Genomic DNA, 230686 nt, shown 5'->3' with positions numbered 1-230686 from the left:
ATTAAGCGGTTGGTGATGCGGATAAACGGTCAGTGCTTCACACATACAAACAACGCATTGCCGGACATGCCGTCCCAGGCCACCAGTTTGTCGTAATCGTGTTGCAGGATCTGCACGTCGAAATAAGGCGCCAATAGTTGTTGTAATTGCGCAAAAGTGACCGCCACCATCGGATGGGCGTCTTGCCAGATTTCGGTTTGGTCGTTTTCTGTCTTTTCGATGCGAAGGCGCAGCTGTTGTTGCTCACCGTGGCCGGGGTAAAACCAGCCGGACGTGAATACAAACCGGCTGGTGGCTTGTTGTGTCTGATGCGACACGACGGAAGCATTGTCGATTTGGCTTTTATCCACCGCATTAAAACAAAACACGCCGCCGGCATTTAATGCCTGATGCGCCTGACGGATACAGGCAGTGAGGCCGGCAATGGTCTGACTATAATGCAGCGAGTATAAAAAGCAGGTGATCAAATCCACCGGTTGGCTCACGCTGAATTCACACATATTCTGGCAGGAAAAATCAGCTTCAGGGCAACGTTGCTGCGCCAGTTCCAGCATCGGCTGATTGAGGTCGAGGCCTGCGCTTTGATAACCTAAATCCAGTAAAAACCGGATATGCGGGCCAGTACCACAGGCTAGATCGAGGTGCCGTTTGCCACCATTGCCAAAAAACTGATCGATACGGTGCACAGTGTCACTCTGCGCCTGATAATTGATGTCCGCGCACATCAAATCATAATAACCGGACAAATCAGTGTAGAGGGCAGTGGCAGTCATAACAGGTCCGGTTTGCGCTGGAAAAACGGCGCGCAAGATAGCATAAATTAACGCCTGCGGCGACCTGTCGCATCAGCTGGTGCGGTGGCCGGTTTTGCGGCAAAACTGGTGGTCGCGGTTGTCATCATCATTGGCCACAACAATGTGAGGAGTCTCCTGTGAGGATCAAACTAATACTAACGCAGTTGCTGCTATGGGGTTTGGCCGTTGGTGCGGCTGTGCTGACCGGTGCGCCGGATTTTTATGCACTGCTGTTGTTGCCGGTGATTGGTGTTATCGCCATGGCCGCTCTGTGGCGTGCCACTGCGCCCAAAGCGGACTGCTGTAATTCGTAACCGCAGCTGCGGATTCCATAAATGTAAGCGCTTTACAATAGCGCGGCAGGCGGGTCACTATCTGGCAAACCGACAAATAAGGAACGTCAGATGAAATTGAAGCTTCGCCTCAGTGGTTTGCTGTTTGCAACCAGCCTTGTCTCGGCCTTTGTGGCATTGCCGCTGGCTGCAACACCTGCGCTATCTTTGCTGGATCCGACCTTGAGTCAGTGGGAAACCTACCTTAGTTACCGCCATCAGGAGCAATACAATGGCAGTCAACCGACTGATGCGGCCGGTAAACCGCTGGCACCGTTTGGACTGTTTCCAGGATTGGATCCGCATGGCGTGTTCACGTTGCAGCAACAGGGCGGAGAAACGGTGTTGCGCGTCAGCGGTGAGATCTATGGCGCTTTGACCAGCAAACAGAGCTTTCGTAATTATCATCTGACGTTGCAATACCGCTTCGGCGAGAAAAAATGGCCACCACGGCTGCAGAAACTCAAAGATAGCGGCATTTTGTATCACGCCAACGGGCCCCACGGGCAAGAGTACTTCCGCTCCTGGATGTTGTCGCAGGAATTTCAAATCATGCAGGGCCATACCGGCGATTATTGGCAGCAAGCCAATTCGGCAATTGATATCCGCGCCTTCCAGCCTGAGGGCGACATGAACGCGGTGGCAGATACCACTCAGCCGTTTTTGGCCGCAGGCCGTGCCAGCGGCGGGCCGGGTTTTGTCATGCGGCAACTGAATGCGGAGAAACCTGATAATCAATGGAACACAGTGGAACTGATTTGTTTTGAAGGCCAGAGCCTGCATATCGTTAACGGTCAGGTGGTGATGGTGCTGAAAAACTCCCGCTATCAGCAGGATGGCCGTGACATGCCGATGTGGCAAGGTAAAATTCAGCTGCAAAGTGAAGCGGCCGAGGTGTTCTACAAAAATATCCGGCTGCAGGTACTCGACCAGCTGCCGGCGCAATACGCTGGTTATTTCTGAGCCGCAGTCATGCTTCTTTAGCAGCCAGATCTCAGACCAGATAAAGGTTGCACAATCCGGCTGGCACGCTGAGTATAACCCTCAGTGTTGCTGAGCCGGAGTTTCCTATGTCGTCATCTGCAATTGCGCTAATCACCGGTGCCAGCCGGGGCATCGGTGCTGCCACGGCACGGCTGTTCGCGCAGCAGGGTTATGCGCTGGGGCTGAATTATCTGAAGGACCATGTCGCCGCACAGGCGCTTGCCACTGAGCTTCGCGCCGTTGGCTGCCAGTGTATCCTGTTACAAGCCGATATTGGCGACGAAGCGCAAGTACTGGCGATGTTTCAGCGGCTGGATGCTGAACTCGGGCCTTTGTCAGTGTTGGTTAATAACGCGGGTATTTTACAACCACAAAGCTCTATCAGCGGGATCAGCGCAGCCCGCTTTGCCGCGATTTTACAAACCAATGTGATCGGTACTTTTTTATGTTGCCAGCAGGCGGTGCAACGGATGCGCACCGATTTGGGTGGGCAGGGCGGTTCGATAGTCAATGTCTCTTCGGCGGCGGCCAAAAGTGGTTCACCGCATGAATATATTGATTATGCCGCCTCCAAAGGCGCCGTTGACACCCTGACCCGTGGCCTTGCGCTCGAAGTGGCGGCGCAGGGGATCCGCGTCAATGCAGTCCGGCCTGGTTTTATCTATACCGATATGCACGCCGCTGGCGGCGAACCCGGCCGGGTCGACCGGCTGAAAAGCCGCATTCCACTGGGCCGTGGTGGCGAAGCTCTGGAGGTCGCAGAGGCGATTGCCTGGCTGGCATCAGGCGCCGCCAGTTATACCACCGGCAGTTTTATTGATGTCTGTGGTGGGGTTTAATGTGCAGACCATATTGAGGAGTGACAACATGCAACAACGATGGATACTTTTGCTGGTTGGTTTAGCGCTGCTGGTGCCGGCCCAGGCGATTGAACAAACTAAGGCGGTAAAAGTCAGCACAGTGCTGAAAACCCAAACCAGCTGGGACGGGCAGCCGCTGCAATATCCGGCGGGGGACGCCGAAGTGACCGGTATGTTGATTGAGATCGCACCAGGCGGAGAAACCGGCTGGCATCTGCATCCGGTGCCTTCATTTGGTATGGTGCTGGAAGGTGAGCTGGAAGTGTCCCTCAAAGACGGCCGGAAAAAACGCATGAAAACCGGCGATGCGTTGGCCGAGGTGGTCAACACGGCACACAATGGCCGCAATGTCGGTTCAGTGCCGTTGAAGCTGGTGGTGTTTTACGCCGGCAGCAAAGGCCAGCCGTTGTCGCAGAAAATACCGACAGAGATTGCGGCCGCAGCAAAGCCCTGAGCTAAAAACCACATTCAGTCTGACTGCATGGCGGCGCTTGCCCGATAAGCGCCCGGCGCCATGCCGGTGACACGGACAAACTCTTTGTGGAAATTCGATTTGGTGGCAAAGCCGGCCTGATACATCACCTCTGTGACCGCGAGGGGCGGGTTCTGCAGCAACAACTGTTTGGCCTTGCTGATGCGTTTATCGTTTAACAACACGGAAAAACTGGCGCCGTAACATTGGTTGACTGCCTGCGACAATTGCCGCGCCGGCACCTGCAGTTTGCGTGCGGCCTGCGCCAGCGTGATACCGAATTCAAGCTGATAGAGCTGTTGTTGCTCCAGCAGCTCTAGCCAGCGCTGATACACCACCTGCAATTTTTCATCAGCGGCCGCACTTCCGTCTGGAAGTGGTATCTGGGCTTCGTCAGCAAGTGGTGTCTGAGCATCGACAGGAAGTGGTGCCAGGGCATCGACAGGAAGGGGCTCGCTCAGGCTTGGCGTCTCTTGACGTTGCATCTGCGGTTTTTGCTGACTGCGTTGATACAGCCATTCCAGCAACGGGCTGCGCTGCAGCGCGAACAATAATGTCAGCAGATGCAACAGCAGAAACAGCGCTGCTGCCGGCAGCAACAGGCCTGAAGTGGGCACAGTGCCGCCTTGTTGCAGCTCAAGATATAGCATGGCTTCGACCAGCAGGTTAGTGCCAAGCAAAGTGCCCTGTAGCTGCAAATAGCGCCGCGCGACTGGCGCTGCGTCACCGAGCGAAGCCAGTCGCGCCGGATCCCGTGAGACTGTCACCAGCACCGCCAACAAATAACCGGCATAACTCAACAGTAAAAACAGGTCGAGATAATCCAGCAATATAGAGCCGCTGAGCAGCAGATAAAACGTCAACACGGCCGGGATTAAATGCCAAAGATCGCGCTGATGCAGCCTGGCGTCGGGCCGCTGTAACACTTGAAAAAAACACCAGAATAACGGTGCCAGCAACATGGCACCGACCGGCCGCAATATCGTTTGCGCGGGGAATAATTGCATGTGCTGCAGGGACAGCACCAACAACAGGCTTTGGCTGCCATACAATAAATAAGTGGCGCCGGTTAAGCGCAGCGGCCAGGGGCGGCCTTGCGGACTGAGCAGGAAATGCAGCCCAAGCAGCAGACACAACAACGCGATAGCGCTGTGTAGCATGATTAATTCATTCATCAGAAAACCATCGGCAACATCGAACCCGCAAAAACCAGTGTCAGGCCCACAAACCTGTGGCACCTGCGCTCGAACCGCAGTGTAACGTGCAAAAGCACCCGACAACAGGCGAATTTGACGTCCTCAAACGTGTTTCAGGACGCCCCAAAGACGGCAACCCCTTAGTCTGACGGCAGTTAATTAAATGAGGATTTCACATGGACAACACAATACAACACTGTCGCAGCTGGCTGCTGGCCATACCGGTACTGTTGCTGAGCTGGCTGGTCGCGCCAGTGGTTGCTGCCACCAACCCGGCCGCCAAAACCGCACAGACTCAGCTGCTATTTGGCGGTGCGCGTTCCACGCAATGTGTAAAGGCAGCGCCGATGCGCCAGCAAGGTTATGTCCGGATCGGCGGTATTGAACAATGGATCAGCCTCAACAGCACTGACTGCACATTACCGGTGATCCTGTTTTTACATGGTGGGCCAGCGAATCCGATCAGTCCTTTTGCCGATGCGATATACGCCGGCTGGGAACAGCAATTTACCTTGGTGCAATGGGACCAGCGTGCCAGCGGCAAAACCTGGTTGCGTAATCAACCTGCAGCCGGGGAACGGCTGACACTGGCACAAATGACACAGGATGGCCTGGCGCTGGTGCAGTATCTGCAACAAATCCTCGGCAACCGACCGCTCATTCTAATGGGCAGCTCCTGGGGATCAGCTCTGGGTATTAAAATGGTGCAACAACAACCTGAGTGGTTCGCCGCCTATGTTGGCAGCTCCCAGCTGGTCAGCGGTCCGCAAAACAGCCTGGCGAGTTATCAGACGGTGCTGAAATTAGCAACCAAAGCGCAGGATCAGGTCGCATTGGCGCAGCTTAGCAAACTGGGGCCACCACCATATGCCAAGCCAAATGGTATTCTGCGTCGCCTCAGCCGCCAGTATGAAGCAAAAATGGCCACGCCGGCGCCGGCTCACTGGTGGCAAAGTGCGGCCGAATTTGCGCTGGAGCAACATGCACCAGCTTATGAAGCGGCGGAAGATTATTCATTTTTACAGTTTATGGGTTTTGACCCTGAAACCAGCAACACCACTGGCGGTATGTACCATGATATCGAGTTACAACGGGATGCCACAGTGCTGAAACTACCGGTGTATTTTATTCAGGGCGAGGCCGACCTGGTGACAGTACCGGCAGTCACTGCTGCTTATGTCGATGCCATCAAGGCGCCACAAAAGGAACTGATCATGGTTGCCAAAGCCGGGCACGCTCCGAACGCTGCCAGCATTGCCGCCGAGTGGCAGCTGCTGCAGCGCATTCGTGCGCAGCTTGCCGCTCAATAGACCCGATGAACGCGGGTTGCCGGCTTAGCCCGGCAACTTATAGGCAGCGAAATCCGGCCGGCGTAGCCGCGGTGCTGCGGTGTAACAGCCCAGCACCAGCACACAAAGGCCAGCGCTGATCGCGAACAGGGCCGGTCCACCGAGGACATCAATAATCAGGCCACCGAGCAGCGGCGACAAGCTGTAGCCAATGGCATACAGGCTGGCAGCCCCAAAATAGCTGCCGCGCAGCGCCGGGTGCGCCAGCTGGTCCAGATGCACATTCATATTGGCAAACAACACTGCCTCACCGATGCTGAGGACGGCCATCGCTCCCAACCAGCCCCAGAACCAGTCAACCGGATTGAGCGCAAACCAAATCTGCGACAGACCCAGTAGCACCACGCCAAGGTGAATGCGTTTGATCACAGGCCAATGGCCAAGCAAACGCAGCAGCGGGAACTGGCATGTAACAATAATCAGCGAATTGACCATCACCAGACTGGAGATCAGCGTTACCAAATCCGGAAAATCCGCCCGCGTCAGGTATTGGATCAGGCTCGAATCGGCATGGGCGTAGATAAAGTTAATCAGAATATTGGCAAGGATGATCACGGCAAACAGCTGGTCTTGCCGCAGCAATTGCAGGATTGCGGCGAAATTCAGCGTGTGCGATGGCCGCGTTTGTGCCGCGCTGCTGGCCAGTTTACCGGGCCGGTACAACCACAACAGCCCCAATCCCAAAGCGCCATAAGACGCTGCCGTGATAAAAAAGCTATGCGGATTGCCGCTGAGGCCCGCCCATAAGCCTAATACCGGGCCACAAGCCGCGCCGGCATTGACCATAAAATACAGGCCCTGTAACGCCAGCTCACGGTCCTTGCTGTCGGGCAATAAATCGCCGAGCCAGGCTTTGCTCGGCGCATCCCATAAAGCGCGCGGCAAGGTGGCAAGGAAAATACAGCACAGCATCAGCGGCAAAGTGTCGGCCAGTGCCAGCGCAGAAAATGCCAGCACGCCGGTGACGGCACCGGCCAGCATCAGCGGTTTGCGGCCAAAACGGTCGGATAAATGGCCGGCATAAAAGCCGGCGACGACGGCGGTCAATGCAGCGGTGGTCAGCCAGAAACCGGTTTCGGTCGCGCTCAGCTCATAACGCTGATACAAAATCACCGCCAGAAAAGGCCAGACCATAAAATAGCTGCCACGGACAAAAAAATTGCCCCACAACATTAACCAAACCGGCGCCGGCAGCTGTTTTACCCGCTGCCACGACAACACTTGCGCTGACATTTTGCCTCCTGCATATTGAAGAGCATCAGCATGCCGAAAAAGCGCCCGCGAGGCCAGCAGGGAAACTTCTGTTTACAGAAAAGCAGTGTTTCCAGACATGACTGGTCTGAAGCGCGGTGACGATAGCAGGAGATAACATGTATCAGGGCAGTTGTTTGTGCGGCAAAGTGGTGTATCAGCTGCATGGCGAGCCGCGGCGCGTCTCGCACTGTCATTGCCGGATGTGTCAGAAACAGCATGGTGCTGCTTTTGCCACTTACCTGAGCCTGCCGGCGGCGGAATTGCACTACACGCAGGGCGCTGATGCCGTCAGGCGCTATCAGTCTTCGGCCTCAGTGACACGTGGTTTCTGCGGGTATTGTGGCTCGACACTGGAATGGCACGACAGCACAGACCCTGATGGTTATGTGGCGCTAACCGTAGCAACACTGGACAGCCCGTTTGAAATCACGGATATCCCGCACATCTGTACTGAAAGCCGCAGCAGTTGGTGTCCTTGCTGATAGTTGCCGGCCAGACTTTGTGGTATTGATGATATGTTGTGGAAATAAGCTTAATCAAATTCAGGGAAGTCCCATTGCCATATCAAATTCGTGTCGCTGACGCTTCGGACCATCAAGCCATCAGCGCTTTGTTATTACCGCTGGTTGAAAAATTTATCGCGCCGGACTGCTCGGCTGAAGGAACTGCTTTATTGCTGGGGTCGATGCAACCGCAGGCGATCCTCGGTTATCTGCACGGCGATTACCGGTATTGGCTGGCCGAAGATGCCGAAGGCCTGGCCGGTGTCATTGCTATCAAAGGCCGTAATCATCTTTACCATTTGTTTGTCGCTGAGCGGGCGCAAGGGCAAGGACTGGCACGGCAACTCTGGTTATATGCGCTGGCGCAATGCGCAGAAGGTGATGCGCCGGATGAATTTACTGTCAACGCGTCGTTATATGCCCAATCCATGTATCAACATTTGGGTTTTGTTGCCGAACAAGGCCCACGTGAACGGATGGGGATCACGGATGTACCGATGCGGCTGATATTACGGGCGCGTTATCAAGGGGACGCCCAGCCCTGACGATTTTCACCGCTGGTCCCGCCAGGGTTGTCACTGAGAGAACTGCAGACCACACTATTGATCCTGTTGCAAAAAAAGGAGACAGCGCGATGACAGCAATCGCAAAGTGGTTTTATCCGGTGGTAGTACTGGCGTTATTGTGGAATTTGATGGGGCTGTTTGTGTTCTGGACTGATGTGACCATGACACCGGAACAGATCGCTGCGATGCCGGCGGCCATGCAGGAGGTTTATCACAGCCGGCCGTTGTGGTCGGTTCTGGCCACTGCGACAGCTGTGATTGGCGGCACACTCGGCACTATATTGTTGTTATTGCGCCTGCCGTTGGCAACGCCGCTGCTGGTGGTGTCATTGCTTGGGGTGGTGCTGCAGGATCTCAGTTTTGCACTCCAACCGGCTGCCCGCGCTTTGGTTGACCAGACGGTGATCATTCTGCAAGGTTCAGTATTATTGATTGCACTTGGCTTGTGTTACCTGGCACGCCTCGCCGGACAACGGGGCTGGTTGAAAACCGGCTGATCTGCCAGCAGGCTGCGGCCGGGTGGGCGGACACAGATCGTTGATTTTGTTATGCTCCGGTTTTTGCTGCAACCGGAGCCTTTATGCAGTCTGTCATCGATTTTATCCTTGAGCTCGATAAGCTCAAAACCGTTACCCGCAAAACCAAAACCCTGCATAGCGATCGCTATGAAAATTCAGCCGAGCACAGCTGGCAAATCGCATTGTTGGCCTGGTCTTTAGCGCCTTATGCGCCAGCAGAAACCAATATCCACCAGGTGATCAAATTGCTGTTAGTGCATGACATCGGTGAAATCGATACCGGCGATACCATTGTTTATGCCAATGCCGACTGGTCGGCATTAAAAGCGGAAGAACTGACCGCAGTGCAGCGGATCTTTGGCCTGTTACCGGCCGGCCAGGCGGCAGAACTGTTGGCGTTATGGCAGGAGTTTGAAACTGGCGCGACTATCGAAGCGCAATTTGCCCATGCTTGTGACAGGGCTATGCCAGTGCTGTTGAATCTGGCTAATAATGGCCAGAGCTGGCGCGAAAACGGCATCAGCTATGCACGGGTGATCGCCCGCATCGAAGCGCCGATCAGCCAGGGCTGCCCGGCATTGTGGCACTATCTCAGTGGCAAACTGGCACAAGCCGAACAGGCCGGTTGGTTTGGTGGTTAACCGACAGTTGCGTGTTGCCGGTGAACATCCTAAGCTGGACAGATAAATAATAAAATTTCCGGAGACTAATCATGGGTATAGCTTTTGATATGGTCATGCTCGCTGTGATGGCAGTATCGGCTTTTCTGATCGGCGGCATCTGGTATTCAAAGTTACTGTTTGGTCCGCGCTGGTGTACTTATGCCGGCATCGACATGGAGAAACCGCAGGGCCATCCGGCGCGGGTTTTCGGGGTCAGTCTGTTATTTTCTTTCCTGGCGGCCAGCGGTTTTGTTTTTCTGTTTGGCCAGCCTGAATCTCTGCACTTGTCGCTGCATAACGGCCTGATGGTGGGGTTCTTTTTTGTGTTGTCGAGTTTTGGCATTAATTATCAGTTTGCCAACAGGCCCTGGCCTATGTTGTTGATTGATGGCGGTTACCATTTACTGCAGTTTGCCGCTTATGGTCTGATTGTGGGGCTCTGGCCGCGCTGATTGTGTTTATTCAGAAGGATCTGTAATGAAATATCGTATTGAACAAAAAATTCTCAGCCTCACCGACAGCTTTGATATTGATGATGAGGATGGCAGGCTCGCCTACACCGTCAAAGGCAAATTCTTCAGTATTTCCAGCAGCCAGACCATGTATGACCTGGCTGAACGTGAAGTACTGAAAATCAAACGTAAATATCTGACTATCCTGCCGGCCTGCCGTCTCGTTGCTCCTTCGGGTGATGAATGGCTGGTACGCAAGAAATTCTGGCCATTCTGGCGCGCGGCGTTTTCGGTGCAAACACCACAAGGCAGGTTAGAGGTTGATGGTAATCTGTGGCAACGCGAGTACCGCATCACGCAAGGCGAGCAATTACTGGCGCGGGTGTCCAAGGCCTGGTTTAGCTGGTCCGACAGTTATGGCGTAGAGATCTACCGACCCGACGCCGCCATCCAGCTGTTGGGCACCGTCATTGTGATTGACCGGATCCAGCATGCGGGCACTAATTCGGTCCTTAGCGACGACTAAATCCGGATTTCACCAAACTGGCTGCTGCGGTGTTTCATCGCAGCAGATCTGTAGTTAGTCGCAGCAAAAACCGAATAAAGCAGCTTCGCCTGATATAACCTTACAACAATAAAACTGGACTGCCCCACGTGATGCGATGGCAGGCAAATTGTTTTGAGGACAGCATGTACCACATTCGTCTGGACGATTTACAAGGCCCGGAAATCGCCGCCTTACTGACCGCGCATCTGGCTGATATGCAAGCCACTTCACCACCGGAAAGTGTCCATGCCCTGGATTTGACCGCATTGCGCCAACCCGATATTCGCTTCTGGACGTTGTGGCATCAGCCCGAAACGACGCAGCCTGCAACGCTTGCTGGTTGTATCGCATTGAAACAGCTGAGTGCCTGCTATGGCGAAAAACACGGTGAAATCAAATCCACCCGGGTGGCCGATGCGTTTCGTGGCCACGGCTGCGCCCGAATATTACTGAGCCATCTGCTTGCTGCCGCACAGCAAAGTGGCTTGCAGCGGGTGAGTCTGGAGACCGGCTCTATGGCGTTTTTTCAGCCAGCGCGCACCTTGTACCAGCGGTTCGGTTTTACCGAATGTGCGCCATTTGCCGATTATGCTGAAGATCCCAACAGTGTGTTTATGACGCTGGAGCTGCCTGCGCTCTGAAAGCCTTGTTTACAAAATTAGTTTCGACGCTGTGACTGAATCAGCGTAATTTAACATTCGGCGCGCAGGCACCAACGCTGCAGCCATAAAGCTAGAACGACAACCGGGTACTCCGGACAACTACAGAGGAACACTCCAGTGCGACATACTCTTTTAGCGCTTTCTATCGCCGCAGTGCTGACCGGCTGCAACCCGGCTCCGGACACTAAAGACAGTACACCAACCGCACCGGTACAGACCGAAGCGGCAAAGCCAGCTGAAACAGCGGCGGTGCAACAATCCGAATCTGAACGAATTAACCAATGGTTTGAACAAAAATACGAAGAACAATTGCAGATGAGCCCGCTGCAGATGACATTCCAGGGCCGTAAAGACAAAAACGATCAGATTGACGATGTGACCGAAGCCGGCGAAGACAAAATGTTGGCCTGGTATGCCGGCACCGTGGAAGAACTGAAAGCGAACTTCGATTACAACAAGCTCGATACTGAAGCGAAAACTTCATACGATTTATGGATTTATCAATACGAAGAAGTCCGCGATGCGGCGCCGTACCGCGTCAATCAATATGTATTTAACCAGATGCAAGGCATCCATGCATTATTGCCACAAGTGATGATCAACTTCCATAAAGTGGAAGAAGTCAAAGACATGGAAGCTTATATCACCCGGATTGGCGGCATTGCCAAAGCCATCGCTGAGTTGCAGCAACGGGCGAAAAAATATGCCGATGCGGGCGTACGGCCACCGCGTTTTGCTTATGAAGGCGTGATTGAACAGGTCAATAATCTGGTCACCGGTGCGCCATTTACCGAATCAGATAAAGAATCACCGTTGTGGAGTGACGCCAAAGGCAAAATTGAAGCGCTGAAAAAAGCCGACAAGCTCGATGACGCCACTGCACAAAAGCTGACCGACGATGCGAAAAACGCCCTGACCAGCCAATTCCTGCCGGCGTATCAGAATCTGGCGACTTTCCTGACCAGCGAACTGGAAAAAACAGTCGTCAATCCGACCGGTGTATCGACCCAGCCAAATGGCGTTGCCTATTACAATCTGCGGCTGAAACAGTCGACCACCACAGATTTAACCGCTGACCAAATCCACCAGATTGGCCTGGACGAAGTAGCACGCCTGACCAAAGAGATGAATACCATCAAAGATCAGGTCGGTTTTAAAGGCTCTTTGCAGGATTTCTTTAAATTTATCAAAACCGACAAGCAGTTCTTTTATGAAGACACTGATGAAGGTCGTCAGGCTTATTTAAAAGATTCGGAAGCCTTTATCCGCGAAATTGAAGCTAAATTGCCGCAGTACTTCGGAATCCTGCCAAAAGCGCCTTTGATCATCAAACGGGTAGAGCCGTTCCGTGAACAACCAGGCGCGGCGCAGCATTATTTCCCAGGCACTGCCGATGGCAAACGGCCGGGCATTTATTACGCGCATTTGTCTGACATGAAAGCGATGCCAAAAAATGAAATGGAAGCTATTGCGTACCATGAAGGCAGCCCAGGCCACCATATGCAAATCTCGATTGCACAGGAATTGACTGGCGTGCCGAAATTCCGCACTCAGGCTGGTTTCACTGCGTATCAGGAAGGCTGGGCGCTTTATACCGAAACTCTGGCGAAAGAAATGGGCCAGTATAAGAACCCGTACAACGATTTTGGCCGTCTGATCACGGAGATGTGGCGTGCGGTACGTTTGGTTGTCGATACCGGCATGCACGCCAAAGGCTGGACTGAGCAGCAGGCAGTGGAATACTTCCTGGCGAACTCACCGGTGGCCGAAGGTGCGGTGAAATCTGAAGTGCGCCGTTATCTGGTATGGCCGGGTCAGGCGACGTCTTACAAAATCGGCATGCTGAAAATTCTCGAACTGCGCGCCAAAGCCAAAGCTGACTTAGGCGATAAGTTCGACATCCGTGGTTTCCATGACACAGTGCTTGGCGGCGGCGCGCTGCCACTGAAAGTGCTGGAACAACGGGTGCAGAACTGGGTTGACAGCGTCAAAGCCAAAGGCTGAGCCGGCGACATCAGGTTGAACCGCCGGCAGCAACAACAGGATGTTTTGCGGTCGGCTACGTGACTAGCAAGCTGAATAACGCGATATCCAGAGGGCCATCCTAAGTGGCCCTTTGTTATTTATGGCACTGGCCGCTTTATATATCTGGCTGTCTGGCCAATGTTGAATGCGTAATGCCGTTACTGAGAGGTCTGTTTTTTTGCACTAAAGCGCTGGATTGGGTGGGCAACTCTTCAAAATGTACGTTATAAAAAAATTTATTTTAATAACTTAGCGAAATAAGTTTGACAGGATCGCCAAACGCTATACAATGGCCTTGCTTTGTTAGTCTGTTCAATATTTATGCACCACAACGAATGTTACTGTTGTTTTAGTACCTCCTGTATCCATAAGTTTAAACATCTCTTTCAGCACCATCGCCTGACACCAGGCACACTAAATTTAATTAATACAGGTAATTACCATGTCTAATACAACTACCGGCACCGTAAAATGGTTCAACGAAACTAAAGGTTTTGGCTTCATCGAACAGGCTTCAGGTCCAGACGTTTTCGCTCACTTCAGCGAAATCGCCAGCACGGGTTTCAAAACTCTGCAAGAAGGCCAACGTGTACAGTTCACTGTGACACAAGGTCAAAAAGGCCCACAAGCTGAGAAAATCGTTGTTCTGTAATTTGAAATTACAGTGACCGGAGCCAACAGAGCGAATCTGCGGATCCGGTAACAACCGAAAAAAAGGCAACTGCACCGCAGCTGCCTTTTTTTATGCTTTGTGTTTTGTACAAACCTAAACCATGGCAGCTGCAGTTTTCACCTCTGTTTTCCCCGCGCTTTCGCCGCCACAATCAAGAACAACACCATCAGCCCATTGCGTCTGAATCAGCGCAGGCGCTATGGTATATCCGGTATGTAGTGCGTCAGGAGTTACAGTGGATTTAGTCTATGGGTTTTTGCTGGGCTGTGTTTTGTTGGCGGCGGGCACTGTTTATTGGTACTGGCTGAGCCGGCTCTTACCGGCGCGGCATTGTTATCCGCTGGCTTTGTCGGTACCACTACATCAGTTGTGTACGTTGTTACTGGTATTTGGTCTTGGTGTGACGCCGGAGCAGGGCTGGTTTAGTTTTAGTTTGTTTTGTGTGCTGTGTGCCGTGATCCTGGGTATGTTGCTGTTGCCATTGATGATATTTGTCCGTTACGTCGGTCGTTGTCGCCCGCTGCAGGATAAGATCTAGCTTTGGCTTTAACCATTTAACCGCGAAAAAACGCAGCTGGACCTGCTTTGCCATAATTCGCTTGTCACACCGGTCTTGCTCTTTTAGTGTTGATTTTATCAACTCAGGGAGTGTCATCGTGTTTTCAGCTAAATCTCGTTCGTCCGGTTTTTTCAAGGCTGCAGGTCTGAGCGTCGCAGCCGGTGTTTGTGGCAGTTTTAACCTGTTGGCAGCAACAGCGGTACCAACAGAGGCCGCGCCACTGGTACAGCCATCTTATTTTGAATCCGAAGATATTTTTGGTCTGGAATGGGCCAGTGATCCGCAGTTATCGCCGGATGGCCGTACTATTGTTTATGTGCGCAACAGCAATGACATTATGACAGACCGCGCCCGCACTTCGTTGTGGCAAATTGACGTGGCAAGCGGGCAGCATACGCCGCTGTATGCTGACAAATTTAATTACAGTCAGCCACGTTGGGCGCCGGATGGTAGCCGGCTGGCGTTTATTTCCGATCAAAGCGGCAAAGCGCAAATTCACCTGCATTGGCTCAAATCAGGCCAGAACACCCAGTTAAGCCGGTTAGATAAGAGTCCTTCCAACCTGACCTGGTCACCGGATGGCAAACAACTGGCCTTTACGATGAATCTGCCGGCCACACCGTCTAAGCTGACGACGTTGGTCAAAATGCCGAAAAAGCCCAAAGATGCTAACTGGTCAGATCCGGTGATTGTGATTGACCGGGCGCAGTATCAGGCTGACGGTCAGGGTTTCCTGAAATCAGAATACCGGCAACTGTTTTTACTCAGTAGCGACGGTGGCACCGCGCGCCAGCTGACCAGCGGCGATCGCAGTTATGGTGATGATCTGACCTTCAGTCCGGATGGAACCGCACTGGTGTTTTCCGCCAATCTGGCCACCGACTGGGAATATCAGCCGCGCGACAGCGATTTGTACCAACTTGATCTGCAAACCGGCGGTCTGAAACAGCTGACCTCAGTACCAGGGCAGGAAACCAGTCCGGTATTTTCACCGGACGGCAAAAAGCTGGCTTATCTGTGGGGCAGTAATGCCAAACTGCCGTTCGCTAACGGTAAACTGAAAGTGCTGGACGTCGCGTCCGGCAAAAGTCGCGACATTGGTGCGGCACTGGATTTAGATCTGACTGCGCCGGACTGGTGGAGCACTGACGAGCTGACGGTGCAATATGATGAAAAAGGCCTGCGCAAAGTAGCGCTGCTGGATTTAGGTGGTGAGCTTAACGTCCTGACTGATCAGCTGTCTGGTACCGGCTTACCACAGCCGTATTTAAGTGGTGAGTATCAGCAAAGTGCCGAAAAGCTGGTGTTTACCAAAGGGGACGCGTCGCGTCCGGCCGATGTTGCGTTGTGGCAGGACGGCAAAGTGCGCCAGCTGACTCAGCTCAATGAAGATCTGCTGGGACATAAAAAACTCGGTCAGGTGCATGAAATCAATTACAAATCATCCTTTGATGGCGAGCCGATGCAGGGCTGGTATATCACTCCACCGGATTTCGACCCGAAGAAAAAATACCCGATGATGCTGGAGATCCATGGCGGCCCGCATCTGGCCTATGGTCCGCATTTTAGTGCTGAGATGCAGCGTTTTGCCCGCGAAGGTTATGTGGTGTTTTACGATAATCACCGCGGCAGTACTGGTTATGGCGAACGTTTTGCATTGTTATTGCACAACAAATACAGCTCGCCGGAAGATTATGCCGACCATGATTCCGGCGTGAATGCGATGATTGCCAAAGGTTTTGTTGATGCCGACAACGTCTATATCGCCGGCGGTTCCGCCGGTGGCATCGCCACCGCCTATGCCATTGGTCTGACCGACCGCTATCGTGCGGCGGCGGTGATCAAACCTATTATTAACTGGGTCAGTAAAGTGCTGACCGGGGATAGTTATTTGTATCAGACCTATCATCAGTTCCCAGGCGTGCCATGGGACAATCTGCAACACTACTGGCAGCGGTCACCGATTGCCAATGCCGGTAAAATCAAAACTCCGACGCTGATTATGACCGGCGAAGCGGATCGTCGTACGCCGATCAGTGAGTCAGAACAATTGTATCAGGCGCTGAAACTGCAACATGTGCCAACAGCGCTGGTGCGGGTGCCGGGTGCGCCACATGGTATCGCTGGCCGCCCGAGCCGGATGATCGCCAAAATTGAACATACGCTGGCCTGGTTTGAGTTGCATAAAAAGCAATAAGGCCGAACGGCGGTTTGAACCCAACAGAAAGGCGCTTTGGCGCCTTTCTGCTTTGTGGCAAAAAATTGCGCCAGCTCATGGCTTTAGCGCAAGAATAGTGCTGAAATCAACCTAGAACACTTTGAACCACTGCAGGTTTTGATGCAAACCGAACTGATCTTGTTACAGAACTTCGCCTATGCGCTGGCGATTGGTGCATTGGTCGGCATTGAGCGGGAAAAACATAAAGTCAGTAACCTGAGCAGTTTTGGCGGCGTGCGGACTTTTATGTTATTGGCGCTGCTTGGCGCTGTCGGCGCCTGGCTCGGTTTGCAACTGCAGCAACCCTGGCCTGAGCTGGCAGTGCTCGCGGTGGTCTCCTTGCTGGTACTGGCAGCCTATAACCGCAAGCAACGGGAAGAGCCGCAAGCGCCGGGTCTGACCACCGAACTCAGCGCGATGCTGGTGTTTCTGCTCGGTGGCGCCGTGATGCACGGCCATGCCGGGATCGCCGTCGCGCTGGCGATTATCACCTCGGCCATCCTGGCTTTTAAACAACCTCTGCACGGCCTGGTCGATAAAATCGGCAATGACGATTTGTACGCCGGGCTGAAGCTGCTGATCGCGACTTTTATCGTGTTACCGTTGCTCCCCGATCATGCCCTCGATCCCTGGCAGGCGTTTAATCCTTATAAGATTTGGCTACTGGTTATCTTAATCTCGTTGTTGTCGCTGATCGGCTATATTGCCACCCGGTTATTAGGTCCGGCGCGGGGCACTGCGGTGGCCGGACTGGCCGGCGGTCTGGTGTCGTCGACGGCGGTTAGTCTGAGCTTTGCCAGACTCAGCAAACAACCGCAGGACGGTGACAATCAGGACGATGCGCTGGCGTGCGGTATCTTACTTGCCTGGTCCGTGATGTCATTGCGCGTGCTCCTGATGGTTGGAATCGTTTATCTGCCGCTGTTATCCCCGTTATGGCCTTCGGTTAGCGCGATGGCGCTGGTGACGTTAACGCTGGCCGCCTACTTTTATCGCCGTGCGCCTCAGCTGCAGGCGAATTCTGCAACCAGTGTCAGTAACCCTTTTAGTTTGTGGGCCGCCAGTCAGTTTGCTCTGATGTTTGCCGCGGTGTTGCTGGTCGTGAAACTGACCGAACACTATGCGCCGGCGGAAGGCTTATATCTGGTCGCCGCTATCGCCGGGACGACCGATGTGGATGCGATCACGTTATCGATGGCGCAATATGCCCAGCAGGCAGGCCGGGAACAACTGGCTGCAACGGCGTTGGTGATAGCAGTACTCAGCAATACGCTGGTGAAAACCGTATTAGTTTGTACTCTCGGCAGCACCGGCTTGCGCCAGCGGCTGCTAAGTGCCTGTGGGTTGGTTGTGCTGACTGCCGCTCTGCTGCTGGCAGCGCTTTAAGCTCTGTGATTTGCTATGATGCGCGCCGCTGAAAAAAGGAGTCATCATGTCCAGAGCAGCCCGGCCTTCCGAAATTACCTTACCACCCATCAATCAGGGCTGGGACAACCTGTTTCAATTCGTCTGTAGCCAATTTCCGCGTATCGCACCGGAGATCTGGGCGGCACGTTTTTGCGATGGCAAAATGCATTGGCACAGTGGTGAGCAGGTCACGATGGAGACGCCATTTCTGCCGAGCCGGCGCTTATGCTACTACCGTGAAGTGACGGCCGAACCTGTTGTCGCGGCTGCACATCAGATCCTGTATCAGGATGAACATATCCTGCTGGCTTGTAAGCCACATGGCTTGCCAGTGATACCTGGCGGAGAGTTTGTTAATGAATGTCTGCTGGAACGGCTGCGCCGCGATACCGGTCTGGACGACATTGCCCCGGTACACCGTTTAGATCGGGACACGGCAGGACTGGTGTTGTTTTCGCTGGATCCACAAAGCCGGCCGGCGTATTACCAGTTGTTTGCCAGCGGGCAAATCACAAAGAGTTACCAAGCCGTGGCGCAGTTGCCAGACAGTCTGCGTGATACTGTGTTGCCACAGCAATTTGAATTGCATAACCGTATCGAAAAAAGTCAGCCACGTTTTCTGATGCACATTATTCCCGGTGAACCGAATGCGCATTCGACGCTGCAACTGCTTGACCGTCGCGAGCAACTTGGGTTATTTCAGCTGACTCCGCATACCGGAAAAACGCACCAGTTGCGTCTGCATATGCAGGCCATTGGTTGTCCAATTTTATTTGACCCTTATTATCCGCAGTTACTGAGCAAAACGGTTGTACTGGCCGGCCCTCTGCAGCTGCTGGCGCAGCAGTTGCAGTTTATTGATCCGGTCTCTGGTCTGCCGCATGTGTTTTGTTCGCCCAGGCAGTTGAGTACCTGGCAACGAACTGCCGGTTAACAGGCTACATCTCGCGGCGCATTAGAACCAACGCCGGCAAGCGGCGGCGGCATCCTGTGGTGGATGCCGCTATTACACGCTTCGTATCAGAAAAAAACTCAATATTTATCCATTATTTAACAAAATTTACCTCTAAGAAGGCTTTACCGCAGTCTTGTAACTGCTTACATTGATTCAGTAATAGCTGATATTGGTGATTAATGATTTCTGCAATGCAATTTTCCGCTGGTTCGGCCTTGTTGGCGATCCTGCTGTTGTGGTCCGGTTGGGCACCCTTTGATCGGACGACCTGGCTGTTGGAAATTTTCCCGGTGTTGCTGGTGTGGCCGTTGCTGTGGCGCAGCCGGCAGTCTTATCCGCTGACCCCTTTGTTGTATAGCCTGATCCTGTGGCATGCCGCTGTATTAATCCTCGGCGGTGCTTACACTTATGCCCGGGTGCCGCTTGGCTTCTGGCTAATGGACTGGTTTGCGCTGGACCGTAACCCATACGACAAAATTGGCCATTTGATGCAAGGTTTTGTACCGGTTCTTGCCGCCCGGGAGATCCTGCTGCGTGGCTGTTATGTACAAGGCAAAAAGATGTTGCAGTTTTTGTTGCTCTGTATCGTGCTGGCGATCAGTGCCGGTTATGAACTCATTGAATGGGCCGCTGCAGTGATGTTAGGGCAGGGCGCCGATGAATTTCTTGGCACCCAGGGTTATGCCTGGGATACGCAAGCTGATATGGCCTTTGCATTACTCGGCGCAGTGCTGGCGTTGTTACTGCTCAGTCGCTGGCATGATCGGCAGCTTGCATCGTGTCATGTTTAGAGATATGTTAAAACAATGTTTTATTGAAGTTACTTCGCGAATGGGAGCCCGGATGCACTGCTGCTGGACACTGCTGACATTGTTGCTACTGAGCAGCTTGCCGCTGCAGGCTGAAAGCCTGGCGCCAATTGTCGAATTTCTGCCGGAGTGCAAGCAAGAAGAGGTGATCCCGCTGAAGACGACCTTACGGGTTCGCAACAGCAATCTGCTGCGGTTTTCGCAGTTACGCGATGTGCCTGAAGTCGCCCGTTATTTACAACAAATCCGTGAGAATGCCAGCGCGCGCCGTTTTGATGCCGTGTTATTACAACAGCTGAAACAGTCGGAATTTAAAGCGCCGGGCAGCAATTCTGAAGTGCACGTGCAGCTGGAGATGTTTCGCTTCTGTGATGGCAATGATGCGTTATCAGATACCAGCTCTGAAACTGGTGGGATCCGGCAGAATATGGGCACGCTGGAAATAAAAACGTCCGTCAATACTGTCGTAGCGTTTGCTCGCGCGGAGTCGGAATACAAAGTCGTCGTACCGCCCCATATGCATGTGTCCCTGACTGAAGGCGCGATGGGAGTAAAACCGAAAATGACGGCCGGACAAGTGCAGGCATTGTGGGGCACTCCTTCCGCCGATTTGATGTTGCAGGATGGTTCCAGGTTGCTTGGTTATGGCCGCCGGCTCTGGGTATTATTGGATCCACTGGTCAAAGTTGTGTTTACCGACAGCGAAATCCTCAGCGGCGTCGGCCGGAATTTACTGGAATTTCATCCGGAGTTTGACGAGAAACTCTGGTTGATTGATGGCAAAGTACCTTATAAACAAGATATGGTCCGGGCAGGTTTGCAGCTCGGTTCCTGGCAAAAAAAATCCGCGTTATTATGGCGGCGTCAGCTCGGGACCCAGCAGCTGAGTGTGAAGTTTGAACAGTTTAATCCTGAATCTGTTGATAAAAATACCGCACTGCTGACTGGTTTCCGCCTGAGTGCCCAGCCCGACCCGGTAGTGAAAAGCCCGTTACAACAAGCGGTGCTGACTGATGTGCTGACATTTGTTGAATCGGTGAATGTCCGTAATCTTCGTCAGCAACCGCTGGCCAGCCAACTGCTACCGAATTTACGCGTGCATCAGTTGGCGCAGCGCCGCAATCTAATCTGGTGGATGCCGACCACACAACTGCATGTGTTAATCAATAAAGACAACATCAGCCGGCTCAAAGTGACAACGCCGATTGTACGCAATCCGCGAGAACCCGACCAAATTCCGCAACTGTTAAAAGCGCTGCAAATTCCGGTCAGCAAAGCCGGACTCCGGCTGGCATTTCCGGACATGCAGGATTATGGTGACCGCTTTCAATTGTATCGCGACGATTTTGATATTGTCATTGAGTTTGCCTCTGACGAGGAGCAGGCACCGATCGAATTGCTGGAGATTATTTATCATTATGCGCACTGAACGGTCGGGCGTTGCAGTGCGCTGATGCAGCGGGCATACTGGCAGTTCTTCTGATTGCTGGTCTTTTCACAAGGTTTTTCTGTTGTCCTGGTTGTTGCCACGTCCTGATCGTCGTTCTGTCTGGTTGTTACTGGGCTTAAGCCTGTTGTGTTCTGTGCTGGAACTGGCACTTCTGCAGCATAAATATCAGCTATTCAGTGGCGGGGGCTTTTTACAGCCCCATAGCTTTACGCTGACTTCAGAACGTGTGCTTTATGTCTTTGCCGGCTGGCTGGCCGATCTCACTGCGTTAACCTGTGCATTTATGCTGTACAACCTGCTGTGCCGGTTTCAGACCAGCAGCCGCAGTCATTTGTGGTTCGCGCTGTTTGTGCTGCTCAGTTACAGCAGTTACAGCTGGGTCGGTACTGAGTTATATCAGTATTTTGGTGACAACCTGGACTGGCAGGTGTTGGCAAATCTTGGCGGTGGCAGTGTGCTTGCTGCGATCAGCATGGTGCTGACAGAGCTGAGCCAACATCTGTTACCGGTGATTTTTGCTCTGCTGCTGGGCATCGCTTTGTTGTATTGCATACACCTGGCATTTCGCCGCTACAGAACACCGGTTAGTGATGCAAAGCAATGGTGGGGTTATACCGCATTGTTGCTGTTGCTGCTGTTTCCGTTACAGCTGCAATGGGTGGCGACCGCACAGCCTTATCGTTTTGGTCTGGAAAAGAAGTTATCGCAGCAGGTGCTGGCACAGTTGCTGAACCGGCTGACCGATGTGGATTTTGATGGTTATGGTGCTCTTGGTAGCAAAGCCGATCCCCATCCGTTAAATGCCGGCCTGTATCCGGGCGCGATGGATGTGCCGGGCAATGGCATTGATGAAGACGGTATTGGCGGTGATCTGCCGTTGCCGCCGGCCCACTCAGCTGACGCATTGATGCAATTGCCGCTGCGGGCCGGCCAACATATTTTTTTAGTGGTGCTGGAGAGTGTGCGGGCCGATGCGTTGTTTGCGAATGTGGATGGGCAGGCGGTGATGCCACACCTGGCAGCGTTGGCGAGACAAGGCAGTTACAGTGAGCATGCCTACAGCCATACCGGCTTTACCACCAGTTCGCTCAAAGCGTTGTTTAACCGCAGCCTCAGTTATCATCCGCCACAACAGAATTTATTAGACGCGCTGCAGGCGCGCGGATATCAGATCAATGTGTTGTCGGCGCAGGCGGAACGCTTTGGCGACGTGCTGACCAGCGCGCGGTTAAAACGCAAAGGTCAGTATTATTTTGATGCTGATTCGGCGCTGTCAGACCGGCTGGACCCGTCATTGAATGCCGGTGCACTGCGTCTGAGTGAACAACGCTTATTGCGCCAGCTGCAGCAGCGGTTTGCTGAGGTCAACTGGCAACAGCCACAGTTTTTTTATCTGAATGTGCAGGCTGCGCATTATCCGTATCATCATCAGGAAATGTTACCGCTACTGACCAAGCGGGCGATCAATCGCCAACAAATGCAACCGGCAAATAAGGCGCTGTTGCAACTGAGTTATTACAACTCCGTGGCCAATGCGGACTGGTTGATTGGGCAGCTGCAGCAGTTGATGCAACAGCAGGGGATTGCCGGACAGAGCACGCAGTTTTATACCTCGGACCATGGCGAGTCCTTGTTCGACGACGGTTTTCTCGGGCACGGCCATCAGCTGAATGATACCCAAACCCGCGTGGTGCTGGTCAGCAATCGCCAGGTCAGTTATCCGAAGGTACTGGGTCATGCCGATCTGGCGCCACTCATCCTGGCTACGGCGCAAGACGTAACGCCACCAGCGACCGAGGACGCGGTATTGCAGGTGGTCGGGCTGGTGCGTTCGCCGCAACAAATCGCCAGAGTGGATGCCGATGGGCGGATGCTGTATGACTTTCGTCAGCAACATTTCCGTCGCAATGATCAAGCGCCATGGCAGGATTTTGATCAGCTATCTGCCGCAGATCAGCAGCGCGCCCAACAGCTGATTAACCAGTGGGGCTGGTTGCGTTATCAACAGTCTGAGCTGTATCAGCAACAAAGTGCCAGACCCTGACGCGGTGTACGTGCCAGAGGATCAGCGATTGAGCGGCGCGAAATTGGCTTCTGCCTGCGCCATGCGGATCTGCAACCGGCCGATTTCCTGATTGTAGCCTTCCATCTGATAGCGCAGCCGGTCGGCCTGATTTAACAGCGCCGCCCGGGCCGAAGCGTTTTGTTCGACGGCGATGCGCTGATTTATCGCATAAATATCTTCCCGCAGCGTCAGATTGCGGTTTTGCAGATCATTGATGGCCATGGCGATATCGTCGACCACTTTTTTCGCTTTATACCAGCGTTGCCCTTGCTGAAAACCACTGCGAAATGCCGGTTCCATCGGCCCGGTACAAGCGGTGTTGTAATCCTTGCCGGCACGCCCCCAGGCTTCGCCATGCGGAAAATCGCAGAAAAAAACCAAGCCCTGGCTATGGCCCTGCTGATAGGTTTTAAAATCTGGGGTGACGCCATGCTTGGCGCAGTCTTTTTGATATTCACGGAATTTACTGCTGAGCTCACCGGCTTTGCCATCGTTGACGCCAAGACTATACCAGTCGCCCAACAAACATTCGTTTTTGCTGATACTGGCACAGGCCAGCAGCTGACTGGTCAGCATGATGAGAATAATTTGACGTAACATATTGATCCTTATATGCCAGCACTGGCGAGAGAACGATGCCGGTCCCGCCGCATGCTAACGAGGGTGTCCGGCTTTGTAAAGGGTCAGCACAGACGTACCACCAGAGCGAGTCGCTTGCCGGCTGTCAATGGCCTCCACTATAGTAACTGAGGATGGTGAACCGGAGTTTTTGATGCGATTTTTATGTGCCCTGATCCTGCTGTGCAGTCCATTGCTCGCCGCCGCACCAGTCCAGACGCTCCGCATCCTCGGACTGCAATCCAATGCAGAAGCCAGCGTGGTGTATTACCGCGAATTATTGCAGCTGGTGCTCGACCGCACTGCCGCCGAATATGGCGCAGCAAGGCTGGAGCTGGTGCCACCGCCGCCGCTGGGTGATTACCGTTACTTGCTGATGAAACAGGATTTTATTGATGTACATCACTTCGGTACATCACCGGAGTTAGAGCGTGACCTGTTACCGGTACGTGTGCCTTTGCTTGGCGGGGGCCTTGGCTGGCGGGGATTTGTGATCCGTAAAGTAGACCGGCTGGCGTTTGCGCAAATCAGCGAGTTTACCGAGTTGAAGCGGCTGACGGCTTGTCAGGGTGAATTATGGCCTGACACGGACATCATGCGGGCCGCAGGTCTGCAGGTGATCACCGCGGAGCGGCATGATCAGATGCTGGAAATGCTGCGCCGCGAGCGTTGTGACTATTTCCCGCGCAGCATTTTTGAAGGCCCGGTCGAGCAAAAAGCCTTTCAGTTGCAATACCCGGATCTGGAATTCAGCAGCAGCGTGTTATTGCATTACCCTTTTGCCATGTACTTTTTTGTCAAAAAGGATAATTACACGCTGGCCAGCCGACTGGAAAAGGGTCTGGAACAATTGGCGCAAAGCGGTGAGTTATTGCGTTTTTTACAGCAGCATCAAATTGCCCGCCAGGTGTTTCCGCTTAGTCGTTTCGCCCAGTCGTTAGTGTTTCATTTGGACAATCCATTATTGCCGGCCAACACGCCGCTGCAACAGACCGCTTATTGGTTTAGCATGCCGGCGGTGCAGCGGGAGATCACCGTAGCGCCGCCGCGCTGAACCTGACGCCTTCTGATATACTGCGCGGCTTTAAGCGATTGCTGAGCGCGCAGAGCTGCTGTTCAGCCGCGGTCAATTTGCAGGATAATACCGATGACCCAAGCCGATACTTCTTTTGAGCTGTCTGAATTCATTCAGCAGTTTTCTGCAGCATTTGCACAAAACCAGCTGCTGCGTCTGGTGTTATCCCGTTATGAAGGGCCACAGGCGGAGCTGGAACGGCTGCAGATCCGGCCGATTTTATTAAAAACCGGCACCCAGCTCAGTGTGTTGTTTGAAAACAAAACTTTTGACCAGACGAAAAACCTGTCGCTGCAAGCGTTGCAACCGTTGCTGCGCGAATGGCTCGGCCCCCAATTTAAAGCGGCATTGCTGGAATGTAACGGCTTTGAGATCCAGCTGACGATGTCGAAAAAAGGCAAAGTGCTGCTGAATAAACGCAAAACGAATCTGCAGCAAGAGCTGCAACCACAGCAGCACAACCGCGAAAAACAACGTTGGATTGACCCGCAGGCGCCATTTTTACGCGAACTGGGTATCAATGGCAGTGATGGCCAAATCGCGCCGACCATGCAAAAAAAATGGAAGCAGATCAATAAGTTTATCGAGATTTTTGCCAGAGCGCTGAAAGAGAGTGGTCTGGTACAGCGGCCGGAACTGCAGGTAGCTGATTTTGGGTCTGGCAAAGCATATCTGACGTTTGCCATCGCACATTATCTGCAGCAGACTGGCATAAAGGGCGCTGTGATTGGTGTCGAATTACGCCAGAGTCTGGTGGATTTATGTAACACCACGGCGGCGCGGCTAAACCAAAGCGGCATCCGCTTTGAGCAGGGCGATGTGCAGCATTATCAAAGTACCGGCCTCGATGTAATGATTGCGCTGCATGCCTGTGATACGGCTACCGACCATGCTATCCATATGGGGATCCGCGCCGGCGCCGCGGTGATCATGTGTTCACCCTGTTGCCATAAGCAAGTCCGGCCGCAGATGCATAGTCCGGCCGTGTTATCACCGTTGTTGCAACATGGCATCCACCTCGGCCAGGAAGCGGAAATGCTGACAGACGGCATCCGGGCGCTGCTGCTGGAAGCGCATGGTTACGATACCCAGGTGTTTGAATTTATTGCGCTGGAACACACCAGCAAAAACAAAATGATCCTGGCGATTAAGCGCCAGACGCCACTGTCAGCGGCCAGCCAACAGGCGGTGTTGGCGCAGGTCAGCGCACTGAAGCAGTTTTATGGCGTCAGCGAGCATTGTCTGGAAAGTCTGTTAGGCGACCAGCTAAATCGTTGATTACAGCCAGGTTTGGCATAGATAGGGAAATAATATTGATGAGCGACTTGTTTACGCTGGATTTTAAAGTGCGGGATTATGAGTGTGATATGCAGGGCATCGTCAACAATGCCGTCTATTTTCACTATCTGGAGCACGCCCGTCACGAGTATTTGTTATCACGGGGTGTTGATTTTGCCGCCCTGGCCCGGGAAAAAATTAACCTGGTGGTGATCCGCTCTGAGATGGATTACAAAGCATCGCTGCAAAGCGGCGATCGTTTTATCGTCACAGTCGAATATCAGCCGGTGTCTAAAGTACGCTTTGGTTTTCGCCAGCAAGTGTTGCGCAGTAGTGACGGTAAACTAATGCTGGACGCATTAATCACCGGCACCGCGCTGAATGCCCGCGGGCGGCCTTTTGTACCGGACTTTATCAGCCAATGGGCTGCGGTCGCTGATTAGGTAGGTCCGTTGATGACGATATTCAGATTGCTCATATGGTTGTTGTTGGTAGGCGCCGTGTTGCCGGCCCGTGCTGAATCAGTGCGCATCTGCGTGCAGAATATCGATTATTACCCGCATTATGATTTCAGTGATCTGCCAGGTCGTGGTTATGCTGCTGATTTGTTTGCTCTTTTTACGGCTAAAACCGGAGTGAAAATCATCTTGTTGTCACTGCCGGTCAAGCGGTTACAGGATAATCCGGATTGCCAGTTGGTGTATCCGGACAATCCACAGTGGCACAGTGCCAAAGGTGAGCCGCAACCGCTGTATTTTAGTCAGTCATTCACCGGTATTATTGGCTCTACGGTGGTTCGGCGCGGGGAAGGGGACACAGAGTTATCTGCTATCCGGTCTATTGCTATTCCGCGCGGGTTTACCCCGGACCACCTGCTGGCCGTGCAGCAAAACTATAGCTTTAATCTGGTTGAAGTCAGCGATGCAACTGCAGCCTTACAAATGCTGTTGAAAAAACGCGTGGATGCGGCCGATGTCGAATGGCATGTCGCCAGGCATTTGCTCAACAAGCTTGGACAGCCTGATGCTGTGGAGATTGGCCGATGGCTGCCACTCGCCAGTGTCGGATTTCATTTATCCAGCCGCGATCATGGCGACCTGTTGCGACGCTTTGATCTGTTTCTCCTGCAATACCAAAGTGAAATAGCTCTGCTGAAAACCCGTTATCAACTGCAGACAGTCGAGCAGCTCAAAATCAACATTGCTGAACCGTCAGCTCCAGCTCATTAAAGTCAGAGATCAACAAAGTGGTCCGGGCTGTGGCCAAAGCCATGATTCAATGCAGTCAATTTTAAAAAGTTCAAATTTTTATCTGATTATTTTACGAACAGGCTTGACTGTTTTTTTTAGATGATCTAAAACGATTAAGTTGAAAGTATTTGACGCATACGCTGCAAAATTACTGAAGCATAAAAACAACATCCAGTGACGCTGAGTATGTTGTTTTTTTGCCGAAGCAACTTAAACGATTAAGGTTGGCTAAACATGATGCTGATGGCAAGGTGCGGTCAACAAAGTCAGCAGCATCGGCGGCGGTGCAAAACTGTTCAGGCCCTGGCCGCGTAGGCAGTGATAGATCTAAGTAAACACAACACACTTATAAGCAACACAAATCGACAAGGGATAACCAAATGAGAACACAACTATTTAAACCCGCGTTACTGTCACTCGCAGTCTCGTCCGCCATCTGGTCGGTGTCTGCAACCGCGGCAGAGCAACAAGCTGCCGCCACTCAGGCGAAATCTGGTGAAGAAGTCGAAGTGATCGCAGTGCGCGGTATTCGCGGCTCGTTGATCCGTTCTCAGGCGGAAAAAATGGATAACTCATCCATTGTCGAAGCCATCTCAGCAGAAGACATTGGTAAGTTACCGGATTCATCGATTGCGGAATCTTTATCGCGGTTGCCAGGCCTGGCCGGTGAGCGTGTTGGCGGCCGCACCTCCGGCATCTCGGTGCGCGGCTTTAAAGAAGATTTCACCGGTACCTCGTTAAACGGCCGTGAACTAATCGGGATCGGCGACAACCGCGGTGTTGAATACGATCTGTACCCGTCAGAAATCATGACCGGCGCCACGATTTACAAAACCACAGATGCGACACTGATGGTGCAGGGCATTGGTGGTACCGTCGATTTACGCACAGTGCGTCCACTGCAGGCGAAAGAAACGCTGACCGTGAACGGTAACTACGAATCGAATAGCCGTGATTCTGACAACCCGGAATTTGATAACAAAGGCAAACGTTACGCGCTGTCTTTTGTCGAGAAATTTGCCGATGACACCTTAGGTCTTGCTGTGGCACTGGCATCGACGGAATCACCAAACAACCAGCGTAAATACGGTGTCTGGGGCTACAGCGCTAATGCGGCTGGTCAGGTATTGCCAACAGGTCTGGACATCGCGTCAATCAGCACCAAGCTCGAGCGCGATACTATTTCGACCGTGCTGCAGTATCAGCCAAACGAGAAACTGAACATTGTGTTTGACGTGCTGGATATCGATTATTCCGACTCGGGTGTACTGCGCGGTTTTATTGAACCGTTTTCATCGGCCAACGTGACGGGCAGCGGTACAAGTACCAAAGGGACGCAAGTGGGCGCCAATCCGGTACTGCGCACCGACCCGCTGAAAAAAGACGGTGATTTGCAGACTTTTGGTCTGAACGTCGAATATCAGCTGAATGATGACTGGCAAGTTGAATTAGACCTGGCTAGCAGCGAATCCAGCAAACGCGATTTACGCGGTGAGTCTTATGCCGGTTTAGCCCGCTCCGGCGCTCTGAACTCGTCGCAGTTAGGTTCACGTGAATTCACTATGAGCCCGGACGGTGTGTTCTTCACCAAACTGACTGGCCTTGGCGCTTTCTCTGATGCCAAAGCATTGCAACTGACCGGTCCACAGGTGTGGGGCGGTGGTATGGCGAATATTGCCAGCCAGTTTGCCACCAACGTGAAACAAGCAAACGGCGACCCGTACAGCTACTTCAACGCACAGGATGGCTTCCTGAACTACGCCGATTTCAGTGAAGAACTGAAAACCTACCGCTTAGAAGGTGTGGGTAACATCGAACTCAGTATCTTTAACAAACTGACGGTTGGCGTGAATTATTCTGATCGTTTCAAAGACAAAGATAACAAAGGTTTCTTCGCGACGGCGACATCATATCCGTTCTCCACTGCTATTCCAGCCAAGTACTTATACAACGGTCTGGCGGATTTAAGCTGGGCGGGTCTGGGCCAGGTCGTTGCCTATGATGGTTTCGCGCCATACAACGACGGCACCTATAAACTGAATGACGCAGGCTTGTTAGAGCCGGATCGTCTGGGTGATTCTTACGAAGTGAATGAAGAAGTCACGACCCTTTACTTCAAGTCGGATTTTGAAACGCAGTTTGCTGGCCTGCCGGTAACCGGTAATGTCGGTATGCAGTACGTCAAAACGGATCAGTCTTCCAGCGGTTTCATTGGAGTAGTGGGTGCCAATTTTGCAGTCTGTGATGACAACAGCGACAAACAAGTCGATGCAGACTGTATCACCGAACAGGGCGACAGCTACAGCCACGTGCTGCCAAGCCTGAACTTGAGTATGGAAGTGTCGGACAATAACTTCGTCCGTTTTGCCGCCAACAAAACCATCAGCCGTGCCCGTATCGACCAGATGAAAGCATCCGGTTTTGTTAAGTTCGACCAGAACATCGACCTGATTGCTATTCCAAACAGCACTGCTGCAGTGGAAACCTACGGTTCGCCATGGTCAAAATTTGCCGGTAACCCGCTGTTAAAACCACTGGAAGCCAACAATTTCGACCTGGCATTTGAAAGCTACTTTGAGGAAGAAGGTTACCTGTCTGTCACAGCCTTCTACAAAGACTTAGTGAACTGGACCCGTGACGGCAACAAACTGCTGAACTTCACCAATGATGAAACCAACAGTGGCGCCAACTATTTTATCCCTGGCTTCCATGACCGCATCATTGACCAGGCCGGTAACTATGGCCCGGCAGACATCTTCTACGCTGCCGGCGCGAAAGTCACACCGCCGAATTATGGTTATTTCTCTTACTTTGAAGATGGTCTGACCGGCCGTGTGCATGGTGTCGAAGTGACCGCCAACGTGCCATTCAGCAAGTTCTCGGACCTGCTGGAAGGTTTTGGTGTGGCCACGTCAGGCACGTTAATTGACGCGAAACTGAATGACGGCAGCCGGATCCCTGGCCAGTCTGACAAAATGTTCTCGTTAACGGCGTACTACGAGAAAAATGGCTTCGAAGTGCGGGTAGCCGGGACTGACCGTTCTGACTTCCTGACCTACGAGCGCGGTGGTTCGAACAAAATTTCTACTGCGAGCCGTAATGGCGTGACGCTGGTGGATGCGCAAATCAGTTACGACTTCTCTGAAAGCAATTTCACCTCGCTGCACGGTCTGCGCGTTTCACTGCAGGGCACCAACCTGACTGATGTCGACGAAGAAACGGTCAACGATGACGGCATTGTCACCACCCGTCGCCAGTTTGGTCCAACCTACATGTTGAACGTGAACTACGCGTTTTATTGATAAGCGACCCGGTAGAGGCACAGGTCAGGCGATGCCCTTCGTGAACTGACTTGTGTAGCAGGCCTCAATAAGTTATTGGTATTGAGGCCTTTTTTTAATGTATTGGTCTAGGCTTTACTTTAGATGGCAGAGTCCAGACCCATATATTATTTTGCAACGGAGTTGTTATGCATCAAACACCTGCAACCGGTTCAGCCGGCAAACCAATCCGTAAAGTGGTGATTGCCGGTGGCGGTACGGCTGGCTGGATGACAGCGGCACTGCTGAAAAAAGTGCTGGCGGACAGCGTCGAGATTGAATTGGTTGAATCAGAAGAAATCGGCATTGTCGGCGTTGGCGAAGCAACTATTCCGCCTATCCAGATTTTTAACCAGTACCTTGGCCTTGATGAAAAAGCCTTTTTACGTGACACCCACGCCACGATGAAACTGGCGATTAAATTTGAAAACTGGCGCAAGCCGGGCGAGAGCTATTACCACACGTTCGGCGCACCTGGCGCCAGCCTGGGTTTTTGTAATTTCCAGCATTATTGGCTGCGAGCCCGCGCAGCCGGTTTGCCCCAATCCTTGTGGGACTACGATTTAAACTATCTGAGCTGCGAAGCCGGCAAATTTAATATCATCAAAACACCGAATCCGGTGTACGAAATGCCTTATGCCTATCACTTTGATTCAGCGTTGTACGGTCAGTTTCTGCGAAAAATGGCAGAAAGTGCTGGCGTTAAACGCACCGAAGGCATGATTGAAGCGGTGCAGCAACATGGTATCTCCGGTGATATCGAAGCACTGCAACTGAAAGATGGGCGCAAAATCCACGGCGATTTGTTTGTTGATTGCACCGGCCTGCGTGGGTTGTTAATTCGCCAGACGCTCGGTGTGCAATATGAATCCTGGGCCAAATATCTGCCGGCCAACAGCGCTTTAGCGGTGCCCAGTGAGCGTTTTGACAAGACCTTGCCTTACACCCGCAGCATTGCGCATAAAGCCGGCTGGCAATGGCGCATTCCGCTGACCCATCGTAACGGCAATGGCATTGTTTATAGCTCCGCCTATTTAAGCGATGACGAAGCTTACAGTACGTTAATGGGCAACCTCGACAGCAAAGCACTGGCCGAGCCGCGCAAAATTTCGTTTGAAACCGGCCGGACCAGCAACCAATGGGCGAAAAATGTCGTCGCCATTGGCCTGTCCAGTGGCTTCCTCGAACCGTTGGAATCGACCAGTATTCACTTGATCCAGTCTGGTATTGTGCGGCTGTTAAAAGTGTTCCCGAATCAGGGCATCAGCGATGCGGTGGTTGACTACTACAACGCCGATTCCAAACAGGAATTTGAAACCATCCGTGATTTTATCATCCTGCATTACCATGCCAATGAACGTGATGATTCCGGGTTCTGGCGCGATATGCGCAATATGGCGGTGCCAGCGCGGCTGCAGGAAAAAATGGCGCTGTTTCGCGAGTCGGCGCAGGTGTTTAATGATCACAACGATATTTTCCGCGACGCCAGCTGGATCCAGGTCATGTTGGGGCAGGGCATTATGCCACGCGATTATCACCCGGCGGCCAAAGTACCGACTACCAGCGAACTGATGGCCACGCTTGGTAAAGTGCAGGAAGCCAAGCAGCAACCACTGACACAGATGCTGTCGCACGATGAATTTCTCGCCCGCTACAGCGGAGTCTGAGCCATGAGTGGCAACCTGCCTCCGTTTCATTTTGCCATCGTTGGTGGTGGTACCGCCGGCTGGATGGCGGCGTTGCTGTTTGCGCACAAATGGTTAAAGCCCGCGGCTGAACAGACAAGACCGGTGCAAATCACGCTGATTGAAGCCCCCGACATTGGCATTATTGGGGTTGGTGAAGGTTCGACGCCATCGCTGAAACGTTTTTTTCAGCAGCTTGGCATTGCCGACAGCGAATGGATGCCGGCCTGTCAGGCAACTTACAAAACCAATATTCGTTTTGTGAACTGGAGCCCGGCCGCTGCTGCGATGGGGCTCGGGTCCGACTACAGCCATCCGTTTATTTCTCAGCCGGATCTGCACAGCGAAACGGCGTTTTACAGCAATTGTTTTAAGCGCCGGCTAGGGCTTGCAGTGGAAACTTCACCGGAGAAATTCTTGCTCAATGGCTATTTGGCCGCGCAGCAGCTGGCACCGCTGACGCCGGCGAATTTCCCGTTTCGCATCGAATATGGTTTTCACTTTGACTCGGGATTATTGGGCCAGTTTTTAAAACAAAAGGCCTTAGCGATGGGCGTGCAGTATCAGGCGCTGACTGTGACAGCAGTCAATCAATTGCCGGATGGCCACATTGCCAGTCTGACCGGCGAGATTGCAGACGGCGACAGTAAAGTTGTCCAGACGCTGGACGCCGATTTTTTTATCGATTGCACCGGTTTTCGCGCCAACTTATTGCAGCAGACGCTGCAGGTGCCTTTTGAGTCTTTTGCCAGCAATCTGTTTAACGATGCGGCTGTGGTGCTGCCAACAGAAGCTTTTGCGATTCCACCGGTGGAAACCAAGGCCACAGCGCTGTCTAACGGCTGGGCCTGGCAAATACCGCTGCGCCATCGCAGCGGCAATGGTTATGTCTACAGCTCGGCTTTTATCTCCAAAGACGCCGCCGAGCTGGAATTACGTCAGCATTTGGGTTTGCTCGATAGTGAGGTGAATGCGCGCCATCTGCAGATGAAAGTCGGGCAGGTGACGCGCAGCTGGGAGAAAAACTGTCTGGCGCTTGGTTTGTCGCAAGGCTTTATCGAACCGCTTGAAGCCACAGCGCTGCATCTGGTGCAAAGTTCGATTGAGCAGTTTATCGATAGCTTTGCTGATTTTTCTACTGAAGGACAAGCCGAATTCAACCGCCAGGTGCATCAGCGCTTTGAGGCGGTGCGCGACTATATCGTCGCGCATTACAAACTCAGCAGCCGCAGCGACAGCCATTACTGGCGCGCCAATAGCAGCAATATGCAGTTATCGGAATCACTGCGGCAAATTTTGGATGTGTGGTTTCGTCAGGGCGATTTGGCGCAGGAGCTATCCCGCCAAGAGCAGGGCCGTCAGCAATCGGGCAGCCACTTTGGCGCCACGTCCTGGCACTGTCTGTTAGCCGGTTACGGCATCTTCCCGCCGCTGCGACAACCACAACCGGCAAACGTTAGTGATGCTTTTACTGAGCTGGAGCTGGCAGCCTTTTTCAACGGCTGCAGCCTGAATTTTCAGCCGCAGCATCTGTTGTGGACCCGTTAAAACCGTTTGGAGTGCGATATGGCTTTTTATCAAGCAAAGGGATGTGGCTGGTGGCTCAAGCAGGCCGTGGCGCTGCTGAGTCTACTGCTAAGTCTGTTGCCGGTGCAGGCCGAAGAGCAACTGGTGCAGCCACATCGCTGGCAGTTGCTGTCACCGGATAAACAAATAGCGCTGGAGTTAGTGCTGTCTCAAGATGCTCTGACCTATCAGATTAGTTACCGCGGCAAAGCAGTATTGAAGCCATCCGTGCTGGGCCTTGCTTTTAAAGGTCAACCGCTGCTAAAAACCGGCTTGCTGGCCAACAAAGTCAGCACGCGCAGTCATGATGCACAGTGGCAACCGGTCTGGGGCCAGCGTGCGCAGATCCGTGACCACTATAACGAAATCACGCTCACCTTGCGTGAAAGCGCAGCACCGGGTCGGCAATTCACGCTGGTATTTCGCAGTTTTGATGATGGCGTGGCGTTTCGGTATCAGGTGCCGGCACAAGCGGCGCTGGCCGGTGAGCTGGTGATCAGCGACGAGCTGACCGAATTTGCTTTTGCCCGCAACTTCTCTGCCTGGTGGGTGGAAGCCTACCGCAACTTGAGTTTTGAATACCAGTATATGAATTCGGCGCTGTCGAGCGTGTCGGTGGCGCACACGCCGTTGACGCTGACTGATGAGGGCATTGCGGTGGCCGTGCATGAAGCCGCGCTGGTCGATTACAGCTCGATGACGCTGCGCAATATCACCGACAACCATATCACTCTCAAAGCCGACCTGATGCCCTGGGGCGGCGCGAATGCCGGCGCCAATACCGGCACAGACAGTTTTGCCGCGGTGGACCGGGTTTATACTAAAGCACCATTTCAAAGCCCGTGGCGCACTATCCAAATCGCGCCGACCGAAGCGGCCTTGTTAAATTCCAGCCTGATCTTAAACCTGAACGAGCCGATGGCTGCCGGTACTGACACCAGTTACATCAAACCCGGCAAATACATGGGGATTTGGTGGGAGATGCACATCGGCGAAAAAGACTGGTCACCGGGTCCGAAGCAAGGCGCGACCACAGCGCGGGCTATGCAATATATTGATTTTGCCAGCAAACACGACATTGATGCTTTGTTAATTGAGGGCTGGAATCAGGGCTGGGAAGGGCAATGGTGGCAGCGGCCGCCAACGTTCAGCTTCACTGCGCCGGTCAAAGGTTTTGATATCGACAAAGTCGCCGCTTATGCCAAAGCCAAAGGTGTGGAATTGATTGGTCATCATGAAACGGCGGCCGGCATCAGTTATTACGAGCAGCAAATGGCTGATGCGTTTAAGTATTACCAGCGTCTTAGTGTGCATAGCGTCAAGATGGGGTATGTCGGCAAACGGCTGGATGGGCGCGAATGGCATGACGGCCAGTTCATGGTGCGGCACTTTAAAAAAGTGGTCGATACTGCAGCGGCGCATCAGGTGATGGTCAATGCGCATGAAACGGTCAAAGACACCGGCTTAAGCCGGACTTACCCAAATCTGATGACACGGGAGTCGGTGCGCGGCATGGAGTACAACGGCGGCAGTCCGGATAGCGGCAATTTGCCCAATCATACCGTGATCATTCCTTTTACCCGCGGTTTGTCGGGGCCCATTGATTTTACGCCCGGTATTTTTAACTTCAATTACCAGAAGCACAGGCCGAATAACCGGGTGCCCAGCACTCTGGCCAATCAGCTGGCGCTGTATGTCACGCTGTATAGCCCGCTGCAAATGGTGGCGGATTTACCGGAAAATTATGCCCCTGGCGGCAAGCTGCATCCGGCCTTTGCCTTTATCGATGCGGTGCCGACTGACTGGCGGCAAAGCATGGCGCTCGACGGAAAAATCGGTCAATACCTGGTGATGGCGCGGCAGGACAAACATTCTGAACGCTGGTTTGTCGGCGCCACCAGCAACGAACAGGCGCGCACGCTGCAACTGCCACTGCAGTTTCTGGACAAAAATCGCAGTTACGATTTGGTGATCTATCAGGACGCTGCAGATGCTCATTGGCAAACCAACCCGATGGCGTATCAGATTCAGCGCCGGCAAGTCAGCAGCAAAGATGTGCTGACACTGCAGCTGGCGTCGGGTGGCGGTGCTGCGCTGGAACTGATCCCGCGCTAAAGTGCGATCAGCACTCAGTGATTGAGTTATTGCCGGCAGCACTTTAGGATCAGGTTTTTTCGCGTACAGGATGTTGTGTTGGCTATTTTTGCGAAGTTCACGTCAGCGCTCAGTAAATGGTACACGCAACAGCTGGAACCTTTATGGTTCCGGCGGCGTCGGCCAAAACGCTTGCAAAGTTTTAGTCCGGCGCTAGAGCTGCCTCTGTTGCCGGTGGCACAGTTACAACTGCAAGGCAGTCAGGGCGGTGAATCGCCGTTAATCCGGCGTTATCAGCGTTATTATCAGCAGTTTTTGCATGCCGGGCGGCCGCAGCACGGCGGCATCGCGATGTTGCTGCCACTGCATCAATATTCAGACGCGGCAGCGTTCAACCGGCAATTAAAGAAAAACGCCGGTAATTTCTGGCGGGAAGCGGACAAAGCGCACCGCGCTGGCCTTATCGCACAGCCATTTATGAGCGCCAATTATACCCCTGATTTGCTTGAGATCCGCCGTTCACGCAAGATCAGGGCTTTTGGCCCGGTGCTGGATGCATTTACTTTGCAGCTTGCTGATCTCGGTGGGGCGCCGGCCGATCTGCAACCCCTGCAACTGCCGGTTCAGGCCGAACATTGGGATCTGTATGTCGGTGTGTTCAGGCCGCTGGCCGGATATCAGCAAGGTGCCGTGACCACGGATCAGCAGTTGCTGGCTTATGCCCGGCTGCACCGGATTGGCAACATGCTGCGTTACGCTGAACTGATGGGGCATGCACAGTATCAGCGGCACGGCGTGATGAGTTTGTTGCATCAGCAGGTGGTCGAACTGTTGCTGACACGCCAAACGCCCTGGTTGCAAGGTATTGAATATTTGAGTTATGGCGCTTTGGAGCAAGGCAGCGACGGCCTGATATTCTGGAAACGCAAAGCGCAATTCTTACCGCACTTGCTGGCCCCGGATGAATAAAGTCAGCTCATTGTAATAGTACGTTGCTCGCGGCTGCTTTGTAATGCCAACTCGATCAGTTCCAGCCCTAAAATTGCCTCGGCCAGTGGTACCGGTGCCGGGGCTTTGTCGCGCAAAAAAAGCGCCAGTTGCTGATAAAAATCAGCGTAGTCGCTGGCTGGAAACGAGATGGTCTCAGGTCCGGTTGCACGCCAGATCTCACCGAAACGGCCATCAGTACGCTGCTGCCAGGCAGCGGAGGTAAAAACCGCGGTAGGAGTAGCAGGGTTTTGCAGCAGCGCGTCGCGCAGGATTTGCTCCTGCGGGTCCAGCCGGTAACTGATAAAACTACCACCATTGCCGTGTAGTTCAAACCGTGGCGCCGGATGGGCGCAATAAGGCGATGAACTTAACAGCACCTGCCGTGCCGGTGTGGCTGGACTGGTAATGCCAGTCGCTGTTTCTGCCGTGACTGCCGGCTTCGGTGCATAATCGAGCCGCAGCTGAAATGCGTCGATAGCGCCCGTCGCACTGTCGTGAGTACGCAGGCATTGGCAACTGGCCGTGATGGCATCAGGTTTACCAAACAGCGCAATGGTCTGATCCAATAAATGTGGTGCTAAGTCATACAAAACGCCGTTACCGGGTTCCGCCGATTCTTTCCAGCGGGCTTGTACTGTGGGCCTGAAACGGTCGAATCTGGAATACATCAGCTGCACAGTGCCAAGATTTTCAGACCGCACCAGCTGTTGCAGCGCTATAAAATCATCATCAAAACGCCGGTTATGAAACACGGCAAGCTTGCGCTGCAGCTGCTCCGCCAATACTTGCAGCTCTATAGCTTCTGCAGCCGTCACCGCCAATGGCTTTTCCACCAATACATCTTTACCGGAAAGCAGCGCTGTTTTGGCCAGGCTGAAGTGCGCGCGGTTTGGCGCCGTGATCACAATCAGGCTGGCGTCGCTGTGTTGGAGCAGGCTGTCGGCATCCGGGAAAATCCGCACGTCAGGCCAGCACTGTGCCGCGTCCGACTGTGAGGTGCTGATGCCAGTCAACTCAAATTGTGCAGAGCTGGCGATAAAAGGCAGGTGGAACACCCGGGCCGACAGGCCAAATCCAATCACAGCAGTTTTTATCATCAGGCGCTCCGGCAGCAGTGTGGCAATTGATAACGATCATACCGGTCCTCCGCGGGTTTGTCCCTTGTTTCACGCCTTGAAACAACAGCGCCGGCTTGTTGGCGCCGGCGCTTTTGGTTGTAGTACGTCATGCATCGTTAGCTGATCAGCCACAGCACCTGATAGGCCGTCAGCGGCACAGCACCTGATTTCACTGTTGCGCCGGTTAGCTTATCAGTAAATGTCAGGCCATTTTCGCCGTGCCAGTATTGCGGATGTTCGCTGAAATTAGCGACAACGCGCAGCCGTTGGCCGTGTTGTTCCCGCTCAAAACTAAACAGATGTGGATTGTCGCTGGTTAAGATCCGGGTGGTGCCGTCGCCGAGGACCGGCAAAGAGGCACGGGTTTTCACCAAATGCTGCAATTGCTGGTAAATGCGGCCAGACAAAGTTTCCGGCTGAGCTGCTTCAGCCAGCTGTGCTGCTGTGACCGCAACGCGGTTGACCCAGCGGCTGTCGTCCTTTTTCGCCGGATCATTCACATAGCTGTAGTCATTACGCAGGCCCAGTTCATCGCCCATATACAGCAGCGGCAAACCGCCGATACTGAGGATGATGCTGTTCAGCAGGTAAATGCGCGCCAACGCATGCTGCAGATGTTGCTGATTTTGTTCAGCTTCGGCTTTGTCGACGCCGGCTAAGGACGCCAGCATGCCAGCCACGCGGCAGTCGCCGGTCAGCGGATTTTGCTGAAACGGCACCCCGCTGGCAAAACTGCCGGGGAACTGGCCGGAATAAAAATGATTGAGGAACTGGCGGTGGTGATCCGGATTCATCCCCAGCTGCCAGGCGATATTGTCGTCAAAGGTCCAGCCAATGTCGTCGTGGCAGCGGATGTAATTGACCCAGCTGCAATGCGGATCTATGGCAAAACGCCGTTGCAGGGATTCGGTCAAAAGCCGGGTCTTGCGCGTTGCTAAGGAATTCCACAGCAGCGCCATCAGCAGCGGGTTATAGGACAGCTGGCATTCGTTGGGCGCAATGTATTTCACCACTTCGTCCGGATGGACTATGGCTTCGGATTTAAACTGCAACGCTGGCGCTGCGATCCGCGCCACCGCATTAAATGCTTTGATCAATAAATGCGCTTTGGGCAGGTTTTCGCAGCCGGTGCCGGCTTCTTTCCAGACAAAGGCCAGCGCATCGAGGCGTAAAACTGCTGCGCCTTGGTTGGCGAGAAACAACATCTCTTCGGCCATCGCGCTGAACACCGCCGGATTGGCGTAATTCAGGTCCCATTGGAAGCTGTTAAAAGTGGTCCAGACCCAAAGGCCCGAGGCTTTATCCTGGGTAAAACAACCACGACGGATCTCCGGGAAAATTTCGCGCAGCGTCGGCGCGTAGCGGTCACGCTCGGCTTCGGTCAGGAAAAAATAATAGTCGCGATAAGCCGGGTCGCCGGCTTTGGCTTTTTCCGCCCAGCGGTGTTCATCGGAGGTGTGGTTAAAAACAAAATCCAGTACAGGCCGGATGCCCTGCTGATGCAATTCCTGCATCAGACTGGATAACTGCGCCATAGTGCCAAGGGTTGGCATGGTGCTGCGGTAGTCCGACACGGCATAACCGCCGTCACTGTTTGGCTCTGGTGCTTTAAACAGCGGCATCAGGTGCAGATAATTGATACCGGTTTGTTTTAAATAAGGAATACGCTGTTTTAAGCCGTCGAAATCGCCGGCAAATAAATCAACGTAACAGGCAGAACCCAGCGCCTGGTTACTTTTGTGCCAGTGTTGCGGCGCGGCGTCTTCGGCCTGCAGATATTCCGGCCGCTGCGCCGCGCTTTTTGCCAGCAGTTTCAGCAGCTGCTCCAGCTGATAATAACAGTCAAACAAATCGCCATAGAGTTGCAGATAGAGCCCCAGCAGTTCTGGCAGCACTTGCGCCAAACGCGGTTGTAAAGCCGGCCAGCTGGATTTGGCGGCGGTTTTTAAGCTGGCGCTGTGGCGTTTGAGCAGGATCTCCGCTTCACGCTGCAGCAATGCCGGCTCAGCCAGCAACTGGGCAATAGTGTTTGGCATATCGTCTGGTCCGTTTCTTGCCTTGTCGGCACGCTTTCTATTTATTGTGTGGCGATCGCACTGTGTCAGGCACAGCGAATCGTTATCGTTTAGTTTTACATCAGTTTATAACTGGCGTACAGCATAATCTTAATCGATTTAGAAAAAAGTGCAAGGGCCAGTCAGACCGAATGTAAAACGTGGATTTCTGCGTATTTATTGCTATTGGATCACACAGTGGTAAACAGGCAGGCAGCGGGGGAGCCGCGTATCAACAGCCAGGGCAACAGAGCGGGTAAGTCTGATACCCGCCCGAGGGTCGCTGCTTATATCGGAGGGTTGAGATGTTTGGCCGGCCCAGGGCGGCGGATGACAAACCCAATACTGGTTTTGACGTCTTCGCCGCTGCAACGGGTGTTTTCCCGCATCTTTGTTTCAAAACAATTGGTGGCCGGTAATGTTGCTGTCGACATGCAGTATTCAAAACGGGTACTGGTTTTAACTGGTGCAGTTAACAGGCCGGCTGGCAGCTGCTGCCAGTCCCAGCGTTTGACCTGTGACAGCGCTTCTTTACCAAAGTATCTGCTGGTCGCTGTGACCAGGCGCAAATCTTTGATTTGATAATCCGGCGTAATGACATATTCAACTGTGGCACAGCCGCTGTTATTGCCCGCCTTGGCATCTTCAATAGGATACTTCGGCTCGGTCCGTTGCATCGCCTGCCATTTGGGTTGCAACAACACAGCTTCAGTCAGTGGCAAGTTGGCATAGGGACTGACTTTGGCTGGTTTGCCGGTACTGGTGCAGCCAGCCACGAGCAGCATAAAAATACTGAAACTGGTCAAACGATTAAATGTGCGCATTTGAAACATCCTGATGTTACGGAACCTTTTTGCGAATACGATAGCCGACGGATGTCTGCACGTCGGTGCCTGTGCATTCGGTGTTTTGTTGCATCAGGGCCCGGTTACATTCATCGTCAGGACCCACTTTGCTGGATACACAATATTCAAAGCGGGTGCTGGTTTTCAGCGGCGTATGCAAGAGGCCGGCGGGTAACTCCTGCCAGCGCCAGCGTTTTACCTGCGTCAACGATTCTTTGGCAAAATGCTTACTGGTGGCGCTGACCACACGCAGATCTTTGATTTGATAATCCGGTGTGATGACGTACTCGACCGTGGCACAGCCATTGCGGCCTTTTATTGCTTCTTCGATTGGGTACCTGGGCTCAAAGCGTTTTAATAGCTGCCACTGGGGTTTTAACAATTCTGCGTCGGTTACCGGCAGTGCTGCGTACAGGCTGGTGTTAGTTGCAGCGGCCTCAGTCGCAACCGGAGCTGAGGTCGTGCTGCTGCAGGCACCAAGTCCGGCTAAACATAAAACGACGGAAGTTCTGAGAAAGAGTCGCATGCTAAACAGTCCTTGTTATTGAAACATCTGGGTGTCGAGGTTATCGTAGACGATTGAAAAAAAGCAAGTTTGTTTCGGGGAGGGTTACAGAATTTTGTCAGCAGAACGATATCGGCCCGACCTGCAGGGAAGAAAAAATGAGCCTGTCTGTTCATATCAATTTTAATGGCCAATGCCAGCAGGCGTTTGAGTCTATGCGGCCGTGTGATTGGACGAAATCGGCAGCAAGCCAGCCCGGTCCGGGTTGGTCAGTTTGGGCTAACTGCTGCTGATGTTGGCAGGAGTTCCGACTTGCGCTCTATAGTGAAGCGATACGATATTACAACTGAGGCGTGGCCCTATGCTGCTTGTTTCATCGCAATCCCTCACTGTGCTGCAACTGGCTGCGCGGGTGTTACTTGGTACGCTGCTGGTTTTGTTATTGCCCCTGCTGGCGATGCTGTGGAGCAGCGAAGTGCGGTGGGGACCTGCTGATTTTGTCGCAGCGGGCTTGTTGTTGTTTATGACCATCTTTGGCGCACAGTTAGGCTGGCGCTATCTGCCTGCCGGACGCTGGCGGCTTTTGGCGGTGGTGTTCCTGATAACGTCAGCCTTCATGTTATGGGTTGAGCTGGCGGTTGGGATTTTCTGGTAATTAAGTGTTTTCCCGCCCGTTGGCGTTAAAGAGATCTGTGGTCTTGATACAATTTTTCCAGTTGCTGTCGAAATCTATCCACCAAAGCCGACCATGGCAGCGGACCTGCTTGCTGGTCTGTAGAAAACCGATATTGTTTACCATGGAGCGATGATGAAAATTTCAATTGAAACAACAGTAAAAGCCTCGCTGGAACAGGTTTGGCAGTGTTTTGTCACGCCGGCGCATATCACTGGCTGGAACTTCGCGATTACAGAATGGTGTTGCCCCAAAGCCGAACTGGATTTGGTCGAAGGGGGCACCTTCAATTACCGGATGGAAGCAAAAGATGGGTCTTTCGGTTTTGATTTTGCTGGAAATTTTATTGCGATCACGCCGCATCAGTTGATTCGTTATCAGCTGGGGGACGCGCGTCTGGTGGACGTTCGGTTTAGCGAGAGCCCGCAAGGCATCAGAGTACAACAAACCTTTGAGGCGGAAGATGAACATTCCGCCGAGCAGCAACGGCAGGGCTGGCTCGGCATTTTGCAGAATTTTAAGGCCTATGTTGAAAGTAAAAATGCAGCGTCATAACACAACGCTGCACTTGAACCATGACTAAATAAGCCGCGACCGGCTGGGGTTAAACCGCAAACGCACTGGTATAAACAGCCGTTCAGCCTTTCAGTACCTGCGACAGCGCCTGATAACCCTGCCGGATAGTCGTGATCCGGTTGTTGGAGTTGTCGTGTTCGATGAACTGGTGGCGGATGCCGGCTTGCCCGGCCTTAGCGAAAATAGCTTTAAAATCAATAGTGCCTGTGCCGACGTCGACCATAGCGCCGTCTTTCGCCATATCTTTGACGTGCACCAGTGGGAAGCGCCCCGGATTGGCTGCGAATAATGTCAGCGGGTCCACACCGGCTTTGACGGCCCAGAACAGGTCCAGCTCCATCTTGACTAATTCTTTGTCGGTTTCGCTCAGTAACACGTCGTATGGCAGACCACCTTTAACCGGCGTCAGCTCAAAATCATGGTTGTGATAAGCCAGCTGCAGGCCAGCGTCTTTGATTGGTTTGGCAAAGCCGTTCAGTTCGACCGCCAGCTTTTTATAGTTGTCGACTGAATCGCCGCGCTGCTCTTCGGATATCCAGGGCAGCACAATATATTGATGGCCAATCACTTTGGCATCTTTGATCACTTGTGGCAGGGCACTTCTGAGTACGTCCAGCGGTACATGCACCGATGGCGCAGAGAGACCGTTGGCATCAAGCAGTTTGCGGATATCCTCGGCGCTGTGGCCAAAATAGCCGGCGAATTCGACATCGCCATAACCGACGCCTGCGACTAACTTCAGTGTGTCGGCGACACTTTTCTCCATCATGTCACGCAAGGTATAGAGCTGCAGACCGGTTTTTTTCACAGCGCTGCTGCTTTGGCTCTCAGCGAGCGCCTGCAAAGGGTTGCCGAGCAGAGTCAAAGCGGCGATGCCGGCGCAGCTTTGCTGCAGAAACTGACGGCGGCCTGGTGATAGCAAATTTGGGGTCGTGATCATGATGAAGCTCCCTGTTGTTGTCTTGGTTCAGATAGCGGATTTACTATCTGCGCTAGCAATCTTTTACTGGTCTTTTACTGGCCTGGGGCCGGTCCGGTACTGGCTCTGACCACCAGATCAAAAGGCAAAATCACTTTCGGCGCTTTACTGAGCCGGCCTTCCAGCACATCTATCAGCAATCGCACCGCTGTGCGGCCGAATTCTTCGGCAGGTTGGGCTATCGTGGTCAGTGGCGGATCGGTAAAAGCGGCAAATGAAATATCGTCAAAGCCGGCCACGGAAATATCAGCCGGCACGCGCAAACCCTGTTGTTTAATGCGCTGAATGGCACCAATCGCCATCTCGTCATTTTCACAGAAAATAGCCGTCGGCGGATTCGGCAGGGCCAGTAAATCACCGGCGGCCTGAAAGCCGGATTGCAGCGAGAAATTGCCTGGTGACAGTAATTCTTCCGCAAAAGGCACGCCAGCGGCCTGCAGTGCGTCGCGATAACCAGCGACCCGGTCGCGGGTCAGCGGGCTGCGCGCCGGGCCTTTAATCATCGCAATGCGCCGGTGTCCCAGCGCCAATAAATGTTCGGTCATCGCACTGGCTGCCGCGCGGTTATCCAGCACGACAGTAGGGCAAGGTGCTTTGTCGAGCACTTCACAGGCATTGACCATTGGCAATAAGGCTGGCGCTTCGTCATTGGGTTCTGCCGGCTCTGCGGCGCTAAAAGGATTGTGCGCACGCAGCTGAATGAGGCCATCCGCCTGCGAGGTCTGCACCATCTTGGCGTAGGCCGCTTCCATTTCGTCATCACCGAGCGTGTTGCCAAGCAGCAGCGCATACTGGTTTTCGTGCGCGGCTTCCTGCATGCCGCTGATGACGCGGGCGAAAAACACGTTGGCGACGGTCGGCACCAGCACCACTAAATTGTGGGTTTTGCCGGAGCGAAACCGTACCGCCATTAAATTGGGTTTGTAGCCAGCAGCTTTGACAGCGGCCAGCACTTTGTTACGGGTTTTCAGCGACACCAAATCGGGTTGCTGCAAAGTCCGGGAGACTGTTGCCACGGACACTTCGGCCAAACGGGCCACTTCGCGGATATTGGACATAAGCGTTCTTTTTGTTGGATCCAAACCGGCATTCTACTCAGTTCCGTGACTGATGATGCAATAGCTTTAAATGTAACCGGTATCATTTATAAGGGATATTCGCCGCGCTGTGAAGGGGTTTTGTGGCTTTTCTGAGCAATAAATTAGTGCAAATGCTCGTTTTTGGTGCGGTGCATATTTTGGTTTTGCGCAAAAATGACGCAAATATTTTGCTTTTGGCCGGATTTTAGGTTGACGCGGCAAAATGTAATCCGTTACATTTTTTAAATCAGGCATGGCTGAAGTTGCTGCAACAGCATGCCCCCGGTTTTTCCACACAGCTTTTGGCAGGGATACACAGATGAGTCAGCCGATCCGACCCCGTTCGCAGAAAATTCGTTTAGGCATGCTCGGTGGGGGCGAAGGTGCTTTTATCGGCGCCGTGCATCGTCACGCCGCGGCGCTTGATGGGCAGACCGAGTTGGTTTGCGGTGCCTTTAGCCGCGACGCCGGCAATAACCAGCGCACCGGCGCGGCGCTTGATCTCGCGCCACAGCGTGTATACGACAGTTGGCAGCAGATGTTAGACGCAGAAGCGGCCTTGCCGGAACATGAGCGGATGCAGCTGCTGGTCATTGTCACGCCCAATCAACTGCATGTACCGGTCAGCCGCGCTGCGATTGCGGCCGGCTTTCATGTGTTTTGTGAAAAACCAGCCGGTGTCACGCTTGCTGAAACAGAATTGCTGGCGGCTGAGCTGGCACAAAGCGACCGCTTATATGGTCTGGCGCATACGTATCTGGGTTATCCGATGGTATGGCAGGCCAAACAGCTGGTGGCGGATGGTGTGCTTGGCACTTTACGCAAAATCTATGTCGAATACCCACAAGGCTGGCTGACTGACAACTTAGAAGCCAGCGCGCAGAAACAAGCGAGCTGGCGCACCGATCCGGCGCAGGCCGGCAATAGCGGCTGCATGGCGGATATCGGCACGCATGCGTTTGGCCTCGCCGAATTTATCAGCGGTCAGCGCATCAATCAGCTTTGTGCTGAACTGGCCAGTCATGTGCCGGGCCGCCGGCTCGACGATGACGGTGCGGCGTTATTTAAAACCAGCGGCGGCGCCAGTGGCGTGCTCATCGCCAGTCAAATCTGTGCCGGTGAAGAAAACGCGCTGAAAATTCGCCTCTATGGCGACAAAGGCGGGCTGGAGTGGCAGCAGATGGAGCCAAACAGCATCATAGTGCGGCCACATGGCGCACCATTTTATCTGTTGCGTGCTGGTGCCGGTCAGGCTGGCCTTGGCGCAGAAGCACTGAAACGTTGCCGCTTACCGGCCGGGCATCCGGAAGGATATTTAGAAGCGATGGCGAATCTGTACCGTGATTTCGCCAACGCGATCCGCGCCGGTGAGCGCGGCACGCCAGGTGGCGTGCCAGGCATCAGCGCCGGCTTACGCGGGATGGCTTTTATCGACACAGTCAGTACCACCAGTGCAGAAAAATGGCAGACCGTGCCGGATGTCGGCTAGAGCAACGCGATATCGGGCCTGATCTGGTCTAAACAATTTATACGAGCCATTTTTGCGAGGACACACAATGCAGAGTATTCAGGGCCCGGCGATTTTTCTGGCGCAGTTTATGGGCGACAGTGCGCCATTTAACAATCTCATCACGATGGCGAAATGGGCAGCGGACTTAGGCTACAAAGGCATTCAGGTGCCGACCAACGACCCGGCGCTGTTTGATTTGGAAAAAGCGGCAGCAAGTCAGGCCTATTGCGATGACATCAAAGCGCAATGTGCCGCCGTTGGCATCAGCATCACCGAGTTATCGACACACCTGCAGGGCCAGTTAGTTGCCGTGCATCCGGCTTACGACGAACTGTTTGATAACTTTGCGCCGGCACATTTACGTGGCAAGCCAAAAGAACGGACTGAGTGGGCGATTGCACAGCTGAAGCTGGCAGCGAAAGCCAGTCAGAATCTCGGCCTCAAAGCGCATGCGACCTTCTCCGGCGCTTTGTTGTGGCATCTGGTTTATCCGTGGCCGCAAAGACCGGCGGGTCTGGTTGAGCAGGGTTTTGCTGAACTGGCCGCGCGCTGGTTACCGATTCTGGATGCCTTTGATGCGGCCGGTGTCGATGTTTGTTATGAAATTCATCCTGGTGAAGATTTGCATGATGGCGCCAGTTTTGAGCGTTTTTTAACAGCCACCAACAATCATCCGCGCGCCAATATCCTGTTTGATCCCAGCCATTTTGTGTTGCAGCAACTGGATTATCTGGCCTTTATTGACCGCTACCATGACCGCATCAAAATGTTCCATGTCAAAGACGCTGAATTCCGGCCGGACGGTCGCGCCGGCGTCTATGGCGGTTATCAGGACTGGGTGGACAGACCCGGACGGTTTCGTTCATTAGGCGATGGCCAGGTCGATTTCAAAAGCATTTTCAGTAAGTTAACTCAGTATGGTTATCAGGGCTGGGCGGTACTGGAATGGGAGTGTTGTTTAAAAGATTCGGCACAAGGCGCGCAAGAAGGCGCACCTTTTATTGCCGCGCATCTGATTCACCGCGCCACCCGCGCCTTTGATGATTTCGCCGGGGGCAGTTCGGATACCGCGCGCAACCGGCGCATTCTTGGTTTGGAATAGCAGGCGGCAGTCACAATTTTTTCGAGTCTGACCACAGGAACCGGTGTAGCGCGATGACCGGTTTCGTTAATACCTAAAGCGCAACAGACAATACAACAACAAAAATCGAGGGGATGACGATGAGTACAATAAAAATACGCCTCAGTACCATGATGTTTCTGCAGTTTTTTATCTGGGGCGGCTGGTTTGTCACCCTGGGCACCTTTTTAAGCCAGAACCTGGGCGCCGACGGCCCGCAAACCGGTATGGCATTTTCCACCCAAAGCTGGGGCGCTATTATTGCGCCGTTTTTTATCGGTTTAATCGCCGACCGCTTTTTTAATGCCGAACGCATATTGGCGGTGCTGCACCTGATTGGCGCGGTGCTGATGTATCTGATGGCGCAGGCTACTGATTTCGCCGCGTTTTATCCGCTGGTGCTCGGTTATATGCTGGCTTACATGCCCACTTTAGCGCTGGTCAACTCGGTGTCTTTTGGTCAGATGCAACAGCCGGAACGTGAGTTTGGTCAAATTCGCGTCTGGGGCACTATCGGTTGGATAGCAGCAGGCCTTGTCATCAGTTATCTGTTTGGCTGGGATGCCGCTGAGGCGATTGCGGCCGGTGCTTTGCAAAACACTTTCCTGATGTGTGCGGCCGCATCTTTAGCGCTTGGTTTGTATAGCTTTACGTTACCGGCGACACCGCCTGCTGCACGGGGTACCGACGTCAAGCTGGGTGAGCTGATTGGCCTGGATGCGCTGAAACTATTAAAAGATCGCAATTTCGCGCTGTTTTTTGTTTCATCAATTCTGATTTGTATCCCGCTGGCATTTTATTACCAAAATGCCAACCCGTTCCTGACTGCCGTTGGTGTAGAAAATGCCACCGGCAAAATGACGTTGGGTCAGGTGTCTGAAGTCGCTTTTATGCTGGCGCTGCCGCTGTTTTTAAATCGTTTTGGTATCCGCTGGACGCTGATTTTAGGCATGGCGGCCTGGGTGCTGCGTTATGTGCTGTTTGCGTATGGCGATGCTGGTAGTGGTATGGCCTTGTTACTGGTTGGCATTGCGCTGCACGGTATTTGTTATGACTTCTTTTTTGTCTCCGGTCAGATTTACACCAACAGCAAAGCCGGTCCGGCTTACAAGAGCGCAGCACAGGGGCTTATTACGCTCGCGACTTACGGTATCGGCATGCTGATTGGCTTTAGTGTGGCAGGGCAAGTAACACAGGCCTACACCACAGCTTCGGGTGCCGACTGGACGCACATCTGGTTATTCCCGGCTGGTTTTGCTGCGGTGGTGCTGGTGCTGTTTGCGCTGATTTTCAAAAACGAGACCTTAGCTGCAGCTCAGGATGGCCGTCATGACTAAAACCACGGAGTCCACAGGCGTTTCCCGTCGCAGCATGCTGAAACAACTGGCGGCGGGCGGTGTGGCACTTGGCGTCGCCGGGCCGTCATTATTACTGAGCGGCTGTGCTGCAACTGCAGCGCAATCAACACAGGCAGCGGCCAGCGCAGATGACGTAGATGACGAAAAGCCGGCACTAAAAGGCCGGGTCCATCATTCGGTCGCCAGCTGGACTTATGCCCATCTGTCGATTGAGGAGCTGTGTCAGCTGGTTAAATCCTTAGGTTTTAGTGCGATTGATTTGGTCGGGCCAAAAGACTGGCCGACGTTAAAAAAATACGGCATCGACTGCTCGATGTGTAACGGCGCTGAGATCAATCTGGTCGATGGCTGGTGCAATCCGCAGTTTCACCCGGAGCTTATCAAGCGCTATCGCGCCCATATCGATTTGGTCGCCGACGCCGGTTATACCAATCTGATTTGTTTCTCCGGCAATGCCAGAGGCATGGACCGGGAAACGGCGCTGAATCACGCTGTCGTGGGTTTATCACAAATTCTGCCGCAGGCAGAAGCCCGTGGCGTGGTGCTGCAGATGGAGCTGTTTAACAGCAAAGTTGACCATCCGGATTATCTGGCGGATAGCTCAGGTTTTGGCATTGAGCTGTGTAAGCGACTGAAATCGAATCACTTTAAGCTGCTGTATGACATCTACCATATGCAAATTATGGAAGGGGACATCATTCGCACTATCCAGGATAACCATCAATATTTTGGCCATTACCACACTGCCGGGGTGCCGGGACGGCATGAAATTGATGAGACGCAGGAGTTGTATTACCCGGCGATCGCCAAGGCGATAGTCGCGACCGGCTTTAAAGGGTATCTGGCGCAGGAATTTATTCCAACGCCAGCGACACCAGAGGGCAAAGTGCAATCACTGGCGGACGCTATCCGCATTTGTGATGTTTGAACCGGGGTGAGCCAACTTTAAGCGCTGAGACTCAGTACAAAAAGAGTACGCAAAAAGAGCGCGCCAACAGCAATAACAGATAACAAAATCACAGGTAGCAAGAGATGACAACTGCGCAAAATCATTACGACGCCATCGTCGTTGGCTCCGGCATTAGTGGTGGCTGGGCTGCCAAAGAGCTGACCGAAAAAGGCTTAAAAGTGTTGCTGCTCGAACGCGGCCGTAACATTGAACATATCAAAGACTACACCAACGCGATGAAAGAGGCGTGGGATTACCCGCACCGCGACAGGCCCACCGAGCAAATGAAACAGGACTATCCGGTACTCAAACGCGATTATCCGCTGAATGAAAGTACCTTCGGCATGTGGGCCAATGAAAAAGACTCGCCATATACCGAGAAAAAACGTTTTGACTGGTATCGCGGTTATCACATGGGCGGCCGCTCGCTGTTGTGGGGCCGGCAAAGCTACCGGTTAAACGAAGCGGATTTTGAAGCCAACTTAAAAGAAGGCGTGGCGGTCGACTGGCCAATTCGTTATGCCGACTTAGCGCCCTGGTACGATTATGTCGAGCGTTTCGCCGGTATCTCCGGCAACCGCGATGGTCTGGACGTGTTGCCGGACGGGCAATATCTACCAGCGTTTGAGCTCAATATCGTCGAAAAAGACGTGGCCGCGCGGATCAAAAAAGCCTTTGGTGGCAGCCGTCACCTGATTTGTGGCCGCACCGCCAATATTACCCAGCCAAAGCCGGAGCAAAACCGCGTCAATTGCCAATACCGAGCTAAATGCTGGTTGGGTTGTCCATTTGGTGCTTATTTCAGCACGCAGTCGTCGACGCTGCCGGTCGCGATGAAAACCGGCAATTTGACCGTACGGCCGTTTTCGATTGTAACGCAGGTGCTGTACGACAAAGACAAAAAACGCGCGCGTGGCGTGGAAGTGCTCGACAGTGAAACCAATCAAACCGTTGAATTTACCAGCAAAATCATATTCTTAAATGCGTCGTCTTTTAACTCCACCTGGATTTTGATGAATTCAGCTACGGATGTGTGGGCAGGCGGTTTGGGCTCCAGCAGCAATGCACTCGGCCGCAATGTGATGGACCACCACTTAGGCGTTGGCGCTTACGGCGAAGTCGAAGGCTATCTCGACAAATACCATTTTGGCCGCCGGCCGACCGGTTTTTACGTGCCGCGGTTTCGCAACTGGGGCGGTGACAAACGCGATTATCTGCGTGGTTTTGGTTACCAGGGTTCGGCCAGTCGGGAAAACTGGCGGCGTGACGTCGCAGAGCTTGGTATTGGCATCGACTTAAAAGCGGTGTTAACCGAACCCGGGCATTGGGGCATTGGCATGGGCGGTTTTGGCGAAATGCTGCCGCACCATGACAACCGGATTTACCTGGATCCGAAAGTTAAAGATAAGTGGGGCTTGCCAGTGCTGGCGATGGATGTCGAGATGAAAGACAACGAACTGCGCATGCGAAAAGACATGATGCAGGATGCGGTCGAGTTCTTTGAGGCCGCCGGTGTAAAAAACGTGCAGGGCTATAACGGCGATTATGCGCCCGGTATGGGCATTCACGAAATGGGCACAGCCCGGATGGGGCGAGATCCGAAAACGTCGGTATTAAATGCCAATAATCAGGTGTGGGATGCACCGAACGTGTTCGTCACCGATGGCGCTTGTATGACGTCGGCGTCTTGTGTCAATCCGTCGCTGACCTATATGGCACTGACCGCGCGCGCCGCCAATTTCGCGGTCGAAGCACTGAAAAAAGGGGAGCTCTGAGATGGAAAGACGTGACCTGTTAAAAATGATCGCGGCCGCCACTGGTCTGGCTTTTGTTGGCGGAGAAGCCTGGGCCGCTGGCCCGGTTGCAAAAACTGCGGCAGCGGCAAAACCTTTATTTGGCGCCGGCGACATTATGCTGTTGGATGAAATTGCCGAAACCATTTTGCCACGCACCAACACGCCCGGCGCGAAAGATGCCGGTTGTGGTGCCCAGATGGCGGTGATGGTGCAGGACTGTTATGACGCGAAGCAACAGGCGCTGTTTGTCGCAGGCCTCGCTGCATTGCAGGCAACTTGTAAACAACAATATCAGCGTGATTTTTTGCAGCTAACCGCGGCTGAACGCACGGCGTTACTGACACAGCTTGATAAAGACGCCAGCGCCCGTAATGCCGCAATCGCCAGCAATGACAGCACCAATGTGTCGAATCGCAAAGGCGATGCCTCACTGGAGCCGCATTATTTTACGCTGCTGAAACAGCTAAGTATTTTTGTATTTTTTACCTCCAAAGTGGGCGCCACTGAAGTGCTGCGTTATGTCGCGGTACCAGGACGTTATGACGGGGCTATGCCGTATAAAAAAGGCGATAAAGCCTGGGCGACCTGATGGCAGGCCTTGGTTTTTATAGCCTGGGTTTTTAGGCAACAGAAGGCGCTGTTTTTTCACAGCGCCCCCAACCACTTTGTGAGAGTTTTTTTATGCAGCAATTATCAGTTTTATTTAGCGCCGCGCTGGTTTTTAGTGTTGTGGCGCCAGCCTCGCAGGCAGCGACTGACACTTTCCCAACTACCGCCGAGCTTGCCAAAATGACAGACGCCGAGCGCCATGCGCAGGCCGCCCGGACTGAAGTCTGGACACCGGTACCAAAGGTGGTCAGCTTCGGTCAAAACAACCTGCCGTCGGATGCCATACCGTTGCTCGGTAAAGATTTATCGGCCTGGCGCTCTGTCAAAGATGGTGGCGCGGCGCTCTGGCAACTGAAAGATGGTGTGATGACCGTACAGCCGGGCAGTGGTGATATCCGCACTGTAGAGAATTTCTGTGATATCCAGCTGCATCTGGAATGGCAATCACCGCCGGCAGATCCGGCGAAAACAGGTCAGATGCGCAATAACAGCGGGATTTTCTTGCAGGATAAATATGAAGTGCAGATCCTGGATTCATACCAGAACAGTACTTATCCAAATGGTCAGGCTGGTGCTGTCTACAAGCAGACTATTCCGCTGGTCAACGCAACAAAACCGACCGGGCAGTGGCAGGTCTACGACATCATCTATAAAGCGCCACGTTTTGATGGCAATAAACGGCTGAGTCCGGGTTATGTCACAGTGCTGCATAATGGGGTGTTATTGCAAAACCATACTGAAATTGCCGGCACCACTGAATGGATCGGCCCGCCGCAGCAACCTGCGCATGGCTGTGCCCCGCTGAAACTGCAGGACCATGGCGATAAAGTCAGTTTCCGCAATATCTGGGTACGCAAGCTGTGATCCATTAAGCGTTGAGCCAGCCGAGCGGGGGCCTGTTGCGCCCCCGTTTTTATTGGACTGTTTATTGAGCCCTCTATTGAACCCTTTATTGAGCCAAGGCCGCCGGATCCATCCAGAATACTTCCCAGATATGACCATCTAAATCCAGCATGCTGCGGCTAAACATAAAACCGTGATCTTGTGGTGGATTTACATCGACTTTGCCGCCCTGTGCGCCCGCGGTGGCAACAAATTGATTGACCGCGTCAATGCTGTCGGCATTCAGCGCCAGCATCACTTCGCTGCTGCTCTGTGCGGGGATCGGCCTGGTTGTGAAGGTCTGCCATTTAGCGTGAGTCAATAACATCACAAAGATACTGTCGCTCCACACCATGCAGGCCGCAGTAGCATCACTGAACTGCATATTCTGATTAAACCCAAGCGCTTGGTAAAAGCTGATGCTGGCGGTTAAATCCAGCACTGGTAAATTGATAAAAATCATCCGCGACATAAAACACTCCTGTTTGTGATTGCCCGTCAATAAAATTCAAATTCGCTGCACAGCGCTTATCAACAGCTTGTGCCAACAGTAGTCGATGAGCAGCGCTGATTTTCGACAAGCCGATGTTTAATATTGCAGATGTTTAATAAATAGTGCGATGTACTTAAAACCAGTCCGGTGATAAAAACGGGATTAATGCCAAAATCAAGGCCTGCTGATACACGCTGCTGCGACTGAGTTTATGCTGGGTCAGCAGGCCAATCGCGCCGCCGGCCTGTTTGATATTTTGCGTACCGAACAGGTCATCCATCACATCACCGAGCTCGTCACCTTGCTCCAGTCGTTGCACGGCAACGGCCGGCAATTGCAGCGACGCGGAGCGGGCGCGGCCGTCGCGTTTGCCATCAGTGATGCGCATCCAGGCGAACGTCATGCCATCGTCTAATCCAGCTTCAATGGCCACATAGAAATCCGCTGGCTGCAGTTGCAGTTGCAGTTGCAGCTGTAAATTATGCAGGCGGTTGTCGGCGCCGAGCAGGGTTTCGGCGGAGCTCATTGGCTGTGCGGCGACTCCCGATTCGGTTTTATAGCCGCCGACGTGGCACTGCACGTCTGGAAATGCCAAAGCAAAGGCCTCGCGGACGGCGTTGATTTTGGCGGGATTGGTCGATGCAACTGCGATCTGCCATGACATACTGAGGTTCCTTCACACAAAAAACCAGAGTATACCGGCCAGTCATTGGGCTTGCATCTGTCCAGATATGGTTGGTCGGATTTCTGTTTCAGGCTACTTTGTGTTTACATAGATTTTACCCTGAACCCGCCACTTGCCGGAGCATGCTGATGGAAACTCAATACCCGCTGACCGATTTTGTTGAATATAGTCCTGCTGAGCTGCAACAACGCGCGGCCGATCATCTGGCGCTGATGCAGCGTCGCCATACTATCCGCAATTTTTCTGACAAACCGGTGCCACGGCAGGTGATTGAACAGCTGATCCAGGTGGCGGCCGGCGCGCCGAGTGGCGCCAATCATCAGCCCTGGCATTTTGTCGCGATCAGCGATCCGGCGGTAAAACAACAAATTCGCCATGAAGCAGAGTTACAGGAAGCCGGTTTTTACAATGGCCGCGCCGGCGATGAATGGCTCAATGCATTAAAACCACTTGGCACTGACGCGCATAAGCCGTACCTTGAAACAGCGCCGTGGCTCATTGTGATTTTTTCGCAAAAACGCGGTGGCATCGACAATAACGACAGCGACACCAATTACTATGTCCATGAATCTGTGGGCATCGCCACCGGCTTTTTGATCCAGGCGGCGCATCAGGTTGGTTTAGTGTCGTTAACGCATACACCAAAACCAATGAGTTTTTTAAGCAAAATCTGTGGCCGCGACAACGATAACGACCGGCCATATATGTTGCTGGTATTGGGATATCCGGCAGCAGACGCCACGGTACCGGCGCACGCGTTAAAGAAAAAGCCGTTTGACCAAATCTGTACTGTGGTTGAATAAAGTCGCGGTCAGCCACACCAGCCATAACTTAACCGCCAAAAAAGCCGCCTGCGGCAGGAGAACATGATGCGCACTGATGGACTAAACCGACTGGATCAGCACTTATGGTTATTATTGCGGCTGACGCTGGCTGGATTGTTGGCCGCGCATGGCTGGGCCAGGTTGCTCGGTGGCGGCGTGGTGCCTTTTGGTGAATGGTTGCAAACGCAGGGCCTGCCGGCCGGGTTTTATCTGGCCGCCGCAGTCACTGCTTATGAGATTATTGCCACGGTACTGTATGCGTTGGGGAAATGGGTTTGGCCTTTAACCCTTGGTTTTGTTGGCATCTACAGTACTGGTCTGTTAATGGTGCATGCGCCATTTGGCTGGTTTGTCGTTGGTGCCGGCCGCAACGGTATGGAATACAGCGTGCTATTGATTGTGACTTTGTGTTGTGTCGGTTATCGGGCATATGTTGCCGGCAAACAACGTGACGGCCAGTTCTAATGGTTGTTGCTGCGGGCCAGCGAAACACTGATCAGCAGCGTCAGTACTAAAAAGCCGCTGGACACCCACAAACAGGCGGGGAGTCCGGCAGCCTGATAGACAGCACCGGACAACAGCGTGCCAACTAAGCGGCCCATCGCGTTGGCCATATAATAAAATCCTACATCCAAAGACACACCATCCCGGCCTGCCAGCCGCACAATCAGGTAACTGTGCAGTGCTGAATTAACCGCAAACACCGCGCCAAACAACATCAGCCCGCCAATCAATATCCATAGCGGCTCGCTGCTGTAAACCATGCCAATACTGATGAATAACGGGATGCCGCATAAGATGGCCGCCCAGCGTACTGCGGCGTTGATGCTTGCGGACTGATCCTGCGGATCTGCAGTTGCGCGGCCTGTCAGCGCTGGTGCCAGCGCTTGCACCATGCCGTAGCCAATCACCCAAAAGGCCAGAAAGCTGCCAATCGCCGTTTGCGACCAGCCAGCAGTCGTTGCCAGATACAACGGCAGCGCAATGACAAACCAGACATCGCGGGCGCCGAATAAAAACAGTCGTGCCGCCGCGAGCTTATTTATCGCCTGGCTTTTGGAAAATATTTCTTTGAATTTGGGTTTGAATTTACTTTTGCCTAAATCGCGTTGCAGCAAAAACAAGCTCAGGCCCCAGATCAACGCCAGCGCCGCCGCCATCGCTGCAATCGCACCCTGAAACCCAAACAGGGTTAACAACAGGCCACCGAGGAAAAAACCAACGCCTTTGAGCGCATTTTTTGAGCCGGTCAACAATGCAACCCATCGATATAACGCACCTTGCGCATCCTCTGGCAGCAGAAGTTTCAGCGAACTTTTGGCGCTCATTTTATTCAGATCTTTGGCGATACCAGACAATGCCTGCGCCGCCATCACCCAAATAACGGTCAGCAGCGGTGCCGGCACCAGCAACATCAAAAGCGCCACGACCTGCAACAATAACCCGATATTCATCGTTTTATTGAGGCCAACACGCGCACCCAACCAGCCGCCGACCAGATTGGTGATAACACCAAACAACTCGTAAAACAGAAACAACGAAGCGATGGCCAGTGGTGTAAACCCAAGCTGATAAAAATGCAGCACAATCAACATGCGCAGTGCACCGTCAGTCAGCGTAAAAGCCCAATAATTGGCGGTGACCACGCCGTATTGACGTAGTGCCGCGTTTGCGGTTGTGCTGGTTGGGGTTGTCAAAGGCATGTCTTTCCGTTTAAGCCTGACCGACCAGCCTGGCCAGTTCAACGGTGCGGTTGGCATAACCCCATTCATTGTCGTACCAGGCATAAATCTTCAGCTGAGTGCCGTTGACGACCATCGTCGACAGCGCATCAATAATGCAGGAGCGTGGGTCAGTTTTATAATCGACCGACACCAGCGGCCGCTCCTCGTAACCCAAAATGCCTTGCAGTTCGCCTTCGGCCGCGGCTTTGAGCAGACCATTCACTTCTTCAGCACTGGTGGCACGTTCCAATTCAAAGACACAATCGGTGAGGGATGCATTAGCCAGTGGCACCCGCACGGCGTGGCCATTCAGCCGGCCTTTCAGTTCCGGAAAGATCTCAGTAATCGCGGTGGCAGAGCCGGTAGTGGTTGGGATCAGGCTGCTGCCACAGGCGCGGGCGCGGCGTAAGTCTTTGTGTGGCGTGTCCAGAATTGACTGGGTATTGGTTAAATCATGGATAGTCGTGATAGAACCATGTTTGATGCCTAAGTGCTGGTGGATCACTTTGACCACAGGCGCCAGACAGTTGGTGGTGCAACTGGCCGCAGTGACGATGCGGTGGACGGCCGGGTCAAACAGCTGATGATTGACGCCCATGACTACATTCAGCACGCCGGATTCTTTCACTGGCGCACTGACCACCACGCGCTTGACGCCCTGGTCCAGATAAGCCTGCAGCAACGCCGTGGTTTTCATCTTGCCGGAGGCTTCAATCACCAGATCACATCCGGACCAGTCGGTGTCGGCGATGGATTTATTGGCGCTGACCTGAATGGTTTTGCCATTGATCCGGATGCTTTCACCTTCGGCGCTGGCTAAATGGGACCAACGACCATGCACCGAGTCAAAATTCAGCAAATGGGCGAAAGTGGCGGCGTCGGCCGCCGGATCGTTGATCTGCACAAATTCCAGTTCCGGCCAGTCAAATGCGGCCCGCAGCGCCAGCCGGCCGATCCGGCCGAAGCCGTTAATTCCTACTTTAATTGTCATCGTTGTTGCTCCAGAAACAGCCTCAGAGTGCGTTGAAATAAGCCAGATGTGGTGCCAGCGTTAATGCATAGGGCCGCAGCGCCTGCACCCGTTGTTTGGCTTCGATTTTATCCAGCCCGAGTTCTAACAGAATTTGTGCAGCCATCAGACCGGTGCGGCCCGAGCCGCCTTTACAATGGATGGCAACTTTTTCGCCCTGACGCAATAACTCGTGCACAAAGGCGCTGGCCTGTTGCCAGCCTTGTGTAAAAGCCAGTCCCGGCGCCTGATCGTCTTCAATCGGGCAATGAAACCAGGCGAGGTCCAAAGCGCGGCATTGCGCCGGCAAGTCGGCAACCTGCAGCTGCTGCAGCTCGTGGTCCGGTGTCAGTGTTATCACCGCTTTGGCACCGGCGGCTTTGAGCTCAGCCAGTGCCATCGCCAGTGCGACGCCTTTGGTGCCGGGGCAGGGGGTAAACAGCAAGGCTGCGGTCGCGCTGGTGCCGGGATTAATCAGCAGTTCGTCAAAAGGGTGGTGCATGATAATTCTCCTGCAGGGGGGGCGGGGTTAAAGCGCCAGATTCAGGTACAGCAGCTGCTGACGCGTTCTGGCCGGTCGCCCATGGCATTTAAGTTACCAAGCAGCGGTTGTAGTAAAACCTGATGCCCAGCACGGGTCTGTTCGATGGCTGTCAGTGCCCAGCCTGGCAACGCCGGATTGAGCCGGTAAAACACCCACTGGCCCTGACGGCGGTCCAGTAACAGTTGTGATTTTCGTAACATCGCCAGATGGCGGGAGATTTTCGGCTGCGATAGATTTAACGCAGTGGTCAGTTCGCAAACGCAAAGTTCGCCTTCTTGGGCAATCAGCAGAATCGTATGCAGGCGGGTTTCGTCAGCAAGTAATTTAAAAAATTCAACAGGTTGCATAGATAGCCTCAGCAACTGATCCGCAAACAGTTTATATCTGGATATTCATATATGTGTTTTATCATATGTTTTACCGGCGATATGTCAATACTTTCATAAATCGCTGGCGCTATCTGTGCGACAGCGCAAAAAAAAAACCGGCTTACGCCGGCTTTCTGTTTCAAGGACCCAGACTGAATTATTCAGCCAGACCGACGTAGACGTGTTGCACGTCATCGTCATCTTCAATCGCTTCAAGGAAGTGTTCGACTTCAGCCAAGGCTTCCGCCGACAGTGTCGCCATGCTAACCGGGTTATTCGGTTTATAAATCAGTTTGGCGGCAGAGACAGTAAACCCAAATTCTGGCAGCGCTTTGGCAACTAAATCCAGATCAGTTGGCTCGGTGTAAAACACTGCATCGCCTTCTTCACCGGCCTCAAAATCTTGGGCACCGGCTTCAATCGCGGCCATTTCGATATCGGCGTCTGCATTGGCAGGAGAAGCGTCAATCTGACCTAAGCGTTTGAAATCCCAGGATACTGAGCCAGAAGAGCCTAACTGACCTTTGCGGAATAACACACGGATACTTTGTGCTGAGCGGTTTTTGTTGTCAGTCAGACATTCGACAATCACCGGCACCTGATGCGGTGCGAAACCTTCATAGACGATATGTTCGTAGTTCACCGGGCCGTCGAGCAAACCGGCGCCTTTTTTGATGGCACGTTCCAGTGTTTCTTTTGGCATCGATGCTTTGCGTGAGGCTTCAATCGCCATGCGCAGTTTGGAATTCATTGCCGGATCAGCGCCGTTGCGCGCTGCAACCATGACTTCTTTTGCCAGTTTGGTAAAAAGTTTGCCTTTTGCCGCGGAGGCATCAGCTTTGTGTTTGGATTTCCATTGCGCGCCCATGGCTGCTCTCTCACTTATTTTAACTTCGGAAAAAACCGCCGTAGTCTAGCCAATCCAACAGTCTGAGGCAACATCGCTGACCAGCTGTGGTAGACTGCAGCAGTCATTTTCTGGAGTACTCATAATGAAACGGCTGTCGTTATTTGCATTGATATTGGTGTTGTCAGGGGGCTTGTTGTTACAGCCTGGGTATGTAGTCGCCGAAGAACCGGTTGCGGCCGCGGTGGCAGCGACCACTGATGTCGAAGCGACAATGAAAAAAATTGGTTTTAATTTTAAGCAGGCGATGCAGGCAACGGAAGTCTCGGTGATGCAGGAAAAAGTACTGGCGATGAGCGAATTGGTTGCGTCAGTGCAGGCTTACCAGTTTACTCCTGAGAAGCAGGCGGTCTTTCAGCAGGGGCTCGACAAAGTGGCCGCACAGCTGACGCTGGTGCAGAGCGCGTTAGCCAAACAAGATCTGGCAACGGCCAAACAACTGCTGGGTGAAGTCGATAGTCTGAAAAAGCAGTATCACAAAGAAAGATCCCCGTCGTTCTGGCAGTTAATTTTTGGTGGTTAATCTTCAGCAATGCTGAATTAGACATAAAAATATTTTCATACATTTCAATAAATTAATTTAATTCAGCTATAAAAGCAGCAACCTTAATTTGCCTTAAGGTTGCTTTAAGTTTCCCCCGCCAGAATCAGCAACATCAGAGAAAACCTGTGGAGAGGTTGAAATGACTGCTGCTGTAACTCTATCCCCGGTTGAATACCTGCCGCCACTGGCTTACAAAGATTGCCAGTCTGGCGTTGCGACTGACCCACAATCTGCACAACTGCAGTGGTGTGACCGCAATCACACCGATCGCCACAGTCTGGAACAATTTATCGCCGGTGGCTTTGCTGCCGCTTATGACGCTCATATCAGTCAATTTATGCCGCATTTACTGGCCGTCACGCTGCATGGTCAGTGGCAGGCGGTGCTGGGTATTCGCAGCGGTCTGGCGCCACGCCTGTTTGTGGAACAGTATCTCGATGCGGATATCTGTACTGTGCTGGCCGGCGCCGGCATTCAGACCCAGCGTGCACAGGTTGCCGAGATTGGCAATCTGTACGCCAGCGGCCGTCAGCAAACCTTATTACTGTTTATCGCAATGGCAGTCGCACTGTATCAACAGGGGTACCGTCATCTGGTGTGCTGCGCCACACCAACGGTGATGTCGATGTTAAGTCGTCATGGCCTGCTGTTAAATGTGTTGGCGGAAGGTGACCCAAGCCGGTTAGGCGATGCCGCGGCCGATTGGGGCAGTTATTACCAGCGTCATCCGCAGGTTTGCCAGCTGGATTTAACTGCAGCTTATCAACTGATTATGGCTAAGCCGCAGTTACAGCAAATGCTGAGTGGTTTTCTGCCACTGCTGCAAAGCGCAGGCGCCAGCCTGTCTGAACAAGCCGGTCATTAGGAGCAGTATGATGAAGTTGAATATTCCTGCCGGCGCCCGCCTCACTGATTTAGTCAGTGGGCAATCCCTGGATCAAACCGCCATCGCCAGTGCAGTGCTGGAGTGGCAGCAATTGTTGCAGGACCTGTCGGCCCGGCGTTTAGTGTTGTGGGCTGATACCAGTCTGGACTGGGTGTTGTTAGATATCGCCTGTCTGCACAGTCAACAGTTATTCGTGCCAATGCCGCTGTTTGCCAGCCAGGGCCAGTTGGCTCACGTGTTAGCCAGTGTCGGCCCGGAATTTTTATTTAGTGACCGCGAATTGCCAACTGAAACTACACGCCAGCTTGGCCTGACTTTACGCGGTCGTTGCCGGAGCTTTTATCTGTACCAGACGTCGGCTGAGCTACAGCAAAAAGCCTTACCGGTGCCGGCTGGCACGCAAAAAATCACTTTTACTTCTGGTTCAACCGGTCAGCCCAAAGGCGTTTGTCTGTCGGCGCAAACTCAACTGACGACCGCGCAAAGCCTGGTTGAACGGATTGCGCCCAAGCTGCAAAACGTGACCCGGCCCCGGCATTTATGTCTGCTGCCGCTGTCGCTGCTGCTGGAAAATATCGCCGGCGTTTATGCGCCGTTATTAGCCGGTGGTGAAGTGCTGCTGATGCCAGATGCCGGCCGTGGTTTTGCCGGCAGTAGTCTGGCCAATCCGCAACAATTACTGGGCCTGATTAGTCAGACCCAACCCCATAGCCTGCTCTTAGTGCCGGAATTGCTGCAACTGCTGGTACAGGCGGCGTTAAAAGGCTGGCCAGTGCCTGCCAGCCTGCAGTTTATCGCGGTCGGTGGCGCCAAAGTGGCGGTCGATACCTTACGCCAGGCTGCAGCGCTGAAACTGCCAGTGTTTCAGGGTTATGGTTTAAGTGAATGTGGCTCGGTCGTCGCACTTTGCGGTGTCGACGCTGCGCACGCCAGCGATGCAGCATTACAAAGTGCCGGCAAACCACTGGCACATCTGGAAGTGCGCATTGAGCAAGGTGAAATTCAGGTCAAAACGCCATTTCTTGGTTACATGGGACAAAGCGAGGCGCAAGCCGACGCATGGGTCGCCACCGGCGATTTAGGCCAATGGAGTGCGGACGGTGATTTACAAATCCTGGGCCGGCGTAACAACTTATTGATTTCAAGCTTTGGCCGCAATATTTCGCCGGAATGGGTCGAAAGTGAACTGACCAAAACCGGTTTGATCCAGCAGGCTGTGCTGTGTGGCGATGCGAAACCTTATTGTGTTGCACTGCTGTATGCCGCGCCAACGGTCAGCGACCAGCAGCTGGCGGATTATCTCGACTGGCTGAATCAACAGCTGCCGGATTATGCCCGCGTCGCACGTTTTCACCGGCTGAACACGCCGTTGTCACAAGCGGAAGGCACCTTAACAACCAATGGCCGGCCACGCCGGGCCAGCATTATGCAGACCTATCAACAACAGATCGCCGCGTTATATCCGGCGGACTGAACTACTGAGCCTGATTTTTCGCGGACGACCGCTGTTTCCGGAGTGACTTATGAGCTTTTACCAGACTTTATTGCAAGCAACTGAACAAGACCGTTTATACCTGTTGGGCGCACCTATTATTGCCCGTTGCTTCCATGGCGATATCAGCCGCGATGACTATGTCGCTTTCCTGACGCAGGCCTATCACCATGTTAAACACACAGTGCCATTGCTGATGAGCGTTGGTGCCTTGTTACCGGAATCAAAAGAATGGCTGCGTGAAGCCGTGGCGGAATATATCGAAGAGGAACTGGGGCACCAGGAATGGATCCTGAACGACATCAAGCGCAGTGGCTATGACAAAGAAGTGGCGCGACACAGCACGCCGTCTTTTGCCACTGAAATGATGGTGTCTTACGCCTATGACATGGTGCGCCGTATTAACCCGGTTGGTTTTTTTGGCATGGTGCTGGTGCTGGAAGGCACGTCCACCGCTCTGGCGGAAAACGCCGCTGAAACCATCGCGACCAAACTGCAGTTGCCAAAGTCAGCGTTCAGCTACCTGACATCACACGGTGCGCTGGATCAGGACCACATCAAATTCTATGAAAACCTGATGAATAAAATCGACGACCCGGCTGACCAAGCGCTGATTGTGCACGCAGCCAAACGTTTTTACCGCTTATATGGCGATATTTTCCGTACCCTGACGCCGGAGCATGGCATCACCAAGCTGGCTGCCACAGCAGATGCCGCGGCAGAGGAGGCGGTCTGATGGAACTTCGTGGCAAAACGGTATTACTGACCGGTGCCAGCGGTGGTATTGGTCAGGCGATCGCGCTGCAGCTGGCAGCTGCCGGCGCCCGTCTGGTGCTGGTCGCGCGCAACGCAGCGCGTTTAGCCACGTTACAGGCTGAGCTTATCGCCAAACATCCGGCCGATCACCAGATCTTTAGTGCGGATTTAACCAAGGAACAGGAACGGCAGGATTTACTGGCGTTTGTGCGGGGTCTGCAAGGCATTGATCTGCTGATTAACAACGCTGGCATCAGCCAGTTTGGTCTGGTGGCGCAGCAGGATTATGCCACGCAGCTCAGCACCAATCTGCTGATGCCAATGTTACTGACGCAAACTTTATTACCCGAATTGCAGCGCAAAGCGGCGGCGATGATTGTCAACGTCGGTTCCGCATTTGGCAGTATCGGTTATCCCGGTTTTACTGGCTATAGCGCCAGTAAATTTGGCCTGCGCGGTTTTACCGAAGCGCTGAAACGTGAGCTGTCGGACAGTGCGGTGCAAGTGCTGTATTTCGCGCCACGTGCCACAGATACCGCCATTAACAGTGATGCGGTGGTCGCGATGAATCGTGAACTGGGTAATCAGAGTGATAGCCCGGCTTTAGTTGCCGCGGCTTTGGTACAACAAATTCAACAGGATCAGGCGCGGCGTTTTATTGGCTGGCCGGAGCAATTATTCGTGCGGGTCAATGCAGTCCTGCCCGGTATCGTCGACAAAGCACTGGCCGCCAAGCTGGCCGTGATCCGTCGTTACGCACAACTTTCCCAACCTTAAGGCTTATCACCATGAAAGTATCCATCAAACACTTATTCGCTGCTGTGACCTTATTGGCCAGTTCTACCGTGCTGGCTGATGTGTTGGCCGACATTAAACCACTGCAGGACCGCTGGGCCGAAGTGAACTACGCATTGCCGGAAGATGACCGCGAAAAAGCTTTTGCCGAACTGCTGGCGAGTGCCGACAAAGTGGTTGGCAGCAATCCGGATAAAGCTGAAGCGCTGATTTGGCGCGGCATTATTAAATCAAGTTATGCCAATGCCAAAGGTGGTTTAGGTGCGTTGTCGGTGGCTGAAGGCTCCAAAGCCGATTTAGAACAAGCGCTGCAACTGGACCCAACCGCTTTGCAAGGTTCAGCCTACACCAGCCTTGGTGTGTTGTATTCGAAAGTACCGGGCTGGCCAATCGGTTTTGGCGACAACAAAAAAGCCAAAGAATTGCTGTTAAAAGCGCTGGAACAAAACCCACAAGGGATTGATCCAAATTACTTTTACGCTGATTATTTAGCAGGAAAACGCGACTGGGCGCAGGCTTTGCGTTATCTTGAAATTGCCAAAGCGGCACAGCCGCGTCCGGGGCGTGAAAGTGCCGATGCCGGCCGCCAGCAGGAAATCGCGGCATTACTGGCCAAAGTGCAGAAAAAACTGAAAAAATAATTGTCAGTCAGATATACCCCGAATCTTCAAGGATGACGGGTATAAATACGGAGAACGGATGCGGGTATTATTAGTTGAAGATGATCAGGCGCTGGCGCAAGGGGTGCAGTTAGCGCTGAGCGATCAGGGCTTTGCCGTCAATCACGTCAATACCGGTGCTGCGGCATTGTCCAGTATCCGCAGCGGCGATTGTGACGCTGTAGTGCTGGATTTAGGCCTGCCGGATATGGATGGGCTCGATGTGTTAAAGCAAACCCGCCACAAATTCCCGCGCTTGCCGGTGTTGGTATTGACCGCGCGTGACGGCGTCGATGATCGCATTCGAGGCTTAGATTTAGGCGCCGATGATTATCTGGTTAAACCCTTTGCATTAACAGAATTGTTTGCCCGGCTGCGCGTCATTGAACGCCGGCTTGGCACTGCGACCAGTCACTTAATTACCGTTGGCCCTGTGGTGCTCGACAGCAGCGCCCATCAGGTGCAGGTCGATGGTGAAGCTTTAACACTGTCGCGACGTGAATATGTGTTGCTGAAGTTGCTGCTCGAATCGGCCGGCCGCATCAAAACCCGCGAACAAATTGAAGCCAGCCTGTATGCCTGGGGTGAAGAAGTCGCCAGTAATGCGCTTGAAGTGCATATCTCGAACCTACGCAAAAAACTGCCCAAAGACTTTATCAAAACCGTGCGTGGCGTTGGTTACAGCGTGAGTGCGGCATGACTTCAATCCGGCGTTATTTGGTGACTTTGTTAATCGCCTTGCTGACGCTGACCAGTTTTTTAGCGGCGCTGCAAAGTTATCGCCAAAGCAGCGCCCAGGCGCAACGCCTGTTTGATGAAGATCTCAAAGCGTTGGCGGCCAGTGTGCTGGCGCCATATCAACATACCAACTCACAGACCGCGGCCAATATGGCCGAAGCCAATGCCATCCAGTTATGGCAGGGCGACCGTCTGCTTTACCACAGCGCTCAGACGCCAGACACTTTAATAAGTCCACAGGATGGCTATAGCGAGCAGAATTTTGCCGGTAAACGCTGGCAGACGTTTCGCCAGACGGTGGAAGATTTGACGGTGATTGTCGCGCAGCCGTTACAGGATCGGCTGGCATTATCGGACCAGGTGGTGTTGGCGTCGATTTACCCGGTGGTACTGAGTCTGCCGCTGCAGGCGCTACTGATTTGGCTGTTGGTCGGGCGGGGCTTAAGGCCGCTGCTGGAGCTGGCGCGCCAGCTGACACACAAAAAAGCCGACGATTTATCACCGTTAAAACTGGAGCAAACCCCGCAGGAACTGGACCAGATGCTGTCGAGCACCAATCAATTGCTGGCGCGACTGGATGACGCCTTTGCCCGCGAAAAACGTTTTGCTGCCGATGTGGCGCATGAACTCAGAACGCCGCTGGCCGTATTACAGGTGAACCTGCACAATGCGCAGCAGCGCTGGCGTGAGGCCGGTCTGGCCGATCCGGACCAGATCATGCAGGCACTGCAAGATGGCGTCAGCCGGATGAGTGCACTGATTGAACAAATCATGTTATTAAACCGTACTAATCCGGCGCATTTCTCGGCCAAACTGCAGAAATTGGATTTAGCAGTGTTATGCCGCGATGTGGTCGCTGAGTTATATCCGCAAATTGAACGGCGCCAGCAGCAAATCGCACTGGAAGGTGATGAGCAGGTGCTGCTGGATGGAGACGCCTTTGCGCTGAAATTGTTAGTGGTGAATCTGGTCGGCAACGCCAGCAAATACACGCCGGAGCATGGCCAAATCCAGCTGACGCTGCAGCAAAATGCCGACCAGGCCCGCTTGCTGGTGGAGGATTCGGGCCCAGGGATCGCGCCGGAGGAATATGCACGGGTGTTTGAACGTTTTTATCGGGTCGGTGGGGACCGGCATCAGTCTGGACAACCCGGCAGTGGGCTGGGTCTTGCGATAGTGCAGGATATCGCGCTGTTGCATCAGGGCCGCCTGGCGCTTGGCCGTTCAGCGCTGGGTGGATTAGCAGTGACATTGGAGTTGCCATTGTGCCATCAAAGCCATTGATCAATCAGATGAGACCAACACCGGTTCACCAGCGCCTGACGCTGTGGCTGCGTTTGAGTTTGTTGCTGAGCGGATTCTGGTCAGTCTGGCTGGGCGCTGCCGAAATTCCGGTATTTCGCCTGACGCTGAAAGATCATTTATTCAGCCCCAGTACTTTGCAGGTGCCAGCCGGACAAAAAGTAAAAATCATTATTCACAATCAGGACCCAAACCCGGAAGAGTTTGAAAGCTTTTCGATGAACCGGGAAAAAGTGATTCTGGGTGGCAGTTCCGGCGTCGTGTTTGTCGGCCCGCTGCAACCCGGCACTTATCCGTTTAGCGGCGAATATAACCCCGACAGTGCCAAAGGCCAACTGATAGCGCTGCCAAAAGAGCAATGGCAGGCCCTGCAAGCCGGAGGCGATGATGCTGATTAATACCGTGGTCTTGCTGCTGCGGGAATTATTGCCGGTGGTGCTGTTATTAAGCTTGTTACTGGCGGCAAACCCGTCAGCGATGCGCGCCATTCTGTTACGGGTGCTGATGTTAGGCGCACCGCTACTGCTGCTGCAAAGCAGCCAATACAGCCTTCTGGCCGAACTGTGGGACGGACAGGGCCTCGAATTCTGGTATGCCTGTTGTTATGGCCTCTGTGCGTTGTTGATTGCCGCGTTGTTACTGCAAAAAAACCAGCATGTCTGGCTGGCTGCGACGGCGGTGGTGGCGTTGTTACTGGTCAACGGCAGTAACCTGGTGTTGTATTTATTTTTGTACCCACGCCAGCTGGACGACAGCCAAAGCCTGTGGCTTGGGGCTGCACTCGGCAGTGGCATCAGTCTGAGTATTGCCGTGCTGATTTATCATCTGGTGCTGGAATTACAGCTGTACTGGCGACAGGTGGCGGCAGTATTGCTGTGTTTTAGTGCTGCGCGGCAAGTCAGTGCGGCGGTGTTTATTCTGCATCAGATGGATTTGCTGGGGGGCGCAGCACCGATGCTGAGAGCGCACCTGTGGATCGATGAGAGTTCTGAATTGGGTTATTTTTTGAATGCACTGATCGGCTATAAATCCAGTCCGAGTCAGGGCCAGTTGCTGGCGTGGAGCCTGACGCTGATTTTGTTGCTGGTATTACGCCGGCGGGAGCTGAGGTCATGAGCAGAACATCATGGTTAACATCGCTGGGTTGCGGCTTGCTGTTGACTGGCTTTTCCGGCATAGCGCTGGCTGATGGCCGTGTCGTCGATAAGGTCTATCACCCTTATGTGCAGCCGTATGAGCAGGAATTTGAATATCGGTATGTCTATCAGAAGCAGAACGCGCACCAAAACGATAACGACATGGCGCAAAAGCTGGGTTATGGCCGGGCCATCGCCGACCGGGTGGCGCTGGAACTATACGTGATGGCAGAGCGGCGCACGCCACAGGATTATCAGATCACTGGTTACGAGCTGGAACTGCGCTGGATGTTAACCGAGCAAGGTCAATACAGTGCCGACTGGGGCATGTTGTTTGAGCTGGAACGCGAGAATCATTTAGGCAATTACGAATTTACCAGCGGCCTGCTGATGGAAAAAGAATTCGGCCCAACCAGCCTGACGTTAAATGCGCTTGCCGTTTATGAATGGGGCAATACGGTAGAGAATGAACTGGAAGGCGAATTCCGGCTGCAATACCGTTATCGCTATTTGCCGCAGCTGCAACCGGCGTTTGAATTTTATGCTGGCGAGAATTACAAAGGCGCAGGTCCGAGTCTGATGGGCGTACAAAAGTTTGAGCAAATGAAAATGCTGAAATGGGAGCTGGCCGTGATCTTTGCTATTGATGCATCGACGGTCAATAACACACTGCGGTTTGCGCTGGAATATGAGTTCTGATTGGCGTTGCTTGAGGGGGCTGGTCGGCAGAGCAAAGGCTTGCTGTGACCAGTAAATTTGTGTAAGTTTTGTGACGCTTACTGTTTGCCGCTTTCTTAAGGTTGATTTAAGAAAGCTCCGGCACACTACCCGATGTATAAAAATAACAAGTTGCAGGGTTTAGATGTCACAGCAATCTTTTCTGGGCCGCCTCAGCGGTCCTTATCTGGTATTCACTCATTTTATTGTTCTGGCACTGGCTGGCTTAACGTTGAGCCGGCTGGCCTTGATGTTATGGCAATGGGAGCGGGTGCAGGCTGCAGGCAATCCGCTGTGGATGTTAGTGCAGGGCGTACGCGCGGATTTGATTCTGCTTGGCCTGTTATTGGTGATCCCGCTGCTGCTGGCTCCTGTGCTGGCGGTCTCGCGCTGGAAAATACTGTGGCGCCGCTTTAGTTATATCTGGTGCCTGATTGCACTGACCTTATTGATTTTTATCGAATTATCGACGCCTTCATTCCTGCTGCAATATGACGTCCGGCCGAATCGTTTATATATCGAATACCTGAAGTATCCGAAGGAAGTATTTAGCACTTTATGGCATGGCTTTCGCGTGCCGCTGATTTTGGGCACTGCATTCACCGGTCTGTTGGTGTTTTTAGCGATGCGGCGTTTACGTGCGGTGTCAGCGCGACAAGGCTGCACCTCGAATCAAAAACTGTGGCTGAGCTGGCCGTTGGTGGTGATGCTGGTGTTTATCTGCATCCGCTCGACCACACAACACCGACCCGCCAATCCGGCGTTGTTTGCTATCACGCCGGATGCGATGGTCAATTCGTTGATCATCAGCTCGGGTTATTCGGTGTTGTATGCGATTTACAGCCTGCGCCATGAAGCACGCTCCACTGAGATGTACGGCAAGCTGGATGAAGCGACTATGTTAAAACAAGCGCTGGACTGGCCCTGGTTAAAACACTATCAGTTCAATAACCCGGCGCAGCCGACCTGGCATCAACAGCAGGCAACTGTCCAACGCGACAAGCCACTGAATCTGGTCATTGTGCTGCAGGAAAGTATGGGCGCGACTTTTGTGAAGTCGCTTGGCGGTGTGCCAGTGACACCTGAGCTTGAACGACTGAAGCAACAAGGCCTGTGGTTTGAACAGTTGTATGCCACCGGTACCCGCTCAGTGCGCGGTATTGAAGCGGTGGTGGCAGGCTTTGCACCTACGCCGGCACAAAGCACAGTGAAGCTTTCCAATAGCCAGCAAAATTTCACCACGCTGGCGTCAGTGTTAAAAGCGGCTGGTTTTCATACCCAGTTTATTTACGGCGGGGAAGCGCATTTTGACAATATGCGCAGCTATTTTACCGGCAACGGTTTTAGTCAAATCGTCGATATCAATCAGATTAAACAGCCCAAGTTTGTCGCCAGTTGGGGTGCCAGTGACGAGGATTTGTTTGATAAAGCCGATGCAGAGCTGACCCGCCTGCAGCAACAGCGCCAGCAAAGTGGCCAGCCATTTTTCAGTCTGGTGTTCACGTCCAGCAACCACGAACCTTTTGAATTTCCCGATGGCCGTATCGACCTGCACGAACAGCCGAAAAATACTGTCAATAACGCGGTGAAATATGCCGACTGGGCGATGGGACAGTTCTTTAAAAAAGCGCGGCAAAGCAGTTATTGGCAGGACACATTGTTTTTAGTCGTCGCCGATCATGATAACCGCGTCTATGGCTCGAATCTGATCCCGGTAGAGAAATTCCGCATTCCTGGCCTCATTTTAGGTGCCGACACCAAGGCCGGTAGTATTGATACACTGACCAGTCAGATTGACCTGGCGCCGACTTTGATATCGATGCTGGGTGTCAGCAGCTGTCATTCGATGATTGGCCGTGATCTGACCCTCGACAGCACATCACCGGGGCGGGCCCTGATCCAGTTTGACCAGTATTTTGCACTAAAGCAGCCGGAAGGCCTGACCATCTTAAAACCGGATGGCACTGTGGTGCGCGGTACTTATGATGAAGCAAAAAAAGCACTGCATTTGAGTGATTTACCGGCTAGCCGCCAACAATATGAACAAGCGTTGGCGCAAGTCCAGTTGCCGTCTTATCTGTATCGCGAAGGCAAATATAAGAGTGAACATCGCTGTGACACGCCGGTGGTCGCACCTTAACGTGATTCTACAGGCAAAGGCTTGTGTCATGGCACTGATCAGTTTTAGCGTCAGTGTCGTAACGAGTTGTGGATCACACATCCCGAATCAACCAGCACAGGAACCTTTGCCAATGACTATCTCTGTTCGTTTATTCCCTGCTTTTGCGCTGCTTGGCAGCGCTTTGTTTGTCAGTTCTGTTTGGGCCGCCGATGCGCCAAAAGTCAGTAGCCAACAACTGGCGCCACAGCTTTATCTGGTCAAAGGCAGTGGTGGTAATATCGCTGCGCTCCTTGGCAAAGATGGCGCTTTAGTCATTGATGCGCAGTTTGCTGCAACAGCGCCGCTGGTCAAATCCGAGCTGGACCGGCTGCAAAGCGGCATCAGCGTCAACACGCTGGTCAACACCCATTTCCATAAAGACCATACCGACGGCAATGCTGCTTTGGCTGGCGGTGCCCGCATTATTGCGCACCAGGCCGTGCTGACCCGATTGCAAAGTGATGCCAAGTTTAACCAAGCTGGTTTACCAACCGAGACTTTCAGCGGCGAAAAAACACTGAATCTGAATGGTCAGCAGGTGCTGCTCAGGACTATGCCGGTCAGCCATACCGATGGTGACTTAGTGGTGTGGTTTCAAGCACAGAATGTGCTGCACATGGGCGATTTGTTTTTCGCCGATCGTTTCCCGTTTATTGACCTCAGCAGCGGTGGCTCGGTTGCTGGTTACATTGCCAATACGAAGACCATCCTCAGTCAGGTCAACGACACCACCAAAATTATTCCGGGCCATGGCGATCTGATGGATAAAGCCGGTTTACAGCGCTTTCTGGCGATGATGGAGCAGACTTTAGTTGAAGTGCAGGCGATGAAAGCGCAGGGTTTAAGCGCAGATCAGGCGGTGGCGAAAGGCTTGTCTGCCCAGTGGAAAAAATGGAGCTGGAATTGACAGGGCCTTGGGGAGGGCGTGTAGGCACATGGGCGATTTGTTTTTTGCTGATCGTTTCCCGTTTATCGACCTCAATAGTGGTGGCTCCGTCGCAGGCTACATCGCCAACACCAAGACCATCCTCAGTCAGGTCAACGACACCACCAAAATTATTCCGGGCCATGGCGATCTGATGGATAAAGCCGGTTTACAGCGCTTTCTGGCGATGATGGAGCAGACTTTAGTTGAAGTGCAGGCGATGAAAGCGCAGGGTTTAAGCGCAGATCAGGCGGTGGCGAAAGGCTTGTCTGCCCAGTGGAAAAAATGGAGCTGGAATTTTATCACTGAAGAGAAGTGGATCCAGACTTTGTATCAGGCCTGATTTCGCATGAAAGCGCCATCTGTCCAGTAGTAGGGTAGATGGCATTATCAGCTGATGGTATCGTCTTAAATGATTGCTTTGTTAGAGTCGCCGGCGCCATTCATCAGCGATTTATTAAATCATGGTGTGTATTCGTAAAAAATATACCAGCCGTCACTCAACGCAATGGTGTAATAAATTGGCTTGAATTCTTCTATCATTTTTTCGACGTCGATATCTTTATGGTATGGGCTTATTCTTTTAGGATTAAATACATATCCAATCATCTGACCGCTGCCTGTCATGAGAGTGTCCCATACACTCATAGATATGCGACAAGGCTCGCCAGATATTATGATGTCTCGCAAAAATTCACCATTGATAGTGTTTTTTAATTCATTGTCCAGTTCAGGATAAGCTTTTAGCTCTTCTTCAGTTGTTCTCCCTTCGCTGTCATGGAAAAAACGGTGAAAAACAATTTTATGTTTTTGTTGAGCAAGGCATGTCGTTTTTGACAAGTTTAAGAAGGTGTCTTTGTTTTCAGTAAAGTATGTGGCCAGTTCTTCGTTGGTTGGTTTTTCGTTGTATGCAATGATTGCAAAAAGCGAAAGAATTAGAACTAAAAAATAGTATTTTTTTTGCATCAAAAAGTCCGTTTTTGTACAGGCTCGTCATCCGAGTCATTTGGGCGGCGTTTGTTTTATCTTTTATTATCAACCAGTAATATCACGTGCGGTGTTAAAAACTGCCTGAAATTGATGCTGAAGTCAACAATGACGGAATGATACATAGTCAGCCTTGGGGAGGGCGTGTAGGCACATGGGCGATTTGTTTTTTGCTGATCGTTTCCCGTTTATCGACCTCAATAGTGGTGGCTCCGTCGCAGGCTACATCGCCAACACCAAGACCATCCTCAGTCAGGTCAACGACACCACCAAAATTATTCCGGGCCATGGCGATCTGATGGATAAAGCCGGTTTACAGCGCTTTCTGGCGATGATGGAGCAGACTTTAGTTGAAGTGCAGGCGATGAAAACGCAGGGTTTAAGCGCAGATCAGGCGGTGGCGAAAGGCTTGTCTGCCCAGTGGAAAAAATGGAGCTGGAATTTTATCACTGAAGAGAAGTGGATCCGGACTTTGTATCAGGCCTGATGCTGCATTGAATAGCCGGCCTGACCGTGATGTCCGCAGGTCGGTTATTTTAAGTAAACAAATTGTGATTAATGGTTGCGTCTTTGTATTTGTTTAGCTAGTGTGAATATTGCCATGCAAATATACAAGGACTGCCGCCAATGAAACTTCGTACTTCTGCCACTGTTATTGCCGCTCTGCTGTTAAATCCATTAACGACACCTGTTGTTGCAGCCTCCACAGTGCAGGCGCAAGCTGCACCATCCCAGGCTCAGCAATCCGGCCCAAATCAGACATTACCCGCCAGTTTTTTTGGCGGCGTAGAGCAAGGCAAAAAAATCGACTACAAAGTACTGGACTTGGTGCTTCGCACTTCAGTGCTCAGCGAAGGCATTCCGCAGCGCAGCACAGTATTGGAACGTGAGCAGCGTTACGACATTTATCGCAGCTATCCGGTAGGTGATCATTTTACTGCACTGTCGGCCAATCGTTTTCATTTTGAAGAGTATCAAAATAATCCGGAAATGCGCGATGTCGTGACGCAGCTGCGCCAACAGTTGTCGGCAGTACCGGACCAGACTCCGCTCAATCAGCTGAGCAAAAACGAACAACTGGCTTATTGGCTGAATCTCTACAACGTCACCGTGCTGGATGAAGTGATCAAAGTATATCCACGCAAAGATCTAGCAACGTTTTTACTAGGCACATCAGAACAACCTGGCTTGCTGAGTCAGAAGATCCTGACCGTCGCCGGTGTCCGGTTAAGTCTGGATGATATTCAGTTCGCTATTCTGCCGAAACAATTTCCACAGCAACCGGAAGTGATTTATGGCCTGTATCAGGGCATTATCGGTAGTCCGAATCTCCCGGCTATCGCCTATACCGGTAGCAATGTGCAACAGCAATTGGTGAAAAATGCCGCTGAGTTTATTAACTCTAACCGCGGTACTTTGCCAAAAGGCACATTAGGCTTCCGCGTATCCAGCTTTTACCAACGCAGCGCGGCTTATTTCCCAGACTTTCAGGCCGACCTGCGTAAACACTTAGCCACCTATCTGCGTCTTGATGAGCAACCTTATCTGCAGGGCAGTAAAACCATCCTGACCAATTTGTCGAATTATGCCGTCACCGATGTGTACGGCACTTTACCCAACACCAAGGGCCATAAAACAGCCGTTCAAGTGGCGGCATTACCGTTAGGGCCGGTGGTCGCCCGTAAACTGACTGCTGAACAGCGGGAACGATATCATTTACTGAAACAACGCGGTCAGACCATGCAAGCCAGCCAACCATCGACCGCAACACCGGAAAAACAACCGGCAGCGGCGATTTAACGTCATCTTCGGCAAAACAAAAAAGCCCGCAGTGCGGGCTTTTTGCTTTGCGGGAGTATCGGGACTACATCAGTTGTGGCGGTGTTTTAATGCCACGGGCATTGCGTTTACCGGCCAGTTCCAGTTCTGCCAGATGGAACAGATTGGTGAACACCAGTGGCGGCGCCGGATAGCCGAATTGTTCGATAAATGCGATGCGGGCTTGCTCCAGCAGCTGGTTACACAGCTGGTCGTAGGCTGAATAACCGTCGTAGCTGTACGGTTCCTGTAAAGCCGCCATCCCATGTTGTTGCTGCATCCGGATAAACCAGTTCAGTAAAAACTCGTATTCTTTGACGTCGAGAATTTCGCGGCAATCCAATCCCATCAGTGTGCTCCGGCCAGAGTTGATAGCCTTTAACAATCACGCCGTTATAGTGCGGCGTGGGCCTTGTGGATCAACCGACTGCGGCTGAAAACCAGCGCGGATGATTGGTCCGGTCAGTGCCTGGCGCACAATCCCGGGCTTAAGTGCCACAAAACGTCTGGTAGTTGCAAAAACTGGCTGGCGGCAATTCAGCCCAATGCAGCTCATCGTCAAACGGGGTTTGGCTGGCGTTTACAAATGCCCGTGCCGGTCCGAGATCACCATTGAGTGCACTGTCGATGATTTGTTCAATGCGGAAGTTACGCGGAATAAAAGCCGGATTGGCCTGTAGCAGCTGTTGGCTCAGCGCTACCGGGTCCAGAGCCGCTGCAGTCAGCCGTTGTAGCCAACGCTGTTGCCAGGCATTAAAAGCGGCAGGTTCAGCAAATAGCTGGCCGGCCAGAGCGCCCGGAATGGCGGCAGGGCGCGACAGCTCACGGAAAAATAACGTGAAATCAATTTGTTGCTGCGAAAGTAACGTCAACAGATCATCAATCAGCGGCAGATCAGGCTCAAGCGGCGACGGTAAGCCTAGCTTCGCGGCAAACCGCTTTAGTCGTGCGGCCTGATACAGTGCCGGGAAGTCGTTGAGCACGGTCATCGCCGCGGCGATGGCTTGTTGCTCGTCTTCGTGCAGCAATACCAATAATGATTCGGCAAGCCGCGCTAAATTCCACTGAGCGATCGGCGGCTGATTGCGATAGGCGTATCGACCCTGGCTATCAATCGAGCTGAAACAAGCGCTGGGGTCAAATGCATCGATAAAGGCACAAGGGCCATAGTCGATGGTTTCGCCGCTGACGGTCATATTGTCGGTATTCATCACGCCATGGACAAAACCAAGGCTCATCCAGTGCGCAATCAGGTCGGCCTGTGCCGTAGCGACTGCGCGCAACAGTGCCAGATAAGGCTGTGCATCATCGCGTATTTCAGCGTAATGCCGGGTGATGACATAATCGGCCAGCGCTTTGACATCCGCACTGCTGCCGTGCATCGACGCATACTGAAAAGTCCCGATGCGGATATGCGACGCCGCGACCCGGGTCAGCACTGCACCGGGTACCCGTGTATCGCGGTAGATGGTTTCGCCAGTGGTAACCGCAGCGAGCGCGCGGCTGGTGCGCACGCCAACGGCGGCCATCCATTCGCTGATCAGATATTCCCGCAGCACAGGGCCAAGCGCGGCACGGCCATCACCACGGCGCGAAAACGGCGTCGGACCCGCGCCTTTTAACTGCACGTCAAAGCGCTTGCCGCTGAGGCTCAGCACTTCAGTCAATAATAAAGCCCGGCCATCGCCCAGGCGGGGCGCCAAAGAACCAAACTGATGGCCGGTATAGGCTAATGCCGTCGGTTGCATCCAGGGCGCCAGCTGGTTGCCGCAAAAATACTGCAGGCCCAGTGGTGTTTGCCTGGCGCCTTCTGGCCACTGCAACTCTGCCGCTAAGGCAGCGTTAAACAGCAGCCAGTCTGGCGCTGCCACAGGCGTGGGTGCCACTGTCTGATAAAACAGCGGGCCCAGCGTGCGGTAAGTCAGTTCAGCGGTGAAAGGCATCAGTGGTGGTGATGATCGCAGTCGTCATCACATTCATGGTCGTGATCGTCAGCGAATTCGTCGTCGCCGTCCTGATGTTGCATCACGCCCCAACCGTCGTTATGGCCACTGAATTTTTTGGCAAATTTATCCAGTTCGGCTTCTTTGGCGGTGATCACCGCATGGTCTGGTTGCATGTTCAGCGACACAATCAGCTCCCACTGATCCAGGTCATTTAAATTCAGTTCGACTTCACCGGGTTGCTCCAGTTTGCTCATCGCTTCCAGCGCCTTTTCGGCTTTGTCGCGATTGGGAAATACCAGGTAAAAATCCAGATCCAGCGGTTTGGTTAAATCCATGCCGGAATCGTGCATGGCTTGCAGCATATCGCCGTTGCCGTCGTCAGGAAATTGGCTCATATCAGCTCCGAATTAAAAGAGGGAAGTAAATTGCGGATAGTGTAACATTTTTTTCTGCTGTACAGGCGTTTCAACCGGGCGCTTTGCTGGCCGCCAGCGCCGTTTGTTCCGGCCCCAGTTGCCGGACAAAAGCTTGCAGTTGTGGGTAAAACTGCAAAAACAGCTGGTCTAATTTGCGGTAATGGAAGCGAATTTCGTCAATGCTGCCGGAAAACTGGTTGGCAAAACGGATGCGGCTGGCAATACGGTCCAGCGCCAGACCGATGTCTTCGATACTGCGATAACTGGCAAACCAGTCGTGTTGCACAATGGACGTCACGGTGGCAGCCATTGCTGGTGGCATTTTGGCGCGTTGTTGCCATAAGTCCTGATAAATCTGCTGGCACAACGGTGAATAGGCCCGTTGTTCAAAACGCTGCCAATGCCGTAATAAAAAATGGTCAAACAGCACATCGACCATCACTGGCGCAAAGCGGCGCCGCTGTGCACTGAATAAGGCTTTGGCCGCGCGCACCTCGCTGGCAGCATCGGTAAAGCGGTCGATGGCGCGATGGCGCAGCAGGCCGGCATGGACGACCGGCGGCAGGGCGCTGACATCAACGCCATGACAAAAATCACCCAGCAGGTTACCAAAACGCGCTTCGGCGTTGTCTTCGGCCAGTACCAGATGGGCGAGGAAATTCAAGGCACGGGCCTGGGTTGGGGATTGGGTAGCGCCGGAACCCGCTGCTGATGCAACAACGATTGCACCAGACCAGCCAGCAAAATCATCGCCACGCCACCCAGTTGCAGCGGGCTCAGTGTTTCGCCAAACAGCCACCAGCCGGCCAGAATAACCGCAACGGGTTCGATATAAGCCAGCGTGCCAAACACCCGCGTTGGTAAATGCTCAAGCGCGACAATCGCCAGATAAATCGCCAGAAAGCCGGGGAAAAAGCCGGCTAAAAATACCCACAGCAGCGTGTCTGCGCCAGGGATTGGGGCTGCACTCAGAAACGGCAATACACATAAAGCGCCGATGATCAGCTGATAAAACGCCCGTTGTAGCGGTGATTCTGATTTACCGCTGTGCCGGTTCGCTAACAAAAATCCTGTATAGGTGACCAGTGACAGCATGCCATAGACAAAACCCGGCCACTGCGCTTCGGTCAGCACCAGGTCGAGTTTAAATTGCTGCAGCATGGCAAAGCCTAAAAACGACAAGGCGATCAACAGCCCTGAAGCCAAATCCAGTTTTTCATCGAACAGGAAATGCGCGGCAATGGCGGCGAGTGCCGGCGCCAGATAAACCAGCATAATGGCGTTAGCAAGGCTGATAAAACTAATGGCCTTGAGAAAACACATCATAAAGCTGGCCAGCAACACGCCATTGAGCACAATGCGCCGGTCCGGCTTTTGCTTCAGTTCGGCCTGTTTACCCAGTAGCAGGACCAGCGTAAACAAGCAGATGGCGCCAACAAACAAGCGATAAAAAGTCAGTTCAGCCGGTGCTAAGCCGGACAGGCGGGCAATGACGCCGCTGCTGGCCATCGACACGGCGGAGATTAAAGCAAGGATCAGATACAGGTTCACAACAACTCCAAAGGAACATTCAAAGCCCGGTCGCTGCGTACCAGGCTTTTTGTAGCGGCAGGCTGAGTGTTACTCGGCCATCGGCTGGATCAGCGCTTTGTGGATCACCGCCTGATTCAGCGGGCCGGTACGACCGCCTTTGCCGCCGGTATATAAATTAAAATGCTGCAGATAGCTCATGTTAAAACCATCTGAAATGGTGAGCTGGCAAACCTCGCCGGCTTTGACATGAAAATCAGCCCGGCTCGACCAGCCGGCTTCCAGGGCGGTCGCCAGATGCGGCATCACCAGCGTGGCCTGCTGTTTGCCAGACTGCGGACAGTCTGCACTGAGGCGTTTGACCACCGCAGTGATGCCGGTATTGATCGGGCCGTTGTCGATGAAGTACTGCAGACGCAGGGCATGCCTACCGGCGTGGCTGGCGGTGAAATTAAGTTGAAGTTGTTGCTCTGGCGCCCCCCAGTTTTTAAACACCGGATGCTGCAGATAGTCGCTGATGTCGTGATCTGCGCTGGTCAGCCCCTGACCCGCCACCAGTTCGACACTGGCTCCAGGTGTACACAAGGTGCGGCTCGGTTGCGAGCTTAAGCCGGTGTCTTTGTAGTGTTGCGTCAGTGCATAACACTGGCTGTATTCGGCTTTGGCTTTGCTGTCAGTCCAGTCTTGCTGACGGGGTTTGAGTTTTACCGGCACGCCATTTTTATACAGGCTGAAACGGGTGTCAGTTTCACCGGCGGCATCAAACTGCAGCGTCGGAATACCCTTGTCACTGAGGCTTAAGCTCAGCAGCGGCTCTTTCGGGGCCAGCAGTTTGCGTTTTTCGCTGCTGCTGATGCTGCCAAGCGGGCCACTGTTATTGGCGGTACGCAGCTCAGTCAGGCGGGACACCGGCGCATCCATCGCCTGCAGTTTCAGCACCAGCTCGTTGCGCTGCTGACTGAAATCATCAAGGTTGATACTGAATTGCTGGTTGCCGGTCAGCACTTGCGGCTGACCGTTCAGGCTGATTTGCGCCAGCCGGTACACCTGGCCACGGCGAGCCTGCGCTGGTAACTCGAGCTGTAAATCCAGTGTGGTGCCGGCCAGGTTCAGGTTTTGCAGGTGAAGACTGTTGCCAAGATCCAGTTCACGCGCCAGATCCGCCGGAATATACGGATTGATCGTCAGCGTGCCGGCACTAAGCTGCGCGCCAAACAGCTGACCGATCACCAAATCACCATAAGCCGCGACGGACCAGAGCTGGCGTTCAGAATTAATCACCGGACCGGATAAAGCACCATCTTCGACATGGGCTTTTTGACTGAGCCATTCCAGATTTTCCATATTCGACTGATTGAGCACGGCGCCCTGATACAACGACACGGCGATTTTGTGGAACAGTTCAGCCTGATTTTGCTGCCGTGCCGCGCGCAGTTGATAAGCGCTGACAAAAGGCCAGATCGCGCGGTTATGATAAATCGGCACGTCCGGCAGCGCCGGGAAAATCACCGGCGGACCGGCCTGCGTCAACGGGTAATTCTGCAAAATCTGCTCGGCTTGCAGCGGTGAGGCCACGCCATGGCTGATGGCCAGCGACAGACCCAGTAAATCGTATTGTTCCACCGGCATTGGGTTATGTGCGGCACCGATATAGCGGGCGTACAGGCCACGCTCTGGCAGCCAGAACCAGCTGTTGATCGCTTGTTTCAGCGCTTGTGCCATTTGTGCCAGCTCGTTTGCGCGCGCGGGTTCCAGCGTTTTGGCGGCCTCTGCGGCGCGGCTTAACGCGACATAATGCAGCACGTTGGTGGAGAGCGAAAATGACTCTGCGAGGAATAAGGTATCTTTGGCGGTCCAGCTTGGATAGCTCTGCTCGCGCCAGTCAAGGAAAGACGTTTCACCGCGGTATAAACCCAAACGGGCATCAAAAATATAAGCCCGGTCCTGCACAATAGTATTACGGGCAATGGCGTACCAACGCTGTTGCCAGGCGTCTGCGGCGGCCTGATTCGATGCGCCTGTGGGGTCTTGTGCCGTCAGGCCACTGGCAGCCAGCACCCAGACCACGCGGTCAGAACTGACCGGCCAGCTGCCACCGGAGCCTGTGTCCTGCAGCGCGACTTCCGTGTTGTCGACGCCGCGGGCAATCAGTTCAGGCCGCACCTGCGAGGTTTTAAACAACAAGGAAGTTTGTGCGCGTACCGGGTCCAGCGCCCCGAGGCCTAAATCCAAGGCATAGGATAAATCACGGGTCCAGACATAATGCCATTTGGCGCCGGTTTCAAAGCAAGGACAAGGCAGCGCCTGTTGGTCATTAAAGCCCCAGTCGGTGATTTCGCTGACACTGTTCTGCTGGCGTTCCTGCTGGCTTAACGCAAACGCGGCATCGAACAATGGGTTTTTACTCAGTAGCAGCGCGTCGCCTGCTGTCGGGCTGATGGTTTTTTCGGTAGGCGCTGTTGCCGGGCCGGCTTTGAGCACGAACTGGCGGCTGTTGACGCTGCCGTCCTCATTTTTTTGCGTCAGGGCTTCGACACTGACACTGCCAAATTTACTCTGTAGCTGGCGGCTTTGCAGTTCACCAGCCAGACGGGGCGCTGCGGGCTGTGCGCCAGTGGCTTCGGTCTGTGGTTCGATCGCAGGCTGAGCTGTCGCAGGCTGCGCCATGACCTGCTGCGCTTGCGTCAGTGCAGAGTAGAAAAATATTGGAGAAAGCAATAAAGACGCCGGCAGCACAGCGCCGGCACTGAAACGACACAGGCCACGGGTAACAGAATTCAGCAACATGGAGAAACCCAATAAAAACCAACAAGAAGATGCTTGAGTGTACTCAAAGGGGACGGCTTAGGGTACACCCTGCACAAGCTTTTTGCAGAGTTAACAGCTTAACGGTGTTGGAACTTTATGTTGTTTATGCGGCACGCGGGTTTTAAGTCCGGTCAGTGAGCGCTGCAGGCGACAACCATTGCCCTGATAACACCTGTTCGCGCTCGGTTTCGGTCAGAATGCCGCGTAAACGGGTGCGCCGGCGATGTTTGCAGGCCTGTGGTTCCGGACTTAACAGCGCCGCCCGGAATAACTGCGGCTGTTCAATCATCGCAAAAGCGCAGCTCCAGAATAAATAAGCGCTGTGGCGTAATAAACCTTGTTGCTGCTCTTGTTCAAGCTGTGCCACGACCGGCGGCAGCAGCGCCGGATTGGCGAGGATTTTATCCACCATGGCACTGTGCAGTTGCAAAATGGTGGCGTCGACGTTTTTTTCCTGCCGGCCTTTTGGGCTGTCATAGCGGGATTGTCGTTGTGCGCTGCTATTGTTGTCACGCAACGCACCGCTGCGGCGTTTTTGCAGGAACTGGTCAAAACGTTGGTATTTGTCTGCTTCTGTCATGGTTGGTCAGGATGATTGCTGTTGATTGATTCACTCAGATTCTACCCTGAACACGCGCCGGCGGATCAGTGGAAATCCCGGCTTGGGCTCTGAAACACCGGTAATAGCGGGTCCAGGCTTTCTATTCTGCCAACGACCAGATGGCTGACCAGGCCTTCGCGTTGCAGCACGCCATGCACCAACCAGAGCCGGCTGCTGATAAAGGTTTGCTGCTGTGCCTGTGCCGTCGCCTGCCAGACAATCAGGTTAATTTGACCGGTCTCATCTTCCAGCGTGACAAAAGTGACGCCACCGGCGGTACCTGGGCTTTGCCGCACTGTGACCAGGCCAATCACCCGCAGCACCTGACCAGAGCGGCAGGTGGCTAAATCACAGGCGCGTTGCAGCGACTGTTTCACCAGTGTCGGATGCTGGCGTAACAACGCCACCGGATGCTGCGTCAGGCTCAGCCCCAGACTCTGATAATCCTCGCCGAGTTGCTGCCAGGCGTCCGGTGTCGGCAACGGACAACCCGGAGCCTCTGGTTCGGTGTGCAAATCCAGTCCCAGCTGCTGTAACAATAAAGGCTCAGTGCTTGGCGGCTGTTGTGCTGGCTGGCGTACTGGCTGGCGAAACAGCGGCAGTTCATCCAGCCGGTCCAGCAACTGCCAGCGGCTGGCAAAACGATGGCCAGACAGCGCCTGCAGCGCATCACTGCTGGCCAGTGCGGCCAACTGGTCTTGTCTTAAGCCGCTTTGTTTCAGGCTGCTCAGGCTATGAAAACCTTCGGCGGGGCGCTGCTGTAATACCGGCAGTAATAAATCCTGTTGCAGTCCTTTGACCTGACGCAACCCCAGTCGCAGCGCCGGGCCTGTTGGGCTCTGCTCTATCTTGTGATCCCAGTCAGAATGCTGAATACAGACCGGCAATACCTGCAAGCCATGGCGTTTGCCATCCTGTACCAGCTGCGACGCGGAATAAAACCCCATCGGCAGGCTGTTGAGTAAAGCGGTCAGAAATTCGAGTGGGTAATAACATTTCAGCCAGGCCGAGGCATAAGCCAACAAGGCAAAACTGGCGGAGTGCGATTCGGGAAAGCCATATTCACCAAAACCACAGATCTGCGCAAAGATCTGTTTGGCGTAAGTTTCGGCGTAACCGCGTTGCTGCATACCGTTAATCAGCTTGGCTTCAAACTGCAGCAGTTCGCCGTTTTTTTTCCAGCTGGCCATGGCCCGGCGCAGCTGATCGGCTTCGCCGCCGGAAAAACCGGCCGCGACCATCGCGAGTTTAATCACTTGTTCCTGAAAAATTGGCACGCCCATAGTCCGGCTTAACACTGCCTCAACTGCAGGCGACGGATAACTGACGGGTTCCAGACCATCGCGGCGGCGCAAAAACGGGTGCACCATATCGCCCTGAATCGGGCCGGGCCGGACTATGGCGATTTCAATGACCAGATCATAAAAGCAAGCTGGCTTTAGCCGCGGCAACATACTCATCTGGGCGCGCGATTCAATCTGAAACACGCCGACAGTGTCGGCCTGTTGGATTTGCTGGTATACGGCAGGGTCATCACCGGTCTGACTGATCTCCGCCAGCGTCAGCGGCACTTCCCGCTGCTGATTGATCATCGCTAAGGCTTTACGTAGCGCCGACAACATGCCGAGCGCCAGAATGTCGACTTTCATCAGGCCCAGTGTTTCTAAGTCATCTTTGTCCCATTGGATCACGGTGCGATCGGCCATGCTGGCGTTTTCCACCGGCACCATTTCATGCAGCGGGCCGGCGGAAATGACAAAACCACCGACATGCTGGGATAAATGCCTGGGTTTGCCGCGGATTTGCTCCACCAGACTGATCAGCTGCTGCGCCGGCAGGCTGTGGATATCCAGACCATGTTGTGCCAGTTGTTGCCACCAGCTGAGGTCAGGATGGCGCCGGTTCAGTTGTTTCAGCCAGTATTCGAGCTGGGTGATGGCAAACCCCAGTGCTTTACCGACGTCACGGACGGCGCTGCGCAGCCGGTAACAAATCACCGTGGCCGTCAAAGCAGCACGTTGCCGGCCGTATTTCTGATAGATGTACTGGATCACTTCTTCACGGCGTTCATGCTCAAAATCGACGTCAATGTCCGGCGGTTCATCCCGCTCGCGGGAAATAAAACGCTCAAACAGTACCGAAATTTTCCGCGGATCAACGGCGGTGATTTGCAGGCAATAGCAAACGACTGAATTGGCTGCCGAGCCGCGGCCCTGATACAAAATTTGCTGTTCGCGGGCAAAGCGGGCGATATCGGCGATGGTCAGAAAATAATAGGGATAATCGAGCTCGGCGATCAGCTGCAGCTCGTATTCTATTTGTGCGGCGATCGCCGCAGGCACGCTGTCGCCAAAACGTACAGCGCTGCCTTCCGCCACCAGCTGACGCAGATATTGCATCGCCGTCTGACCGGGCGGCACCAGCTCGGCCGGATATTCATAGCGCAGGCTATCGAGATTAAACTGGCACAGTGCAGCGACCCGACAGCTTTGCGCCAGCAAATCCGCATGGAACAAATGTGTCAACTTGCTGATGGGTCTTAAGCAGCGCTCCCGGTTGGCGGACAAATCGAGGCCGACGTCAGTGACGGGAAGCCCCAGCCGGATCGCAGTCATCACATCGAGCAGTGGTTGCTGCGCGGCTTCATGCATCAGCACCGCACCGACGGCACAGGCCGGTAGCTCAAACTGGTGGCTCAGCTGCTGGCAATGTTGCTGATAGTCATAATCGCACGCATCCAGCACACGCTGCTGGGCCAGATATAAGCGGGAGCCAAACTGACGCTTCAGCCATGCGCCCCAATGTAGGTCGCTGGCGGGGATGGCACTGGGCAGCCACAGCACCAGGCAGTCCCGGCAGCTTTTTAAATCCCATTCTTCCAGCTGATATTGGCCTTTGACGGCACGCCGTCTGCTGTTGCTGATGATGCGGCACAGCTCGGCGTAAGCTTTCCGGTCCGGACACAGCAACAGCAGACGCAGATCTGCGCCGTAGCGAAAATACGATCCGACAATCAACCGGATCTTGAGTTGCTGTTGTTTGATTTGGCGATGCGCCCGTACCACGCCGGCGACGGAACATTCATCGGTCAGTGCCAGCGCCTGATAGCCCAGATTGTCGGCGGTACAAACCAGTTGCTCCGGGCTGGCGGCGGCGCTCAGAAAGGAAAAATGGCTCTGACAAAACAGTTCGGCATAGTCCATCAGGCAAACACGCCATGCACAAACCACTGCTGTTGTTCTGTGCGGTAAATCCACAACCAGCGGCCGTCGGCACTTTGCGCGGTCAGATAATCACGGGCTTCTGACGGTCCCTGCCACCATTGGCTCTGGATCCGCTCCAGACCTGGCTGCAATTGTACTTGCTGCTGCAGCGGCTGTGGTTGCGCAAGCAAAAACGCCGGCCGGTGTGGAGGCGGCAGACCGGTCACAGTGCCGGTCGTGGAGGGATCTGTACCGACTTTATATGTCGCCGGTGTTTGCGCGACAGTTTGCGCCGTAGTTTGCGCTAGCGCTGGCTGTTGCCTTGCCTGCGGCGTCACGCCTGCGGGGGCAGCGCTTTGCAGCGGGATGCTCACTCCGGCCATCTCCGGCAGATAAGCGGCGACCTGCGCTGGCCGGCAGACCTGGGCGCTGCCGAGTTTGGCTTGCAGCAAGCCAACTAGTTGCAGCGGCGTATATTGGCCACGCCGGCCGGCATACAGGTCGTCGCTGTCGGTATCGCGGCCACAGTATTGGCTGGCACAAAGTGCCAGGGCCAATACCGGTGCGGGCAGTCGCAAGGCTTCAAGTTTCAGCTGCCACAAGTTCAGCCAGCGGCAGGCCAATGCTTCGGCCTGCGGCGACTGCAGTTTCAGCGTCAGGGGCGGTTGATCCCGCAGCGTCAGTTCCAGCTGCAGCTGATAACAGAGCTGATCACGGCGCTGCAAATAATGCTGCAGTTGCAGCAACAAATGCTGCAACGGTTTGTGCAGCTGGGGATATTGCTCCAGCTGATATAGCAGTTCGAGGCGGGCGCTGAACTGCTCCGGTGGCTGATAATATTGTAATAATGGCGGCAGTTTGCCCTGCAGTCGTTGCAGATAGAGGTATAAGTCGGCACCAAAGCGCCGGCTCAGCTCGTTTGCCGGCAGCAGCAACAACTGGCCAAGCTGATTGATACCGAGACGCTCCAGCTGCTGAATGGTCGCCGGCGTCACATGCAGAAACGACACCGGGCAGCCGCTTAGCTGTAGTTGTTGCTGCGCCTGCGTCAAGGCCGTTTGCCCGGGCTGACTCAGGCATAACAGGCGCGCGGCTTCCGCGCTCAGGGCGACACCGTATTGATACTGCAACGGCCGTTGTTGCAGCTGTTGGAGCAGCTGTTGTAAAAATGCCGGCAGGCCGCCATACAGCTGCAGCATCGGGTCGAGCCGTAACCACAGCGCGTTCGGTGGCGCCTCTGCAATATCGGCGCACAGCTGATAACAATCCAGTGCCAGCATGTCCAGCAGCTGTTGCTCCAGTGCCGGTTGCCACGGCATGACCTGTAACGTAGCGCACATGGCACAGGCTTGTGCCAGCGTCTGACCTGGCTTGATACCAAGCGACCGCGCCGGCGCATTGGCCTGATGTACACGCAGATCCTGCGGGTGCAATAACACCGCTGGGTCCGGCGTTGCCGTTGGCTCTGGGCTGATAGCATCGCTATAAAGGTCCAGTTGCAACTGTGGGAACAGCAGATATAACCATAATGTTTGCATCAGAGTCCTCCGTTGTTCAGTTGCGCTGTGGCAGACCACTTCGGTTGCTGCATCAGGTCCGTGCAGCTTCAGGCCATGACGCTTCTGCACTTCAGATCGCAACAGCGGCGCTGTCATGCACCGGGCTTGGCCCATACTGTACCGGTCGCTGGACGTGCTGCTGCACCAGTCGGGGCCAGCGCCCGGAGAAATTGACCAGTTGCCGGGCACCTGGCCAGCCGCCGCGACGTTTTAATACCCGCACTTCAATGCCCAGGGCGGCGGGGCTCAGCGCCAGACTAAGGCCTACCGGTAAACTGAGCTGTGCCTGACCGGCGGGACGGATCAAGAATAATTCGGCCTGGCCTTCTGCGGCAGCCAGTTGCAGGCGTTTCAGCCGGGCGATATTCAGCGTGTGCTGCCACAACAAGACGGTGCTGCAACAGCCACTTTTCAGACATTGTTCGGCCGCCCATAACGCATCACGATCCTGCGCCCGCACGTCCAGCAATTGCCATAACGGCAGGCCCTGACTGCTCAGGAAAGGCGCATGCAGCTGAGCCGGTGTGTTGATATACACCTGTAACTTGCCAAGGCTGGCCTGCTGTTGCAGATAAGGTAATAACAGCCGGAATTCACCAATGCCAAAAGCCGTGCGCAGCTCAATCACCTGCTGCGTGGGCCAGCCACCGCCGAGTAACAGATCCAGCTCGGCAAAACCAGTCGGAGCCAAAGCTTGTTGCGGGGAAGGGGCATCATTCAGGCACCAGATGTGACCCTGTTGTTTCAGATCGGACAGTTGCATATCAATACCAATATACTGTTTATATATACAGTATATGTGTTCTGTTTTTTGCCGCAAGAGGGCGGCGGAAAAAAGCTGGCGGGTCTTATGGGCTGGAAAATAGCTGTTGCTCTGTAACCAGACCTGTCCCATTTCTGCTACCACTGGCAGAAAATCTGATGAAAATGAAGCAGATAAGTATTCGGTACGGGGTGAAGCCAGCAGTGTTTGTTACAGTCTTCAGCCTGCCATTCACAACTAATTTCGCCTGATATGCGACTCTGTAGATGATGTTGCAAACAGGAGAGCCATCATGCGTATTTTCACCTTTATCGTTTGTTGTATCGTCAGTAGTGCAGGCGTTGCCGCCGAACCGTTGTATGTAGCGGCAGACCCATCAATGGAAACAGCATTATGTATCAGCGCCGCGACGTCAGACCGGCTGGATTTTAAGCAGGACCTGCAACACAACCGCATTCGTCCGGCGGTTGCCGCGAATAAACTGCTGTGTAATGACCTGCCGGTCGCCAGTTTTGCTTTTCAGGCCGGCAATACCGCGGTGTACCAGCATCTGAAAAAATATGTCAAAGGTCATGTGGATATTCAGGATATCGCTGCAGTGCCTGGGCAGAGTACTGTGGTGGTGCGTGGGCGCTGACACTTGCCGGCGGTAGAAAAAAGGCCCGCTGCGATTGCGGGCCTTTTGCTGACAGGTGTTTCAGGCTCAGGGTAAATCAAACAACAAGGCAAATACCGGTTGTGCACCGCTGACCAACTGCCAGTCAGTCAGATCGGCGATTTTCACGCCATCGCCATCCTGCAGCGTGATCTCAGTGTCTGCACTTTGCAGGCTGAGTGGCCCGGAAACCAGATGCACATAGAGTTTACGGCCGGCAGCCGCCTGATACTGCAATTGACTCTGGGCATCCAGTCTGAGCTGATACAGCTTCGCATCCTGTTTTAAATGCAGACTGCCGGCTTCGCCGGTTTTTGACGCCACCAGCGTCAGGCCCGGCGTTTGGGCAAACGGCTTTTGCTGATAACCTGGTTCACCGCCGACGCTGTCCGGTTCAATCCAGATCTGCAGGAAATGCAGGTTTTTGTCCGGATTGGCGTTAAATTCACTGTGCATAATGCCACGGCCTGCGCTCATCAGCTGAAACTCACCGGCCGGCAGTTCTGCCACTTCACCGGTTGAATCGCGGTGGGCGATCACGCCATCCAATACCAGGCTGATAATTTCCATATCGCGATGGCCATGGGTATCAAAACCGGCACCGGGGGCAACCTGATCGTCGTTAATGACGCGTAAGGCAGAGAAGCCCATTTGCGCTGGATCGTAATAGCGGCCAAAGGAAAAACTGTGGCGGCTTTGTAACCAGCCGAAATTCGCACTGCCGCGTTGGCCGGATTTTCTTAATTCGATCATGAGGTGACTCCTGAATAGCTGTTTAACGGGAAGTACGGCAACCCGGGGGTTGCCGTCGTATGAGTGGCCGGGTTACGCCAGTTTTTTCGCCAGCCAGTTATCGATGGCAAAGCGACCAGCGCCGCTGAAGGTCAATGCCACGCTGATGGCGAGCAGTGACAGGGCAAATTCATAACCGTTGTTGCTCATAAACAGGCCGTTGGCAAAGTGCACGCTGAAAATCGCAACCAGCATCGTGATGGCCAGGACAAAGGCTGCCGGGCGGGTCAGCAGACCCAGGATTAACGCCAGGCCACCAAAGAACTCAGCACCACCGGCCATTAATGTCAGTGGAATGCCCGGGGTCAGACCGATGCTTTCCATCCAGCCAGCTGTGCCCTGCAGACCATAACCGCCAAACCAGCCAAACAGTTTTTGTGCACCATGTGCAGCGAAAATGATGCCGGCTGGGACCCGCAGCGCCAGGCTGGCGATGCTGTTGCCTGAATCTTGTGTGTTTTGTACGAAAGTTTTGATTAAATTTTTCATTTGTATTGCTCCAATATGTTGTTGAGGTTCTGCTGCATTCGCCGTTACTACCTGCGTTATTGCCTGCGTTCTGCTGCGTTGAGATAAATGTAACCGGCTTGCGTTCCTGAAAAAAGCGGAATAAATTGACACTCATGTTCAAAATATTTGAATGAACGGAGTTCAGCAAATGGCGCTACAGCCAGTGTTAACCCTTGAAGCGCTCAGAGCGCTGGATGCTATTGATCGTAAAGGAAGTTTTGCCGCTGCAGCTGAATCGCTGTACAAGGTGCCTTCGGCGCTGAGTTACACCATAGCCCGGCTGGAAAGCGACCTTGGCGTGCAATTATTTGACCGGAGCCGGCAAAAAGCCCAGCTGACACAAGCGGGGATGCTGTTATTACAGCAAGGCCGTCATTTATTGCTGGCCAGCCGGCAATTAGAAGAAGCGGTGCGGCAGCTCGATACCGGTTGGGAGCGTCAGCTGGTCATTGCGGTGGATTCAGTGGTGCCGTTGCAGCCGTTGTTCAGTCTGATTGACCAGTTCCATCAGCTCGGCCGACTGACGCAAATCATGCTGACCGAGCAAGTGATGGCTGGCGGCTGGGAAGCTTTACAAAGTGGCCGGGCCGATTTAGCCGTTGGTTTATCCGGTGAAGGCGTCTCTGGTCAGTTCCAGCTGCAGCCGATGGCGCAGATGGATTTTGTCTTTGCCGTCGCGCCGCATCATGAATTGGCGCAGCTGAACCGGGTGGTGACGCAACAGGATCTACAGCAACAAACCGCGATAGTCGTCAGTGATTCTGCACTGGATTTACCGGCGCGCGATTCCGGTTTATACGACAGCCGCCGCCGGGTGCTCGTCAGCAGCATGCAGGCCAAAATTGCCGCGCAGCAGGCCGGGCTAGGTGTCGGCTTCCTGCCCAAACATCTGATTAGCCAGGCGATCCAGGCGGGATCGCTGATTGTTAAAGCCTGCGAGGTGCCGCGCGCCGGAACCATGATGTATCTGGGCTGGCGCCGCCAGGCGCAACCGGGCCAGGCGCTGTTGTGGTTCACTCAGCAATTGAGCCAATATGACTGGGCTGCCGTATTCCAGAGCGACCTGACTACAGAGGATAATATTGATGCAATTGGGTGAACATCAGGGCGTGATCTTTGATTTAGACGGCACGCTGGTCGATTCAAAGCTTGATTTTAGTCTGTTATGTCAACAGCTTGGCTGGCCGGCCGGCACGCCTATTCTGGAACATCTGGCGACCATTACCGTCCGCAGTGAATATCAGCGCGCCGTGACCATCATTGAACAATTTGAACTGGCAGGGGCACAGTCCGCAGACTGGATGCCCGGTGCAGCCGAGTTGCTGGCGCTGCTGCAACAGCAGCAAATCCCAACAGCGATCCTGACCCGCAATATGCGCAGTGCTACCCAGCATTGCCTGCAACGGCTTGGCATTGCCGTTGATCTGGTGCTGACGCGCGAAGATGCGCCGGCCAAGCCGGACCCCACCGGTTTATTGATCATCGCCAGCCATTGGCAAAAAGCGCCGGCAGACTTGTTGTTTATTGGTGATTTTCATTTTGATCTGACTACAGCACGCGCGGCGGGTATGCCGAGTTGTTTATATCTGAACCCGGACAATGGTCATTATCGTGATCAGGCCGATTTTGTGCTGCAACATTTTGCCGAACTGGCGCAGCGTTATCAGCAAAAATTGGTACCGATTACATCCGGTTAGATAACTATTTTCATTTAAGTTACATATTCTTGGTGAAACATGGCAATAACCGCAGAACATCAGTCAGATCAAAGACATTTGTGTGATAGATTGCTAGACTCAGTGCAGTTCCAGTAGTCATTTCTACCCGGCATCGATGAATTTTGTGCCGAATCAAGGGGGTGGCGTGTCAGTTGCGAAAATAAGTCCGTCTCAGGTCAAAATTGGTTATTTCATTCAGTTACCGGTGAACTGGATGAAGCACCCTTTTCTGACCAATAAATTCAAAGTAGAAAATCACGAACAGATTGCCATTATCCAGACTCTGGATTTAACGTTTGTTTATTTCTTTCCAGATAAAAGCAGTGTGGAAATTCACGAAGATGCCGCACCGGCAGCAGAGTTGGCGCAGCATGCCTGTGAATTGCGTTATCAGCTGGAGCGGGAAAAAAACGAGCGGATCGAGCAGGCGAAAGAACAGCGCCGGCAGTTGCAGCGCACCGAAAAGGCGTTTGAGAAGTCGATGGTGCAGGTGCGCAATGTGATGTCAAAAATCGGCAGCCGGCCCTTGCAGGCGGTGGAAGAAGCCACCAGTCTGGTCCATCAGATCGCCGATACCATTATCAACGCTGATTCATTAGTGTTGCATTTGATTTCGCAAGCCAGCAAAGAACAGGAAAGCATTTATTTTCACGTACTGAACGTTTCCGTGTTGTCGATGATGCTGGCAAAAAATTTAGGCATGAATGCAGACCAGGTCAAACTGACCGGCCTCGGCGCGTTATTCCACGACATTGGTAAACTGAAGATCCCAACGCAAATTCTGCGTAAAACCGAACCTTTAACCGCGCCGGAAGCGAACTTGCTGAAAATGCATACCCGCTATGGTATCGAGTTGCTGAAACTGACCGAATCCTTTCCAAAAACGGCCTGGCCTGTGGTGGAGCAACATCACGAATATCTGGACGGCAGCGGTTACCCACTGGGGCTCAAAGATAACGAAATCGATGCGATGGCCAAAGTGGTGGCCGTGGTCAACGAGTTTGATAATCTTTGTCATCCGGTTGACGTGACCAAAGCGCGCTCACCGCATCATGCGATGTCCTATTTGTTTAAAACGATGAAAGGCAAGCTGGGCGCCAATGAAATGGGCCAGTTGATTAAAATGATGGGCGTGTATCCACCCGGCACTATAGTGCAGCTCAGTGATGACAGAGTGGGGCTGGTGATGTCGGTCAACAGCGACCAGTTGCTGTATCCGAATGTGCTGGTGTACGACTCGCAAATCCCGCGACTGGAAGCGCCGGTGATTACGCTGCAGGAAGGTAAACTCAGTATCAGCAAAGTATTAAAGCCTTCGGCGTTGCCGCAGGCTGTGTATGAATATCTGAATCCGCGGGCACAAGTCAGTTATTTTATTCAGGGCAACGAACGTAAATAACCTTTGGTCCAAACGGCACAGTTGCCACGCTTCTGCATTCAACATGATACCAACCAGGCCTGAATCTTCTGCGGCGTAGCTCCCGGGCGGTTCGGGCGGCGGAGTCCGTCGATGCTGCAATCCAATCTGTTGTTAATTCTGGCCGCTGCCATCTGGGGCTTTGGTTTTGTTGCGCAGCGCCTTGGCCTCGAGAATTTAGGCCCTTTTGGTTTTAACGGGGTGCGCTTTCTGATTGGTGCGCTGAGTTTATTGCCACTATTGCTGTGGCAAAAACGCCACGACAATTTGCAGGGCGCGGATATCAAAACCATCTGCCGGGCCGGATTGCCGGTTGGGCTGCTGTTATTTATTGGCGCCAGTCTGCAACAGGCTGCACTGCAATTTACCACTGCGGCGAAGACGGGTTTTATCACTGGCTTATATCTGGTGTTGGTGCCTTTACTCGGCTTATGGCTGAAACATAAAACCAGTGCCAATACCTGGGTGGGTTGTCTGATTGCGTTATCTGGTTTGTATTTTTTGTCGGTAACCAGTGATTTTGTGGTGAATCCGGGTGACTTGCTGCTGTTCGTCGGCGCTTTTTTCTGGGCCGCGCATTTGTTGGCGATTGACCATGTCGCCGGCAAAATGACGCCAGTGTTGCTGGCGATGTTGCAGTTTATGGTCTGCGGTATTTTAAGCCTGCTACTGGGGTTTTGGCTCGAGCCTATCAGTCTGGGCGCTATTGTTGCTAGTGCCGTGCCTTTGTTATACGCCGGCGTCATTGCAACCGGAGTGGCTTATACGCTGCAAATTATCGCACAGCGCCAGGCGCATCCGGCCCATGCCGCCATTATTCTGAGTCTGGAAACCGTGTTTGCCGCTATCGGCGGGGTTTGGTTATTGGGTGAAACCCTGACATCCCGTGCTTTGCTCGGTTGTGCGCTGATGTTAACCGGCATGTTACTGTCCCAATTACCGCTGCGCTGGTTAGTGCGCGCCTGGCGTCTCCCCGCAAAAAATGACTGAGTTCAGAACTGCAGGTTAAATAACAACTCAGCCAAATCCGGTTGCCAATGGTATTGCGCCGGCACTTTGACACCGCGCAGCAACACGCCTTCAGCTCGTAACAACGCGCTTTGTTCCGCCGCTTCGGCACTGCCGGGCGCAAACGCCAGACTCAGGTTGCTGCGCACCACCCGATACCAGGGCAGTGGCGATGGGCTATAACCCAGTGCTTTGCCTACCAGACGGGCGCGGCCGGGCAGGCCGGCTAAATCAGCGATTTGGCCATAACTGGCCACCTTTCCGGCAGGGATTTGTTGCACTGTTTGCCAGATCCGGCTGTAATGTGGATTCATCTGCACCTGATACCAGTAAAGTTTTCGGAGTCTTTATGCCTGCAGCCACTATTCCTGTCAAATTGCTTGAAAAGCCGGAACCGCCCGGCAGCAACGAATGTTGTGGCAGCGGCAGCTGTTGTCCTTGTGTCTGGGATTATTATCGTGAGCAACTGGCGTTGTGGCAGCAACAGCAAAAAGACCTGGCTGAATCAAAAACAGTAACAGAATAAGCCACTTTACTTGCTCAAACCGGGTTTCCTGCTTAGTGTTCATCAAGTGCCGGCTGGTTGCCGGTCTTGAGGATGTTGTCGCATGGCTGTCGCTGAAATCGGATCTTTGCAAAGCAGTATATTGTTCAGCGTGCTGGTGCTGTTTATTGCGACGACCGCCTATCTGCTGTTTATCCGTTCGCTGCCTGGCCAGCCGAATGCGTATCAACGCCGTGCTCTCCAGCTGTTCAGCTGGTTTTTCCTGACTGAGTTTCTGGCGTATCTGGTGTATTGCCTGCGTTTTATCGACCTGCATTTATTCTCTGTTGTTTGCAATAACATGTTGTATTTATGCGGGGTTTATCTGTTTTATTGCGGCGTACGACTGCGCTATCAACTCGAAATAAGCTCGCGGCTTCTCGGCTGGATCGCGGTCCATGTGCTGGGGTTAGCTGCGGCGCTGTTCTGGTTTACAGCGGTGCATAACGACATTTTTATTCGTTTGCCGCTGGCATTGGGTTCCTTCTGTATTCCGGTATTGATTACGTTTTCACTGATCCGGCAGCAACAAAGACCTGGGAATCTCGGCGACCGCGTTTTATTGCTGTGCACAGTGGTCGCTTTGTTGTTGCTCCCGCTGCTGTATCCGATCTTCGGTTATTTACTCAGACCAGACCAACAAGGTCAGCTGATGGTGATGACCCTGGTCACGCTGACGCTGGAAACCTTGTGTATTGGCGGGTTAGCAATTTCTTATATCTATGATTTGATTGATAAACTTCGCAGTGATGCCAATACCGACAAACTGACCCAAAGCAGCAATAGGCGTTACTTTTTTAAAGTAGCGCCGCAATTTCAACAACGGGTGGCTGCAGGCGAGAATATCAGTCTGGTGCTGCTGGATATCGACCATTTTAAACAACTGAATGACAGTTATGGCCATCAGGCCGGCGATGCGGTATTGCGTCATTTTGCCGCTTTGTTACGCCAATTGCTGACTAAAACGGACCTGATTGTGCGTTATGGTGGCGAAGAGTTTTTACTGGTGTTGCCGGGTTATACACCGGCGCAGACACTGCCGCTGCTCCAGCAGTTTCAGGCGCTGTTACGCCAGTCGCCGCTGCACTATGAGGGCGAAGATCTGGCCGTACGCGCAAGTTATGGCGTGGCGGCATTACATGCCGGTCAGGACATTGATCATTGTGTACACCGGGCTGATTTAGCTTTATATCAGGCCAAAGCGAATGGCCGCGACATGGTCGTTTTAGACAGTCCGGGCGCCACTTCCTAAATCATTTCAGCATGGTATAGTACAGCGCATGCCGCATCCGGCGGTACATAATGATAACAATCAATTCCGGGATCCCTATGACCTCAACACATGACGTGCTGGCTGGCCAAAAACAATGGCTGGGCCATCCGGTCGGACTCTTTGTCTGTTTTTTTACCGAAATGTGGGAACGCTTTGCCTTTTATGGCTTAAAAGCGCTGCTGTTTCTCTACCTGACACAACATCATTTATTCAACGATAAAAATGGTTATCTGCTGCTGGGCACTTATGCCGGCCTTGCCTATGCGCTGCCGGTGGTGGGTGGCTTGCTGGCGGACAAATATCTCGGCATGCGTAAGGCGGTCACTTTTGGCGGCACGCTGATGGCCGTTGGCATGTTAGGCATGGCGTACAAAGGCACGCAGGCCAGCGCTGAAAGTGGCGCTGATTTATTTGCGCTGCAGGTGATGTACGCATCGCTGGCGTTGGTTGCTGTTGGGGTTGGTTTCCTCAAACCGAATATCTCGACGATCGTCGGCCGGCTGTATATCGACAGCGACCCGCGCCGCGATTCGGCCTTTACGCTGTTTTATATGGGCATCAACTTAGGCGCAATTTTCTCCAGTTTGTTTGTTGGCTGGATTGGTATTGCCTATGGCTGGGAATACGGTTTTGGCTCGGCCGGTATCGGTTTATTACTCGGTTTAGTGGTGTTTTTAAAAGGCACTAAGCATTTCCATGGCCAGGCAGAGCCAGCGAACCCGGCACTGCTGACGGAAAAAGTAGGCGGTATTCGCCGCGAAACGCTGATTTATCTGCTGGCTTTAGTCGGTGTGGCTGCGGTGCAGCAAATTCTGCAGACCAGCATCGACTTTGGCGCTTTAGGTGCCATGCTGGGCATGGCGCCCGGCGCTGAAATCACCGCAACTGAAGTGGTTGCGGTGGCATTGACACTGGTGCTGATGGTCTGGTGGTTTAAGTTTATTTTTATCCAGTGTAACGCGCTGGAGCGCGCCAATATGATCATGCTGATGGTGTTAACCGCCATTTCTGCAGTGTTCTGGGGCCTGTATGAGCAGACTTACGGCAGCTGGCTGGCGTATTCAGATCGCGTGATGGAAAGCCCGACTTTTGATTTGGGGCTGTTCAGCTTCGCCTTTAATTCATCACAACTGACCTTTGTCGCGTCCTTTTTTATTGTGCTGCTGGCGTTTCCATTCGCCTGGTTATGGCCATGGCTGGATCGCAAAGGCTGGAATCCGTCTGCGCCCAACAAATTTGGTATCGCCTTGTTATGTGCCGGATTAGCGCATTTTATTTTGCAATATGCCGCATTGAACCCATTAGATACCGGGCTTGCCGGTTTCTGGTGGTTTATTCTGGCTTACTTCGTGCTGGTGATCGGTGAAATGGCGTTATCGCCGATTGGCCTGTCAGCTGTGACGGCTTTATCCGTGGCGCGGGTGGTCAGTCTGATGATGGGCGTCTGGTTCCTCGCTTCTGCTTTTGGTGAAATGATTGCCGGCCGTTTTGGCGCCTTAGCATCGATGCCGGCAGGCACTGCGGTGCCGGATGCACTGAATATCTACGCTGGCGTGTTTGCCACTTTAGGCTGGGTTGGGCTGGGCTCTGCAGTGCTGATGTTTTTATTGTCGCCAGTGCTGACCGGATTAATTCGCCGCGCTCAGCAAACGCAGAGCTAACCGATGCAGCAGCTGGTGATTTGGCAGGAAAAAGCCGTACAGCGGTTGTCGGGTGGGCGCAGCCGATGTGCGCATATCTGGCAGCAGCTGGATCTGGCACAACGCTGTTATCTGATATCGACGCTGCTGGTGCTTGGCTGGATGCTGAGCTTGGGCACCCAGCCTTGGCTGCTGGGTTTGCTGGGTGTCAGTTTGTTCGGTGCCGTGATCAGTGATATCTGGCAGGGATTTGTACGCATTTGGCACAGCCTGCCGGGTAAAGCTTTTATTCTGGTCTGTTATGCCGTGCTGGCTAATTTTTGTTTTGCGCTGGCGGATAGTTCTGTGAATAACCTGATCGGGGTGCGACCGGAAGTGGTGCCATTTAGTGTCAACCTGACCTTGATGCTGCTGGCGCCATTTTGGTGTTTCATCCTCGCCTTCGCTTTGCTGACGGTGTATCTGTTACTTCACACGCTGAAGTTTTGTTTATTGCTTCTTCTCAGGCCGCTTGGGGTGCGCAGTTATCACCTGCAAAATGGTTCTTATCCAAAGTTGTCGCTTGCAATCCGTGTGGCATTTTTGCCGGTGGTGTTTATGTATCTGACTGCTGCTATGACTGGCTATCTGACCGGCGATACAGCTGCTTTGGCCATGTTTCAGGCGGAAGATTCGACTGTTGAGGCCAGAACATCTGCAGGGCACAAAAAATCAGATATGGACATTGATCTGTTTAAAACTGGGCCGGAGCCTGCTGATCTCAGCGGGATTAATCCGCAAGTTGGTTGGATCAACCGTACTGTTGCAAGATTTTTATATTCAGTCGAAAGTCTGAACAAATCGCAGTGCCTGATGCAAGGGGCCGAGCATCTGGTACATCTGAATGATTATGAAGTACTCGTCATCACACCGGATGCTAAACAGCCCTATGGTTACCGTTATCAGGTGCGGGCTTGTGGCTCGCCGTCGTTGCCGACATTCAGTCAGAAGCCGGACATTAATCCCGTGCTGCCTACAGCTCAATAGCCATCAGCCAGGCGCCTAGACCCTGAAACAGGAAAAGTCCAGAAAAAACCGGTGAAAATCCGGTTTTTTGTTATTTCAATCAGTGCTTTGACAGCGGGCAATCGCCTTCCTATACCTTTGTTTTATACAGGACAGGGAGGCAGAGAATTGACGCTCAAATTTAATCTGGCATGGAGCTGTTTGTGCTGTACCTGCGCCACCTGCGCGGCTGACTTTAGTCAGGAATTCAGTGTGATCACGGATAATTCCTGGTTATCCGGTTATCAGGACCAACAATCACAAGCTTCCCGGGCACTCTTCAGCTGGGACTGGCAACTGGAAGCCGGACCACAGTGGTTGGTTGCCGGCAATCTGAAAGCATTTCGTGGCCGCAATGGCGAATTGCTGACTGGTAATGTGCAGGGTATCTCTAATATTGATGCCGAACATTTCAGCAAAATCTACGAACTGTATCTGCAATATAAATTTGATGACGAAACCCGACTGAAATGCGGACAAGTAGATGCCAATCTGGAATTTGCCTTTGTGCCTGCGGCCGGCGGTTTTATCTCACCGCCGCTTGGCATTACACCGACGGCAATCGCCTTGCCAACTTATTACGACCCGGCCGCATCCTGCAGTGTATTTTATGAACCTGAACACGGCTTGCAATGGATGGCAGGTTTGTTTGCCGGGCAAGACCATACCAATTTTTCTTCCCAGTTTATGGTGGCAGAAGGTCGTTATGTGACGGCGCAAAGCCGTACTTCTTATGGCTACTGGCACCACCATGGCGACTGGACCACATTAAACGAACAGCAGTTACGGGCTATTTCTGGCTGGTATCTGAATCATCAGCAACAGGTCAGTGCTGAGCTCACGCTGTTTGCGGTTTGGTCCGGCCTCAATGACGATGTGGATATTTTGCATCAGCACCGCATGCTGGGTTTAGTCTGGGAATTGCCTTTGGCGGGCCACCAACTCGGCCTGATGCACAGTACAGTGACAGCACAAGATCGGCAATCTGAACAGATGATCGAAGGATACTGGCAGTGGAGCCTGACACCACAGCTACAGCTGCAGCCCGTGCTGCAATGGATACATCATATTGACCCGGCACTTGACCATAGTCTGGTTGCGACGCTGCGGCTGATGGCACAATTCTGAGGGAGATAAGCATGACGTTGCGGGAAAAAGCGAATTGGGGGCTGTGGCTGATTTTTGCCCTATTTGTCGCGGTTGCCGGTGTCGGCTGGTGGGGCAATCAGCAGCAAGGATTAGTGCTAACACGCACAGTTCAGCAGGCGTGGCCAGCGATGGAACAGTCAGGTAAAGCAGTCGGTCTGGTGGACAAACAGCTCTTTGCGATGGAACAGCTGTTACAGGGGCTGCCGGTTGACTTAGCCACGCTGAATCAACGCGAAAAAGAATTAACCGGGGCGATTGCTGCGTTGACGGCTAACCCTCTGCCAGAGCGCGGCCAGTTAACCACCCTGCAGACGGCATTAGCGCAATTTGTGCAGGCCCAACAGCAACTCAGTCAGCAATATGCCAGCTATCAACAGCAGTCCGCTGGCTTGGATAAGACCGTGGCACAAATTGTGGAGATTGGTGAAATTGTCGAGGAAGTCGGCGATAGCCAGGTCGAAACGTTGATTTCATCGCCGCGTCAGCCTATCAGCTGGGAAGGCGGTCTGCAGCGGAAATGGGACGCCGCTGATGGTGGCATGGAAGCGAATATCGGTTTTTTCCGCCAATTGTATTTTCTCGAGCAAATTAAACGCCAGGGGCCAAAAACTGAACTGGTGAAAGAGCTGAACGACTCCATTGCTTTCCAGCAAGACGCCGTCGATGGTCTGGTGGCCACTGGTTTATTTGCCGTTCCAGGGCCAAAACATTTTGGCGACGCAACCTTAGGCGACACCTATCTGCAATTATTTGAACAACACAAACAGCAAATCAAACTGACGCTGGACGCCTTAGTGAAAATGCAGAAACAGCAGGCGGAGTACCGGCAACAGAGCAGTGCTTTGGTCGGCGCTTTGCAAGTTATGCAGCAATCGCTGGATGTTAGTACGTCAAAGATGGTGGAACAAGGCCCGGAAACTGCAGCCAATGTTGCCAGGCTGCTGATCGCAACCGGCGGCGTTACATTGATTTTACTCATATTGATCGGTACTTATGTGCGCAAAGGCATGTTGACGCAGCTGCATCAGGTGGCAAAAAATCTGCATGACGTCGCCAGCGGTGATGGCGACCTGACCCGGCGGCTTGAAGTGAAAAGTGATGATGAACTTGGAAGGATCGCGCAGAACTTTAATCTGTTCGCCGGCAAAATCCAGCAAATTGTGCAGGATATTCACCAGAGTGCGCAGGTGTTGATTGACACCAGTGCCCAGAGCCAACAACTGTCACAACATCTGAAACAGGAAGCTGAAGATACTGAGCATCATAGCGCGGGCCTTGCCAGTGCGATGCAGCAACTTGACCATTCGGCACAGGATATCGCTAACAGCTGTGGCATCGTGGTGAAACAGACGGAACAAACTTCCAGTGCCGTTTTACAGGGCAATGCCGCCATCCATGGCACTATCAACCAGATGCAGCAGATGAGCGATACTGTGCATCAGTCGGCCAATGCGCTGCAGCAACTGACCGCCAAAGCCGAAAAAATTGACCAGATTGTCGGCGTGATCCGCGGCATTGCTGAGCAAACCAATTTGCTGGCGCTGAATGCCGCGATTGAAGCAGCGCGTGCCGGGGAACAGGGCCGTGGTTTTGCTGTGGTCGCCGAAGAAGTGCGGAATCTGGCGCAGCGGGCTGAGTCATCCTCGCGTGAAATTTCGGCGGTGATTGCGGAGATCCAGCAGGAAACCCGCTTGTCGCATCAGCAAATGCAACAATCTGTGGTGCTGGCCGACCAGAGTATGCAGGCCTGCGAGGAATCGGGCACTGCATTGGCTTCGGTGCAGGATCAGATTAAATCTGTCGTTGAACAGATTAACCGGATGTTTAATGCCACCACAGAGCAGGCGCAAACCCTGAGCCAGATGCTCGGCCAAATCCGCGAAGTGGCGGCACTGGCGTCCAATTCCAGCCATGAGGCAGGCAGCGCATTATTGCTGATCGATGGGATGCAAGGCCGGGCGCAGGATTTGAACCGGCTGGTGGCGCAGTTCCGCTTCTGAGCGGAGGGTCCAGCAGATTGCGCGGCAGAACGCTTTTGCTGGTCGGTTCAGCGCGCCAGCCTGAGTCGCTGCTTGCAGGGCAGAGGACAGAGTTATAGGCTAGAGGTTTTTCCAGTCACGGATATTTCTGATGTATAAGTACGCTCTGTTCCCGGCGGCACTGCTTTGCAGTGTCGCTGCTGTTGCTGACGAAGGGCAATGGCAACCATATCAACTGCCGCAATTACAACAACAACTCAGTGCCCGCGGTATCTCAGTGCCAGCCGCCGATTTAGCCGATTTAAGCAAATATCCGATGAATGCGATTGTCAGCCTCGGCTATTGTTCTGCGTCTTTTGTCTCGCCGCAAGGCTTGGTCGTGACCAACCACCATTGTGCTTATGGTGCTATCCAACAGAACTCCACCGCGGAAAACAACCTGATTGCCAATGGCTTTCTGGCGAAAACGCAGACTGAAGAGTTACCGGCCGGGCCGTCTGAACGGTTGTATGTCACCGAGCTGGTCGAAGACGTGACGGCGAAAGTCAGCGGGGCTTTGCCGGCTAAACTGACCGATCTGGCCCGCTTTGAAGCGATTGAGAATAACCGCAAGCAATTGATCCAGGCCTGTGAAAGCGATGCCAACTATCGCTGTAACGTGGTCAGTTTTCATCATGGCCTGCAATTTTTCCTGATTAAACAGCTGATGATCCAGGACGTGCGTCTGGTTTACGCACCGTCTGAATCGGTCGGTAACTTTGGTGGCGATATCGACAACTACGAATATCCACGTCATACCGGCGATTATTCGTTTTTGCGTGGTTATGTTGGTAAAGATGGCAAACCTGCACCATTTTCTAAAGACAATGTGCCCTATCAGCCAAAATTTCACCTAAAAATCAACGCCAATGGGGTGAAAGCCGGCGATGGCATTTTACTGGCAGGTTATCCGGGCCAGACCAGTCGTTACCGTCTGGCCGAAGAGATTGCCTTTGCCCGCGATTGGCAGTACCCGGCGAGTGTGACCACCTTCTCGCAGATGATCCAGACCATTGATGAGTTCGGAGCCAAAGATCCGGCGCTACAGGTGCGGTATGCCTCAGTGGTCAAAGGCTACAACAACCGGATGAAAAAAATGCAGGGCCTGCTCGATGGCTTTAAAGTCACCGATATTCACGCCATTAAACAGCAGCAGCAGCAGGAACTGGCCGCCTGGATCGCGGCGGATAGCAGCCGTAAAGTGCATCAGAAAGCGCTGGCAGCATTAAAAGAAGTGGTCAGTGCTGAGCAGCAATATCAGCAGCAAACCTGGTATTTTGACAATGCCAAACGCAGTGATTTACTCAAAGCGGCCCAGGATCTGTACCGGTTAGCGCAAGAGCGGCAAAAACCGGATGCCGAGCGTGAGCTGGGTTATCAGCAACGCGACCTGAAAATGTGGCAGGGCCGGTTAAAACGTTTGGACACCAGCTTTGCGCCGACTGTCGATTTGGCGTTATGGAGCCAGCAACTGGCAGTGTATCTGCAGCAAAAACCAGATCTTCGGATCAAAGCGCTGGACGATGCACTGGGTCTGGTACCAGGAATGACTGCAGCGCAAATCAGCGCCACACTGCAACCCTGGTATAACAGCACCACGCTGGGCTCCAGTGACGGCCGGCTGGCCTGGCTTGATAAAACGCCGGCTGAGTTTGCCGCAAGTAAGGACCCCTTTATCAAAGCCGCAGTGGCAGTCTATCAGCAGCAAATTGCGCTGGAGCAGCAACAAAAAGCCATTCAGGGCGCGTTACTGAATACCCGTCCGGCATATATGCAGGCAGTCATTGCCTTTAACCAGAGTAAAGGTAAACCAGTATATCCGGATGCGAACAGTACACTGCGCATCACTTACGGTCATGTTGACGGATATCCGGCAGCAGATGGCGTCTATAAAACGCCATTTACTTCAGTGCGTGGCATGATTGCCAAACAACAACCAACCGGAGTGTTCCAACTGCCGGCGAAGCTGGTGCAGGCTTATCAGGCCAAACAATATGACGGTTATTTTTATGCGGACTTAGGTGCAACCCCGGCGTTGCCGTTTAACTCAGTGCCGCTGAACTTCCTGTCGAGCGCTGATACTACTGGCGGCAATTCAGGGTCAGCTGTGATGAATGGCAAAGGTGAATTGATCGGACTGAATTTTGATTCGACCTACGAATCTATCAGCAAAGACTGGTACTTTAATCCGGCAATCACCCGGGCTATCCATGTCGATATCCGCTTTGTACTGTGGATGATGCAATATGTCGATGGCGCGCAAAATCTGCTGGATGAAATGACGATTGTACGTAACTGATATTGTCGATACGCGATAGCAATAAGACGGGCAGCATCACAGCTGCCCGTCATCTTCAATCAGAAAATACTGAATAGCGCCGGATTAAGCAGACTCAGTATGGACATGCCTTCTAAGAAAGCAAAACTACTGGCGTCATGTAAATCGTCTTTGCTGAGTCCCAGCACTTCCATAATTTGTTTATCGACCAAATCATGCAGCTGAAACACATCGGCATTGGCTTCACTCAATGCCAGACAGCTGGCCAGATGCAAAATCAGACTGACTTTGTTCGCTGCGGAGTATTCCGGCTGATTCAGTTGTTTTAGCGGTTGAATGATCCGTTCCGGTAACTGCCAGTGTTTCAGCAGTTCAACGGTACAGTCAGCATAGCTGAAGCCTAATAATGCCTGCTGCTTCATCCAGGGCTTGACGCCTTTTTTGTACTGACCACAGATTTGCGCAACCTCCGGTTTTACCTGCACGACGACCAGCTCGCCAAGATTATGTAACAGGCCAGACAAGTAAATAGGTTCGTCTTTGCGCACGCCCAAATGGAACGCCAGATGTTTGGCAATTAATGCTGTATTAATGCTGTGCTCCCAGAACTTATCCAGTGCAATCACATCAGGCTTTAAGGTCGCAAAGGCTTCGGCGGCGCCACTGGCTACGACCAGGTTATACACCTGCGTTTCACCGAGCACCTGCACCGCTTTTTGTACCGACTCAACCTGTTTCGGGAAATTGTACAGGGCGCTGTTGGCCAGTCGCAGTAACTTGGAAGATAACACCGGATCGTACGACACTAACTCGGCAATTTCATCGATATCGCTGATTTCGTCATCGATGATTTCTTTAATTTTCAGACAGGTGTCAGGCAATGCAAAGATGTCACCAACCTGAAGAGCACATTCGGCAGCGTTCAAGTTCCACTCCGTTTTTTTATTAACAATGACCATTGTCTAGTGTTGCCTTCTGGCGCTGATTTACAAGGGGCGACAGCGTATTTCGCGGATTTTTTTTCGCCGGCCGTCACGGCAACACAGTCCGTGTCCTTGCCAATGCCGTTGTCATCAGATTGCCACACCATTTTCACACCACTGTCATTCCATATCGCTAACGTCTTGTTTTTTTAAGTCTCTGGAGTGAAAACATGAAGGCGTTAAAAGTTTCTGTGGCGGCGTTGCTGGTATCGGTGGCGCTGAGCGGCTGTGATCTGGACGGTAAAAATGGTGTGGATGGGGCCACTGGTGCTGCTGGCCAGACCGGCGCGACAGGCCCGTCAGGTGCGAATGGCAGTAACGGTCAGAATGCACCGGTCGGCATGCAATTGCTGCCTGTCGCCCGTTATGTCACCGGCAGTTATGGTGCCGGCGCTGCGGAAATTACCGCCTTTCATGCACCTTCCAAGCGGATATTTGTCGTAAATGGTGCCGCCAACCGCATTGAAGTGCTGGATGGTACCAATATAAAAAGCCAGGCGTTGTCAGACCCACTGACCGCCAGCAATCTGACCAGTCAGCCACTAACCTTGCCAGCGACCGCCACTGTGCGGAACAGTGCCGATCAGGATGAAACGGTGACGCTGGGTTTTGCCAATTCCATCAGTATTCAGGGCCAGTTGCTCGCCGTGGCAGTCGAAAATAAAAACCGCACTGAAGCCGGTGTTGCGCTTATTTATGACCTGAGCCAGGGTGCTCCGCTGTTAAAACAGGCGATCCGGGTTGGCGCCCAGCCGGACATGCTGACGTTCAGCAGCGATGGTAAATGGTTATTGGTGGCCAATGAAGGCGAACCGGCTGCTGACTACAGCGCAGATCCGGAAGGTTCTGTGTCGCTGATCAGTCTGACTAACGCCGTCGCTGCAACCCAGGCAAAAACGGTCAGCTTCAGTGCATTGAATGGCGACAAAGCCAGTCTGGCGGCAAAAGGCGTGAAATTTGCCGGCCCGGCCAGCACGACCGTAGCGCAGGATCTGGAACCCGAGTATATCGCTTTTAGCCCGGACCTGAAAAAAGCCTGGGTAGTGTTACAGGAAAACAACGCCGTAGCGGTGATTGACCTGGCGACTGCCAAGCTGGATAAAGTTCTGCCACTGGGCTTTAAAGACCATAGCCTGGCGAAAAACAGCCTCGACGTCAGCAACAAAGATGGCGTGAATATGCAGACTGTACCTGGCTTGTTTGGCATGTATCAGCCAGATACCTTACAAAGCTACGGCTGGCAGGGTGGTGCTTTTTACGTCAGCGCTAACGAAGGCGATGCACGCGACTGGGCTGGTTTTTCTGAGCAAAAACGGGTATCAGCCATCAAACGTTCTGCCGCGCTGAGTGCACGCCAGCCATACAATGCCGATGTATTAGGCCGGCTGAACGTGACTACTGCACTTGGACTGAACGCCAATGGTGAATATGACGCTTTGTATGCCTATGGCGCCCGTTCTTTTAGTATCTGGGATCAAAATGGCCAGCAGGTATTCGATAGTGGCAACGACTTAGAACGCATTGCTGCTGGTGTGCATGGCGATAAATTTAACTCGAACCACCTGACCGTCGAAGGCGACAACCGTTCTGACGACAAAGGGCCTGAACCAGAAGCATTGGCGCTTGGTCAGATCAATGGCCGGACTTATGCGTTTGTCGGTACTGAACGGATGAGCGGAATTTATGTTTATGACATTTCGAATCCGTATGCGCCGCAGTTTGTTGACTACAGCTATAACCGTGATTTGAATGCGGTCTACAACATCAATGACGACAAAGTCCCGGCGGTGCTGACCGGCAATGTGACGCAGGCCGGTGACCTGGGTCCTGAATCCCTGGTTTTTGTACCGGCAGCGAACAGCCCGACGGGTAAACCGTTATTGCTGATGGCTAACGAAGTCAGTGGCACTTTAACAGTGTTTGAACTGACCCCGAAAGTCTGAACTTGATCTGTGTTTGAATTCAGGCCGGCATTGCCGGCCTGAATTGTTTTCAGCGACCTGTGACTTCCGTAAATGATAATTTTGTGTAAACTGTTGTTTTTCTGGCATTCTTTTTTGCTTTTTAAGCAGTTCGGCTATACTCGGCTGTATTGCCTTTCGTTAGCAGACTCAACCTGAACTGCCGATCCGTTCAGCACAGAAGGACATTGTGAAAAGGTTATTTCTGGTTTTTTGCATGTTGTTGTGTCTGCCTGGGGTGTCTGCCGACCCGCCGGCGCCGCAAGTTCAGGTCATCGCCCATCCTTCAGTGCAGGTGGACGCATTATCTCAGGCGCAATTGCGCAGTATCTATCTGATGCGTCAGGTCGTCTGGCCTGATGGTGTCGCCATGTATTCACTTTAGCGCCGCGTTCTGCGGCGAATCTGCAATTCTGCCGTGACCAGCTCCAGTTGTTTCCTTATCAACTGGAACGGGTCTGGCAAAAACTGACGTATTCCGGGACAGGAACTCCCCCAACCGAATTACAGGATCAACAGGCCATGTTGCAGGCGATAGCAGCGACGCCGGGCGCCATAGGTTATATCGGGAAACAGGATGAAACTCAGGGTGTTAAAGTCATTCCAATTAAGCCTTAGCAGCGGCCTGCTGGCACTGTGTGGCGTTTTTTCTGTATCTGCTGCGGACAGCTGGCACTGGCATGGTTTTGTCTCGCAGGGGCTGATGCAGGCCGAGCAAAGCAACTTCGTTAATGACGATGGCGACATCAGCACTGACTTGACCGAATTGGGCCTGAACGGCAGTTACAAACTCAGTCCGGACTGGCGTGTGTCTGGTCAGGTGATGTACCTCGATGGCGGCAATCGCTATGCCACCGGCTGGCGCATTGATTACCTGTTTCTGAACTGGACCGCAGTGAATAGCCTCGACTGGCAGCTGAATCTGTATGTCGGTCGGTTTAAAAACATGCATTGGCTATATTCCAGCACCCGCGACGTGGCGCTGACCCGGCCGATGATTGTGTTACCGCAATCGGTCTATTTTGATGCATTTCGCGATATCGCGGTTGGCTCGGATGGCCTGGCGCTGCAATCGACCAACAGCACCGCGCTCGGCGAGCTGGAATTTATCTGGAGTTATGGCGCGACCCCGATTAACCGCGAGATCAGTCAGCGTGTGATCGCCACGCAAATTCAGGGCGACACCAGGCAGAAATTCGTCCATCAGGCCACAGTATTTTTCCGTCCGTCCGATAGTCAGATGCAATGGGGGATTTCGTTGCTGGATTCGGATTTCAGCTATCGCCGGGCGCCGGTGGATATGTTTTTTGACGGTGATTTTACCGTGCAAAGGGTGATGGCGAATTGGCGTTATAGTGCTGAATTGTGGGAATTGTCCAGTGAGTTAGTACAAGAGCGGGTGCACGCCAGAGGCTTCTATCTGCCAGTGTTTGAGCGCAATCAGTTTGCCCAGGGCGCATTTTTACTTGGTAGCTACAACTGGTCAGACAGTACCCGGCTATATGCCAGTTACGACTGGTATACCGCGAATAAAGATGATCGCGGCGGCGCTTTGCTGCCACTGCAATCAGGTGGTCTTATTCCGCGTTATTTCGGGTATCAGCGCGACTGGGGATTAGGCGTGACACAGGATCTGGCCAAACAGTTACGGCTGAAACTGGAGTATCACTGGATCACGGGTACCGGACGGCTTGGACCTAATGTGGTGCCAGCTATTGAGATTAACCGCAGCCGGCACCACGATATGTGGGCGGTCCAACTGATGTATTGGTTCTGATCCTATGCGGCCATTTTTAAGTTTACCGTGGAAAATTCTCGCGCTGACGTTAAGTGCCTTGTTGTTGATGACCGTGGTACTGACCAGTTTTGCCATTGTGAAAATGGAACAGGATTTTCGGCTGCAACAGCAAAAACAACTGCAGTTGCGTCAGCAGCAGTTTGAACATTTGAATATGCTGCTGGAAAACCAGCTACGCAGCTGGCTGGAGTCCTTCACCGATATGGCAAATATCCGGGAGCAGGATGATTTTACCGAATTTGCCAAAGCCCTGTCCCGGCACTACGACACTATTGCGCTGCATCTGAATGTGGAGCATCAGTGGCTGTTCGATAAAGACGGTGTGCTGTTATATGCCTCCACACCCGAAGTCCCGGGCCGGGTGCGTCAGGCGGTTCAGCAGGTGCTGATGGAGCTACAGCCATTTAGTGAGATCGTCTGCGCCGAACACTGTTCGAAGTTGGTTCTGGTACCGGTGCAGAACCAACGCGGTGATGTTGCTGTTGCGGCGTTGTCGACTACTTTGCTCGATGTGTTGGCATCTCTGAAGCAGGGCGTAGGCTCAGAAGTGGCCATAGTGCGGATTGAAGGGGACCTGGAACGGCCTGCTCGTGAACTGCAGTTATTGAGCTTATCCAACGCCAGCCGGATGGCGTCGGTGTTTTCTGCATTACCGGCCGAGGCGACAGTACAACAGGCAATTGAAAAGGGGTTGCCGGTACTTATCGGCGCTGAGCATTATCTGATTAGTTTTCTGCCGTTAGTCGGTAACGGGCAGGGCTATTATCTGGCGTTGGTGGATGACACCAATAAATTTGCCCGGACCAAGGCGGAATATCAATATCAGATGGTGATTTTCGCTGGCGCCTGTTTCGCCTTTCTGGCCGTGCTGATTTATTTCAGCACACAGCGCCTGAGTCTGCGTCTGTTGAAAATGGCGCAACATTTGCCTCTGCTGGCGCAGCGTCAGTTCCGCGAATTCCGCGAACGCGGCCACAATACACCGCTGTTGTTTCAGGACGAATTGGATGTGCTGGATACCGCGGCCAATCAGCTCAGTTTGGAACTGGAGCAGTTACATCAGCAAATTGAACAAAACACCCGTGAGCTGGAAAATATTGCGATGTATGACCTGCTGACCGGGTTGCCAAATCGCAATATGTTATTGTTTCAGCTGAAAAAATATCTGGCAGCACTGGAGCGCCATCCGGGCCGCATCGCAGTGTTGTTCCTTGATTTGGATAATTTTAAGCTGGTCAATGATACGCAGGGCCATGCGGCCGGCGATCTGTTATTAGTGGAAGCGGCAAGCAGACTGCGTGCTTGTATCCGGCCCTCTGATTTGGCATCGCGCTTTGGCGGCGATGAATTTGTGCTGGTGCTGACCGATGTCAGTTCAGATCAGCATCCGGCCGAAGTGGCCAACCGTATTCTGCAGGCGTTTGAACAGCCGGTGGAGCTCAATGGTCAGCTATTTTATGTGTCCGGCAGTATTGGCATCGCAATGTCATCGGACCCGCAGTCCATTCCTGATGATCTGATTCGGCAGGCGGATATCGCCATGTACAACGCCAAAGAACAGGGCGGTGCGGCATTTACCGGTTACGACCAACAGATGTATCAGCGCCTGTCCAGTCGCATTCAGCTGGAAAGTGACATTAAAGAAGCGATCCGCCTGCAGCAGTTCTATCTGGTACTGCAGCCGCAAATCGAGTTGTCGACCGGTCGGTTAGTCGGCTTTGAAGCCTTATTACGCTGGTTACATCCGCAACGTGGCATTGTGACGCCGGATGAATTTATCGGCGTACTGGAAAACTCTCCACAAATGGTAGAACTCGGTTATTGGGTGTTCCGCCGCAGTTTTGAACTGGTGCTGCAGTTGATCAATCAGGGTTATCGCCATATCCGTATTTCGATAAACTTATCCGCCGGTCAATTTCTTGATCCGCTGTTGCCACAGGTGCTGCAGGGTCTATTAAATGAATTTGGTTTAGCAGCGAATCATTTTGAGCTGGAGCTGACGGAACGCACCCTGGTCAAAAACATCGATACCACTTTACAGATGATGCGCCAGTTAAAAGGCATGGGCTTTTGTTTTGCCATCGATGACTTTGGCACCGGTTATTCCAGCTTGAGTTATTTAAAACAAATGCCGGTCGACATTATCAAAATTGATAAGTCCTTTGTATTTGGCATGCTGGAAAACGATGCCGACTATCAAATTATCGTCTCCACTATTGCGATGGTGCAGAAACTGGAATTGACGGTGGTGGCCGAAGGCGTGGAAAACCGCGCCCAGCTGCAACTGCTGAAAAAGCATAAATGTGATATCGGGCAGGGCTATTATTTTGCCCGGCCGCTGAATGATGAACAGCTGCAGCAATTCCTGACTGAACAGGTGCCGGATGGCTTTTTGCGGCTGGCTTAATTGCGTGGTGACAGGCCCGGCGGCTTAGCGCAGCGGGCTGTGGATTAATGGACGTCCGGGGCTGGTCTGCATCTGGTCATAACTTTCGACCCGATTACGGCCATTGTATTTGGCCAGATAAAGCGCCTGATCGGCATGGCGCATCAGCTCGCTGGGCTGATAACCACTGATCTGGCTGTACGACACGCCAAAGCTGGCTGTCAGCTTCAGACCGGGCTGAATATGACTGCAATCGAGCTGTTCGATCGCATCGCGGCAGATCTCAGCCAGCATTAACACTTTGTCTGGTTGGCAATCCGGCAACACAATGGCAAATTCTTCACCGCCGATCCGGCCAAAAATATCGCCGCTGCGAATAAAGTGGTTACAAATCTGGACAGTGGCCTGCAGCGCTTTGTCGCCAATATCATGACCATGGTTGTCATTAATCAGCTTGAAAAAATCGAGGTCAAATACAATGACTCCCAACGATTTCTGCAGTTGTTTGCAGCGTTTGACCTGCTTTTGCAGCTGCAAATCAAAAAAGTGCCGGTTGCTGATGCCGGTCAGTCCGTCGTTTTCGGCGGCAAGTTTGTAATAACGATGGCGCCGTACCAACCGGTAGGTGACATAGACCAGTATCAGACTGGCGAGGCTCAGCAGACCAATATACAAACTGTCGCGTTGTGCCTGCTGGTTTTTCAGCTGATTTTCCAGCTCTACCACGCGAAATTCTTCTTTAATCAGCTGTAACTGCTGATTTTTTTTCAACAATTCACCTTTGGCCAGCTGGTAGGCCAGCAGCTGCGCAGAGCGGTCGTCCCGCATGGCGCGTTCGGCCTCTGAAAATTGTTTAGCAGCCTGATAGGCGTGTCGGAAATCGCCAAGCTGTGCAGTCAGTTCGGCTTTTAGTTGCAGTCCAGCCACCAAGGGAGTGCTGTAAGGCAGGTTTTTTGCCGCCTGTTCCAGCTCTTTGATCAGTTGCAACGCCACTTCAGCCTCACCGAGTTCGGCCTGTGCTTGCGCCATCAGCTGGTACAGACCGATTAATAACCGGTTGTAACCGGTCGCTTCGGCATCAGCCCGTTGTTGCTGTAAGCTTTTTAATGCTTGCTCCGGCTGCTGTTGTTTTAAGTAAAACCAGCCACGTTGCAGCGTGATCATATGCATGACCATTTTCTCGCCAGCTTGCCGGCAGAGTTCGGCTGCATTTTCTATCGTCGCGAGATCAACAGGACTGTGTAAAGCGACTTTATTCTGTAAATTGACCTGTCCGGCAATGCAAAGATCGCGTTGACTCATGACAGATGTATCCATGAGTGCAATGAACTCAATACTTTCCTGATATAAACCAGATTCTGAATAAATGGCTGCACCACTGAGCAAGCCCTGATTGCGCCATTTCATGTCATCAACATCTGCCGATAATAAAATGGCCTGACTCAGATTAGAAAATGCTTCGACAAACTGGCGTCTGACAATTTGCACGTTGGCCAGCGTATAAGCTGCTCTGAATCGTAACAATGGTGCATGCTTGGGTAACAGCAGGTCTTTTAACAGGATTTCTGCTTCCTGATGCTGACCGGAATAGGCCAGTTGGTAAGCAGTCAGAAAGTCGAGATAACTGCGCTGGCCGGGCGACATCTCGCCTTTAGCCAGCGTCAGTTGACTCAGTAAAGTTGAAAATTGCTGTGGTGATGAACTGCGTTGTTCGTCGGCTTCACTTAACATCAGATCAATGCGGCCAGACGGGCTGTCAGCCTGAGCAAATGCCAGCCCTGAATCCAACAGGAGGAACAGGTAAGTCAGCCGTAGCAGGATCTTCAACACAAATGCAGACCTTTAATGCCGACGGATTTTTGCATCGTCTTCCGGCTCATCTTCATCGTCCGGCTGATCTGGTGAATCAGGCGCCACGATGACAAAACAGCCCCGGCCCGGAGCGCCAGCTAACTGGACAAGGCCAGAGAGGTCGGCGTTTTTGATGGTTTCGGTTAAAGCTGCCGGTAACTGATGGGCATCGGCCAAACGGTCAATATTGTTATCGCGTTCAGCTTGCGGCGCGGTACTGACCGCAAGTTGCGTTAACATTTGGACTAACTCTGACATAGCATCTTCCTTTTTTGACAAAATGAACACAGAGATAAACCACTCATCGCTTGGAGTGGGGACCGGCCGTTGAAAACATCCTTGCCGGCCCTTCAGTAAAACAGGTTATGCCGATACTGAAAAGGTTTATTGCTCAAATAACGACGGAATTTTGGTCTCGGTTGTCACGCAGTTCAGCATACTTGCTCTGCGATATAAAGCTATGTTAATCATCAGGTTTTAAATGCTTCAGGCTGGATGGCATATGACACAGGGCAGGATTGTGATTGTCGGGACCGGTATCATGCTGGGCGCTCATCTGACGCCAGTGGCAAAAAGCCATATACAGGCGGCGGATGTGGTATTTGCAGCGGTTACTGATGGCATCAGTGAGCAGTGGCTGCAGACATTGAATGCTGATGTGCGCAGTTTTGCGCCTTTATACGCTCTGGGGAAATCCCGGCATGAAACGTATCAGCAAATGATCGATTTGATGATGACCGAGGTGCGGGCCGGCAAGTTTGTCGTTGGCGCTTTTTATGGTCATCCCGGCGTTTTTGCCTTTGCGCCGCATAAAGTCATCGAACTGGCGCGGCTGGAAGGCTATGAAGCGCAGATGCTGGCGGGTATCAGCGCGGCGGATTGCCTGCATGCAGATTTGGGCATAGATCCGGGCCGGGTCGGTTGTCAGTACTATGAGGCCAGCCAGTTTATGTTCTATCAGCGGCTGATTGATCCCAGTGCTTATTTAGTGCTGTGGCAAATCTCGCTGGCTGGCGATCGCTCTATTGCCCGTTTTGACACTGGTGCGGATGAATTACAGTTGCTGGTGGAGTTGCTCGCCGCTGATTATCCGGCCGATCATCAGGTGGTGATTTACGAAGCGGCCAGTATGCCATTTGAAACCCCCAGAATGGATTGGCTGGCACTGGCGGAATTGCCCAAAGCACGGCTGACACTGAAATCTACCTTAGTGTTGCCACCGGCCAGGGCGTTGCAAAAAAATGTGCAATTGCTGGCACGGCTTAAAGCCTTGCAGGACAGCTGATGCTGCGGCCGGAGCATTTTGCGTTCCAAACCGTTCTTTGCACGGTGCGACCACTGTCCGACGCAGATTTGCCCGGCCTTACCGGACTCTACACGGATCCACGTACCCAGCAGTTTGTCGGCCAGCTGTTAACTGAAGCTACCGCCATCAGCAGATTGCAGGCTTGCCTGCGGTCAAATCAGCGGTTACCGCTGCAGCAAGTCTATCTGACGGTGGAAAATCAACGACAACAACTGGCGGGAATGGCAGCAGGTTTTGCGATACAGCCCGACAGCTCATGGCTGGAACTGGGCATCATGTTATTGCCGGGTCTGCAGGCGCCAGGCCTTGCCAAAGCGGCGTATGCCGGCTTGATCCGACAGGCTCTGGGCCTCGGTTTTGTGCAGGTGCAGGCCAGTATGCAACCACAAAATCTGGCCGCTTTACGGCTGGTCCGCCAATGCGGCATGCAGCTTCTGACTGCAGGGCCTGCTGAAGTGCGTTATCAGATCTGTCGTGCTGAAAGTTAACGGGACAGCGGCTGACACATTGGGCTGGTTTTCACCACATAAGGCCGCAAAATCGGTGCCATGCCCTTCAGTACCTGCAGCGGCAGGGCTGAGGTAAAGCTGAAATCGTCAGCACCTTTACCGGGGACAAACGCAGTCAGCGTGCCGAAATAACTGTCACCGAGGTAAAACACAAAAGTCGCCGTGCGGCTGGTCGCCGTCGACGCCACTGTTTTGCCGCGGATCACTTGCGTTGCAACGCGGTTGTCGCCGGTGCCGGTTTTGCCGCCGACCTGGAACAGCGAGCCATCAGCTTTAACAAAACTGCCGTTTAACCGTCGGGCTGTGCCTTCAGCGACCACCTGACCCAGCGCTTTTTTCAGTGCCCGCGCCACTTCCGGACGCATCACCCGTTCGCCGGCGCTGGCATTAAAACCAAGCTGCACTTCATAAGGCGTATGGGCAGCAAAATGCAGACTGTCGATCCGGATGGTCGGCAAGCGTATTCCATCGTTCTGAATTATCCCCATCAGTTCTGCCAGTGCGGCCGGGCGGTCACCGGAACTGCCAAGTGCCGTGCCCAGACTTGGCACCAGGTGATCAAACGGATATCCAAGTTTGGCCCAGCGCTGATGGATGTCGGTAAAGGCTTCCACTTCCAACATGATACGGATCCGCGCATCACGCGCTTTGCGGTTTGGCGTTTTGAACAACCAACGATAAACCTGTTGGCGTTGCTCGGCACTGGCCTCGATCACTTCTTTCATTGTGGCTTGCGGATGGGTGTTCAGATAATTCAGTACCCACAGTTCCAGCGGGTGCGCGCCGGCGATATAACCCTGATCCGGCAGACTGAATTTACCTGGGCCATATTGGGCATACATGTCCTGCAGCTTTTTATTGGTCAGCGTGGCTGCATCGGGCAATTTAGTGCGTAAAAATGCGGCAAAGTCGGTAAAACTGGCATCCGGCAGTAAATACCGATGCACCGCAGCGAGGCGATCCGGCGTTTGTTTCAGACCATCAAAAAAGGTTTCCAGCCGTTGTTCCATCGGTTTTTGCTGGTACTTGCGGAAGAAACGGCGTAAGAACTCGCTGCCTTCTTTGTCGACGAACTTCCGCAGATATTCTTCCCGTTTCGGGTCGTTGTCGGCGCGCAATAACAATGACGTACTGCCTTGTGTCTGATAACTGCTGGCATAACTGACGATGTCACGTAATAACCGCACAAAAGGCAGGTTATGCGATTGCTGCAGCGACTGGCGGATCGTCGGCACTTTGCCATCTTCGTCTTTATTGAAGTTGTTAAACACCTGCAGACCACCGCCGGTAAAGAAGCGTTCCGCTGGTGACGCTGAATAAGTGCGCTCCAGCGACGCTTCTAACATGGCAGGCAAACTGCGATCGACAGTAGTTGCCATGTAATTAGCAGCCCAGCGTGTAATATGGTCGTTCGGTGCAATGTCCATCGTCAGCAGGCTGTCCGGCAACTCATCAACAAACGCCTGATGCAGCTCGGCGATAATTTCCAGATAGCTGGACAACACCCGCAATTTGGCGGTGGAGCCAAGCTCCAGTTTACTGTGTTCGTTTAAATCAAACGGTTGATCGGTACTGTCAGTCTGTACCCGGACCCGGTTAGCGTCTGCAGTCTTTTCAAACAGGGTAAAGCTGTACAGCACATCAGCGGTGCGCGTTGGCGCCAGCAAGCGTTCGCCAATCAGACCGTGTTGCGCCGCAGTATTTGGATTGGCCAGACTCTTCAGGTAAGCACTGACTTTTTGCTGTACATCACCATGCAATGTGCTGTGGGCGTTTAAATCGAGCCGGTCTAAATCGTACATAGACTGATTTAGCAGGTTGCCCAGCCGCAGTCTGGCTGCATTAATACCTTTGCGACTGTCGGCTTCGTCTTTGGCTTTATTCGGTTGCAGCCGGACAAACGTCAGGCGCTCATTTAACGCTTTGTCGCGTAAACCAGCATCGATGATGCCGGCGCGTGCCAGCAAGCGAATATGGCTGTCGGTCAGCTCTTCCAAATCGGCATGGCCCTGCAACAGATAATAAGAGGGCCGGCGCTGTGCGATCATCAGTGACAGCATCTGGCGGAAATAGCGTGCCCGTTCCGCGGCGCTGTCTGCTTGTTCGGGCTGGCTCAGCAACAGGTTAGCGCGTTCAAAGTCGGTGCCAAACCAGGCATACAACGCATCACCAACACCATGCACTTCACCATGACCAGGTGCGGATGACAGCGGCACAGTGTTGAGGTAATCCTGCACAATGCGCGTGCGGACGGCCTGGGTATTCGGACCATGCTGATAGGCGCGGATAGTGCCGGAAATAATCTGAATGGCTTTGTCTTCGAAGTTTTGCGTCAGCCCCATCGGCGAGTGGCGGAATTTTTCGATCTGAGTGGCGAGCGTAGAGCCACCGGCCGACTGTCCGCCAATCGCCAGAACTTTCCCGACCTGACTGACGGCGGCCATGACAAAACGCGGCCAGTCCATCACCGGGTTGGCGTGCGGCGGAATAGTCAGCAGATTGCGGTTTTCAATAAACAACAGGCTATGCGCGACCAACAATGGGATTTGTTGCGGCTGGCGATAAACCCGCTGCGGGTAGTTAAAATCGAAGATGGTCTCGTTGCGGCAATCTGCCAGAAACAAACCGCTTTGGACTTTCTCCCGATACGGCGGGAAAAAGCCCTGGGCCGCGAAACTTTGCATCGCCGGGGAAAATTCAGCCTGGGCCCTTACCACAAAACCGCGCTCGGTCAGGCGGGGCAACAGCGTCGGTAATTTGGTGTAACCGTGGCGCTCATCAAACGGGCCGGCCGTTGGGTATATAACCTGCGTGGTCGGGCCGCTTTGCAGCTGCCAGGTCAGTGTTTTGGCGTATTCGCTGATCGGTTTGGCGCTATACCAGGCCGTACGCATCTCAAAAGCGGCCAACACGGCAAGGGCAGCCAGTAATAAGAGTAACAGCACCGGAATTAACGAGCGGCGTTGTATCGTCACTTCTGGTTCGGCAGTTGACACTCCAGCTGGTTGTTCCCGGTAATTATCAAACTGAATGTTTTCTAAAGGAAGTTGCGGTGACAACGGCTGGATCCATGTGCTGAACTGAAAAAACAGCCGCAGATTTTAGCCTGAAGCGCGTTTGATTGCAGCTTATATTTAACCTTTCCTCAGCGGCTCTGTTCCGGCGGATATGGCGGCAGGTTGTCGCCAAACCAGAATTGCAGATTTTGCCGTAACGCCTTGTCTTGCCTGATGTTGTCGATAATAGCGTTGACCCGCAGCACCGCGAGCTGCCCCCAGTTACTGTCAGGGCAGCTGACGGCGCCGGCCAGCCAGTCTTCGAAACCGGCGATGGGCAGGAACACCAACGGCTGGGCGGAGTGGCGGTCGTAGTATTGCAGGCTGCTGATGTAATCAATTGTCGCATCAAGCTGATGCTGGCTGAGCATTTGTAAATGCAGCATGGTGGCATCTTTCCCGGTATCGAGACTGATGTGGTAAGGGCTGTGGATCCGGTGTTCATCCAGCAAAGGTTGCAATTTGCCATAACGGCGCTGCGACGGAAAACCAAACCGCAATTCACTGGCCAGTAATTTCTGCAGATTAACCGGTACGCCAAATCGTTGACGAATCGTTTCGGCCAGATCTGGCCGGGTAATGATGCCATGCGGCCGGTAATAATGGGTTGGCTTGCTGAACAAACGGCCTTTGGGATCCTGTGGTGCAGGCACATATAAGGCACAGGGGTAACACAGATGTTCTTTGGCATCCATGCGCTGACGAATGCGGGATTGCGGTTCGATCAGTGTCTGGTGCCGGACATCGGGCAGGTAGACCTGTAAACGCTGGACCAAAACATCACAAAAACCCTGGCCCTGGTCTGGTCCTTCCAGAATATGAAATGGTGCTTCCGGATTAGTCCCCCACAGCATACGGAACTGGCGGGCACTGCTTTGCTGGATCAGCAGCAATTGCTGTTCTGGCTGTAATGCCGGCAATTGGGGGGCGCTTTGTTGTGCTGCTGGTTGCGGCGCAGTGACTGGGCCGGCAGCACTCAGCCGATACAAATTCAGCCCGAACAGCACCAGTGTCACCACAATTAATGAGAATAGAATTTTCATAAAGCAGGCAGGCTAAGCAGGCGTTTTCTAAGCCTAGCATAGTGGCTGCATAATCAGCCACTTGCCATTTTTTTGAGCTTAGTGATGGTGGTGACCACCAACGCCATGCGCATGTCCGTGTGCGACTTCTTCGGCGGAAGCGGCGCGGACCGAGACCACTTTTAATTCAAACGTCAGTGTTTTGCCGGCCAGTGGATGATTCACATCGACTTCCGCTTTAAACATGCCCATTTTCACAATCTTGACCTGACGCGGGCCATGTTCGGTTTCGATGACGGCGGTCATGCCTGGCGCCCATTTTTTTGCGCCTTTTAAATGTTTGACCTGGACACTCTGAATGGCATTTTCGTCACGCTCGCCGTAGGCATCTTTTGGTGCGACGACCAGCGTTAACTCGTCGCCGGCGGCTTTGCCGGCCAGAGCCTGTTCAATCGCGGGCAGCATATTCTGATGGCCGTGCAGATATAACATTGGTTCGCCATTGGCGGAGTCTTCAATCAGATCCTGCGCCTCTGACACACGGTAATGCAATTGGACAACACTGTCCTGAGTAATGATCATGGTTAATTTCCTGCTTGTCTGTTTCGCGAATGAAAGGCGGCGATTATACCAAGTTCGCCGCCCGGCGAAACCCGCTTAATGATCACAGTCATGATGATGGGCGTGGCCGTGGCGCCGTTTATGGCGTTTCGGTTTGTGCCAGTGCCGTTGTTCCTGATATTCCCGCACTTCGACAAATCGCACGGACTGGTGACAGGCACCATAATGATGGCAGTAGCGGCCCCAATCGCGCTGATGCGCATAAGGCGCTTCAATCACTACTATGCGGTCATAACGTGGATACGGATCTGCGACCCGTACATGACCATGCACGCCTGGCAGCACCTGGCCATACAAATTAACTTCAACATTTGCGGCTTGGGCAGGAGTCATCAGGCTTATCGCACTGAACAGGCCTGCCAGCATACCCATAAATTTGCACATAACGCCTCCAAAGTGACATCAGCAGTTGCTGATATAGCCACTATGGCGGGTTCATCTGAATTGATTCTGAATAGCCGGGCACCGGCTCGCGGTCAGTATTTCAAATGTTGGGCAGCTCTGGCCGGCAGTTCAGCTTGCTGCAGCGGCCAGCTTTGTGGGTCGAGCTGAAAAAATTGCTGCATCAGCTGATACAGCCTGGGCTGGCATGCGGCCAGATAGGCCGGCATTTCAAAAAATAATTCGCTGAGTACGGCAAAAAACTCGGCCGGATTGGTGGCGGCATAAGGGTCAATCCACGGCGCGATACCTTGCTGCAGATCCTGTTGCAAGCGGTTAAAAGCTGCTTGCATTTGTATGCTCCAGTCTTGCTGCAGCTGGGCTGTTGGCAGCGGCGGGAAGCCGTTGACACTGCCGGTTTGCTGATCTAGCTGATGGGCAAATTCATGCACCACCAGATTGCGGCCATCATCAGCAACAGCTGCGCCCGCCAGCGTATGGCGCCAGGACAAAATCACCTGGCCCTGTTGCCAGGATTCGCCTTCGCGCCACTGCATGTTGTTATGCACCACGCCAGCGACATCGGGTCTATCTTGCTTTACCGCAAATGCATCCGGGTAGACCAGTACCTGACGCAGCCCCGGATAATCATTGACCGGCAGTTTTAACGTCAGCAAACTCGCTTGTGCCGCAATCATTACCCGCATCGGATCGGTCACGGTCAGACCATCGCAACCAACAAATTCCACTTCGGCGATAAAACGCTGAATTTGCCGGCGCAGCTCCTGCTGTAAATCGGCTGGCAAAGCCCGGTACAACGGCCAGCGCTGTTGCAACAATTTACGCCATGCCCGCGGGAAAGGGCGCTGGCGTAAGAGCTGACGCCTGTGTTTACGTCGCCACGCCGGATACAAGATCGCTGCGATCGCCAGTATCGTGATCAGCAGCAGTGAAAGTGACTGACTGTTGTTTTGTAAAAATTCCGCTAGCATAGGGGTTTAGCAGTTCCTGGTTGTTTTCCTACAGATGGGCGTGCCGCCTGACTATTTCAAGTTCAGCGGTGATAAACCTGTCAGACAGCGCAGTTTTTTTGGAGTATTTTTTATGCATCTTTTTGAGTTAAATCAGCAGCTTTCCGTTGCACAAAGCCTGCTGGCACAATTGCGTGATCCGGATATCCAGCAAGATCGCTGGCGTTTTCGCCATAACCTGCAACGCCTTGGCATGTTGTTGGCGTATGAGTTGTCAAAAACGCTGCAATATCAAGGCTTTCCGCTGCATACGTCGCTTGGAGTGGCCAAAGCCGCCGATCTGGACCAGCAACCTTTATTAATCTGTGTGATGCGCGCCGGTCTGCCATTTTATCAGGGCTTTTCTGATATTTTTGATCAGGCCGACAGCGGTTTTATCGGTGCCTACCGTCAGGCTGAACAGGCCGGTATGGATCAGGATATTTTCCTTGGTTATAGCGCCAATCCGGCAATTGATGGCCGGGATTTAGTGTTGATTGACCCGATGCTGGCGACCGGTTCATCGCTGCTGAAAGTCTGGCGTTTGCTGCAACAAAGCGGCACACCACGCAGCCTGCATATCGCCGCTGCCATCGCGGCACCGGAAGGACTGGCATTGCTGCAACGTGAACTGGACAGCAATGCCCATTTCTGGATTGGCGCAGTTGATGAGCGCCTGAACGAGCAGGCCTACATAGTGCCGGGGCTGGGTGATGCCGGCGACTTATGTTTTGGTAACAAAGGCTGAATTTGCTTATTGCTTCATCATCAGCTCAGCCAGAACTGCTGAGCTGATGATGGCGGTGTAGCCGGTACAGTAAAAAACTGACACCAAGCACCACCAGCGGCAGGCTCAGGCTGCGGCAACTTTCCAGCGGCAACGCCGGCCACCAAAAATGCAGTGACTCCAGCGTTTTATCGACCAGCGCTATCGCGTAATAGCTGATTGCCACCACCGACACCCGTTCAACGGCGCGTTGCAGACTGAGCTGTAGCCTGACTCTTTTCTCCATCGACGCCAGCAGATCAGTATTTTGCCGCTCCAGTTGCAGATTGATCCGGGTGCGCAGCAGCTCAGTGGAACGCCCCAGGCGGTTGGACAAACTGCGTTGCCGGCTTTGCACCGATTGCGCTGTGCGAAAGGCCGGTGTCAGCCGTCGCTCGGAAAAATCCTGCAACGTCATCATGCCGTCAACTTGTTGTTCCCTGAGCGCTTTTAACCGGTCCAGCGTCAGCTGATAATAGGCCGCACTGGCGTCGAGCCGGGCACTGTTATTGGCGATCAGATGCTCAGTATGTGCCGATAACTGACTGATCTCGCGCAGCAATTGTTCGTCCGAGCCTTGCTGTTGTTCAATGCGCTGGGTGATATCCGACAGCTGTTGTTCCAGTAAATGCAGCTGACTCAGCGTCTGGCGGCTGATTGGCCAGCCGAGCAGGCTCAGTTTACGATAATTGCCAAGGTCAAATAATTGCTGCACCAGCCGCGCCAGTGCTGATGGCGACAGGCCGTGATCGAGCAGTAACATGCGACCGGCGCCTTCCGGATGTTTGCGAAAATCAGTCCAGACCCGTGCTTTGCCATCGGCCAGCAGGCTCGACATACAATGTTCGGCAGCGAACAAGTTACTTGCCGTCTGTTGCTCTGCGCCGGTCAGAATTTGCAACTGCACCACGCGAAATAACTGACCTGGCAGCGGATTAAACCAGTCCAGGCTTGGCAGGAAACTAAGCGGATCTTCAAAACCGCTGGATTGACCCGGTTTAATAAAACTGTAAGTAGAGAATTCGGAATGCCGTTCCCAGCGCAGCATCACGTTGCCTAAATCCAGATTTAAATCGACATCGCCGTCCAGCAGTGCCACACCATATTGATGGGCTAGCTGTTGCAGGTGTTGGAATTCATGGCTGCGTGAAGCCGGCGACAGGGTCAGCATCCAGTGGCAGATGCGGCAGGGCGCCTGTAGCGCCGGGAAAAAGCGTTGTTGTAATTCTTTTTCCAGTAAATCGCGTTGCGGATGATTTTTCAGGTCCAGCATAAGTCCTCCTCAGCGGATGCATCAGTCTGACCTGCTTCTGTGTCAGCCTGACGACACCCTGTACTGCAGCAAGGGGCGTTCCAGAAAGATAGTTTTTTATCGTATTGATTTTTAACATTAAAGATTTGCCTGCTTGAATGAGCATCCGCTGCCGGTACCAGTCTGGTGCAGCAACAGCCAAAAAAGGTGCAGGAGGCAAAAGCGTCATGTTAGAGTAAAAACTTCGGTTTTTAGCTGCAGTGTGGTGTGCATGGTTCCGGTAGAAGTGATCCTGATTTTGTTAAGCCCGGTGTTTTTCCTGTTTATCGGCTATGAGTGGTATCACAGTGCCCGCCGCAAGCTGGCGATTTATCAGTGGCGCGATTCACTGGCGAATATGGTCCTGGCCGCGATGCATCAGGCTGGTGATGCGCTGTCCTTATTGCTGCTGTTACCACTGTTTTATTGGTTACATCAATTTGCCTGGTTGGATTTGCCATTTACGGCTTTGAATTTATTGCTGTTATTTGTGCTGCAGGATTTTCTGTATTATTGGTTTCACCGCGCCTCACACCGGGTACGCTGGCTCTGGGCGTCGCATGTGGCGCATCACAGCTCGCGGCTGATGAATTTCAGCACGGCGTTTCGTCAAAGTCTGACCTATCCGTTATCCGGGATGTGGCTATTCTGGCTGCCATTGGTGTTGCTGGGGTTTGATCCAAAACTGGTGCTGGCGGTGGTTGCGATTAATCTGGGTTTTCAGTTTTTTGTACACACGCGCTGGGGCAAGCATTGGGGCTGGCTTGGTTATGTGCTGAACACGCCAGCCTGGCACCGCGTTCATCATGCCTGCAACGACGAGTATATCGACAAGAATTTCGCCGGCGTGCTGGTGATTTGGGATCGTTTGTTTGGCAGCTTCGAGCCGGAACACGCCGCGATCCCTTGTCGTTTTGGTATCACCGAAGATTTTGAATCCGTTAACCCACTGACGATCACTTTCCACGAATGGCGGCGTATGCTGAGCGCTGCCCGCGATGCCAAAGGCGTGCGCGCTAAAATTCAGGTGTTGTTTGGGCCACCACGGCCAGACCCGCAACAGGAGTCTTTATCTTGATCAATCTGAGCCTGATGGGCTTGTTTATTCCGACTTTTTTATTTGTCTCCATCACGCCGGGCCTGTGTATGACACTGGCACTAACGGTCGGCATCAGCCAGGGCGTGCGCCGGGCCTTATGGATGATGGTCGGAGAACTGCTTGGCGTCGCACTGGTGGCCATGGCGGCAGTGCTTGGCGTCTCGGCGTTGTTGCTGGGCATGCCGGGCTTATTGACCGCATTTAAATGGCTGGGCGGTGCTTACCTCGGCTATCTGGCGCTGCAGATGTGGCAAAGCAAAGGCAAACTGGCGATCCCGGAGCCTGGGCAGGCGCAGCAAAGTTCACGCCGTGAATTGTTTATGCAGGGTTTTATTACCGCAGTGTCCAACCCCAAAGGCTGGGCTTTTCATATGGCGCTGTTGCCGCCATTTATCGACGCCAGTCTGCCGTTCTGGCCGCAACTGACTGTCCTGCTGGCGATTATCCTGCTATTGGAGTTTGCCTCATTGTTGTTATATGCCAGCGGTGGTAAAGCGCTGCGGGTGCTGTTTATGCAAGAAGGCAACGCCCGGCTGATGAATCGTATCGCCGCGGCGCTGATGTTTGGCGTCGGTGTCTGGCTGGTGTTGTCTTAATGTGCGCTGCGGTGCTTGTGTAGACAACAAGCCCTAGTCAAACCGCCAGATCAGACTCAGCTGACTCTGATAAAAATTGCGTTGTAACGGCCAATTATCCCACTGACCACGTGAAGCCTGATGACTGTTCAGCCGGCTGAATTCGCCGAGTACAGTCCACTGTGCCGACAAAGGATATTGCAATGCAACAGTCCAGTTGTGGCCACGGCCGCTATTGTCATCACCCAGGGTCTGGTCGCGATCCCATTGTTGCCAGTGGTCGTAGCGCAGACTGGCCTGCCACAGATCCTGTTGATAATTCAACAAGACAAAAGCAGCGCGATAATCCACCAGCACAGTGTCATAGCCCATTTCGGTATGGCCATCGAGCCATTGGCTGACCAAGCGCCATCTTTCACTCAGTTGTTGTTGCACGGCCAGCTGATTAAAGCGGTTCAGCCAGGCATATTGTCCTTTGACAAATACGGTAGGGTCGGCCTGATTATCATAATGGTAGAGCCTGATTTCCGTATCCTGCTGATACAGATAATGCAGACCGCCATACCAGCCGGTGTGGCCATCGAGTTCCTCAAACGGCTCGACCCAATCGGGCTGAAGTTCCAGTGGAAATCGCCGCAAGCTCGGGTAGTGGGCAAAATCAATCCGGCCACCGATGCGGGTTTGCAGGTTATGCACGGCAAATCCACGCCAGGAAATCAAGGTGCCGAGCGGGTCGTTATCACGAAACGCACCAAGCACCCCTTGCCAGCTGTGGTTGGAGGCAAAACTGCGGCCCGGCCGGCTCAGGCTCAGCTCCAGTGTTTTAGCGCGCAGTTCTTCAGCGTACCAGCTGTTGATTGCCGAAAACGTGCTGGTATAAGGCGAGCTCCAGACGATGTCGGTATTTTCCAGCGACAATGCCGGGTAAAACCAACCGGCGCGGGCTTTCAGCCGGTAGCCGTAAATGGGCAATGGCTGATACTGCAGCCAGGCTTCGGTGATGCCACTGGCTCCGTCCAAGGCTGATTGCTGACTCAGATGCAGCCGGGCGGAAAACGCGCTGTCGCTGTTGATCTGGAGTGCCGCGAGGATTGGTCCTGTGGTCAGCCGGTCATCACTGCTAGCTAATTGCCCGGTACCATGTTGCCACCACGGGCCCAGATTGTTGTTTTGTTCGCTGTGTTGTACCCAGCCAAACTCTGCTTTGGCCTGCAGTTCCAGCCAGGGGGTTAATTCCGCCGTATGGCCGTGATCAACCAGCAGCAATGACGAAGTGATCAGACAAAGCTGTGGAAAGGCGCGATACATCAATCTGCTCATGCTGAGCTCCGGGTAGACATCAAATAATTGGAAACTATAACCTTTGTTGCAGGTATACCGGTAAAAAGCCGGAAAAATTTCCGCACTCGGATAGATTTCAGACTGTTATACTGCCGGCTGAACCAGCTGGTCATCGCTTGCGTACCAGCACCCTGTTGGCGTCTACCCGGAGCGACCAGATGACCTTTCTGAACAAATTGTTGTGTGGTGCCTGTCTGCTGCAGGCAGCCGTGACTGTGGCAGATCCGCTGCAAATCCGCATCACTGATCAGCAGGGTGTGCCACTGGAAGACGCGGTGGCTGAGCTGCAATTACCCAATCCGCCAATACTAAAAACACCGGCTGAACTGGCACAAAAAGATCTGACCTTTGTGCCTTTTGTCTCGGCAGTGCAAAAAGGTACCGCCGTTGAGTTTCCAAATCAGGACAAAACCCGTCACCATGTTTATTCATTTTCACCGGCGAAAGTATTTGAACTGAAGCTATACGCCGGCAAGCCGGAAGCACCGGTTTTGTTTGATAAATCAGGTATTATCGCCATTGGCTGTAATATTCATGATTACATGCAGGCCTATGTCTATGTTGGCGACAGCCCTTATCTGGCGGTCAGCCGGGCTGATGGTTCTGCGCAGTTTGCTGATGTCCCCGCAGGCACCTATCAGCTCAAAGTCTGGCATCCGTGGCAGGACAGTGACGTTGCGCTGCAAGCACTGACATTGCCGGCCACTGGCGCTGTTGAGATTAAACTGCCGGTGACCCGGCAACAAAAACCGCAAAAACCGAAAAAAGGTTTTGGCAATTCATACAACTGAGTGTCACTCGGAAATTTAAGGAATCGATATGGCGACCGTAACGTTAAAAGGAAATCCATTTCAGACAGTTGGTAATCTGCCGGCAGTGGGCAGCCAGGCAGCTGATTTTGTGCTGACAGGTGCAGGTCTGGCCGACGTGTCTCTGGCCGATTTTGCCGGCAGCCGTCTGGTACTGAACATTTTCCCAAGTGTTGATACGCCCACTTGTGCCACTTCAGTGCGCAAATTTAACCAGGCGCTGAGCAGCCTGCAAAACACTAAAGTGTTATGTATCTCTGCTGATCTGCCGTTTGCTCAGGCGCGTTTTTGTGGTGCCGAAGGGCTGGAAGCGGTACAAAACGGTTCAAGTTTCCGGAGCAGCTTCGGTCAGGACTATGGCGTGACATTTGCCGATGGTCCACTGCGTGGCCTGTTATCTCGTGCCGTCGTAGTGATCGACACCGACGGCAAAGTACTGCATACCGAGCAAGTGGCAGAAACGGCAGATGAACCTTCTTATGAAGCTGCGCTGGCTGTGCTGGCCTGATTTCAATGGATTTCAGCAAAAGCAGCCTTCGGGCTGCTTTTTTTATGGCCGAACAGTCCGGCTCAGTCTGCATGCCGGCTGTCGCATCGCAGGACTATTGTGTGATGATTTTCCGCTTAAAACTTACATGTGTACTCTGAAATTAATGTTTATTGAAAATTAAATTCAGTTTTTATTTTTTAAATGCAGTATAAAAACAATGAGTTAAAATCTTAACTGGTTTTACCACTAGTGTTTTTTGCTATTTAAGAGTACAAATGTGCGCTGAAATTAATTGATTCAGTGATTTTTTATGTCTGCTGTTTACCGTCGCATCCACACAGAACTGTGTCAGATGTTATTTCGCCAATCCAGTTTTACCGGCGCCGCCGAACCGCTGATCCAGTGGCTGTTGCCTTGGTTCAATGCCGGGTTTTATGCGGCCAGAGTGCTGCAAATCAAACCTCAGGCCGGTTGTCTGCGGCTAAAGCTGAAAGTGAGTAGATTATTTCCATTATTTACGCCTGGGCAGCACCTGCAATTGCGGGTAAATATCAGCGGCGTACCGACGGAACGGACCTTCAGTATTTGTAGCAGCGTGCAACAATTGCATGACCAGCGTGAAATTGAGCTGGCGGTGAAAATTCAGCCGCAGGGCCGTTTTACCGGCGCGCTGAGTGGCGAATTAACGCCTGGAAACTATGTCCATCTGGGAGCCCCTACTGGCGATTTTGCTTTTTCTCAGGACAGCGCAGCTTGCCTGATCGCAGCCGGCAGTGGTGTCACGCCATTCTTTTCGATGCTGACTTCACTGAGCCGTCTCACGGTACCAGTGCTGTTTGTGTACAGCTATCGCGGTACTGAGCAATTACTGTTTGCTGAACACTGGGCAGCATTGCAGGCAAAGTTTCCATTGTTGCAGTTAGTCCTGTGGGATTCTGCGGTGAGGGGACGGCTGACACCAGAACGCTTATTTGCAGAGCTACAGCCAGAGCTCCACGGTAATTTTCTGTTATGTGGTCCGACCGAGTTTACGCAGGATCTTCGGGCCGCATGTTTGGCGCGAGGTGTCAGTCCAACCCAAGTTATTGCAGAGAGTTTTGGTTTGATCCAGCGCAATGCAGCAACCAGTCAGCCGGTGCGATTAGTGCTGGGTCGGCAACAACATGATTTGGTTGGGCAAGGCTCTATCTTACAGCGGGCGGAACAAAGCGGTCTGGTGTTGCGCTATGGCTGCCGGCGTGGTGTCTGTATGCAGTGCCTGTGTGACAAAAGCAGCGGCGTGGTGCGCAATCTGCTGACCGGTGAGTTATCGGATGCCGGTGCAGGCCGCATTCAACTGTGTATCAGTGAGGCGGTCAGTCCGGTGGAATTAAGTAGCGAAGGGTTAATAGTCTGATGAATCATTCACAAAATCCGCAGCCGGATGCGCTGCAACTCGAATCATTGGCATCGGAGCTTGACCAGTTGTTGCGCCAGGAAAAAAGCCGCCTGGGACACGCCGACGCCCGATATTTGCAGCAACTGATGTTCTGGCAACGCTGTGCGGCGCTGTGTGGCCGGTTGGGGATGCTGCTGTGCTGGTTCAGCTGGTGGTGGTTAGTGCCTTGCGTGCTGTTACTGGCGCTGGCAAAAATACTCGACAATATGGAAATCGGCCATAACGTATTACACGGGCAATATGATTTTCTGCGACATCCGCGGCTAAATTCTCAACAGTATGAATGGGATATTGCCTGTGATGCCAAATCTTGGCAACGCACACACAACTTTGAACATCATACTTATACCAACATTATCGGTCTGGACCGGGACTTTGGTTATGGTCTGCTGCGACTCTCGGCCGATCTGCGCTGGCGCTTACAAAACAGCTGGCAGTTCCTGACGTATCTGGTGTTAAGTACGTTTTTTCAGTGGGGGATCGCTTATCACGAACTGGCCGCACAACGGGTATTTTTCGGTCGGAAAAAAGCGGATCGTCACAGTCAGGTATCTGATCAACAACTAAAATCGGCTTTTTTCACGAAAGCTCGCCGGCAGTTGCTGAAAGATTATCTGATTTATCCGTTGCTGTGCTGGCCGGTGGCGTTGCCGGTACTGCTTGGCAATTTGGCCGCCAATTTGTTGCGGAACTGGTGGACTGCCACGGTGATTTTTTGTGGTCATTTCACCGGGCAAACGCAAGTGTTTCAACCGGCAGATTGCATTGATGAAAGTCGCGGGCACTGGTACTACCGGCAAATTCTCGGCTCGTCCAATTTTACCGGACCGCGCTGGCTGCATATTTTGACCGGCCACCTCAGTTGTCAGATTGAGCATCACCTGTTCCCCGATCTGCCGGCCTGGCGTTATCCGGCCTTGAGTCACGCAGTACAGGCTATTGCACAGCGACACGGCATCCCATACAACAGTGGCAGTTTTGGCCGGCAATATCTGAGTGTACTGCAGCGGATTTTGCGTTATTCCCGCCCTTAATGACTTGACCTGTCTGGCAGAAATGTTCAGGCTGATATTTTGTTCTGACAGACAGGTTTAAATATGACAGCAACTATTAGTGCCCTGAAACAATTGGCTTATGTAGTCTCTGATGTGCCACGGGCTGTGGTCTTTTTTCAGCAATTGGGCCTGCCGCTGTTGTTTCAGCCTGCTGCGCAGCTGGCATTTATGGCGCTTGGACCTGTGCGGTTAATGCTGACGCAACCTCAAGGGGCTGGTCTGGTTGGGCAAAACTCAGTGCTGTATTTGCAGTGTCAGCAGATTGAAGTCGAATATCAGCGCTTACTGGCAGCGGACATTGTCGGTGAAAAGGCGCCGCATTGTGTGGCTCAGATGGGGGATCATGATTTGTGGTTGGCCTTTTTCCGCGATCCTGATGGCAATTTGCTGGCATTGCTGGAAGAAAAGCTGACGAAAATCTGATATTTTCTGGCAAAAATGTCAACTGGTTGCTATTCGCGCGCAAGTCTGGGTACACTCGGTTTGAGAATAACAAAAATATTATAAATCTGAGGCTTAGCTTGAAAAATCTATACTCGGGGTTCCTGCTGGGATTACTGCTGATTAGCTCTAGTCTGTTTTACGGACTGGCCCTGACTAATTCCGATAAAAAATTTCAGCAACAGGCGTCTGTACTGGACGGTACCTGGCGCTTGGTATCTGTACGTCAGTTTGATGCAGCCGGAAAACCACTGCCAGTGTCTGCATCGGCGCAGGCATTGCAATCATTGAAAATTGTGGCAAACCGTCATTTCAGTCGTATTACGACGGCGGACGATGGCAAAGTTATCAGTGCCACCGCCGGCCTGATTGAACTCAGTACTGATTTGTACCGCGAATACACCGGATTTAAACCGGATACCCGCAGCAGTCTGGCTTATCAGTGGCAACTGGAAGAGGGTCTGCTGACACAACGCCGGACCGATAAAGATCAAGTGATTGAAGAGGTCTGGCAACTGGTTGACTGAACATCAGTCCACAGTTGTTTTTAGCACCAGGCCAGCTATTTCCCGAGGTTTTTCCGTGACTTCGTAAATATTTATCTACAGCTTCGGCAGATCAGATGCAAGGTGACGGAAATGCACTAAGCTTGCTCAGAACGAGTCAAATCGACGGGGCAAGTTATGAAATCTTCAGGTTTTGTGTGCTTTATATCCGTGCTTTTCGTCCTTGCAGCATGCGGCCCTCAGGCGCCAATGTCTGCCCAGTCAGAATCCAAACCAGCCAGCAGTTCCACACCAGAAGTCAAAACACCCGCAGCAGTTGCTGCAGCCAATACCGCCGCTCCTGAGGCGGCGCAGTGCCAGTTGAAGCTTGGCTTTGAGGCATGGGAACCTTACCAATACACGGCACTGGATAATAAACCATCTGGTCTTGATATTGAGTTAGTGGAAGCGATAGCGCAGCAAATGGGCTGCAAAATCAACGCACAACAAGGCAGCTGGACTGAATTAATCAGTGCGCTGAAAGCTGGAACTGTCGACTTGTTGCTTGGCGCATCTATCACGCCAGCCCGGCAGGAATATGCGCATTTTTCCGACCCATACCGGCAGGAACAATTTGTGTTGTTTGTCCGTTCTGCGGACGTTGCAGGTTATCCACAAAACTCGTTGGCAGAATTTATTGGTGCCGGTAAAAAAGTGGGCATTATCAGTGAATACTACTACGGCGCTGAGTTTGCGGATTTATACAATCAGGCGGCCTTGAAACAACAGTTTATTGAAGCATCATTGGGTGAACTGAATCTGGCCCGGCTGTTGGATGAGGATATCGATGGCATGCTGGAAGACAGTTTTGTCGGCCATGCGATGCTCAGACGCAAAGGCCTCGACAAACAAATTGGCGCTCATTCTATTTCAATGGGCAATACCGATGTGTTTGTGATGTTCAGCAAAGCCACGGTAAAAGCCGAACAGGTCAGTGCATTTAATCAGGCGTTAGCCGCGATAAAAGCCGATGGCCGCTACAACAGTATCATTCAGCGTTATGTGCATTAAAGACGACTTGTCGCCTGTTGCAGGATTTCACTGGTAAAACTTGTTTTCAGATAAAACCCGCGTGGCAGAGCCTGGACTGGCTCGCCGCCGGGCCCAATTGCCTGAGTCAGTGCTTTGCTGTTGGCACCCTTCGGCCGTAACTGCAGAACCTTACCGTGCGCACCGCGGATTTGGTTAAGGCCACCCAGCGCCAGTAAATCCATCAATTCTTCCCAATCCTGCTGCAGCAACAGTTGTTGCTGTGCGTCGGGTTGCCATAAAAACGCCCGGCCAATCATCCGTTCACCTAATGGAATATCCCGGGCGGCCAGTACAGGGACCCACAGCACATGTTGCAGTTTTCGGCAGACCCAGGAATCCTGCCAGCGCTGCAAAGTTGCGCCTGTCATCGGCGCTACACAGACATAGGTGCTTTCCAGCGGTTTGCCATTGCGGTCGACCGGCAAAGTCTTCAGTTCAACCGCTAAATGCGGGAAGTCGGGTTCGGCCCTGGAACCGGCACTGGCACCCAGGGCAAGTTCCATTAGTTGGCCAACTGTCCCTTTGTCACGACGCAGATCGGCAGGCAAAATTTGCCGCAATTCGTCGGCCAGTTCATTCAGGGTCAGACCCGCCAGCGTATGAGCGCGGTGCAATAATTCAGCAGTGGAAGCAGGGGGAGAAGGGCGCATATCAAAATCCGTGTATCACTCTGAACACACTAACATTTTCATGCGGATCTTTCTGGCGAATTTATCAGCAATCCAACTTATGCACAGAGTAGTGCGACTTCTAATGTAAAAAAAAGCGACCTAAATGCATGAAAAGTAATGTATTTTAATATCGTAAATCTCTGGTTTTATCGTGGCGTGATGAGTTATTCAGGGATAAGAACATGGATATACACAGTTATATGCACAGTCTCTGTGTAAAAGTGCACAGAGGCATACTGTATAAATGCCAAGTTGTGGATAACTCGAGTCGCGACAGACTGAAATTCAGTTTGCTGTCCCTGTCACTTTGTGAAAGAATCAGGGTAACGCTGTTGTAAACAAGCCAGAGGTTTGTGTGATCGATGCCGAAGGCTTTCGGGCCAACGTCGGTATAGTGATTTGTAATCACCAGGGACAGGTGTTTTGGGCTCGCAGATACGGACAGCATTCATGGCAGTACCCGCAAGGTGGCATTGATGACGGCGAAACGCCAGAACAAGCGATGTATCGGGAACTCCATGAAGAAGTTGGATTAACCGCGGCAGATGTAGAAATAGTGGCAACCACCAAACATTGGTTGCGCTATAAACTGCCGAAGCGTTTGATCCGACGGGATTCAAACCCGGTGTGTATCGGGCAAAAACAAAAATGGTTTTTGCTGCGGTTAACCTGCCGGGATGAAGATGTCAATCTGTTGAAAACCACGCATCCTGAATTCGATGACTGGCGTTGGGTCAGTTATTGGTACCCGGTGCGGCAAGTTGTGGCTTTTAAACGGGAAGTTTACCGGAAAGTCATGAAAGAGTTTGCCCCAATCGCTTTACCTTTTGTTCGACGGGAAGTTAAAAAGAAATAAACAAATGCCAGCCTGTGGCTGGCATTTGTTGTTATGTGAGGTCAGACATGCTCAGCCAGTTGCGACGCATCGTGCAGGACGTAGCTCAGGAGCCTTCGCTGGACAGCGCTTTGGCCGGTTTGGTCCGCAACGTGAAACACGCGCTGCGCACCGAATGCTGCTCGGTTTACCTCGCTGATTACGAACAACAACATTTTATGCTGATGGCTACTGACGGACTGAATCCGGATGCGATCGGCAAAGTCTCCATCGGTTTTTCTGAAGGTCTGATCGGCTGGGTTGGCCAGCGCGAAGAGCCGATTAATCTGGCGCAGGCCCATCTGCATCCACGCTTTAAAGTTACTCCCGAAGTTTCTGAAGACTGTTTCTCCGCTTTTTTAGGTTGCCCGATTATCCATCACCGCAAAGTTCTGGGTGTACTGACCATACAGCAATCCGATTCGCGCATTTTTAATGAAGATGAAGAGTCGTTCCTCGTGACATTGGGAGTGCAGCTGGCGTCTGTGCTGGTTAACGCGGAAATGCGCAAAGTGTCGGCCGGCACCTCATCGTCGCAGCAAAACAGTCAGATGCAAGGCTTGATCGGTGCGCCGGGTATTGCGATTGGTGAAGGTTATATTCTGCAACCAGCCAGTGATTTTGATGCGATTTCGCTGAAACACAGTGACGATCCGGAAAAAGAACTAAACCGGTTTTACCGGGCGGTCAAAGTCACCAAAGCCGAGTTTAATCGCCTTGCCGAGCGGATGAGCGGGCATTTACCTGCCGATGCGCTGGCTATTTTTGATGTCTACCATCAGTTGCTGGACGCTGCCAGTCTTGGCAATGAAATAGAAGCACAAATCAAACTCGGCTGGTGTGCCAAGAGTGCGCTGAAGCTGGTCGTCGAGCGCTTTGCCCGCCAGTTTGATGATATGGACGACCCTTATCTGCGTGAACGTGGTACTGATATTCGTGATTTGGGACAGCGGGTGTTGAACCACTTGCTGGAAACTGAACAACGTCAGCACCGTCTGCCAGCGCAAGTCGTGCTGGTCGCCGAAAATGTCACAGCGTCGATGCTGGCTGAAATTCCGCGGGCACAACTGGTCGCGATCGTGTCATTAAAAGGCTCGGTGAACTCTCACGCTGCGATTATGGCGCGCGCGTTGGGTATTCCTGCCGTGATGGGCGTTGACGAGTTGCCTTTAATGCAATGGCAAGGTCAGCGCCTGATTGTCGATGGTTATCAGGGCCACATTCTGGTGTCACCGGCTGACGCGATTTGTCAGGAATATCGTCAGCTGATTACCAAAGATGCAGAGCTGAGCGCCCGCTATCAGTCAGAATTACATCTGCCGGCGCAAAGCAGTTGTGGTCAGAATTTCAGTCTGATGGTGAATTCGGGCCTTGCGATTGAAATTGAAACGACGCAGTCGGAATTCACCAACGGCGTCGGTCTGTATCGGACTGAATTTCCTTTTATTATGCGTAGTCGTTTCCCGACCGAGCTGGAACAGGTTGAGCTTTATCGCAAAGTGTTTCAGGGCTACCCGGGTAAATCCGTAGTGATGCGGACCTTGGACGTCGGTGGGGACAAACCGTTGCCGTATTTTCCAATCTCAGAGGAAAATCCGTTTTTAGGCTGGCGCGGGATCAGGCTGACACTCGATCATCCGGAAATTTTCCTGGTGCAAATCCGCGCCATGCTCAAAGCAAACATCGGTTACAACAGTCTGCATATTTTATTGCCGATGATTTCTGATCTGGCTGAAGTAGACGAATCGTTGCGGTTGATCCGGCAGGCCTGGTTTGAGGTCGACGACGAGTTTAATGGTGAGAATATCGTCGCTAAACCGAAAGTCGGTGTGATGATTGAAGTGCCGTCCATCATGTTTCAGCTGCCTGAACTGGCACGAAAAGTCGATTTTTGTTCGGTCGGTACCAACGATTTAACCCAGTACCTGCTGGCGGTTGATCGAAATAATCCGCGCGTCGGTAATTTATACGATGCGATGCATCCAGCGGTATTACGGGCACTGAATCAGTTAGGCCAACAAGCACATGGTTTGCAGTTTCCGATCAGTATCTGTGGCGAGCTTGGCGGTGAGCCGCTGGGCGTGTTGACGCTGGCAGCGATGGGCTTTAACAGTTTTAGTATGAACCACAGCAATCTGGCGAAAATCAAATGGTTATTGCGCCGGATTGATTTAGCCGAACTGCGGTTGTTGTTGCCGGACGTGCTGGCCTGCCAGTCGCCAAAACAGGTCAGAGTGCTGGTACAACGTTTTCTTGATCAGAAACAGCTGTTGAATCAGTTACGCGCCTGATCGGCTGCAATGCTAGATCCGGCACAAAGCCCTTGGCTTTCGCGCCGGTTCTCGTATCATGTGGCCTTTATTTTTTTATCTGCTGACGAGTTGTCCAATGTCGCCATCTTATCTGGTATTCCCACAAATTGACCCGGTGATTTTCAGCCTGGGTCCGCTCAGTATCCGTTGGTACGGGCTGATGTATCTGATTGCTTTTGTTATGGCCAATTATCTGGCCAACCGTGCTGCCGATAAGCCGAACTCAGGCTGGACGCGGGATCAGGTCAGCGATCTGATGTTTTATGGCTTCCTCGGCGTCGTGCTGGGTGGCCGCGTCGGTTACGTGCTGTTTTACAATTTCGGCGAGTTTCTGGCAGACCCCCTGTATCTGTTCCGCACCTGGGAAGGCGGCATGTCGTTTCACGGCGGTGTGCTGGGCGTGCTGACCGCGATGTGGCTGCTAAGCCGGAAATTCAACAAAAGTTATCTGCAACTTGGTGATTTTGTTGTCGTGTTGCTGCCACTGGGTCTTGGCGCCGGTCGGATTGGTAACTTTATTAATGGTGAATTGTGGGGCCGCACTGCAGAGGTGCCCTGGGCTATGTTATTTCCGGGCGCGGGCCCTTTACCGCGTCACCCGAGTCAGCTGTATGAGTTCTTCTTTGAAGGCATAGTGCTGTTTTTATTGTTGGTATGGTACAAAAAACGCAATCCGCCGGCTGGCAATGTCGGTGGTCTGTTCCTGTTGGGTTATGGCACCTTCCGTTTTGGCATTGAGTTTTTCCGCGAGCCGGATGCGCATCTTGGTATCCTCAGCCTTGGCATGTCGATGGGGCAGTGGCTCTGTATGCCGATGATCCTCAGTGGTATTGCCTTGATTGTCTGGGGTTATCGCCGCGAAGGGAGCAAAGCATGAAACAGTACCTGGATTTGATGCGCCATGTGCTGGAGCAGGGGCACCGGAAAACAGACCGTACCGGTACCGGCACTATTAGTGTGTTTGGTTATCAGATGCGCTTTAATCTGGCCGAAGGTTTCCCATTGGTCACGACCAAAAAGTGCCATCTGAAATCGATAATTCATGAGCTGCTGTGGTTTTTGCAGGGCGATACCAATATCGGTTATCTGAAAGCCAACGGCGTGTCGATTTGGGATGGCTGGGCCACTGACGAAGGTGAACTCGGCCCGGTCTATGGTGCGCAGTGGCGCAGCTGGCAAGGTGCCGATGGCCAGGTGATCGACCAGATCAGTCAACTGATTACTGATATCAAACGCACCCCGGATTCGCGCCGGCTGATCGTCAGCGCCTGGAATCCGGCGCTGTTACCGGATACGCAGTTCTCACCGCGCGAAAACGCAGCGCAGGGCAAACAGGCGCTGCCACCTTGCCATACGTTGTTCCAGTTTTATGTCAATGACGGCAAATTGTCTTGTCAGCTGTATCAGCGCAGCGCAGATATTTTCCTCGGCGTGCCATTTAACATCGCCAGCTACGCCTTGCTGACTTTGATGGTGGCTCAGGTCTGTGACCTGACCCCCGGTGATTTTATCCATACCTTTGGTGATGCGCATCTGTATCTGAATCACCTAGAACAGGTCGAAACGCAACTGAGCCGGACGCCATATCCATTGCCCCAGATGAAGCTGAATCCGGCAGTGAAAGACATTTTTGCCTTTTCCTTTGCCGATTTTGAACTGCAAGACTATCAGGCTCATCCGCATATCAAAGCGCCAGTGGCGATCTAGCGCAGTTAAAGCCTTAGTGCGGTAGTTCATTGTTTTCCAGCAGAGCCGGTGTTAAACCGGCTTTTTTACAGCAAAAAACGGCTCTGAACGGCTGAATATCCGCACGATGGTTTTATTTCATTATTTTTAGCCAGTGCTTTAAACCATTGGCAACAGCCTTGCGACTACACTGACAACAACAACTTAAGATGGAAATTGCATCCCGATGCAGCAACAGGTGGAAACCTGGGTTAATCAGGCAAAAAAAGGTGATCAACAAGCTTTTTATCAGTTGTATCATCAATTTAAAGGAAGGGTTTATGCAATCTGCCTGCGCTTGCTGGCCGATCGCGGCCAAGCCGAAGATGCCACTCAGGAAGCATTCGTGCGGGCCTGGCAGCAACTCCCGGGATTTCGCGGCGACAGCAGCTTTTCGACCTGGTTACACAGTATCAGTAGTCGCACCGCTGTCGATTTATGGCGAAAAAACAAAGTTATGCGATTAGTTGTTGATGAGGAACCGGAAGAGCAGGGTTATCTCGATGTGCCGGAAATGCCGCAGTTAGAGCAGGCAATTTTGCGGCTACCGGCTCAGGCCCGCGCCGTTTTTGTGTTATTCGCGCTGGAAGGTTATCAGCACAATGAAATTGCTGAAATGCTCGGCATCGCCGAAGGCAGCAGTAAAGCCCAATATCACCGGGCAAGACAGTTATTACGGAGTTGGTTAGATGAAAACTGAGCAGCAGTTAGATGCACTGATTTCACAGTTAGCGCCAGAGCTGGAACCGTCACGCGATTTATGGCCAGAACTGTCACAGCGACTGGCGCCGCGCCGTCAACCGGTTTACCGCAATTGGCTGGGGGTTGCCGCAGCGGCAGTGCTGACACTGTGGTTTTGGCCACAGCAACCGGTAACCGAACCGAAGTTGAGCTTCGAAAACGTTGAAACAACCGATGACAGCGGGTTGCTACTGGCGGTCAGCCAGCAGCTACAACAGCAACTGAACGCTGAACAAACCCGTCAGCTGAAAGGGTTACAACAAGTACCGGAAGGTTTTTCTGACTGGTCAAGGCAACTGTTAATCTGGGACAAGGCCCAGGGGCAGATTGAGCTGGCATTACAGTTCCAGCCGGATGACCAGAAATTAATTCAACAATTACAAAGACTTCAACAACAACAACTTAACTACATTGCCAAACTGGTAAAAACCAGCGAACTGACTTAGGAGTAAGACCATGGATCTATCAATGAAACAACAATTGAAACTGACAGTGCTGGCGCTGGCCTTATTACAGGCACCTGCCTGGGCTGCCGGCGAGGCGATCGACCAAAGCCGCAACGTCAGTGCCACTGAGAAAATTGAAATTGAAAATATGCGCGGTGAAGTGCGGATCATCGCCGTCAAAGGCAACAAATTCAGCGTCAAAGGTACACTGGACGAAAAAGCTGAAGGCTATGAGCTGACCTCAGAGAAAGGCGTCACCCGTTTTCAGGTCAAGATGCCACGCACTATGTATAGCGGCTGGAATTCGGAGAAACAGGAAGGTTCAGATTTGACGATTGAAGTGCCGGTTGGCAGTGAGCTGAAATTCAGCGGCGTCAATGCCAATGTCAGCGCCGTTGGTGTAGAGGGCGGCGCCAGGCTGACCACAGTCAACGGGTCGGTCAGTGGCGAGAAACTCAAAGGCGATATCGTGCTGGAAACCGTCAATGGTCAAATCAATAGTGTCGACAATGCCGGTCGGTTACATCTGACCACTGTCAACGGTGAAATCAACGATAAAGGCTCGAGCGGATCGCTGGAAGTAGAGTCTGTTAATGGTGAGATCTCTGCGCAAAGCAGCGCCCGTGAAGTTGAACTGGAAGTCGTGAACGGCGAAGGCAAGCTGGACCTGAACGGTACTGAGCGGCTGGAATTCAGTAGCGTCAATGGCGAGATCCGTGCGGTACTGAAAAACAGTAAGCAACCGAAAGTATCTGCCAGCAGCGTCAGCGGTGCCAGCCGCCTGACCCTGGATGCTGACGTCAGTGCGCGGTTTGACCTGGAAGCCAGTGCCGGCGGCGATATTGACAATGGCCTGACTGCCGACAAACCAACCCGCGCCAAATATGGCCCACGCCGTCATCTGGAGTTCAGTACCGGCAGCGGCGAAGGTAATATTGAGATCTCAACGGTGTCCGGTGAAATTGAACTGAAGAAAAACTAAACCGACTTCGTTCAGCCCGCATTGTTGCTGCAGGCGTGTCGTTAAGCAAGACCCACCACAGGTGGGTCTTTTACTTTGTGTTTCTTTAATAGCGATAGTTCAGCTGCATGCCCAATAACCAGGCTTCATTATTAAAATGCGCATTCAGACCTGATTTATACAACGCGACTTCCTGCACATTGTATTCGCGTTCCCGTATATTCAATGCGTCCATCCACATCCAACCGGCGGCCAAATCTAACGTCCAGTGGGCTGATAACTGCTGGTTCATACCGATGGTCCACCAGATGCGATCAGTGGTCGGCACCCGTGCCGTGCGATGTGATTGTTCGATCGGATTTTCGTCAAACGCCAGCCCGGTTTTCAGTGTGCGATCGCTTTGGATTTGCCAACTCAGGCCCACCGCGGCTGAAACACTGTCACGCCAGTGTTCCGGAATATAGCCAATATAACCGGCTTGATTCAGGTTCTGTGGTTGTTGGGTGGACAATGAAATGGACGGGGCAGTATCACGGCTGATGATGTCAATCGAGCGGAAATCACTCCACAGCGTCCAGCTCAGACTGGCTTGCCACGACCATTCGGGACTGAGCTGCTGATCAAGACTCAGTGCCAGGCTGGCAGGTGTGGTCAAAGCCAGTTCACTCGCTTCGGTTGCCAACGGATTGATGGCGAGTTTTCCGGTTTGTTTGCTGATGGCAGGTAATGTCGGGCCTACCACGATAAAATTACTATTACCGGCAACTTGCGCGCCTGTAACGGGCGTGTTGCTGATCACAGAATCGCCTTGCAGATTAAAACGGATAGCACTGTGATATGCCAGCGCGACGCGAAGGTCAGGGTTTAACTCACCATGCAGGCCCAAGCTGTAACCGAGCGCCAAATCATCCCCAGTTACCGAGTAATGGCTCTGACAAACCATTGGATTGTAAACGTCGGCTTTGTACAGTTGATTGATACCTGCGCCCAGATCACATAAACCATTATGATCTTTAAATTTCGACAAAGTGCCTTCCGCCTGATTCAGGCTGAGGCCCAGGCCCACAGACCATCGTTCGGTCAGTTTGTAACCGGCTACTGCAGATAATGCCAGCACTTCTATTGCAGTTTCATCGGCGAAATATCGACCGGCCCAATCGTCCTGATAATCGGCCGACAAGCCAAATGGTACATAAAAACCGGCGCCAAGCGATAACCGGTCGTCCACCGGCGTGCTGTAAAACACAAAAGGCACCAATTCATTCAAACTATTCTGACCATTGGCACGACCAACTACTGCAGAGCCAGCAGCACTTTGTGCACTGACCTGATTGTATTTGGTTTCGGCATGGATCAAATCTATTCCACCAGCCCATTGCGCCGCTGATAATTCTGTAATAGCAGCCGGGTTAGAATAGACCAATGTGGCATCGGTGATTTGCGCGCCCCGGCCGGCATACGCATTGCCCATGGCACTGACGGACTGCTCAAAAAGTTTATAGCCTTCGGCCTGGATAAGCTGACTGTAACAAACTGCGGAGATCAAAACGGCAAGACTGGATTTTTTCATCAGGACATCAAACTCTGTGAATGGAAAAGATTTCTGGACGGACCAGTTGTAAAGGCGCCGCAGTATAAGGCGATTCACCGGCGTGGCATAGCGGAACGTATCGCAGAAAAGTGTGATTAGTCGCAAGCGGCATTTGAGCTAAACGACTAATAAGTAGCGGAATTTACTATCGTGTCGAAACATTTTGTTGCAACTGTACCAGTTGAATGCTGTATATCTTAATGATTTTAAAGCATAAAATTCATGATATCGGACATGGCACGACAGCTGCAAACTGCCAGCATCACAGTTTAAAAATTTGACCACCAGGCAAGGAACTCAACATGAACAATATCTCTCAACTTTCCAAAGCAATGTCGCTGGTATTATTGACCTCGACGTTGCTGCTCAGCGGCTGCGAATCTGCCAACAGCAGTCCGGATACCGAGAAAAAGGACATCGTGGTCAGTATCCCGGTGGAAGCGGCCAAAGTCAGCCGTGGTGAAATCAGCAGCACCTACCGCACAACCTCTACCTTAGAAGCCAAAGCCGATGCTGAAGTGAACAGTAAAGCCACGGGCATTGTGCAAACCCTGTTGGTGGAAGAGGGGGATCATGTACAGGCCGGTCAGGTGCTGGCGACTTTAGATACCGAACGTCAGCAACTGGCGCTGGCAAAAGGCAAAGCGGACTTAGGTCAGCTGAAAAGTGAATTAGAACGTGTAGAGAAAATGCACCAGCGCAAACTGGTCAGCACCGATGTCTATGACAAATTGAAATGGCAGGTTGAATCGCTCGATGCTTCAGTGCGGATGCAGGAACTGGCGCTGCGTGATACCAAAATCATCGCGCCAATTAGCGGTGTGATTGCCCGTCGGTACGCCAAAGTTGGTCAGCTGATTACAGAGTTTTCATCCAAAGCCCTGTTCCATGTAGTGTCACAGCAATATCTTGAAGCAGTGATTAATCTGCCTGAACATCAGTTGACCCGTGCCAAAGTTGGCCAGACCGCATATCTGAACTTCGCCGGCCTGCCGCAGTTACAGGCAAAGATTATCCGCATCTCCCCAGTTGTTGATGCAACCACTGGTACTGCCCGGGTCACCATCGGTGTGCAAAACGATGACTTAAGCCTCAAAGCCGGTATGTTTGCCCAAATTGAACTGCAATACGACACGAAAGCTGCCGCTTTATTAGTGCCAAAACGGGCGGTGCTGGCGATGGATAACAGTAGTTCAGTGTTTGTGGTCAAAGATGGCAAAGTGCTGCGTAAAGCCGTAAAAACCGGTTACGAAAACGATGCCATGATTGAAATTACCGACGGTATCACCGAAGGTGAAGAAGTAGTGACGGCAGGTCAGGCTAGCCTGAAAGATGCCAGCAACGTCACTGTGATCGCCAGCAACAGCTGATTCAGACCACACGGGAAGCGGCTCCGCTTCCCGTCCTTCCAATAAAAAAATACAACAGGAATGTGCTTATGAAACTGGTCAATGTCGCGGTGGCCCGTCCGGTCACGATTTGGATGTTTACCCTGGGGATCATGTTGTTTGGTCTGGTGGCGATGTCGCGTTTAGCGGTCAATCTGCTGCCGGATTTGTCTTATCCAACTTTAACAATCCGCACCGAATACGCTGGTGCGGCACCGGCGGAAGTCGAGCAGCTGGTCAGTAAACCAATTGAAGAAACCGTTGGTATTGTCAAAGGCATCCGCAAAGTCGAATCGGTATCCCGTGCCGGCCGCTCCGACGTTATTATGGAATTCGACTGGGGTACCGACATGGACCTGGCTGGTCTGGAAGTGCGGGAAAAACTCGATGTTTTGTTGTTACCGCTGGATATCAAAAAACCACTGCTGCTGCGCTTTAATCCAAATCTGGATCCGATTTTACGCTTAGCACTGACCCGTACCGACGCGCCGGACGGGCTGTCAAGCGCACAGCAAGTAGCCCTTCGCACCTTTGCGGAAGAAGATTTACGCCGTCGTCTGGAATCGCTGACTGGTGTTGCGGCAGTGCGGCCGGATGGTGGCCTGACCCAGGAAATTCAGGTACTGATCGACAATGAAAAGCTGGCGCAGCTGAAACTGGATATTAAAACCGTCAATGCCCGCCTGACAGAGCAGAACATTAACCAGTCTGGCGGCCGACTCGAAACTGCGGCACATGATTATCTGGTCAGAACCATTAACCAATTCGCCACGCTGGATGAAATGCGCAACCTGTATATCGCCACTGTTAATGGCAGCCATGTCCGTTTGTCGGACATCGCTGAAGTTCGCGATGCCTTTGTTGACCGCAACAGTATTACCTATGTGAACGGCAAAGAAGCGATTGAAATTGCCATTTATAAAGAAGGTGATGCCAACACAGTACAAGTGGCGAAAACATTGTTGGGGCGGCTGGACGACCTGAAGAAGAATTTACCGACTGGCTACGAACTGACGCTGGTGTATGACCAGTCGACTTTTATCAGTGATGCGATTAACGAAGTGAAAACCTCGGCCTGGCAAGGTGGTTTACTGGCGATGCTGGTGATCTATCTGTTCCTTCGCAATGTCTGGACCACACTGGTCATTTCTATTTCAATTCCGTTGTCGGTGATTGCCACTTTTAATCTGATGCACAGTCAGGGTATTAGTCTGAACATCATGAGCCTGGGCGGTATTGCGCTGGCAATTGGTATGCTGGTGGATAATGCCATTGTGGTGTTGGAAAACATCTCCCGTTATCGTGAACAGGGTATGGCGCCATTGGAAGCTGCGAAAAAAGGTGCCAGCGAAGTGTCAATGGCGATCACCGCCTCGACATTAACGACTGTCGCAGTGTTTTTTCCGCTGGTATTTGTCGAAGGGGTGGCTGGCCAACTGTTTAAAGATCAGGCGTTGACCGTCACTTATGCCTTGCTGGCTTCGTTATTGGTGGCACTGACGCTGATCCCGGCGATGGCCGCTCGTGAACGGGTTGGCGCGGCTGAATCGGCAGCAGCTGCTACCGAGGAGAAGCCAGCCACAGTGAAAAACTGGAAATACCGGCTGGCGTTGCCACTGCGGTTAATTGGTCGCTTGCTGACTGCAGTGATCTCAGGTTTTATCACGCTATGGACCCTGATTTGGCGTTTGTTGTGTAAGGTTTGCAGTTTAGTATTCGGCCCGTTAGTGAATGGCGTGCAGCATTTTATTGTATTACTGGAACGGGGTTACCGCCGGGTATTGTCTGCCTTGTTACAGGCGCGCGCCATGACCATGACTGTAACTCTGGCTGTCACTCTGGCTTGTTATGCCTTAGTCCCACGGCTTGGCTTTGACGTGATCCCGACCATGAGTCAGGGCGAGTTCTATGTCGAGCTGCACTTGCCGGTAGGTACGGCGATTGAGCATACCGACAAAGCACTGAAACAGCTGTCAGCGGCAGCCGCGAAAGAACCGCAAGTTGAGCGTACTTATGCCCAGGCCGGTACCGGTCAGCAAATGACGGTTGACCCAAGTATCGGCGGCAGTCATTGGGGCCGGTTAAACATTGTTTTAAAAACCGGATCTACCGCGGCAGACGAACAACGTGTGATGCAGGCAATGCGGGATACGGTGGCCGCTATGCCGGAAGTGACAGCAAAAATTGATACACCGGAATTGTTCAGCTTCTCGACGCCACTGGAAATTGAGCTGGCGGGTCACGATCTTGGCAGTTTAAAAACAGCGTCAGAGCAAATTGCGCGGGCGCTGGAAGCGCAAGATCGTTTTACTGATATCAAATCCAGCTTGCGGGCCGGTCAGCCGGAGATCACTTTGCATTTTGATCATGCACGCTTGTCGCAACTTGGTATGACAGCTTCTGACGTAGCAAAACGAGTCGCGAATTACGTCGGTGGTGAGGTTGCCGGTCAATTCAGTATCCAGGATCGCAAAGTCGATATCCGGGTGCGCCTCGCCGAGCAATACCGTAATTCTGAACAGGAACTGGCACAGATCATTATCAATCCGGGTAGCGCATCACCATTACCACTGTCGGCAGTCGCGAATATCAGCCGTGAAATAGGTCCGAGCGAAATCACCCGCATTGGTCAACAACGGGTTGCCGTGATCAGTGCCAATCTCGCTTATGGTGACCTTGAGCAGGCAACGCAAAGCGCCCGTCAGGTCTTAAACAGCCAGCAGTGGCCCTATGGCGTGACAGCGACGCTGGTCGGCCAGAGTGAAGAAATGGAACGCTCGTACAATTCACTGATGGTGGCTTTAGCGCTGGCCGTATTCCTGGTGTATCTGGTGATGGCGTCCCAGTTTGAAAACCTGTTACAGCCGATGCTGATCCTGTTCACCGTGCCTTTGGCTGGTGCTGGCGCTGTGCTTGGCTTATGGCTGACAGATACCCGCATCTCGGTGATAGTCTTTATCGGTTTCATTATGCTGGCTGGTATCGTGGTAAATAACGCCATCGTGTTAATTGACCGCATCAACCAGTTACGTACTGAGGGCTGGGCATTAGCGGACGCAATTATTGAATCCGGTGGCACCCGTTTACGTCCGGTGTTGATGACGACACTAACCACTGTACTGGGATTATTGCCAATGGTGTTTGGCGGCGAAGGTGCTGAATTACGCGCGCCAATGGCGATCACCGTAATTTTTGGTTTGTCTCTGTCAACGCTGCTGACGTTGTTTTTTATCCCGGTGATTTATCACCTGACCGCCCGTAAAACGGTCTGAGGAGTAACCCGTCATGGAACATAAACCATTAGCGCTCACCCGGTTCGCGTTAAACCGCCCGGTTACCCTGTGTATGATGTTTTTATCATTTCTGGTGTTTGGTTTACTGGCCAGCCGGATGTTGCCGCTGGAGAATTTTCCAGGCATTGATATCCCGGAAATTTATATCAATGTGCCTTATCCGAATGCGACGCCGGCAGAGATAGAGCGCCTGATCACCAGACCAGTGGAAGAAGCGTTGTCGACCGTGACCGGCATCAAAAAAATGCGCTCGTTCTCGAAAGAAGACTCTGCAGAAATTGGTCTTGAATTCAATTGGGAAGAGAACATCAATACCAAGAGTATTGAAGTGCGCGAACGACTGGATGGCATCCGGCATTTGTTACCTAAAGACGTCGAGCGGGTGCTGGTGTTTCAGTTTAATACCAATGACATGCCGATTTTTCAGGTGCGTATTTCCAGTGAGCGGGACTTGTCGATGGCGTATGACCTGCTGGAACGGCAAGTGAAACGGCCACTGGAGCGGGTGCAGGGCGTATCGAAAGTGGAACTTTATGGCGTGGATAAACGTCAGGTCACGATCCGGTTACTGCCCGAACGGCTGCGGGCATTGCAACTGGATGCCGGCCAGCTGCTGCAGACACTGAACCAACAGAACTTTGCCATGACCGCCGGCGAGATCAGAAGCAAAGATGAAAGCATCCTGGTGAAACCAATTGGAGAATTTGAGTCACTGGACCAGATCAAACAATTGGCGATTGGCCGCGGTCTGCAATTGGGTGATGTCGCGGAAATCAAACTGGAACTGCCTAAACGCGTCGAAGGCCGCCGGCTGGATCAGCGCTATGCGGTCGGCATGAATGTGTTTAAAGAGTCGAATGCCAATTTAGTCGATGTATCGCGCGCCGCAATGAAAGTGATTGATCAGGCAGGTAAAGATCCGGCTTTTAATGGCATCAATATCTATGTGATGGATGATACCGGCAAAGGCGTGACCGAAAGTTTGTCCAATTTGCTCAGCTCCGGCGCCATCGGTGCATTGTTATCATTTATTGTGTTGTTCCTGTTTTTACGGCACACGCCTACCACATTGTTAGTGGTGTTGTCGGTGCCGGTATCCATCAGTATTACCCTGGGTCTGATGTATTTCCTTGACTACAGTCTGAACGTCCTCAGCATGATGGGCTTGATGTTGGCGGTGGGAATGCTGGTCGACAACTCAGTGGTGGTGGTGGAAAGTATTTTCCGCGAACGTGCGCTCGATGGTGATGTCCGTCGGGCGACCGAGCGGGGGGTTTATCGGGTCAGTCTGGCAGTGCTGGCAGGTACTGCGACCACTGCGATTGTGTTTTTGCCCAACATCATAGGTCAGAAAGTCGATGTGACGGTATTTCTTGAACATGTCGCGATTGCTATCACTATTGCGCTGACGGTGTCTTTGCTGATGGCATTGACGTTGATTCCGTTGTTATCAACCCGGATTAAAAGTATCACCGGGGCTGAACATGCTGAGCCATCGAAACTGGATAAATTTTATGGCCGTACTTTGCGCTGGACTATGGCACATCCGCGCTGGTCGACGCTGATTGCGGTCGCATTGTTGTTCAGTATTGCCATCCCGATGCAGTTTATTTCCGGCGGCGATGAGAATGAAGGCGATACCAACCGGCTGTTCCTGAACTACAACATTCAGTCGAACTATGCGCTGGCGGAAGTCGAGCAGGAAGTCAGCCGGATGGAGTCCTATTTGTATGCCAACAAAGAGAAATTCTATATCGATTCGGTGTACAGCTATTACACACCGGGATTTGCCGTGTCTACCATCATGTTTATCGACAAATTACCGGTGCCATTACAGCAGGTGAAAGATGCGATCCGTAAAGATTGGCCGGTGCTGGTGCGCGGAAAACCACAGTTTGGCTGGGGTGATGCCGGCGGTGGGATGCAACTGCATTTACTGGGTCCTTCCACACAACAACTGACCAAACTGTCACAGGAACTGGTGCCTGTACTGAGCCAAATTAAAGGGCTGGAAGATGTGCGTTCTGAAGTGCAGGGGGGACAGAAAGAGCTGCAGATCCGGCTGAAACACGACGAATTACAGCGTCAGGGCCTGACTGCCCAAAATGTGGCGCAAGCGATTAGTCTGGCCTTACGTGGTAATAACCTGCGAACTTTCCGCACCCTGGATCAAGGCGAAGTGCAATTACGGGTGTTGTACGACGAAAAAGTAAGTCACTCCAGACAGGAACTGGAATCTATTCCGGTGAAACAACAAGGCACCGAAGTGGTTCGCCTGGCCGAGGTTGCAACATTAACGGTCAGTGACCGTTTGGGTGAGATCCGCCGCTTTAACCGGCAGACCGGCCTCGCTGTTGGCATGAACCTGAACAAAGACCTGAAAATGGATGATGCGAAAGACCAGATCAAAAAAGTGATGGAACAACTGCAGTTACCGCCAGGATATAGTTGGTCGTTTGAAGGCAGCTTCCAGTATCAGGATGAAGCGCAGGGCATTATGCAAATTAACATGCTACTGGCTGTTGCGATGATTTATCTGGTGATGGCGGCGTTGTTTGAAAGTCTGTTATTGCCAACTGCGGTGATTGGCTCGCTGTTATTCTCGATGGTCGGCGTGTTCTGGGCATTTTTAGTCACCGGAACAACCATGGGCATCATGGGGATGATCGGCATGCTGGTACTGATGGGCATTGTGGTCAACAACGGTATTGTATTGGTGGACCGCATCAACCAGATGCGTGAGGAACAGCCGGACGCGGCCTTGGTACCGTTAATTGTTGAGGCCTGTGAAGCGCGGTTGCGGCCCATCCTGATGACAGTGTCGACCACGGTACTAGGCTTGATCCCACTGGCATTTGGCGATGCGACTATCGGTGGTGGTGGCCCCGGTTATGCGCCGATGGCAATCGCGATCATTGGGGGGCTGGTGTTCTCGACGCTGACCAGTTTGTTACTGGTGCCATTAACATACTGGGGACTAATTAGACTCGGCATGTGGTGGAGCCGGTTTAATGTCCGTGCGCGCAACCGTGCTGATCGCTGGCTGCCAAAAGCGGCGAAATCAGAAAGCTGATCATCCAGTCTGCGGCAGCGCAATAGTTCCGCGCTGCCGTTGTTTCTGTATTTGCATATTTTACTTGCCTGACGTTTTGCCGCTGCTTAGAATGCACGCTTCCTGACTTGGGGGAGTAATCGCCATAAGCACCCTGCTTATGGGTTGCCGTCAACATACTTGTGCCAATGCACATGGCGGCAGCGGGACTTGCAACAGCAATGTTCTGATGAGACCTGAGACAGCGTCGTGGCCCAATGCGGGAGCCACAACGTTGTCTTTGGCTTAATCCCGCTGAGTACCCAAATGGACGCTTTTATTTCCTCTTTTACCGGTGTCGCTATCGCGGAGATCGGTGACAAAACCCAGCTACTTTCGTTATTCCTTGCCGCCCGGTTTCGTGCCCGTGGCGCGATAGTGGCTGGCATTTTAGTCGCAACTTTACTCAATCACGCAGCGTCAGCCTGGTTTGGTGCCTGGGTTGCGCAGTTTATCCCGGCGGGTTGGCATGCCTGGTTATTAGGCGGCTCTTTTATCGCTGTGGCTTTGTGGTTATTGATCCCGGATAAAGACGACAGCGAAGAAAACGCCATGCTGAAATACGGGGCTTTTGCTGCCAGCACCGTGTTGTTTTTCCTCGCGGAAATTGGGGATAAAACGCAAATTGCCACTGTGATCCTGGCTGCAACCTATGATGCAACGACATTGGTCATCATTGGTACCACTCTGGGCATGCTGGCGGCCAATGTGCCGGTGGTGTATTTCGGCAAGTATATTCTGGAAGTAGTGCCACTGGACTGGGCACGCCGCGTGGCTTGCGGCGTGTTTATGCTGTTAGGTGTGCTGACGATTGCAAAAGGCATGGCCTGGATTTAAAACCGCAGGCTCAGCTCCACGCCGGCAAACCATTGACCATCATCTGGCTGGCCATGGACCCAAGGGTCCAGCGCCGCCAGATATTCTTGCTCATAACTGCGCAAATAGCGGTAGCGGCCAAAAGCACGCAGGGACAGGTTATTGAGTTCGATGCCGGCGCCTACGCCGGCGAACCAGTCAATCGGTCCCATCTTTTCATAATGACCACCCCAGCGATCATAATAATCCTCCTCTTCTTCATCAAAGATCAGTTCATCCAACGCCAGACCGACTTCACCATACAGGCTGATGTTGTCAAACACACCGACCCGTACGGAGGTGTCCAGATTGACAAAATCCAGCTCCGGCTGATAACCGTTATGCTGGCCGTTATTGTCACTCTGGTAAGTCGCAACGCCAACCGCCAGCTGAAAATGCCGACCGGTCTGAAACAACCCGCCGAGGGTGGTGATCTGACCAAGATCATTGGCTTCATAACTGACATATGGAGATAACCAGGACACATCCGGGTCATCGACATAAACGACAGAGTGGGCGTGGCTGGAACTACAAGCAAAAGGCGAAAGGAGCAATAACAAACCGGGTAAGACGCTGCGGGTGATCATTTGGCTGTCCTGAATTGTGGCGGGATCACAGCCAATCTAGGCGGCTTAAAATTAACAGTGACTTAATATGCTGTGGCATCTGTGGCGGCTGAAAAACTGCATTGTGGAAGCGCAGGGCGGCCAGCGCTATAGTCTGCTGCAACGCCCCTTATCTTTTGGAAAGAAATCATGCTGCGTCTGGTATTGATCCCTTTTAGTCTGTTGTTGAGCCAGCCCTGTCAGGCCGAATGTTCGCCTGCCACTGTGCTTGCCGGTCACTGGCAAAGCGACGCTAATCAAAAAGGCAGTTATTGGCAGGAGCAGTGGAGCAAACTCGATGTCAACAACTGGCAGGGGCAGGGCCGCACAGTTAATCAGGCCGGTGCTGAGACCGGACGTGAAGAATTGCGGCTGCTGCGGATGAGCGGGCAGTGGTTTTATCTGGCGAAGGTCAGCCACAACCCGCTGCCGGTGGCGTTTGCCCTGACTGAATGCAGTGCAAGCCGCTTGCAGTTCGACAATCCGGCGCATGATTTCCCGAAAAGGCTGGTCTATCAGGCAGATAACGACCGCTTGTCCGTGGATGTGTCAGACGGCGCCGGCAAAGGCTTTCAGCTGAAATTTAAGCGGCAAACCAGCCAGTAATGGCAGTCGCATTCAGCAGAATACTTGAGTATAATGCTCAACCTTTTTTCGAGGCCCATGAGACATGGCTATGACCAGCACCACAGTTCCATCCCGAAAATCCGCTCCGGTCGAGCGTATGTCCGCCGAACGCGGTCTGTTTTCTTATCCAAAGTACCGCGGCGACAATTTTAAACCGGCGCCATTTTTACCAATGAGCAAGGCCGAGATGGCGAAGCTGGGCTGGGACTGTTGCGACATTATCCTGGTGGTTGGCGATGCTTATGTCGACCACCCGAGTTTTGGTATGGCGGTGGTGGGACGGATGCTGGAAAGCCAGGGTTTTCGCGTCGGCATCATCGCGCAACCCGACTGGAACAGCAAAGATGATTTTATGCGCCTCGGCAAACCGAAGCTGTTCTTCGGTGTGTCTGCCGGCAATATGGACTCGATGATCAACCGCTATACGGCGGATAAAAAACTGCGCCACGACGATGCCTATACGCCGAATAATGAAGGCGGTAAGCGGCCGGATCGCGCGGTCATTGTGTATTCGCAGCGCTGTAAAGAAGCATTTAAAGATGTACCTGTGGTGATTGGCGGTATTGAAGCCAGTCTGCGCCGCATTGCACATTATGACTACTGGCAGGAAAAAGTCCGCCGCTCCATTATTTTTGATGCCAAGGCCGAATTGCTGATTTACGGCAATGCCGAGCGGCCGCTGGTAGAAGTGGCGCACCGCCTGGCCGCAGGTGAAGCCATCAGTACTTTGCAGGATATCCGTGGTACTGCCGTGATCCGCAAAGAGCCATTGCCCGATTGGCGTGGTGTTGATTCCACCGCTATTGATAAAGTCGGCAAAATCGACCCGGTGCCAAATCCCTATGGCGCTGACGACGTCGGTTGCAGCAGTTATTCTGAATTTGCTCAGGCCGGTATCGATTTGTCTAAACCGGCCGAAGTTGAAGCCAAGCCGATCCTGGTGCAGCCGCCACGGCAAAAACCGTGGGAAAAAACCTATGTGAAATTGCCGGCCTTTGAGCAGGTCAGCGTGAATAAACCGCTGTATGCGCATGCGTCGCGTATCCTGCATCAGGAAACCAATCCGGGTTGTGCCCGCGCTATTATGCAGCGCCATGGCGACCGCTCGGTTTGGCTTAATCCACCGGCGTTTCCGCTGACGACCGAAGAAATGGATGGCGTGTTTGGTCTGCCTTATCAGCGCGTGCCGCATCCGGTCTATGGCAAAGCCAAGATCCCGGCTTATGACATGATTAAAACCTCAGTCAATATCATGCGCGGTTGTTTTGGCGGCTGTTCTTTCTGTTCGATCACCGAACATGAAGGCCGCATTATTCAAAGTCGTTCACAAGAATCTATTTTGCGTGAAATTGAGGAAATTCGCGACAAAGTACCGGGTTTTACCGGCGTGATTTCCGATTTAGGTGGTCCTACCGCGAACATGTACCGGCTGCGCTGTAAAAATCCAAAAGCAGAACAAACCTGCCGCCGGCCATCCTGTGTCTATCCGACCATTTGTGAGCACATGGACACCGACCAAAGCCCAACGGTGGATTTGTATCGTGCCGCGCGCAAATTACCTGGCGTGAAGAAAGTACTGGTCGCTTCCGGCGTGCGTTATGATCTTGCGGTAGAAGATCCGAATTATGTGCGTGAGCTGGTGCAGCATCATGTCGGCGGCTACTTAAAAATTGCGCCGGAGCACACCGAAGATGGTCCATTGTCGAAGATGATGAAGCCGGGCATGGGCGCTTACGACAAGTTTAAGGCGATGTTCGATAAATACAGCCGTGAAGCCGGTAAAGAACAGTACCTGATCCCTTATTTTATTTCAGCGCACCCGGGCACCACCGATCTGGACATGGTGAATCTGGCACTGTGGTTAAAAGAGCGGGATTTCCGCCTCGACCAGGTGCAGAACTTCTATCCAAGCCCGATGGCCAATGCGACAACTATTTATCATACCGAATTGAATTCGCTTAAGAATTTGAAAGGGAATACCGAATCGGTGCCGGTACCCAAAGGCGAACGTCAACGTCGACTGCACAAAGCCTTGTTGCGTTACCATGATCCGGCGGGCTGGCCGATGATCCGCGAAGCGCTGCAGAAAATGGGTTTGAGTAAGCTCATTGGCAAAGGCAAACAATGCCTGGTGCCGGAAGAAACACGGGACGAGAAAAACCTGAAGCCCAAAGCTGGTGGCAAAATTGCCGTGACCAAACACACCGGCATGAATCCGGTAAAAGAAGCACTGATCCGCAAACAACAGCAGATCTCCAAATCATCCGGTCATGCGTCCTTTAAAAAAGGTAAAGGCTAAGCGAACACGCAGGAAGCAGTTTGATGGCTGAAATTTTAACGACGCCGAGGCTGCAGTTGCGGCCATTTACCCTGGTTGATGTGCCGGCGATGTACCGACTCGGCGCAGATCCGGCCGTGATGCGTTATATCGGTTCGGCGCCGATGCAGACTGAAGATGAGGCCTTGGCTTATCTGCAAAGCCATCCGCTGGCGGATTATCAGCGCACCGGCTTTGGCCGCCTGGCGATAACCTTGCCAGAAAGTGACGATATCATTGGTTTTTGCGGCCTGAAATGGGTTGATGAAATTAATGGCTTCGATTTAGGTTACCGCCTGTTACCACAGTATTGGGGGCAGGGACTGGTAGTTGAAGCGGCTTTGGCCGTACTTGATGATGCGCACAGGCGTTCAGTTTGTTGCCCACAAGGCCTGCGGCAGGATCAGATCTTCGGCTTAGTCCATCCGGACAATCTCAGTTCGATTCGGGTGCTGGAAAAACTCGGGTTTACCTATCAACAAGATATTCGGTTTAGTTTACTGCCGGATTTAGCGGTGCGACAGTACGGCCTGAAGCTGGACTGTGCTAGCATGAGCGCCGGTTTTTCAACAGATTCAGGTACATAGATGCACTGGTCCATCGAACAAATCCCGCTGAGACTCCGGGCTGCGGCTGCAGGTGTATGCCTGTATCTGCTGTGGCCTGTTGCTCATGCCCCACAGTGGCAATGGCAGGCGTTATGGCAGTCCGAAGCTGAAACGGCAACTGCATTGGCACCGTTGTTGTCCTTTTATACCAAATATGGTGAACAGGCACTGCCGGCGCTGCAGGCACAGCTGGAACTGAATAAATTGCGTGATTTGGAGCTTGCGCTTATTGCCGATAATGCTGGATTCTCCGATCAGAGCCGTGACGATAGCTGGGCCGAAGCCACAGAGTTTATGATTGCACATGTGGCACAGAATGTCGGCGCGAACGAGTTGCGCATATACGACAGCGAATGCCGCAACAATTTATGCCGGATCGAGCTGGCCGCACCGAAGGGACTGAGTCCGGAATTTCGCGCGCTGGTGCTTAAATATGCGTCGACATTAAAAGCTGGTGATTTGGAATTTCATGATCTGCAAGAAGGCAAAGATCGCATCATGCTGGAGCTTAAATCCGACAAACGGCTGCAATATGGGTATTTTGCCGAACGCGCATTAAAACCAGCCGAACGTGAACAATGGTTAGCAGAGGTAAAAGCATGGCTTGGCACCCAACAACAGAACAAAAAGTAGCGGCAGGCTATTTTGTCGCAGGCTTTTGCGCCATCGCACTGCTTGATGCTGTTGCGACGCAGTTGCTGCCAAAACCTGCAGTGCTGGCATCACAGCCGGTTTTAAGCAAAGCCATGTTGCAGCAGGATGTAACCCTTGAACAGTGGAGCAACGCCGCTGAGCGTCTGGAAGAGAAGCGAAAACTGGCCAGATTATAATTCGTTACTCACGCTTGACTACCTGCGTTGTCTGTGGCAATCATTGAGACAGCTAAGTTCAAAGTCGTGGTCTGTATAATGCGGTCAATTACAGTGTTCTTACGTTATCTTGCTGCCTTTTTGGCTGGCGCCGCCGTGGTTGCAGTTCCGGGTTACATTTTGGGGCTGTTTTTTATGATCTCTACACCGCTTGGGGAAATGAGCCTGGTAAAAGGTGAGATTGTGATGTTAAAGGGCACGGGTCAACATCTTGAACCGCAATTTGCCAAAATGCGAAAACGTCACTGCTTGTTTTTACGTGGTTCGCTGGAAAACTTGCAGGCATTAAACCAGTCGCAGTTGCCATCCTATCGCTTCGAGAACTATGACTATATGAAGCAAAGCGCTGAAGAAACGCTGCGCCTGCTCAAAGATACCAGCTATTGTGAGCCTGCCGATTATCAGCAATATCTCGACAATATGAAAATGCTGGAGCTCACACCGTTGTAATTGATTTTCCGAAGATCATTGCCCGCCAATCCGCAAACTATGCATGGCGAGATTGCCCAGCGTAAAATCCTGATTAAACCAAAACAACGACTCCGCTGTGTACGCAGCGCCAAGCAGATAAAACAGCGGCAGCAAGTGATCCGGATGCGGCACTGCCAGCGCTGCCGCCTGGCCCCAGCTGCGGTAATCTGTAAGTTTTTGCCAGTCGCGGCTGGCGATACAGCGCTGTACCTGCTGTAAGAATTGCGCTGCCCAGTTTGGTGCAGGGCCGTCGCGCCAATCCAGTAAAGCTAAGTTGTGGACTATGTTTCCCGACGCCATGATAAGCACACCTTCGGCGCGTAATGTCGCCAGTTTTCTGCCCACCAGTAAATGCCAGGCAGCATCTTTTTGACTGTCGATCGACAACTGCACCACAGGCACATCGGCTGCAGGGAAGGCATGGCAAAGGACTGACCATGCACCGTGGTCAAAGCCCCACTGACTGTCTGGCTGTACGCCAACCTCGGCCAGTAATTCCAGTAACAATCCGGCAAGGGCTGGCGAACCCGGTGCTGGATATTGCTGCTGGTACAAAGCTGGCGGAAAACCACCAAAATCATGGATGGTGCGTGGGTTGGGGTCTGTCAGTACACGTAGGCCTGGTTTATCCCAGTGCGCCGAAATCAGCAGAATTGCTTTTGGTTTCAGGTTCGCAGCGATCTGGCGCCACTGCTCTGTCCAGCGGTTCGACTCCAGCGCATTCATTGGACTGCCATGACCGAGAAATAACATTGGCATCAGAACTTTCACAGACACGTCAGACTCCTCACTACAAATTTGCAACAGCATAAAGGTGCAACCAGCCGCCGAAAAGTGCATAAAAAATGTCGAACAGGTGCAGAAAATAGCAAGAAAAACGCCGGCAATTACCGGCGTTTGGTTTCACAGCAGCAGACTAAATTTAGTGTTTTTCGAAGTAAAACGGCACACGTTGTTGTTGCTGGCCATTCAGCTCGTGCATCGTTTCCGCGTCAAACAGGCGGCCATTCACCATCGTATATTGCACCCGGTCGCTTTGACGGATATCCACCAGTGGGTTGCCGTCGATGACTATCAGGTCAGCCAGTTTGCCGGCTTCAACCGAGCCTAACTGGTGGTCCATGCCAAAGGTCTTGGCTGGATTAATGGTGGCCGTTTTCAGCGCTTGCAACGGGCTCATGCCGCCCTGAGCAAACATCCAAATCTCCCAGTGCGCACCTAAACTTTCGCGTTGGCCATGCGCACCGATATTGGTGATCACGCCTTCATCGCTCAGTTCCTTCGCCATTTTAGCGATGCTGAAATGGTTGTAATGTGAATCTGGCGCTGTCGGGCGGCGCATACTACGCGGCCGTAACTCATCCATTGGCACATATTTCGACAAGCGCGGATGTTTCCACACCTCGGTTTTGTCATACCAGTAGTTTTCGCCCCAAATACCGCCATAGGCCACCACTAAGGTTGGGGTATAAGCGGTTTTGGTGGCGCGCCACAACTGTTTGACATCGTCATACAGTTTCGCGGCGGGCAGAGAATGCTCCAGCGTGGTATGGCCATCAACGGCCATGCTGAGGTTGTGCTGTAGCAACGAACCACCTTCAGGCACCACCATCATCTCGAGTTCTCGGGCCGCCTGAATGACTTGCTGACGTTGATTGCGCCGCGGTTGGTTGTAGCTCTTCACCGAAAACGCGCCAACTTTCTTTAACCGCTCCAGATGGAACCTGGCGTCGTCGACGCTATCGACATGCGAGGTATAACCAGCGCCATAAGCACCGTATAAAATAGTGCCGGTGGAGAAGATGCGTGGGCCAACAATCTGACCGGTTTTTTGCATTTCACTGGCAGTGAAAATTTCCTGTGTGTCGTTCGACGGGTCGTGGATACTGGTGACACCCAGCGCCAGCGACGCATAGTTGGCGTAATTTTGCTGCGGAATGATTTGATTGACGCCCTGACTGCCATGCGCATGCGCATCAAACAAACCTGGCATCAGAGTCTTGCCTTTGATATCGATGACTTTGGCGCCTGTCGGGACTTTCACTTCTGCAGCGGAACCAACCGCTTTGATTTTGTTCCCCTCAATCAGCACGACACCGTCGGCAATCACTTGATCACCAGCCATAGTGATGACCTGACCACCGACAAAGGCAACCAGTCCCTGCGCCTGATAAGCCGGGGTGGCAAAACTGATGTTCTGGCCGTTGGCGACTTTAAAGCTGTCTGCGGCTTTATCACTGCCGACGGCAAAAACGCTGCTGAGATTGGCGTGATAGAGTTCAGGACCGAGATTCCAGTACAGCTGTTTGCTGTTACCGCTCCAACTGATGTTTTCACCTGCGCGCACCGATAACTGGCGCACCGGGAACTGGGTATCGCTGCCGCTGATATCAATCGAGGCGCCACGCTCGGCAAAAGGCGTGACGTACACTTTGAAGCGGTCGGCAAAAGCGACGTATTTGCCATCCGGCGATACTTTAAACTCAGTACCGTATTTGGCGCTGTAGAGTGTGCGTTGGGTTTGTGTTGCGAGGTCGATCGCCAGTAAAGTCGGTGACTGACCGTAATCCATCGCAAAGATCCGGTCATTGCGCTCCGCAAAATGCGGCGCAAAGCCGTTGCGGCTGACCAGCTTCATCTTACCGCCTGCGGCCGGTACAGTGTAAATGCCGGTATTCAGCGACCAGCGTTTGTCGAGCAGACTACCGGCGCCGCCTTTACGGAAGACCAGCGTGTTGCCGTCCGGACTGAAAGATGGTTCCAGGTATTTGCCCGGCTCACTGACCACGGTTTTCACCTGATTGCTTGTTAAATCAATGACTTTGATTTGACCTTGTTGCTGGTCCTGCCAGCTGACATATACCAGCTTTTTGCCGTCACGCGAGAATTGCGGGTACAGTTCAAACTGCTCGTTTTGCGCGGTCAGACGCTGCGGTTTACCGCCTTTCGCGGCAACTTTGTATAAGTGGCCCAGCGCGGAATACACAATGGTATTGCCATCCGGTGACGCCTGGACAAATCGCAGCATCTTCACGTCAACCTGGTCGTGGTCCAAATCCTGTTTGTAGCGAACCGCTTGCTGGATTTTTTTCTCGACATCGACTTTAAACGGGATCTGCGCCACTTGTTTGCTGGCGACATCCAGTTTTTGGATCTTGCCGCCGGCCCAGAACACTATGGCTTTGTTATCCGGTGTCCAGCTCATCTGTGGGTATACGCCGTGAATGGCCCAGGTTTCCTGCATATCGCGATCAAGCTTGCCATACAGCTCAGTGGTTTCTCCGGATTCGAGGTTGTACAGCATCAGCGTGGTCTGAAAATCGATGCGGCGGATATAAGCGAGGAATTTTCCGTCCGGTGATGGGGTTGGGCGAATGGCACCGCCGGCACCTTCTAATAACACCTCGATTTTGCCGGTTTCCCGCTCAAAGCGTTTAATGACATAAATGCCTTGCTCAGAATCTTTGCTGTAGTGGAAAGTTTTACCTGGCGTATCGTCTTGCGAGAAATAAACATATTTGCCATCTGGTGAAAAAGCCGGTTCGCCTAAGTCTTTCTCATCATTGGCCTTTTCAGTCAGCATCACGCCGCTGCCACCAGACTTATGGTATTGCCAGACTTCACCGGCGCCGAGCGAGCGGGTATTGGTGAAATGTTTGCGCGCGACAATAAATTCGCCGTCCGGGCTCCAGGCCGGGCTATTGAGCAAACGGAACGTCTCATCCGTCACGGCATGGGCATTGCTGCCATCGGCGTTCATCAACCAGATATTGTCGCCACCGCCTTCATCTGAAGTGTAAGTAATATATTTGCCATCAGGGCTGAAGCTTGGCTGCATTTGCCAGCCGATATCCGAAGTCAGACGTTTGGCGCTGCCGCCACTGACCGGCATACTGTAAATGTCACCCAGTACATCAAACACCAGTGTTTTGCCATCGGGACTCACATCCACATTCATCCAGGTGCCGCTGTCGGTGTTGATTTGCACCGTTTCGAATTTACCTTGTGGGGCATTGACGTCCCATTGCGCTTTTTTATCTGCGGCCAATGCCGGGAAAAGAGCAGAGCTGACACAAAGTGCCAGTAATGCCGGTTGCCATTTGTTCATAGATATCCCTGGGATTGATGTCTGCTGTTGCAGATCTGGTTGGTCAAAACTTAAAACTGCCACAGCCTTTGACGGAATGTAAGAGGCAGCCCGGCAACCTGCGCCTGTCAGGCGCTGCGCAGCGACAAACGTCAGTGTTTTGCCGGTTCAGGTACAGACTGCAGCGGCGCCAGACGGATTGCCCGCGCCAATCCGACAAATTTTTGGCATACTAACGGCCAAACTTGCCAGCGAATCTGGCGGAGGCCCTGATGGATTCACCTTGTGTTGCCTGTTGTAAACTGAATAACGAAAAAATCTGTACCGGCTGCTATCGTCATATTGAAGAGATTGTCGACTGGAATAAAAGAACGGACGCCCAGCAACTGCAAATCCTGCAACTTTGTGCAACACGCCGGCAGGATATTGATGCACATAGCAGCCCGACATCGGCCATTACTTCTGCCGAATGGCAAAGCGCAAAACAAGCGCTGGCACTGAAAAAACAAAGCCAGCTCAGTTGATCTGGCGCAACCGGTGAACTTGATGGCTGCAACTGTTGCTGTCAGACTAAACAATAAGAGTGACAGGGAGATAGCGTTGATTTTAGAAGCCGTCTGGATTGGATTTGCCTTTAGTCTCGGTATGCTGGTGCGCCTGTGCGGCCTGCCGCCACTGATTGGTTATCTTGCCGCAGGTTTTGCCATTACCGCCAGTACCGAAGCGCTGCAGTTGCCGCAAGGCCACGCCATTATCGAGCATGTGGCACATCTTGGCGTCTTACTGTTGTTATTTACTGTGGGCCTTAAGCTCAACATGCGCAGTTTGCTCAAACCCGAAGTACTGGGCGGCAGTGTGCTGCACTTTGCGCTGTCAGGCTTGTTGTACGCGCCGGTGATTTGGCTGGCATTTGACTCAAGCTGGTATCACGCCTTGATGCTGGGTGCTGCACTGGCGTTTTCATCGACAGTATTAGCCGCCAAAGTATTGGAAGGAAAACGTGAGATCCGTGCTTTTCATGGCCGGGTAGCCATTGGTATTCTGGTCGTGCAGGATTTAATTGCGATGGCCATGCTGAGTTTTTCCAGCGGTATTACGCCATCTTATTGGGCGTTGTTAGTCCTCGCAGTTCCGCTGCTGCGGCCACTGCTGTTTAAACTGCTGGATTTAACCGGCCATGACGACCTGCAAATCCTGTTTGGTGTACTGCTCGCCGTAGTGGCTGGTGGTATGGGCTTTCATGCCGTCGGCCTCAGTGCAGAATTGGGCGCACTGGTGTTTGGCGCTTTGCTGGCAAAACACCCCAGAGCCGGTGAATTGTCGAAAACTTTGTGGAGTTTAAAAGAGTTTTTTCTGGTGGGTTTTTTCCTGCAAATCGGCCTTGGTGGTTTACCGGATCAAAGTGCCTGGCTGTTTGCCGCGTTAATGTCGATCTTATTGCCGCTCAAAGCCGCGTTGTTTTTTGCGCTGTTGGTGTTGTTTAAACTGCGGGCGCGCAGTGCTTTCCTGTCAGGATTGACACTCAGTAACTACAGCGAATTCGCCTTGATAGTGGCCAGTGTCGCGATGCCACAATTTTTGATCCCGCTGGCTTTGACGGTCGCTTTATCCTTTGTCATCTCGGCGCCGCTGAACCGTTATGCCCACCCGCTGTATGAACGTCTGGCCAGCCGGTTGATCCCGCTCGAGCGTAATATCCATCATCCGGACGAACAACCGGTCACCTTAGGGGATGCTGAAGTGATGATTATGGGGATGGGGCGCACCGGCGGCGCGGCATATGACTATTTGAAGCATAAAACGCATCTGGTAGGGCTTGATTCGGATCCGGCGCGGGTCCGGCAGTTCCAGGAACGCGGCGACAACGTGTTGTTCGCCGATGCAGAAGATCAGGTGTTTTGGCAGGGCCTGGATTTAGGCCGGGTCAAAGCGGTGATCCTGTGCCTCAGTGACAGTGAGGCCAAGCTGATTGCCACACAAAAACTGCGTGCCGCTGGCTTTGCCGGCCTCATCGTGTCGCATTCGATGCAACAGGATGAAGCTCGCAAAATTATGGCGGCAGGGGCCGATCATACCTATCTGACGATGTCCGAAGCCGGTTTAGGTTTGGCGGAACGAGTGCGGCAACATATTAGTTTGCCCGGTTAAATTTGGCGTAGTGTCAGTTTATTTTGCATGTCATGTAATGTAATCGGGCAACCGCAAATATCGTCCGCGCGTCAACTGTTGCTCTATCGCTATTCTGTAGATTTTGCAGGGACACCGCTGGTGCTGGCACAACTTATGCTTAGATCCACGTCCTTCATTTCAGTCTGACTGAAAGTACAGAACAACAAGCCCGGCACAGGGCTGCTAAGGATCTCTGGCATGCGTGTACAAAGCCATTTTATGTTTTTGCTTGTCCTGGTGTTATTTAGTGTCGCGGGCATCTGGCGTTTGAGTAGTTTGCCTGATCTGCAGGTGTTTGGTGAGATAAAAAGCCAGGCAATAGTCTCAGAAAAAGTGGTCGCCCTGACGTTTGACGACGGTCCAACCCCAGACAAAACCAATCAAATTCTGCAAATTCTCGCTGAAGAACAAATTCCCGCCACCTTTTTCCTGATTGGCCAGGAAGTTCAGCAACATCCACAGCTGGTACGGCAAATTTTGGCCGCCGGTCATCAGGTGGGCAATCATAGTTTTAGTCATCAGCGGATGATTTTTAAATCACCGGCTTTTGTTGCCGGAGAAATTGAACAAACTGATACGCTGTTACGCGACAGTGGGGTGGACGGGGTGATTTACTTTCGCCCGCCGTATGGCAAAAAGTTATTGATATTGCCCTGGTATCTGATGAAGCATCACCGCGTCAGCGTAACCTGGGATGTGGCGCCGGAAAACTTTCCCAAAATAGCCAAAGACCCGCAGGCGTTAGTCGACTATACCGTGCAACAGACGAAGCCCGGCTCGATTATTTTACTGCATGTAATGTATGACAGCCGCCAGGCAACAATGCAGGCGGTGCCAGAAATCATCCGGCAGCTAAAAGCGCAGGGCTACCGGTTTGTTACTGTGCATGAATTGCTGAAACTGGAGCAGGCGCAGCACTAGTCCAACGTTCCACCAACAGCCGCGATATCCTGTGAATATTGCTGGCAACACCGGACAATTTCCGTCAGCGCTGTGACAACAGTTGCTACCGCCATGCTGGCTGCGTCCGCTTTACCGGCAGCTTGTTCCGGCGTATATGGAATATGGATGAATCCACCGCGACCGCCGGCCATGGATGCCAGCTGATGCAGCATCTGGTACATCAGGGCATTACACACATAAGTACCTGCCGTGTATGAAATATTCGCTGGGATCCCGTTTTGTTGCAGCTGCTGTCGGATTGCTTTGAGCGGCAGCGTACTGAAATAGGCGGCGGGGCCAGTTGCCACGATCGGCTCGCCACTGGGCTGCCAGCCACTGTTGTCCGGGATACGCGCTTCGAGCAAATTAATCGCGACCTGTTCAAGACTGATCTGCGGCCGGCCACCAGCCTGACCAATACAAAGCACCAGGTCGGGTTGCCAGCTGTTGATGCTGGATTGTAGCAGAGTGGCACTACGCCTGAATTCGACAGGCAGGATCAATGCCTGCCACTGCACACCTGCCGGCGGCGGTAGCCGGCAAATCTGCTCCACTGCGACAGCGCTTGGATTAGTGCTTTCGCCGCCAAAAGGTTCAAAACCGGTAAACAGAACTTTCATCAGAATGCACCCGTTACAAAAATGCCAGTTGATCCAGCAATATGATATTGACGGCCAGCAGCAACAGCGCCGTCGGCGCCTGAGCTTTGATCACCGCATGCTGGTCTTTCAGCCCTAACAATGCCACCGGCACGATATTAAAATTCGCCGCCATCGGTGTCAGCAATGTACCGCAATAACCACAGAACATCCCAATCGCCGCCATCACCGCCGGATTTGCGTCATGCTGCTGAATCAACAATGGAATACCAAGGCCTGCAGTGATCACCGGAAACGCTGCAAACGCATTGCCCATAATGATGGTAAAGCCAGCCATCGCCAGCGCATAAGCGGCGACTGCGGCCAGGCGGCTGTCCAGCTGCAGGTATTCATGACTGAGCGCCGCAATAATTTGCCCGACGCCGGCCTGATTAAACAACAAGCCTAAGGTTGCCAATAAATGTGGCAATAAAAACGCCCAGCCAATCGCTTCCAGCAAGCGTTTGGCTTCAAGACCGCCTTGACGTGGTGATTCGCGGGTCAGGTAACAGGCGATGGCAAAAGCCAGCACACAGGCAACTCCCAGACTCAGTAAGGTCAGGTTTTTCGGATCAAACCAATTAAGGGCCGGAATCTGACCCATGACCAGCACCAGCAACAAGGTAAAACCTGGTATCGCCAACGCCGGAACAAACAGTTTTTTGCCAAGCCGTTCCAGTGACGCCAGTTGCAGTTTGTCTGGTAATGCCTGATAAGGTCCGGCCGCCAGTCCGCCAAGCCCGGCCAGCAAGGCCATGCCGAGCACCAGTGCGCCAACAACTGACGTCGGCAGATGATCACCGATGACAAAAATAGCGGCGTAGCTTAACCAGAACAAACCGCTGCGAAACCGGCGGGGATGTTGCGGATCCAACAGTGTCAGCACAGCGACCAGTGCCATAATCGCGCCAACCAGCCAGTACAGATGGGTTAATGTCAGCATCAGTTGCGCTCCGTTTGCTGTGGGGCAGCCTGAGCCAGCCTTGCTTGTTCTGCAGCCAGATAGTGGTCAAGCCGGCGCAAGCGAATGGCGTGAATCAAAAACGCCGCAATTGCGGTTGGGATGCCCCAGAATGCAATGTGCATCGGATCAGTTTCGATGCCGGATTCGCGCAAAAAAGTATGCATCAGCACGATGGCGCCAAAGGCGACGAAAATATCTTCTCCAAAAAATAAACCGATGTTATCAGTGGCTGCAGCCATGGCTTTTACTTTGTCACGCACTTGTTGTGACAGTCCCGGATGCTGCCGTTCTGCCAGCGCTTCCGCCATCGGCGCGACCAGCGGCCTGACCATTTGCGGATGACCGCCGAGGCTGGTTAAGCCCAAAGCGGCACTGCCTTCGCGCGCCAGCAGATAAATACTAAGTAGCCGACCCACAGTGGCGCCTTTAACGCCGGCGATAAAACGTTGCGCCTGTTGTTTCAGACCATGCCTTTCCAGCAAACCAATAATGGCCAGGGGTAACAGTAAGATCACCGGCAATGAGCGGGTTTTCAGAAAACTCTCGCCGATGGCGCTAAGCAGCTGCACTGGCGGCATCAAGGCGCAAAGACCCGTCACAATACCGGCGCTAATTACGACTAATACCGCATTAAAACGCAGGACAAAACCAATCATCACGACCGCGATGCCGAGCAAAGGCCAGTAGTTCATGCTGCGCCTCTGAAAAACGAACGAATATGGACGCCAGCCTGCTGTAATGCTGAGGATAAGTCGCGGGCGAGTTGTAACGCTTCCGGGCTGTCACCATGCAGACACAAACTGTCAGCGTTGAGTTGGATCTGTTGATGGTCAATGCTGTTGATCGACCCCGTCTGTACCAGTCGAAGGCTTTGTTGCAGGGCAGCCTGATGACCCAGCACCGCGCCTGGCTGGCTGCGTGGCACCAGCTGTCCTGATGCCAGATAGGCCCGGTCGGCAAACGCCTCCTGATACACCGTTAAGCCTGCCGCTTTGGCGGCATGAAACAGTGCGCAGTCTGGTAAGGTCAACACCGCTAAATCGGCGCGATGCGCCTTGACCACATCCGTGACAAGAGTTGCCAATTGGATATCCACTGCGGCCTGGTTATACAAAGCGCCGTGTGGTTTGACATAACTCATCGAAATGCCGGCTGCATCAGCCAGTGTTTGGAAATAACTGAGTTGCTGTTGCAGACTGGTAGTCAGTTCTGCAGCGGACATTGTCAGAGCCTGACGACCAAAGTTGGTGCGATCCGGATATGACGGATGGGCACCGACACAAACCTGGTGTTGTTTACAGGCCTGCAGCGCTTTGAGAATATCGGCTTCGCTGCCAGCATGGGCGCCACAACTGATATTGGCGGAAGACAACAGCGGGATAATCGCCAGATCATCACCGCAACCTTCGCCAAGGTCGGCATTTAAATCAATATATTTCATCAGGACACCGTCAGGGGGAGTGCAGACAGCACCTTAACAGGCTGTGGTTTTTGCTGTAAAGCTGGCTGCCGTCAGGTCGTACCGGTACACTGCTGCAGTGATAGGTCTGGCATTGATGGTTCAGGACCGCAGTATAAACAGGAGTGTATATGGTGCAATTGTCAGGTGGCGTGTCCTTTGGGCCCATCGTAAAAGCAGAACTTGCCGCTGTAGCCGAACTGGAAGTCAGCGCGTTTCCGCCACCGGTGTATCCGGTGTTTTTCTTTCGTCAGGCTTTTGATTTATGGCCAGATTTGTTCTGGGTTGCCCGTCAGGATGATCAGATCCTGGCTTATCTGATTTGCGGCCCTGAATTTGCCGAACCGTCCCGACTCAGTCTGATGTCTTTTGCTGTAGCGCCGCAGGCGCAAGGGCAGGGCATAGGTAAGGGCCTATTACAGGCATTTTTACGACAATTACCAATGGTTGCTCCCAAGATCCGGCAGCTGTGGCTGACCGCTGATCCAGACAATCTACCCGCCGTGCGACTCTATCAGCAGCATGGTTTTGTCACCAGTGCTGAGGAACCGGATTATTATGGCGCTGGTTACCGGCGTCTGGTTATGACGGCTGAAATCCCGGCAAAATAGCTGGGAAAAAAGCAGCAGAACAGGGGTGAAACTCAGCGCCAGGGCGCGCCAATGCTGGGTTTTAATCAAATGCTCGACGCCTCGAAAAACCCCCGCTATAATGCCGCGTCCTATTAAACGTTCAGCTTGGCGGCCATAGCTTCTAATGCAACAGTGCCAGGCTCTGGTAAGCAGGCGTATCGCTACGCCCGATTTTGATTTTGAGGTAACAAAATGCAAGTTTCTGTTGAAACCACTCAGGGTTTAGAGCGCCGCGTCAATATTACAGTTCCGGCCGCCGCCATCAGTGTTGAAGTCGAGAAAGAATTACGTCAAATTGCCAAAAACCGTCGTGTAGATGGTTTCCGTCCAGGCAAAGCGCCAGTCGCAATCATCAAGAAAATGTTCGGTTTATCAGTGCTGCAAGACGTGGCTTCACGTCAGATGCAAAACCATTTCTATCAGGCTATCGTCAGCAACAAGCTGAACCTTGCTGGCAACCCGACTTTCGCTCCAGGCCAACTGGCTGAAGGTCAGGATCTGGCATTCACAGCTACTTTCGAAGTGTATCCTGAAGTTGTGCTGTCTGGCCTCGAAAAAGTCGAAGTGACCAAACCAGTCGTTGAGATCGCTGCTGATGACATGAGCAAAATGATCGAAACACTGCGTAAGCAACACGCGACCTGGGCTGCCAAAGCCGATGCCGCTGTTGCTGGCGACCGCGTCAACATGGACTTCTCTGGTTCAATCGATGGCGAAGAATTCGAAGGCGGTAAAGCTGCTGGTTTCAGTCTGGACCTGGGCCAGGGCCGCATGATCCCTGGTTTTGAAGATGGCATCATCGGCAAAAAAGCCGGCGAGCAATTCACTATCGACGTGACTTTCCCGGCTGAATATCACGCTGAGAACCTGAAAGGCAAAGCTGCTCAGTTCGCAATCACGTTGAACAGCGTGGAAACGCAAGTGCTGCCAGAAGTGAACGAAGAATTCGTTAAACTGTTTGGCCTGGCTGACAACACTGTAGAAGCGCTGCACACTGAAGTTCGCAAGAACATGGAGCGCGAGCTGAACCAAGCCATCAAAGGCAAAGTGAAAGAGCAAGTGATCAAAGGCTTATTAGCAAACCATGAACTGGACGTGCCACAAGCACTGATCGACAGTGAAGTAGAAGTGCTGCGTCGCCAGGCTCTGCAACGGTTTGGCCAGAACATGAATGCGAAAAACCTGCCAGAACTGCCAGCAGCGCTGTTCACTGAACAAGCCCGTGACCGCGTCAAAGTCGGCCTGTTACTGGGTGAAGTGATCAAAACCAACAACCTGCAGGTTGATGACAGCCGCGTACAAGCGCTGATCGAAACTGTAGCATCTGCCTACGAAGATCCAAAAGAAGTAGTGCAGTACTACAACAGCAATAAAGAGCTGCTGCAAGGTATGCGCAACGTCGCGCTGGAAGAACAGGCCATTGATCTGGTGCTGGCAAAAGCCAAAGTCACTGAACAAGCGGCGAAGTTTGACGAAATTATGAATCCGGCTGCTGCGAACTAAGATTGACTTTAGTCGGGGCGACAGCTTTAATGGCCTGAGCAGCAGTGTTCGGGCCATTTTCATTTGTGCTGCCGCATTTCAGGGAATCAGTTATGGTGTCAACACCTCATATGAATGAATTAGTTAACGCGTTAGTCCCCATCGTCATCGAGCAAACCGCCAAAGGTGAGCGTTCTTTTGACATTTACTCTCGTCTGCTCAAAGAGCGGGTTATTTTTCTGACCGGCCAGGTTGAAGACCATATGGCTAATCTGATTGTGGCGCAGTTGCTGTTCCTCGAATCAGAAAATCCGGAAAAAGACATCTACATTTATATCAATTCACCAGGAGGCTCTGTCACTGCAGGTCTCGCCATTTACGACACCATGCGGTATATCAAGTGTGATATTGCGACCGTGTGTGTGGGGCAGGCCGCCAGTATGGGCGCGTTCCTGTTGTCGGGTGGCACCAAAGGCAAACGCTATGCACTGCCAAACGCCCGCGTGATGATCCATCAGCCGTTAGGTGGTTTTCAGGGCCAGGCGACCGACTTTGAGATCCACGCCCGGGAAATTCTGACGATCAAAGAAAAACTGAATCGTCTGATGGCCGAACATTGTGGCAAGACCCTGGAAGAAGTGGTCCGTGATACCGAGCGGGACAATTTCTTAAGCGCGCAACAAGCGGTTGATTATGGTCTGGTCGACCAAATCCTGACCAAACGCGAAGCCAAATAAGCTTAGTTTTAAGCACAGATTGAATAAAAGCGGTGTGAAAGCGTCGCTTTGGGAAGAATGAGGTAGTTCCATGTCTGATCACCGCACTGACGGCGAGAAGAGCAACAAGTTGCTGTATTGCTCTTTCTGTGGCAAATCGCAACATGAAGTGCGCAAGTTGATCGCAGGTCCGCAGGTGTATATCTGTGATGAATGCGTTGACCTGTGCAACGACATTATTCGTGAAGAAATCAAAGACATTTCGCCAAAACGCGATGGTAATAAATTGCCAACGCCAAAAGAGATCCGCAATCACCTCGATGATTATGTCATCGGTCAGGAACATGCGAAGAAAGTTTTGGCCGTTGCTGTGTATAACCATTACAAGCGGTTACGTACTGTAGGGCAAAAACAGGATGTTGAACTGGGTAAATCAAACATTCTGCTGATTGGCCCAACCGGTAGCGGTAAAACCTTACTGGCAGAAACATTGGCCCGTCTGCTCGATGTACCATTTACGATGGCGGATGCCACCACATTAACCGAAGCCGGTTATGTTGGTGAAGACGTCGAAAACATCATCCAGAAATTGCTGCAAAAATGCGATTACGATGTAGAGAAAGCCCAGCGCGGTATTGTCTATATCGATGAAATCGACAAGATTTCGCGGAAATCTGAGAATCCGTCGATCACGCGAGATGTATCGGGTGAAGGCGTGCAGCAAGCCCTGTTGAAACTGATTGAAGGCACAGTCGCCTCTGTACCGCCACAAGGTGGCCGTAAACATCCGCAGCAGGAATTCCTGCAGGTGGATACGTCGAAGATCCTGTTTATCTGTGGTGGCGCTTTTGCCGGCCTGGATAAAATCATCGAGCAGCGCAGTGCTAAAGGCTCCAGTATTGGTTTTGGCGCTCAGGTGAAAAGCAAAGAATCCAGCCGCAGTCTGACCGAAAGTTTCCGTGATGTGGAACCTGAAGACCTGGTGAAATTCGGCTTAATCCCGGAGTTTATCGGTCGTCTGCCGGTTGTCGCGACGTTGACTGAACTGGATTTAGCGGCACTGATGCAAATTCTTAGTCAACCGAAAAATGCGCTGATCAAACAGTTTGGCGCACTGTTCCAAATGGAAGGCGTTGAGCTTGAGTTCCGTGAAGATGCGCTCAAAGCAATCGCTCAAAAAGCAATGGAGCGCAAAACCGGCGCCCGTGGCCTGCGATCGATTGTTGAAGGTGTATTGCTGGAGACGATGTATGAACTGCCATCCATGCAGGATGTGGCGAAAGTGGTCGTTGATGAGACGGTTATTCGCGGCGAGTCGCAACCGATCCTGATGTATCAGAACCCGGAAAAAGTAGCAGCTGAGTCACATTAAGCTGCGCTTGATGCGATGCTTGGTGCATCGATATCCATGCCATTTCCGTTGAATCATAAAAGGAGCTTCAGCTCCTTTTTTTTTGACCTGATTCAATATCTTGCCGCACATTTAATCAAAGGTATGTCACAACAGGCATTTTTTTTGCTGTGGCGTTGAACTGAAGCTTTTGAACCCCATATACTCCTTATCTCACGCCTGCAGTAACTAATTCGAGAGTAATTCTAATGACAGAAGCAACAGTCGAACGTTTGCACATGCCCGTGCTGGCATTACGCGACGTAGTCGTCTATCCGCATATGGTGATCCCATTATTCGTCGGGCGGGCAAAGTCCATTAAGTGCCTGGATGCGGCCATGGACAAAGACAAGCAAATTTTTCTGGTGGCGCAGAAAGACGCGACACTGGACGACCCGGCTGAGGCTGATTTGTTTACTGTCGGTACTGTCGCCACAATTCTGCAATTGCTGAAATTGCCAGATGGCACGGTGAAAGTGCTGGTAGAAGGGGGGCGTCGTGCCAAACTGGCAGGCTTTACTGAAACCGACAAAACCTTCATGGCCTACGTCGATGTCATTGCCTCACCAGAACTTGATAGTCGCGAGCAGGAAGTATTCCTGCGTTCGGCGGTGAATCAGTTTGAAGGCTATATCAAGCTGAACAAAAAAATCCCACCGGAAGTTCTGACAGCTTTATCCGGTATCGATGATGCCGCTCGTCTGGCTGATACGATGGCCGCGCATATGCCGTTGAAAGTCGAAGACAAGCAAAAAGTGCTTGAAATCATCGACGTGACCGAGCGTTTAGAATACCTGATGGCGATGATGGAAAGCGAAATCGACATTTTGCAGGTTGAGCGCCGGATCCGCAGCCGTGTCAAAAAGCAGATGGAAAAAAGTCAGCGCGAGTACTACCTGAATGAGCAGATGAAAGCGATCCAGCGCGAGCTGGGTGAGCTGGATGACGCGCCGGACGAATTCGAAGCGATTAACCGTAAAATTGAAGCGGCACAGATGCCAACTGAAGCGAAAGACAAAGCCAGTGCTGAATTGTCTAAGCTGAAAATGATGTCACCGATGTCAGCAGAAGCCACGGTGGTGCGCTCTTATATCGATTGGCTGACACAGGTGCCGTGGAAGTCCCGTTCTAAAGTGAAAAAGAATCTGGCGCTGGCAGAGGAAATCCTTAATGCTGACCACTATGGCCTCGACAAGGTCAAAGAACGTATTCTGGAATATCTGGCGGTGCAACAGCGTGTCAATAAATTAAAAGGCCCGATTTTGTGTCTGGTGGGGCCTCCGGGTGTTGGTAAAACGTCATTGGGTCAATCCGTGGCGAAAGCAACCGGCCGCAAATACGTGCGGATGGCGCTGGGTGGCGTGCGGGATGAAGCGGAAATTCGTGGACACCGTCGCACCTATATCGGCTCTATGCCTGGCAAAATCATTCAGAAAATGGCCAAGGTCGGTGTGCGCAATCCACTGTTCCTGCTGGATGAGATTGACAAAATGGCATCGGATTTCCGTGGCGACCCGGCGGCAGCATTGTTAGAAGTACTGGACCCGGAACAAAACTCAGCATTCAGCGACCATTATCTGGAGGTTGATTACGACCTGTCAGACGTGATGTTTTTTGCGACCAGTAACAGTCTGAACATTCCGGAAGCCTTGTTAGACCGGATGGAAGTGATCCGCTTATCTGGCTACACCGAGGACGAAAAGCTCAATATTGCCAAGCAGCATTTAGTCAGCAAGCAAATTGAGCGCAATGGTCTGAAAAAAGGTGAACTGGAAGTTGAAGACAGTGCCATCATCGGCATTATCCGTTATTACACGCGGGAAGCCGGCGTGCGTAGTCTGGAACGTGAGATCTCCAAACTGTGCCGAAAGGCAGTGAAACAAATTCTGCTGAACAAAGCATTGAAAACGGTGCGTATCAACCAGGAAAATCTGGAAGAGTTTTTAGGTGTGCAACGGTTTGACTACGGCAAAGCTGAAGACAGCAACCGGATTGGTCAGGTCACCGGTTTAGCCTGGACTTCTGTCGGCGGCGATTTGCTGACGATTGAAGCAGCTGCAGTGGTGGGCAAAGGCAAGCTGACGCATACCGGATCGCTGGGCGATGTAATGAAAGAATCCATCCAGGCGGCAATGACGGTTGTCCGTAGCCGGGCTGAAGCCTTGCGCATTAATGAAGATTTCTATGAAAAACGTGATATCCATATCCACGTGCCAGAAGGTGCTACACCAAAAGATGGTCCGAGTGCTGGTATTGCGATGGTGACGGCGCTGGTGTCCAGCCTGACCGGTAATCCGGTACGGGCGGATGTCGCGATGACCGGAGAAATTACTTTGCGCGGTGAAGTACTGCCGATTGGCGGTCTGAAAGAGAAGTTATTAGCGGCGCGCCGGGGCGGTATCAAGCGAGTATTGATCCCACATGACAACGTGCGTGACTTAAGAGACATTCCGGAGAACGTCAAAGGCGACATCGAAATCTGCCCGGTACAATGGATAGATGAGGTGCTAGAACTGGCTTTACAGGAGCCGCCAACCGGTATGTCTGTGATCACTGAAGAAAAAAAGAGCACAAGAGCCAAAAAAAGCCAAAAAAATCCGGTTTAGGGGCTTTTCAAAAGCTCAGGCTGTGCTAATTTAGGGGCAGTTTCGGTGCAGCCCTTGTCGGACAAGGGCTGGCGAGACACCAAGAATTTTTCAGGACCCTTGGATTTGTGCTTGCAAGCCTGTTTATGGCTTGATATAACAAAGGCCGAACACAAGAATGTACTTTGAATCTGGTTGTAGAAAATAATAACAATTGAAGGGGATGATATTGTGAACAAGTCTCAACTTATCGACAAAATTGCTGCTGGTGCAGACATTTCTAAAGCGGCAGCGGGTCGTTCTCTTGACGCGTTCATCGAAGCCGTTACTGAAGCTTTAAAGGAAGGTGACTCAGTTGCGCTGGTTGGTTTCGGTACTTTCGCAGTACGCGAGCGTGCAGCCCGTACTGGTCGTAACCCACAAACTGGCGAAACGATCCAAATCGCTTCTGCGAAGATCCCTTCTTTCAAGCCAGGCAAAGCGTTAAAAGACAGCGTGAACTAAGAAACGCTGATCCGGCGCGCCGGGTAAGTGATTCGGGCTCAAAGGAACCCGTGCCTGTTGCCACTGTCGCTCAGATGACAATCAACTAAGCTCGTTACAGTTCCTCTACAGCTTCTATAAAAAAGGCGCATCTGATAAGATGCGCTTTTTTTTTAAGCCAGCTATTGCAGCGAAAAGAGATAAATCAAGCATGTTAGAAAAGATCAGAGATGGTTCGCAGGGCATTATTGCTCAGGTCGTGCTGGGCCTCGTTATCCTGACGTTTGCGGTTTCAGGCGTCAGCAGCTACTTCGGTAACAATGCCGACCAACCGGTTGCCGTGGTCAACGGCGAAGAAATCAGCCGGACGAAGTTTGAACAAAGCTATCAGAATGAACGCGCACGAATGGAACAGCAGTTTGGTGAGATGTTCGCTAACCTGGCTGCCGATACCAACTACATGAATAATTTCCGTAATCAGGTATTGGAGCGTTTGATCGATGAAACGCTGTTAAAACAACAAAGCACTGTGTTTGGCATTGCGATCAGCGATCAATTTTTAAAAGACGCTTTGCTGAAAATGCCAGAGTTTCAGGTTGATGGTGTTTTTAATAACGATCGCTATCTGGCTGTGTTACGGCAGAGTAACCTGACAGCCAACCAGCTGCGTGATTTATTACGTGAGCAATATAGCCGGAATCAGTTGTTGGTTGGTCTGGCTGGCTCAGATTTCGCCCTGCCAGGCGAAATGAAATCGCTGATGACGCTGCAACAGCAAACACGTGATATTGAATATGCCACGGTGAAAGCCACAGATCTGGCAAAAGATGTCAAAGTTGATGATGCTCAGCTCAATACCTGGTATCAGCAGAATCAGGCTCGTTATGCCACACCAGAACAGCTTTCATTGCAATATGTCGAGTTAAAAGCCGCAGATTTGGCTAAAGACATCCAGGTAAACGATGGCGATATCAGTGCATATTACAATGCGAATCTGAGTCGGTATCAGGGCGAGGAGCGCCGTCGCGTATCCCACATCCTGCTGGAATCGGCAGAAGACAACGCCGATGTGAAAACCAAAGCCGAAGGGATTCTGAAAGAACTGCAGGGCGGAGCCGATTTTGCGGCGCTGGCGAAGCAGCATTCTGCAGATACTGTGTCCGCTGAAAATGGTGGTGATCTGGATTTCATCACCAAAGGTGTGATGGAGCCTGAGTTCGAAACTGCAGCCTATGCACTGGCCAAAGCCGGTGATTTATCGGCAGTGGTCAAAACGTCGTTCGGTTACCACATCATCAAGCTGACTGAAGTTGAAGCAGCGAAAGTGAAAACTATTGATGAAGTGAAAGACTCTATTGTTGCCGCAGTCAAAACTGAAAAATCAGCAGAGAAGTTTGCAGAGTTACAACAAAAGCTGGCCGAAGTCAGTTTTGAAGTCGCAGACAATCTGGAAGAGGCTGCAACTGCAGTGGGCGCCAAAGTGCAAACTGCTGCCATGTTCAGCCGTGCGACAGCACCTGGCCTGCTGAATACGCCAAAGTTTCTCGATACGGTGTTTAACGCTGATTTCATCAGTGCTGGCACGAACAGCGAAGTTGTAGAACTGGCACCTCAGCATGTCGTGGTCGCACGTCTGGTTGAACATCAGCCCGCGAAGAATAAGTCATTTGACGAAGTGAAAACTGAAGTTCAGACGGCTTATATTGCTGAGCAGTCAGCCGAGCTGGCGCAGCAAAAAGCTGCGGCATTACTGGCTGAATTACAAGCCGGTAAAGCGATCAGCGAACTGGTTGCTGCCAATAGTCTGACACTGGAAAAATCCGTTGCTACCCCGCGGTTTGGCGGTGCGTTGGATGCAGAGATCCGCACCAAGGCGTTTGAGTTGGCAAAACCAACCAAAGACAAAGCAGTGAGTTTTGGCAGCACCAAACTGCAAAGCGGTGATGCAGCGTTGGTGTTAGTCAGCAAAGTGACTGATGTTCCATCGCAAGGTGAGCCAGCTCAGGCAGAACTGGATAATCTGGCGAACCAGCTGAGTCAGTCCCACTTTGCAGTTGTGCAAAAGGCACTGCGGGAACGGTCGGAAATCAGCCGTAATCTGGCTGTGTTGACTGCAGCGACAGAGCAACAGTAACTTATTACTGAGACAAAAAAGCCCGCTTAGCGGGCTTTTTTTATGGCTGGAGCCGTGTTGGCTGACATCAGGTGACATTAACGCTGAAATTAAAGCTGGAGATGTCTGTCCATGGTCATCGGTATGATTCAGTACTGCACGCTGTTAATCAGCTTGCGGCTGAATTCGTGAACAGGGTTAGCAAAAATTTCAGCCGTTGGGCCATAATCGAGACACTCGCCACGATGCAACACCATCGTATAATCGGCAAAGTGTCGAACCAGCCGCAGCTGGTTTGTGATCAGCAGATAGGCAATACCGGTGTTTTGCTGTAATTCCAGCAACAGATTGACAATTTGTGCCCGTAACGATGGATCCAGCGCTGTCAGCGCCTCATCCAGAATCAACACTTTGGGATCCAGGATCAGCGCACGCGCCAAGGCTACCCGTTGCAGCTGTCCACCTGAGAACATATGCGGATAATAATTGGCATGTTCATTTAATAAACCCAGTAATCTGAGCGTCTGGCTGATTTTTTGTTCACGCTGATCAAAACTCAGCACGGTACTGTAGCGCAACACTGCATGCAGGATCTCGGCAATTTTCTGATTCGGATTCAGTGAGCGGGCGGGGTCCTGAAAGATATAGCGAATAAACTGATTGGTTTTGCGATATTCACTGCAATTAATCTGACTGCCGGCATACCAAATTTCGCCTTGATCCGGTTGTTCAATCCCAACCAGAAGTTTTGCCAGCGTACTTTTACCTGAACCCGTTTCGCCAACAACCGCCAGTGTTTCCCCCGCCTGCAGGGTAAAGCTGACATGGGCCAGCGCTATAATTTCTTTATGGTTAAACAGGCCGGTTGCTTTCCGATAAGTTTTGCCAAGGTTGCGTACTTCGATTAAATCACTCATCCGCAACGCTCCGCTGAATGGGGAAATGACAGCTGAAGAAGTGGTTCTGGTGGCGCTCCAGTTGTGGTGTTTTCACACATTCTTTGCGTGCATTCGGGCAACGTGGCCCCAGTCTGCAGCCGATCGGCAAATGTTGCAGGGTAGGGATGCTGCCGTGTAAAGCATACAGTTGTTGTTTAAACCCGAGATCTGGCTGGAATTCCGGTACGCTGCGGATCAGTGCATCGGTATAGGGATGTCGCGGATTCTGCAGCAGATCAGCAGTTTCTCCGGCTTCAACCAGTTGACCACAATACAACACACTCAGTGTATCGGTATTCTTGGCGACCGTTTCCAGTTCGTGACTGATCAGCAAAATAGATGTGCCTTTAAGCTGATTAAAGCTAGCCAATAAACGAAAGAGTTGTGCTTGAGTGGTACTTTCCAGTGCGGTAGTAGGTTCGTCGGCAATCAGCAGTTTAGGGTCTTTGGCGATAGCCATCGCAATCGATATTTTTTGGCACACCCCTTCCGACAGCTGATAGGGGTAACTGTTCAACACTGCCTGATGATCACGAATACCGACTTTATGCAACAGATTCACCGCGCGTTTACGGCGAAAATAACCGCGTTGCCACCATGAGACGCCTTCGACTAAGTGGTCGGGCACAGATTCTGCTAACTGCTCGCCGACAGGTGCTGTTGGATCCATGCTGCGGCTGGGTTCTTGATAGATCATCGCGATATCCCGGCTGATAATCTCACGTTGCCGGCGATAGGGCAGGCGCAGCAAATCTTCGCCACACCAGCTGAAGCGATCCGCAGAGATATGCCAGCGCTCATGTAATACACCCATAATTGCTTTGGCGATCAAACTTTTACCTGAACCTGACTCACCAACCAGTCCGCGAACTTCACCTTCTTTGAGCGATAAATTAACGCGATCAACGGCTCTGACAATGCCGTCAGGCGTTTCGAGTTCCAGTGTCAAATTGCGGATATCCAATAACTGCATCAGCTTTCCCGCCGTTTTTTCATCGCTTTGCGCAAGCCGTCGCCGACCAGATTGATTGATAAGACAGTGATAAAAATCAATAGACCGGGCAAGGCAACAGTCCAGGGTGCCAGATAAATCGAATCCAGTGCATCGGCAACCATACTGCCCCATTCCGGGGTCGGCGCCTGTGCGCCTAAGCCAAGAAAACCTAAAGCAGCGATATCCAGAATGGCTGTCGACAATGCCATAGTAAACAACAATGAAACTGGCTCCCACAGATTGGGCAATACCACCGACCAGAGGATTTGCCAGTTATTGGCGCCATCCAGACGATAAGCGACCACATAATCCTGCTTCAGTTGTTGTTGTATGGCGTTGCCAACGCCATGAACAAATTGCGGTAATAACGCCAGCATAATGGCCCATATCGTATTCATCAGACCAGGGCCGAGCACAGCGACGATCACGATGGCCAGCAGCAGGCTGGGGATGGTCAGGGCAAGATCCAGTAAGTGGTTAAAAATACTGGATTGGACGCCACGTGTCATACCGGCGAGCGCTCCGAGTATCAGGCCAACAATCATCGAACCCAATACAGCCAGTATGGCCAGACCAAAGCTGTAACTGGCGCCCAACATCAACCGGGACATCAGATCACGCCCTAAATCGTCGGTGCCAAATGGATAAGACACCAGACCATTGCCTTGCCAGGATGGCGCCAGCAGCAGTAACTCAGAGTTCTGTAAGTAGGGATCATGTGGACTGATAAAAGGGCTGATGATTGCGAGCAGGACCAGCACAGACAAAATAATCAGGCCAAACAAAGCGAAGTGCTGTGGCATAAAATGCCGCCACAGCAGCTGGTAAGGCTTTTTATTGTACTCTTCATAATACAAGCGCAACTTTTTCATCAGAGCTTCCGCGCCAGTGGGTTAAACAGCGTATGCAGGATCTCGGTCAGCATGTTGACGCAAATCACCAGACTCGAGACCACCAGTAGTCCTGCTTGGATCGCCGGATAATTGCGCTGATAAATGCTGTCGATCAGCCATTGTCCAATACCCGGCCAGGAGAAAATGACTTCGGTCAGCATCGCGAGTGTGATCAACGTACTGAATTGCAGACCAACCTGCCGGGTGACCGGCAGCAGTGCATTGCGCAGACCATGCCGGTACAGGACCTGCGCGCGTGACAGACCTTTGGCTCTGGCGGTTTTGATGTAGTTTTGTTCCAGTACTTCGAGCATCGAATGTCGGACAAAGCGGATCATCACGTTAGTCGGGTAACTGGCCAGAATGAAAGTCGGCAATGCAAGGTGTAACAATGCATTGTAAGCTGCCGCGCTGCGGTCAATAGCCGGTGTCAGCAGAATATCGACAAACACAAAGCCGGTCTGGGCCGGTACTTCATACAGAACGCCGAGTCTGCCTGAGGTAGGCAGCCAGCCGAGTTGCAGTGAAAACAACATAATACCGACCAGTGCCAGCCAGAATACCGGCATGGAGTAACCAATCAGCGCCAGCCCCGAAATAAGCTTATCCAGCACGCTGTCTTTTTTTACTGCCGCCAGCAGCCCTAATGGAATACCGACCAGCAGGCTGAGGCACAGTGCATAAGATGCCAGTTCCAGCGTTGCCGGCAACACCCGGCCAATCTCATCTAACACGCTCTGCTGACTGGCGAAAGAAAGTCCCCAATTACCATCCAGTAATCTGTGGTTATATTCGATATATTGCTGCCACAGACTTTGGTCCAGCCCAAGTGTGTGTTGCAACTGTTGATGTTGTTCCGGCGTGATATCCCGTAATCCGGTCAGGTTACTGACCAGATCGCCTGGAAACAGATAATTCAGGCTAAACACAAAGATGGTCAATGCGACAAAAACAAAGCCAAGTAAAAATAAACGACGGGCGAGATAACGCAGGATCATGGTGTTTTCCCAGCATGGACAAAACTGATACCGCCATAGGGGTTGATACTGACCCCCTGGACCCTGCTGTTTTTAACCTGAAAGCGTTTTGAGTGGGCGATAGGCACCAGTGGCATTTGTTCCTGCAGATATTGTTGGGCTGCCAGATAATAACTACGGCGCTGCGGTACATCAGTCGTCTGCAGTGCACTGGCAATAAACTGGTCAAATTGTTCATCGCACCAGTTGGCGCGGTTGCTGCCGGATACTGCAGCAGCGCAGCTCAACAGTGGCCGCAGAAAATTGTCGGGATCGGCATTATCAGCTGACCAGCCAATCAGCACTGAATCATGTTCACCTTGACCTAACTTGCGGCGAAAGGTATTCCATTCATAGGACACAATCCGGGCCCGTACGCCAATGACCCGTAAATCAGCCTGGATCAGCTCCGCCATTTTTTGCGCATTCGGATTGTACATGCGCTGCACGGGCATCGCCCAGATGTCGAGGTTAAAGCCATTGGGATAACCGGCTTCTTGTAATAACTGGCGGGCTTTTTCCGGGTTAAAACTGTCTGCTGCAGCGTCTTTCCGGTATGCCCACGAATTTGGTGGCAGTACCGAGGTCGCTTCTTCCGCCTGACCGAAATAAACCGCCTGCAGAATATTGGGTTTATTAATCGCAAGGGCCAATGCCTGTCGCACTTTTACCTGATTAAATGGAGCTTTTTGCGTATTAAAGGCCCAGAAACCAACGTTCATGCTGGTTTGTTGATCGACGCGAAAATCGGCGCGATTTGACAGCATTTGCAATTCTGCCAAGCGGGGGATCGGCGCAACGTCGCATTCCTGCGTCAACAGTTTTGCCAGCCGTTTGGTATTATCCGGCACAATATCGATCACCAGTTGCGCCAGTGAGCCATGTTCGCGCCAATATGCCGGATGGCGGTAATATCGGATCAGCACATCTTTTTGATATTCGCGGAACATAAAAGGCCCGGTGCCGATCGGCAGTAAATCCAGTTGCGCTTTCTGGTTGCTTTGCACCAGAGCATAACCATATTCCGCCGATAAAATGGCAGCAAAGTCGGTCGCGAGTACTGATAAAAATGAGCTGTCGGGCTGATTCAAGCGGAATTCGACTTCATCGCTGCCAAGTGCGGTGACGCTTTGAATGCGCTGACGCCAGTCGATACTGTCAAAGTATGGGTATTCTGTTGCCGTCTGAAAAAATGGATGATCAACCAATAACATCCGGTTAAAGGTGAAAGTGACATCATCTGCATTCAGTGCACGCGTCGGTGAAAAATACGTTGTGTGGTGAAACTGTACATCTTGGCGGAGTTTAAAACGATAGGACAAACCGTCGGCGCTGACCTGCCAGCTATGCGCCAAAGCTGGTTTTAATGCGCCGCTGGTCGCGTCGATATCTAATAGCCGGTCATACAAATGTTGGCTGATGGCATCAATAGTGGTGCCCGAAGTGACCAGTTGCGGATTAAAGGTTTCAGGTGAACCTTCGGCACAATAGACCAGGCCATTGATGCTGTCCGTAGGGCTGGCCGGTTGGCAGGCAGCCAACCACAGTACCAGACTGAGGCTGCCTAAGCGGCATGGGGTTGAATTCATTGTTGGCTGTCTAACAATTTGTATTTTTTCATATAACCACGAAGTTGATGATACGTCAGATTTAACGCATCCGCAGTCTTTTTCTGGTTGTACTGGCAGGCAGCCAGTGCTTGCTTAATCAGGGTTACTTCGTAGTTTTCAGACAGCAGTTTAAAATCCTGCAGTTGGGAAAAATCAAATTGTAATGCCGATGTCGCATGTGTCGGTACCGGTGTGTGTACCACATGGGGAGCAGAGCTGGCGCCCGTAGTTGCGATAGGCGCACTGACCTGGCGGTCAACAGTCCTGACCCTAGCCAATGGTCGGAATGGCGACGCAAAAGGATCAAACAGAATATCATGCACCGGCACATAGGGATTGTTGGTGCGATAGACACTGCGTTCGACCACATTTTTTAATTCCCGCACATTGCCAGGCCAGTCGTAATCCATCAGTTGGCGTTTGGCTCTGTCACTAAAACCGCTGAACAGCTCGAAGTTCAGTTCGCGCGCCATATTGATTGCGAAGTGTTCCGCCAGTTGCATGATATCTTCCTGCCGCTCGCGCATTGGCGGTAACGTGATCACGTCAAAGGCCAGGCGGTCTAAAAGGTCAGCACGAAACTCGCCGCGCTCAGCCATGCCAGGTAAATCTTCGTTGGTCGCACAGACCAACCGCACATCGACTTTAATCGGCCTGCTGCCGCCGACTCGTTCAAATTCGCCGTATTCAATCACCCGCAGCAACTTTTCCTGCACCAGCCCCGGGGTATTGGCCAGTTCGTCTAGAAATAAAGTGCCGAAATTAGCGCGTTCAAAGCGACCTTCATGGCGTTTACTGGCACCGGTAAAAGCGCCTGCCTCGTGGCCAAATAGCTCACTTTCCAGCAGATTTTCATTTAGAGCAGCACAGTTCAGCGTCAGATAATTTTGATCCCAGCGTTGCGATAAGTAGTGTAGTCGCGCTGCGATTAACTCTTTACCGGTACCGCGTTCGCCAATAATGAGTACTGGTTTATTCAATGGGGCAATCTGAGACACCTGATCCAATACGTTGAGAAAACTGTTAGATTGGCCAATCAGGTTGTCTTGTTGAAATGCGCGTGCCATGGGACTGCCATTTAGTGGTTAAATTTGCTAATTAGTAGTCTATTTGAAAGCAGGCTTTGGTGACAGCTTTTAGTGAAAATAAATAAAGCATTCAAATACAATAACTTAAGTTTGTTTGCAGAGTTGGCAAGGATCCTGAATAAGAATATCTGACTCAATCAGACACCAAACGGGGTAAACATCATGGGTATTTTCTCTCGCTTCTCAGACATCGTGAATTCAAATATCAACGCACTGTTAGATAAAGCTGAAGATCCGGAAAAAATGGTTCGCCTGATCATTCAGGAAATGGAAGATACGTTAGTTGAGGTGCGTTCAACCTCTGCCAAAACCATCGCAGAGAAAAAAGAATTACAGCGTGTCGTCAGCCGACTGGAAGAAGATGTGGCCGACTGGCAAGGTAAAGCCGAACTGGCGCTGAGCAAAGATCGGGACGATTTAGCCCGCTCTGCGTTAATCGAAAAACAAAAAGCTGCAGATCAGGCCGCTGCTGTTAACGCTGACATTGCAAATTTAGATTTACATATCAGCAAGTTGCAAGACGAAGTATCACAGCTGCAGGAAAAGCTGGCGGATGCTAAAGCGCGGCAGAAAACTATGCTGATGCGTCAGCAAACGGTTGCGTCCCGCTTAGAAGTGAAGAAATCATTGGACAGCACCCGCTTAAACGACGCGATGTATAAGTTTGAACGTTACGAACAAAAGATCGACAATCTGGAAGCTCAGGTCGAATCTTACGACTTAGGTAAAAAGACTCTGCGCGATGAATTTGCAGAGCTGGCTTCTCAGGACAAAATTGACTCTGAACTGGCAGCGCTGAAAGCAAAAATGAACCAAGAGAATAACGCCTGATTGTCAGGCGTTTCTGGAGCCGAACATGGATATTACCGAAGCTTTTGCGATACCGATGATCATCTTTATGATTTGTGTGGCACCGATCTGGATCATTATGCACTATCGCAGCAAACGCAAAATTTCAGAAGGCCTGTCCGAACATGAACTGGCGCAACTGAATGATTTATCATTGAAAGCTGAGCGAATGGCGGACCGGATCAAAACGCTGGAGGCCATCCTGGATGCTGACGCACCAAACTGGAGGCGTAAACATGAGTAGCAAACGTCGCGAGCTGTTGCGGGATGACCGCAACGGCAAAATCGCCGGGGTCTGTGCCGGCATTGCCGATTACTTCGGTTGGGAACTGTGGCTGGTTCGTGTAGTTGTGCTGGCGTCCGTTTTACTGGGTTTCGGCGGGATTTTACCGGTCCTGTACCTGGTTGGCTGGATAGTGCTGGAGAAAAAATCGGTCGCCGAACAACGCAGTGGCGAACCAGTTCGCGCTGCTGCAGAGCGGCCAGTCGAGGTGAAAACCCGCGTCTGGCAACGTGGTGAAGCACCACCGCGTGCACTGAATCATCTGAAACAACAGTTTGACAGCATTGAATACCGGCTGCGGGATATGGAGTCTTATGTAACGTCCAGTAAGTTCCAGTTACATCGCGAGTTTAATAAACTTTAACAGGCGGCAATAGCCGCTTATCAACCGCAGGAACAATGTAACTGATGGAATTTCACCTGCCAGGCCGCGCCAGAGAACTTGGGCAACGTCTGGCGAATCAGCATCTGCGTGTAGGGATAACTGGTGTCAGTGGTGCAGGTAAAACTGCATTTCTGACCAGTTTCATCCATCAGCTCACCAAATCGCAACAGCCTCAGCTCCCATTTTTCCAGGTGATGCAACAACAGCGTTATCTGGGAGGGCAGTGCGTGCCGAACCTGATGACACAACGAGCTCGTTTTCCATTTGAATTAAATTTGCAGCAATTGCAACTGGGGCAATGGCCTGCGTCCACGACGGCGCTGAGTCAAATTACCCTGCAGCTGCGTTATAAACCGCAAAATCCGTTCAAACAAAAATTCCTGGATTGGCAAACACTGACACTGGAGATCACGGATTATCCGGGTGAATGGTTGCTTGATTTGCCAATGTTATCCCTGGACTACGCCAGCTGGTGTGACAATGTCTGGACGATGTTAAATGCAAATCCCGTGGGCCCGTTGGCGGAACCATTCCGCCAGCAACTGCAAATGGCGGATACGGCTGGTGGGCCTCTGGTGCTTCAGCAGTTAACCGATCTGTATCAGCAGTTGCTGCAGACATTAAAACAACAGCAACTTAGCCTGATCCTGCAGCCTGGCCGGTTACTGCGCCCTGCAGATCTGGCTGGCGCACCGTTATTGCAACTTTTTCCTTTGTTACCGGCCCAGCGGGCTCAGGACAACGCGCTGACACGCCAGCTTCAACAGAATTTCGACGATTATAAACACAAAGTGGTCGCGCCATTTTATCGTGATTATTTCGCCGGGCTGGACCGCCAGGTGATAATGGCTGACTGCCTCGGTGCGCTGAATCGGGGACATCAGGCCATGCAGCAACTGCAACAGGCGTTGATGTTAATCATGCAGCATTTTTCTTATGGCCCCGACAGTTGGTGGCGCCGGCTTTGGCAGCCTCGTATTGATAAAGTGTTATTTGTCGCATCCAAAGCTGATTTATTGACTCCGGACCAGCATCGCAATCTGTTGTTATTGTTACAGCAAATGCTGCAACAACCACTCTATCAGCAACGTTATCAACGTTGTGAAACCGAAGCGCTGGCTGTTGCGGCAGTGGTCAGTTCCGAATTGGGTGAGGTACAGACGCCACAAGGAAACAAGCCATGCCTGCGCGGCCGGCTGGCCACAACCGGTGAACTGCAGATCCTGTACCCGGGCGAAGTACCATTATCCATGCCATCGCCACAGTTGTTTCAGCATCATCAGTTTGCTTTTCCTGAGTTTCTGCCGCTCGTTGGTTCGGGGTCGTCCTTTCCAGAGCAACTGCGCATGGACCAGGCGTTGCAATTTTTGCTTGGAGACCATCTGCAATGAAACCATTAAAAACGGCAGAGCATTTCAGTAATGAGGATTTTGTTAGTCTGAAGCCTGCGGCAACTGAGCTACCGCTGGCGGCGGCACAACAATTCTCTGCAGATACATTTATTGCCAACACTGCTGCCAGCCAGAACGATGTCCCCGTAACTGTCAAAAATGCCGGTATCTCACGCTGGCTTGGCGTTGGTCTCAGTCTTGTGCTGCTGGTGGCATTGCTGCAATGGGCCGAATTTGTGCAACAAAGCCTGAATAGCAGTGTTTTGCAAGGTGGTGCTGCACTGGCACTGACTGGTTTTGGTCTGGCGGCCCTGGCTAAAACGCTGTGGAGTAGCTGGCGCAGTCGACGGCAGCATACAGAGCGTCAATATTGGCGCCAGCAAGGTGCGGCCATGCAAAATAGCTTGCAATATGGCCAGGCATCAGCGTTATGTCAGCGCATGTTAAAACAAGTTCCGGTTTCAGCCGATGCTTTTTATGCCCAGCACAATGCGCAGCATTCAGATGCGGAAACATTACAGTTATTTGATCTGCTGATTTTGCAGCCACTGGATCAGCAAGCTGCGGCGGTGATTAGTGCTGCGGCAAAACAAGCAGGTCTTGCCGTCGCTTTAAGCCCATTTGCGCTGGCCGACATGGTGCTGGTCAGCTGGCGGGCCTGGCGATTAATGGCCGAGTTGTCGGCACTCTATGGTGTGAATGTTAGTGCTATTCAACGTTTACAGTTTATCAAGCAGTTTGCCAATCTGCTGTTTTGGACTGGCGCGACTGAACTTGCGATAGATATTGGCGGTGATTTTCTTGGCGTGGAATTAAGTAGTAAGCTGTCGGCCCGCGCCGGGCAGGGCGTGTTAGCAGGACTGATGCTGGCGCGACTCGGCCGGTTTGTGCAACAGGAACTGCGGCCTTTGCCGCTACTGACACAGCAAGCCACTGTTCAACCTTTGTTACAGTCATTATTGCAACGTTTGATGCAACGACCACCTGCACAATAATATTTACAAATCAACAGTTCGGACCTGCGGCGACTGCGTCGCAAACAGACAGACAGATGTCTGCATGCCTTGTCGTGGTTATAACTTGTTTGCTTAATTGTTTGATAAAATTATCTAAGCAGTCAGGTTGTTATGAGCAGTAGCAGTAAACACGCAGAAACGATGTGCATCCACGCCGGTAAAACTTATGACCGGCAGTTTGGCAGTCTCGCCACCCCGTTGTATCAAACCTCCACATTTGTATTTGACAGTGCCGAGCAGGGCGCCGCGCGCTTTGCCGGTGAAACTGAAGGGTATATTTATACCCGGCTTGGCAATCCGACCACCCGCGAGCTGGAACTCAAAGTAGCGGCGCTGGAAGGCATGGCAGACGGCGCTGCGACTGCGACCGGCATGGGCGCTGTGGCTGCAGCGACCTTGGCTTTCTTGCAGCAAGGGGACCATCTGATCGCCAGCAATGCCATTTATGGCTGCAGTTTTGCGCTGTTTAATCACCAGTTTGCCCGTTATGGCATTGAAGTCAGTTTTGTTGATATGACTGACCACGCGGCGGTCGAAGCGGCACGCCGGCCAAATACCCGAATGCTATTTGCCGAGACGCCGATTAATCCCAATCTGGTGGTGCTGGATCTGGAATTCCTCGGTCGGTTTTGTCGCCAACATCAGATTAAATCAGTGATCGATAACACATTCCTGACGCCATTACTGCAACAGCCGGCGCGATATGGCATCGATATCATTATTCATAGCGCGACTAAATATCTGAACGGTCACGGCGATGTTGTTGCTGGCATTATTTTGTCTGATACAGACACTGTTCAAACCATCAAGCTGACCACCCTGAAAGATATGGGCGCAACAATCAGCCCTCATGATGCCTGGCTGATTATTCGGGGCTTGAAGACTTTATCGGTGCGGATGGAACGGCATTGTCAAAACGCGCAGCGTGTCGCCGAGTTTTTGCAGGCGCATCCGGCAGTAGCCACTGTGTATTACCCAGGTTTACCCGGTCATCCGGGCCATCGTTTTATTGGTACGCAAATGAAAGCCGCCGGCGGTGTGCTGGCATTTGAACTGAAGGGCAGCCTGGACGACGGCCGGTATTTTATTAATCAATGTGAGCTATTGAGTCTGGCAGTCAGTCTTGGCGATGCTGAGTCCTTGATCCAACATCCGGCATCAATGACGCATAGTCCATACACTGCAGAAGAGCGCCGGTTGGCTGGCATCAGCGACGGGCTTATCCGCATTTCAGTTGGACTTGAGCATGTTGAAGACATCATTGCCGACCTACAGCAAGCATTGGTAAAGATGCAGTTACAGCAAAAATAATCAATAAAAACAGATGGATGTGTGTGTCATGCGTCGGTTTGTACATTTTTTTGAACAGTTGCGCTGGCGCCAGTTTATGGCGCCGGGTTAACAGCTTTGATGCAATCCACTAGGATGCCTGCCATTCAGCCAGCCCAACCGAGGCCGGCAAGCAGAATTAACAGGTTGTAACATGACATCTTATGTATCCCGAGAATCGGATGCCGACGGCATTATTGCCTGGTCCGACGAAGAGAACCAGATTTGGTCAGATCTGATCAAGCGTCAACTCAGTTGTATCGAAGGCAAAGCCTGCAATGAATACATGGCAGGACTGCAACGGCTGAAACTGTCACAAGATCGGATCCCGCAGCTGCACGAAGTGAATGCCGTTTTGCAGGCAACCACCGGTTGGCAGTGTGCCGAGGTACCGGCGCTGATCAGTTTCGACCGCTTCTTTGAATTGTTGGCAAATAAACAGTTTCCGGTCGCCACCTTTATCCGCAGCCGCGAAGAATTTGATTACCTGCAGGAACCCGATGTGTTCCACGAAATTTTTGGCCACTGTGCCATGCTGACGCATCCTGATTTCGCCGAATTCACTCATATGTACGGTAAATTAGGACTGGCCGCCAGCAAACAGGATCGTGTGTATCTCGCTCGATTGTACTGGTTCACTATTGAATTTGGTTTGATTGATACGCCAGAGGGATTACGTATCTATGGTGGTGGCATACTGTCTTCACCGGGTGAGACCCAATATGCGATCCATTCTGATATTCCTGAGCGTAAGGTACTCGATGTGGTAGATGTGTTCCGCACGCCATATCGTATCGACATTATGCAACCCATTTACTTCCGCATTCAGAGTATTCGCCAGCTGTTTGACATTGCACAGATGGACCTGATGACATTGGTGCAGCAAGCCAAAGCGCTGGGCCTGCATGCGCCTAAGTTTGCGCCGAAACAGAAAAAAGCCAGTTAATTTTTAACGATAAAGAGCATTACAATGACTGAACTTGCCACACAAAAATGTGAAGCGTGCCGCGCCGATGCGCCGCGCGTATCTGATGAAGAATTACCGCAATTGATGCGACAAATTCCGGACTGGACTCCGGTGGTCCGGGATGGCATTTTGCAGCTGGAACGCGAATATAAGTTTAAGAACTTTAAGCTGGCTTGGGCATTCCACCACAAAGTGGCGGAACTGGCAGAAGCAGAAGGTCATCATCCGGCATTGTTGCTGGAATGGGGCAAACTGACGGTGACCTGGTGGTCGCATTCCATCAAAGGTCTGCACAAAAATGATTTTATTTGTGCCGCCAAAACAGATGCGCTGCTGACTGAATAAGCCAGCATGCAACATTAAGAAAAGCTGCCCCGGCAGCTTTTTTTTCGCGGTTGATTTGGCTTTAAATACTGCTCACGTTCACAAAAGTTTACAAAAGAGCTGGTCTGAAGCTTGTGCTTTGCCGTATGATAAAAATACCTGTCATCTCGCAAGGTTGTCATTCAGATGCGCTTAGAAATCCATTGTCAGGACCGCGTTGGTATCGCTCAGGAAGTGTTAAATATCCTGGTGTCGTTTCAGATTGATTTGCGCGGTATTGAAGTTGATCCCGAACTAGGCCGGATGTTTGTTGCTTTTCCTACGGTCGATTTCGAAAAATTTCAGGAATTAATGGTGAAAATTCGCCGTATTCCTGGCGTAGAAGACGTTAAAACTACTGCTTTTATGCCATCAGAGCGTGAACACAATGAGCTGTTCACGCTGTTAAAAACGCTGCCGGATGGTGTGATCGCTATCGACACCAAAGCCAACGTGACCGTGATCAATGAAGCCGCTCTCGATGCGCTGACACTGCAACGCGACGAAGTTGCTGGTTTGCCGTTGTCGCCTTTGGTGAAAGGCTTTAATTTTCAGCGCTGGCTGGAAAGTGATGATGTGCTGGCGCAAACCCGCAAAATTGAAATTCATGGCAAAAAATTCATTGCGGATATTCTGCCGGTGATGGTGCCGGCCGAAGCGGGCCATGAAATTCTGGCCGGCGCCGTGATCACGTTAAAATCTGAGAGTCGCCTCGGTGAGCAGATGGTGGCCTTTAAAAAAGGCGATCAGGAAAGCTTTAACTCGATTCAGGCCAGCAGCAATCTGATGCGCAAAGTGGTGCGGGAAGCGAAAAAAATGGCGCAGCTTGACGCGCCGATTTTAATTACCGGTGAAACCGGCACCGGTAAAGAATTGCTGGCACGGGCTTGTCACGGCGCCAGCAGTCGCGCGGGCAAACCTTTCCTTGCCGTCAATTGTGCTGCATTACCGGACAATGTCGCAGAGTCGGAATTATTTGGTTATGGCCCGAATGCATTTCCGGGTACGACCGAAGGTAAAAAAGGCATTTTTGAACAGGCCAATCGCGGTACTGTGTTTCTGGATGAAATCGGTGAAATGTCGCGTGAGATCCAGACCAAACTGTTGCGGTTTTTACAAGACGGCAGTTTTCGCCGCGTGGCAGATGAAAATGAAGTGCGGGTCGATGTGCGGGTGATTTGCACCACGCAGAAAGATTTGCCCGGTATGGTACAGGAAGGGCGTTTTCGGGAAGATTTATATTACCGGCTGAATGTGCTGACGCTGGTGTTGCCGCCGCTGCGGGATCGCAAGCAAGATATTGTGCCTCTGGCAGAACACTTTATGGCTCGTCTGGCTGCTCGACTTGGGCGTAAACCACCGAAACTTACCGAAAACTGTGCCAACTTCATTCAGCAATATCCCTGGCCAGGTAACGTCCGGCAGCTGGAAAACGCGCTGTATCGCGCGGTGACCCTGCTCGAAGGTGCTGAGCTTGACAAGGAACAGTTACAGTTGCCAAGTTACACCAATGATTTTGGTTATCTGGAAAAAGATTTTGATGGCACGCTGGATGAAGCGGTGAAACGCTTTGAAGCCAGTTTATTGCGAAAACTATTCCCGGCTTACCCAAGTTCGCGTCAACTGGCGAAAAAGCTCGGCTTAAGTCATACCGCAGTGGCAAATAAATTGCGCGAATATGGCATCAATCGCAAGAGCGTAAAAATTTAATTACGCTTTGTCCTGCATTCGCTACTGAAAAAAGGCCGTTTTGCCCACAAAACGGCCTTTTTTATCGGTTTAAGGCCAAAATGCTGTTTTCGTATGCTAAACGATACAAAACGACTGTTTTAAGCTGTTAGCAGTATGTAAGCAGCCAAGCTTTCTTTTTCTGTGGCGAACGGCAAGATAGCAGTAATCCCCCTGTATTTAATTCCGGAGTTTGTCATGTTTGACCCAATTAATCCGCTTGGTACCGATGGTTTTGAGTTTGTCGAGTACACAGCTGCTGATGCCGATGGTATCCGTCAGTTAAAAGAACTGTTTCAGTCACTGGGTTTTTCTGAAGTTGCCCAGCACCGTTCAAAACAGGCCTGGTTGTACAAGCAGGGTGACATCAACTTTATCGTCAATGGCGAGCCGAATTCGCAAGCCGAAGAATTTGCCCGCGTGCATGGTCCGAGTGTTTGTGCCATGGCCTTTCGGGTGAAAGACGCTGCAGCAGCGCTGAAACATGCCGTCGCGAACGGTGCGAAAGAATATAAAAATCAAATTGGCCCGATGGAACTGAATATCCCGGGAGTATATGGCATAGGTTCCAGCCTGCTGTATTTCGTCGACCGTTATGGCCAAAGCTCGGTCTACGATATCGATTTTAAATTCTACGACAACTGGCAGACGACAATGGCGGCGCATGGCGTCGGCCTGGAAGTGCTGGACCATCTGACCCATAACGTCAAACGCGGCAATATGAATGTCTGGGCCGGTTTTTATGAACGGATCGGTAACTTCCGTGAGATCCGGTATTTTGATATCGAAGGCAAACTGACCGGTCTGGTCTCCCGCGCTATGACTGCGCCTTGTGGCAAGATCCGCATTCCTATCAACGAATCGTCAGACGACAAATCACAAATCGAAGAATTTATCCGTGAATACAAAGGCGAGGGCATCCAGCATATTGCCCTGACCACGGAAAATATCTATGAAACAGTACGGACATTGCGTAGCCGTGGTATGGATTTTATGCCAACGCCGGATACTTATTACAACAAAGTGAACGCCCGGGTCGAAGGTCATACTGAAGATCTGGACGCACTGCGAGAGCTGCGTATTCTGATTGATGGCGCTCCGGAAAAAGACGGCATTCTGCTGCAAATTTTCACCAAAACCGTGATTGGTCCGGTGTTTTTCGAAATTATCCAGCGCAAAGGCAACGAAGGTTTTGGCGAGGGCAACTTCAAAGCCCTGTTCGAATCGATTGAAGAAGATCAAATCCGCCGTGGAGTATTAGCAGATGCGTAAATGGGCGCAATTTCCGTTAAAAGAAGGCGATATTTCGCGCCAGGCGCATGCCGATTTCCCGGAACAGGCGATTTATGAGCGCGAAACCGGTCGTAGTGGCTTTTTTGGCCCGGCCAGCCATTTCCATCACACCCATGCGCCGACCGGCTGGAGTAACTGGGAAGGGGCGTTAAAACCGCGCCTATTTAACTTCAATGACATCGGCGAAGATAAATCCAATTCGCCGTGGCAAGTGCCGAATTTGCTGCACAATGCGCATTGTAAAATGCGGACCTGGCGGCTTGAACAATCGATGGATTTCCTGGTCCGCAACGCCGATGGCGACGAGCTGCTGTTTATCCATGAAGGCAGCGCTGAGCTGTTCTGTGATTATGGCCATCTGAGCCTGCGCGATGGTGACTACGTGGTGATCCCGCGTTCGACCTGCTGGCGGCTGGAGATCTCCGCGCCAATATTTGTGCTGCTGATTGAAGCGACCAATGATTCTTATCAGTTGCCGGAAAAAGGCCTGGTCGGCAATCACGCGATTTTTGACCCGGCAATGCTGGATACGCCAAAAATTGACGATGCCTTTAAGGCGCAGTACAGCGAACAGGAAACTCAGGTCCATGTAAAACGTCATGGTCAGGTCTCAGTGATCACCTATCCATTTAATCCACTCGATGCCATTGGCTGGCATGGTGACTTAGCAGTGATGCGGATTAACTGGCGGGATATCCGGCCACTGATGAGCCACCGTTATCATTTGCCACCGTCGGCGCATACGACCTTCGTTGCCAGTCGTTTTGTGGTCTGTACCTTTGTGCCACGGCCGATTGAAAGTGACCCGGGTGCCTTAAAAGTGCCGTTTTATCATAACAACGACGACTATGATGAAGTGCTGTTTTACCATGCCGGTGATTTCTTCAGCCGCGATAATATCGAGCGCGGCATGGTGACCTTCCACCCGGCTGGTTTTACCCATGGCCCACACCCAAAAGCCTTCCAGGCTGGTCGTGAGTATCGCAAGAAGTTCACCGATGAAGTCGCAGTGATGCTGGATACCCGTGATGCGCTGGAAATGGGCGCGGCGGCAGTCGCCACTGAGAATCCGGATTACGTCAACAGCTGGAAAACCAAACCAGCTGAAACGAAGTAACAGTCTGACAGGAAAGATAAAATGAAATTAGCCAGTCTGAAAAATAACAGCCGCGATGGCCAGCTCGTCGTCGTCAGCCGGGACCTAACCAAAGCAGTCGCGGTGGCGCATATCGCCGCCACTATGCAATATGCGTTAGATCATTGGTCCGTAGTGGCGCCACAACTTGCGGAGGTCTACCAGGGGCTCAATCATGGTACTGTACAGGGCGAATTTGCCTTTGACCAAACGGTCTGTGAATCGCCATTGCCGCGCGCTTACCAGTGGGCCGACGGCAGCGCTTATGTGAACCATGTCGAATTAGTGCGCCGCGCACGTAATTCAGAGATGCCACCGAGTTTTTGGACGGATCCGTTAATGTACCAGGGCGGCTCGGATGACTTTATTGGTCCACGTGATCAAATCGATGTGGTCAGCGAAGACTACGGTATCGATTTTGAGGGCGAAGTTGCCGTGATCACTGGTGATGTCGCGATGGCATCTACGCCTGAACAGGCGCGTCAGCATATTCGTTTAGTTATGTTGGTCAATGACGTATCACTGCGTGGCCTGATCCCAAATGAATTGGCCAAAGGTTTTGGTTTCTTTCAGTCGAAGCCAGCCTCTGCTTTCAGCCCGGTTGCTGTCACACCAGAGGAACTCGGCACTGACTGGCAGGACGCGAAATTACACCTGCCGCTGGTATCGCACTTAAACGGTAAACTGTTTGGTAAGCCGAATGCAGGTGTCGACATGACTTTTGATTTCGGCCAACTGGTGGCGCATGCCGCTAAAACCCGCAATCTCGGCGCGGGTGCTATCATCGGCTCTGGCACTGTGTCTAACAAACAAGGTACTGACTACGGCACCTCAATTGACGAGGGCGGTCTGGGTTATTCCTGTATCGCTGAAGTCCGGATGATTGAAACTATTCGTGATGGTGCACCGAAAACATCTTTTATGAAGTTTGGTGACCGGATCCGGCTTGAAGTGTTGGACGCGCAAGGCCAAAGCATTTTTGGCGCGATAGACCAGCAGGTTGTGCAGTATCAACCGCGCTAAGCGTTGCACAATTTACTCAAAATCAAAGGCCGGCATTTGTCGGCCTTTTTTAAACGGAGTTTCTGATGTTGACCTTATACACTTACTGGCGTTCGTCGGCGGCTTATCGGGTGCGTATTGCGCTGGCGCTGAAAGGGCTGGATGCCACGCAAATCCCGGTACATTTATTAAAAGACGGTGGCCAACAGCGTGCGGAACCTTATAAAGCTTTGAATCCTGCTCAGCTGGTACCGACGCTGCAACACGACGCACTGACGCTGAATCAGTCACTGGCAATCATTGAATACCTCGATGCGGTCTATCCACAGCAGCCACTGTTGCCGGAAGACCCTGCCACAGCAGCTGTGGTGCGGGCACTGGCGCTGGATATCGCCTGTGACATTCATCCGCTGAATAACCTGCGGGTGCTGCAGTACTTAACTGGTACGCTCGGTGTAACTGAGCAACAAAAAACCGACTGGATTCAGCATTGGTTGCGGCAAGGCTTTGCTGCACTTGAACAGCGGCTGGCGCATACAGCGGGACAATACTGCGTTGGCGATCAAGTCACGCTGGCTGATTTGTGTCTGGTGCCGCAAGTTTATAATGCATTGCGCTTTGCCGTTGATTTAACGCCTTATCCACAGATCCATAAGGTGTATCAGCACTGTCTGCTGCTGCCAGCTTTTGCCAGTGCCGCGCCAGAGCAACAGCCCGACGCCCAGAACTGAGCCGTCTATTGCGGTGGCGCATCGCTGCATGGAAACCGTAATGTAAAAGCGGCGCCACCAAGATCGGAGCGGCTGACACTGAGGTCACCCTGGTGTTTTTCCACTATAGCCTTGCAAATCGACAGACCAAGACCTGTGCCTGTACCCGGCGCTTTGGTGGTAAAAAACGGTGTAAAAATATGGGGCAGAACCTCGTCGGCGATGCCGGGCCCGCTGTCTTCAATACAAACCTGCAGACTGTTATCCAGTCGAGCCGCGCTGATCCGCAGTTTCCCGGCACCCGCACCAATCGCTTGTGATGCATTGAGCAGTAAATTAACCAGTAGCTGTGTTAGCGCTGCTGGTTGTCCCTGCAGCCATAGCGGCTCGGGTCCGGTATCTTGTGATACTGTCACATGCGTTTTCAGTTCATTTCTAGTTAACCTCAAAGCCATATCCAGCAACGGCTTAAATTCCAACAGCTGAAATTCTGCATGGTCCGGATGCGAAAATCGCCGTAGGTCCAACACTAAATCCCGTACCCGATGTGCGCCTTGTACTGAATCAGCCAGCAAACTTTGGGTATCATCGAGCAACAGTTGCAGATTTTCCTGCTGTTGTAATTGGGCCAGCTGCTGGTGCAGATCCTGGCGGGCAGTGGCATCGTCACAGTCAGCAATCTGTTGCAACAGCGAAAAATATTGTTGGAATACCGGCAGATATAATTGAAAGCTAGTCAGGTTGCTGAGAATGTAACCAATTGGATTATTCAGCTCATGGGCCACGCCGGCGGTCAGAATGCCAATAGTTGCCAGACGGTCAGTCTGTTGCCAATGTGCGGGTGTTTGGGGAGATTGCGGATCCTGCGACATGCATGAACTCCAGTTTTGAGAAGCGTAGCCGGTGATGTCATCATGGGCGGCAACACGACGCAGAGCAAGGGGGATGGAAAAAACTTGCGGCAGTGGCATGCACCTGTTTATGTTCATATATCGGTATTTACTTTTCATTGGGCGGGACTGTTCGTGGCAAAAACTATTCTGTTGGTCGACGATGAGCCTGCTATCCTCAGAGCCCTGCAACGGACGTTGCAACGCGCCGGCTACCGCGTGTTGCTGGCCGAACATGGCGCACAAGCGTTGAGTCTGCTGAGTACGGAGCAGGTGGCGCTGGTGATCTCAGATTTCCGCATGCCTGATATGAACGGGGCTGAGTTATTGCAGCAGGTCCGGTTGCAATTTCCGTCGACCATTGGGCTTATCCTGAGTGCCTATGCCGACCGCGAAGCGTTGTTGGCCTGCCTGAATAGCGGCGCCGCCTGGCGTTTTATGGAAAAGCCCTGGGAAGATACCCAGTTATTAAAAGACATCACCGCAGCGCTGAGTGAACGCGACCGGCGTCAGGCTGAGCAACAACGCACTAATCTGTTGTTATCCAGCAATGAAGCACTGTTGGAGTTATCCGCGACTGGTCAGGTATTACGATTTAATAATGCAGCCAGCCAGGTGTTGGGATTGCAGCCATCGGAGCTGCGTGGTCAGGTGTTGTCGGCGCTGTTCGTTGACATCAATCCAATTGAACTTGCCGGTTTTTTTCATAAAAAAGATCACGATATTCAATTACACGGTATTCATGGCGATTATTTCAGCTTCAGCCACCGGATATCGGATCTGCACCACTATCTGCTAAAAGTTACTTTAGTCCAGCCGCTCAGCGACCAGGTGTTTTGTGGTGTCAATGAACTGCTGAATGCGGACGATGTGCGGTCACAGATTGAAGATCTGTTGTCAGCCGGCCAGAACGATTTTGCCGTTGTTGCGTTGATGCTGCCAGACTTTGCTTTGTACAGTGATTCATTATTACAGCAGCAGTTAGATGAGCTCATCGAACAGGCTGGGCTTGTGCTGAAAACCCGGATGCCGGCAAAAGCGTTATTGGGCTATGTCGCGGCGGATAAATTTTTGTTGGTGTTGCCCGGCGCTGTTCAGGAAAGCCAACTACAACTGCTGATAGAACAATGCCTGCAACCATTTCGCCAGCCGTTAGTATTGAGCTTTAACCGTGTGCAATTAGCTTTTTGTGTTGGCTATGCCGTTTCACCGTCAGATGGCACTACAGCGCGGCAGTTATTGCAGCATGCTGATGTCGCTTGCCGGCACAATCTGGCAAACCCGGCTGGATTTTATCTGCGATTCGCAGCAGAGATGGTGACACAAAAACGGCAGCATTTTGAAATCAGTAATTCGCTGTATGCGGCACTGGAAGGACAGGAATTCACTTTATGTTATCAACCCAAGATCCGCTTGTCTGATGGTTTTTGTGACAGTGCCGAAGCGTTGATCCGCTGGCAGCACCCGACTTTTGGCGCAATTTCTCCAGCAGTTTTTATTCCAATCGCGGAGCAAGACGGTCAGATCCAGGCCATTGGGGATTGGGTATTGCAACACGCTTTAAGGCAGCTTCACAGCTGGCGCGCACAGGGGCTGGCCTTGTCACATCTGGCGATCAATTTGTCAGGCCGGCAATTGACCGATGTTCGGCTGGCTGAACGTATTGCCGGTTGTCTGAGTAGTTTTGGTTTAGAACCGGACACGCTGGAATTAGAAGTCACTGAGACCTTTCTGATGGCTGATATTGATGCCAGCAGCCGGTTATTAAGCAGTTTGCATCGGCTTGGCTGTCAGCTGGCAATGGATGACTTTGGCACTGGTTACTCTTCTTTGGCTTATCTTGCGAAATTGCCGGTAAATAAACTGAAATTAGATCGCTCCTTGTTGCTGGACCTTGAGGACTCGCCGCAATGTGCCAGTATGATCAGACATATGATCCGGATGGCGCATGAGCTTGGTATGCAGGTCGTTGCCGAAGGAATTGAGTCGGTGAATCAGGTGCTGTTGCTGCGCGATATGCAATGTGATTACATCCAGGGGTATGTATTCAGCAAACCGCTGAGTAGTCTTGAGTTTGGTCGCTTTCTAACGGCCCAGCCGGTCCGCCTGCAATGGGAGGAGTATCTCAATGTTTGAAGCTGATCGCTGGTTAGCCCTGATAGTCGAACCCGACACAGCCGCACGGGCGGCGACTAAACGATTGTTACAGCGGCTTTGCCCGCATTGGCAGTTAGAAGTATGCGCCGATGCGTTGAGTGCAACGCAATATCTGCTACAGCAGCCAGTAGCGCCGCAATTGCTGTTGACCGACCGGTTGGACGCATCGTTACGGGGCGAGGAATTGTTGGAGTTTTGTGCTTCGCATTCACCCGCCACCATCAGAGTGCTGATGAGTGCTGAAAACGATGATGCGGTCATGCTGGCCGCCGTGCAATCCGCGCAGATGTTGTTGGGCAAACCTTTTACGGAGCATGATTTACTGGCAGTTTTCCAACGTGCAGAGCAGATTATTGAAGGCCCTTTCTCAGAGCATGCACGATATCAATTAGGGACCCTGCAAGCACTGCCCATCCAGCGGCGACAGTATCAACAAATTTTGGCGTTACTTGACAACAATGACAGTTCACAACGGGAGCTGGCACGGGCATTGGAACGTGAAGCGCCGCTGGCCGGGCGGTTAATTCAGATGGCAAATTCAGCGTACCTCGGCTTTCGCCGCCAAACCCTCGATTTACAGGAAGTGGTCAGCAGGCTGGGGCGGGAGATGATCAAAGCCATCATGCAGGCATTTTTATTGAACCAACAGTACCAGGGGAAGATCCAGCCTGAACTGCACCAAAAATTACAGGACTATGCTGTCGCGTTGGCATCTGTATCTTTCCAACTGGCCCGCAGTCAATGCCGTGACGATGCCACGCTGGCCGAAAAAGCCTACGTCGCCGGACTGATGCAAGCGTTGGGTCCTCTGGCGTTGCTGGCGACTCAGCCAATTGAGTCGCAGCATCTGACACAGGAAGATATGTTTCAGGATGGCGTTGCCGATCATTGTATTTTGACCGGCTATTTGATGACGTTATGGGGATTCTCTGCAGATATCTGTGCTGCGGCGATGTACCGGCTGAACTTGCCGGGGTCCGCAAGGGTCGATCGGTTGCAGGCGATCTTGCATCTGGCAAGTTATGTGTTGTCGTTGCAACAACAAGATCCAACCGGGGTAAAAATTACCCCGGATCTGGCTGCTCTGGAACGGTTTGCACTGACTGACAGTTTTTTAACCTCAGCGAGTGATTTATAAGGCGTTAAAGTATGTGGCAATTAGGGCAACCCAGACGCTGGTTTAACTCGCTGTTATTTTATACAGGATGGTTGGGACTGTGCTGTCATTTGCTACTGATGCTGTACTGCTGGTGGCAACAAATCCCGTATCAGCTCAGCTGGTGGTTTACTGCAGTAGCTCCGGCATTGTCGGTATTGTGGGGCGGGGTACCTGCGCTACAAATACAGCGCGAGTGCCCGGCCCGCAGTAAATCGTCATTTATCAGTTAAAGACAAAAAGGATGTGTTGAGCCCTGTTTAGCGTTTTGGTTGTATCATGGATTCAACTTCGACTTCAGAAATGCCCTTTTCATCAAAATGAAAATGGACCTGCGCGGGTTTCCCCTCAATAAAATGGTAACGCAGACCATCGACCATTAACACAAAATCACCGGGGCGCACCGGCTGTAACTGTTGTTTAAACAACTGCAATGAGTGTTTGCCGATTTTCCAGTCAAAGCCTTTTAGTGGCTTTTTCGTGAAGTCGCGCGCCCAGATCAACTGGTCTTTATTCAGCATCAGTGCCAATGTGTAGCGTTTGGGCACTTCTTCAACCGCCATTTTGTAAGGACCAACACTGAACTGGAAAGCGCCTTCGCTTTCTAAAAAGGCAAAACCGAATGCGGTATTTTCTTTACTGTCATCAGCAAAGGTCAATGCGATAGGACCGGTAAGCTCAAATTGCGCATAGCTGAACGGACTCAATAGCACTGCAAGCAGTTGCAGCAGAAACAGGAAATTTTTCATATCAACCTCATGTAGTGTCAGGATTGCCGGCGTTTGGGCGCCAACAACAACTGTTGACCTGGTGTTAGTTTACTATCGGCCTGCAGTTGATTCCATTTCAGCAAGTCAGTCAGTTTTATTTTGTATTTGCGGGCGATCCGATCTAATGAGTCACCTTTTATCACGGTATGTTTTGGTGTGAGTTTATTGTCTGCCGTTTTGCGCTTCACGGTTGTAGTAACGGAGGCCGGAACCTGCAGTGATTGGCCAGGTTGTAAATGAACCCCGGATTGCAGCTGATTAAATAGCCGTAACTCCTCACTGTCGATCCGCAGTTTTTGTGCAATGGTCCACAGACTTTCACCGGCTTTGACCTGATAAGTTTGCGCTTTTCGGCTTGAACGTGCTAATGCTTGCTCCGACGATTTGACCGCAGGTAGCTGTAAAACCTGACCAACTTTCAGTTGATCTGATTTCAGCCGGTTGAGCTGACGTAAAGTCTTCACACTGGTGTGGTTTTTGGCAGCAATGCTGCCTAGGCTGTCGCCATTTCTTACCTTATAACTGCGTTTTTGCGTTTTCTGCGGTTCTGCTGCTTGCACTACTGTGACTTTTTTCAGCAGATGTTGTTGTCGTTCAAAATCATCAATTGCTGACAACGGCAACAGCAATGGAAAGTCTTTGCCTTTTGGCGTCATCGCAAGGCGAAAACCAGGATTCAGAGTCTTCAGTTTGCTTAGTGAGATCCCGGCCAAATCGGCAACTTGTTGCAGTTGTACGGCGCCGGCGATCCGGGTTTTGCCAACTGCAGGCTTATTTGCAATAACCGGAAGCTCCAGTTGATAAGCGTCCGGTGATTTAATCAACTGAATCATCGCCAACCATTTCGGCATGGTCTGAACAAATCGACCAGGAATTTGCAGGCTCCAGTAGTCGGTTGCTTTGCCGCGTGCTTTATTTCGTGCCACAGCCGCCATAATTCGGCCTTCACCGGTATTGTAAGCTGCAACAGCATTGAGCCAGTCGTTGCCGAGACTGTCATGCAGATGTTGCAAATAGTCTAATACCGCTACGGTCGAACTCAACGCATCTTTGCGGCCGTCATAGCCGCTTTGAACTGTCAGACCAAAATTTCGCGCAGTTTGCGGTACCATTTGCCAGAGTCCGGCCGGACCATTGCCTTGCGCTGCTGGGTTGTAAGCACTTTCCACAATAGGTAACAGCGCCAGTTCCAGTGGCATCCGGCGCTTTTCCAGTTCTGTGACTATTAAATACAGGTACGGTTCGGCGCGTGCCGAAACTTCATTAAAAAACTTCTGTTTACTGGCATAGAAGGCGATTTCGCGCTTCACGTCAGCGCGTGCTGGCACGGGGATATGCATTTGCGTACGGATGCGTTGCCACAGATCCGGCATGGCCTCGAGCTCATTATGTTGTAAGGCAGGATCTAATGGTGACATGGGCAACACAGGGGCATCAGACTGTGCTACTGACTCCGCTCCACCATCGGCGGATGGATCTGCGGTAGCCACCGCTGGTTGGTCCTGTGCCAGTCGGGCGCAGCCAGACAGCATAAGTAGTGCCAGCAGCATATAACAGGGTTTGAACATGCACTCTTCTCTCATTCAGCCGCAACAGGCGCAAAGGGGGCGTATGTTAACGGCCGTTGCGCCAAATGCAAAGCAGGCTAAAAATTGTTTTTCCATTGCCGCAAAAAAGTAAATAACGCAAGTGGATCAGGTTGTTGCCAGCGTTGCTGCAATTCTGGCAACGCGCAGCGCAGAAATGGATTGATCTGTAACTCCAGACCAATATTCGTTGGTAGAGTTGGTCTATCGCAGCCACGCAACTTTGCTGCTGTCAGCTGATATTCGACCAACGCCTGATTCTCAGGTTCCACCGTAACGGCAAACTTAAGGTTTGCCAGCGTATATTCATGCGCGCAGCATACCAGCGTGTCTGCCGGCAAAGCAGCCAAGCGTTGCAAAGATGTCAGCATCTGTAAGGGAGTGCCTTCAAACAGACGGCCACAGCCGGCGCTGAACAACGTATCCCCACACAACAACACTGCAGGTTCACCCGTTTGCAAATAGGCGAGATGATTCAGTGTGTGACCTGGTACAGCCAGTACCTGAATAGGTGTTGACCATCCGCTGGGCTGCAGATATTGGCCGTCGTGCACCTGAATGCCATCCAGTTGGACGCCTTGTATCGAAGGGCCTGGGACATAAACGTCTGCATCAGGCCAATAACCACGTAATTGCGCCAGACCACCGATATGGTCCGGATGCTGATGCGTGATCAGAATTGCACACAGTGTTAGCTGGTGCGCCAGCAGATACTGTTGCACTGCGTCGCATTGACCCGGATCAACAATGATTGCTTGCTGTCCTTGGCGCAACACCCAGATATAGTTATCCTGCAGTATCGGGATCGGTTCGGGGATAACATGCATAGGCGGTACCCGTTGTCAGTGTGAGTCATCAGTGTGTCGCAAACCGGTGTAAGTGAGTACCGGGAGCCAGTCCAATCGCAGTATACAGGGGAGTCCGCCAATGAAACCAGCCTTAAGCCGCTATGCGTTAAGTCAAGTACCACAGTCCTGGCAGGCATTTGCCCAGGGCGAGGTGTTGGCCCATCAGCTGGAAAATCAGTTCAATTTGTGGTGGCCACGTATTTTTGGTTATCACCTGTTAAAGGTGGGCACTTTAAGTTGCCAACTGGACACCAGTGCCTGTGGTATCCGCCATCAAATAAATCTGGCAGGCAGTGGGGAGCAGGTTTCAGTCATTGCTGATCCGGATGACCTGCCTTTTATCGAGCATGCCGTTGACGCCGTTTTGCTGGCGCATTGCCTAGAATATACACAAGATCCGCATCATGTGATCCGCGAGGCACATCGCGTGTTGATGCCTGATGGCTATCTGCTAATGAGCGGCTTTAATCCATACAGCCTGATGGGGCTGTTAAAACTCTGGCCGGGTCTGCACCGGCGTTTACCTTGGTCTGGACGATTTTTCTCACAGGCGCGAGTCAAAGACTGGTTACAGCTGCTTGGCTTTGAAGTGTTGTATGAACAACGTTTATTCTGTACCAGTATGTTGGCACAATCGCCGGCTAATTCAGCGTTCCGGCTTTGGGCAGAGCAGCATCTGAACTATTTTGCCGCGGCCTATGTGCTGGTCGCTCGTAAACGGACTTTACCGTTAACGCCGATAAAACCGAAATGGCAACTAACCAATAGTTTTAAACCAGCGGTTAAAGGTGTCAGTGTGCGTCAACAGGGCGGGGTCTGACTGTGTGAGTCAGGAATAAACTATTGTTGAGTGCGTTGCCACTGCTGCAGGTATTGGTCTAATGCATTGCCAAATTTTTGCCGGTCCCGCTGGTCGATAGCCGGTGGCCCACCGCTGACCATACCGGCGCCCCGCAGTTCTTCCTGCAAATTGCGCACAGCCAGCCGAGCCTTGACGTTATCTTTGTCGAGTTTGTCGCCACGAGGGGTTAATACAGTCGCCCCTTGTTCTACGCAAATTGCGGCCAGCGGAATATCCTGCGTCATCACCAGATCACCAGGACGCACCGAAGTTGCAATCAGATTGTCTGCCACATCAAATCCGGCTTCGACACGAAACTGGCGGCACCATGGCGTCCGCGGCAACGGTAGCGCGTGATTCGCAACAAAGTTCAGTTCTATTTTGAGCCGCTCACCAGCCCGCAGCAGCATATCGCGACACACCTTTGGACAGGCATCAGCATCAATCCAGATAGGCATTACAACAGTCCTGTTGCTGTGACTATTGCTGGCGCTTTCGCAGCAAGGACACGACTGGCTGGATTGCTCAGGGTCATAAAATACAGATCGGAACGGTAGGCGCCGGGTTGCGTGGCTTCTGAAAATCCAAGCCGCAGATAACTGCGCAGGGCTGGCTGGTTGTTACGAAATACATAAAGAGATGCTTCGCGTGTTGGCCACAATTGCAGACCTGCGGCAAGCAGGGCATTGATCAGGTGTTCAGACAAATGTTGTCCTCGATAGGGGGGCAATACTAATAATCGCGCCAGGTGTAGCCGGTTAAACCGATCACAGATCTGACCAAAAGCCAGCGTATTACGCTGGCCATCCAGCAAAACATAGCTTTGTGTGTCCGGCAGCTGAAGTCGCTGCAGGAATTCGGTGCGGCGCGGTGGGAAACGAAAGCCCTCGCCGCCCCATTGGGTCAGCGCTGCTGCATCATTAAACTGATCAGCCAATGACCATTGCTGCTCAGTATTTGCAAGGCAAAGTTGCATCAAAGTTGCTGTGCCAGATGGTAACAACCAGGGATCAGCAGCAGCCATAGCAGGATCATGCTGGTTTGCCAGGCCAGCCGGTAAAAAGGCTGACCATAGAAATCAGGTTGCTGGCGGATCCACATCAACATTGCGGCGCCAATCACACTTGGCAAGCCATAAATTGTTTCAAACTGACCGTTGAGAAAACTGGCCCAACATGCGACGACGCCAGTGACTGATAACAATAACCAGCTCACAACCATGGTTTTACTCTGATTTACAGACATCTCAGCTCCGGCTATTTGTGGCATTACCACATCAGGTCATCAGGTATTTTAAAATCGGCGTAAGGATCGTCGGCCGGCATCTGCTCATCTTGTTGATTTAACAAGACAACGGCGTCAGGCTGGCGTACCAACAATTTCTCGGCGATTTGGATCGGTACTAAGTGATAGTGCTCATCCAATCGGGCGATAGCAATCAGACCTTTGACTAATTGTTGTTGCACTTTGTCACTGACATAGATTTTTTTGATTTTATTGCCATCGGTGAAATTAAAACCAAGTTCACCTTTGTCACGGATGATATTCATCTCGATGATTTGTTTAACTTGCGCCGTCAGAGCTTTTTTGTCGGCTTCTGCTTTTTTCTGCTGATTGAGTTCTTTATCGCGGGCTATTTGGGCTTGACGGGCCTGTTCTGCCAGAACCGTTGCCTCATTGACAACCTGTCCGTGTTTACCGGCCTGCACACGTTCTTTGTGTTGTTCTTTCTTGATGTTTTTCAGTTTTTTAGCATCGCCAAGACCCGCTTTTAACAATTGTTCAGCCAGAGATTTACTCACGGTCAGTTCCTGTTTGCCCGAATTTAATGTGTATATTGTTCCATGACGATCGGGTACTTGCCAAGCGCCATGGCTGACGGCGCTAACGTTTTACAGTACACTACGTGATTATCTTTTGATTCAGAGTATATATGGCTGCTTTTCAGGAACTAGCGTTAGATCCCCGGTTGTTGCGTTCAATTCAACATTTAGGTTTTACTCAACCTACTGAAATACAACAAGAGGCAATACCTGCAGTGATGCAGGGTAAAGATCTGATTGTTTCGTCGAAAACTGGTTCCGGTAAAACTCTGGCCTATCTGTTGCCCATGATGCAGCGGCTTTTACGCAGTAAACCCTTGTCTGCGAAAGACCCACGCGCCTTGATCCTTGCGCCTACCCGGGAGCTGGCACAACAGATATATGCACAATTGCGTTTGTTTGTTGCCAATACCCGACTCACACCAGCGTTTATTGTGGGTGGTGAGAATTTTAACGATCAGGAAAAACTGCTGAAACGTCAGCCACATATCATCGTGGCAACTCCCGGTCGATTGGCGGATCATCTGGAACACAAAAGTTTCTTTCTGCAAGGTCTTGAAGTACTGATTTTGGATGAAGCCGACCGGATGTTAGATCTTGGCTTTATGCCTCAGCTCAATGCAATCCATAAACAAGCGTCGCACCGGTTACGTCAGACCCTGATGTTTTCTGCAACGCTGGACCATGCTGAGGTCAATGAACTGGCGTTGTCATTGTTAAGAGACCCATATCGTGTTGCCTTGGGAGCAGGCTATGACCCTCACAAAGACATCACACAACGGTGTTTTTTTGCCGACAACCTGACTCATAAAGAAGCATTGTTATTACATTTTCTCAAATCGGAAGTTGTCAGGCAGCTCATTCTGTTCACCGCAACCCGGGAAGATACCGATCGGCTGGCCGCCCTGGTACAAAAAGCAGGTTTTGCAGCAGTTGGATTGAATGGGAAACTGACGCAAGCACAGCGAAATTCGGTCATGCAGGCGTTTGCTGCTAATAAGTATCAGGTTCTGGTCACAACAGATGTGGCATCACGTGGCCTGGATTTGTTGCAGGTATCGCACGTGATTAACTTCGACTTACCAAAACATCCTGAAGAGTACGTCCATCGGATCGGCCGTACAGGCCGTGCCGGACAGCAGGGCTGCGCGTTTTCTTTGGTAGGTCCCAAAGACATCACTGCATTTTCAGCAATCGAACAGTTTTTACGCCGACCGCTTGAAATGGCTCAAGTGGACGGATTGACTGCCAAATTTGATGGCACAATCAAGAAAAAAACTGTTGCGTCGTCTACGAGATCATCAAAAGCTACAGGGCAACAATCAGGCTCTGTGAAAGCAAAAATTCGTTCTGCAGACAGTCCCTTGCCCAAGAAAAAGCCGAAGTTTTTTGAGTCTGGTGATGATGGCGCTGCGCCACCGAAAAAAAAGCAAAAATAATTGCTTTTGGTCACATTTCATCCAGGAATCAGTGCTAAACTCGGGAAGTCAGTTGAATGTTAAATAAACACTTTTTCTGGCAATGTGTTGTTTGTAAAGGTAAAAACCAACAAGCAATAGGAACGGTCTATGCACGGTTAATTTTATTTTCCGTTTGTTCAGCAATACCTATTGACCCCACAATGTGGTTCACACATAATGGGGTCGTAATATGTACTAGCACGAACGTGGCCGGTAATATTTAAGTCGCCTATAAAGGCAAATATAGTTAAAGTAAGAGAATGTTATGTCACAATTAATTTCCGGCACCGTTAAGTGGTTCAACGAAGATAAAGGTTTTGGTTTCATTGAGCGCGAAGGCGGCAAAGATGTATTCGTACACTTCCGCGCTATTAACGGTACTGGCCGTCGTACGCTGGTAGAAGGTCAGAAAGTGACTTTCGAAGTAACTGAAGGCCAAAAAGGTCCTCAGGCAGAGAACGTAACTGTAGTTGCTTAATAGCAAACTCAGAAAGTTTCTTGAAAAACCGGCTTTCGCCGGTTTTTTGTTTTTATAAATCTTAAATGTACTCGCTTTAATTCAGCAACAAAGTAAGTCTCTCTTTTGAAGCGTCAAAACTGCGCGAAACGCGACAGGCGTACTCAACGCTGACACATGTAAATTTCTGCAACTATGAAATACCAAGAGCAATGCGAATCGGCAAAGTAAGCAAGTAATATTCAGGCATTTGAATCTTAGTGTTAGCCTGCCTAAGCCTTTCGCAGATAGGCTGGAAACTTGATTTTAGCTTGGTTATTAATGCATCCAGTCCAAATCCAGTTGTGCCTGTGCTGCGTTGCTTTTTAATCCGACATGAATACCCACCAGCCTGACCGCTTTTCCCTGACCGCGTAGCCAAGCCTGCGTTAATAGCTGCTGCAGCAATTGGAAGCACAATTCAGGATGTTGACGTTCAATCGTTGTTTGTCGGAAATCCTGAAATTTTAACTTGATACCGATTTTTTGGATTTGTTCTTGAGCGTCACAGCGTTCTATCCGTCTGACCAGTTTTTGGTACATTTCTGCTAGCGGTTGCATACTTTGCTCGGGCGTCGTCAGATCCTGACTGAACGTTTGCTCGACGGCTACAGATTTACGCTCTCGTTCATTATGTACCTCACGATTATCCAGGCCCTGGCTTCGTTCCAGCAATACTTCCGCAAAACTGCCAAATTCTCGTACCAGCATTTGCAAGTCTGCTTTTTGTACGTCACTGCAGCGGTGTAAACCCAGTTTCGCCAGCTTTTCTGCGGTTTTTTGACCAACGCCCGGAATTTTTCGCAAAGACAATGTTGCAACAAAAGCACTAACCTGGTCCGGAGGTATGACAAAAAGGCCATCTGGTTTATTTTCATCGCTGGCAATTTTTGCCAGAAATTTGTTTGGCGCTACACCCGCGGAGGCGGTCAGGCCTGTTTCCTGAAAGATAGTTTGGCGAATATGTTCCGCAATCCGCGTTGCACTCCCCTGAAATAGATCACATGCGGATACATCGAGGTAAGCTTCGTCCAAAGACAGTGGTTCAACTTTATCTGTATAGCGGTGGAAGATGGCCTGAATGCAGGTACTGACCGCTTTATATTTATCCATATTGCCAGGCACCAGCACCAGTTGCGGGCAGAGTTTAAATGCCTGACCGGTTGGCATGGCTGACCTTACCCCGTATGCACGCGCTGGATAGTTACAGGTACTAATTACGCCGCGCTCAGTTCTGCTACCTCCAATGGCCAGCGGGATATGTCGCCATGCAGGATTGTCCCGCATTTCTACGGCAGCGAAAAAACAATCCATGTCGATATGAATAATTTTGCGCATGATTTGGGTTGACTGTTTAAATATACAGTTATCATATGCGAAATTGTTAAGCTGTAAAGGTCAGATTGGTACTCATATGATTTAATTGAAGATCTAAAATGTTTGACCATATGGCCACTGCTCTGACGTGCCACCAAATACTCCATTTGGATGTTCAGACGTCTAAATTTACAGTGCACACCTGTCTGAACCGGTGTATCATACCGCGCAGTTTTTGTATCTTAATTTGCGACTGTGCCAAAGCAGGAGAAACCATGTTAAAGCGTGAAATGTCGATTGCCGATTTTGATCCACAATTATGGCAAGCTATTGTTGATGAAACTCAGCGTCAGGAAGATCACATTGAGCTGATCGCTTCTGAGAACTACTGCAGCCCACGTGTGCTGCAGGCCCAAGGTTCACAGCTGACCAACAAATATGCCGAAGGTTACCCGCATAAACGCTACTACGGTGGTTGTGAATTCGTTGATATCGCTGAAGATTTAGCTATCGCTCGTGCCAAAGAACTGTTTGGTGCTGATTATGCCAACGTGCAGCCACATTCTGGTTCTCAAGCAAACTCGGCGGTGTTTCTGGCGCTGTTAAACGCTGGTGATACCATTCTCGGTATGAGCCTGGCGCACGGTGGTCACCTGACTCACGGTGCAACGGTCAGCTCATCAGGTAAGCTGTACAAAGCTGTACAGTACGGCCTGCACCCGGAGACTGGCGTAATTGATTATGATCAGGCTGAAGCGTTGGCGCTTGAACACAAACCAAAACTGATCATTGCCGGTTTCTCGGCTTATTCAGGGATTGTGGACTGGCAACGTTTCCGTGACATCGCGGACAAAGTTGGTGCTTACCTGATGGTCGATATGGCACACGTCGCAGGTCTGGTTGCTGCAGGTTTATATCCAAACCCAGTGCCAATTGCTGATGTAGTGACTACGACCACACACAAAACACTGGCTGGTCCTCGTGGCGGTCTGATCCTGGCACGCAAGAATGAAGAGATCGAAAAGAAACTGAACTCAGCCGTGTTTCCTGGTGGTCAGGGTGGCCCATTGATGCACGTCATCGCAGCAAAAGCAGTAGCATTTTTAGAAGCGTTACAGCCAGAATTTAAGACTTACCAACAACAAGTGCTGAAGAATGCAGTCGCTATGTGCGATGCAATGAAAGCACGTGGCTACAAAATCGTTTCTGGTGGTACCCAAAACCACTTATTCCTGATGGATTTGATCGACAAAGAAATCACCGGCAAAGAAGCCGATGCATGGTTGGGTCAGTCGCACATCACAGTGAACAAAAACTCAGTCCCTAATGACCCGCGTTCACCTTTCGTGACCTCAGGTCTGCGTATCGGTACTCCTGCAATCACGCGCCGTGGTTTTAAAGAAGCGGAAGCCCAGACAGTTGCCAATTTGATTTGTGACGTACTTGACAGCCGTGGTGATGCCGCAGTGATCGAAAAAGTACGGGCACAGGTTTCAACCTTGTGTGCGGGTTTCCCGGTCTACGCTTAAGTTTACTGAGCCGATGCCTGACAGCTGTCAGGCTGAAGTGATATGATGGCCGCCTTTCGCGGCCATTGTTTTTTCAGGAGAAGTCCTGTGTTTTGTCCTTTTTGCCGGGCGGACGATACCAAAGTCATCGATTCGCGTTTGGTTGCTGATGGTTATCAGGTCAGACGGCGGCGTGAATGTACCGCATGTCATGAACGTTTCACCACTTTTGAAGCTGCTGAACTGGTGATGCCACGGATAATAAAGCGTGATGGCTCGCGCGAGCCGTACAACGAAGACAAACTGCGTAGTGGCTTGCAACGGTCACTGGAAAAACGCCCGGTGCCGACCGAAGACGTGGAGTCGCTGATCACTAAAGTTGAGTCACAGTTACGTGCAACTGGCGAGCGCGAGGTGCAAAGTGAAATGATTGGCCATCTCATCATGGAACAACTGCTATTGCTGGATAAAGTCGCATACGTGCGGTTTGCTTCTGTTTATCGTTCCTTTAAAGATATCCGTGAATTCGGGGAAGAAATCGCCCGGCTCGGAGACGACCAGTCATGACTATGGTTACAGAATTTTCGCAGTCCGATCATCAATTTATGCAGCGCGCGATAGAATTGGCTGCACTGGGGCGCTACACCACAACACCCAATCCAAATGTCGGCTGTGTCATTGTTAAAGACAATCAGATTATTGGTGAAGGGTATCATCGCCAGGCCGGTGGTCCTCATGCTGAGGTTTTTGCCTTGCGTCAGGCTGGCGCCGCTGCTGTCGGAGCAACTGCTTATGCCACATTAGAGCCATGCAGCCATTTTGGCCGTACACCACCTTGCGCCGATGCATTGATTACGGCAGGGCTCAGCCGGGTGGTGGTGGCGATGCAGGACCCGAACCCTAAAGTTGCGGGAACAGGCGTAGCGCGGATCAGAGCCGCCGGGATCCTGGTAGATGTAGGTTTATTAGCATTGCAGGCTGAAGCACTCAATCCGGGTTTTTTGCACAAAATGCGCACAAAACAGCCATATGTCCGGTTGAAACTCGCTTGTAGCACTGACGGGAAAGTCGCGCTGGCCAATGGTCAAAGCCAATGGTTGACCGGTGCAGCTGCCCGGGAAGACGTGCAGTTATTCCGTGCACAAAGCTGTGCCATATTATCTACTGCAGAGACGGTCAAAGCGGACAAAGCACTGCTGAACGTCCGCTCTGAAGCGGTCACTTGCCTGGAAAACGGTGATATCCGTCAACCACTGCGAGTCATTCTGGACAGACGCTGCCGCCTGACCGGCCATGAACCACTGTTTCAACAGAGCGGTGATATTTTATTGTGTCATGCCGGCCCTGCGGAAGAGTGGCCTGAGCTTGCATCTGTTTCGCCGCATTCATCCCTACAAGTAACGCGATTACGGCTGGGGCTTGATGCTGTGGGGCAACTCGACCTGAAAGAACTGCTCACCATGTTAGGGAGCCGGCAGATCAATTTGCTTTGGGTTGAAGCGGGTAGCTCGCTTGCCACTTCGTTCTGGCAGCAACAACTGATTGATGAATTGGTGTTATATCAGGCGCCACTTTTACTCGGGGCTGACGCGATGCCGCTACTAAAAGCCGGCGGATTACAGCAACTTTCACAGGCGCCACGCTGGCAGTGGCAGGATGTGCGGCAAGTAGGTGCTGATTTACGCCTGACCGCTTTACTGAAAACAGGCGCCACGCCAGAGTAGTGAGGATTTACCATGTTTACCGGCATTATTGAAGCAACAGGCCATATTGCTGCGATCAAACGCAGTGGCCAGGATGCGCAGATAACCATTCACAGCGACATGCTGGATTTTTCCGACGTTAAACTGGGTGACAGTATCGCCAGTAATGGTGTCTGTCTGACGGTGACTTCGCTCGGTGCCCATAGTTTTACTGCGGACCTGTCGGGCGAGACCTTAAGCCGTACTTTGTTTGGCAGTTACCAGACTGGCCAGCGTATCAATCTGGAAAAAGCCTTGTTGCCGACCACCCGCTTAGGCGGTCATTTGGTCAGCGGTCATGTCGATGGTATAGCGGTTGTCAGTAAAGTCGAAAAAACTGGCCAAAGCTGGCAAATCTATCTGCAGTCACCGGAAGAACTCGGTCGTTATATCGCAGAAAAAGGCTCCGTCACTATTGATGGCATCAGCCTGACGGTCAATGAACTCACAGCAAACGGATTTCGTCTAACGATTGTGCCGCATACCGCCCGCGAAACAACAATTCAGGCGTTACAGGCTGGCAGCAAAGTACATCTGGAAGTCGATTTACTGGCGCGATACCTCGAACGATTATTACAAGGGAAGCAGGCTACTGCGCCGGCATCGCCTGTCACAATGAATTTATTACAACAAAGCGGTTTTCTCTGAGTGTCCCTTTTAATGGTGATACAAAACCCTGTACCCGAGGATTTGAGATGCAATTAAATACTCCAGCCGAGATTATTGACGATATTCGTAACGGCAAAATGGTGATCCTGATGGATGACGAGGACCGTGAAAACGAAGGTGATCTGGTGATGGCGGCAGAATATGTCACGCCGGATGCGGTCAATTTTATGGCGACACATGGTCGTGGCCTGATTTGTCTGACACTGACACGTCAGCGTTGTAAACAACTCGATCTGCAGTTAATGGTCGATAAAAACAAATCACCATTTTCGACTGCTTTTACCGTGTCGATTGAAGCGGCTGAAGGCGTTACGACCGGTATTTCAGCGGCAGACCGCGCCCGCACAGTCAAAGCCGCTGTTGCGCGTGATGCGAAGCCTGCAGATATCGTGCAGCCGGGTCACATTTTCCCGTTGATGGCACAGGATGGTGGCGTGTTAGTCCGTGCCGGCCACACTGAGGCTGGTTGTGATTTAGCCCGCTTAGCCGGGCTTGAACCGGCTGCGATGATTGTTGAGATCCTAAACGAAGACGGCACCATGTCGCGCCGGCCTGACTTAGAAAAATTTGCCGCCAAGCACGGTATCAAAATTGGCACTATTGCCGATTTGATTGAATACCGGAACTTAAATGAAACCACCATTGAACAGGTGGCCCGCTGTTATTTACCTACAGCCACCGGTGATTTTGATCTGGTAACCTTCCGCGACACTATCGACAACCAACTGCATTTTGCTTTAGTGAAAGGCCAGATTGAAGCCGATAAGCCGACCCTGGTGCGGGTCCACCTGCATGATACTTTCAGCGATTTGTTGTTGTCGAACCGTGGCGCAAACCGCAGTTTTTCCCTGCAATGTGCGATGGAGCGTATTCAACAGGAAGGTGGCGTACTGGTGTTGTTAGGCAAACAGGAATCGACCGAAGATTTAATCCAGACCGTGGAGTATTTCGCTGCTGAAGACCGTGGTGAGAAACTCAGAGCGCCGGCCTGGAAAGGTACCAGTCGTAACGTTGGCGTAGGCTCTCAAATTTTGGCTAGTTTAGGCGTGAAAAAAATGCGCTTACTCAGCCAACCGAAGCGTTACCATGCGCTGTCCGGTTTTGGTCTGGAAGTAGTGGATTACGTTTCAGAATAAGCTAAACAAAAGCAGGATGGAAAAGGCCGGACTTGTGCTATCATATGCGGCCTTTTTCACAAAGTACTACATAAAAGAGGATCTCCGATGCAGGTGATTGAAGCTGGCTTGTCCGCCAAAGGAAAAAAGTTTGCCATCGTTGTGGCGCGTTTTAACAGCTTTATCGTCGAAAGTCTGCTCGACGGTGCCGTAGATACTTTAAAGCGGGTCGGTAACGTCGATGACGCTGATATCACGGTCGTGCGGATCCCGGGTGCTTTTGAGTTACCTCTGGCAGTGCAGAAAGTTGCTGCCAGCAAACAGTATGATGCCATCATTGCGCTGGGCGCAGTGATCCGTGGTGGTACACCACATTTCGAATATGTCGCCGGTGAATGCACCAAAGGTATTGCGCAGGTCATGATGCAATACGGTTTACCGGTTTCTTTTGGCGTGCTGACGGTGGAAAGTATCGAGCAGGCCATTGAACGAGCCGGTACAAAAATGGGCAATAAAGGCGGAGAAGCGGCGTCTTCTGCGCTGGAAATGGTCAACGTTCTGGCTCAACTCTAGGATTTTTGCATGAAACCGAATGTTCGTCGTCAGTCCCGTTCACTGGCTGTTCAAGGGATTTATAGCTGGCAGGTCAGCAAAAACCCGATTGGTGATATCGAGCAACAACTGTTGCTGGAACAAAACACCAAACATCTGGATGTCGGATTTTTTCAGGATTTATTGCGTGGCGTTGTCGTCAACCTGAACGTACTGGATGATGCATTAAAGCCCTTTGTCGAACGTCCGTTTGAAGAAATTGATTTGGTAGAAAAAGCCATTCTCCGGGTGTCGGCTTACGAGCTGAAGTTCCGTCCTGATGTGCCATATAAAGTGGTGATCAACGAAGCGATTGAACTGGCGAAAGCCTTCGCCGCCGATGACAGTCATAAATTTGTCAACGGCATCCTCGACAAAGCAGTCAGGCTACTGCGACCAAACTGATGGAGAGCCGGCGAAAGTCGGCTTTTTTATGCACGAGTTTGAACTGATAGAACAATGTTTTGCCCGCTCGGGTTATCGCCGTAACGACGTCAGTATTGGTGTCGGTGACGATGGTGCTGTGATCCAGGTCCGCGATGGTTTTGATTTAGTTGTTACCACAGATACCATGGTGCAGGGCGTGCATTTTTTCCCTAATGTTGACCCACGCTCATTAGGCCACAAACTAGTGGCTGTGAACGTCAGCGATTTGGCAGCAATGGGGGCAGAGCCTTGCTGGTTATCCCTTGGATTAACTTTACCTGCTGTCAACGATGACTGGTTAAAAGCCTTCGCCGAAGGTCTCAGTGAAACAGCCGATTATTACAACTGCCAGCTGGTGGGCGGTGACACTACCCGCGGCCCGCTGACATTGACCTTGTGTGCCAAAGGCATTGTGCCGCGTGGCAAAGCTTTGAGCCGGGCCGGCGCAAAAGTCGGTGATTATGTCTATGTCACTGGTACTTTGGGTGACGCAGCGCTTGGGCTGAAAGTCGAACAAGGTCTAAGCGAGATCAGCAAAAAACACCGTGGCCATATCTTGCAGCGGTTTCACTATCCGACGGCCCGCGTCGCTATTGGTCAGGCCTTGCGCACTATTGCCAGTAGTTGTATGGATATCTCAGATGGCCTATGTGGCGATTTGCCGCATATCTTGAAACGCTCAGGTGTAGGTGCGATCATCGACGTGGCCAAAATTCCGATGTCACAGGCATTAAAGGATAGCTGTGACTGGCAACAGGCTCTTCAGTGTGCGCTATCCGGCGGCGAAGATTATGAGTTACTGTTCACGGTGCCGGAGGACAAACGCGGCTCGCTTGAAGTGCTGCTGTCGCCCTACGGCGTTCCTGTGACATGTATCGGACGGATCACGGGAGCTGCCGGTAAGCTGGAACTCCGTCATCTGGATCAGCCTTTTGTTTATCAACACAGCGGATATCAGCATTTTTAATGAAAAAACAGCCGTTTAACCTGAAAAGCTGGCAACACTGGCTGGCCATCGGGCTTGGCGCGGGTTTGTCACCCAAAGCGCCAGGTACTGTCGGCACCGCCTTTGCCATTCCGTTGGTATTTGGTCTGGCGATGTTGCCGTTAGTCTGGTCTGCAGCCTTCATCATTACCTTGATGGTATTGGGTGTTTATGTCAGTGAACAGACCAGCCGTGATATTGGTGTAGAAGACCACGGTGGTATTGTTATTGATGAGGTGGTCGGCTTTGCTATCACCATGTGGGCGTTGCCGTTGAGCTGGCCCTGGCTTTGTGCCGGTTTTGTCTTGTTTCGTTTTTTTGATATCGTCAAACCCTGGCCAGTAAGGTTCTTTGACCAGCACGTCACCGGCGGGCTTGGGGTCATGGCAGACGACATCGTTGCCGGATTGCTGGCGTGTTGCTTACTGCATGGTGTATCGTTAGTTCTGTAACGTCCGTTCTCTCGGTATACAGGTTGCTATGTCTTTGAAGCACTTCTGCTTTTTTATAAATTTCTTTTTGCTTGGGCTGTGGTCATGTCTGACGTCCGCTCAGGCAATCCAATCTATCTACGACTACGACATTAAACAATGGACGGCCGTCGACGGTCTGTCGAACAATTCAGTGCGTGCGGTCACTCAGGATCAGCAAGGCTACCTGTGGATCGGTACTTTGGAAGGGCTGAATCGCTTTGATGGTACTCATTTTGAAAGTTTCAGCAGTAATAACACCCGTCGTCAGCTGATTGGCAACGTGATCACCCGGCTGTATACAGATAGTCAGGGTTACATTTGGGTCGGTACTATGACCGGCCTGTCAGGCTTAAACAGCCGTACGCTGAAATTCGATCGATATAACGTGCTGGGTGAAGTGACGGCTATTGCTGAAGTCGGCGATCGCGAGATTTGGGTCGCGGCGGATAATCTGTTTCGGGTCCGGGACGGCCAGGTCAGTCGTGTTGATGAAATCAAAGAGTCGGTTAGTCAGATTGCGGTCACACCCGAACATGTTTGGGTCAGCAGCAGTCGTTATTTGTACAAGCTGGCGCGTAATGGTCAGCTCGATAAAATTAGTTTACCAGCCGATTTGGCGCAGCATCCGGTCTACGACCTGTTATGGCAAAACGGTGTCATGTATCTGGCCAGTGAGCAGGGATATTATCTGGTCGATACAGAAGGGCAGGTACAGCCAGCATCTTTACCAATGGACCGCGGAATTCCGGTTTATCAGCTGCATAGCGACAGTCAGGGCGGCGATTGGGTGTCCAGTTACGACAAGCTGTTTTACCGACATCAGCAACAGCAATGGCAGGTGATCAGCAGGGACGAGCTCGGCAGTGCCACACAGTTTAACGACATCTTTGAAGACCAACAACAAAATGTCTGGTTGGGTAGCTTTGGTGACGGTCTGTATCGCGTCAGCCGCGGTAAAATCAAGCGGGTGATTGGCCAGGCGCAACGTGATGTAATGGTGCGCAGCGTGGTGCGTACCGCCGACGACAGGTTGTTGTTGGCGTCCAGTCAGCGGCTGGGTCTGCTCGATAAAACACAACAATATACTGAAATTCAGCTGTCGGGTGATACACCGCTTAATGTGGTGCAGGACCTTGAACCGGATGGCGACAGCTGGTTATTAGCAACCGACAATGGCCCCAAGCGTTTGACCTTGGTGGATGGAAAGTTGACACCGCTGACTGACGCATTACGCGGTATCAAAACCAAAACGATAAAAAAACGTCAGGCCGGTGGTTTCTGGCTTGGCACCAATGATGGATTGTTCCAGTTACAACAAGAACTGGTCCCTTTTGCGCTGAACCACGAGTTTGAATCCAGTGTGATCACTTTTGTGCAGGATAACCCGGAAAAGTTGCTGGTCGGGACTACACGAGGTGCTTATCAGTATCAGCAGGAAAAACTGCTGCGGGTTGGTTTGGGTACACCGCTCTACAATGCGTTTGTCACGACGATGCTGCAATTGCCGCAGGGACCGCTGGTGGTCGGCACTGTAGATGACGGCTTATTTGTCCGGTTGTTTGATGGGAAATGGCTGCAGTTTGATACGTCAAACGGATTGCCATTTGAACCTGTCGTCAGTTTGTTTCACGATGTCGCCAGTGATTACGTCTGGGTCAGTACCCTCAAAGGTATTTTTCGCTTTCAACCCCATTTACTCAGTGAGTCGCCATCTGGTCAGAATTTGTTTGAGGAAGTATTGACGCCATACGAGCGTCAGCTCGGGACCGCGCCTGGTCGCTGTTGTAATGGCTCTGGCGCCAGTAAAGTGGTGTTCTGGCAAGACCAGCTCTGGTACCCGACGCTGAAAGGTTTAGTGGCAGTTCCGGTGAAATTAAAAGCCAGTAGCAGTCAGACTTATCAGCCGCTGGTGCAGCAAGTGCAGGCGCAGAAACTCTATAGCCTGTTACCTGAGCAAAATCGGCTGGTGCTCGAAACTGATGAGCGCAACGTATCGTTGCGTTATACCGCGATCGATTTTTTAAAACCGATGGCGCTGGAGTTTCGCTATCAATTGGTTGGGTTTGATCAGGATTGGCATCTGGTGGCTAGCCGGCGCGAAGCAATTTACACCAACCTGCCGGCCGGACGCTATCTGTTCCGCCTGCAGGCCAGAAACCTGAATCAGAGTTGGGATTTGGCCGGCCAGACTCAGCTGGAACTGGTGATCCCGCGTCGGTTTGATGAAACCGTGATGTATCGGGGTTTATGGTTATTATTAGGATTATTTCTGTTGTATGGCTTGTTTTGGTTGGCGCGGCGCAATGTGCAGCTACGTGAAGCAGAGCTGACCAAGCTGGTGAAGTTGCGCACCCAGGAACTTGAAACCTCGAATATCCGGCTGAACGAGTTAAACGAACAGTTATCGCAACTGACGCATAAAGATGCTTTAACCGGGTTGCGCAACCGGCGGTTTTTGTTTGAACAACTACCAAAAGACATTGAACACTATCAACGCAACCGCGAATCGATGCTGGCACAGAATAAGTGCATTGCGCTGATGCAGCTGGATTTAGATAACTTTAAAGTGATCAACGATAAATTCGGTAACAGTGCCGGCGATAGTATCCTGCAGCAGGTCAGTGGTTTATTGATCCGGGAAACCCGTGGTTCTGATTACGTCGTGCGCTATGCCGGTGAAGAATTTATGCTGGTCATGCGGGATATCCCGCTGGATATGGTACGCGAGTTTGCATGCCGGCTGAATGAACTGATTAGCAGCGAAGCTTTTGTGTTACCAGATGGCAGAACTGTGTCGGTACAATGTTCCGTCGGTTACGCGATTTACCCGCTGGAGTTGCTTGGCGGGCAGCTGATCGGTTGGGAAATTTCATTGCAACTGGCTGAATTGGCGTTGTATCACGTGAAGCATAACGGGCGAAATGGTGTCGCCAGTATTCAGTTTGACCGGCAGGTCGATGCTTTTGAGTTTGAGGATTCTGATCACATCGAAGCGCAGATTGAAAAGTTGCTGGCGGATGGCGTGGCATGGTTTGAGCTGAACAGTGGCCGCCAGCAAGACAGCATTATTAACTGAGCTGTAGTTCAGACAAAAACAAAAGCCCGGTTATTTAAGCCGGGCTCAGACTGCTGACAAAGGCCTGGACGTAGATCCAGGCCTTTGATCTAATAGAGGGAGTCCAAACAGGAGCTGCCCTCATGCTCAGAGATATCTCCCCGCAACAACATCAGCTTGAAATGGTGACACTGGAACAGCTGGTGCCACAAAACCATCTGGTTCGTAAAATCGATACCACCATAGATTTTGAATTTATCCGTGCTGAAGTCGCTGATTTGTATTGTAAAGACANAATGTCTGCTGGCGGGTGCTGCGCAAAACATCAAGAAAATGGCGTTACTGCTGGCCGCCTGAGCCAGTCTCAAGCCTAAATCCCTATCAACCAAGCCAAATGCCGGCTCATTCAACACCAGCCCAATCAAATTCAACAACCCACAACTCATTATTAAGCCATGACCACTGACGGAGAATGCACCACTCCTGAAAAGCACAAACCCCAGAAAACTGGGGTTTGTCATTAATCTGAGCCCGGTTATTTAAGCCGGGCTTTGTTTTTTTATTGCGGCATTAAAGCGTGAAGTGCCGCCGGATCGATTGCTCTATGCCGGCACTGTCTAGTCCAAGTTCAGCATAGAGCTGCTCCTGACTACCATGGCGGATAAACTGGTCCGGCAGGCCCAGATTCAGCAGCCGCACCGGTAACTGCAGTGCTGCAACCGCTTCGTTGACACCGGAGCCAGCGCCACCGGCAATGGCGTTGTCTTCCAGCGTGACAAATTTGCTGTGTGTTGTACTCAGTTGTTGCAGCAACGCCAAATCCAGCGGTTTGACAAACCGCATATCCACCAGTGTTGCACCGAGTTTGTCTGCCACGCTGGCCGCAGCATGCAGCAGAGTACCGAACGCCAGAATAGCAAGATCCTGACCTTGTTTGACGATACGACCTTTCCCCAGCGCCAATGCAGTCATCGTTTGCTCAGGGGCTATGCCGGTCGCAGCGCCGCGCGGATAGCGCACAGCTGCCGGGCCTTGGTGTTGATAAGCGGTATATAACATCTGCCGGCATTCATCCTCATCAGATGGTGCCATGATCAACAGATTGGGTACACAACGCAGGTAACTTAGATCAAAGGCACCCTGGTGCGTGGCGCCGTCGGCACCCACAAGACCGGCGCGGTCGATGGCAAAAGTGACATCGAGATTTTGCAGGGCAACGTCATGAATTAACTGGTCATAACCACGCTGCAGAAAGCTGGAATAAATCGCGACGACCGGTTTTAAACCCTCGATGGCAAGACCCGCAGCCAACGTCACCGCGTGTTGTTCCGCGATGGCGACATCGTAATATCGTTCCGGGTAGGTTTTGGAGAACTGCACCAGATCAGAGCCTTCCCGCATTGCTGGGGTGATGGCGTGCAGTTGGGGATCTTGTGCGGCCATGTCACATAACCAGCTGCCGAATATGTTGGAAAAACTCGGGCTGGCGGCTTTTTTCGGCTGCATCTGACTGGCCGGGTCAAACTTGCTGACGGCATGCCAGCCGATTGGGTCTTTTTCGGCAGGGGCGTAGCCTTTGCCTTTTTTTGTCACTATATGCAGCAATTGCGGGCCTTTGAGCTGGCGCATATTGCGGATCGTATCGACCAGATTCAGCACATCATGCCCATCGATGGGACCAATGTAATTAAAACCGAGCTCTTCAAAGAATGTGCCGGGTGTGACCATGCCTTTAAAATGTTCCTCGGCGCGGCTGGCTAACTCATGGAGTGGGGGGACGCCACTTAAGATCTTTTTGCCGCCTTCACGCAGGCTGGTGTAGAAGTTGCCTGATAAAATCCTGGCAAAGTAACGGTTCAGCGCACCAACATTCTCGGAAATCGACATTTCGTTGTCATTTAAAATCACCAACATGTCCGGACGTACTTCGCCGGCGTGATTTAATGCTTCAAATGCCATGCCTGCAGTAATAGCGCCATCGCCTATGACAGCCACTACTTTACGGTTCTTTTGCTCAGCACGGGCAGCAATCGCCATACCCAGTGCCGCGCTGATTGACGTCGACGAGTGACCGACGGTCAGCGTGTCGTATTCGCTTTCTTCACGACATGGAAACGGATGTAAGCCATTCAGTTGACGGATCGTTGGCATCCGATCACGCCGGCCTGTCAGAATTTTATGTGGATAGGCCTGGTGACCAACATCCCAAATCACCCGATCAAAAGGCGTGTTGTAGACATAATGCAGGGCAACGGTCAGTTCAATGGCGCCAAGTCCCGAAGCGAAATGGCCACTACTTTGACTGACACAATGCAACAGATAGTCGCGCAGTTCGTGACTCAATCGTGGCAGCTGGTCTTGCGGGATTTGCCGCAGTTCAGCCGGCAGGTTGGCTTTTGCCAGCAGAGGATAGTTCGAAATATCAGGCGCCATCAATGTAACCTTGCTCAGAATTTGCGGGCGATCACATAGCCGGCCAACGCAGCCAGTTCAGTGGTGTCATACGGTAAAGTGTGCAGGGCCTGTTGTGCCTGCACGACCAATTCTTCGGCTTTTTTCCGCGCCGGTTCCAGCCCCATTAAAGCCGGATACGTCACTTTGTTGGCTTCCAGATCAGAGCCCTGTGGCTTGCCAAGGGTAGCGGTATCACCTTCGATGTCCAGAATATCATCCTGCACCTGAAACGCCAGCCCGATTGCTGATGCGTAAGTTTGCAGGGCTTTTAAGTGGTCTGGTTGTTGGTCTTTACTGCATAACCAGCCCAACTTCACAGCACATTGAATTAATGCACCTGTCTTCAGCTGATGCATATGTTCCAGCGCCGCCAGTGTCATCGTTTTATTGGTATGCGCCAGATCAATTGCCTGACCGCCACACATACCATGGTAACCAGACTGTCGCGCTAACTCACGCAGCAGCTGTATTTGTCTGGCTGCATCGACATGCTGATAAGGATGGTGGGCCAGAATATCAAACGCTAGTGTCTGCAGCGCATCCCCGGCCAGTATGGCAGTGGCCTCATCAAATGCTTTGTGACAGGTTGGCTTGCCGCGACGCAGATCATCGTCGTCCATTGCGGGTAAATCATCGTGGATCAACGAATAGGTGTGCAAACACTCGATGGCAGCTGCCGGTCCATCCAAATCCGTCAGCTCGGCACCGAGCATCCGGCCTACGCTGTAAACCAGAAAAGGGCGCAATCGCTTACCGCCGAGTAACAGACTATATTGCATGGCATCCAGCAGACGCGGATCGGTAACTGTCAGTCCGGATAACACAGATGACATCAGCTGACCGACGCGTTGCTGGTCAGCGGCAAGGTTTTGCAACATCAGTTCAGACCCCGGTGTCAGTCTGGAATGGCACCAAAGTTTCGCCTTGTGCCTGTTGCAACAACAGCTGGACTTTTTGCTCTGCCGCCTGTAACTGTTGTTGACTGAGGCGGGACAAAGTAATACCGCGCTCAAAGCGGGCCAATGCCTGCTCAAGAGTCAGTTCACCTTGTTCTAATTGCTGGACGATTTCACTCAGTTCGCGCACATTGTCTTCAAACTGAGCAGTTTCTGCCTGCTTTTTGCTCATAGCGGTCCCCACCTTGATTTGTGCGCAAAGTTACCTCAGCCACCTGAGCTGGTCAATCAGAAAGGCCGCATGGGATGTTTTTTTTGCCTGACTTTAGAAATATATTTAACATTGTCACTGGCTTAGTCGATAGATAGCGGTAAGCTAGCATAATTACATCAGTTATTTCTGATTGAGCAGGAGATTAGAAGTGGATTTAGCAACCGTCATAGGGTTACTGGCAACAATAGGTATGATGGTATGGGCCATGTATTTGAGCGCATCTGGCAACCTGATGATGTTTTACGACTTCGTTTCTATTGTCATTGTTTTTGGTGGTAGTTTTACCGTCGTTTTTATGAAGTTTACCTTAGGGCAACTGGCGGCATCGGGGAAAGCAGTCGGAAAAGCCTTTCTGTTTAAAATGGAATCACCGGAAGAGTTGATTGAAAAAGCAGTTCAGCTTGCGGACACTGCACGCAAAGGTGGCTTTCTGGCATTAGAGGAAGCGGAAATTCCGAATGAATTCATGCAAAAAGGCATTAATATGCTGGTCGATGGCCACGATGCTGACGTGGTGCGCTCCACATTAGAAAAAGACATTGATTTATCATACAACCGTCACGGTACTTACATTTCAATATTTAAACAGCTCGGTGATCTTGGGCCGGCCATGGGGATGATTGGTACGTTAATAGGTCTGGTCGCGATGCTGGCGAATATGTCAGACCCTAAAGCGATAGGCCCGGCGATGGCAGTTGCATTACTAACAACGCTGTATGGAGCTTTGCAGGCAAACTGCTTGTTTATGCCGCTGGCGGATAAAATGTCGGTGCGTAACGAGGAAGAAAAAAATAACCATTTGCTGATCCTCGATGCGGTGATGGGCATTCAAGATGGCCAAAATCCGAAAGTCATCGAAGGTATGTTGCGTAATTATCTGATGTCGAAAAAACGTGTTGTTAAATCAGATGAGGCATAAAAAATCCAATGGCTGAATGTCCGAAATGCCCGCCCCCCGGTTTACCCGCATATATGGGAACCTTTGCTGACCTGATGTCATTGCTGATGTGTTTCTTTGTATTGTTGCTGTCGTTTTCCGAAATGGATGTGCAAAAATTTAAGCAAATCGCCGGCTCAATGGCGTTTGCTTTTGGTGTGCAGAATAAAATTGAAGTCAAAGATATCCCCAAAGGCACCAGTGTCATCGCCATGGAGTTCCGGCCAGGGCGGCCAGAGCCAACGCCTATTGATACGATTCAGCAACAAACTATCGATATGACTCAGCAGACAATCGAGTTCCAGGCAGGTCAGGAAGACTCATCTGGTGGCGTGCAGGAACAACGCGGTGAACAAACTGGTGGTGCCTCACAAAATACCGATGCGCAATCATCTGCGGCCAGTGAAAGCAGTGCGCAGGACCAGCAGCAAACCAATGAACTGGCAAAAAAAGTTGCTGAGATGATGCAGGAACAGATCCAGGATGGTGCTATCGAGCTGGAGTCTCTGGGACAGCAGATCATTATTCGCATTAAAGAAAATGGGTCTTTCCCGTCTGGATCAACTTTTTTGCAACCAAGGTTTAAGCCGATTATTCAGCAGATCGGCGCTATTTTGCGCGACATTCCGGGTGAAGTGACAGTCTCTGGTCATACCGATAACGACCAGGTGTCGGATGAGCTGAACAGCAACAACTGGGAGTTGTCATCGAAACGGGCTGTGTCCGTTGCCGTTGAACTGCTTAATGGCACCGGTATGGACAAAAACCGTTTAGTCGTGGTCGGACACGCCGATACCAGGCCACTGGTCGACAATGACACCGAGCAAAACCGCAAACGTAATCGGCGGGTAGAGATCTCAATTTTGCAAGGTAAAGCGAAAGAATCGGATCCGATCCAGTTAAAACAACCACCGGCCCAGCCAAAACCGGCCAAACAGCCGTAAATTCGGCTGTCGCACTTCAGACAAGGGCGCTGTATAATCAGCGCCCGTTTTTTTGTCCGGTAGCCCCATGATTGAATTTATTGTCAAACTGCATCCAGAAATCTCCATCAAAAGCAAATCGGTGCGTAAGCGCCAGACTATGTTGCTGGAACAAAACATCAAAACCATTTTGTTGCGGCTTGATCCCGCGGTTGAAGTACAGAATTTGTATGATCATCTGACCGTGCGACTGGACAAAGATGACGACACTTTACGTCAGCAAATGGCTGAACATCTCCAATGTATTCCGGGCATCGTGCAATTTGCTGAAATGCAGTCTGCCACCTATGACTCGCTACACCATATATTTGAGCAAGTACTGGCTTTGTACCGCGATGAACTGGCCGGCAAGAGTTTTGTCGTGCGGGTACGACGCAATGGCGACCATGAATTCAGTTCACTGGATGCCGAACGCTACATCGGCGGCGGCCTGAATCAGCATATTCCTACCGCGCGTGTCCAGCTGAAGAATCCGGATGTATCAGTACAGCTGGAGATCCGCCGCGACAAACTCTTAATGAAAAAACGCATTTATCAGGGCATGGGTGGGTTTCCACTGCCAAGTCAGGGTGATGTGTTGTCATTGATTTCTGGCGGTTTTGACTCAGCGGTCGCTAGTTACCTGATGATCCGCAAAGGCCTGCGCACTCACTTCCTGTTTTTTAATTTAGGTGGTGCGGCCCACGAAACCGGTGTGCGGCAGATGGCGTTTTACATTTGGCAAAAATACAGCCTGTCACATAAGGTCAAGTTTGTGTCGGTTGATTTTGCCCCTGTCGTCGATGAAATATTAGCTCGGATCCCGTCAGGCCTGATGGGCGTGGTGTTAAAGCGCATGATGATGCGGGCGGCGGCGACAGTGGCTGAAAGCCTCAACGTCAAGGCTGTCGTCACCGGTGAAAGTATTGGTCAGGTTGCCAGCCAAACTATTGTGAACCTCAATGTCATCGATCGGGTCACTGAGACGTTGATCCTGCGGCCGCTGATTTATCAGGATAAACAGGAAATTATTGATATCGCCCGCGCTATCGGCGTCGAAGACATGGCGAAAACGATGCCGGAATACTGCGGCGTGATCTCGCGCAGTCCAACTATCAATGCAGTACTTGCTGATGTCCATGCCGCAGAGCAACACTTTGATTTCAGTATTCTGCAGAAAGTCAGTGTGGAAGCTAAAGTGCTGGATATCCGTACTGTTGAGTATCAGGCTGACCAGCAACTAACGACGGTGGCAACCGAATCTGTATTGCCGGCAGACGCCATCGTCCTGGATGTTCGTGCGCCGGATGAAACCGATCTGCATCCGTTGCAGCTCGACAGTCATGCCGTACAGGAATTGCCATTTTTCCGTATTGCCAGTCAATTTGCCGGTCTGGACCAAACAAAACAATACTACCTGTATTGTGACCGCGGCGTGATGAGCCGGCTGCAGGCGTTGCTGCTCAAAGAGCAGGGCTACCAGAATGTCGGTGTATATAAAAAGGCCTGAGTGAAACTGGCCTGAGACTAGCAGATCAGGCTGGTTTGACGGCGCGCAGTTGCTGATAGAGCTGCTGATGCGCCGGTATCGCAAGTCCAGCCTCTGCCGCAGCATTTAATAAAAAACCAGTAATGAATTCCAACTCGTCCGGGCGCATTAGCGCCCGGTCTTGCTGCATGGACGAAAAATTGCCGGCGGTATTGGCCGCGACATCCAGTACAGTCTGACACAACGTCTGCGCGTCAAACGTCTGGCCTTTGGTCTGTGCCACCAGACAGAATTCGTCTATCAACAATTCGATTTGGCGCCGATACTGCGGTTTGCTCAGCTCGCCATTTTTGACCATCAGCAGAGCGGTCAGCGGATTAATTACCGCGTTAATCGCCAGCTTTTGCCACAGTACCGGCAGGATATCGGCGACGACTTGCAATGGGCCTAACGCGGCCGCAAGCACAGCAGCTGGTGCTGAAGACTGACGGGCTGAATCGTTGATGGGGCCCAGCGTGGTGCGGCCAAGCCCGGTATGTTCTAGCCGGTGCGGCCCCGATTTTAATGCACCATGGGTGGTACTGGCAAACCAGAGCTTTTGGCCGCTTTGCAGCTGCGACTGCGCCAGCTCCAGCGTGCCCATACCATTATGACACAGCACAATATCGGCATCGGGCGCACAGCTGACCAACCACTGTTGCAGCGCTAGCTGTATGGAATAAGCTTTGACCGGCACCAGCAGGAATTGCACTGGCTGCTGCGGCTGGCGGCAATTCAACAGTAATGAATGTTCCTGTTGTTGTTGCCTGAAGTTCAGTACTAACGCGGACAGATCGCGGTCCCGAGTCAGCAGGTGGCATGATAAGTGCCGAAGTGCCAGCTGACTGGCAGCTAACAGACCGATCGCACCTTGACCAACAATGCCAATGGTTGGTTGTTGTGTTGAAGTCTTCATGTTGCAGCGCGGACGAACCAATGTGCTGGTAAATATCGCACCAATGCAGCCGCGAGCAGAATGCCGGCGACATCGGCAAACCAGTCCAGCGGATCACCCATGCGGCTGGTAAAAGTGGCCTGCGCAACTTCAATCAGCGCGCCGTAAAACGCAAGCAGCGAAAAAGCGTGCAGAAAAGGGCGGGCAAAAGCTTGTTTAAAACTCAGCGTCAGTGCGAAGAACACCAACACATGCATCACCTTATCATTCGGCATCCAGCCGGATGGAATACCACTGACATCTTTGAGAAAACCGTAAGTTGCGAGCACCAGTAGCGCTAAAAACAAACAGACTGCGAGCGGTTTTTGCAGTGGAAGCACGGAAAAACACCTGATTTTACGCCTAGATACTCGGATTATACGGTGCGCGGCGGTATAATCGCCAGTTGAAAAACTTGGATTATCAGGAGCGCGACATGCCAACATTTGACATCGTTTCTAAAGCGGATCAGCAGGAAGTGCTGAATGCCGTGGACAACGCCAACCGGGAACTGGCGACCCGTTTTGATTTTCGCGGTGTCCAGGCTGAATTCAGCGTCAAAGAAACTACAGTGACGATGAAAGCGGAAGCCGAACCGCAGCTGACCCAGATGAAAGATTTGTTTTTTAATAAAGCGATCAAACGTGGTCTGGATATCCGCTCGTTTGAATCGGCGAAAGTCGAGTTTTCTGGCAAGACCTGTAGCCAGCAGCTCACAGTGAAACAAGGCGTCGAAAAAGAGCTGGCGAAAAAAATCGTCAATCTGATTAAAGACAGCAAACTGAAGGTACAGGCGTCTATTCAGGGCGACGAAGTACGGATCACTGGTAAAAAACGCGACGACTTGCAGGAAGCCATTGCCTTATTACGCGCCACTGATTTAGGTCAGCCGCTGCAATATCAGAACTTCCGCGACTAATCTGCTATACAATCACAGCCTGCTTTGCGCGCCAAAGCAGGCTTTCCCTTCACTAAATAGCAGCAGCCGTCTGGATTGCTGAACTCATTGACATTCTCCGCCTCATCGCTAAACTGAGCGCGCATTTTCAGGTGCTGCGTTAGTTCGCAGTGAAACGGGAAGCTGGTGTCCGTCATTCTGACCCAATCCAGCGCTGCCCCCGCAACGGTAAATTTTGTGGTAACGCCTTCGTGCATACGCGAATGGCAAAGCCGCTTCACGCCACCACTGTCTTCGGATGGGAAGGGACGTGTCGCTGTCGGCCCCGACAACAGGATCAGCCCGGAGACCGGCCTGAAAATTTCATCAACCAACCACATGCGGCGGGCATGTGCTGTGGAGTCAACATGTCGAAATTTTCTTTACTGGCCCTTGCCGTGGCCAGCACCTGCGCTTTGGCGCAACCAACTGAATCCGATCTTGAACATATCTCTGTCTACGCCAGCCGTCAGGCCAAGCCAGTCAGTGAGACGTTAACCAGCGTGACTGTGTTTTCCCGGGCGGATATTGAAGCTGCGCAGGTGCGGGATTTACCTGCATTGTTGCAGCTAGTGCCTGGTGTCACTGTGGCTCGCCAAGGTGGCAGAGGCCAAAACAGCAGTATTTTTATCCGTGGTGGTACCAGTGCACATACGCTGGTACTGATTGATGGTATTCGGGTTGGTGCAGCCACTTCAGGCTATCAGTCATTGGCCATGTTGCCACTTGAACAAATTGAAAAGGTTGAAATTATCCGTGGGCCCAAAGCGGCACTGTACGGTTCTGCCGCACTTGGCGGGGTGATTGCGATCACCAGTCGCCGTGATGGTTCAGTGCATTTTAATGCTAAAACCGGCAGTCACAAGCATACGGAAGCCAATCTTGCCGGCAGTCAGCAACTGGGCAGCGTCAAAGTATTTGGTTCCGTTGGGACTGCTATGGCCGACGGCTTTAATGCGTCCGTTAAAGGCGATCCGGATGATGATGGCTTTGAGCAAAGCTATGTTAAGGCCGGTGCCGAGTACCAAAGCTCAGTCGGCACCTGGTTATGGCAGTCGCAGCTCAATGATGGCCTTTATCAGTACGACTCGAGTTATGGTGGCGACCAGTCGGATGTCCGACAGGAAGTGCACCTGGCACAATGGCAACATCAAATCGGTAAAGTCGGGCATCAGCTGAAACTTGGTCACAATGTCGATGAAGACGTCAACTTTGGTAACAACAGTAAAGATTCGCTGTTCCGCACTATTCGGGACGAGGCTGACTGGCAGTCATTGTATCAGCTGAACGAAGATTTCAGTGTGCTGGCAGGTTTAGCCGCCTCGGAAGAACGGGTTCGGAAATCACCGGACGTCGATCCAAAAGATCCGGCCTTTGATGGTCAGTATAGTGTGAACAGCCGCACAAACCGCGCCGGGTTTGCTGGTGTCAGCTATCAGTGGCAGTCGTTACAGCTGGATGCGACCGGCCGGCGCGATCATATCAGTCGGTATGGCGGCAATAGTTCGTATCAGTTAAATGCCGGTTATGAACTGAATGAGCAATGGCAATTGCGCGCCAGTCAGGCGACTGCGTTTAAAGTACCGTCATTTAATGATCTGTATTGGCCACGTGCTTCAAATCCGGGATTGAAGCCTGAAGAGTCCCGGTCACGTGAGGTTGGCGTAGATTATCAGTCTGAGTTGTCGCAAAGCAGCCTGGTGTACTTTCATCGTGACCTGACGAATCTGATCCGCTATCAGGACCAGCAGGTGTTTAATGTCAAAAAAGCCCGCATTCGTGGCATTGAATACGCGCAAAGCGTTCAGGTCGCCGATACCGGTATTCACTTTAACTACACCTGGCTACAGGCCGATGATTTACAGAAAAATCAACGGTTGACGTTATTACCCAAACACAAAGCGGTATTGCAGCTCGACCGGCAAACCGGTGCATGGACTTATGGCCTGACCTCGTTATTCCAAAGCCGGACTTTTAACGGGAAGAGCTGGACCGGTGTTGCGCAGCCAGATCTGCCATCGACGTTGGTGCTGGGCAGCGCGTTGAGCTATCAGTGGGACCGTCAGACTAAAATTCAGCTGAAAGTCGATAATCTGTTAAACCGGACTTATCAGACCTCGCTGGGTTACCGCCAGTCCGGACTCGAATTGATGCTGGGATTACAGATGATGAGCTTTTAAACGCAAAATAGCAGCAGCTCTTAAAGCCGAGTTGTTATGGCAGTACGGCTTTTGTCTGCAATTTATCCGAACCCCCGCTTCTGTCGGGGGTTTTTATTTTGGATCAGCTGAAATGAGAGATCTCCGATGCATCTGCTGCGTCTTCAGACTACCGCTGATTGTTGTTTTATCGCCTGCCAGCGCATTCTGCGGACTAAAAAGTTGATGTCATCGCACGACGCGCCGGTAAGATTTGAATTGAGATAGCATCCTGTTGCCTGCCAAGCTGATGCAGTAATCCTTGGACCTGAGAGCAGATGAAAAAGAATTTTTATGAAATTCTACCGACGTAAAATTGACCAGCGGACATCTGCGGCGCCTCATTGAATTCATTTGCTTTATTGCCCGGAGTCAAATCATGCAATCATTGAACACTGTTTCAAGTTCCGTCCTCGTGTTTGCCGCTGCCAGCCTGATGGCGCCAATGGTGCAGGCCATCACATTATATCCGCACGAGTCCTGTCATAAAGTTCAGCGTTACGTGGCGCGGCAGATGGAGGATTGTCAGTATGTGATTGAAAAACCGTTGATTATTTCCGGTGGCCAGTGTCATGCGGAAGGCGTCACGACGTTATCCGACTATCCGACGCTGATGCACCGGGATTTTATGGCGCTGGCGTCATTGCAAACCAGCTATATCGAAAATAACTACAAAGAAATGATCAGCCAGAGCATTTACGATATTCAGGCCAGCGAAGGTTTTGACCGGGTCAGCAGCATCAATGCATATGTACAGGGCGAAGTGCAGATGAAAGTACTGGGAGTTGTAGCGGCAGACGGTACTGTGCCGGTGCTGCTGAATGGCTTTGGTTTGCAGGGCATTGGTGAATTGAAAAAATGGCCGGCGACAGTGCGGATTTTTCTGACACTGAATGATGTTGAGATCCGGGGGCACTACAATGTAATGACCGGTCAGTTACAGGCTATTCCGGATCTGTCCACTGCCCAGCCACAAATATCACAACAGGTCGACGTGCCTTTTGTATTTAAACTGCTGAATAAGCTGACGCCAAATATCATCAGAAAGCTGCAGGCTGAGCTGGGACGGTTTAGTGTGCGTTTATCCAACGCTCTGGGGATTGATGAAGAGCTGCCGGCGCGGATTATTTATAACGCCAATATTCAGCCAGGCGTGTTAACACCGCTGCAGGGACTACAGGGAAAACAGCCCGGCGACATGATTAACTTACAGATCAGTTTTAACCATCATCTGCTGGAATATAAAGATCCAAATGCCTATTTTGCCGCAGCGCAGTTTCCGGGTTGCGTGATTGAATCGGCGTGGGAATAACATCAGGATCATGACCGTTCGGCTGCGGCACTTGTATGGCGCAATGCTGTGTTAAAAGTCCGATGGAATTTCGCCAGTTTTGGTGCGATCAGATAAGCACAATACGATTGCTGCGGATTCTGATTAAAATAGTCCTGATGATAAGATTCGGCCGGATAAAAAGTACTGGCCCGGCTGATGGCCGTCACAATTGGCGCATCGAAATCAGCTTGCGCTGTGCTGATAAACTGCCGGGCTGTCTCAAGCTGAGCTTCGTCGTGGGCAAAGATCTCGGAGCGGTACTGCGTGCCGATGTCATTGCCTTGCCGGTTTAATGTTGTCGGGTCGTGTAAGTGGAAAAACATCTCAAGCAACAATTCAAAACTGACCTGCGCCGGATCATAAGTCAGCTGGACGACTTCGGCATGACCGGTGGTGCCGGTGCAGACTGCGCGATAGTTGGCGTTTGCACTGCTGCCACCCATATAGCCACTGACCACTTGCGAAACGCCGCGAACTTGCGCCAGCGCAGCTTCAATACACCAGAAACATCCGCCTGCAAAAGTTGCCAGTTGTGCCATGTTTAATCCCCTAACTAATCTGCTGAATGCCCGATAGCGTAGTCTAATACGTACCCTCAGGCCAACAGATGACATAAATGGAGAAAAAAATGCGAGTTGCAATTATCGGTGCAGGGATGACCGGAGCCAGTGCGGCCAATCAACTCCGCCTGGCGGGCGTTGAAGTTGTGGTGTTTGACAAAGCCCGGGGCCCGGGTGGGCGCATGACATCGAAGCGGGTGGAGTCGAGGGATGAGGCGCTGCCGTTTTATCCGTTAGATTTTGGTGCCCAGTATTTTACTGCCCGTCATCCGCTTTTTGTGCAGGCGTTGCAGGGCTGGTTGGCGCAAGGAGTGGTGCAGC

Annotated in this window: 220 protein-coding genes, 1 pseudogene and 2 riboswitches (1 of these 223 running past the window's edge); of the genes and pseudogenes, 150 read left to right on the top strand and 71 right to left on the bottom strand. The window is 52.1% G+C overall.

Going from position 1 to position 230686, the window contains the following annotated elements:
* Nucleotides 1-29: 29 nt before the first annotated feature.
* Nucleotides 30-773, bottom strand: a complete 744-nt coding sequence (locus ATY27_RS05505; protein ID WP_208930804.1) for a class I SAM-dependent methyltransferase — start codon at nucleotides 771-773, stop codon at nucleotides 30-32.
* Nucleotides 774-931: 158 nt separating this feature from the next.
* Between ATY27_RS05505 and ATY27_RS05500 the strand changes: the two genes are divergently transcribed.
* From ATY27_RS05500 to ATY27_RS05485, 4 genes are all read left to right on the top strand, one after another.
* Nucleotides 932-1108: a hypothetical protein gene (locus tag ATY27_RS05500; RefSeq protein WP_208930805.1), complete on the top strand. Its 177-nt coding sequence runs from the start codon at nucleotides 932-934 to the stop codon at nucleotides 1106-1108.
* A gap of 90 nt (nucleotides 1109-1198) precedes the next feature.
* Entirely contained in the window at nucleotides 1199-2089 is an 891-nt protein-coding gene (locus ATY27_RS05495; protein ID WP_208930806.1) for a DUF1080 domain-containing protein, read from the top strand.
* A 107-nt stretch (nucleotides 2090-2196) separates the two neighbouring features.
* Entirely contained in the window at nucleotides 2197-2949 is a 753-nt protein-coding gene (locus tag ATY27_RS05490) for an SDR family oxidoreductase (RefSeq protein ID WP_208930807.1), read from the top strand.
* 28 nt (nucleotides 2950-2977) lie between these two features.
* On the top strand, nucleotides 2978-3424 hold the full coding sequence (locus ATY27_RS05485) for a cupin domain-containing protein (RefSeq protein WP_208930808.1): 447 nt from the start codon (nucleotides 2978-2980) through the stop codon (nucleotides 3422-3424).
* Nucleotides 3425-3438: 14 nt separating this feature from the next.
* On the opposite strand, the gene ATY27_RS05480 is transcribed toward ATY27_RS05485, so the two are convergent.
* Nucleotides 3439-4617 (bottom strand): helix-turn-helix domain-containing protein, encoded by a 1179-nt coding sequence (locus tag ATY27_RS05480; protein ID WP_208930809.1) that lies wholly within the window; start codon nucleotides 4615-4617, stop codon nucleotides 3439-3441.
* A gap of 197 nt (nucleotides 4618-4814) precedes the next feature.
* Here ATY27_RS05480 and ATY27_RS05475 point away from each other — a divergent pair, with 197 nt between their 5' ends.
* On the top strand, nucleotides 4815-5948 hold the full coding sequence (locus ATY27_RS05475; protein ID WP_208930810.1) for an alpha/beta fold hydrolase: 1134 nt from the start codon (nucleotides 4815-4817) through the stop codon (nucleotides 5946-5948).
* 24 nt (nucleotides 5949-5972) lie between these two features.
* Here ATY27_RS05475 and ATY27_RS05470 read toward each other — a convergent pair whose 3' ends face one another.
* A complete protein-coding gene (locus ATY27_RS05470; protein WP_208930811.1) occupies nucleotides 5973-7220 on the bottom strand; it encodes an MFS transporter in 1248 nt (415 codons plus the stop codon).
* A gap of 137 nt (nucleotides 7221-7357) precedes the next feature.
* On the opposite strand from ATY27_RS05470, the gene ATY27_RS05465 reads away from it, so the two are divergent.
* From ATY27_RS05465 to ATY27_RS05390, 16 genes are all read left to right on the top strand, one after another.
* On the top strand, nucleotides 7358-7723 hold the full coding sequence (locus ATY27_RS05465; RefSeq protein WP_208930812.1) for a GFA family protein: 366 nt from the start codon (nucleotides 7358-7360) through the stop codon (nucleotides 7721-7723).
* 74 nt (nucleotides 7724-7797) lie between these two features.
* Nucleotides 7798-8289, top strand: a complete 492-nt coding sequence (locus ATY27_RS05460) for a GNAT family N-acetyltransferase (protein ID WP_208930813.1) — start codon at nucleotides 7798-7800, stop codon at nucleotides 8287-8289.
* Between the two features lie 89 nt (nucleotides 8290-8378).
* On the top strand, nucleotides 8379-8807 hold the full coding sequence (locus ATY27_RS05455; protein WP_208930814.1) for a hypothetical protein: 429 nt from the start codon (nucleotides 8379-8381) through the stop codon (nucleotides 8805-8807).
* 83 nt (nucleotides 8808-8890) lie between these two features.
* The gene (locus tag ATY27_RS05450; RefSeq protein WP_208930815.1) at nucleotides 8891-9469 is read left to right on the top strand and encodes an HD domain-containing protein; all 579 of its coding nucleotides are present in this window, start codon (nucleotides 8891-8893) and stop codon (nucleotides 9467-9469) included.
* A gap of 71 nt (nucleotides 9470-9540) precedes the next feature.
* Nucleotides 9541-9942, top strand: coding sequence for a DUF1761 domain-containing protein (locus ATY27_RS05445; RefSeq protein WP_208930816.1), 402 nt, complete (start codon nucleotides 9541-9543; stop codon nucleotides 9940-9942).
* Between the two features lie 25 nt (nucleotides 9943-9967).
* On the top strand, nucleotides 9968-10468 hold the full coding sequence (locus ATY27_RS05440; RefSeq protein ID WP_208930817.1) for an LURP-one-related family protein: 501 nt from the start codon (nucleotides 9968-9970) through the stop codon (nucleotides 10466-10468).
* A 164-nt stretch (nucleotides 10469-10632) separates the two neighbouring features.
* Nucleotides 10633-11130, top strand: coding sequence for a GNAT family N-acetyltransferase (locus ATY27_RS05435; RefSeq protein WP_208930818.1), 498 nt, complete (start codon nucleotides 10633-10635; stop codon nucleotides 11128-11130).
* A 138-nt stretch (nucleotides 11131-11268) separates the two neighbouring features.
* Nucleotides 11269-13155, top strand: coding sequence for a DUF885 domain-containing protein (locus ATY27_RS05430; RefSeq protein WP_208930819.1), 1887 nt, complete (start codon nucleotides 11269-11271; stop codon nucleotides 13153-13155).
* Between the two features lie 463 nt (nucleotides 13156-13618).
* A complete protein-coding gene (locus tag ATY27_RS05425) occupies nucleotides 13619-13828 on the top strand; it encodes a cold-shock protein (RefSeq protein ID WP_208930820.1) in 210 nt (69 codons plus the stop codon).
* Nucleotides 13829-14084: 256 nt separating this feature from the next.
* Entirely contained in the window at nucleotides 14085-14387 is a 303-nt protein-coding gene (locus ATY27_RS05420; RefSeq protein WP_208930821.1) for a hypothetical protein, read from the top strand.
* Nucleotides 14388-14505: 118 nt separating this feature from the next.
* On the top strand, nucleotides 14506-16605 hold the full coding sequence (locus tag ATY27_RS05415; protein ID WP_244151283.1) for a S9 family peptidase: 2100 nt from the start codon (nucleotides 14506-14508) through the stop codon (nucleotides 16603-16605).
* A 141-nt stretch (nucleotides 16606-16746) separates the two neighbouring features.
* Entirely contained in the window at nucleotides 16747-18012 is a 1266-nt protein-coding gene (locus ATY27_RS05410) for an MgtC/SapB family protein (protein ID WP_208930822.1), read from the top strand.
* Between the two features lie 46 nt (nucleotides 18013-18058).
* Nucleotides 18059-18967, top strand: a complete 909-nt coding sequence (locus tag ATY27_RS05405) for a pseudouridine synthase (RefSeq protein WP_208930823.1) — start codon at nucleotides 18059-18061, stop codon at nucleotides 18965-18967.
* Between the two features lie 212 nt (nucleotides 18968-19179).
* Entirely contained in the window at nucleotides 19180-19779 is a 600-nt protein-coding gene (locus tag ATY27_RS05400) for a DUF2238 domain-containing protein (protein WP_208930824.1), read from the top strand.
* A 4-nt stretch (nucleotides 19780-19783) separates the two neighbouring features.
* Complete coding sequence (locus ATY27_RS05395; RefSeq protein WP_208930825.1) at nucleotides 19784-21226, top strand: hypothetical protein; 1443 nt, start codon at nucleotides 19784-19786, stop codon at nucleotides 21224-21226.
* 82 nt (nucleotides 21227-21308) lie between these two features.
* Nucleotides 21309-23291, top strand: a complete 1983-nt coding sequence (locus ATY27_RS05390; protein WP_208930826.1) for a sulfatase-like hydrolase/transferase — start codon at nucleotides 21309-21311, stop codon at nucleotides 23289-23291.
* 21 nt (nucleotides 23292-23312) lie between these two features.
* Here the strand turns inward: ATY27_RS05390 and ATY27_RS05385 are convergent, their stop codons facing one another.
* Nucleotides 23313-23912 (bottom strand): DUF2799 domain-containing protein, encoded by a 600-nt coding sequence (locus ATY27_RS05385; protein ID WP_208930827.1) that lies wholly within the window; start codon nucleotides 23910-23912, stop codon nucleotides 23313-23315.
* Between the two features lie 172 nt (nucleotides 23913-24084).
* Here ATY27_RS05385 and ATY27_RS05380 point away from each other — a divergent pair, with 172 nt between their 5' ends.
* The 9 genes from ATY27_RS05380 (at nucleotide 24085) to ATY27_RS05340 (ending at nucleotide 37167) form a co-directional block, all read left to right on the top strand.
* Nucleotides 24085-24984, top strand: coding sequence for a hypothetical protein (locus tag ATY27_RS05380; protein ID WP_208930828.1), 900 nt, complete (start codon nucleotides 24085-24087; stop codon nucleotides 24982-24984).
* Nucleotides 24985-25077: 93 nt separating this feature from the next.
* Complete coding sequence (locus tag ATY27_RS05375; RefSeq protein WP_208930829.1) at nucleotides 25078-26283, top strand: SAM-dependent methyltransferase; 1206 nt, start codon at nucleotides 25078-25080, stop codon at nucleotides 26281-26283.
* Between the two features lie 38 nt (nucleotides 26284-26321).
* Entirely contained in the window at nucleotides 26322-26726 is a 405-nt protein-coding gene (locus ATY27_RS05370) for an acyl-CoA thioesterase (RefSeq protein ID WP_244151284.1), read from the top strand.
* A 12-nt stretch (nucleotides 26727-26738) separates the two neighbouring features.
* Nucleotides 26739-27512, top strand: a complete 774-nt coding sequence (locus tag ATY27_RS05365) for a hypothetical protein (RefSeq protein ID WP_208930831.1) — start codon at nucleotides 26739-26741, stop codon at nucleotides 27510-27512.
* A gap of 401 nt (nucleotides 27513-27913) precedes the next feature.
* Complete coding sequence (locus ATY27_RS05360; RefSeq protein WP_208930832.1) at nucleotides 27914-30835, top strand: TonB-dependent receptor; 2922 nt, start codon at nucleotides 27914-27916, stop codon at nucleotides 30833-30835.
* Nucleotides 30836-31002: 167 nt separating this feature from the next.
* Complete coding sequence (locus ATY27_RS05355; RefSeq protein ID WP_208930833.1) at nucleotides 31003-32520, top strand: tryptophan halogenase family protein; 1518 nt, start codon at nucleotides 31003-31005, stop codon at nucleotides 32518-32520.
* Nucleotides 32521-32523: 3 nt separating this feature from the next.
* Nucleotides 32524-34086 (top strand): tryptophan halogenase family protein, encoded by a 1563-nt coding sequence (locus ATY27_RS05350; RefSeq protein ID WP_208930834.1) that lies wholly within the window; start codon nucleotides 32524-32526, stop codon nucleotides 34084-34086.
* A gap of 18 nt (nucleotides 34087-34104) precedes the next feature.
* A complete protein-coding gene (locus ATY27_RS05345) occupies nucleotides 34105-36219 on the top strand; it encodes a glycoside hydrolase family 97 protein (protein WP_208930835.1) in 2115 nt (704 codons plus the stop codon).
* A 78-nt stretch (nucleotides 36220-36297) separates the two neighbouring features.
* Nucleotides 36298-37167, top strand: a complete 870-nt coding sequence (locus ATY27_RS05340; protein ID WP_208930836.1) for a hypothetical protein — start codon at nucleotides 36298-36300, stop codon at nucleotides 37165-37167.
* A 2-nt stretch (nucleotides 37168-37169) separates the two neighbouring features.
* On the opposite strand, the gene ATY27_RS05335 is transcribed toward ATY27_RS05340, so the two are convergent.
* The 4 genes from ATY27_RS05335 to ATY27_RS05320 all read right to left on the bottom strand — a co-directional run bounded on the left by ATY27_RS05335 (nucleotide 37170) and on the right by ATY27_RS05320 (nucleotide 41731).
* Nucleotides 37170-38285 carry a Gfo/Idh/MocA family oxidoreductase gene (locus tag ATY27_RS05335; protein WP_208930837.1) on the bottom strand — a complete coding sequence of 372 codons (1116 nt, stop codon included), beginning with the start codon at nucleotides 38283-38285 and terminating at the stop codon, nucleotides 37170-37172.
* Nucleotides 38286-38422: 137 nt separating this feature from the next.
* The gene (locus ATY27_RS05330; RefSeq protein WP_208930838.1) at nucleotides 38423-40342 is read right to left on the bottom strand and encodes an amylosucrase; all 1920 of its coding nucleotides are present in this window, start codon (nucleotides 40340-40342) and stop codon (nucleotides 38423-38425) included.
* Between the two features lie 305 nt (nucleotides 40343-40647).
* Nucleotides 40648-41184, bottom strand: coding sequence for an energy transducer TonB (locus tag ATY27_RS05325; protein WP_208930839.1), 537 nt, complete (start codon nucleotides 41182-41184; stop codon nucleotides 40648-40650).
* A gap of 16 nt (nucleotides 41185-41200) precedes the next feature.
* Nucleotides 41201-41731 (bottom strand): energy transducer TonB, encoded by a 531-nt coding sequence (locus ATY27_RS05320; RefSeq protein WP_208930840.1) that lies wholly within the window; start codon nucleotides 41729-41731, stop codon nucleotides 41201-41203.
* Nucleotides 41732-42071: 340 nt separating this feature from the next.
* On the opposite strand from ATY27_RS05320, the gene ATY27_RS05315 reads away from it, so the two are divergent.
* Together ATY27_RS05315 and ATY27_RS05310 are read left to right on the top strand one after the other, a co-directional pair.
* Nucleotides 42072-42365, top strand: coding sequence for a hypothetical protein (locus tag ATY27_RS05315; protein WP_208930841.1), 294 nt, complete (start codon nucleotides 42072-42074; stop codon nucleotides 42363-42365).
* Between the two features lie 150 nt (nucleotides 42366-42515).
* A complete protein-coding gene (locus tag ATY27_RS05310) occupies nucleotides 42516-42938 on the top strand; it encodes an SRPBCC family protein (RefSeq protein WP_208930842.1) in 423 nt (140 codons plus the stop codon).
* An 82-nt stretch (nucleotides 42939-43020) separates the two neighbouring features.
* On the opposite strand, the gene ATY27_RS05305 is transcribed toward ATY27_RS05310, so the two are convergent.
* Together ATY27_RS05305 and ATY27_RS05300 are read right to left on the bottom strand one after the other, a co-directional pair.
* A complete protein-coding gene (locus tag ATY27_RS05305) occupies nucleotides 43021-43899 on the bottom strand; it encodes a sugar phosphate isomerase/epimerase (protein ID WP_208930843.1) in 879 nt (292 codons plus the stop codon).
* Between the two features lie 74 nt (nucleotides 43900-43973).
* Complete coding sequence (locus ATY27_RS05300) at nucleotides 43974-44996, bottom strand: LacI family DNA-binding transcriptional regulator (RefSeq protein WP_208930844.1); 1023 nt, start codon at nucleotides 44994-44996, stop codon at nucleotides 43974-43976.
* 340 nt (nucleotides 44997-45336) lie between these two features.
* Between ATY27_RS05300 and ATY27_RS05295 the strand changes: the two genes are divergently transcribed.
* The 7 genes from ATY27_RS05295 (at nucleotide 45337) to ATY27_RS05265 (ending at nucleotide 53223) form a co-directional block, all read left to right on the top strand.
* On the top strand, nucleotides 45337-46506 hold the full coding sequence (locus tag ATY27_RS05295) for a Gfo/Idh/MocA family oxidoreductase (protein WP_208930845.1): 1170 nt from the start codon (nucleotides 45337-45339) through the stop codon (nucleotides 46504-46506).
* Between the two features lie 67 nt (nucleotides 46507-46573).
* A complete protein-coding gene (locus tag ATY27_RS05290; RefSeq protein ID WP_208930846.1) occupies nucleotides 46574-47629 on the top strand; it encodes a sugar phosphate isomerase/epimerase in 1056 nt (351 codons plus the stop codon).
* A 119-nt stretch (nucleotides 47630-47748) separates the two neighbouring features.
* On the top strand, nucleotides 47749-48984 hold the full coding sequence (locus ATY27_RS05285; RefSeq protein WP_208930847.1) for a nucleoside permease: 1236 nt from the start codon (nucleotides 47749-47751) through the stop codon (nucleotides 48982-48984).
* Complete coding sequence (locus ATY27_RS05280; protein WP_208930848.1) at nucleotides 48977-49933, top strand: TIM barrel protein; 957 nt, start codon at nucleotides 48977-48979, stop codon at nucleotides 49931-49933. Before ATY27_RS05285 ends, ATY27_RS05280 begins: the two co-directional genes overlap by 8 nt.
* Nucleotides 49934-50037: 104 nt before the next feature.
* Nucleotides 50038-51729 carry a GMC family oxidoreductase gene (locus ATY27_RS05275; RefSeq protein WP_208930849.1) on the top strand — a complete coding sequence of 564 codons (1692 nt, stop codon included), beginning with the start codon at nucleotides 50038-50040 and terminating at the stop codon, nucleotides 51727-51729.
* Between the two features lies 1 nt (nucleotide 51730).
* Nucleotides 51731-52339 carry a gluconate 2-dehydrogenase subunit 3 family protein gene (locus ATY27_RS05270; protein ID WP_208930850.1) on the top strand — a complete coding sequence of 203 codons (609 nt, stop codon included), beginning with the start codon at nucleotides 51731-51733 and terminating at the stop codon, nucleotides 52337-52339.
* Nucleotides 52340-52431: 92 nt separating this feature from the next.
* Nucleotides 52432-53223, top strand: a complete 792-nt coding sequence (locus tag ATY27_RS05265; protein ID WP_208930851.1) for a DUF1080 domain-containing protein — start codon at nucleotides 52432-52434, stop codon at nucleotides 53221-53223.
* Nucleotides 53224-53308: 85 nt separating this feature from the next.
* Here the strand turns inward: ATY27_RS05265 and ATY27_RS05260 are convergent, their stop codons facing one another.
* Both ATY27_RS05260 and yjjX read right to left on the bottom strand, forming a co-directional pair.
* Nucleotides 53309-53713 carry a VOC family protein gene (locus ATY27_RS05260; protein WP_208930852.1) on the bottom strand — a complete coding sequence of 135 codons (405 nt, stop codon included), beginning with the start codon at nucleotides 53711-53713 and terminating at the stop codon, nucleotides 53309-53311.
* Nucleotides 53714-53867: 154 nt separating this feature from the next.
* Complete coding sequence (gene yjjX / locus ATY27_RS05255) at nucleotides 53868-54398, bottom strand: inosine/xanthosine triphosphatase (protein WP_208930853.1); 531 nt, start codon at nucleotides 54396-54398, stop codon at nucleotides 53868-53870.
* Nucleotides 54399-54547: 149 nt separating this feature from the next.
* On the opposite strand from yjjX, the gene ATY27_RS05250 reads away from it, so the two are divergent.
* The gene (locus ATY27_RS05250) at nucleotides 54548-55222 is read left to right on the top strand and encodes a nitroreductase family protein (protein ID WP_208930854.1); all 675 of its coding nucleotides are present in this window, start codon (nucleotides 54548-54550) and stop codon (nucleotides 55220-55222) included.
* A 63-nt stretch (nucleotides 55223-55285) separates the two neighbouring features.
* Entirely contained in the window at nucleotides 55286-55708 is a 423-nt protein-coding gene (locus ATY27_RS05245) for a DoxX family protein (protein ID WP_208930855.1), read from the top strand.
* Here ATY27_RS05245 and arsJ read toward each other — a convergent pair.
* From arsJ to ATY27_RS05220, 5 genes are all read right to left on the bottom strand, one after another.
* Nucleotides 55705-56946: an organoarsenical effux MFS transporter ArsJ gene (gene arsJ / locus ATY27_RS05240; RefSeq protein ID WP_208930856.1), complete on the bottom strand. Its 1242-nt coding sequence runs from the start codon at nucleotides 56944-56946 to the stop codon at nucleotides 55705-55707. The two genes, ATY27_RS05245 and arsJ, sit on opposite strands and share 4 nt — an antisense overlap.
* A 10-nt stretch (nucleotides 56947-56956) precedes the next feature.
* Nucleotides 56957-57958, bottom strand: coding sequence for an ArsJ-associated glyceraldehyde-3-phosphate dehydrogenase (locus ATY27_RS05235; RefSeq protein WP_208930857.1), 1002 nt, complete (start codon nucleotides 57956-57958; stop codon nucleotides 56957-56959).
* Nucleotides 57959-57980: 22 nt separating this feature from the next.
* Complete coding sequence (locus tag ATY27_RS05230; protein ID WP_208930858.1) at nucleotides 57981-58478, bottom strand: tyrosine-protein phosphatase; 498 nt, start codon at nucleotides 58476-58478, stop codon at nucleotides 57981-57983.
* Between the two features lie 41 nt (nucleotides 58479-58519).
* On the bottom strand, nucleotides 58520-58867 hold the full coding sequence (locus ATY27_RS05225; RefSeq protein ID WP_208930859.1) for a metalloregulator ArsR/SmtB family transcription factor: 348 nt from the start codon (nucleotides 58865-58867) through the stop codon (nucleotides 58520-58522).
* Nucleotides 58868-59045: 178 nt separating this feature from the next.
* Complete coding sequence (locus tag ATY27_RS05220; RefSeq protein WP_208930860.1) at nucleotides 59046-59756, bottom strand: YebC/PmpR family DNA-binding transcriptional regulator; 711 nt, start codon at nucleotides 59754-59756, stop codon at nucleotides 59046-59048.
* 124 nt (nucleotides 59757-59880) lie between these two features.
* Here ATY27_RS05220 and ATY27_RS05215 point away from each other — a divergent pair, with 124 nt between their 5' ends.
* From ATY27_RS05215 to ATY27_RS05150, 14 genes are all read left to right on the top strand, one after another.
* Nucleotides 59881-60318: a cytochrome b562 gene (locus ATY27_RS05215; RefSeq protein ID WP_208930861.1), complete on the top strand. Its 438-nt coding sequence runs from the start codon at nucleotides 59881-59883 to the stop codon at nucleotides 60316-60318.
* A gap of 160 nt (nucleotides 60319-60478) precedes the next feature.
* Complete coding sequence (locus ATY27_RS05210; protein ID WP_208930862.1) at nucleotides 60479-61204, top strand: thermostable hemolysin; 726 nt, start codon at nucleotides 60479-60481, stop codon at nucleotides 61202-61204.
* Between the two features lie 7 nt (nucleotides 61205-61211).
* Nucleotides 61212-62699 (top strand): AMP-binding protein, encoded by a 1488-nt coding sequence (locus tag ATY27_RS05205; RefSeq protein WP_208930863.1) that lies wholly within the window; start codon nucleotides 61212-61214, stop codon nucleotides 62697-62699.
* 49 nt (nucleotides 62700-62748) lie between these two features.
* On the top strand, nucleotides 62749-63453 hold the full coding sequence (locus ATY27_RS05200; protein WP_208930864.1) for an iron-containing redox enzyme family protein: 705 nt from the start codon (nucleotides 62749-62751) through the stop codon (nucleotides 63451-63453).
* A complete protein-coding gene (locus tag ATY27_RS05195; protein ID WP_208930865.1) occupies nucleotides 63453-64250 on the top strand; it encodes an SDR family oxidoreductase in 798 nt (265 codons plus the stop codon). Before ATY27_RS05200 ends, ATY27_RS05195 begins: the two co-directional genes overlap by 1 nt.
* Nucleotides 64251-64261: 11 nt before the next feature.
* Entirely contained in the window at nucleotides 64262-64909 is a 648-nt protein-coding gene (locus tag ATY27_RS05190; RefSeq protein ID WP_208930866.1) for a hypothetical protein, read from the top strand.
* Between the two features lie 58 nt (nucleotides 64910-64967).
* The gene (locus tag ATY27_RS05185; RefSeq protein WP_208930867.1) at nucleotides 64968-65627 is read left to right on the top strand and encodes a response regulator; all 660 of its coding nucleotides are present in this window, start codon (nucleotides 64968-64970) and stop codon (nucleotides 65625-65627) included.
* Nucleotides 65624-66949: an ATP-binding protein gene (locus tag ATY27_RS05180; protein ID WP_208930868.1), complete on the top strand. Its 1326-nt coding sequence runs from the start codon at nucleotides 65624-65626 to the stop codon at nucleotides 66947-66949. Before ATY27_RS05185 ends, ATY27_RS05180 begins: the two co-directional genes overlap by 4 nt.
* Nucleotides 66950-66957: 8 nt before the next feature.
* Complete coding sequence (locus ATY27_RS05175) at nucleotides 66958-67365, top strand: cupredoxin domain-containing protein (RefSeq protein ID WP_208930869.1); 408 nt, start codon at nucleotides 66958-66960, stop codon at nucleotides 67363-67365.
* Nucleotides 67352-68083, top strand: a complete 732-nt coding sequence (locus tag ATY27_RS05170; RefSeq protein ID WP_208930870.1) for a hypothetical protein — start codon at nucleotides 67352-67354, stop codon at nucleotides 68081-68083. Before ATY27_RS05175 ends, ATY27_RS05170 begins: the two co-directional genes overlap by 14 nt.
* On the top strand, nucleotides 68080-68802 hold the full coding sequence (locus tag ATY27_RS05165) for a hypothetical protein (protein ID WP_208930871.1): 723 nt from the start codon (nucleotides 68080-68082) through the stop codon (nucleotides 68800-68802). Before ATY27_RS05170 ends, ATY27_RS05165 begins: the two co-directional genes overlap by 4 nt.
* Before the next feature lie 163 nt (nucleotides 68803-68965).
* A complete protein-coding gene (locus tag ATY27_RS05160) occupies nucleotides 68966-70960 on the top strand; it encodes an LTA synthase family protein (protein WP_208930872.1) in 1995 nt (664 codons plus the stop codon).
* Nucleotides 70961-71072: 112 nt separating this feature from the next.
* Complete coding sequence (locus ATY27_RS05155; protein WP_208932818.1) at nucleotides 71073-71888, top strand: MBL fold metallo-hydrolase; 816 nt, start codon at nucleotides 71073-71075, stop codon at nucleotides 71886-71888.
* A 28-nt stretch (nucleotides 71889-71916) separates the two neighbouring features.
* Nucleotides 71917-72249 (top strand): hypothetical protein, encoded by a 333-nt coding sequence (locus ATY27_RS05150; RefSeq protein ID WP_208932817.1) that lies wholly within the window; start codon nucleotides 71917-71919, stop codon nucleotides 72247-72249.
* A gap of 119 nt (nucleotides 72250-72368) precedes the next feature.
* Here the strand turns inward: ATY27_RS05150 and ATY27_RS05145 are convergent, their stop codons facing one another.
* A complete protein-coding gene (locus ATY27_RS05145) occupies nucleotides 72369-72872 on the bottom strand; it encodes a hypothetical protein (RefSeq protein ID WP_208930874.1) in 504 nt (167 codons plus the stop codon).
* A gap of 175 nt (nucleotides 72873-73047) precedes the next feature.
* Between ATY27_RS05145 and ATY27_RS05140 the strand changes: the two genes are divergently transcribed.
* Both ATY27_RS05140 and ATY27_RS05135 read left to right on the top strand, forming a co-directional pair.
* Entirely contained in the window at nucleotides 73048-73380 is a 333-nt protein-coding gene (locus ATY27_RS05140; RefSeq protein ID WP_208930875.1) for a hypothetical protein, read from the top strand.
* A gap of 140 nt (nucleotides 73381-73520) precedes the next feature.
* On the top strand, nucleotides 73521-74693 hold the full coding sequence (locus ATY27_RS05135) for a DUF547 domain-containing protein (protein ID WP_208930876.1): 1173 nt from the start codon (nucleotides 73521-73523) through the stop codon (nucleotides 74691-74693).
* A gap of 64 nt (nucleotides 74694-74757) precedes the next feature.
* Here ATY27_RS05135 and ATY27_RS05130 read toward each other — a convergent pair whose 3' ends face one another.
* The 10 genes from ATY27_RS05130 to imuA all read right to left on the bottom strand — a co-directional run bounded on the left by ATY27_RS05130 (nucleotide 74758) and on the right by imuA (nucleotide 87537).
* Nucleotides 74758-75060, bottom strand: a complete 303-nt coding sequence (locus tag ATY27_RS05130) for a hypothetical protein (protein ID WP_208930877.1) — start codon at nucleotides 75058-75060, stop codon at nucleotides 74758-74760.
* 139 nt (nucleotides 75061-75199) lie between these two features.
* Nucleotides 75200-76654, bottom strand: a complete 1455-nt coding sequence (locus ATY27_RS05125) for a protein adenylyltransferase SelO (protein ID WP_208930878.1) — start codon at nucleotides 76652-76654, stop codon at nucleotides 75200-75202.
* The gene (locus ATY27_RS05120; RefSeq protein WP_208930879.1) at nucleotides 76654-77052 is read right to left on the bottom strand and encodes a ribonuclease E inhibitor RraB; all 399 of its coding nucleotides are present in this window, start codon (nucleotides 77050-77052) and stop codon (nucleotides 76654-76656) included. The genes ATY27_RS05125 and ATY27_RS05120 overlap by 1 nt, the downstream gene beginning before the upstream one ends.
* Nucleotides 77053-77122: 70 nt before the next feature.
* Complete coding sequence (locus ATY27_RS05115; protein ID WP_208930880.1) at nucleotides 77123-77737, bottom strand: ACP phosphodiesterase; 615 nt, start codon at nucleotides 77735-77737, stop codon at nucleotides 77123-77125.
* Nucleotides 77734-78624, bottom strand: coding sequence for a DMT family transporter (locus ATY27_RS05110; protein ID WP_244151285.1), 891 nt, complete (start codon nucleotides 78622-78624; stop codon nucleotides 77734-77736). The genes ATY27_RS05115 and ATY27_RS05110 overlap by 4 nt, the downstream gene beginning before the upstream one ends.
* Before the next feature lie 69 nt (nucleotides 78625-78693).
* On the bottom strand, nucleotides 78694-81390 hold the full coding sequence (locus ATY27_RS05105) for a hypothetical protein (protein ID WP_208930881.1): 2697 nt from the start codon (nucleotides 81388-81390) through the stop codon (nucleotides 78694-78696).
* A 142-nt stretch (nucleotides 81391-81532) separates the two neighbouring features.
* The gene (locus ATY27_RS05100; RefSeq protein ID WP_208930882.1) at nucleotides 81533-81991 is read right to left on the bottom strand and encodes a hypothetical protein; all 459 of its coding nucleotides are present in this window, start codon (nucleotides 81989-81991) and stop codon (nucleotides 81533-81535) included.
* A 65-nt stretch (nucleotides 81992-82056) separates the two neighbouring features.
* Nucleotides 82057-85215, bottom strand: coding sequence for an error-prone DNA polymerase (locus tag ATY27_RS05095; protein WP_208930883.1), 3159 nt, complete (start codon nucleotides 85213-85215; stop codon nucleotides 82057-82059).
* On the bottom strand, nucleotides 85215-86753 hold the full coding sequence (locus tag ATY27_RS05090) for a DNA polymerase Y family protein (RefSeq protein WP_208930884.1): 1539 nt from the start codon (nucleotides 86751-86753) through the stop codon (nucleotides 85215-85217). Before ATY27_RS05090 ends, ATY27_RS05095 begins: the two co-directional genes overlap by 1 nt.
* Nucleotides 86754-86844: 91 nt before the next feature.
* On the bottom strand, nucleotides 86845-87537 hold the full coding sequence (gene imuA, locus ATY27_RS05085; protein WP_208930885.1) for a translesion DNA synthesis-associated protein ImuA: 693 nt from the start codon (nucleotides 87535-87537) through the stop codon (nucleotides 86845-86847).
* 292 nt (nucleotides 87538-87829) lie between these two features.
* Between imuA and ATY27_RS05080 the strand changes: the two genes are divergently transcribed.
* Nucleotides 87830-88174, top strand: a complete 345-nt coding sequence (locus ATY27_RS05080) for a DUF3718 domain-containing protein (protein WP_208930886.1) — start codon at nucleotides 87830-87832, stop codon at nucleotides 88172-88174.
* 66 nt (nucleotides 88175-88240) lie between these two features.
* Here ATY27_RS05080 and ATY27_RS05075 read toward each other — a convergent pair whose 3' ends face one another.
* Together ATY27_RS05075 and ATY27_RS05070 are read right to left on the bottom strand one after the other, a co-directional pair.
* Nucleotides 88241-88945, bottom strand: a complete 705-nt coding sequence (locus ATY27_RS05075) for a pirin family protein (protein WP_208930887.1) — start codon at nucleotides 88943-88945, stop codon at nucleotides 88241-88243.
* Between the two features lie 72 nt (nucleotides 88946-89017).
* Nucleotides 89018-89473, bottom strand: a complete 456-nt coding sequence (locus tag ATY27_RS05070) for a DoxX family protein (RefSeq protein ID WP_208930888.1) — start codon at nucleotides 89471-89473, stop codon at nucleotides 89018-89020.
* 169 nt (nucleotides 89474-89642) lie between these two features.
* Here ATY27_RS05070 and ATY27_RS05065 point away from each other — a divergent pair, with 169 nt between their 5' ends.
* The 4 genes from ATY27_RS05065 to ATY27_RS05050 all read left to right on the top strand — a co-directional run bounded on the left by ATY27_RS05065 (nucleotide 89643) and on the right by ATY27_RS05050 (nucleotide 93619).
* Nucleotides 89643-90593, top strand: coding sequence for a LysR family transcriptional regulator (locus tag ATY27_RS05065; protein WP_208930889.1), 951 nt, complete (start codon nucleotides 89643-89645; stop codon nucleotides 90591-90593).
* Nucleotides 90580-91191, top strand: coding sequence for an HAD-IA family hydrolase (locus tag ATY27_RS05060; protein WP_208930890.1), 612 nt, complete (start codon nucleotides 90580-90582; stop codon nucleotides 91189-91191). The genes ATY27_RS05065 and ATY27_RS05060 overlap by 14 nt, the downstream gene beginning before the upstream one ends.
* 136 nt (nucleotides 91192-91327) lie before the next feature.
* Nucleotides 91328-92611 carry an HD-GYP domain-containing protein gene (locus ATY27_RS05055; protein ID WP_279614556.1) on the top strand — a complete coding sequence of 428 codons (1284 nt, stop codon included), beginning with the start codon at nucleotides 91328-91330 and terminating at the stop codon, nucleotides 92609-92611.
* 111 nt (nucleotides 92612-92722) lie between these two features.
* Complete coding sequence (locus tag ATY27_RS05050; RefSeq protein ID WP_208930892.1) at nucleotides 92723-93619, top strand: DMT family transporter; 897 nt, start codon at nucleotides 92723-92725, stop codon at nucleotides 93617-93619.
* Nucleotides 93620-93621: 2 nt separating this feature from the next.
* Here the strand turns inward: ATY27_RS05050 and ATY27_RS05045 are convergent, their stop codons facing one another.
* Nucleotides 93622-93951, bottom strand: coding sequence for an MGMT family protein (locus ATY27_RS05045; RefSeq protein ID WP_208930893.1), 330 nt, complete (start codon nucleotides 93949-93951; stop codon nucleotides 93622-93624).
* Between the two features lie 35 nt (nucleotides 93952-93986).
* Between ATY27_RS05045 and ATY27_RS05040 the strand changes: the two genes are divergently transcribed.
* From ATY27_RS05040 to ATY27_RS05010, 7 genes are all read left to right on the top strand, one after another.
* Nucleotides 93987-94163 carry an oxidoreductase-like domain-containing protein gene (locus tag ATY27_RS05040; RefSeq protein WP_208930894.1) on the top strand — a complete coding sequence of 59 codons (177 nt, stop codon included), beginning with the start codon at nucleotides 93987-93989 and terminating at the stop codon, nucleotides 94161-94163.
* 82 nt (nucleotides 94164-94245) lie between these two features.
* The gene (locus ATY27_RS05035; RefSeq protein WP_208930895.1) at nucleotides 94246-95433 is read left to right on the top strand and encodes a GGDEF domain-containing protein; all 1188 of its coding nucleotides are present in this window, start codon (nucleotides 94246-94248) and stop codon (nucleotides 95431-95433) included.
* Nucleotides 95434-95510: 77 nt separating this feature from the next.
* Entirely contained in the window at nucleotides 95511-97115 is a 1605-nt protein-coding gene (locus ATY27_RS05030; protein WP_208930896.1) for a peptide MFS transporter, read from the top strand.
* A gap of 3 nt (nucleotides 97116-97118) precedes the next feature.
* The gene (locus tag ATY27_RS05025; RefSeq protein ID WP_208930897.1) at nucleotides 97119-98120 is read left to right on the top strand and encodes a hypothetical protein; all 1002 of its coding nucleotides are present in this window, start codon (nucleotides 97119-97121) and stop codon (nucleotides 98118-98120) included.
* Nucleotides 98121-98351: 231 nt separating this feature from the next.
* A complete protein-coding gene (locus ATY27_RS05020) occupies nucleotides 98352-99266 on the top strand; it encodes a carbohydrate porin (RefSeq protein WP_208930898.1) in 915 nt (304 codons plus the stop codon).
* 11 nt (nucleotides 99267-99277) lie between these two features.
* Nucleotides 99278-101287, top strand: a complete 2010-nt coding sequence (locus ATY27_RS05015) for a methyl-accepting chemotaxis protein (RefSeq protein ID WP_208930899.1) — start codon at nucleotides 99278-99280, stop codon at nucleotides 101285-101287.
* A 130-nt stretch (nucleotides 101288-101417) separates the two neighbouring features.
* Nucleotides 101418-103604, top strand: a complete 2187-nt coding sequence (locus ATY27_RS05010) for a S46 family peptidase (RefSeq protein WP_208930900.1) — start codon at nucleotides 101418-101420, stop codon at nucleotides 103602-103604.
* A gap of 59 nt (nucleotides 103605-103663) precedes the next feature.
* Here the strand turns inward: ATY27_RS05010 and ATY27_RS05005 are convergent, their stop codons facing one another.
* On the bottom strand, nucleotides 103664-104509 hold the full coding sequence (locus tag ATY27_RS05005; RefSeq protein ID WP_208930901.1) for an HDOD domain-containing protein: 846 nt from the start codon (nucleotides 104507-104509) through the stop codon (nucleotides 103664-103666).
* Between the two features lie 227 nt (nucleotides 104510-104736).
* Between ATY27_RS05005 and ATY27_RS05000 the strand changes: the two genes are divergently transcribed.
* From ATY27_RS05000 to ATY27_RS04980, 5 genes are all read left to right on the top strand, one after another.
* Nucleotides 104737-106509, top strand: a complete 1773-nt coding sequence (locus ATY27_RS05000) for a choice-of-anchor I family protein (protein ID WP_208930902.1) — start codon at nucleotides 104737-104739, stop codon at nucleotides 106507-106509.
* A 208-nt stretch (nucleotides 106510-106717) separates the two neighbouring features.
* Nucleotides 106718-106912: a hypothetical protein gene (locus ATY27_RS04995; protein ID WP_208930903.1), complete on the top strand. Its 195-nt coding sequence runs from the start codon at nucleotides 106718-106720 to the stop codon at nucleotides 106910-106912.
* Nucleotides 106913-106959: 47 nt separating this feature from the next.
* A complete protein-coding gene (locus tag ATY27_RS04990; RefSeq protein ID WP_208930904.1) occupies nucleotides 106960-107145 on the top strand; it encodes a hypothetical protein in 186 nt (61 codons plus the stop codon).
* Nucleotides 107117-108304: a hypothetical protein gene (locus ATY27_RS04985; RefSeq protein WP_208930905.1), complete on the top strand. Its 1188-nt coding sequence runs from the start codon at nucleotides 107117-107119 to the stop codon at nucleotides 108302-108304. Before ATY27_RS04990 ends, ATY27_RS04985 begins: the two co-directional genes overlap by 29 nt.
* A gap of 4 nt (nucleotides 108305-108308) precedes the next feature.
* Nucleotides 108309-110732, top strand: coding sequence for a GGDEF domain-containing phosphodiesterase (locus ATY27_RS04980; RefSeq protein WP_208930906.1), 2424 nt, complete (start codon nucleotides 108309-108311; stop codon nucleotides 110730-110732).
* Nucleotides 110733-110756: 24 nt separating this feature from the next.
* Here ATY27_RS04980 and ATY27_RS04975 read toward each other — a convergent pair whose 3' ends face one another.
* The gene (locus ATY27_RS04975) at nucleotides 110757-112541 is read right to left on the bottom strand and encodes a diguanylate cyclase (protein ID WP_208930907.1); all 1785 of its coding nucleotides are present in this window, start codon (nucleotides 112539-112541) and stop codon (nucleotides 110757-110759) included.
* Between the two features lie 12 nt (nucleotides 112542-112553).
* Complete coding sequence (locus tag ATY27_RS04970) at nucleotides 112554-112820, bottom strand: hypothetical protein (RefSeq protein ID WP_208930908.1); 267 nt, start codon at nucleotides 112818-112820, stop codon at nucleotides 112554-112556.
* Nucleotides 112821-113064: 244 nt separating this feature from the next.
* Between ATY27_RS04970 and ATY27_RS04965 the strand changes: the two genes are divergently transcribed.
* Both ATY27_RS04965 and ATY27_RS04960 read left to right on the top strand, forming a co-directional pair.
* On the top strand, nucleotides 113065-113847 hold the full coding sequence (locus tag ATY27_RS04965) for an SAM-dependent methyltransferase (protein ID WP_208930909.1): 783 nt from the start codon (nucleotides 113065-113067) through the stop codon (nucleotides 113845-113847).
* Entirely contained in the window at nucleotides 113847-114356 is a 510-nt protein-coding gene (locus tag ATY27_RS04960; protein ID WP_208930910.1) for a GNAT family N-acetyltransferase, read from the top strand. The genes ATY27_RS04965 and ATY27_RS04960 overlap by 1 nt, the downstream gene beginning before the upstream one ends.
* Here the strand turns inward: ATY27_RS04960 and ATY27_RS04955 are convergent.
* From ATY27_RS04955 to ATY27_RS04935, 5 genes are all read right to left on the bottom strand, one after another.
* Nucleotides 114353-117436, bottom strand: a complete 3084-nt coding sequence (locus tag ATY27_RS04955) for a transglycosylase domain-containing protein (RefSeq protein WP_244151287.1) — start codon at nucleotides 117434-117436, stop codon at nucleotides 114353-114355. The two genes, ATY27_RS04960 and ATY27_RS04955, sit on opposite strands and share 4 nt — an antisense overlap.
* An 86-nt stretch (nucleotides 117437-117522) precedes the next feature.
* On the bottom strand, nucleotides 117523-118476 hold the full coding sequence (locus ATY27_RS04950) for a hypothetical protein (protein WP_208930911.1): 954 nt from the start codon (nucleotides 118474-118476) through the stop codon (nucleotides 117523-117525).
* A 78-nt stretch (nucleotides 118477-118554) separates the two neighbouring features.
* Nucleotides 118555-119037: a peptidylprolyl isomerase gene (locus ATY27_RS04945; protein WP_208930912.1), complete on the bottom strand. Its 483-nt coding sequence runs from the start codon at nucleotides 119035-119037 to the stop codon at nucleotides 118555-118557.
* Nucleotides 119038-119112: 75 nt separating this feature from the next.
* On the bottom strand, nucleotides 119113-119460 hold the full coding sequence (locus tag ATY27_RS04940; RefSeq protein ID WP_208930913.1) for a hypothetical protein: 348 nt from the start codon (nucleotides 119458-119460) through the stop codon (nucleotides 119113-119115).
* A gap of 92 nt (nucleotides 119461-119552) precedes the next feature.
* Complete coding sequence (locus tag ATY27_RS04935) at nucleotides 119553-120449, bottom strand: M90 family metallopeptidase (protein WP_208930914.1); 897 nt, start codon at nucleotides 120447-120449, stop codon at nucleotides 119553-119555.
* Nucleotides 120450-120561: 112 nt separating this feature from the next.
* Here ATY27_RS04935 and upp point away from each other — a divergent pair, with 112 nt between their 5' ends.
* The gene (gene upp, locus ATY27_RS04930; RefSeq protein WP_208930915.1) at nucleotides 120562-121215 is read left to right on the top strand and encodes a uracil phosphoribosyltransferase; all 654 of its coding nucleotides are present in this window, start codon (nucleotides 120562-120564) and stop codon (nucleotides 121213-121215) included.
* Nucleotides 121216-121240: 25 nt separating this feature from the next.
* On the opposite strand, the gene ATY27_RS04925 is transcribed toward upp, so the two are convergent.
* Nucleotides 121241-122506: a DUF3422 domain-containing protein gene (locus tag ATY27_RS04925; protein ID WP_208930916.1), complete on the bottom strand. Its 1266-nt coding sequence runs from the start codon at nucleotides 122504-122506 to the stop codon at nucleotides 121241-121243.
* A 250-nt stretch (nucleotides 122507-122756) separates the two neighbouring features.
* Between ATY27_RS04925 and ATY27_RS04920 the strand changes: the two genes are divergently transcribed.
* Both ATY27_RS04920 and ATY27_RS04915 read left to right on the top strand, forming a co-directional pair.
* Complete coding sequence (locus ATY27_RS04920; protein WP_208930917.1) at nucleotides 122757-123602, top strand: sterol desaturase family protein; 846 nt, start codon at nucleotides 122757-122759, stop codon at nucleotides 123600-123602.
* Nucleotides 123599-124219, top strand: coding sequence for a LysE family translocator (locus ATY27_RS04915; protein WP_208930918.1), 621 nt, complete (start codon nucleotides 123599-123601; stop codon nucleotides 124217-124219). Before ATY27_RS04920 ends, ATY27_RS04915 begins: the two co-directional genes overlap by 4 nt.
* A gap of 33 nt (nucleotides 124220-124252) precedes the next feature.
* Here the strand turns inward: ATY27_RS04915 and ATY27_RS04910 are convergent, their stop codons facing one another.
* Nucleotides 124253-125518, bottom strand: a complete 1266-nt coding sequence (locus tag ATY27_RS04910) for a hypothetical protein (protein WP_208930919.1) — start codon at nucleotides 125516-125518, stop codon at nucleotides 124253-124255.
* Nucleotides 125519-125697: 179 nt separating this feature from the next.
* Here ATY27_RS04910 and ATY27_RS04905 point away from each other — a divergent pair, with 179 nt between their 5' ends.
* From ATY27_RS04905 to ATY27_RS04875, 7 genes are all read left to right on the top strand, one after another.
* Nucleotides 125698-126330, top strand: coding sequence for a methylamine utilization protein (locus tag ATY27_RS04905; RefSeq protein ID WP_208930920.1), 633 nt, complete (start codon nucleotides 125698-125700; stop codon nucleotides 126328-126330).
* Between the two features lie 28 nt (nucleotides 126331-126358).
* The gene (gene tpx / locus ATY27_RS04900) at nucleotides 126359-126856 is read left to right on the top strand and encodes a thiol peroxidase (RefSeq protein WP_208930921.1); all 498 of its coding nucleotides are present in this window, start codon (nucleotides 126359-126361) and stop codon (nucleotides 126854-126856) included.
* A 292-nt stretch (nucleotides 126857-127148) separates the two neighbouring features.
* Nucleotides 127149-128234: an FAD-binding oxidoreductase gene (locus tag ATY27_RS04895; protein ID WP_208930922.1), complete on the top strand. Its 1086-nt coding sequence runs from the start codon at nucleotides 127149-127151 to the stop codon at nucleotides 128232-128234.
* Nucleotides 128234-129310 carry an acyl-CoA desaturase gene (locus tag ATY27_RS04890; protein WP_208930923.1) on the top strand — a complete coding sequence of 359 codons (1077 nt, stop codon included), beginning with the start codon at nucleotides 128234-128236 and terminating at the stop codon, nucleotides 129308-129310. The genes ATY27_RS04895 and ATY27_RS04890 overlap by 1 nt, the downstream gene beginning before the upstream one ends.
* 63 nt (nucleotides 129311-129373) lie before the next feature.
* Nucleotides 129374-129754: a VOC family protein gene (locus ATY27_RS04885; RefSeq protein ID WP_208930924.1), complete on the top strand. Its 381-nt coding sequence runs from the start codon at nucleotides 129374-129376 to the stop codon at nucleotides 129752-129754.
* Between the two features lie 98 nt (nucleotides 129755-129852).
* Nucleotides 129853-130299 carry a hypothetical protein gene (locus ATY27_RS04880; protein WP_208930925.1) on the top strand — a complete coding sequence of 149 codons (447 nt, stop codon included), beginning with the start codon at nucleotides 129853-129855 and terminating at the stop codon, nucleotides 130297-130299.
* A 228-nt stretch (nucleotides 130300-130527) separates the two neighbouring features.
* Nucleotides 130528-131328, top strand: a complete 801-nt coding sequence (locus ATY27_RS04875; protein WP_208930926.1) for a transporter substrate-binding domain-containing protein — start codon at nucleotides 130528-130530, stop codon at nucleotides 131326-131328.
* On the opposite strand, the gene mutH is transcribed toward ATY27_RS04875, so the two are convergent.
* Nucleotides 131325-131999 carry a DNA mismatch repair endonuclease MutH gene (gene mutH, locus ATY27_RS04870; RefSeq protein ID WP_208930927.1) on the bottom strand — a complete coding sequence of 225 codons (675 nt, stop codon included), beginning with the start codon at nucleotides 131997-131999 and terminating at the stop codon, nucleotides 131325-131327. The genes ATY27_RS04875 and mutH overlap by 4 nt on opposite strands.
* Before the next feature lie 376 nt (nucleotides 132000-132375).
* On the opposite strand from mutH, the gene rppH reads away from it, so the two are divergent.
* The 7 genes from rppH to ATY27_RS04835 all read left to right on the top strand — a co-directional run bounded on the left by rppH (nucleotide 132376) and on the right by ATY27_RS04835 (nucleotide 139100).
* On the top strand, nucleotides 132376-132876 hold the full coding sequence (gene rppH, locus ATY27_RS04865; RefSeq protein WP_208930928.1) for an RNA pyrophosphohydrolase: 501 nt from the start codon (nucleotides 132376-132378) through the stop codon (nucleotides 132874-132876).
* A 47-nt stretch (nucleotides 132877-132923) separates the two neighbouring features.
* Nucleotides 132924-135185: a phosphoenolpyruvate--protein phosphotransferase gene (ptsP, locus tag ATY27_RS04860; RefSeq protein ID WP_208930929.1), complete on the top strand. Its 2262-nt coding sequence runs from the start codon at nucleotides 132924-132926 to the stop codon at nucleotides 135183-135185.
* A gap of 58 nt (nucleotides 135186-135243) precedes the next feature.
* Nucleotides 135244-136083: a prolipoprotein diacylglyceryl transferase gene (gene lgt / locus ATY27_RS04855; RefSeq protein ID WP_244151288.1), complete on the top strand. Its 840-nt coding sequence runs from the start codon at nucleotides 135244-135246 to the stop codon at nucleotides 136081-136083.
* Nucleotides 136080-136913 (top strand): thymidylate synthase, encoded by an 834-nt coding sequence (locus tag ATY27_RS04850; protein ID WP_208930930.1) that lies wholly within the window; start codon nucleotides 136080-136082, stop codon nucleotides 136911-136913. The genes lgt and ATY27_RS04850 overlap by 4 nt, the downstream gene beginning before the upstream one ends.
* Before the next feature lie 205 nt (nucleotides 136914-137118).
* Entirely contained in the window at nucleotides 137119-137631 is a 513-nt protein-coding gene (locus ATY27_RS04845) for an RNA polymerase sigma factor (protein WP_208930931.1), read from the top strand.
* Complete coding sequence (locus tag ATY27_RS04840) at nucleotides 137621-138118, top strand: hypothetical protein (RefSeq protein ID WP_208930932.1); 498 nt, start codon at nucleotides 137621-137623, stop codon at nucleotides 138116-138118. Before ATY27_RS04845 ends, ATY27_RS04840 begins: the two co-directional genes overlap by 11 nt.
* 22 nt (nucleotides 138119-138140) lie before the next feature.
* Nucleotides 138141-139100: a DUF4097 family beta strand repeat-containing protein gene (locus ATY27_RS04835; protein ID WP_208930933.1), complete on the top strand. Its 960-nt coding sequence runs from the start codon at nucleotides 138141-138143 to the stop codon at nucleotides 139098-139100.
* Nucleotides 139101-139185: 85 nt separating this feature from the next.
* Here ATY27_RS04835 and ATY27_RS04830 read toward each other — a convergent pair whose 3' ends face one another.
* Entirely contained in the window at nucleotides 139186-140649 is a 1464-nt protein-coding gene (locus ATY27_RS04830; RefSeq protein WP_244151289.1) for an outer membrane protein transport protein, read from the bottom strand.
* Between the two features lie 323 nt (nucleotides 140650-140972).
* Between ATY27_RS04830 and ATY27_RS04825 the strand changes: the two genes are divergently transcribed.
* The 4 genes from ATY27_RS04825 (at nucleotide 140973) to ATY27_RS04810 (ending at nucleotide 149279) form a co-directional block, all read left to right on the top strand.
* Nucleotides 140973-142040: an efflux RND transporter periplasmic adaptor subunit gene (locus ATY27_RS04825; protein WP_208930934.1), complete on the top strand. Its 1068-nt coding sequence runs from the start codon at nucleotides 140973-140975 to the stop codon at nucleotides 142038-142040.
* A 68-nt stretch (nucleotides 142041-142108) separates the two neighbouring features.
* Nucleotides 142109-145330, top strand: a complete 3222-nt coding sequence (locus ATY27_RS04820) for an efflux RND transporter permease subunit (protein WP_208930935.1) — start codon at nucleotides 142109-142111, stop codon at nucleotides 145328-145330.
* A gap of 13 nt (nucleotides 145331-145343) precedes the next feature.
* Nucleotides 145344-148424 (top strand): efflux RND transporter permease subunit, encoded by a 3081-nt coding sequence (locus tag ATY27_RS04815; RefSeq protein WP_208930936.1) that lies wholly within the window; start codon nucleotides 145344-145346, stop codon nucleotides 148422-148424.
* A 98-nt stretch (nucleotides 148425-148522) separates the two neighbouring features.
* A riboswitch (yybP-ykoY riboswitch) is annotated at nucleotides 148523-148706 on the top strand.
* 3 nt (nucleotides 148707-148709) lie between these two features.
* The gene (locus ATY27_RS04810) at nucleotides 148710-149279 is read left to right on the top strand and encodes a TMEM165/GDT1 family protein (protein WP_208930937.1); all 570 of its coding nucleotides are present in this window, start codon (nucleotides 148710-148712) and stop codon (nucleotides 149277-149279) included.
* Here the strand turns inward: ATY27_RS04810 and ATY27_RS04805 are convergent.
* On the bottom strand, nucleotides 149276-149884 hold the full coding sequence (locus ATY27_RS04805; RefSeq protein WP_208930938.1) for a hypothetical protein: 609 nt from the start codon (nucleotides 149882-149884) through the stop codon (nucleotides 149276-149278). The two genes, ATY27_RS04810 and ATY27_RS04805, sit on opposite strands and share 4 nt — an antisense overlap.
* A gap of 168 nt (nucleotides 149885-150052) precedes the next feature.
* Here ATY27_RS04805 and ATY27_RS04800 point away from each other — a divergent pair, with 168 nt between their 5' ends.
* The 6 genes from ATY27_RS04800 to ATY27_RS04775 all read left to right on the top strand — a co-directional run bounded on the left by ATY27_RS04800 (nucleotide 150053) and on the right by ATY27_RS04775 (nucleotide 154773).
* The gene (locus tag ATY27_RS04800) at nucleotides 150053-150508 is read left to right on the top strand and encodes a DUF6265 family protein (RefSeq protein WP_208930939.1); all 456 of its coding nucleotides are present in this window, start codon (nucleotides 150053-150055) and stop codon (nucleotides 150506-150508) included.
* A 118-nt stretch (nucleotides 150509-150626) separates the two neighbouring features.
* The gene (locus ATY27_RS04795; protein WP_208933423.1) at nucleotides 150627-152828 is read left to right on the top strand and encodes a YgiQ family radical SAM protein; all 2202 of its coding nucleotides are present in this window, start codon (nucleotides 150627-150629) and stop codon (nucleotides 152826-152828) included.
* Nucleotides 152829-152851: 23 nt separating this feature from the next.
* Complete coding sequence (locus tag ATY27_RS04790; RefSeq protein WP_208930940.1) at nucleotides 152852-153433, top strand: GNAT family N-acetyltransferase; 582 nt, start codon at nucleotides 152852-152854, stop codon at nucleotides 153431-153433.
* A complete protein-coding gene (locus ATY27_RS04785) occupies nucleotides 153434-154087 on the top strand; it encodes a hypothetical protein (protein WP_208930941.1) in 654 nt (217 codons plus the stop codon). It abuts the gene before it with no gap.
* Nucleotides 154054-154284: a hypothetical protein gene (locus tag ATY27_RS04780; RefSeq protein WP_208930942.1), complete on the top strand. Its 231-nt coding sequence runs from the start codon at nucleotides 154054-154056 to the stop codon at nucleotides 154282-154284. The genes ATY27_RS04785 and ATY27_RS04780 overlap by 34 nt, the downstream gene beginning before the upstream one ends.
* A 78-nt stretch (nucleotides 154285-154362) precedes the next feature.
* Nucleotides 154363-154773, top strand: coding sequence for a hypothetical protein (locus tag ATY27_RS04775; RefSeq protein ID WP_208930943.1), 411 nt, complete (start codon nucleotides 154363-154365; stop codon nucleotides 154771-154773).
* A 15-nt stretch (nucleotides 154774-154788) separates the two neighbouring features.
* On the opposite strand, the gene ygiD is transcribed toward ATY27_RS04775, so the two are convergent.
* Together ygiD and ATY27_RS04765 are read right to left on the bottom strand one after the other, a co-directional pair.
* On the bottom strand, nucleotides 154789-155571 hold the full coding sequence (gene ygiD, locus ATY27_RS04770) for a 4,5-DOPA dioxygenase extradiol (RefSeq protein ID WP_208930944.1): 783 nt from the start codon (nucleotides 155569-155571) through the stop codon (nucleotides 154789-154791).
* A gap of 145 nt (nucleotides 155572-155716) precedes the next feature.
* Nucleotides 155717-158902 (bottom strand): amidohydrolase family protein, encoded by a 3186-nt coding sequence (locus tag ATY27_RS04765; protein WP_208930945.1) that lies wholly within the window; start codon nucleotides 158900-158902, stop codon nucleotides 155717-155719.
* 251 nt (nucleotides 158903-159153) lie between these two features.
* Between ATY27_RS04765 and ATY27_RS04760 the strand changes: the two genes are divergently transcribed.
* From ATY27_RS04760 to ATY27_RS04750, 3 genes are all read left to right on the top strand, one after another.
* Entirely contained in the window at nucleotides 159154-159405 is a 252-nt protein-coding gene (locus tag ATY27_RS04760) for a DUF1289 domain-containing protein (protein ID WP_244151290.1), read from the top strand.
* A gap of 76 nt (nucleotides 159406-159481) precedes the next feature.
* Complete coding sequence (locus ATY27_RS04755) at nucleotides 159482-161029, top strand: cation:proton antiporter family protein (protein ID WP_244151291.1); 1548 nt, start codon at nucleotides 159482-159484, stop codon at nucleotides 161027-161029.
* A 219-nt stretch (nucleotides 161030-161248) separates the two neighbouring features.
* Nucleotides 161249-161971: a polysaccharide deacetylase family protein gene (locus ATY27_RS04750; protein WP_208930946.1), complete on the top strand. Its 723-nt coding sequence runs from the start codon at nucleotides 161249-161251 to the stop codon at nucleotides 161969-161971.
* On the opposite strand, the gene pcp is transcribed toward ATY27_RS04750, so the two are convergent.
* The 4 genes from pcp to pxpA are packed head-to-tail and all read right to left on the bottom strand — an operon-like array spanning nucleotide 161968 to nucleotide 165035.
* Nucleotides 161968-162612 (bottom strand): pyroglutamyl-peptidase I, encoded by a 645-nt coding sequence (pcp, locus tag ATY27_RS04745; protein WP_208930947.1) that lies wholly within the window; start codon nucleotides 162610-162612, stop codon nucleotides 161968-161970. The two genes, ATY27_RS04750 and pcp, sit on opposite strands and share 4 nt — an antisense overlap.
* A 13-nt stretch (nucleotides 162613-162625) precedes the next feature.
* A complete protein-coding gene (locus ATY27_RS04740) occupies nucleotides 162626-163573 on the bottom strand; it encodes a DUF979 domain-containing protein (protein WP_208930948.1) in 948 nt (315 codons plus the stop codon).
* Nucleotides 163573-164286 carry a DUF969 domain-containing protein gene (locus tag ATY27_RS04735; protein ID WP_208930949.1) on the bottom strand — a complete coding sequence of 238 codons (714 nt, stop codon included), beginning with the start codon at nucleotides 164284-164286 and terminating at the stop codon, nucleotides 163573-163575. The genes ATY27_RS04740 and ATY27_RS04735 overlap by 1 nt, the downstream gene beginning before the upstream one ends.
* On the bottom strand, nucleotides 164283-165035 hold the full coding sequence (gene pxpA, locus ATY27_RS04730; protein ID WP_208930950.1) for a 5-oxoprolinase subunit PxpA: 753 nt from the start codon (nucleotides 165033-165035) through the stop codon (nucleotides 164283-164285). Before pxpA ends, ATY27_RS04735 begins: the two co-directional genes overlap by 4 nt.
* A gap of 149 nt (nucleotides 165036-165184) precedes the next feature.
* On the opposite strand from pxpA, the gene ATY27_RS04725 reads away from it, so the two are divergent.
* The 7 genes from ATY27_RS04725 (at nucleotide 165185) to ATY27_RS04695 (ending at nucleotide 174475) form a co-directional block, all read left to right on the top strand.
* A complete protein-coding gene (locus tag ATY27_RS04725) occupies nucleotides 165185-165664 on the top strand; it encodes an N-acetyltransferase (RefSeq protein WP_208930951.1) in 480 nt (159 codons plus the stop codon).
* 213 nt (nucleotides 165665-165877) lie between these two features.
* Nucleotides 165878-167188, top strand: coding sequence for a trigger factor (gene tig / locus ATY27_RS04720; protein ID WP_208930952.1), 1311 nt, complete (start codon nucleotides 165878-165880; stop codon nucleotides 167186-167188).
* A gap of 110 nt (nucleotides 167189-167298) precedes the next feature.
* Nucleotides 167299-167904, top strand: a complete 606-nt coding sequence (gene clpP / locus ATY27_RS04715; protein ID WP_244151437.1) for an ATP-dependent Clp endopeptidase proteolytic subunit ClpP — start codon at nucleotides 167299-167301, stop codon at nucleotides 167902-167904.
* A gap of 70 nt (nucleotides 167905-167974) precedes the next feature.
* Nucleotides 167975-169255: an ATP-dependent protease ATP-binding subunit ClpX gene (gene clpX, locus ATY27_RS04710; RefSeq protein ID WP_208930954.1), complete on the top strand. Its 1281-nt coding sequence runs from the start codon at nucleotides 167975-167977 to the stop codon at nucleotides 169253-169255.
* 227 nt (nucleotides 169256-169482) lie between these two features.
* Entirely contained in the window at nucleotides 169483-171879 is a 2397-nt protein-coding gene (lon, locus tag ATY27_RS04705; RefSeq protein WP_208930955.1) for an endopeptidase La, read from the top strand.
* Between the two features lie 210 nt (nucleotides 171880-172089).
* Nucleotides 172090-172362, top strand: coding sequence for a nucleoid-associated protein HU-beta (gene hupB, locus ATY27_RS04700; protein WP_031565609.1), 273 nt, complete (start codon nucleotides 172090-172092; stop codon nucleotides 172360-172362).
* A 190-nt stretch (nucleotides 172363-172552) separates the two neighbouring features.
* Entirely contained in the window at nucleotides 172553-174475 is a 1923-nt protein-coding gene (locus tag ATY27_RS04695; protein WP_208930956.1) for a SurA N-terminal domain-containing protein, read from the top strand.
* 128 nt (nucleotides 174476-174603) lie between these two features.
* Here the strand turns inward: ATY27_RS04695 and ATY27_RS04690 are convergent, their stop codons facing one another.
* From ATY27_RS04690 to pspF, 6 genes are read right to left on the bottom strand one after another with little or no spacing between them, the layout of a single operon-like run.
* Complete coding sequence (locus ATY27_RS04690; RefSeq protein WP_208930957.1) at nucleotides 174604-175371, bottom strand: ATP-binding cassette domain-containing protein; 768 nt, start codon at nucleotides 175369-175371, stop codon at nucleotides 174604-174606.
* Nucleotides 175364-176365: an oligopeptide/dipeptide ABC transporter ATP-binding protein gene (locus ATY27_RS04685; protein WP_208930958.1), complete on the bottom strand. Its 1002-nt coding sequence runs from the start codon at nucleotides 176363-176365 to the stop codon at nucleotides 175364-175366. The genes ATY27_RS04690 and ATY27_RS04685 overlap by 8 nt, the downstream gene beginning before the upstream one ends.
* Nucleotides 176365-177258: an ABC transporter permease subunit gene (locus ATY27_RS04680; RefSeq protein WP_208930959.1), complete on the bottom strand. Its 894-nt coding sequence runs from the start codon at nucleotides 177256-177258 to the stop codon at nucleotides 176365-176367. Before ATY27_RS04680 ends, ATY27_RS04685 begins: the two co-directional genes overlap by 1 nt.
* Nucleotides 177258-178277: an ABC transporter permease gene (locus ATY27_RS04675; RefSeq protein ID WP_208930960.1), complete on the bottom strand. Its 1020-nt coding sequence runs from the start codon at nucleotides 178275-178277 to the stop codon at nucleotides 177258-177260. Before ATY27_RS04675 ends, ATY27_RS04680 begins: the two co-directional genes overlap by 1 nt.
* Entirely contained in the window at nucleotides 178274-179884 is a 1611-nt protein-coding gene (locus tag ATY27_RS04670; protein ID WP_208930961.1) for an ABC transporter substrate-binding protein, read from the bottom strand. Before ATY27_RS04670 ends, ATY27_RS04675 begins: the two co-directional genes overlap by 4 nt.
* Nucleotides 179881-180972, bottom strand: coding sequence for a phage shock protein operon transcriptional activator (gene pspF / locus ATY27_RS04665; protein WP_208930962.1), 1092 nt, complete (start codon nucleotides 180970-180972; stop codon nucleotides 179881-179883). Before pspF ends, ATY27_RS04670 begins: the two co-directional genes overlap by 4 nt.
* A gap of 183 nt (nucleotides 180973-181155) precedes the next feature.
* Here pspF and pspA point away from each other — a divergent pair, with 183 nt between their 5' ends.
* The 13 genes from pspA to maiA all read left to right on the top strand — a co-directional run bounded on the left by pspA (nucleotide 181156) and on the right by maiA (nucleotide 193465).
* Nucleotides 181156-181824 carry a phage shock protein PspA gene (pspA, locus tag ATY27_RS04660; RefSeq protein WP_208930963.1) on the top strand — a complete coding sequence of 223 codons (669 nt, stop codon included), beginning with the start codon at nucleotides 181156-181158 and terminating at the stop codon, nucleotides 181822-181824.
* Nucleotides 181825-181849: 25 nt separating this feature from the next.
* Nucleotides 181850-182086: an envelope stress response membrane protein PspB gene (gene pspB / locus ATY27_RS04655; RefSeq protein ID WP_208930964.1), complete on the top strand. Its 237-nt coding sequence runs from the start codon at nucleotides 181850-181852 to the stop codon at nucleotides 182084-182086.
* A complete protein-coding gene (gene pspC, locus ATY27_RS04650; protein ID WP_208930965.1) occupies nucleotides 182079-182489 on the top strand; it encodes an envelope stress response membrane protein PspC in 411 nt (136 codons plus the stop codon). The genes pspB and pspC overlap by 8 nt, the downstream gene beginning before the upstream one ends.
* 44 nt (nucleotides 182490-182533) lie before the next feature.
* Nucleotides 182534-183901, top strand: a complete 1368-nt coding sequence (locus tag ATY27_RS04645) for a YcjX family protein (RefSeq protein WP_208930966.1) — start codon at nucleotides 182534-182536, stop codon at nucleotides 183899-183901.
* Nucleotides 183898-184896 carry a TIGR01620 family protein gene (locus tag ATY27_RS04640; RefSeq protein ID WP_208930967.1) on the top strand — a complete coding sequence of 333 codons (999 nt, stop codon included), beginning with the start codon at nucleotides 183898-183900 and terminating at the stop codon, nucleotides 184894-184896. The genes ATY27_RS04645 and ATY27_RS04640 overlap by 4 nt, the downstream gene beginning before the upstream one ends.
* Before the next feature lie 132 nt (nucleotides 184897-185028).
* Nucleotides 185029-186228: a PLP-dependent transferase gene (locus tag ATY27_RS04635; RefSeq protein WP_208930968.1), complete on the top strand. Its 1200-nt coding sequence runs from the start codon at nucleotides 185029-185031 to the stop codon at nucleotides 186226-186228.
* Nucleotides 186229-186400: 172 nt separating this feature from the next.
* A complete protein-coding gene (gene phhA, locus ATY27_RS04630; protein ID WP_208930969.1) occupies nucleotides 186401-187192 on the top strand; it encodes a phenylalanine 4-monooxygenase in 792 nt (263 codons plus the stop codon).
* Between the two features lie 24 nt (nucleotides 187193-187216).
* Entirely contained in the window at nucleotides 187217-187558 is a 342-nt protein-coding gene (locus ATY27_RS04625) for a 4a-hydroxytetrahydrobiopterin dehydratase (protein WP_208930970.1), read from the top strand.
* A 165-nt stretch (nucleotides 187559-187723) separates the two neighbouring features.
* Nucleotides 187724-189286 carry a transcriptional regulator TyrR gene (tyrR, locus tag ATY27_RS04620; protein WP_208930971.1) on the top strand — a complete coding sequence of 521 codons (1563 nt, stop codon included), beginning with the start codon at nucleotides 187724-187726 and terminating at the stop codon, nucleotides 189284-189286.
* 216 nt (nucleotides 189287-189502) lie between these two features.
* Nucleotides 189503-190576 carry a 4-hydroxyphenylpyruvate dioxygenase gene (gene hppD, locus ATY27_RS04615; protein ID WP_208930972.1) on the top strand — a complete coding sequence of 358 codons (1074 nt, stop codon included), beginning with the start codon at nucleotides 189503-189505 and terminating at the stop codon, nucleotides 190574-190576.
* Nucleotides 190569-191714, top strand: a complete 1146-nt coding sequence (locus ATY27_RS04610) for a homogentisate 1,2-dioxygenase (RefSeq protein ID WP_208930973.1) — start codon at nucleotides 190569-190571, stop codon at nucleotides 191712-191714. The genes hppD and ATY27_RS04610 overlap by 8 nt, the downstream gene beginning before the upstream one ends.
* A 21-nt stretch (nucleotides 191715-191735) precedes the next feature.
* Nucleotides 191736-192755, top strand: a complete 1020-nt coding sequence (locus ATY27_RS04605) for a fumarylacetoacetate hydrolase family protein (RefSeq protein WP_208930974.1) — start codon at nucleotides 191736-191738, stop codon at nucleotides 192753-192755.
* Nucleotides 192756-192820: 65 nt separating this feature from the next.
* Nucleotides 192821-193465, top strand: coding sequence for a maleylacetoacetate isomerase (maiA, locus tag ATY27_RS04600; protein ID WP_347876402.1), 645 nt, complete (start codon nucleotides 192821-192823; stop codon nucleotides 193463-193465).
* 5 nt (nucleotides 193466-193470) lie between these two features.
* Here the strand turns inward: maiA and ATY27_RS04595 are convergent, their stop codons facing one another.
* Nucleotides 193471-194316 (bottom strand): HAMP domain-containing sensor histidine kinase, encoded by an 846-nt coding sequence (locus tag ATY27_RS04595; RefSeq protein ID WP_208930975.1) that lies wholly within the window; start codon nucleotides 194314-194316, stop codon nucleotides 193471-193473.
* A gap of 153 nt (nucleotides 194317-194469) precedes the next feature.
* On the opposite strand from ATY27_RS04595, the gene ATY27_RS04590 reads away from it, so the two are divergent.
* From ATY27_RS04590 to ATY27_RS04580, 3 genes are read left to right on the top strand one after another with little or no spacing between them, the layout of a single operon-like run.
* Nucleotides 194470-196470 carry an EAL domain-containing protein gene (locus ATY27_RS04590; protein ID WP_208930976.1) on the top strand — a complete coding sequence of 667 codons (2001 nt, stop codon included), beginning with the start codon at nucleotides 194470-194472 and terminating at the stop codon, nucleotides 196468-196470.
* The gene (locus ATY27_RS04585; RefSeq protein WP_208930977.1) at nucleotides 196463-197629 is read left to right on the top strand and encodes an HDOD domain-containing protein; all 1167 of its coding nucleotides are present in this window, start codon (nucleotides 196463-196465) and stop codon (nucleotides 197627-197629) included. The genes ATY27_RS04590 and ATY27_RS04585 overlap by 8 nt, the downstream gene beginning before the upstream one ends.
* 11 nt (nucleotides 197630-197640) lie before the next feature.
* Nucleotides 197641-197880 carry a hypothetical protein gene (locus tag ATY27_RS04580; protein ID WP_208930978.1) on the top strand — a complete coding sequence of 80 codons (240 nt, stop codon included), beginning with the start codon at nucleotides 197641-197643 and terminating at the stop codon, nucleotides 197878-197880.
* A 27-nt stretch (nucleotides 197881-197907) separates the two neighbouring features.
* Here ATY27_RS04580 and ATY27_RS04575 read toward each other — a convergent pair whose 3' ends face one another.
* From ATY27_RS04575 to gloB, 3 genes are all read right to left on the bottom strand, one after another.
* Nucleotides 197908-198396, bottom strand: coding sequence for a hypothetical protein (locus ATY27_RS04575; RefSeq protein ID WP_208930979.1), 489 nt, complete (start codon nucleotides 198394-198396; stop codon nucleotides 197908-197910).
* A gap of 17 nt (nucleotides 198397-198413) precedes the next feature.
* Nucleotides 198414-199985, bottom strand: a complete 1572-nt coding sequence (locus ATY27_RS04570; RefSeq protein ID WP_208930980.1) for a LysM peptidoglycan-binding domain-containing protein — start codon at nucleotides 199983-199985, stop codon at nucleotides 198414-198416.
* A gap of 77 nt (nucleotides 199986-200062) precedes the next feature.
* Nucleotides 200063-200830 (bottom strand): hydroxyacylglutathione hydrolase, encoded by a 768-nt coding sequence (gene gloB, locus ATY27_RS04565; RefSeq protein WP_208930981.1) that lies wholly within the window; start codon nucleotides 200828-200830, stop codon nucleotides 200063-200065.
* 100 nt (nucleotides 200831-200930) lie between these two features.
* Between gloB and ATY27_RS04560 the strand changes: the two genes are divergently transcribed.
* On the top strand, nucleotides 200931-201671 hold the full coding sequence (locus ATY27_RS04560; RefSeq protein ID WP_208930982.1) for a class I SAM-dependent methyltransferase: 741 nt from the start codon (nucleotides 200931-200933) through the stop codon (nucleotides 201669-201671).
* A 20-nt stretch (nucleotides 201672-201691) separates the two neighbouring features.
* On the opposite strand, the gene ATY27_RS04555 is transcribed toward ATY27_RS04560, so the two are convergent.
* Genes ATY27_RS04555 through ATY27_RS04540 form a run of 4 tightly spaced genes read right to left on the bottom strand, consistent with a single transcriptional unit; the run spans nucleotide 201692 to nucleotide 203494 of the window.
* Entirely contained in the window at nucleotides 201692-202150 is a 459-nt protein-coding gene (locus ATY27_RS04555) for a YaiI/YqxD family protein (protein WP_208930983.1), read from the bottom strand.
* Nucleotides 202150-202668, bottom strand: a complete 519-nt coding sequence (locus ATY27_RS04550) for a GNAT family N-acetyltransferase (protein ID WP_208930984.1) — start codon at nucleotides 202666-202668, stop codon at nucleotides 202150-202152. Before ATY27_RS04550 ends, ATY27_RS04555 begins: the two co-directional genes overlap by 1 nt.
* The gene (locus ATY27_RS04545; RefSeq protein ID WP_208930985.1) at nucleotides 202668-202937 is read right to left on the bottom strand and encodes a hypothetical protein; all 270 of its coding nucleotides are present in this window, start codon (nucleotides 202935-202937) and stop codon (nucleotides 202668-202670) included. The genes ATY27_RS04550 and ATY27_RS04545 overlap by 1 nt, the downstream gene beginning before the upstream one ends.
* Before the next feature lie 23 nt (nucleotides 202938-202960).
* Entirely contained in the window at nucleotides 202961-203494 is a 534-nt protein-coding gene (locus ATY27_RS04540; protein ID WP_208930986.1) for a DUF2058 domain-containing protein, read from the bottom strand.
* Between the two features lie 131 nt (nucleotides 203495-203625).
* Here ATY27_RS04540 and ATY27_RS04535 point away from each other — a divergent pair, with 131 nt between their 5' ends.
* Together ATY27_RS04535 and ATY27_RS04530 are read left to right on the top strand one after the other, a co-directional pair.
* Complete coding sequence (locus tag ATY27_RS04535; protein ID WP_208930987.1) at nucleotides 203626-204954, top strand: DEAD/DEAH box helicase; 1329 nt, start codon at nucleotides 203626-203628, stop codon at nucleotides 204952-204954.
* A gap of 286 nt (nucleotides 204955-205240) precedes the next feature.
* Entirely contained in the window at nucleotides 205241-205453 is a 213-nt protein-coding gene (locus tag ATY27_RS04530; RefSeq protein ID WP_031565533.1) for a cold-shock protein, read from the top strand.
* 297 nt (nucleotides 205454-205750) lie between these two features.
* Here ATY27_RS04530 and dinB read toward each other — a convergent pair whose 3' ends face one another.
* A complete protein-coding gene (gene dinB / locus ATY27_RS04525) occupies nucleotides 205751-206809 on the bottom strand; it encodes a DNA polymerase IV (RefSeq protein WP_208930988.1) in 1059 nt (352 codons plus the stop codon).
* A gap of 254 nt (nucleotides 206810-207063) precedes the next feature.
* Between dinB and glyA the strand changes: the two genes are divergently transcribed.
* From glyA to ATY27_RS04470, 11 genes and pseudogenes are all read left to right on the top strand, one after another.
* Nucleotides 207064-208317, top strand: coding sequence for a serine hydroxymethyltransferase (gene glyA / locus ATY27_RS04520; protein WP_208930989.1), 1254 nt, complete (start codon nucleotides 207064-207066; stop codon nucleotides 208315-208317).
* 87 nt (nucleotides 208318-208404) lie between these two features.
* The gene (gene nrdR / locus ATY27_RS04515) at nucleotides 208405-208863 is read left to right on the top strand and encodes a transcriptional regulator NrdR (RefSeq protein WP_208930990.1); all 459 of its coding nucleotides are present in this window, start codon (nucleotides 208405-208407) and stop codon (nucleotides 208861-208863) included.
* On the top strand, nucleotides 208860-210020 hold the full coding sequence (gene ribD, locus ATY27_RS04510; RefSeq protein ID WP_244151292.1) for a bifunctional diaminohydroxyphosphoribosylaminopyrimidine deaminase/5-amino-6-(5-phosphoribosylamino)uracil reductase RibD: 1161 nt from the start codon (nucleotides 208860-208862) through the stop codon (nucleotides 210018-210020). Before nrdR ends, ribD begins: the two co-directional genes overlap by 4 nt.
* Nucleotides 210021-210032: 12 nt before the next feature.
* Entirely contained in the window at nucleotides 210033-210686 is a 654-nt protein-coding gene (locus ATY27_RS04505) for a riboflavin synthase (protein ID WP_208930991.1), read from the top strand.
* Between the two features lie 47 nt (nucleotides 210687-210733).
* On the top strand, nucleotides 210734-211843 hold the full coding sequence (ribBA, locus tag ATY27_RS04500; RefSeq protein ID WP_208930992.1) for a bifunctional 3,4-dihydroxy-2-butanone-4-phosphate synthase/GTP cyclohydrolase II: 1110 nt from the start codon (nucleotides 210734-210736) through the stop codon (nucleotides 211841-211843).
* A gap of 87 nt (nucleotides 211844-211930) precedes the next feature.
* Nucleotides 211931-212395, top strand: a complete 465-nt coding sequence (gene ribE, locus ATY27_RS04495; RefSeq protein ID WP_031565517.1) for a 6,7-dimethyl-8-ribityllumazine synthase — start codon at nucleotides 211931-211933, stop codon at nucleotides 212393-212395.
* Between the two features lie 9 nt (nucleotides 212396-212404).
* Nucleotides 212405-212818 carry a transcription antitermination factor NusB gene (nusB, locus tag ATY27_RS04490; RefSeq protein WP_031565515.1) on the top strand — a complete coding sequence of 138 codons (414 nt, stop codon included), beginning with the start codon at nucleotides 212405-212407 and terminating at the stop codon, nucleotides 212816-212818.
* 28 nt (nucleotides 212819-212846) lie between these two features.
* A complete protein-coding gene (gene thiL, locus ATY27_RS04485; protein ID WP_208930993.1) occupies nucleotides 212847-213806 on the top strand; it encodes a thiamine-phosphate kinase in 960 nt (319 codons plus the stop codon).
* A complete protein-coding gene (locus tag ATY27_RS04480) occupies nucleotides 213806-214276 on the top strand; it encodes a phosphatidylglycerophosphatase A (protein WP_208930994.1) in 471 nt (156 codons plus the stop codon). Before thiL ends, ATY27_RS04480 begins: the two co-directional genes overlap by 1 nt.
* Nucleotides 214277-214304: 28 nt before the next feature.
* Nucleotides 214305-217373, top strand: a complete 3069-nt coding sequence (locus tag ATY27_RS04475; protein ID WP_208930995.1) for a ligand-binding sensor domain-containing diguanylate cyclase — start codon at nucleotides 214305-214307, stop codon at nucleotides 217371-217373.
* Between the two features lie 122 nt (nucleotides 217374-217495).
* Nucleotides 217496-217645: pseudogene (locus ATY27_RS04470) on the top strand (IS5/IS1182 family transposase); the annotation flags it as partial.
* A 277-nt stretch (nucleotides 217646-217922) separates the two neighbouring features.
* Here ATY27_RS04470 and dxs read toward each other — a convergent pair.
* From dxs to ATY27_RS04455, 3 genes are read right to left on the bottom strand one after another with little or no spacing between them, the layout of a single operon-like run.
* Nucleotides 217923-219785, bottom strand: coding sequence for a 1-deoxy-D-xylulose-5-phosphate synthase (gene dxs, locus ATY27_RS04465; protein WP_208930997.1), 1863 nt, complete (start codon nucleotides 219783-219785; stop codon nucleotides 217923-217925).
* A gap of 14 nt (nucleotides 219786-219799) precedes the next feature.
* Nucleotides 219800-220684 carry a (2E,6E)-farnesyl diphosphate synthase gene (gene ispA, locus ATY27_RS04460; protein WP_208930998.1) on the bottom strand — a complete coding sequence of 295 codons (885 nt, stop codon included), beginning with the start codon at nucleotides 220682-220684 and terminating at the stop codon, nucleotides 219800-219802.
* Nucleotides 220685-220688: 4 nt separating this feature from the next.
* Nucleotides 220689-220934, bottom strand: coding sequence for an exodeoxyribonuclease VII small subunit (locus tag ATY27_RS04455; RefSeq protein WP_208930999.1), 246 nt, complete (start codon nucleotides 220932-220934; stop codon nucleotides 220689-220691).
* 190 nt (nucleotides 220935-221124) lie between these two features.
* On the opposite strand from ATY27_RS04455, the gene pomA reads away from it, so the two are divergent.
* The 3 genes from pomA (at nucleotide 221125) to thiI (ending at nucleotide 224385) form a co-directional block, all read left to right on the top strand.
* A complete protein-coding gene (gene pomA / locus ATY27_RS04450) occupies nucleotides 221125-221895 on the top strand; it encodes a flagellar motor protein PomA (protein ID WP_208931000.1) in 771 nt (256 codons plus the stop codon).
* Between the two features lie 8 nt (nucleotides 221896-221903).
* A complete protein-coding gene (locus tag ATY27_RS04445) occupies nucleotides 221904-222857 on the top strand; it encodes a flagellar motor protein MotB (RefSeq protein WP_208931001.1) in 954 nt (317 codons plus the stop codon).
* Nucleotides 222858-222924: 67 nt separating this feature from the next.
* On the top strand, nucleotides 222925-224385 hold the full coding sequence (gene thiI, locus ATY27_RS04440; protein ID WP_208931002.1) for a tRNA uracil 4-sulfurtransferase ThiI: 1461 nt from the start codon (nucleotides 222925-222927) through the stop codon (nucleotides 224383-224385).
* Nucleotides 224386-224410: 25 nt separating this feature from the next.
* Here thiI and ATY27_RS04435 read toward each other — a convergent pair whose 3' ends face one another.
* Nucleotides 224411-225319 (bottom strand): 2-dehydropantoate 2-reductase, encoded by a 909-nt coding sequence (locus tag ATY27_RS04435; protein WP_208931003.1) that lies wholly within the window; start codon nucleotides 225317-225319, stop codon nucleotides 224411-224413.
* Nucleotides 225316-225678: a VanZ family protein gene (locus ATY27_RS04430; RefSeq protein ID WP_208931004.1), complete on the bottom strand. Its 363-nt coding sequence runs from the start codon at nucleotides 225676-225678 to the stop codon at nucleotides 225316-225318. The genes ATY27_RS04435 and ATY27_RS04430 overlap by 4 nt, the downstream gene beginning before the upstream one ends.
* A gap of 95 nt (nucleotides 225679-225773) precedes the next feature.
* Here ATY27_RS04430 and ATY27_RS04425 point away from each other — a divergent pair, with 95 nt between their 5' ends.
* The 3 genes from ATY27_RS04425 (at nucleotide 225774) to ATY27_RS04415 (ending at nucleotide 229784) form a co-directional block, all read left to right on the top strand.
* Complete coding sequence (locus ATY27_RS04425) at nucleotides 225774-226256, top strand: YajQ family cyclic di-GMP-binding protein (protein ID WP_208931005.1); 483 nt, start codon at nucleotides 225774-225776, stop codon at nucleotides 226254-226256.
* Between the two features lie 112 nt (nucleotides 226257-226368).
* Nucleotides 226369-226608, top strand: a riboswitch (cobalamin riboswitch).
* Between the two features lie 34 nt (nucleotides 226609-226642).
* Nucleotides 226643-228454, top strand: a complete 1812-nt coding sequence (locus ATY27_RS04420; RefSeq protein WP_208931006.1) for a TonB-dependent receptor — start codon at nucleotides 226643-226645, stop codon at nucleotides 228452-228454.
* Nucleotides 228455-228851: 397 nt separating this feature from the next.
* Complete coding sequence (locus ATY27_RS04415; protein ID WP_208931007.1) at nucleotides 228852-229784, top strand: hypothetical protein; 933 nt, start codon at nucleotides 228852-228854, stop codon at nucleotides 229782-229784.
* A gap of 8 nt (nucleotides 229785-229792) precedes the next feature.
* On the opposite strand, the gene msrA is transcribed toward ATY27_RS04415, so the two are convergent.
* Nucleotides 229793-230344: a peptide-methionine (S)-S-oxide reductase MsrA gene (gene msrA, locus ATY27_RS04410; protein WP_208931008.1), complete on the bottom strand. Its 552-nt coding sequence runs from the start codon at nucleotides 230342-230344 to the stop codon at nucleotides 229793-229795.
* Between the two features lie 89 nt (nucleotides 230345-230433).
* Here msrA and ATY27_RS04405 point away from each other — a divergent pair, with 89 nt between their 5' ends.
* Nucleotides 230434-230686, top strand: partial view of an FAD-dependent oxidoreductase gene (locus tag ATY27_RS04405; RefSeq protein ID WP_208931009.1) — the 5' end (the start) only. Its footprint extends 836 nt past the window's final position; only the first 253 of its 1089 coding nucleotides appear in the window; the start codon lies at nucleotides 230434-230436; its stop codon lies beyond the right edge, outside the window.

Source organism: Rheinheimera sp. F8, assembly GCF_001518915.1.
This window is presented reverse-complemented; position numbering and strand designations above follow the sequence as displayed.

Excerpts from the sequence above, each read along its gene's own strand:
- ATY27_RS04480 (WP_208930994.1), top strand. The coding sequence starts at position 213,806 with ATGAAAAAACAGCCGTTTAACCTGAAAAGCTGGCAACACTGGCTGGCC.
- ispA (WP_208930998.1), bottom strand. The coding sequence starts at position 220,684 with ATGTTGCAAAACCTTGCCGCTGACCAGCAACGCGTCGGTCAGCTGATG.
- pspF (WP_208930962.1), bottom strand. The coding sequence starts at position 180,972 with ATGGCACGCGCATTTCAACAAGACAACCTGATTGGCCAATCTAACAGT.
- ATY27_RS04725 (WP_208930951.1), top strand. The coding sequence starts at position 165,185 with ATGGTGCAATTGTCAGGTGGCGTGTCCTTTGGGCCCATCGTAAAAGCA.
- ATY27_RS05400 (WP_208930824.1), top strand. The coding sequence starts at position 19,180 with ATGCAATTTTCCGCTGGTTCGGCCTTGTTGGCGATCCTGCTGTTGTGG.
- ATY27_RS05495 (WP_208930806.1), top strand. The coding sequence starts at position 1,199 with ATGAAATTGAAGCTTCGCCTCAGTGGTTTGCTGTTTGCAACCAGCCTT.
- ATY27_RS05260 (WP_208930852.1), bottom strand. The coding sequence starts at position 53,713 with ATGTCGCGGATGATTTTTATCAATTTACCAGTGCTGGATTTAACCGCC.
- ribE (WP_031565517.1), top strand. The coding sequence starts at position 211,931 with ATGCAGGTGATTGAAGCTGGCTTGTCCGCCAAAGGAAAAAAGTTTGCC.
- ATY27_RS05150 (WP_208932817.1), top strand. The coding sequence starts at position 71,917 with ATGGGCGATTTGTTTTTTGCTGATCGTTTCCCGTTTATCGACCTCAAT.
- ATY27_RS05015 (WP_208930899.1), top strand. The coding sequence starts at position 99,278 with ATGACGTTGCGGGAAAAAGCGAATTGGGGGCTGTGGCTGATTTTTGCC.
- ATY27_RS04775 (WP_208930943.1), top strand. The coding sequence starts at position 154,363 with ATGCGGTCAATTACAGTGTTCTTACGTTATCTTGCTGCCTTTTTGGCT.
- ATY27_RS04805 (WP_208930938.1), bottom strand. The coding sequence starts at position 149,884 with ATGATCACCCGCAGCGTCTTACCCGGTTTGTTATTGCTCCTTTCGCCT.
- ATY27_RS04685 (WP_208930958.1), bottom strand. The coding sequence starts at position 176,365 with ATGCAGTTATTGGATATCCGCAATTTGACACTGGAACTCGAAACGCCT.
- ATY27_RS05325 (WP_208930839.1), bottom strand. The coding sequence starts at position 41,184 with ATGCGCACATTTAATCGTTTGACCAGTTTCAGTATTTTTATGCTGCTC.
- ATY27_RS04610 (WP_208930973.1), top strand. The coding sequence starts at position 190,569 with ATGCGTAAATGGGCGCAATTTCCGTTAAAAGAAGGCGATATTTCGCGC.
- ATY27_RS05360 (WP_208930832.1), top strand. The coding sequence starts at position 27,914 with ATGAGAACACAACTATTTAAACCCGCGTTACTGTCACTCGCAGTCTCG.
- ATY27_RS04850 (WP_208930930.1), top strand. The coding sequence starts at position 136,080 with ATGAAACAGTACCTGGATTTGATGCGCCATGTGCTGGAGCAGGGGCAC.
- pspA (WP_208930963.1), top strand. The coding sequence starts at position 181,156 with ATGGGTATTTTCTCTCGCTTCTCAGACATCGTGAATTCAAATATCAAC.
- ATY27_RS04690 (WP_208930957.1), bottom strand. The coding sequence starts at position 175,371 with ATGAGTGATTTAATCGAAGTACGCAACCTTGGCAAAACTTATCGGAAA.
- ATY27_RS04945 (WP_208930912.1), bottom strand. The coding sequence starts at position 119,037 with ATGATCATTACTCAGGACAGTGTTGTCCAATTGCATTACCGTGTGTCA.
- ATY27_RS05425 (WP_208930820.1), top strand. The coding sequence starts at position 13,619 with ATGTCTAATACAACTACCGGCACCGTAAAATGGTTCAACGAAACTAAA.
- ATY27_RS04795 (WP_208933423.1), top strand. The coding sequence starts at position 150,627 with ATGTCCGCCGAACGCGGTCTGTTTTCTTATCCAAAGTACCGCGGCGAC.
- ATY27_RS04640 (WP_208930967.1), top strand. The coding sequence starts at position 183,898 with ATGAAACCATTAAAAACGGCAGAGCATTTCAGTAATGAGGATTTTGTT.
- ATY27_RS05385 (WP_208930827.1), bottom strand. The coding sequence starts at position 23,912 with ATGTTACGTCAAATTATTCTCATCATGCTGACCAGTCAGCTGCTGGCC.
- upp (WP_208930915.1), top strand. The coding sequence starts at position 120,562 with ATGCATCTTTTTGAGTTAAATCAGCAGCTTTCCGTTGCACAAAGCCTG.
- dxs (WP_208930997.1), bottom strand. The coding sequence starts at position 219,785 with ATGGCGCCTGATATTTCGAACTATCCTCTGCTGGCAAAAGCCAACCTG.
- ATY27_RS05060 (WP_208930890.1), top strand. The coding sequence starts at position 90,580 with ATGCAATTGGGTGAACATCAGGGCGTGATCTTTGATTTAGACGGCACG.
- ATY27_RS04455 (WP_208930999.1), bottom strand. The coding sequence starts at position 220,934 with ATGAGCAAAAAGCAGGCAGAAACTGCTCAGTTTGAAGACAATGTGCGC.
- ATY27_RS05215 (WP_208930861.1), top strand. The coding sequence starts at position 59,881 with ATGAAACGGCTGTCGTTATTTGCATTGATATTGGTGTTGTCAGGGGGC.
- ATY27_RS04750 (WP_208930946.1), top strand. The coding sequence starts at position 161,249 with ATGCGTGTACAAAGCCATTTTATGTTTTTGCTTGTCCTGGTGTTATTT.
- ATY27_RS05375 (WP_208930829.1), top strand. The coding sequence starts at position 25,078 with ATGACCCAAGCCGATACTTCTTTTGAGCTGTCTGAATTCATTCAGCAG.
- ATY27_RS04680 (WP_208930959.1), bottom strand. The coding sequence starts at position 177,258 with ATGAAAAAGTTGCGCTTGTATTATGAAGAGTACAATAAAAAGCCTTAC.
- ATY27_RS05105 (WP_208930881.1), bottom strand. The coding sequence starts at position 81,390 with ATGTTGCTGAATTCTGTTACCCGTGGCCTGTGTCGTTTCAGTGCCGGC.
- ATY27_RS05100 (WP_208930882.1), bottom strand. The coding sequence starts at position 81,991 with ATGACAGAAGCAGACAAATACCAACGTTTTGACCAGTTCCTGCAAAAA.
- ATY27_RS05455 (WP_208930814.1), top strand. The coding sequence starts at position 8,379 with ATGACAGCAATCGCAAAGTGGTTTTATCCGGTGGTAGTACTGGCGTTA.
- ATY27_RS05490 (WP_208930807.1), top strand. The coding sequence starts at position 2,197 with ATGTCGTCATCTGCAATTGCGCTAATCACCGGTGCCAGCCGGGGCATC.
- ATY27_RS05345 (WP_208930835.1), top strand. The coding sequence starts at position 34,105 with ATGGCTTTTTATCAAGCAAAGGGATGTGGCTGGTGGCTCAAGCAGGCC.
- pxpA (WP_208930950.1), bottom strand. The coding sequence starts at position 165,035 with ATGAAATATATTGATTTAAATGCCGACCTTGGCGAAGGTTGCGGTGAT.
- ATY27_RS05310 (WP_208930842.1), top strand. The coding sequence starts at position 42,516 with ATGATGAAAATTTCAATTGAAACAACAGTAAAAGCCTCGCTGGAACAG.
- ATY27_RS05075 (WP_208930887.1), bottom strand. The coding sequence starts at position 88,945 with ATGATCGAATTAAGAAAATCCGGCCAACGCGGCAGTGCGAATTTCGGC.
- ATY27_RS05050 (WP_208930892.1), top strand. The coding sequence starts at position 92,723 with ATGCTGCAATCCAATCTGTTGTTAATTCTGGCCGCTGCCATCTGGGGC.
- gloB (WP_208930981.1), bottom strand. The coding sequence starts at position 200,830 with ATGCATGTTATCCCCGAACCGATCCCGATACTGCAGGATAACTATATC.
- pspB (WP_208930964.1), top strand. The coding sequence starts at position 181,850 with ATGGATATTACCGAAGCTTTTGCGATACCGATGATCATCTTTATGATT.
- ATY27_RS04505 (WP_208930991.1), top strand. The coding sequence starts at position 210,033 with ATGTTTACCGGCATTATTGAAGCAACAGGCCATATTGCTGCGATCAAA.
- ATY27_RS05030 (WP_208930896.1), top strand. The coding sequence starts at position 95,511 with ATGACCTCAACACATGACGTGCTGGCTGGCCAAAAACAATGGCTGGGC.
- ATY27_RS05305 (WP_208930843.1), bottom strand. The coding sequence starts at position 43,899 with ATGATCACGACCCCAAATTTGCTATCACCAGGCCGCCGTCAGTTTCTG.
- ATY27_RS04820 (WP_208930935.1), top strand. The coding sequence starts at position 142,109 with ATGAAACTGGTCAATGTCGCGGTGGCCCGTCCGGTCACGATTTGGATG.
- ATY27_RS04580 (WP_208930978.1), top strand. The coding sequence starts at position 197,641 with ATGTGGCAATTAGGGCAACCCAGACGCTGGTTTAACTCGCTGTTATTT.
- ATY27_RS04800 (WP_208930939.1), top strand. The coding sequence starts at position 150,053 with ATGCTGCGTCTGGTATTGATCCCTTTTAGTCTGTTGTTGAGCCAGCCC.
- ATY27_RS04605 (WP_208930974.1), top strand. The coding sequence starts at position 191,736 with ATGAAATTAGCCAGTCTGAAAAATAACAGCCGCGATGGCCAGCTCGTC.
- ATY27_RS05160 (WP_208930872.1), top strand. The coding sequence starts at position 68,966 with ATGTCACAGCAATCTTTTCTGGGCCGCCTCAGCGGTCCTTATCTGGTA.
- clpP (WP_244151437.1), top strand. The coding sequence starts at position 167,299 with ATGAATGAATTAGTTAACGCGTTAGTCCCCATCGTCATCGAGCAAACC.
- ATY27_RS05380 (WP_208930828.1), top strand. The coding sequence starts at position 24,085 with ATGCGATTTTTATGTGCCCTGATCCTGCTGTGCAGTCCATTGCTCGCC.
- maiA (WP_347876402.1), top strand. The coding sequence starts at position 192,821 with ATGTTGACCTTATACACTTACTGGCGTTCGTCGGCGGCTTATCGGGTG.
- ATY27_RS05210 (WP_208930862.1), top strand. The coding sequence starts at position 60,479 with ATGACTGCTGCTGTAACTCTATCCCCGGTTGAATACCTGCCGCCACTG.
- ATY27_RS04935 (WP_208930914.1), bottom strand. The coding sequence starts at position 120,449 with ATGCTAGCGGAATTTTTACAAAACAACAGTCAGTCACTTTCACTGCTG.
- ATY27_RS05250 (WP_208930854.1), top strand. The coding sequence starts at position 54,548 with ATGGAAACTCAATACCCGCTGACCGATTTTGTTGAATATAGTCCTGCT.
- ATY27_RS05025 (WP_208930897.1), top strand. The coding sequence starts at position 97,119 with ATGCAGCAGCTGGTGATTTGGCAGGAAAAAGCCGTACAGCGGTTGTCG.
- ATY27_RS05125 (WP_208930878.1), bottom strand. The coding sequence starts at position 76,654 with ATGCCTTTCACCGCTGAACTGACTTACCGCACGCTGGGCCCGCTGTTT.
- ATY27_RS05355 (WP_208930833.1), top strand. The coding sequence starts at position 31,003 with ATGCATCAAACACCTGCAACCGGTTCAGCCGGCAAACCAATCCGTAAA.
- ATY27_RS05200 (WP_208930864.1), top strand. The coding sequence starts at position 62,749 with ATGAGCTTTTACCAGACTTTATTGCAAGCAACTGAACAAGACCGTTTA.
- ATY27_RS05290 (WP_208930846.1), top strand. The coding sequence starts at position 46,574 with ATGCAGAGTATTCAGGGCCCGGCGATTTTTCTGGCGCAGTTTATGGGC.
- ATY27_RS04420 (WP_208931006.1), top strand. The coding sequence starts at position 226,643 with ATGTCGAAATTTTCTTTACTGGCCCTTGCCGTGGCCAGCACCTGCGCT.
- ATY27_RS05090 (WP_208930884.1), bottom strand. The coding sequence starts at position 86,753 with ATGCAAACATTATGGTTATATCTGCTGTTCCCACAGTTGCAACTGGAC.
- ATY27_RS05445 (WP_208930816.1), top strand. The coding sequence starts at position 9,541 with ATGGGTATAGCTTTTGATATGGTCATGCTCGCTGTGATGGCAGTATCG.
- ATY27_RS05280 (WP_208930848.1), top strand. The coding sequence starts at position 48,977 with ATGACTAAAACCACGGAGTCCACAGGCGTTTCCCGTCGCAGCATGCTG.
- ATY27_RS05155 (WP_208932818.1), top strand. The coding sequence starts at position 71,073 with ATGACTATCTCTGTTCGTTTATTCCCTGCTTTTGCGCTGCTTGGCAGC.
- ATY27_RS05410 (WP_208930822.1), top strand. The coding sequence starts at position 16,747 with ATGCAAACCGAACTGATCTTGTTACAGAACTTCGCCTATGCGCTGGCG.
- ATY27_RS05045 (WP_208930893.1), bottom strand. The coding sequence starts at position 93,951 with ATGAATCCACATTACAGCCGGATCTGGCAAACAGTGCAACAAATCCCT.
- yjjX (WP_208930853.1), bottom strand. The coding sequence starts at position 54,398 with ATGTCATGGCAGATCGCAGTTGCATCGACCAATCCCGCCAAAATCAAC.
- ATY27_RS04905 (WP_208930920.1), top strand. The coding sequence starts at position 125,698 with ATGACCTTTCTGAACAAATTGTTGTGTGGTGCCTGTCTGCTGCAGGCA.
- ATY27_RS05065 (WP_208930889.1), top strand. The coding sequence starts at position 89,643 with ATGGCGCTACAGCCAGTGTTAACCCTTGAAGCGCTCAGAGCGCTGGAT.
- imuA (WP_208930885.1), bottom strand. The coding sequence starts at position 87,537 with ATGCAACTGTCCGATCTGAAACAACAGGGTCACATCTGGTGCCTGAAT.
- ATY27_RS04585 (WP_208930977.1), top strand. The coding sequence starts at position 196,463 with ATGTTTGAAGCTGATCGCTGGTTAGCCCTGATAGTCGAACCCGACACA.
- ATY27_RS05330 (WP_208930838.1), bottom strand. The coding sequence starts at position 40,342 with ATGCCAAACACTATTGCCCAGTTGCTGGCTGAGCCGGCATTGCTGCAG.
- ATY27_RS05285 (WP_208930847.1), top strand. The coding sequence starts at position 47,749 with ATGAGTACAATAAAAATACGCCTCAGTACCATGATGTTTCTGCAGTTT.
- ATY27_RS05275 (WP_208930849.1), top strand. The coding sequence starts at position 50,038 with ATGACAACTGCGCAAAATCATTACGACGCCATCGTCGTTGGCTCCGGC.
- ATY27_RS04840 (WP_208930932.1), top strand. The coding sequence starts at position 137,621 with ATGAAAACTGAGCAGCAGTTAGATGCACTGATTTCACAGTTAGCGCCA.
- ATY27_RS04475 (WP_208930995.1), top strand. The coding sequence starts at position 214,305 with ATGTCTTTGAAGCACTTCTGCTTTTTTATAAATTTCTTTTTGCTTGGG.
- ATY27_RS04825 (WP_208930934.1), top strand. The coding sequence starts at position 140,973 with ATGAACAATATCTCTCAACTTTCCAAAGCAATGTCGCTGGTATTATTG.
- ATY27_RS05405 (WP_208930823.1), top strand. The coding sequence starts at position 18,059 with ATGTCCAGAGCAGCCCGGCCTTCCGAAATTACCTTACCACCCATCAAT.
- pcp (WP_208930947.1), bottom strand. The coding sequence starts at position 162,612 with ATGAAAGTTCTGTTTACCGGTTTTGAACCTTTTGGCGGCGAAAGCACT.
- ATY27_RS04670 (WP_208930961.1), bottom strand. The coding sequence starts at position 179,884 with ATGAATTCAACCCCATGCCGCTTAGGCAGCCTCAGTCTGGTACTGTGG.
- ATY27_RS05505 (WP_208930804.1), bottom strand. The coding sequence starts at position 773 with ATGACTGCCACTGCCCTCTACACTGATTTGTCCGGTTATTATGATTTG.
- ATY27_RS04830 (WP_244151289.1), bottom strand. The coding sequence starts at position 140,649 with ATGAAAAAATCCAGTCTTGCCGTTTTGATCTCCGCAGTTTGTTACAGT.
- ATY27_RS05265 (WP_208930851.1), top strand. The coding sequence starts at position 52,432 with ATGCAGCAATTATCAGTTTTATTTAGCGCCGCGCTGGTTTTTAGTGTT.
- ptsP (WP_208930929.1), top strand. The coding sequence starts at position 132,924 with ATGCTCAGCCAGTTGCGACGCATCGTGCAGGACGTAGCTCAGGAGCCT.
- ATY27_RS05140 (WP_208930875.1), top strand. The coding sequence starts at position 73,048 with ATGGGCGATTTGTTTTTTGCTGATCGTTTCCCGTTTATCGACCTCAAT.
- ATY27_RS04675 (WP_208930960.1), bottom strand. The coding sequence starts at position 178,277 with ATGATCCTGCGTTATCTCGCCCGTCGTTTATTTTTACTTGGCTTTGTT.
- tig (WP_208930952.1), top strand. The coding sequence starts at position 165,878 with ATGCAAGTTTCTGTTGAAACCACTCAGGGTTTAGAGCGCCGCGTCAAT.
- ATY27_RS04575 (WP_208930979.1), bottom strand. The coding sequence starts at position 198,396 with ATGAAAAATTTCCTGTTTCTGCTGCAACTGCTTGCAGTGCTATTGAGT.
- mutH (WP_208930927.1), bottom strand. The coding sequence starts at position 131,999 with ATGCGCCCTTCTCCCCCTGCTTCCACTGCTGAATTATTGCACCGCGCT.
- ATY27_RS04695 (WP_208930956.1), top strand. The coding sequence starts at position 172,553 with ATGTTAGAAAAGATCAGAGATGGTTCGCAGGGCATTATTGCTCAGGTC.
- tyrR (WP_208930971.1), top strand. The coding sequence starts at position 187,724 with ATGCGCTTAGAAATCCATTGTCAGGACCGCGTTGGTATCGCTCAGGAA.
- ATY27_RS05190 (WP_208930866.1), top strand. The coding sequence starts at position 64,262 with ATGAAAGTATCCATCAAACACTTATTCGCTGCTGTGACCTTATTGGCC.
- lgt (WP_244151288.1), top strand. The coding sequence starts at position 135,244 with ATGTGGCCTTTATTTTTTTATCTGCTGACGAGTTGTCCAATGTCGCCA.
- ATY27_RS05035 (WP_208930895.1), top strand. The coding sequence starts at position 94,246 with ATGGCTGTCGCTGAAATCGGATCTTTGCAAAGCAGTATATTGTTCAGC.
- ATY27_RS05010 (WP_208930900.1), top strand. The coding sequence starts at position 101,418 with ATGTATAAGTACGCTCTGTTCCCGGCGGCACTGCTTTGCAGTGTCGCT.
- ATY27_RS05175 (WP_208930869.1), top strand. The coding sequence starts at position 66,958 with ATGAGACCAACACCGGTTCACCAGCGCCTGACGCTGTGGCTGCGTTTG.
- ATY27_RS04940 (WP_208930913.1), bottom strand. The coding sequence starts at position 119,460 with ATGTGCAAATTTATGGGTATGCTGGCAGGCCTGTTCAGTGCGATAAGC.
- ATY27_RS05230 (WP_208930858.1), bottom strand. The coding sequence starts at position 58,478 with ATGCACCACCCTTTTGACGAACTGCTGATTAATCCCGGCACCAGCGCG.
- ATY27_RS04530 (WP_031565533.1), top strand. The coding sequence starts at position 205,241 with ATGTCACAATTAATTTCCGGCACCGTTAAGTGGTTCAACGAAGATAAA.
- ATY27_RS05220 (WP_208930860.1), bottom strand. The coding sequence starts at position 59,756 with ATGGGCGCGCAATGGAAATCCAAACACAAAGCTGATGCCTCCGCGGCA.
- ATY27_RS04785 (WP_208930941.1), top strand. The coding sequence starts at position 153,434 with ATGCACTGGTCCATCGAACAAATCCCGCTGAGACTCCGGGCTGCGGCT.
- ATY27_RS05180 (WP_208930868.1), top strand. The coding sequence starts at position 65,624 with ATGACTTCAATCCGGCGTTATTTGGTGACTTTGTTAATCGCCTTGCTG.
- ATY27_RS04535 (WP_208930987.1), top strand. The coding sequence starts at position 203,626 with ATGGCTGCTTTTCAGGAACTAGCGTTAGATCCCCGGTTGTTGCGTTCA.
- ATY27_RS05130 (WP_208930877.1), bottom strand. The coding sequence starts at position 75,060 with ATGGGATTGGATTGCCGCGAAATTCTCGACGTCAAAGAATACGAGTTT.
- msrA (WP_208931008.1), bottom strand. The coding sequence starts at position 230,344 with ATGGCACAACTGGCAACTTTTGCAGGCGGATGTTTCTGGTGTATTGAA.
- ATY27_RS05120 (WP_208930879.1), bottom strand. The coding sequence starts at position 77,052 with ATGAGCCAATTTCCTGACGACGGCAACGGCGATATGCTGCAAGCCATG.
- ATY27_RS04555 (WP_208930983.1), bottom strand. The coding sequence starts at position 202,150 with ATGCCTATCTGGATTGATGCTGATGCCTGTCCAAAGGTGTGTCGCGAT.
- ATY27_RS04445 (WP_208931001.1), top strand. The coding sequence starts at position 221,904 with ATGGCTGAATGTCCGAAATGCCCGCCCCCCGGTTTACCCGCATATATG.
- ATY27_RS05435 (WP_208930818.1), top strand. The coding sequence starts at position 10,633 with ATGTACCACATTCGTCTGGACGATTTACAAGGCCCGGAAATCGCCGCC.
- ATY27_RS04435 (WP_208931003.1), bottom strand. The coding sequence starts at position 225,319 with ATGAAGACTTCAACACAACAACCAACCATTGGCATTGTTGGTCAAGGT.
- ATY27_RS05225 (WP_208930859.1), bottom strand. The coding sequence starts at position 58,867 with ATGCAACCTGTTGAATTTTTTAAATTACTTGCTGACGAAACCCGCCTG.
- glyA (WP_208930989.1), top strand. The coding sequence starts at position 207,064 with ATGTTAAAGCGTGAAATGTCGATTGCCGATTTTGATCCACAATTATGG.
- ATY27_RS05080 (WP_208930886.1), top strand. The coding sequence starts at position 87,830 with ATGCGTATTTTCACCTTTATCGTTTGTTGTATCGTCAGTAGTGCAGGC.
- ATY27_RS05485 (WP_208930808.1), top strand. The coding sequence starts at position 2,978 with ATGCAACAACGATGGATACTTTTGCTGGTTGGTTTAGCGCTGCTGGTG.
- ATY27_RS05350 (WP_208930834.1), top strand. The coding sequence starts at position 32,524 with ATGAGTGGCAACCTGCCTCCGTTTCATTTTGCCATCGTTGGTGGTGGT.
- ATY27_RS05070 (WP_208930888.1), bottom strand. The coding sequence starts at position 89,473 with ATGAAAAATTTAATCAAAACTTTCGTACAAAACACACAAGATTCAGGC.
- ATY27_RS04965 (WP_208930909.1), top strand. The coding sequence starts at position 113,065 with ATGACACAGGGCAGGATTGTGATTGTCGGGACCGGTATCATGCTGGGC.
- ATY27_RS05480 (WP_208930809.1), bottom strand. The coding sequence starts at position 4,617 with ATGAATGAATTAATCATGCTACACAGCGCTATCGCGTTGTTGTGTCTG.
- ATY27_RS05165 (WP_208930871.1), top strand. The coding sequence starts at position 68,080 with ATGAGCAGAACATCATGGTTAACATCGCTGGGTTGCGGCTTGCTGTTG.
- ATY27_RS05195 (WP_208930865.1), top strand. The coding sequence starts at position 63,453 with ATGGAACTTCGTGGCAAAACGGTATTACTGACCGGTGCCAGCGGTGGT.
- ATY27_RS04845 (WP_208930931.1), top strand. The coding sequence starts at position 137,119 with ATGCAGCAACAGGTGGAAACCTGGGTTAATCAGGCAAAAAAAGGTGAT.
- ATY27_RS04645 (WP_208930966.1), top strand. The coding sequence starts at position 182,534 with ATGGAATTTCACCTGCCAGGCCGCGCCAGAGAACTTGGGCAACGTCTG.
- phhA (WP_208930969.1), top strand. The coding sequence starts at position 186,401 with ATGACATCTTATGTATCCCGAGAATCGGATGCCGACGGCATTATTGCC.
- ATY27_RS04980 (WP_208930906.1), top strand. The coding sequence starts at position 108,309 with ATGCGGCCATTTTTAAGTTTACCGTGGAAAATTCTCGCGCTGACGTTA.
- ATY27_RS04815 (WP_208930936.1), top strand. The coding sequence starts at position 145,344 with ATGGAACATAAACCATTAGCGCTCACCCGGTTCGCGTTAAACCGCCCG.
- ribBA (WP_208930992.1), top strand. The coding sequence starts at position 210,734 with ATGCAATTAAATACTCCAGCCGAGATTATTGACGATATTCGTAACGGC.
- ATY27_RS05335 (WP_208930837.1), bottom strand. The coding sequence starts at position 38,285 with ATGATAAAAACTGCTGTGATTGGATTTGGCCTGTCGGCCCGGGTGTTC.
- ATY27_RS04970 (WP_208930908.1), bottom strand. The coding sequence starts at position 112,820 with ATGTCAGAGTTAGTCCAAATGTTAACGCAACTTGCGGTCAGTACCGCG.
- ATY27_RS04875 (WP_208930926.1), top strand. The coding sequence starts at position 130,528 with ATGTCTGCCCAGTCAGAATCCAAACCAGCCAGCAGTTCCACACCAGAA.
- arsJ (WP_208930856.1), bottom strand. The coding sequence starts at position 56,946 with ATGCCTTTGACAACCCCAACCAGCACAACCGCAAACGCGGCACTACGT.
- ATY27_RS04545 (WP_208930985.1), bottom strand. The coding sequence starts at position 202,937 with ATGTCTGTAAATCAGAGTAAAACCATGGTTGTGAGCTGGTTATTGTTA.
- ATY27_RS04960 (WP_208930910.1), top strand. The coding sequence starts at position 113,847 with ATGCTGCGGCCGGAGCATTTTGCGTTCCAAACCGTTCTTTGCACGGTG.
- tpx (WP_208930921.1), top strand. The coding sequence starts at position 126,359 with ATGGCGACCGTAACGTTAAAAGGAAATCCATTTCAGACAGTTGGTAAT.
- clpX (WP_208930954.1), top strand. The coding sequence starts at position 167,975 with ATGTCTGATCACCGCACTGACGGCGAGAAGAGCAACAAGTTGCTGTAT.
- lon (WP_208930955.1), top strand. The coding sequence starts at position 169,483 with ATGACAGAAGCAACAGTCGAACGTTTGCACATGCCCGTGCTGGCATTA.
- ATY27_RS04415 (WP_208931007.1), top strand. The coding sequence starts at position 228,852 with ATGCAATCATTGAACACTGTTTCAAGTTCCGTCCTCGTGTTTGCCGCT.
- ATY27_RS04570 (WP_208930980.1), bottom strand. The coding sequence starts at position 199,985 with ATGTTCAAACCCTGTTATATGCTGCTGGCACTACTTATGCTGTCTGGC.
- ATY27_RS05135 (WP_208930876.1), top strand. The coding sequence starts at position 73,521 with ATGAAACTTCGTACTTCTGCCACTGTTATTGCCGCTCTGCTGTTAAAT.
- ATY27_RS04595 (WP_208930975.1), bottom strand. The coding sequence starts at position 194,316 with ATGTCGCAGGATCCGCAATCTCCCCAAACACCCGCACATTGGCAACAG.
- hppD (WP_208930972.1), top strand. The coding sequence starts at position 189,503 with ATGTTTGACCCAATTAATCCGCTTGGTACCGATGGTTTTGAGTTTGTC.
- ATY27_RS05235 (WP_208930857.1), bottom strand. The coding sequence starts at position 57,958 with ATGACAATTAAAGTAGGAATTAACGGCTTCGGCCGGATCGGCCGGCTG.
- pspC (WP_208930965.1), top strand. The coding sequence starts at position 182,079 with ATGAGTAGCAAACGTCGCGAGCTGTTGCGGGATGACCGCAACGGCAAA.
- ATY27_RS05475 (WP_208930810.1), top strand. The coding sequence starts at position 4,815 with ATGGACAACACAATACAACACTGTCGCAGCTGGCTGCTGGCCATACCG.
- ATY27_RS04635 (WP_208930968.1), top strand. The coding sequence starts at position 185,029 with ATGAGCAGTAGCAGTAAACACGCAGAAACGATGTGCATCCACGCCGGT.
- ATY27_RS05450 (WP_208930815.1), top strand. The coding sequence starts at position 8,891 with ATGCAGTCTGTCATCGATTTTATCCTTGAGCTCGATAAGCTCAAAACC.
- ATY27_RS04735 (WP_208930949.1), bottom strand. The coding sequence starts at position 164,286 with ATGAACTACTGGCCTTTGCTCGGCATCGCGGTCGTGATGATTGGTTTT.
- ATY27_RS05315 (WP_208930841.1), top strand. The coding sequence starts at position 42,072 with ATGCTGCTTGTTTCATCGCAATCCCTCACTGTGCTGCAACTGGCTGCG.
- ATY27_RS04625 (WP_208930970.1), top strand. The coding sequence starts at position 187,217 with ATGACTGAACTTGCCACACAAAAATGTGAAGCGTGCCGCGCCGATGCG.
- ATY27_RS05040 (WP_208930894.1), top strand. The coding sequence starts at position 93,987 with ATGCCTGCAGCCACTATTCCTGTCAAATTGCTTGAAAAGCCGGAACCG.
- ATY27_RS05000 (WP_208930902.1), top strand. The coding sequence starts at position 104,737 with ATGAAGGCGTTAAAAGTTTCTGTGGCGGCGTTGCTGGTATCGGTGGCG.
- ATY27_RS05170 (WP_208930870.1), top strand. The coding sequence starts at position 67,352 with ATGATGCTGATTAATACCGTGGTCTTGCTGCTGCGGGAATTATTGCCG.
- ATY27_RS04790 (WP_208930940.1), top strand. The coding sequence starts at position 152,852 with ATGGCTGAAATTTTAACGACGCCGAGGCTGCAGTTGCGGCCATTTACC.
- ATY27_RS05365 (WP_208930831.1), top strand. The coding sequence starts at position 26,739 with ATGACGATATTCAGATTGCTCATATGGTTGTTGTTGGTAGGCGCCGTG.
- ATY27_RS05465 (WP_208930812.1), top strand. The coding sequence starts at position 7,358 with ATGTATCAGGGCAGTTGTTTGTGCGGCAAAGTGGTGTATCAGCTGCAT.
- ATY27_RS04920 (WP_208930917.1), top strand. The coding sequence starts at position 122,757 with ATGGTTCCGGTAGAAGTGATCCTGATTTTGTTAAGCCCGGTGTTTTTC.
- ATY27_RS04425 (WP_208931005.1), top strand. The coding sequence starts at position 225,774 with ATGCCAACATTTGACATCGTTTCTAAAGCGGATCAGCAGGAAGTGCTG.
- ATY27_RS05470 (WP_208930811.1), bottom strand. The coding sequence starts at position 7,220 with ATGTCAGCGCAAGTGTTGTCGTGGCAGCGGGTAAAACAGCTGCCGGCG.
- ATY27_RS04560 (WP_208930982.1), top strand. The coding sequence starts at position 200,931 with ATGAAACCAGCCTTAAGCCGCTATGCGTTAAGTCAAGTACCACAGTCC.
- ATY27_RS05145 (WP_208930874.1), bottom strand. The coding sequence starts at position 72,872 with ATGCAAAAAAAATACTATTTTTTAGTTCTAATTCTTTCGCTTTTTGCA.
- ATY27_RS04810 (WP_208930937.1), top strand. The coding sequence starts at position 148,710 with ATGGACGCTTTTATTTCCTCTTTTACCGGTGTCGCTATCGCGGAGATC.
- ATY27_RS04740 (WP_208930948.1), bottom strand. The coding sequence starts at position 163,573 with ATGCTGACATTAACCCATCTGTACTGGCTGGTTGGCGCGATTATGGCA.
- ATY27_RS05185 (WP_208930867.1), top strand. The coding sequence starts at position 64,968 with ATGCGGGTATTATTAGTTGAAGATGATCAGGCGCTGGCGCAAGGGGTG.
- ATY27_RS05095 (WP_208930883.1), bottom strand. The coding sequence starts at position 85,215 with ATGGACTATGCCGAACTGTTTTGTCAGAGCCATTTTTCCTTTCTGAGC.
- ATY27_RS04550 (WP_208930984.1), bottom strand. The coding sequence starts at position 202,668 with ATGCAACTTTGCCTTGCAAATACTGAGCAGCAATGGTCATTGGCTGAT.
- ATY27_RS04890 (WP_208930923.1), top strand. The coding sequence starts at position 128,234 with ATGAATCATTCACAAAATCCGCAGCCGGATGCGCTGCAACTCGAATCA.
- ATY27_RS04835 (WP_208930933.1), top strand. The coding sequence starts at position 138,141 with ATGAAACAACAATTGAAACTGACAGTGCTGGCGCTGGCCTTATTACAG.
- ATY27_RS04895 (WP_208930922.1), top strand. The coding sequence starts at position 127,149 with ATGTCTGCTGTTTACCGTCGCATCCACACAGAACTGTGTCAGATGTTA.
- ATY27_RS05205 (WP_208930863.1), top strand. The coding sequence starts at position 61,212 with ATGATGAAGTTGAATATTCCTGCCGGCGCCCGCCTCACTGATTTAGTC.
- dinB (WP_208930988.1), bottom strand. The coding sequence starts at position 206,809 with ATGCGCAAAATTATTCATATCGACATGGATTGTTTTTTCGCTGCCGTA.
- ATY27_RS05370 (WP_244151284.1), top strand. The coding sequence starts at position 26,322 with ATGAGCGACTTGTTTACGCTGGATTTTAAAGTGCGGGATTATGAGTGT.
- ribD (WP_244151292.1), top strand. The coding sequence starts at position 208,860 with ATGACTATGGTTACAGAATTTTCGCAGTCCGATCATCAATTTATGCAG.
- ATY27_RS04765 (WP_208930945.1), bottom strand. The coding sequence starts at position 158,902 with ATGAACAAATGGCAACCGGCATTACTGGCACTTTGTGTCAGCTCTGCT.
- nusB (WP_031565515.1), top strand. The coding sequence starts at position 212,405 with ATGAAACCGAATGTTCGTCGTCAGTCCCGTTCACTGGCTGTTCAAGGG.
- thiI (WP_208931002.1), top strand. The coding sequence starts at position 222,925 with ATGATTGAATTTATTGTCAAACTGCATCCAGAAATCTCCATCAAAAGC.
- ATY27_RS05055 (WP_279614556.1), top strand. The coding sequence starts at position 91,328 with ATGAATTTTGTGCCGAATCAAGGGGGTGGCGTGTCAGTTGCGAAAATA.
- ATY27_RS05320 (WP_208930840.1), bottom strand. The coding sequence starts at position 41,731 with ATGCGACTCTTTCTCAGAACTTCCGTCGTTTTATGTTTAGCCGGACTT.
- ATY27_RS05295 (WP_208930845.1), top strand. The coding sequence starts at position 45,337 with ATGAGTCAGCCGATCCGACCCCGTTCGCAGAAAATTCGTTTAGGCATG.
- ATY27_RS04910 (WP_208930919.1), bottom strand. The coding sequence starts at position 125,518 with ATGAGCAGATTGATGTATCGCGCCTTTCCACAGCTTTGTCTGATCACT.
- ATY27_RS04760 (WP_244151290.1), top strand. The coding sequence starts at position 159,154 with ATGGATTCACCTTGTGTTGCCTGTTGTAAACTGAATAACGAAAAAATC.
- ATY27_RS04925 (WP_208930916.1), bottom strand. The coding sequence starts at position 122,506 with ATGCTGGACCTGAAAAATCATCCGCAACGCGATTTACTGGAAAAAGAA.
- thiL (WP_208930993.1), top strand. The coding sequence starts at position 212,847 with ATGCACGAGTTTGAACTGATAGAACAATGTTTTGCCCGCTCGGGTTAT.
- ATY27_RS05270 (WP_208930850.1), top strand. The coding sequence starts at position 51,731 with ATGGAAAGACGTGACCTGTTAAAAATGATCGCGGCCGCCACTGGTCTG.
- ATY27_RS04885 (WP_208930924.1), top strand. The coding sequence starts at position 129,374 with ATGACAGCAACTATTAGTGCCCTGAAACAATTGGCTTATGTAGTCTCT.
- ATY27_RS05245 (WP_208930855.1), top strand. The coding sequence starts at position 55,286 with ATGATGCGCACTGATGGACTAAACCGACTGGATCAGCACTTATGGTTA.
- ATY27_RS05395 (WP_208930825.1), top strand. The coding sequence starts at position 19,784 with ATGTTAAAACAATGTTTTATTGAAGTTACTTCGCGAATGGGAGCCCGG.
- ATY27_RS05300 (WP_208930844.1), bottom strand. The coding sequence starts at position 44,996 with ATGTCCAATATCCGCGAAGTGGCCCGTTTGGCCGAAGTGTCCGTGGCA.
- ATY27_RS05440 (WP_208930817.1), top strand. The coding sequence starts at position 9,968 with ATGAAATATCGTATTGAACAAAAAATTCTCAGCCTCACCGACAGCTTT.
- ATY27_RS04950 (WP_208930911.1), bottom strand. The coding sequence starts at position 118,476 with ATGAAAATTCTATTCTCATTAATTGTGGTGACACTGGTGCTGTTCGGG.
- ATY27_RS04780 (WP_208930942.1), top strand. The coding sequence starts at position 154,054 with ATGGCTTGGCACCCAACAACAGAACAAAAAGTAGCGGCAGGCTATTTT.